General features: G+C 65.0%; 185 protein-coding genes, 1 tRNA gene, 1 other RNA gene, 2 pseudogenes and 1 other annotated feature (1 of these 190 cut by a window edge). Of the genes and pseudogenes, 104 read left to right on the top strand and 85 right to left on the bottom strand.

The window, feature by feature from the left end; all coding sequences use genetic code 11:
• The 6 genes from RMP10_RS01690 to RMP10_RS01665 form a co-directional block, all read right to left on the bottom strand.
• Positions 1-227: the 5' portion of a TldD/PmbA family protein gene (locus RMP10_RS01690; protein WP_310568756.1), read on the bottom strand. It extends 1,135 nt beyond the left edge of the window; 227 of the gene's 1,362 nt are visible here — the first part of the coding sequence; it begins with the start codon at positions 225-227; its stop codon lies off the left edge, out of view.
• On the bottom strand, positions 227-1,867 hold the full coding sequence (locus tag RMP10_RS01685) for a TldD/PmbA family protein (protein ID WP_310568755.1): 1,641 nt from the start codon (positions 1,865-1,867) through the stop codon (positions 227-229). Before RMP10_RS01685 ends, RMP10_RS01690 begins: the two co-directional genes overlap by 1 nt.
• Positions 1,868-1,963: 96 nt before the next feature.
• Positions 1,964-5,236, bottom strand: coding sequence for a DEAD/DEAH box helicase (locus RMP10_RS01680; RefSeq protein ID WP_310568754.1), 3,273 nt, complete (start codon positions 5,234-5,236; stop codon positions 1,964-1,966).
• A gap of 37 nt (positions 5,237-5,273) precedes the next feature.
• The gene (locus tag RMP10_RS01675; protein ID WP_309671052.1) at positions 5,274-7,622 is read right to left on the bottom strand and encodes a Tex family protein; all 2,349 of its coding nucleotides are present in this window, start codon (positions 7,620-7,622) and stop codon (positions 5,274-5,276) included.
• A gap of 56 nt (positions 7,623-7,678) precedes the next feature.
• Positions 7,679-8,080 carry a hypothetical protein gene (locus RMP10_RS01670; protein WP_345785765.1) on the bottom strand — a complete coding sequence of 134 codons (402 nt, stop codon included), beginning with the start codon at positions 8,078-8,080 and terminating at the stop codon, positions 7,679-7,681.
• A 2-nt stretch (positions 8,081-8,082) separates the two neighbouring features.
• A complete protein-coding gene (locus tag RMP10_RS01665; protein ID WP_309671050.1) occupies positions 8,083-9,081 on the bottom strand; it encodes a hypothetical protein in 999 nt (332 codons plus the stop codon).
• Between the two features lie 88 nt (positions 9,082-9,169).
• On the opposite strand from RMP10_RS01665, the gene RMP10_RS01660 reads away from it, so the two are divergent.
• Both RMP10_RS01660 and RMP10_RS01655 read left to right on the top strand, forming a co-directional pair.
• The gene (locus RMP10_RS01660) at positions 9,170-10,537 is read left to right on the top strand and encodes an MFS transporter (RefSeq protein WP_310568753.1); all 1,368 of its coding nucleotides are present in this window, start codon (positions 9,170-9,172) and stop codon (positions 10,535-10,537) included.
• A 30-nt stretch (positions 10,538-10,567) separates the two neighbouring features.
• Positions 10,568-11,938 (top strand): lysophospholipid acyltransferase family protein, encoded by a 1,371-nt coding sequence (locus tag RMP10_RS01655; protein WP_310568752.1) that lies wholly within the window; start codon positions 10,568-10,570, stop codon positions 11,936-11,938.
• 81 nt (positions 11,939-12,019) lie between these two features.
• Here RMP10_RS01655 and RMP10_RS01650 read toward each other — a convergent pair whose 3' ends face one another.
• The 4 genes from RMP10_RS01650 to RMP10_RS01635 all read right to left on the bottom strand — a co-directional run bounded on the left by RMP10_RS01650 (position 12,020) and on the right by RMP10_RS01635 (position 17,403).
• Positions 12,020-12,325 (bottom strand): hypothetical protein, encoded by a 306-nt coding sequence (locus tag RMP10_RS01650; protein ID WP_309671047.1) that lies wholly within the window; start codon positions 12,323-12,325, stop codon positions 12,020-12,022.
• Positions 12,326-12,435: 110 nt separating this feature from the next.
• Positions 12,436-12,825, bottom strand: coding sequence for a prepilin-type N-terminal cleavage/methylation domain-containing protein (locus RMP10_RS01645; protein WP_309671046.1), 390 nt, complete (start codon positions 12,823-12,825; stop codon positions 12,436-12,438).
• A gap of 253 nt (positions 12,826-13,078) precedes the next feature.
• A complete protein-coding gene (gene polA, locus RMP10_RS01640; protein WP_310568751.1) occupies positions 13,079-16,015 on the bottom strand; it encodes a DNA polymerase I in 2,937 nt (978 codons plus the stop codon).
• Complete coding sequence (locus RMP10_RS01635) at positions 16,012-17,403, bottom strand: GWxTD domain-containing protein (protein WP_309671044.1); 1,392 nt, start codon at positions 17,401-17,403, stop codon at positions 16,012-16,014. The genes polA and RMP10_RS01635 overlap by 4 nt, the downstream gene beginning before the upstream one ends.
• A gap of 189 nt (positions 17,404-17,592) precedes the next feature.
• Between RMP10_RS01635 and RMP10_RS01630 the strand changes: the two genes are divergently transcribed.
• The 4 genes from RMP10_RS01630 to RMP10_RS01615 all read left to right on the top strand — a co-directional run bounded on the left by RMP10_RS01630 (position 17,593) and on the right by RMP10_RS01615 (position 22,384).
• Positions 17,593-18,579 carry a serine/threonine-protein kinase gene (locus RMP10_RS01630; RefSeq protein WP_309671043.1) on the top strand — a complete coding sequence of 329 codons (987 nt, stop codon included), beginning with the start codon at positions 17,593-17,595 and terminating at the stop codon, positions 18,577-18,579.
• Positions 18,564-19,133, top strand: a complete 570-nt coding sequence (gene pyrE / locus RMP10_RS01625; RefSeq protein ID WP_309671056.1) for an orotate phosphoribosyltransferase — start codon at positions 18,564-18,566, stop codon at positions 19,131-19,133. Before RMP10_RS01630 ends, pyrE begins: the two co-directional genes overlap by 16 nt.
• 45 nt (positions 19,134-19,178) lie before the next feature.
• Entirely contained in the window at positions 19,179-20,936 is a 1,758-nt protein-coding gene (locus RMP10_RS01620) for a methyl-accepting chemotaxis protein (RefSeq protein ID WP_310568750.1), read from the top strand.
• Positions 20,937-21,871: 935 nt separating this feature from the next.
• Entirely contained in the window at positions 21,872-22,384 is a 513-nt protein-coding gene (locus RMP10_RS01615; protein ID WP_310568749.1) for a hypothetical protein, read from the top strand.
• 1,350 nt (positions 22,385-23,734) lie between these two features.
• Here the strand turns inward: RMP10_RS01615 and RMP10_RS01610 are convergent.
• From RMP10_RS01610 to RMP10_RS01600, 3 genes are read right to left on the bottom strand one after another with little or no spacing between them, the layout of a single operon-like run.
• Complete coding sequence (locus RMP10_RS01610) at positions 23,735-24,883, bottom strand: IS30 family transposase (RefSeq protein WP_310568748.1); 1,149 nt, start codon at positions 24,881-24,883, stop codon at positions 23,735-23,737.
• A gap of 42 nt (positions 24,884-24,925) precedes the next feature.
• Complete coding sequence (locus RMP10_RS01605; RefSeq protein WP_309671038.1) at positions 24,926-25,048, bottom strand: transposase; 123 nt, start codon at positions 25,046-25,048, stop codon at positions 24,926-24,928.
• 19 nt (positions 25,049-25,067) lie between these two features.
• Positions 25,068-26,003: a helix-turn-helix domain-containing protein gene (locus tag RMP10_RS01600; protein ID WP_310568747.1), complete on the bottom strand. Its 936-nt coding sequence runs from the start codon at positions 26,001-26,003 to the stop codon at positions 25,068-25,070.
• A gap of 326 nt (positions 26,004-26,329) precedes the next feature.
• On the opposite strand from RMP10_RS01600, the gene rnpB reads away from it, so the two are divergent.
• An RNA gene (gene rnpB, locus RMP10_RS01595) (RNase P RNA component class A) lies at positions 26,330-26,755 on the top strand.
• Between the two features lie 104 nt (positions 26,756-26,859).
• The gene (locus tag RMP10_RS01590; RefSeq protein WP_310568746.1) at positions 26,860-27,741 is read left to right on the top strand and encodes a hypothetical protein; all 882 of its coding nucleotides are present in this window, start codon (positions 26,860-26,862) and stop codon (positions 27,739-27,741) included.
• 21 nt (positions 27,742-27,762) lie between these two features.
• Here the strand turns inward: RMP10_RS01590 and dnaN are convergent, their stop codons facing one another.
• Positions 27,763-28,875, bottom strand: a complete 1,113-nt coding sequence (dnaN, locus tag RMP10_RS01585) for a DNA polymerase III subunit beta (protein ID WP_309671035.1) — start codon at positions 28,873-28,875, stop codon at positions 27,763-27,765.
• 230 nt (positions 28,876-29,105) lie between these two features.
• Positions 29,106-30,524: a chromosomal replication initiator protein DnaA gene (gene dnaA, locus RMP10_RS01580; protein WP_310568745.1), complete on the bottom strand. Its 1,419-nt coding sequence runs from the start codon at positions 30,522-30,524 to the stop codon at positions 29,106-29,108.
• A 325-nt stretch (positions 30,525-30,849) separates the two neighbouring features.
• On the opposite strand from dnaA, the gene rpmH reads away from it, so the two are divergent.
• The 5 genes from rpmH to mnmE are packed head-to-tail and all read left to right on the top strand — an operon-like array spanning position 30,850 to position 34,681.
• A complete protein-coding gene (gene rpmH / locus RMP10_RS01575) occupies positions 30,850-31,014 on the top strand; it encodes a 50S ribosomal protein L34 (RefSeq protein ID WP_309671033.1) in 165 nt (54 codons plus the stop codon).
• Positions 31,001-31,354 carry a ribonuclease P protein component gene (rnpA, locus tag RMP10_RS01570; protein ID WP_309671055.1) on the top strand — a complete coding sequence of 118 codons (354 nt, stop codon included), beginning with the start codon at positions 31,001-31,003 and terminating at the stop codon, positions 31,352-31,354. The genes rpmH and rnpA overlap by 14 nt, the downstream gene beginning before the upstream one ends.
• 16 nt (positions 31,355-31,370) lie before the next feature.
• Positions 31,371-31,583 carry a membrane protein insertion efficiency factor YidD gene (gene yidD, locus RMP10_RS01565; protein ID WP_310568744.1) on the top strand — a complete coding sequence of 71 codons (213 nt, stop codon included), beginning with the start codon at positions 31,371-31,373 and terminating at the stop codon, positions 31,581-31,583.
• Between the two features lie 19 nt (positions 31,584-31,602).
• Positions 31,603-33,303 carry a membrane protein insertase YidC gene (gene yidC / locus RMP10_RS01560; RefSeq protein WP_310568743.1) on the top strand — a complete coding sequence of 567 codons (1,701 nt, stop codon included), beginning with the start codon at positions 31,603-31,605 and terminating at the stop codon, positions 33,301-33,303.
• Between the two features lie 4 nt (positions 33,304-33,307).
• Positions 33,308-34,681, top strand: a complete 1,374-nt coding sequence (mnmE, locus tag RMP10_RS01555) for a tRNA uridine-5-carboxymethylaminomethyl(34) synthesis GTPase MnmE (RefSeq protein WP_310568742.1) — start codon at positions 33,308-33,310, stop codon at positions 34,679-34,681.
• A gap of 190 nt (positions 34,682-34,871) precedes the next feature.
• Here mnmE and RMP10_RS01550 read toward each other — a convergent pair whose 3' ends face one another.
• Positions 34,872-35,828 carry a hypothetical protein gene (locus RMP10_RS01550; RefSeq protein ID WP_309671027.1) on the bottom strand — a complete coding sequence of 319 codons (957 nt, stop codon included), beginning with the start codon at positions 35,826-35,828 and terminating at the stop codon, positions 34,872-34,874.
• A gap of 182 nt (positions 35,829-36,010) precedes the next feature.
• Between RMP10_RS01550 and RMP10_RS01545 the strand changes: the two genes are divergently transcribed.
• The gene (locus tag RMP10_RS01545) at positions 36,011-36,664 is read left to right on the top strand and encodes a DUF2225 domain-containing protein (RefSeq protein WP_309671026.1); all 654 of its coding nucleotides are present in this window, start codon (positions 36,011-36,013) and stop codon (positions 36,662-36,664) included.
• Positions 36,665-36,783: 119 nt separating this feature from the next.
• Here RMP10_RS01545 and upp read toward each other — a convergent pair whose 3' ends face one another.
• Complete coding sequence (gene upp / locus RMP10_RS01540) at positions 36,784-37,434, bottom strand: uracil phosphoribosyltransferase (RefSeq protein ID WP_309671025.1); 651 nt, start codon at positions 37,432-37,434, stop codon at positions 36,784-36,786.
• A 53-nt stretch (positions 37,435-37,487) separates the two neighbouring features.
• Here upp and RMP10_RS01535 point away from each other — a divergent pair, with 53 nt between their 5' ends.
• From RMP10_RS01535 to RMP10_RS01500, 8 genes are all read left to right on the top strand, one after another.
• Positions 37,488-38,951 carry a DUF2156 domain-containing protein gene (locus RMP10_RS01535; protein ID WP_310568741.1) on the top strand — a complete coding sequence of 488 codons (1,464 nt, stop codon included), beginning with the start codon at positions 37,488-37,490 and terminating at the stop codon, positions 38,949-38,951.
• A 9-nt stretch (positions 38,952-38,960) separates the two neighbouring features.
• Complete coding sequence (locus RMP10_RS01530) at positions 38,961-39,602, top strand: TIGR00730 family Rossman fold protein (protein WP_310568740.1); 642 nt, start codon at positions 38,961-38,963, stop codon at positions 39,600-39,602.
• A 161-nt stretch (positions 39,603-39,763) separates the two neighbouring features.
• Positions 39,764-42,631 carry an ATP-binding protein gene (locus tag RMP10_RS01525; RefSeq protein WP_310568739.1) on the top strand — a complete coding sequence of 956 codons (2,868 nt, stop codon included), beginning with the start codon at positions 39,764-39,766 and terminating at the stop codon, positions 42,629-42,631.
• Positions 42,628-43,350, top strand: a complete 723-nt coding sequence (locus RMP10_RS01520; RefSeq protein ID WP_310568738.1) for a response regulator — start codon at positions 42,628-42,630, stop codon at positions 43,348-43,350. Before RMP10_RS01525 ends, RMP10_RS01520 begins: the two co-directional genes overlap by 4 nt.
• A gap of 401 nt (positions 43,351-43,751) precedes the next feature.
• Positions 43,752-45,284, top strand: a complete 1,533-nt coding sequence (locus RMP10_RS01515) for a sigma-54 dependent transcriptional regulator (protein WP_310568737.1) — start codon at positions 43,752-43,754, stop codon at positions 45,282-45,284.
• Positions 45,285-46,197: 913 nt separating this feature from the next.
• Positions 46,198-46,566, top strand: coding sequence for a metalloregulator ArsR/SmtB family transcription factor (locus RMP10_RS01510; RefSeq protein ID WP_310568736.1), 369 nt, complete (start codon positions 46,198-46,200; stop codon positions 46,564-46,566).
• A gap of 81 nt (positions 46,567-46,647) precedes the next feature.
• Positions 46,648-48,045 (top strand): MBL fold metallo-hydrolase, encoded by a 1,398-nt coding sequence (locus tag RMP10_RS01505; RefSeq protein WP_310568735.1) that lies wholly within the window; start codon positions 46,648-46,650, stop codon positions 48,043-48,045.
• A gap of 62 nt (positions 48,046-48,107) precedes the next feature.
• Positions 48,108-48,812 carry a YdcF family protein gene (locus RMP10_RS01500; RefSeq protein ID WP_310568734.1) on the top strand — a complete coding sequence of 235 codons (705 nt, stop codon included), beginning with the start codon at positions 48,108-48,110 and terminating at the stop codon, positions 48,810-48,812.
• Positions 48,813-48,826: 14 nt separating this feature from the next.
• Here the strand turns inward: RMP10_RS01500 and RMP10_RS01495 are convergent, their stop codons facing one another.
• Positions 48,827-50,119, bottom strand: a complete 1,293-nt coding sequence (locus tag RMP10_RS01495) for a leishmanolysin-related zinc metalloendopeptidase (RefSeq protein ID WP_310568733.1) — start codon at positions 50,117-50,119, stop codon at positions 48,827-48,829.
• A 146-nt stretch (positions 50,120-50,265) separates the two neighbouring features.
• The gene (locus tag RMP10_RS01490; RefSeq protein ID WP_309671015.1) at positions 50,266-52,113 is read right to left on the bottom strand and encodes a leishmanolysin-related zinc metalloendopeptidase; all 1,848 of its coding nucleotides are present in this window, start codon (positions 52,111-52,113) and stop codon (positions 50,266-50,268) included.
• A gap of 95 nt (positions 52,114-52,208) precedes the next feature.
• Here RMP10_RS01490 and RMP10_RS01485 point away from each other — a divergent pair, with 95 nt between their 5' ends.
• The 11 genes from RMP10_RS01485 (at position 52,209) to RMP10_RS01435 (ending at position 64,054) form a co-directional block, all read left to right on the top strand.
• The gene (locus RMP10_RS01485) at positions 52,209-53,519 is read left to right on the top strand and encodes a pitrilysin family protein (RefSeq protein WP_309670075.1); all 1,311 of its coding nucleotides are present in this window, start codon (positions 52,209-52,211) and stop codon (positions 53,517-53,519) included.
• Positions 53,516-54,964, top strand: coding sequence for a pitrilysin family protein (locus RMP10_RS01480; RefSeq protein WP_309670076.1), 1,449 nt, complete (start codon positions 53,516-53,518; stop codon positions 54,962-54,964). The genes RMP10_RS01485 and RMP10_RS01480 overlap by 4 nt, the downstream gene beginning before the upstream one ends.
• 27 nt (positions 54,965-54,991) lie before the next feature.
• Positions 54,992-55,612 carry an SET domain-containing protein-lysine N-methyltransferase gene (locus RMP10_RS01475; RefSeq protein ID WP_309670077.1) on the top strand — a complete coding sequence of 207 codons (621 nt, stop codon included), beginning with the start codon at positions 54,992-54,994 and terminating at the stop codon, positions 55,610-55,612.
• The gene (locus RMP10_RS01470) at positions 55,612-56,169 is read left to right on the top strand and encodes an NUDIX hydrolase (protein WP_171226314.1); all 558 of its coding nucleotides are present in this window, start codon (positions 55,612-55,614) and stop codon (positions 56,167-56,169) included. The genes RMP10_RS01475 and RMP10_RS01470 overlap by 1 nt, the downstream gene beginning before the upstream one ends.
• A 265-nt stretch (positions 56,170-56,434) precedes the next feature.
• Positions 56,435-57,079, top strand: coding sequence for a sigma-70 family RNA polymerase sigma factor (locus tag RMP10_RS01465; RefSeq protein ID WP_309670078.1), 645 nt, complete (start codon positions 56,435-56,437; stop codon positions 57,077-57,079).
• A 122-nt stretch (positions 57,080-57,201) separates the two neighbouring features.
• A complete protein-coding gene (locus tag RMP10_RS01460) occupies positions 57,202-57,834 on the top strand; it encodes a zf-HC2 domain-containing protein (protein WP_310568732.1) in 633 nt (210 codons plus the stop codon).
• 31 nt (positions 57,835-57,865) lie between these two features.
• Positions 57,866-58,960 (top strand): DNA polymerase III subunit delta, encoded by a 1,095-nt coding sequence (holA, locus tag RMP10_RS01455; protein WP_310568731.1) that lies wholly within the window; start codon positions 57,866-57,868, stop codon positions 58,958-58,960.
• Positions 58,957-59,853, top strand: a complete 897-nt coding sequence (locus RMP10_RS01450) for an SPOR domain-containing protein (protein WP_309670081.1) — start codon at positions 58,957-58,959, stop codon at positions 59,851-59,853. Before holA ends, RMP10_RS01450 begins: the two co-directional genes overlap by 4 nt.
• Positions 59,850-62,570 carry a DNA mismatch repair protein MutS gene (mutS, locus tag RMP10_RS01445; RefSeq protein ID WP_310568730.1) on the top strand — a complete coding sequence of 907 codons (2,721 nt, stop codon included), beginning with the start codon at positions 59,850-59,852 and terminating at the stop codon, positions 62,568-62,570. Before RMP10_RS01450 ends, mutS begins: the two co-directional genes overlap by 4 nt.
• A complete protein-coding gene (gene mug / locus RMP10_RS01440) occupies positions 62,563-63,129 on the top strand; it encodes a G/U mismatch-specific DNA glycosylase (protein WP_310568729.1) in 567 nt (188 codons plus the stop codon). Before mutS ends, mug begins: the two co-directional genes overlap by 8 nt.
• 79 nt (positions 63,130-63,208) lie before the next feature.
• Positions 63,209-64,054 carry a glutaminyl-peptide cyclotransferase gene (locus RMP10_RS01435; RefSeq protein WP_310568728.1) on the top strand — a complete coding sequence of 282 codons (846 nt, stop codon included), beginning with the start codon at positions 63,209-63,211 and terminating at the stop codon, positions 64,052-64,054.
• 17 nt (positions 64,055-64,071) lie between these two features.
• Here RMP10_RS01435 and RMP10_RS01430 read toward each other — a convergent pair whose 3' ends face one another.
• The gene (locus RMP10_RS01430) at positions 64,072-66,549 is read right to left on the bottom strand and encodes an Ig-like domain-containing protein (RefSeq protein WP_310568727.1); all 2,478 of its coding nucleotides are present in this window, start codon (positions 66,547-66,549) and stop codon (positions 64,072-64,074) included.
• A gap of 30 nt (positions 66,550-66,579) precedes the next feature.
• Here RMP10_RS01430 and RMP10_RS01425 point away from each other — a divergent pair, with 30 nt between their 5' ends.
• From RMP10_RS01425 to RMP10_RS01380, 10 genes are all read left to right on the top strand, one after another.
• Positions 66,580-66,987, top strand: coding sequence for an energy transducer TonB (locus RMP10_RS01425; protein ID WP_309670086.1), 408 nt, complete (start codon positions 66,580-66,582; stop codon positions 66,985-66,987).
• A gap of 11 nt (positions 66,988-66,998) precedes the next feature.
• Positions 66,999-68,456, top strand: coding sequence for a pyridoxal-phosphate dependent enzyme (locus tag RMP10_RS01420; RefSeq protein WP_309670087.1), 1,458 nt, complete (start codon positions 66,999-67,001; stop codon positions 68,454-68,456).
• Positions 68,457-68,593: 137 nt separating this feature from the next.
• Positions 68,594-68,914, top strand: a complete 321-nt coding sequence (locus RMP10_RS01415; protein ID WP_310568726.1) for a hypothetical protein — start codon at positions 68,594-68,596, stop codon at positions 68,912-68,914.
• Between the two features lie 53 nt (positions 68,915-68,967).
• Positions 68,968-69,996, top strand: a complete 1,029-nt coding sequence (locus tag RMP10_RS01410) for a D-alanine--D-alanine ligase (RefSeq protein WP_310568725.1) — start codon at positions 68,968-68,970, stop codon at positions 69,994-69,996.
• Positions 69,997-70,041: 45 nt separating this feature from the next.
• Positions 70,042-70,974, top strand: coding sequence for a rhomboid family intramembrane serine protease (locus tag RMP10_RS01405; protein WP_310568724.1), 933 nt, complete (start codon positions 70,042-70,044; stop codon positions 70,972-70,974).
• Between the two features lie 30 nt (positions 70,975-71,004).
• On the top strand, positions 71,005-71,400 hold the full coding sequence (queF, locus tag RMP10_RS01400) for a preQ(1) synthase (RefSeq protein ID WP_309669679.1): 396 nt from the start codon (positions 71,005-71,007) through the stop codon (positions 71,398-71,400).
• An 80-nt stretch (positions 71,401-71,480) separates the two neighbouring features.
• Complete coding sequence (locus RMP10_RS01395; RefSeq protein WP_310568723.1) at positions 71,481-72,164, top strand: hypothetical protein; 684 nt, start codon at positions 71,481-71,483, stop codon at positions 72,162-72,164.
• A gap of 111 nt (positions 72,165-72,275) precedes the next feature.
• Positions 72,276-72,348, top strand: a tRNA-Phe gene (locus RMP10_RS01390).
• 125 nt (positions 72,349-72,473) lie between these two features.
• On the top strand, positions 72,474-73,346 hold the full coding sequence (locus RMP10_RS01385) for a hypothetical protein (RefSeq protein WP_309669677.1): 873 nt from the start codon (positions 72,474-72,476) through the stop codon (positions 73,344-73,346).
• Positions 73,347-73,451: 105 nt separating this feature from the next.
• Positions 73,452-74,186, top strand: a complete 735-nt coding sequence (locus RMP10_RS01380; protein WP_310568722.1) for a hypothetical protein — start codon at positions 73,452-73,454, stop codon at positions 74,184-74,186.
• Between the two features lie 2 nt (positions 74,187-74,188).
• Here the strand turns inward: RMP10_RS01380 and RMP10_RS01375 are convergent, their stop codons facing one another.
• Both RMP10_RS01375 and RMP10_RS01370 read right to left on the bottom strand, forming a co-directional pair.
• Positions 74,189-75,043 carry a hypothetical protein gene (locus RMP10_RS01375; RefSeq protein WP_310568721.1) on the bottom strand — a complete coding sequence of 285 codons (855 nt, stop codon included), beginning with the start codon at positions 75,041-75,043 and terminating at the stop codon, positions 74,189-74,191.
• A gap of 130 nt (positions 75,044-75,173) precedes the next feature.
• Positions 75,174-76,916, bottom strand: coding sequence for a YncE family protein (locus RMP10_RS01370; protein ID WP_310568720.1), 1,743 nt, complete (start codon positions 76,914-76,916; stop codon positions 75,174-75,176).
• A 154-nt stretch (positions 76,917-77,070) separates the two neighbouring features.
• Here RMP10_RS01370 and RMP10_RS01365 point away from each other — a divergent pair, with 154 nt between their 5' ends.
• Positions 77,071-77,850, top strand: coding sequence for a class I SAM-dependent methyltransferase (locus tag RMP10_RS01365; protein ID WP_310568719.1), 780 nt, complete (start codon positions 77,071-77,073; stop codon positions 77,848-77,850).
• Positions 77,851-77,921: 71 nt separating this feature from the next.
• Here RMP10_RS01365 and RMP10_RS01360 read toward each other — a convergent pair whose 3' ends face one another.
• Complete coding sequence (locus RMP10_RS01360) at positions 77,922-79,139, bottom strand: RagB/SusD family nutrient uptake outer membrane protein (protein WP_310568718.1); 1,218 nt, start codon at positions 79,137-79,139, stop codon at positions 77,922-77,924.
• A gap of 8 nt (positions 79,140-79,147) precedes the next feature.
• Positions 79,148-82,120, bottom strand: coding sequence for a TonB-dependent receptor (locus tag RMP10_RS01355; protein WP_310568717.1), 2,973 nt, complete (start codon positions 82,118-82,120; stop codon positions 79,148-79,150).
• A 144-nt stretch (positions 82,121-82,264) separates the two neighbouring features.
• Between RMP10_RS01355 and RMP10_RS01350 the strand changes: the two genes are divergently transcribed.
• Positions 82,265-83,572 carry a Xaa-Pro peptidase family protein gene (locus tag RMP10_RS01350; protein WP_310568716.1) on the top strand — a complete coding sequence of 436 codons (1,308 nt, stop codon included), beginning with the start codon at positions 82,265-82,267 and terminating at the stop codon, positions 83,570-83,572.
• A 26-nt stretch (positions 83,573-83,598) separates the two neighbouring features.
• Here RMP10_RS01350 and RMP10_RS01345 read toward each other — a convergent pair whose 3' ends face one another.
• The 12 genes from RMP10_RS01345 to tssB form a co-directional block, all read right to left on the bottom strand.
• A complete protein-coding gene (locus RMP10_RS01345; protein ID WP_345785763.1) occupies positions 83,599-83,901 on the bottom strand; it encodes a PAAR domain-containing protein in 303 nt (100 codons plus the stop codon).
• Positions 83,902-83,907: 6 nt separating this feature from the next.
• A complete protein-coding gene (locus RMP10_RS01340) occupies positions 83,908-84,597 on the bottom strand; it encodes a hypothetical protein (protein WP_310568714.1) in 690 nt (229 codons plus the stop codon).
• 11 nt (positions 84,598-84,608) lie between these two features.
• A complete protein-coding gene (gene tssI / locus RMP10_RS01335) occupies positions 84,609-86,774 on the bottom strand; it encodes a type VI secretion system tip protein TssI/VgrG (RefSeq protein WP_310568713.1) in 2,166 nt (721 codons plus the stop codon).
• A gap of 52 nt (positions 86,775-86,826) precedes the next feature.
• Positions 86,827-89,502 carry a type VI secretion system ATPase TssH gene (tssH, locus tag RMP10_RS01330; RefSeq protein ID WP_310568712.1) on the bottom strand — a complete coding sequence of 892 codons (2,676 nt, stop codon included), beginning with the start codon at positions 89,500-89,502 and terminating at the stop codon, positions 86,827-86,829.
• Between the two features lie 58 nt (positions 89,503-89,560).
• On the bottom strand, positions 89,561-90,622 hold the full coding sequence (gene tssG, locus RMP10_RS01325) for a type VI secretion system baseplate subunit TssG (RefSeq protein WP_310568711.1): 1,062 nt from the start codon (positions 90,620-90,622) through the stop codon (positions 89,561-89,563).
• A complete protein-coding gene (gene tssF / locus RMP10_RS01320) occupies positions 90,619-92,481 on the bottom strand; it encodes a type VI secretion system baseplate subunit TssF (RefSeq protein WP_309669665.1) in 1,863 nt (620 codons plus the stop codon). The genes tssG and tssF overlap by 4 nt, the downstream gene beginning before the upstream one ends.
• The gene (gene tssE / locus RMP10_RS01315; RefSeq protein WP_310568710.1) at positions 92,481-92,972 is read right to left on the bottom strand and encodes a type VI secretion system baseplate subunit TssE; all 492 of its coding nucleotides are present in this window, start codon (positions 92,970-92,972) and stop codon (positions 92,481-92,483) included. Before tssE ends, tssF begins: the two co-directional genes overlap by 1 nt.
• A gap of 14 nt (positions 92,973-92,986) precedes the next feature.
• Positions 92,987-94,882 carry a type VI secretion system protein TssA gene (gene tssA, locus RMP10_RS01310; protein WP_310568709.1) on the bottom strand — a complete coding sequence of 632 codons (1,896 nt, stop codon included), beginning with the start codon at positions 94,880-94,882 and terminating at the stop codon, positions 92,987-92,989.
• A gap of 76 nt (positions 94,883-94,958) precedes the next feature.
• Complete coding sequence (locus tag RMP10_RS01305; protein ID WP_310568708.1) at positions 94,959-95,660, bottom strand: type VI secretion system accessory protein TagJ; 702 nt, start codon at positions 95,658-95,660, stop codon at positions 94,959-94,961.
• 15 nt (positions 95,661-95,675) lie between these two features.
• A complete protein-coding gene (locus RMP10_RS01300) occupies positions 95,676-96,167 on the bottom strand; it encodes a type VI secretion system tube protein Hcp (protein WP_171226346.1) in 492 nt (163 codons plus the stop codon).
• Positions 96,168-96,220: 53 nt separating this feature from the next.
• On the bottom strand, positions 96,221-97,699 hold the full coding sequence (tssC, locus tag RMP10_RS01295) for a type VI secretion system contractile sheath large subunit (RefSeq protein WP_171226347.1): 1,479 nt from the start codon (positions 97,697-97,699) through the stop codon (positions 96,221-96,223).
• Between the two features lies 1 nt (position 97,700).
• The gene (gene tssB, locus RMP10_RS01290; RefSeq protein ID WP_310568707.1) at positions 97,701-98,207 is read right to left on the bottom strand and encodes a type VI secretion system contractile sheath small subunit; all 507 of its coding nucleotides are present in this window, start codon (positions 98,205-98,207) and stop codon (positions 97,701-97,703) included.
• Between the two features lie 207 nt (positions 98,208-98,414).
• Here tssB and tssK (RMP10_RS01285) point away from each other — a divergent pair, with 207 nt between their 5' ends.
• Positions 98,415-99,761 carry a type VI secretion system baseplate subunit TssK gene (gene tssK / locus RMP10_RS01285; protein ID WP_310568706.1) on the top strand — a complete coding sequence of 449 codons (1,347 nt, stop codon included), beginning with the start codon at positions 98,415-98,417 and terminating at the stop codon, positions 99,759-99,761.
• A gap of 22 nt (positions 99,762-99,783) precedes the next feature.
• Here the strand turns inward: tssK (RMP10_RS01285) and RMP10_RS01280 are convergent, their stop codons facing one another.
• Positions 99,784-101,310: a hypothetical protein gene (locus tag RMP10_RS01280; protein ID WP_310568705.1), complete on the bottom strand. Its 1,527-nt coding sequence runs from the start codon at positions 101,308-101,310 to the stop codon at positions 99,784-99,786.
• A 259-nt stretch (positions 101,311-101,569) separates the two neighbouring features.
• Here RMP10_RS01280 and tssK (RMP10_RS01275) point away from each other — a divergent pair, with 259 nt between their 5' ends.
• Genes tssK (RMP10_RS01275) through RMP10_RS01265 form a run of 3 tightly spaced genes read left to right on the top strand, consistent with a single transcriptional unit; the run spans position 101,570 to position 107,295 of the window.
• Positions 101,570-102,985: a type VI secretion system baseplate subunit TssK gene (gene tssK / locus RMP10_RS01275; RefSeq protein ID WP_310568704.1), complete on the top strand. Its 1,416-nt coding sequence runs from the start codon at positions 101,570-101,572 to the stop codon at positions 102,983-102,985.
• Between the two features lie 24 nt (positions 102,986-103,009).
• Positions 103,010-103,726, top strand: coding sequence for a DotU family type IV/VI secretion system protein (locus RMP10_RS01270; RefSeq protein ID WP_310568703.1), 717 nt, complete (start codon positions 103,010-103,012; stop codon positions 103,724-103,726).
• A gap of 14 nt (positions 103,727-103,740) precedes the next feature.
• Complete coding sequence (locus tag RMP10_RS01265; protein WP_310568702.1) at positions 103,741-107,295, top strand: ImcF-related family protein; 3,555 nt, start codon at positions 103,741-103,743, stop codon at positions 107,293-107,295.
• A 22-nt stretch (positions 107,296-107,317) separates the two neighbouring features.
• Here the strand turns inward: RMP10_RS01265 and RMP10_RS01260 are convergent, their stop codons facing one another.
• A complete protein-coding gene (locus tag RMP10_RS01260; RefSeq protein WP_310568701.1) occupies positions 107,318-109,132 on the bottom strand; it encodes a serine/threonine-protein kinase in 1,815 nt (604 codons plus the stop codon).
• 67 nt (positions 109,133-109,199) lie between these two features.
• Here RMP10_RS01260 and RMP10_RS01255 point away from each other — a divergent pair, with 67 nt between their 5' ends.
• Complete coding sequence (locus RMP10_RS01255; RefSeq protein WP_309669654.1) at positions 109,200-109,937, top strand: CsgG/HfaB family protein; 738 nt, start codon at positions 109,200-109,202, stop codon at positions 109,935-109,937.
• 5 nt (positions 109,938-109,942) lie between these two features.
• Here RMP10_RS01255 and RMP10_RS01250 read toward each other — a convergent pair whose 3' ends face one another.
• The 3 genes from RMP10_RS01250 to RMP10_RS01240 are packed head-to-tail and all read right to left on the bottom strand — an operon-like array spanning position 109,943 to position 114,640.
• Positions 109,943-112,384, bottom strand: a complete 2,442-nt coding sequence (locus RMP10_RS01250) for an Ig-like domain-containing protein (RefSeq protein ID WP_310568700.1) — start codon at positions 112,382-112,384, stop codon at positions 109,943-109,945.
• Between the two features lie 7 nt (positions 112,385-112,391).
• Positions 112,392-113,621 (bottom strand): hypothetical protein, encoded by a 1,230-nt coding sequence (locus RMP10_RS01245; RefSeq protein WP_310568699.1) that lies wholly within the window; start codon positions 113,619-113,621, stop codon positions 112,392-112,394.
• Positions 113,618-114,640 carry a CsgG/HfaB family protein gene (locus tag RMP10_RS01240; protein WP_310568698.1) on the bottom strand — a complete coding sequence of 341 codons (1,023 nt, stop codon included), beginning with the start codon at positions 114,638-114,640 and terminating at the stop codon, positions 113,618-113,620. The genes RMP10_RS01245 and RMP10_RS01240 overlap by 4 nt, the downstream gene beginning before the upstream one ends.
• Before the next feature lie 170 nt (positions 114,641-114,810).
• Here RMP10_RS01240 and RMP10_RS01235 point away from each other — a divergent pair, with 170 nt between their 5' ends.
• The gene (locus RMP10_RS01235) at positions 114,811-116,247 is read left to right on the top strand and encodes a M48 family metalloprotease (RefSeq protein WP_309669650.1); all 1,437 of its coding nucleotides are present in this window, start codon (positions 114,811-114,813) and stop codon (positions 116,245-116,247) included.
• A 341-nt stretch (positions 116,248-116,588) separates the two neighbouring features.
• Here RMP10_RS01235 and RMP10_RS01230 read toward each other — a convergent pair whose 3' ends face one another.
• The gene (locus RMP10_RS01230; RefSeq protein ID WP_309669649.1) at positions 116,589-117,758 is read right to left on the bottom strand and encodes an MFS transporter; all 1,170 of its coding nucleotides are present in this window, start codon (positions 117,756-117,758) and stop codon (positions 116,589-116,591) included.
• 48 nt (positions 117,759-117,806) lie between these two features.
• Between RMP10_RS01230 and RMP10_RS01225 the strand changes: the two genes are divergently transcribed.
• The 5 genes from RMP10_RS01225 to RMP10_RS01205 are packed head-to-tail and all read left to right on the top strand — an operon-like array spanning position 117,807 to position 123,143.
• Positions 117,807-118,277 (top strand): hypothetical protein, encoded by a 471-nt coding sequence (locus RMP10_RS01225; RefSeq protein ID WP_310568697.1) that lies wholly within the window; start codon positions 117,807-117,809, stop codon positions 118,275-118,277.
• Complete coding sequence (locus RMP10_RS01220; RefSeq protein WP_310568696.1) at positions 118,277-119,755, top strand: AMP-binding protein; 1,479 nt, start codon at positions 118,277-118,279, stop codon at positions 119,753-119,755. Before RMP10_RS01225 ends, RMP10_RS01220 begins: the two co-directional genes overlap by 1 nt.
• Before the next feature lie 10 nt (positions 119,756-119,765).
• Complete coding sequence (locus RMP10_RS01215) at positions 119,766-121,010, top strand: SLC13 family permease (RefSeq protein WP_310568695.1); 1,245 nt, start codon at positions 119,766-119,768, stop codon at positions 121,008-121,010.
• Positions 121,011-121,050: 40 nt separating this feature from the next.
• On the top strand, positions 121,051-122,154 hold the full coding sequence (locus tag RMP10_RS01210; protein ID WP_310568694.1) for a WYL domain-containing protein: 1,104 nt from the start codon (positions 121,051-121,053) through the stop codon (positions 122,152-122,154).
• Positions 122,151-123,143 (top strand): WYL domain-containing protein, encoded by a 993-nt coding sequence (locus RMP10_RS01205; protein ID WP_310568693.1) that lies wholly within the window; start codon positions 122,151-122,153, stop codon positions 123,141-123,143. Before RMP10_RS01210 ends, RMP10_RS01205 begins: the two co-directional genes overlap by 4 nt.
• A gap of 9 nt (positions 123,144-123,152) precedes the next feature.
• Here RMP10_RS01205 and RMP10_RS01200 read toward each other — a convergent pair whose 3' ends face one another.
• Positions 123,153-123,524 carry a phage holin family protein gene (locus RMP10_RS01200; RefSeq protein WP_309669643.1) on the bottom strand — a complete coding sequence of 124 codons (372 nt, stop codon included), beginning with the start codon at positions 123,522-123,524 and terminating at the stop codon, positions 123,153-123,155.
• A gap of 8 nt (positions 123,525-123,532) precedes the next feature.
• Between RMP10_RS01200 and RMP10_RS01195 the strand changes: the two genes are divergently transcribed.
• Entirely contained in the window at positions 123,533-124,906 is a 1,374-nt protein-coding gene (locus RMP10_RS01195; protein WP_310568692.1) for a phospholipase D-like domain-containing protein, read from the top strand.
• A 138-nt stretch (positions 124,907-125,044) separates the two neighbouring features.
• Positions 125,045-125,965: a universal stress protein gene (locus RMP10_RS01190; RefSeq protein ID WP_310568691.1), complete on the top strand. Its 921-nt coding sequence runs from the start codon at positions 125,045-125,047 to the stop codon at positions 125,963-125,965.
• A 22-nt stretch (positions 125,966-125,987) separates the two neighbouring features.
• Here the strand turns inward: RMP10_RS01190 and RMP10_RS01185 are convergent, their stop codons facing one another.
• From RMP10_RS01185 to RMP10_RS01175, 3 genes are read right to left on the bottom strand one after another with little or no spacing between them, the layout of a single operon-like run.
• The gene (locus RMP10_RS01185; RefSeq protein WP_310568690.1) at positions 125,988-127,001 is read right to left on the bottom strand and encodes an MlaD family protein; all 1,014 of its coding nucleotides are present in this window, start codon (positions 126,999-127,001) and stop codon (positions 125,988-125,990) included.
• Between the two features lie 32 nt (positions 127,002-127,033).
• Positions 127,034-127,831, bottom strand: a complete 798-nt coding sequence (locus RMP10_RS01180; protein WP_310568689.1) for an ABC transporter permease — start codon at positions 127,829-127,831, stop codon at positions 127,034-127,036.
• Complete coding sequence (locus RMP10_RS01175) at positions 127,828-129,120, bottom strand: MgtC/SapB family protein (RefSeq protein WP_310568688.1); 1,293 nt, start codon at positions 129,118-129,120, stop codon at positions 127,828-127,830. The genes RMP10_RS01180 and RMP10_RS01175 overlap by 4 nt, the downstream gene beginning before the upstream one ends.
• Positions 129,121-129,247: 127 nt before the next feature.
• On the opposite strand from RMP10_RS01175, the gene RMP10_RS01170 reads away from it, so the two are divergent.
• From RMP10_RS01170 to RMP10_RS01160, 3 genes are read left to right on the top strand one after another with little or no spacing between them, the layout of a single operon-like run.
• Positions 129,248-130,228 carry a metalloregulator ArsR/SmtB family transcription factor gene (locus tag RMP10_RS01170; protein WP_310568687.1) on the top strand — a complete coding sequence of 327 codons (981 nt, stop codon included), beginning with the start codon at positions 129,248-129,250 and terminating at the stop codon, positions 130,226-130,228.
• Positions 130,229-131,719: an adenosylhomocysteinase gene (ahcY, locus tag RMP10_RS01165; protein ID WP_310568686.1), complete on the top strand. Its 1,491-nt coding sequence runs from the start codon at positions 130,229-130,231 to the stop codon at positions 131,717-131,719.
• 50 nt (positions 131,720-131,769) lie between these two features.
• A complete protein-coding gene (locus RMP10_RS01160; RefSeq protein ID WP_310568685.1) occupies positions 131,770-133,311 on the top strand; it encodes a carboxypeptidase regulatory-like domain-containing protein in 1,542 nt (513 codons plus the stop codon).
• On the opposite strand, the gene RMP10_RS01155 is transcribed toward RMP10_RS01160, so the two are convergent.
• Positions 133,308-137,060, bottom strand: coding sequence for a carboxypeptidase-like regulatory domain-containing protein (locus RMP10_RS01155; RefSeq protein WP_310568684.1), 3,753 nt, complete (start codon positions 137,058-137,060; stop codon positions 133,308-133,310). The genes RMP10_RS01160 and RMP10_RS01155 overlap by 4 nt on opposite strands.
• A gap of 201 nt (positions 137,061-137,261) precedes the next feature.
• Between RMP10_RS01155 and RMP10_RS01150 the strand changes: the two genes are divergently transcribed.
• Entirely contained in the window at positions 137,262-138,047 is a 786-nt protein-coding gene (locus RMP10_RS01150; RefSeq protein WP_310568683.1) for a hypothetical protein, read from the top strand.
• Here the strand turns inward: RMP10_RS01150 and RMP10_RS01145 are convergent.
• A complete protein-coding gene (locus tag RMP10_RS01145) occupies positions 138,035-138,475 on the bottom strand; it encodes a hypothetical protein (protein WP_310568682.1) in 441 nt (146 codons plus the stop codon). The genes RMP10_RS01150 and RMP10_RS01145 overlap by 13 nt on opposite strands.
• A 131-nt stretch (positions 138,476-138,606) precedes the next feature.
• Between RMP10_RS01145 and RMP10_RS01140 the strand changes: the two genes are divergently transcribed.
• Both RMP10_RS01140 and RMP10_RS01135 read left to right on the top strand, forming a co-directional pair.
• On the top strand, positions 138,607-139,296 hold the full coding sequence (locus RMP10_RS01140; protein WP_310568681.1) for a DUF1345 domain-containing protein: 690 nt from the start codon (positions 138,607-138,609) through the stop codon (positions 139,294-139,296).
• Positions 139,289-140,530 (top strand): FAD-dependent oxidoreductase, encoded by a 1,242-nt coding sequence (locus tag RMP10_RS01135; protein ID WP_310568680.1) that lies wholly within the window; start codon positions 139,289-139,291, stop codon positions 140,528-140,530. The genes RMP10_RS01140 and RMP10_RS01135 overlap by 8 nt, the downstream gene beginning before the upstream one ends.
• 36 nt (positions 140,531-140,566) lie before the next feature.
• Here RMP10_RS01135 and RMP10_RS01130 read toward each other — a convergent pair whose 3' ends face one another.
• Positions 140,567-141,634, bottom strand: a complete 1,068-nt coding sequence (locus RMP10_RS01130; protein ID WP_310568679.1) for a BLUF domain-containing protein — start codon at positions 141,632-141,634, stop codon at positions 140,567-140,569.
• Positions 141,635-141,920: 286 nt separating this feature from the next.
• Here RMP10_RS01130 and RMP10_RS01125 point away from each other — a divergent pair, with 286 nt between their 5' ends.
• Complete coding sequence (locus RMP10_RS01125; protein ID WP_310568678.1) at positions 141,921-144,671, top strand: prolyl oligopeptidase family serine peptidase; 2,751 nt, start codon at positions 141,921-141,923, stop codon at positions 144,669-144,671.
• Between the two features lie 5 nt (positions 144,672-144,676).
• Here the strand turns inward: RMP10_RS01125 and RMP10_RS01120 are convergent, their stop codons facing one another.
• Positions 144,677-145,105 (bottom strand): VOC family protein, encoded by a 429-nt coding sequence (locus tag RMP10_RS01120; RefSeq protein ID WP_310568677.1) that lies wholly within the window; start codon positions 145,103-145,105, stop codon positions 144,677-144,679.
• 44 nt (positions 145,106-145,149) lie between these two features.
• Here RMP10_RS01120 and RMP10_RS01115 point away from each other — a divergent pair, with 44 nt between their 5' ends.
• On the top strand, positions 145,150-145,884 hold the full coding sequence (locus RMP10_RS01115; RefSeq protein ID WP_309671732.1) for a hypothetical protein: 735 nt from the start codon (positions 145,150-145,152) through the stop codon (positions 145,882-145,884).
• A 21-nt stretch (positions 145,885-145,905) separates the two neighbouring features.
• On the opposite strand, the gene RMP10_RS01110 is transcribed toward RMP10_RS01115, so the two are convergent.
• Complete coding sequence (locus RMP10_RS01110) at positions 145,906-146,430, bottom strand: DinB family protein (RefSeq protein WP_310568676.1); 525 nt, start codon at positions 146,428-146,430, stop codon at positions 145,906-145,908.
• A 106-nt stretch (positions 146,431-146,536) separates the two neighbouring features.
• Here RMP10_RS01110 and RMP10_RS01105 point away from each other — a divergent pair, with 106 nt between their 5' ends.
• Positions 146,537-148,516 (top strand): serine hydrolase domain-containing protein, encoded by a 1,980-nt coding sequence (locus RMP10_RS01105; protein ID WP_310568675.1) that lies wholly within the window; start codon positions 146,537-146,539, stop codon positions 148,514-148,516.
• Position 148,517: 1 nt separating this feature from the next.
• Here RMP10_RS01105 and RMP10_RS01100 read toward each other — a convergent pair whose 3' ends face one another.
• The 6 genes from RMP10_RS01100 to RMP10_RS01075 form a co-directional block, all read right to left on the bottom strand.
• Entirely contained in the window at positions 148,518-148,943 is a 426-nt protein-coding gene (locus RMP10_RS01100) for a DUF1801 domain-containing protein (protein ID WP_310568674.1), read from the bottom strand.
• Between the two features lie 59 nt (positions 148,944-149,002).
• The gene (locus RMP10_RS01095; RefSeq protein WP_310568673.1) at positions 149,003-149,833 is read right to left on the bottom strand and encodes an alpha/beta fold hydrolase; all 831 of its coding nucleotides are present in this window, start codon (positions 149,831-149,833) and stop codon (positions 149,003-149,005) included.
• 1 nt (position 149,834) lies between these two features.
• Positions 149,835-150,275 carry a protoporphyrinogen oxidase HemJ gene (gene hemJ, locus RMP10_RS01090; RefSeq protein ID WP_310568672.1) on the bottom strand — a complete coding sequence of 147 codons (441 nt, stop codon included), beginning with the start codon at positions 150,273-150,275 and terminating at the stop codon, positions 149,835-149,837.
• A gap of 105 nt (positions 150,276-150,380) precedes the next feature.
• Positions 150,381-151,463: a hypothetical protein gene (locus tag RMP10_RS01085; protein ID WP_310568671.1), complete on the bottom strand. Its 1,083-nt coding sequence runs from the start codon at positions 151,461-151,463 to the stop codon at positions 150,381-150,383.
• 116 nt (positions 151,464-151,579) lie between these two features.
• On the bottom strand, positions 151,580-153,337 hold the full coding sequence (locus RMP10_RS01080; protein WP_310568670.1) for a M28 family peptidase: 1,758 nt from the start codon (positions 153,335-153,337) through the stop codon (positions 151,580-151,582).
• Between the two features lie 53 nt (positions 153,338-153,390).
• Positions 153,391-153,948, bottom strand: coding sequence for a prephenate dehydratase domain-containing protein (locus tag RMP10_RS01075; RefSeq protein ID WP_310568669.1), 558 nt, complete (start codon positions 153,946-153,948; stop codon positions 153,391-153,393).
• Between the two features lie 248 nt (positions 153,949-154,196).
• On the opposite strand from RMP10_RS01075, the gene aroF reads away from it, so the two are divergent.
• Positions 154,197-155,246 carry a 3-deoxy-7-phosphoheptulonate synthase gene (gene aroF / locus RMP10_RS01070; RefSeq protein ID WP_345785764.1) on the top strand — a complete coding sequence of 350 codons (1,050 nt, stop codon included), beginning with the start codon at positions 154,197-154,199 and terminating at the stop codon, positions 155,244-155,246.
• A 213-nt stretch (positions 155,247-155,459) separates the two neighbouring features.
• On the opposite strand, the gene RMP10_RS01065 is transcribed toward aroF, so the two are convergent.
• From RMP10_RS01065 to RMP10_RS01035, 7 genes are all read right to left on the bottom strand, one after another.
• Positions 155,460-156,461, bottom strand: a complete 1,002-nt coding sequence (locus tag RMP10_RS01065; protein ID WP_310568667.1) for a hypothetical protein — start codon at positions 156,459-156,461, stop codon at positions 155,460-155,462.
• A gap of 53 nt (positions 156,462-156,514) precedes the next feature.
• Positions 156,515-158,038 (bottom strand): ATP-binding protein, encoded by a 1,524-nt coding sequence (locus RMP10_RS01060; RefSeq protein ID WP_310568666.1) that lies wholly within the window; start codon positions 158,036-158,038, stop codon positions 156,515-156,517.
• A gap of 38 nt (positions 158,039-158,076) precedes the next feature.
• Positions 158,077-158,757, bottom strand: a complete 681-nt coding sequence (locus tag RMP10_RS01055; protein WP_310568665.1) for a response regulator transcription factor — start codon at positions 158,755-158,757, stop codon at positions 158,077-158,079.
• A gap of 199 nt (positions 158,758-158,956) precedes the next feature.
• Positions 158,957-160,147, bottom strand: a complete 1,191-nt coding sequence (locus RMP10_RS01050) for a UvrB/UvrC motif-containing protein (protein WP_310568664.1) — start codon at positions 160,145-160,147, stop codon at positions 158,957-158,959.
• A gap of 44 nt (positions 160,148-160,191) precedes the next feature.
• Positions 160,192-161,790: a cryptochrome/photolyase family protein gene (locus tag RMP10_RS01045; protein ID WP_310568663.1), complete on the bottom strand. Its 1,599-nt coding sequence runs from the start codon at positions 161,788-161,790 to the stop codon at positions 160,192-160,194.
• A gap of 270 nt (positions 161,791-162,060) precedes the next feature.
• The gene (locus tag RMP10_RS01040) at positions 162,061-162,492 is read right to left on the bottom strand and encodes a DUF6524 family protein (RefSeq protein WP_310568662.1); all 432 of its coding nucleotides are present in this window, start codon (positions 162,490-162,492) and stop codon (positions 162,061-162,063) included.
• Positions 162,485-163,000, bottom strand: coding sequence for a hypothetical protein (locus RMP10_RS01035; protein WP_310568661.1), 516 nt, complete (start codon positions 162,998-163,000; stop codon positions 162,485-162,487). The genes RMP10_RS01040 and RMP10_RS01035 overlap by 8 nt, the downstream gene beginning before the upstream one ends.
• On the opposite strand from RMP10_RS01035, the gene RMP10_RS01030 reads away from it, so the two are divergent.
• Positions 162,999-163,712, top strand: coding sequence for a DUF4126 domain-containing protein (locus RMP10_RS01030; RefSeq protein WP_309671300.1), 714 nt, complete (start codon positions 162,999-163,001; stop codon positions 163,710-163,712). The genes RMP10_RS01035 and RMP10_RS01030 overlap by 2 nt on opposite strands.
• A 17-nt stretch (positions 163,713-163,729) precedes the next feature.
• On the opposite strand, the gene RMP10_RS01025 is transcribed toward RMP10_RS01030, so the two are convergent.
• The gene (locus tag RMP10_RS01025) at positions 163,730-164,020 is read right to left on the bottom strand and encodes a zf-HC2 domain-containing protein (RefSeq protein ID WP_309671302.1); all 291 of its coding nucleotides are present in this window, start codon (positions 164,018-164,020) and stop codon (positions 163,730-163,732) included.
• On the bottom strand, positions 164,017-164,610 hold the full coding sequence (locus tag RMP10_RS01020) for a sigma-70 family RNA polymerase sigma factor (RefSeq protein ID WP_309671304.1): 594 nt from the start codon (positions 164,608-164,610) through the stop codon (positions 164,017-164,019). The genes RMP10_RS01025 and RMP10_RS01020 overlap by 4 nt, the downstream gene beginning before the upstream one ends.
• 71 nt (positions 164,611-164,681) lie before the next feature.
• Between RMP10_RS01020 and RMP10_RS01015 the strand changes: the two genes are divergently transcribed.
• Both RMP10_RS01015 and RMP10_RS01010 read left to right on the top strand, forming a co-directional pair.
• The gene (locus RMP10_RS01015) at positions 164,682-165,398 is read left to right on the top strand and encodes a cytochrome b/b6 domain-containing protein (protein ID WP_310568660.1); all 717 of its coding nucleotides are present in this window, start codon (positions 164,682-164,684) and stop codon (positions 165,396-165,398) included.
• Positions 165,395-166,114: a molybdopterin-dependent oxidoreductase gene (locus RMP10_RS01010; protein WP_310568659.1), complete on the top strand. Its 720-nt coding sequence runs from the start codon at positions 165,395-165,397 to the stop codon at positions 166,112-166,114. Before RMP10_RS01015 ends, RMP10_RS01010 begins: the two co-directional genes overlap by 4 nt.
• A 51-nt stretch (positions 166,115-166,165) precedes the next feature.
• Here RMP10_RS01010 and RMP10_RS01005 read toward each other — a convergent pair.
• The 6 genes and pseudogenes from RMP10_RS01005 to RMP10_RS00980 form a co-directional block, all read right to left on the bottom strand.
• A pseudogene (locus tag RMP10_RS01005) lies at positions 166,166-166,300 on the bottom strand (IS3 family transposase); the annotation flags it as partial.
• Positions 166,202-166,317 (bottom strand) — a sequence feature (AL1L pseudoknot). It overlaps the preceding pseudogene by 99 nt.
• Positions 166,318-166,385: 68 nt before the next feature.
• Positions 166,386-166,973, bottom strand: coding sequence for a hypothetical protein (locus RMP10_RS01000; protein WP_309670396.1), 588 nt, complete (start codon positions 166,971-166,973; stop codon positions 166,386-166,388).
• A 212-nt stretch (positions 166,974-167,185) separates the two neighbouring features.
• Positions 167,186-167,992, bottom strand: a complete 807-nt coding sequence (locus RMP10_RS00995; RefSeq protein WP_310568658.1) for a hypothetical protein — start codon at positions 167,990-167,992, stop codon at positions 167,186-167,188.
• A gap of 839 nt (positions 167,993-168,831) precedes the next feature.
• Entirely contained in the window at positions 168,832-169,767 is a 936-nt protein-coding gene (locus RMP10_RS00990; protein WP_310568657.1) for a DUF1080 domain-containing protein, read from the bottom strand.
• Complete coding sequence (locus RMP10_RS00985; RefSeq protein ID WP_310568656.1) at positions 169,764-170,264, bottom strand: 2Fe-2S iron-sulfur cluster-binding protein; 501 nt, start codon at positions 170,262-170,264, stop codon at positions 169,764-169,766. Before RMP10_RS00985 ends, RMP10_RS00990 begins: the two co-directional genes overlap by 4 nt.
• Positions 170,261-172,579: a molybdopterin cofactor-binding domain-containing protein gene (locus tag RMP10_RS00980; protein WP_310568655.1), complete on the bottom strand. Its 2,319-nt coding sequence runs from the start codon at positions 172,577-172,579 to the stop codon at positions 170,261-170,263. Before RMP10_RS00980 ends, RMP10_RS00985 begins: the two co-directional genes overlap by 4 nt.
• 99 nt (positions 172,580-172,678) lie before the next feature.
• Here RMP10_RS00980 and RMP10_RS00975 point away from each other — a divergent pair, with 99 nt between their 5' ends.
• Positions 172,679-173,080 (top strand): hypothetical protein, encoded by a 402-nt coding sequence (locus tag RMP10_RS00975; protein WP_310568654.1) that lies wholly within the window; start codon positions 172,679-172,681, stop codon positions 173,078-173,080.
• A 28-nt stretch (positions 173,081-173,108) separates the two neighbouring features.
• Here RMP10_RS00975 and RMP10_RS00970 read toward each other — a convergent pair whose 3' ends face one another.
• A complete protein-coding gene (locus RMP10_RS00970; RefSeq protein ID WP_310568653.1) occupies positions 173,109-174,683 on the bottom strand; it encodes a protein adenylyltransferase SelO family protein in 1,575 nt (524 codons plus the stop codon).
• 82 nt (positions 174,684-174,765) lie between these two features.
• Here RMP10_RS00970 and msrB point away from each other — a divergent pair, with 82 nt between their 5' ends.
• Together msrB and msrA are read left to right on the top strand one after the other, a co-directional pair.
• Positions 174,766-175,209, top strand: a complete 444-nt coding sequence (msrB, locus tag RMP10_RS00965; RefSeq protein WP_310568652.1) for a peptide-methionine (R)-S-oxide reductase MsrB — start codon at positions 174,766-174,768, stop codon at positions 175,207-175,209.
• A complete protein-coding gene (gene msrA, locus RMP10_RS00960; protein WP_310568651.1) occupies positions 175,206-175,703 on the top strand; it encodes a peptide-methionine (S)-S-oxide reductase MsrA in 498 nt (165 codons plus the stop codon). Before msrB ends, msrA begins: the two co-directional genes overlap by 4 nt.
• 158 nt (positions 175,704-175,861) lie before the next feature.
• On the opposite strand, the gene RMP10_RS00955 is transcribed toward msrA, so the two are convergent.
• The gene (locus RMP10_RS00955) at positions 175,862-176,308 is read right to left on the bottom strand and encodes an SRPBCC domain-containing protein (protein WP_310568650.1); all 447 of its coding nucleotides are present in this window, start codon (positions 176,306-176,308) and stop codon (positions 175,862-175,864) included.
• Positions 176,309-176,426: 118 nt separating this feature from the next.
• On the opposite strand from RMP10_RS00955, the gene RMP10_RS00950 reads away from it, so the two are divergent.
• Positions 176,427-177,011, top strand: a complete 585-nt coding sequence (locus RMP10_RS00950) for a hypothetical protein (protein ID WP_310568649.1) — start codon at positions 176,427-176,429, stop codon at positions 177,009-177,011.
• A 21-nt stretch (positions 177,012-177,032) separates the two neighbouring features.
• Positions 177,033-180,443, top strand: a complete 3,411-nt coding sequence (locus RMP10_RS00945) for a hypothetical protein (protein ID WP_310568648.1) — start codon at positions 177,033-177,035, stop codon at positions 180,441-180,443.
• A 110-nt stretch (positions 180,444-180,553) separates the two neighbouring features.
• Here the strand turns inward: RMP10_RS00945 and RMP10_RS00940 are convergent, their stop codons facing one another.
• The gene (locus RMP10_RS00940; protein WP_309670382.1) at positions 180,554-180,937 is read right to left on the bottom strand and encodes a Rid family detoxifying hydrolase; all 384 of its coding nucleotides are present in this window, start codon (positions 180,935-180,937) and stop codon (positions 180,554-180,556) included.
• A 94-nt stretch (positions 180,938-181,031) separates the two neighbouring features.
• Between RMP10_RS00940 and RMP10_RS00935 the strand changes: the two genes are divergently transcribed.
• Both RMP10_RS00935 and RMP10_RS00930 read left to right on the top strand, forming a co-directional pair.
• Entirely contained in the window at positions 181,032-182,783 is a 1,752-nt protein-coding gene (locus RMP10_RS00935) for an HDOD domain-containing protein (protein ID WP_310568647.1), read from the top strand.
• A gap of 70 nt (positions 182,784-182,853) precedes the next feature.
• Complete coding sequence (locus RMP10_RS00930) at positions 182,854-183,216, top strand: hypothetical protein (RefSeq protein ID WP_310568646.1); 363 nt, start codon at positions 182,854-182,856, stop codon at positions 183,214-183,216.
• 191 nt (positions 183,217-183,407) lie between these two features.
• Here RMP10_RS00930 and RMP10_RS00925 read toward each other — a convergent pair whose 3' ends face one another.
• From RMP10_RS00925 to RMP10_RS00910, 4 genes are all read right to left on the bottom strand, one after another.
• A complete protein-coding gene (locus tag RMP10_RS00925; RefSeq protein WP_310568645.1) occupies positions 183,408-183,860 on the bottom strand; it encodes a hypothetical protein in 453 nt (150 codons plus the stop codon).
• A 39-nt stretch (positions 183,861-183,899) separates the two neighbouring features.
• Positions 183,900-184,487 carry a rhomboid family intramembrane serine protease gene (locus tag RMP10_RS00920; protein WP_310568644.1) on the bottom strand — a complete coding sequence of 196 codons (588 nt, stop codon included), beginning with the start codon at positions 184,485-184,487 and terminating at the stop codon, positions 183,900-183,902.
• Positions 184,488-184,493: 6 nt separating this feature from the next.
• Positions 184,494-185,189: a VIT family protein gene (locus RMP10_RS00915; RefSeq protein WP_309669684.1), complete on the bottom strand. Its 696-nt coding sequence runs from the start codon at positions 185,187-185,189 to the stop codon at positions 184,494-184,496.
• Between the two features lie 218 nt (positions 185,190-185,407).
• Positions 185,408-186,628 (bottom strand): FAD-binding oxidoreductase, encoded by a 1,221-nt coding sequence (locus RMP10_RS00910; protein ID WP_310568643.1) that lies wholly within the window; start codon positions 186,626-186,628, stop codon positions 185,408-185,410.
• A gap of 11 nt (positions 186,629-186,639) precedes the next feature.
• Here RMP10_RS00910 and RMP10_RS00905 point away from each other — a divergent pair, with 11 nt between their 5' ends.
• The 4 genes from RMP10_RS00905 (at position 186,640) to RMP10_RS00890 (ending at position 193,174) form a co-directional block, all read left to right on the top strand.
• Positions 186,640-187,569, top strand: a complete 930-nt coding sequence (locus RMP10_RS00905; protein ID WP_310568642.1) for an ornithine cyclodeaminase family protein — start codon at positions 186,640-186,642, stop codon at positions 187,567-187,569.
• A 37-nt stretch (positions 187,570-187,606) separates the two neighbouring features.
• Positions 187,607-189,190 (top strand): amidohydrolase family protein, encoded by a 1,584-nt coding sequence (locus RMP10_RS00900; protein WP_310568641.1) that lies wholly within the window; start codon positions 187,607-187,609, stop codon positions 189,188-189,190.
• Between the two features lie 53 nt (positions 189,191-189,243).
• Entirely contained in the window at positions 189,244-191,802 is a 2,559-nt protein-coding gene (locus RMP10_RS00895) for a DUF5916 domain-containing protein (protein ID WP_310568640.1), read from the top strand.
• Between the two features lie 592 nt (positions 191,803-192,394).
• Complete coding sequence (locus RMP10_RS00890) at positions 192,395-193,174, top strand: hypothetical protein (protein WP_310568639.1); 780 nt, start codon at positions 192,395-192,397, stop codon at positions 193,172-193,174.
• Positions 193,175-193,976: 802 nt separating this feature from the next.
• On the opposite strand, the pseudogene RMP10_RS23370 reads toward RMP10_RS00890, so the two are convergent.
• Positions 193,977-194,129 (bottom strand): annotated as a pseudogene (locus RMP10_RS23370) (aminomethyltransferase beta-barrel domain-containing protein); the annotation flags it as partial.
• 797 nt (positions 194,130-194,926) lie between these two features.
• Between RMP10_RS23370 and RMP10_RS00885 the strand changes: the two are divergent.
• The 10 genes from RMP10_RS00885 to RMP10_RS00840 all read left to right on the top strand — a co-directional run bounded on the left by RMP10_RS00885 (position 194,927) and on the right by RMP10_RS00840 (position 209,635).
• Positions 194,927-195,745: a hypothetical protein gene (locus tag RMP10_RS00885; protein ID WP_310568638.1), complete on the top strand. Its 819-nt coding sequence runs from the start codon at positions 194,927-194,929 to the stop codon at positions 195,743-195,745.
• Positions 195,746-196,083: 338 nt separating this feature from the next.
• Complete coding sequence (locus tag RMP10_RS00880; RefSeq protein WP_310568637.1) at positions 196,084-196,968, top strand: hypothetical protein; 885 nt, start codon at positions 196,084-196,086, stop codon at positions 196,966-196,968.
• A 185-nt stretch (positions 196,969-197,153) separates the two neighbouring features.
• Entirely contained in the window at positions 197,154-197,633 is a 480-nt protein-coding gene (locus RMP10_RS00875) for a hypothetical protein (RefSeq protein WP_310568636.1), read from the top strand.
• 8 nt (positions 197,634-197,641) lie between these two features.
• Positions 197,642-198,151 carry a hypothetical protein gene (locus RMP10_RS00870; protein WP_310568635.1) on the top strand — a complete coding sequence of 170 codons (510 nt, stop codon included), beginning with the start codon at positions 197,642-197,644 and terminating at the stop codon, positions 198,149-198,151.
• A 62-nt stretch (positions 198,152-198,213) separates the two neighbouring features.
• Positions 198,214-199,719 carry a secretin N-terminal domain-containing protein gene (locus RMP10_RS00865; protein ID WP_310568634.1) on the top strand — a complete coding sequence of 502 codons (1,506 nt, stop codon included), beginning with the start codon at positions 198,214-198,216 and terminating at the stop codon, positions 199,717-199,719.
• A 5-nt stretch (positions 199,720-199,724) separates the two neighbouring features.
• On the top strand, positions 199,725-200,807 hold the full coding sequence (locus RMP10_RS00860) for a sigma 54-interacting transcriptional regulator (RefSeq protein ID WP_310568633.1): 1,083 nt from the start codon (positions 199,725-199,727) through the stop codon (positions 200,805-200,807).
• A gap of 268 nt (positions 200,808-201,075) precedes the next feature.
• Positions 201,076-201,489 (top strand): hypothetical protein, encoded by a 414-nt coding sequence (locus RMP10_RS00855; protein ID WP_309669484.1) that lies wholly within the window; start codon positions 201,076-201,078, stop codon positions 201,487-201,489.
• A 97-nt stretch (positions 201,490-201,586) separates the two neighbouring features.
• Positions 201,587-203,284, top strand: a complete 1,698-nt coding sequence (locus tag RMP10_RS00850; RefSeq protein WP_310568632.1) for a hypothetical protein — start codon at positions 201,587-201,589, stop codon at positions 203,282-203,284.
• Positions 203,285-203,942: 658 nt separating this feature from the next.
• Complete coding sequence (locus RMP10_RS00845; RefSeq protein ID WP_310568631.1) at positions 203,943-209,021, top strand: RHS repeat-associated core domain-containing protein; 5,079 nt, start codon at positions 203,943-203,945, stop codon at positions 209,019-209,021.
• Between the two features lie 461 nt (positions 209,022-209,482).
• Positions 209,483-209,635, top strand: coding sequence for a hypothetical protein (locus RMP10_RS00840; RefSeq protein ID WP_309670156.1), 153 nt, complete (start codon positions 209,483-209,485; stop codon positions 209,633-209,635).
• 242 nt (positions 209,636-209,877) lie between these two features.
• On the opposite strand, the gene RMP10_RS00835 is transcribed toward RMP10_RS00840, so the two are convergent.
• From RMP10_RS00835 to RMP10_RS00820, 4 genes are all read right to left on the bottom strand, one after another.
• Positions 209,878-210,039, bottom strand: a complete 162-nt coding sequence (locus RMP10_RS00835) for a hypothetical protein (protein WP_309670155.1) — start codon at positions 210,037-210,039, stop codon at positions 209,878-209,880.
• Between the two features lie 10 nt (positions 210,040-210,049).
• Positions 210,050-212,071: a transketolase gene (gene tkt, locus RMP10_RS00830; RefSeq protein ID WP_310568630.1), complete on the bottom strand. Its 2,022-nt coding sequence runs from the start codon at positions 212,069-212,071 to the stop codon at positions 210,050-210,052.
• Positions 212,072-212,172: 101 nt separating this feature from the next.
• Positions 212,173-212,715, bottom strand: coding sequence for a DinB family protein (locus RMP10_RS00825; protein ID WP_310568629.1), 543 nt, complete (start codon positions 212,713-212,715; stop codon positions 212,173-212,175).
• Positions 212,712-213,908 carry a DHHA1 domain-containing protein gene (locus RMP10_RS00820; protein WP_310568628.1) on the bottom strand — a complete coding sequence of 399 codons (1,197 nt, stop codon included), beginning with the start codon at positions 213,906-213,908 and terminating at the stop codon, positions 212,712-212,714. The genes RMP10_RS00825 and RMP10_RS00820 overlap by 4 nt, the downstream gene beginning before the upstream one ends.
• 66 nt (positions 213,909-213,974) lie before the next feature.
• Here RMP10_RS00820 and RMP10_RS00815 point away from each other — a divergent pair, with 66 nt between their 5' ends.
• The 3 genes from RMP10_RS00815 to RMP10_RS00805 all read left to right on the top strand — a co-directional run bounded on the left by RMP10_RS00815 (position 213,975) and on the right by RMP10_RS00805 (position 219,987).
• Positions 213,975-216,578 (top strand): S41 family peptidase, encoded by a 2,604-nt coding sequence (locus RMP10_RS00815; protein ID WP_310568627.1) that lies wholly within the window; start codon positions 213,975-213,977, stop codon positions 216,576-216,578.
• A gap of 9 nt (positions 216,579-216,587) precedes the next feature.
• Positions 216,588-219,140, top strand: coding sequence for an ATP-dependent helicase HrpB (gene hrpB, locus RMP10_RS00810; protein ID WP_310568626.1), 2,553 nt, complete (start codon positions 216,588-216,590; stop codon positions 219,138-219,140).
• A gap of 361 nt (positions 219,141-219,501) precedes the next feature.
• On the top strand, positions 219,502-219,987 hold the full coding sequence (locus RMP10_RS00805) for a GxxExxY protein (protein WP_310568625.1): 486 nt from the start codon (positions 219,502-219,504) through the stop codon (positions 219,985-219,987).
• On the opposite strand, the gene RMP10_RS00800 is transcribed toward RMP10_RS00805, so the two are convergent.
• Positions 219,959-221,131, bottom strand: coding sequence for a histidinol-phosphate transaminase (locus tag RMP10_RS00800; RefSeq protein WP_310568624.1), 1,173 nt, complete (start codon positions 221,129-221,131; stop codon positions 219,959-219,961). The two genes, RMP10_RS00805 and RMP10_RS00800, sit on opposite strands and share 29 nt — an antisense overlap.
• Positions 221,132-221,208: 77 nt before the next feature.
• Here RMP10_RS00800 and RMP10_RS00795 point away from each other — a divergent pair, with 77 nt between their 5' ends.
• From RMP10_RS00795 to RMP10_RS00755, 9 genes are all read left to right on the top strand, one after another.
• On the top strand, positions 221,209-222,207 hold the full coding sequence (locus RMP10_RS00795) for a lysylphosphatidylglycerol synthase transmembrane domain-containing protein (protein WP_310568623.1): 999 nt from the start codon (positions 221,209-221,211) through the stop codon (positions 222,205-222,207).
• Between the two features lie 4 nt (positions 222,208-222,211).
• The gene (gene yedA, locus RMP10_RS00790) at positions 222,212-223,207 is read left to right on the top strand and encodes a drug/metabolite exporter YedA (RefSeq protein ID WP_310568622.1); all 996 of its coding nucleotides are present in this window, start codon (positions 222,212-222,214) and stop codon (positions 223,205-223,207) included.
• 58 nt (positions 223,208-223,265) lie between these two features.
• A complete protein-coding gene (locus tag RMP10_RS00785) occupies positions 223,266-223,628 on the top strand; it encodes a hypothetical protein (protein WP_310568621.1) in 363 nt (120 codons plus the stop codon).
• Between the two features lie 91 nt (positions 223,629-223,719).
• A complete protein-coding gene (locus RMP10_RS00780; RefSeq protein WP_310568620.1) occupies positions 223,720-225,846 on the top strand; it encodes a GMC family oxidoreductase in 2,127 nt (708 codons plus the stop codon).
• A 51-nt stretch (positions 225,847-225,897) separates the two neighbouring features.
• Entirely contained in the window at positions 225,898-226,488 is a 591-nt protein-coding gene (locus RMP10_RS00775) for a MarR family transcriptional regulator (RefSeq protein ID WP_309673400.1), read from the top strand.
• Between the two features lie 69 nt (positions 226,489-226,557).
• Positions 226,558-227,658, top strand: coding sequence for an aminotransferase class V-fold PLP-dependent enzyme (locus tag RMP10_RS00770; RefSeq protein WP_310568619.1), 1,101 nt, complete (start codon positions 226,558-226,560; stop codon positions 227,656-227,658).
• A complete protein-coding gene (locus tag RMP10_RS00765; RefSeq protein WP_310568618.1) occupies positions 227,655-228,653 on the top strand; it encodes a D-glycerate dehydrogenase in 999 nt (332 codons plus the stop codon). The genes RMP10_RS00770 and RMP10_RS00765 overlap by 4 nt, the downstream gene beginning before the upstream one ends.
• Positions 228,654-228,813: 160 nt before the next feature.
• Positions 228,814-229,689, top strand: a complete 876-nt coding sequence (locus RMP10_RS00760; protein ID WP_310568617.1) for an alpha/beta hydrolase-fold protein — start codon at positions 228,814-228,816, stop codon at positions 229,687-229,689.
• Positions 229,686-230,420 (top strand): DUF2461 domain-containing protein, encoded by a 735-nt coding sequence (locus tag RMP10_RS00755; protein WP_310568616.1) that lies wholly within the window; start codon positions 229,686-229,688, stop codon positions 230,418-230,420. Before RMP10_RS00760 ends, RMP10_RS00755 begins: the two co-directional genes overlap by 4 nt.
• Positions 230,421-230,686 lie beyond the last annotated feature (266 nt).

Below are 230,686 nucleotides of genomic sequence, written 5' to 3'. Positions count from 1 at the left end.
ACCACCGCGTGCTTGCGGCCGAACGCGCTCTGAATGCCCAGCTGTGCGTCGGTGGTGGCACCGGCGGTCGAGACCTGATTGTCGGCGAAGCGGATGTTGCCCTGCGTGTACGTGTTGACCTGCACATCCACCGCATCGGCCTTCGACATCTTCACCGCCTTCTCGACGATGGCCATGGCCTGCTCACGCGTGAGCATCGCGTCGTTGGCACTTCCGCGTTCGCGCATCAGGCCTTCCTCCCGGTGTTGATCACATTGACGTTCTTGAAGCGCGCCGGTGGTGAGCCATGACTGACCGCGTTCACCTGCGGCGGCTGACCCTTACCGTCGAAAAAGCTGCCGCCGAGGACATAGCTCGACTTGCCGCCGATCATATCCATCGAGTTCCAGAAGTCCGGTGTGCGGATCTGATACGCGACATCCTTCAGCACACCCACGATCTTGCCGCCCTTGATCTCGTGGAACGTCTGCCCGCCGAACTGTGCGTTGAAGCGCTGCTGATCGATCGAGAAACTGCCATCGCCCTGGATGAGAATGCCGCGATCGGTGGCCGACACGAGGTCGTTGATCGACTGCTCCTTCTCACCTGGCAGCAGCGACACATTCGGCATGCGCTGGAATTGCACATTGTCCCATCCCTGCGCGTACGAGCACCCATGGGAGCGCACCGGCCGGCCGTTCTTGTCGTACCACCAGCGCAGCCACGGGGCTTGTTCGCGCGTGGTCTGATAGTCGTTGAACAGGCCGTTCTTGACGATCAGGAACTCATCGGGCTTCACGCCGTCATCGTCCCAGCCGATAGTGGACAGACCGCCTTCCTGTGTGCGATCGCCCTGGATGTTCATGATGCTCGGGCCGTACTTGAGCGTGCCGAGCATCTTCTCCGGCGGCGCCACGAAACTCGTGCCGGCATAGTTGGCTTCGTAGCCCATCGCGCGATCGAGCTCGGTGGGATGACCGATGCTCTCGTGAATCGTGAGCCACAGATTGGCCGGGTCGAGCACGAGGTCATAGCGCCCCACGTCCACCGGCTTCGCGGTGAGCTTGGCGGCGGCTTCCTCACCCCACTTCGGCGCATTGCCCACCAAGTCCGACGCCAGCACATACTCCCAGCCGCGGGCCATCGGCTGCATCATGTTCGCGCGATTCTGGAAGTCGGAGAAATCGGACGACACCGCCGTGATCTGCATCGTGGGCCACGACCGCACCGTGTCCTGCTGAGTCACTGACCCATCGGTGTTGGCGTAGTTGCGTTCGTCCTTCACGAAGAAGAAGCCGCTGAACACGTACTTCACATTCTTCGTCTTCATCGCGGCGGCGTTCGCCTTGAGCAGCAAGTCCGCCTTCTGCTCCACCGGAATGTCGAACGGGTCCTGCACGTAGGCGCCCTTCCACTTACCATCGGCCACCACCGGTGACGGCAGCCATTCGATGGGACGCGCCCGTGCGATGCGCGAGGCCTTCGCAATCGCCACCGCTTCACGCGCCGCCGCGGCCGCCCCGTCGTTGGTGAGCACGCGCGTCGCGGCAAAGCCCCACGTGCCATCGACCAGCGCACGCACACCAATGCCCACGGTATCGGTGTCGACCACCTGCTGAATCTGCTGTTCGCGCGTGAACACGAAATTCTGGCGCTGACGGCTGCAGCGCACGTCGGCGTAGCTAGCGCCGGCCATCTTCGCCGCATTCAGCGCGGCGTTCATCAATTCCTTTACCCCCGGAATGTCCGCGAACGTCTCGAGCGTGCGCGCGTCAGGCGCCGACGAGGCACCGAGCAATCGGGGGAGGGCAGCCAGCGAACTGCCGGCCAGCAGCGAAGCACCGAACGCGGCGCCTCCCTGCTTCATGAAGTCACGGCGGGAAGTCATGAGGACAGAGTACGGGGTAGGGAGTCTGGAGTACGGGGAGGGGGGTAGGGTGAGAGCGCTCTCCGTACCCCGTACCCCCTACTCCATACTTCGCAGTTACCCCAGCAGAAGTTGCAGCTCTTCCCGCCCGACCCCCGCCAGTCCGCCCTTATCCTCGCTAAGAATGGCATCCGCCAGGGCCCGCTTGCTGGCCTGCAGCTCGAGGATCTTGGACTCGATCGTATCACGCGCCACGATACGCGTCGCAATCACCTGACTCGTTTGGCCGATCCGATGCGCCCGGTCGATCGCCTGCGCTTCCACCGCCGGATTCCACCACGGATCGAGCAGATACACGTACTCGGCCGCCGTCAGGTTGAGCCCGTGTCCGCCGGCCTTGAGGCTGATGAGGAACAGCGGCGGACCATCGGCCGACTGGAACCGATCCACGCGAGCCTGCCGGTCACGGGTGCGGCCGTCCAGATACTCGTACGGCACTTCGAGCGCATCGAGACGCGCCCGCAGCAACGACAGGAAGCTCGTGAACTGCGAGAACACCAGCACCTTGTTGCCCTCGGCCGCGATCTCCTGCAGCGCCGGCACGACCGCGTCGAGTTTGGCCGACGGCAGCGAGGCCTTGGTCGGATCGACCAGCGCCGGATGACACGCCGCCTGACGAAGCCGCAGCAGCGCCTCGAGGATGTGCATGCGCGACTTGCCGATGCCATCGCGCTCCACGCGATCGAGCAGACTCGTGGCGTACTGACTACGCAGCTGCTCGTAGAACGCGCGCTGCTTGGGCTCGAGCTCCACCTCGATGGTTTGCTCGATCCGCGCCGGCAGTTCCTTCGCCACCATCGCCTTCGTGCGGCGCAGCACGACCGGTCGCAGCGCGCGTGACAACAGCTCCTGCGCCGACACACCGGTACCGGCCGGCATGCCCGGTCGCAACGCCGCCAGTGTGCGCGTGGCCGAGCTGAACGTCGTGGCCGCACCCAGCATACCGGGATTGAGGAACTCGAACAGACTCCAGAGTTCCTCGATGCGATTCTCGATCGGCGTGCCGCTCAACGCGAGTCGGTGATCGGCCTGCAGCAACCGACACGCCTTGGCGGTGGCGGTGCCGGCGTTCTTGATTGCCTGCGCTTCGTCGAGAATCACGTAGTCGAATCGACGCGAGCCAAGACGCGCGATATCGCGACGCAACGTGCCGTACGTGGTGATGGCCAAGTGCGCGTCAACGGTGTCGAGATCCTCGACCGAGCGTTCGGCGTGACTGAGGTCGTGCACCTTGAGCGCCGGCGTGAAGCGCGCGGCCTCACGCACCCAGTTGAACACGAGCGAGCGCGGCACCACCAGCAACGACATGCCGGTACCTTCTTCGCGTCGCGCTTCGAGCATCGCCAGCACTTGAATCGTCTTACCCAGGCCCATGTCATCGGCCAGGCAACCACCCAGCGCAAAGCGACGCAGGAACCCGAACCACGACAACCCTTCTTCCTGATAGCCGCGCAGCGTGCCCACGAAGCCACGCGGCACGGGGATCGCATTGATCCCCTGGAACTTCTTCAGTTCCGCGCGACCCGACGCCAGCGTTTCGTCGACATCCACATCGGGCAAGGCCGCCAGCAGCACATCGAGCAACGCCAGCTGCGACGAACGGAATCGGATGCCATCGCCACGACGCACGCCGATCGCCAGCAGCGCGCGCAGTTCGTCGAGTGATTCATCCGGGAGAAAGCCGATCACACCGTTGCCGAACTCGATCAGTTCGTTGCCTTCGTCCATGGCGGTGAGCAGCTGCGACAACGTGAGCTCGTAGTCACCGTAGCGCAGTGTGCCGGTGAGATCGAACCAGTCGATCCCCGAGCTCACGCGCACCTGCAACGGACTCGGTGCCACGAACGTCGCACCATCGGACTCGATCAGCCATCCCTCGCGCACGAGTGCGGAGATGAGCCGCGGCAACGTGTGCGGCTGCACCACCAGCGACATGCGGCTTTCGGCGTACGAATACATCTCCTGCGCGCCGAGGGCACGCAAACGCGTCATCGCATTGCGTTCGGCCGCCGCGCGGCGACGATACAATGTGCGCGTTTTTTTGTCGAAGCAGGTCGAGGCCGTAGACGCGGCATCCACGAACTCCGCGCCATAGCGGAAGCGCAACGTGAGCCAGGACGGCGATGTGCGCCAGGAACCCGCGCCCGCGGTGACGCGCACCATCGGCACCGGAGCCGCGTCGCTCTCGATGTGCATTTCGCCGGCCGGCAACGACAGACGCGGCATGTTGGGCAGCGCGTGATACTCCGCCAGGAACGACGACGGATCATCGCCCAGTTCGAACTCCCCGGCCGTCCACAGCTTCTGCACCAACGGCCACACCTGATCGCTGTCGAGTCGCGAGAGTGTGTTGTCGAACAGCACCAGTCCCGATTCGTGTATCCAGTTCGCGTCGCTGAGCGGGCGAACGGCGTCGCCGCGAAGCAGTTCGCCCACCAACTGGTATTGCTCCGGGGTAGGCCGATCGAGGCGCATGGCGACCTGCCACGGCGCAGCATCATCCCACGAAATCATGCGCGTGTCCAGCGACGGCCGATTGCTCCGCAACCGCGCGCGACCCGTGTCACAGATCATGCGCAACGTGGTGTGATACGCCCGCGGGCGCACGATAAATCCACCAGTCGGCATGGTGGCGATGCCCTGTGCATCCGAGCTGCCCAGCAGCATTTCGGCTATCTGCCGATCCACCGGATCAGGCGCGTTGCACCACGCGTCGATGGAGTACTGAAAGTGCTTCGGCTCTTCCCACACGCTGTCGCGATCGCGGCGCTGCGTCGTGATTTCCACGCGCACCCCGCGGTGCTGCGCGCTCTCGGTGAGATGCACGAGATACACGATGCGCCGATCGGCCGGGAGCGAGGTGGCGCGGTTGGTGACGCGCGTTTCGGTGAACACCGACCGCTGGCGACCGCTGGTGTCGCGCAGCGCCGTTTGCCACTCCGGCACGGGGGCACCCTTGGTCTCGACCGCGCGCGGCTGGGGCTTCATCACCGCCAGCGCATGACGCTCGAAGGTGACCTGCGGCTCGGCATTCGACGAGGCCGCCGTCTCGAGCAGCGGCGCCAGTGTGCCCTGTGCGTCCAGCACGCGCAGCAGCGCCCAGAGATGCTTGCAGGCGCCATGCTCCTGCCCGTGCGGGCAGGTACAGCCGAGGTGCAGACGCCCCGGGCGCGGGCGCAGGAACACTCCATACGTGCGAGTGCCCTGCACCGCGGCGGTGGCCGCAACGGCATCGACGTGCTCGAGGGTGAGCACGAAGGGATCGATGTACGCTTCCCCGCGTTCACGTACATCCGGCGGAAAGCACTGCTCAAGCAAGACGGGAATCATGACCAGCGAAGTCTAACCATGACTCCTCCAACGGCTGCTACTTGAAGCGAATCCCGTTGGGGGCAACGGCTCCCTTGGTCGGTACGAAGGGCTTCACCGCCGGCGTGTTGCTCGGCGCCGGTCGCGCCGGACCTCGGTTGTTGGACGTGACATCACGCCGAGTCCCCCCCTCTCCCCGCTCGCCGCCACCCTGAGGCTTGCCGGTCCCACTGCCGCCATCGCTGCGCATACTGAGGGCGATCCGGCCACGGGCCAGATCGATCGCCTGCACGGTGACCTTCACCTTCTGTCCGACCTTCACCGCGTCGTTGGGATCCTTGATATACCGATCGGCCAGCTGGCTCACATGCACCAGCCCATCCTGGTGCACGCCGATGTCTACGAAGGCGCCGAAGGCCACGATGTTGGTGACCACGCCCTCGAGCACCATGCCGGGCAGCAAGTCCGACGGCTTCTGAATGTCGTCCCGGAAGGCGGGCGGCTCGAATGCGGCGCGCGGATCGCGACCTGGCTTCTTGAGCTCCGCCACGATGTCGCGCAACGTAGGCATACCGACCTCGTCGCTCACGTACTTGGTGAGCTCGATCGAATCGACGAGCGATTCGTTGCCCACCAGCGAGCTCACATCGGCCTTGAGGTCCTTGGCCATGCGCTCGACCAACGCGTAGCGCTCAGGGTGCACCGCGCTCGAATCGAGCGGATGCACGCCTCCACGCACCCGCAGAAAGCCGGCGGCCTGTTCAAACGCCTTGGCGCCCAGTCGCGGCACGTCCTTGAGGTCGGCGCGCGAGGTGAGACGGCCCCGTTGATCGCGCAATGACACGATGGCCTGCGCGAGGCCCGGGCCGATGCCCGCCACGTAGCCCAACAAGGCCGCCGATGCCGTATTCACTTCGACGCCGACGCGGTTCACGCAGCTTTCCACGATATCGTCCAAGCGCTGCTTGAGTCGCGACTGATTCACATCGTGCTGGTACTGACCGACACCGATGCTCTTGGGGTCGATCTTCACCAGTTCGGCCAGCGGATCCTGCAAACGACGGGCAATGGACACCGCACCACGCAGCGAGACATCGAGTTCGGGGAACTCGGCGCGCGCAAGATCGGACGCGGAGTAGACCGACGCGCCGGCCTCATTCACGACGACCACCTGCGGGCGCTCACCACCCACCGGCGGATCGAGCTCGCGCATCGCGGCCTTGGTCAGATTCTCCGTTTCGCGGCTGGCCGTGCCGTTGCCGATCGCGATGAGTTCCGGCGTGAAGCGCTGCAGGAGCATCCGAATCGCACCGGCGAACCGGTCTTCCTGATGCAGGTACAGCGTGTCGGTATGCACGAGCGCACCGGTGGCGCTGACCACGGCCACCTTCACGCCCGTCCGGAAGCCCGGGTCGAGGCCGATCACGCGCTTCTCGCCGGCCGGTGACGACAACAGCAACTGCTCGAGATTGCGACCGAAGATCGTGATCGCTTCATCGTCGGCGCGCGTCTTGAGCTCTACGCGCAATTCCACTTCGATCGCGGGTGACAGCAGGCGCTTGTAGGCATCGGTGGCCACCAGCGTGAGCTGCTGCGACGCCTTGCGGGCACCGATCACCTCACGTGCCATGCGCGCATTGATCTCTTCGAGCGGCGCTTCCACGCGCCACATCAACTCGCCTTCGGTTTCGCCACGACGGATAGCCAGCATGCGGTGGCTGGGAATGGTGCCCAGCGACTCGGCATAGTCGAAGTAGTCCTTGAACTTCGATTCGTCGCTCGCCTTGCCGGTCATCACGCTGCTCTTTACGACACCCTTGGCGCGTGTGATCTCGCGCACCCATCCGCGGATGAGCGCATCTTCAGCGACCTGTTCGGACAGGATGTCGCGCGCGCCCTGCAAGGCGGCTTCAACGGTCGGCACTTCCGACGGCTTCCCGTCGACCTCGGGCAGGAGATGTCCCGCCGCCGCGGCCAGTGCGGCGCCATCATCGAGCGAGCCGTTCCACAGTTCTTCCGCCAACGGTCCCAGTCCGCGTTCGCGCGCAATCATCGCGCGCGTGCGACGTTTGGGCTTGAACGGCAGATACAGATCTTCGAGCGCCTGCTTGGTATCGGCCGAGAGAATCGACGCCTTGAGCGCGTCGTCGAGCTTGCCCTGCTCGTCGATGCTCTTCAGCACCGCGGACCGGCGATCCTCGAGTTCGTTCAGATATTCGGCGCGCTCGCGCACATCGCGCAGCTGCACCTCGTCGAGACCGCCCGTCATCTCCTTGCGATAGCGAGCAATGAACGGCAGGGTAGAGCCCTCAGCAAAGAGGGCAAGCGTGCGCTGAACCTGTTGCGGATTCAGCGAGAGTTCCGTCGCGACGCGCGCGACGATGGCGGGAGCAATCGTGTCGGTCATGTGCGCGGATTCTACGCGTCAGGCGAGCCGAATTCCACGCCTTGCATTTTCCGTCGTTACTGCGCATCGGTGCTGTCCGACAACTGCTCCTCCAGCACCTTCACCCCCAGCCGCTCGCTCTTGATGCCAATGCGAAGGCGTCCGAAGATGCTCATGTACTGATTGGCGACCCAGACCACGGCGAACCAGGCGAGCACCACGCCGCGCCAGTCGGGCAGCAGAAATCGCCACCCGGTCATCCACAACGCCAGCAGCGCGACGTAGTGACTGAAGCAGTATTCGCACGTGAACAAGTAGAAGAACTTCCGCACGACGAGCTGGGATGCCTGCTCGCTGCGTTGCGCGCAATACTCACGCGGTTCTCGAAACACTTCCTCGTGTGTCACCGTCCACGCGGCACAGGCCACGGGAATCGCCAGCAGAAACAGCCAGGCGGTCTGCGTCCCAAGCGACGGCATCATCAGTTGCATCCTGCGACCGCGCTCTCCCAGAGCACCCGCCACCCCGACTTGCCGCGCGATAACACCGCCGCCCCCAGTGCCACGCCATCATCACGTCCGAATAACAGGCGAACATCGCGGGCGCCGACGTTCCGGAAGGCCAGCAGCGGCTCGGCCACCACCAGCTCTTCCTCATGCCCGGCGGCGCGCTCGTGCCATGCCACGGTCCATGCCTTCGCGTTGTCGCCGATCGCATCGACCACCACCACCAGACGCTCTTCCTTCGGATCGTCTTCCTGATTCACGCGACGGGCCAGCGTGGCCACGATGAACGCGGTGTCGAGCCCGCGCGCGCGCCACGCCCGCATCACCACGAACGGCAGTCCGCGAAACGTGCTGCTGGTGTCGTCGGCCAATCCCGACGCGAGGCGCGTGAGATCGGTCGCCAGACGTGCGGAATCCCGTGACGCCAGCCCCTCGATCGAATCGAGCGGGATCGCTGTCACGCGTCCCACCGTGAAGGCCGCCGTCCAGGGCGCCACGGTGACGCCCGCGTCCACCGCGAGCCGTGCCACCGGCCAGGCCGTGCACCCGTCATCCACCCGCGGCGCTCCCTCCACGGTCAGCCGCGCCATGCCGACTTTACCGCTTCGGGCGAAGAGCTCGAGGCGCCCGTCGGCCGACGCCGCACCAACGCCGACCGTATCACCGACGGTCAGCTCGCTGGCATCGGGACGAAGCAGCGAGCCCGCCATGAGGCCGCCGTCCACGGTGGGCAGCACGACGAACGGTCCGGCACCAGCGTCCCACCCGCTGCTGGACACGGTCGTAGCCACGCTGTCCGCAGTGCCCGTACCACCAGCAGCTGACGCCGAATCAGGATTCGATGACGACGGACGGCTGTCGCAAGCGACGGCCGCGAGCAGCCCCACCGCGCCGGCGATGACGCCAGCGCGACGAAAGGGGGCGCGAAGCGTGTCGCGGAGGCGGCTACGCCTGGAAAGTCGGGGATACGTCATGCGGCGTACTGGACAGCGTGGGTGTGTGCACGGACTATAATCTGCCGCAGAGTGATGCCCATTTCGAGACTCCTGACCAAGACTGCTCATGGCTGACGCCCGCACGGGATCCCGGAAGGGATGGTTGAACGCGCTCGGATTGCATCGATCCGAGTTGCGTGCCTGGGCAATGTACGACTGGGCCGTGTCCTCCATGCAGACGGTGATCACCACGGCGGTGTTCCCGATCTACTTCATTCAAGTGGCCGGCGCTGATCGGACACCTGAAGCCGCTACCCAGTCACTGGGCTACGCCAATACCGTCGCCGCGATTGCGATCGCACTGCTGGCGCCGATCCTCGGGGCAGTGGCCGACTTCAAGGCGGCCAAGAAGCGCTTCCTCTTCGCCTTCATGCTGATCGGCGTCGTCGCCACCGCCGGCATGTTCTTCATCGATCGTGGTGAACTGCTCTTTGCCTCCGCAATGTTCGTGCTCTCGATTGCGGGCGCCGCCGGCAGCATGACGTTCTATGAAGCGCTGTTGCCGCACATCGCGACCGAAGAAGAGATCGATCGCGTGTCCACCGCCGCCTATGCGATCGGCTACATCGGTGGTGGACTCCTGTTGGCCATCAATCTGGCGTGGATGAGTAACCCGGGCCTGCTGGGCCTGCCAACGGGTGACGGCATCACCCCCGATCAGGCCACACTGCCGGCGCGCCTCGCCTTTGTCTCGGTCGGCGTGTGGTGGCTGCTCTTCTCGATTCCCCTATTCCGCACGGTCCCGGAGCCTCCGCGCACCGTCGAATCGGACGAAGGCTCGACCGCGAACCCGTTTGCCGTCGCGTTTTCACGACTCGGCGAAACGCTGCGTGAAATGCGCCTCTACAAACAGGCGTTTCTGGCGATGCTGGCGTTCACGATCTACAACGACGGCATTCAGACCATCGTGAAAATGGCGACCGCGTTCGGGGCCGAAATCGGCATCGAACGCCCAGCGCTGATCAAGGCGATCCTGCTCGTGCAGTTCGTCGGTATTCCGTTCGCCTTCGCGTTCGGTACGCTCGCCGGCAAGCTCGGCGCGAAGCTCTCCATTCTGCTCGGACTCGTGGTGTACACCGGCATCTGCATCTACGCCTATGGAATCCACACGGAACGCGAGTTCTACATCCTCGCCGTGCTCGTCGGGCTCGTGCAGGGTGGCACACAGGCGCTCAGTCGTTCGCTGTTTGCCAGCATGGTCCCGAAGCACAAGAGCGGCGAGTTTTTCGGCTTCTACTCGGTGTTCGAGAAGTTCGGCGGCATTCTCGGTCCGCTGGTGTTTGCCATCGCCATCGGGCAGACGGGCAGCAGCCGCGGCGCCATCCTCTGGGTCATCGCATTCTTCGTGATCGGCGGCGCCATTCTGGCCACGGTGAATGTGAAAGAAGGCGAACGTGCCGCGCGTGATGCCGATGCGAATCTGCGTGGCGTGTGATGCCCCAGTTGCACGTAAAACGCGTCATTGATGCTCTATGAGCTGCTCAAGCCCGTCATCGGGGTCGCGCTGCATTGGTATTATCGCTCGATCCTGACGGAAGGGATCGAGCGCGTGCCGAAAGACGGTCCGGTGTTTCTCGCCGTCAATCATCCCAATGCGCTGGTTGATGCGCTGGTCGTGGGCTACGCCGTTCCTCGACGTGTGCACTTCACCGCCAAGGCAACGATCTTCGCCAATCCGCTCGCGACCACGTTCCTGCAGGCGGTCGGCGTCGTGCCGTTGCGACGCGCCAGCGACGAGAGCAAAGCGGGTGCCTCGTCGGCCTCGCCCGCGGACGCCGAGCGCAATGCGGCGTCGTTCGAAGCGGTGGCCGACGCGCTCGCCAAACAGGGCGCCATCGTGATCTTTCCCGAGGGCAAGAGCCACGACCTGCCACAGCTCGCGCCACTGCGCACGGGGCTGGCCCGCATGACGCTGCAGGCGTATCAGGCGCATGGCGTGCGCGGCGTCCGTATCATACCAATCGGCCTGCTCTTCGAACGCAAGGAAGCGCCGCGTTCGCGCGTGCTGATGCAGGTCGGCGAGCCCATTCATGTGGACCCGTTGGTCGATGCAGGCATCTCGGTGGCCACGCTCACGCAGTTGGTCACGGCACGTCTCGCTGCCGTGACGTTGAACTTCGATTCTCCGAGCGACGCTGAGCGTTTGCAGCGGGTGGGCGGCACACTCAGCGCGCTGCTCGAGCCGACCCCGTCGGTGGCCGAAGGCACGCCGTCGCTCGGACGCGTGCTCGAGCTGCTGCGACGCCTCGACCGGGTCCACAGCACGCTGCGGGCGCGCGACGACGCGGAGTTGCACACACGACTCGATGGCTTCGAAGCGCGCGTACGCGCCTTCGGCACGCGCCTCGACGAACGTGGCATCGACCCACACGATCTCGCGATCAGCGCCCAGGCCGCAGCTGGTATGCGCTTCGCGGTTCGCGAGGCCACGCTGGCGCTGATCGCCGCACCAATCGGATTCTGGGGTCGCCTCACCCACTTCGCACCGATCCAATTGGCCCGTCGACTGGCCCTGCGCAACGTGCAGGCCCTCGACGAACCCGCCATGCGCACGCTCGTGGTCGGGCTGCTGCTGGTGCTCGCCGCCTACATCGTGCAAACCGCGGTGGTGGCCTCGTTGGCCGGCGGGTGGTGGGCGCTCGCCTTCTTTCTGACCCTCGTGCCGTCGGCCAGCAGCGACCTGCGGTACGGTGACCGCACGCGTCGAGCCCGTGATCGCGCCCGGGCCTATTTCGCATTCCGCCGCGATCCGGCGTTGCAGGGGGCGCTGCTCGCCGAAGCTGACGCCATCAGGCAGGATGCCTTCGCGCTGGAGCGGCTGGCGGCGGAGCGGTGATTTGAGCTTCGCGAGGGCGCATCGCACGACAACAGCAGATCCGCGGCATAAGCGTTTTACGCGTGGGCGGAATGCCGCCGGTCAGTCGCTCAGCAGCCGCTCGTCCACCGGCGGGTACACGGGACCGCCGAGGTCCCAGTGCCACGCCTCGCGGCGCACCTCGGTGCGCGGGTCGCGCAGGGGCTTGTATTGAAGTCGTTCGGCGGGAATCCCTACCACGTCGCCGTACGCGAGCAGCCGCGCGCGGTCGGTGCTCACGAAGTGCACCATGGGGCGGCCCTGCCAGACGTGCCGGTGTAACCACAGCCCGCCGTCCATCGCGTAGATCATTCCGTCGCGGCGTTTCCGGAACTCCCGCGCCCCAGAGGCGAAGGTGACCTCGCGCATGCGAGAGGCACGCCGCTGGGCGTCAGGGTCGGACGCGATGGTGAATTCGAAACCGTTCAAAACAGATCAACTGTTGCTGTAGTGCGCCGAGCGTGGCGCGTTACGTAGCGCTATTGACAGTGTACAACACCCTCTGATGTCGCACCACCAAGCGGAGCCGCCTGGCCGTAAAACACCGCACATGTAAGCGGAAAAGCGGCCGGATGCGTGGAAGTGGCCGACCAGCCCCGCCCGTCTGCCTCGGCAATACTGATTGTCACGCCGTTCGTGCTGCTGAAGCTCAGGGCACCGACATTCGCCGCGTACGTCTCGTTGTAATAAAAATAGTCTTCCTGCATCGACGCGACGTTCTTCAGGTCGCTCTTGAGCGCCGCCGCGTACGCCTTGCCCTTGGTACTCTGGAACTTCGGGATCGCGAGGGCCGCCAGAATGCCAATGATGACCACGACAATCAGCAGCTCGATCAGTGTAAACCCCTGACGGGAACGGGACGGTCGCATGTGGCTTCCTCGGGTCGGCCCGGAACGATATGGTCCCGGGTGCTGGCATTGGGGGCGGATGTGGGGATCCGCGATACCCTCTTCCTTAGCAACCCGGGTGCCGCGCTCCTCGCACGATCCTAACCCGTTGCAAAACAATCGTTTACCACAATGCCGCCGGAGGTCTACCGCTGGGACCAGTCTCGCAGCGCCCCTGAGTTCATGCAAACTGCGACACCCACCCGTTCGCGAAACGAGGCAAGTCCCAGCCCCGTCACGACTTGGCGGCCACCCAGTCGTCGCCGACCCCCATCTCCACCAGCAACGGCACGTCCAGCGCCGCCGCCGACTCCATCTCCCGCTTCACCAGCGCCGACAACACCGACTGCTCGGCGACCGGCAACTCGAAGATCAGTTCGTCGTGCACTTGCAGCAGCATCCGCGAAGCCAGCCCCTCGCCGGCCAGCGCGTGGTGCACCCGGATCATGGCGATCTTGATCAGATCCGCCGCCGAGCCCTGGATCGGCGCGTTGGCCGCCACCCGCTCGCCAAAGGCGCGCATGTTGTGGTTTCGCTCCTTGAGCTCCGGGATGTAGCGACGACGGTGAAACAGCGTCTCCACATACCCCTTCGCCTTCGCCTCGACGACACAGCGATCGAGGAACGCCTTCACCCCGGCGAACCGCTCGAAATAGGTGTCGATGAACGCCTTCGCCTCGGCATGCGGAAGCTTGAGCTGCCGAGACAGCGCATGGGCGCCCTGCCCGTAAATCGTCGCGAAATTGATCGTTTTCGCGCGCGCCCGCATCTCGCCGTTCACATCGGCCAGGTCCACGCCGAAAATGATAGCGGCCGTTTGGCGGTGAATGTCACCGCCGGCCTTGAATGCCGTCACGAACGCCGGATCGCCCGACAAATGCGCCAGCAACCGCAGTTCGATCTGTGAGTAGTCGGCACTGAGCAGCCGCCATCCCGGCCGCGGCACGAAGCCCCGACGGATCTCGCGCCCCAGCTCACGGCGGTTCGGAATGTTCTGCAGGTTCGGGTCGGTACTCGACAATCGACCAGTGGCCGCCACCGTTTGGTTGAACGACGTGTGCAGCCGGTGATCGCGCGGATGCACCAGCTTCGGCAACGCATCGATGTACGTGCCTTCCAGCTTGAAGATCTCGCGATACTCCATGAGCAGCGTTGGCAGCGTGTGCCCTTCTTCGGCCAGCTCCTGCAACACACTCGCGTCGGTGCTCGGCCCGGTGGCGGTCTTCTTCTTCACCGGCAGTCCGAGCTTGTCGAACAGAATCACACGCAACTGCGGATTGGAGTTGATGTTGAACTCCTGCCCGGCCTCGGCATAAATCAGCTGCTCGACGCGCTCGCGTTCACTCTTGAATCGCGTCTTCAGCGATTCGAACCACGTGAGGTCGATAGCGATGCCGTCCCATTCCATGTCGGCCAGCACTTCAACCAGCGGCACCTCCACGTTGCGGAACAAGTCCGACATGCCGTGACTGCCCAGCATGGGCTCGAGCTTCGCCCGCAAGCGCATGGTGATGTCGACGTCTTCGCACGAGTAGTCACGTGCGGCATCGACCGGTACGACATCGAAGGGCAGCTGATTACGGCCCTTGCCGCACAGCTGCTCGTACGCCGTCATCGTGTGTCCGAGAAACTCGAGCGCCAGCAAATCGAGACCGTGTGAACGGCGCCCCGGATCGAGTACATAGCTGGCCAACATCGTGTCGAACTCGAGACCGGCCAATCGCACGCCGGCGCCGCGCAGCACGAGCACATCGTACTTCGCATTTTGCGCCAGCTTCTTCACACTCGCGTCTTCCAGCATCGCGCGTAATGGCGCCATCGCGTCACTGTCGAACGCCGGCAGATTCACCGGCGGCTCGACGCCCGCGTTCAACCGTCGGCCCGCGATGCCGGCATCACCCGACAACAACGCGAGATTGCCGCCGCCGTCCTCGTGACGATGCGCGAATGGCAGGTAGTATGCCTCGCCTGGCGCGACCGCGATCGACAAGCCGACCAAGCGTGCACGCATCGCATCGATCGTAGCCGGCGCGCCGGGCTCCGGCACGGTCTCGGTATCGAACGCGATAAACGGCACCTCGCCCACCCGGGCCAGCAGCGCCTCGAGGGCCGGCATGGTGTCGACCGTGACGTAGCGTGCGTCGGCCAGCACCGGCACGCCGCTCGCGCCCATCGTCATCGCCAGTGCGGCGGGACGGTTTGACGACGTCGGTGCTTCCGTGTCGGTCTCCGTCGGTGTTGGCGCCGCGATCTCGGCCGGCGCGCTGCCACCCAAATCCTTCAGCAGCGACGTGAACTCGAGCTCCAGATACAGATGCCGGAGCGCCTGCGTATCGGGGGCACTCATCTGCAACGTGGACGGATCGAGTGCGATCGGCACGTCCTGATGAATCGTGACCAGCTGCTTCGACAGGCGCGCTTCCGCTTCCTGCGCCAGCAACGCTTCACGCGGCCGCTTCTTCGCGATCTCGTGCACGTGCGCGAGGATATCCTCGAGCGCGCCGAACTGCGCGATGAGCTCCTGCGCACCCTTCTCGCCGATGCCCTTCACGCCGGGCACGTTGTCTGACGAATCACCGACCAGTGCGAGATAGTCGATCACGCGATCGGGCGGCACACCAAGCCGATCATTCGCGTTCTCGACACCGACCCACTGCTCTTCGACACTGGCCGGACCGCCGCGACCGGGATTGAGCAACCACACACCCGGGCGCACGAGCTGCTGAAAGTCCTTGTCGCCCGACACGATCACCACGTTGTAGCCGGCGTCCACACCTTTACGCGCCAGCGTCCCGATCACATCGTCGGCCTCGAAGCCGGGCACCGCGAGTACGGGAATGCTGTACGCCGCGAGCAACTGATTGATGCGCTCGAGCCCCCGATCGAAGTCGGCCTGCAGTTCGTCGGTCAGCTTCTCGCGCGTGGCCTTGTAGTCGGGATACAGATCGTCGCGAAACGTTGCGCCCGAATCATGCACCCAGCCCAGCAACTCCGGCTTGTGCGTGACCAACAGCCGCTTGAGAAACGTTGCGATCCCCCAGGCGGCCGAGGTGTTCTCGCCATGGCTTGTCACGAGCGGACGCGTCATCAGCGCAAAGAACGCGCGGTAGATCAGGGCGTAGCCGTCGATCAGAAAGAGGCGCGGTGCGGTGGGACGTTGCACCTCACTCACTGCCGCAACGCCATGCGCCGACGGATTGCGTTGTCGAGTTCCGCCCGACCCTGCGTGGACAAACGCCAGCGTCCGAAGCCGGTCTGATCGACGAACACGATTTGCACCCGCAGTTCGCGATACTCCCAGATCTGCTGCCGCACGCGCGCGTTTGGATCGGTCATGCCGGTGTCGACGATGTTGTCGGGATCGCCAAGGGCAACGAAGGCCGTGCCGCGATCGCTCTGCCAACCCACCGGGCCGTCATCGCGGAAGCGGATGTTGGCCACGCGAATGCGGCCGAAATAGTCGCGCAGTCCTTCATTCTCCGGCGTGCCGGGAATCGGATCGGTCGCCTTGAGAAAGGTCGCCCACGCCTCGGGGCGAAAGGCCGGCGTCGCATCGCGCAACGCCTTGAGTCGGTCGGCGGTCGTGAAGTAGCGGAGGTAGGAGAACATTTCGTCGAACGACGCAATCGGCAGATCATCGCCGAGGCTCACGAGCACACGCGCGCGCGCCGTGTCAGCGCGTCCCGGGACACTCACCAGCAGCGTATTGATGCCGATACCCATCTTGGCAACGGGCACACCGTACGTGGTGCTGTGTCCCTCGCCGCGCGCCGGCAATTCGATATCGGCGTCGAACAGCCGGGTGTCCCCTTCGCCCATGATGCGCACGTGGGCGCGCGTGGGCGCTTCGGCGCCGACGGCATCGAGATACAGCGGTAGTATCGAATCCTGTCCGAAGACCACCGTGGCGCGCGGACGGGCCAGAAGACGCGGCAGCGAATCGGCGGTGGTACGTGGAATCGCTTCGTACACCGGCAGCGGCGAGCCGAGCATGTCGCGCGACAGGCGCGGCACTTCAAGCTGTACCTCTTCGGAGGCGTTGCGGATGCTCGACTCGTCCTTGATGCTGAGGGCGACGCTGTATCGGCCCGGCGCCAGTTTCAGGAACTGCTGCCAGATGATGCTTTCATCGGTGCGCGAGGTTTCGCGAAACGTCGGCACCAGCACCTTCTCAGTGGCTTCGATCAGCTTCACCACCGTGGTGCCCTGCCGCACTTCGAGCCGCGCCACATAGCTCGCGGCGTAGCGTTCACCCTGGCGCGTGAAGCCCAGCACGCGCGACGGGAGGCTGAGCGCGATGAGCGTGAGCGTACTGTCGGGTGTCGGCGAGCGCAGGAAGGACACCGACGACACGAACGGAATGGCGCCCGTGCCCGCAATGAGGCCCATGCTGCGATACAACCGTTGCATGTCGGCGGGCGAGCCGGGTACGACGCCGGTGCCCAGGGCACCCGCGGCCCCACCGGGTCCCGGCGGTGCAACGGCTGAGCCCGGTCCGACGGCTGGTCGATTGCCGGAACAGGCGGCCAACAGGGCCAACGTGGTCGTGGCAGTCGCCACGAAGCGAATTCGAAGAGGCAAGGCGCGTGGGTTCACGAAACGCATTGTACCGTCCGTGCAGGCAGAAGGTGCCCGCCGTGGTTGCTGATCACCCGCTAAAGCCGTGCCGATCATACGAACTGGTCACGGATTGCACTTTATGTCCGGAAACTTCTTGCTGGTACCGCGCGTGGGCGTTACGTTCGCCCCGTGGCCATAGAGACGCTAGTCGGAACGACGCTGGCCGGCTATACAGTGCGTGGAAAAGTCGGCGAGGGCGGTACGTCTACCGTGTTTCGTGCCGATCATGCCACGCATGGTACAGTCGCCCTCAAGGTGCTGCGCGAGAAGCTGCAGCATGACAAGACTGCTGTCGCGCGATTCCTGCGCGAGGCGCAGTTCGGCGCACGGGTAGAACACCCGAACATCGTGCGCACCCTAGACTACGGTCAATCCGACAGCGAGCGCTACTACCTCGCGATCGAATGGGCCGGTGGTGAGATCCTCGACAAGTATGCCGAAAAGACCGGCCCGCTATCGTCGAAGGAAGTCGCCGAGATCCTGTCGCAGATCTGCAGCGCGGTGCAGGCCGCGCACGATGTCGGCATCGTACATCGCGATCTGAAGCCGGAAAACGTGATGTACGATCCGGCCACGCATCATGTGAAGCTGCTCGATTTCGGCATCGCCGCCGACACCGACGCCGCTCCCGATCAGCGGCTCACGCGCGCCGGCTTCTTCGTCGGCACGCTCATGTATGTGGCGCCGGAAGCCTTGTCAGGCGAACTGGTCGGGCCGGCCGCCGATCAGTACTCGCTGGCCACCATCGCGTATTTCCTGCTCACGGGCACGCTGCCATATACCGGCAAGTCGCCGCGCGAGCTGTTTTCCCAGCTTCTCACGCAGCCGCCGGTCGTGCTCAATAAGGCCAAGCCCAATCTGGCCTTTCCGGTGGCGGTCGAAAACGTCGTCATGAAGGCGCTTTCCAAGCAGCCCAGTGATCGCTACCCCACGGTCAAGGACTTCTCGGACGCCTTCGCGGCGGCCGCGCAGACCACCGCCATGGCCAGCGCCAGCAGTGCTCCGAGCGCCAGCAGCTCGACCAGCAAGTCGGTACCGGCGATCTCGGCTGACGGTGACGGTGAGGACAAGGGTGGACTCTTCGGCAAAATGAAGGGCTTATTTCGACGAGGCTAACCACCCTGCTCGCCGAACGGTCGGCCAAGCGGGGCGATTTCGTGCTGGCCTCGGGCCGCCGTTCCACGTTGTACGTTGACTGCCGCCTCACCACGATGAGCCCCGAAGGGCAAATGCTCATCGGTCGTGAGGCACTCGCCGCCCTCCGTGACAGCGGGTGGCCGGTCGATTCGGTCGGTGGTCTCACCTTGGGCGCCGACCCGATCTCCTACGCCATTGCCCACACCTCGGCCCTCGACGCCGACGCCGGCACCGGCGGGATGGTTCGATCCTTTACCGTCCGCAAGGAAGCCAAGCAGCACGGCACCGGAAAGCTGATCGAAGGTCCTTTCCAGCCCGGCGACAAAGTCGTGGTGGTGGAAGACGTGATCACGACCGGCGGCTCAGCCCTCAAGGCCGTCGAGGCCATTCGCGCCGCCGGCGGCGAGATCCTGGGCGTGCTGGCGCTGGTCGATCGCCAGGAAGGAGGCCGCGAGGCGCTCGAAGCGGTCGGCCTCAAGGTGATCACTTTGGTCACTGCCGCCGAACTCCTGCCGCTGATCCCACAGGCCTGAGCCCGACCTGATACCGCGCTCGGGCGTGACGCGTCTGTTAGACGTATGCACACGCCCAGCGCCCACACCCCGTATCAGGCCCTCTTCGACGAAGAGCGCGCCAAAGACATCGCCACCTTCCGGATCGCCGCCAAACGGCGGTTCTGGAGCACGATCTTCATCGCGGGTGTCCTCATCGCCGGCCTCCGACTGGGCCTCGCCGACGTGTCGCTGCCGGCCGTGCTCGCGATGTTCTGCACCGCCATCGCCACCAATTGGGCGCTCGCGGCTGTCGGTGCGTCCACCCGATGGTACCGACGCTGGTTCAAATATGTGTTCGCGATATTCGACACCGTACTGATCAGCGGCGTGGTGTATCTGTTCGGATCGCCGGTGCTGGTGCTCACGTACATCCTGGCGATCGTCCCCTATTCGTTTGACCGCGGACCAGCCCTCGGCTATCTCACCACGCTCTCGTCGGCCGTGGGCTTCTTGATCGCGAGTTACGCCTACGCGCAGGCCCGGCCAGCCGATGCCGCGCCGTGGCCGCAGGTGCTGCTCGCCGCGGTGATGCTCGTCGTGGTGGCGCAGCAGGTGATTCAAATGCCATCCAAGCTGATCACCCGGATCCGTCGCACGCGCGAACGCATGGCGCAGGTGGAGCGCGGTGACCTGCAGGCCCGGGCCGATGCGCGGCACGCCGATGAACTCGGGTTTCTCGAGATGAGCTTTAATCGTATGCTCGATGAGCTCACGCTGCTGATCGACACAGTGCAGCGCGAGGCTGATGAGTTGGCGGCAGTGGCCACGCAGGTACACGGCGCGGCCAGTGTCATGCAACGACGCGCCGGTGACGTGGCAACTGGCGCCACGGCGCTCAGCGAAGAGCTGGCCCACCAGCGCGAACGCGCGCGTGATGGCGTCGTGGCCAGTCAGGAAGCACGACGGACGGCCGACACGACGCAGCAGACGGCCGCCTCGACGGCGACCGACGCGCACCACGTGGACCGTGCCGCGGCCGCGAGTCGCGAAGCCATCGAACGCGCCGCGCAGGCCCTGCTGCGGGTCGGCAGCGATGTGAATGCCACCGCCGAACAGGTGCGACTGCTCGCCCCCGCGTCGGAACAGGTCGGTGATTTCGTCGCCACCGTGTCGCGCATCGCGCGGCAGACGAATCTGCTGGCGCTCAACGCCGCCATCGAAGCGTCGCGGGCGGGTGATGAAGGCTTGGGCTTCGCCGTGGTAGCCGACGAGATCCGCACGTTGGCGGTAGAAAGTGCACAGGCCGCCAAGCGCATCGCGGCCACCGTACAGCGCGTCCGCGATGATATCAGCGCCGCCGTGCTGTCGATGGACAGCACGGCTGATGTAGTGGCCGGCGCCGGGCATATCGCGCGTGACGCCACGCAGGCGTTGTCGGCGCTCGTGAATGGCATCGCGCGGATCTCGCATCAGAGCGATGATGTGGCCGCACTCGCCCACGCGCAGGCGCAACTCTCGGCCGGTGTCGCCGATGCGTTCGAAGCCCTCGACAGTTCATCTGATCGAGCCTCACTCGATGCACGCACCGCTGCCGATGCATCAATCGCACAAAGCGCCAGCATCGACGAGCTCTCACGCAGCGCCGCGCAACTCTCGCAAACTGCGGCCCGCATGCGCGCGGTGGCATTGCGGCACACGAGCGAGTTTGCCGTCACCACACGCACGGCGGAGTTTGCGGCGTTGGCGGCGGCTACGCCGACGCAGTCACGCGCGGGTGCGCAGACGGGCGTGCAGACTCCCCCGCCGGCACCAGCGCGGGGCGCGAAATCCATTGCGGCGTGACCTCGACCGGCACGAAGGCGACGAGCTGTTCTCGGCACCGCTCTCGCGACTTCAGGTGGACTTCTCTACACTGGTTTCGCGTCACTTAAGTCCCAGTGATCATGCTGCCGAAGACACCTCCTTGAGGGTATCCGCGCGCAACAGTTCATCGACACGTTCAAGTATGAGGCCGTTGTCCTCAGTCCCCTTCGGCTTTGTTCTCATGCCGTCGTTTTGCCGACTTCTTCGGCATCGTGAACACCCTTCAGCCTAAAACTGCTCAGACGAAAAGGTGCTCGCCTTGCTGGGGCGCTCCAGAGTTCTCACAAAGTGGAGCCTCCTGTAGTCTCAGGTCGATCCAGTTTCTCGTGCTCCTGCGGGTCTAGCTCATTGATTGAACACATGAAAAGCACTCGAGAAACGCTTCTTGCATTTTAGCAAGCTCCTTCATATTGTTGCGCCGGCCGACGAATGTTGGCCGACGCGGTATTTCTCAATTCCCTCGGAGCACTGTGATGTTAAGTGGCAAAGCTTCTTTGAAGTTTACTGTGGTTGGTCTTGGCGCGGTCGTTCTGATAACGGGTTGTGGAGATGCAGACATCCTCAGTCCGTTGCAAGTTCGAGAGGAACGCCGGGAAGTCGTCCCGTACGTTGCACCGCAGTTTGAGATGCGGATTTCCGTCAACAATCAGGGTTTTTTCTCTGGCTTCGACGCGGTTCTTATTCGAGACTCGAAGGGTGAGAAGGCAACGAAGTGATCTTCTGCATCCGGTACGCCCATACCAAAGCCGAGCGGAGGGCGTTACGGGGATCTATTCGAGCTAATTGAGCTCAACGCGAAGTCCCTAAATGTGAAGTATTTCCAGCGTTCAGATCGGCCTATCGGGTCACTCCTTGTGAGCCGAATCGACGTTGCACCGCGAGCCAGCGTTGATTGGGAGCCGATCATTTATCCCGTGGCAGACGCATCCGCTCCCCTCTCGGAGCAACTTGCACCTGCTCAGGTCGACGAGATCGTCACTGGCCTCGTGACGTGGTCGACAGCAGTCGCAAATGACGCTGTAGAAACTTACGAAGCAGACCTGATCAGTACGGAGTATTCAAGCCCACGCTCACCCACGAGTCTTTCAGGTTCAGGCAGCATTCGCATCTCGGATGCGCTCGGTACGCGCGGCAACAAAGCCGCGTTTGGTATTGCAGCATTTGACGAAGGTGAGGACGGCGGACCTTGTGACGCGCAGGAGCGAAACTACGCTTACAAATCAGGCTATCTCGTTGCTGGAGCGCTCGCCTTTGCCGGCGCTGCGATGGTTCCCGGACTGAATGTCCTAGCCGTGGCCGGCGGAATCGCGGGTATCGCGTTGCTCCAAAGTGAGTTCAACGATGCGCGAGCCGCGTACAGACAGTGCAGGCGTGAGCATCCTGACGCTCTTGAGTTCCGCTCGCCGTATACTTCGTCAACGCGATAGTCAGGCTTCCTTTTGCATCGCGGCCTTCGGATTGGAGGCCGCGATGCTTTCATGAGAACGGAGAGACCATGGACCTAGCACTGTGGCCAAACATCGGGTTCGTACTGTTCTCGGTGATTGGCCTCCTTTGGAGTCACTACTATCCTGGATATCGTAAGGGGCCTTTTGGCGCCGTGCTCATGGCGATCTGGGCTTTGTCGCTCGGGCTTGAGGCAGACGACCTTCCTTGGTTTGCTACGACCCTAGAATTCGCGAACGCCCTCATGCCAATCGGACTTCTGCTGATGTCACGCGCGGGCTACGAGCGCGCAAGAGACCTAGAGCGGCAATCCACTCGGCAGAATTAGCCAGCTTGTCCTCGGACCGTCGCACATCGAGAGGTATGTTGGGACGGCTCAGTCACGAGTGGCGTTTCAAAGGAGCATCCAAAAAGACGTGAGGTCTCCGCGACGTCTAGGAGCTTGAAATGGCTGGGCAGTTGAGTGGTTACGCAGACTTCCGCATCAAACGCACGGTTTGAAATCGGACTGCCCGAGGGCGGTGGTCGGCCTCGGGTGGCAGGTGATTGGGGCAGACGCCCGAGACTCGCGTGTGACCGTTCGCTGTTGTACACGTGGCTCGACTGCTCACCAACGTCACGGACTTCGTCGAGCGAGGCGAGGACCAAAGCATCGAGAGCTGCCGTGCGAAGGCGTTTGATATGCGCGTTCGGGTTCGGATTGCCGGGTTCGATGAAGTGGATATGAACGCCGTGCAGATGCGCCAAGTCGTTCGTCGCGTCTGCCAAGAATTCCTGGACGCTGTCCCAGCGGAGTTGGCGTGGCCGACTCTAGATGGTACGCATCTCCTCGAGCACGGCGATGATGCATACGCTCAGCAACGACACACCAAATACGATGGGGTGCGGCTCGCAATAGACCTCGCCCAATATGTTAAACAGGCGAGAGGAGAGGCCCGAGTGGAAGGAGTCGCCCGTGAATTCCATCGCCCAAGTGTCTCGCTGGTGATTCCAGAGAGTCCCCAGCGCCCGAGCTACCCCACGATCTCCAGTAGGGCCGTGATGATGCGCGCATCCGTGGCGGCCTGTGTCGATGCGTCGGCGATGGCCTGTGCGCGATGCGATAGGCCCGCTGTACCGGCATTACGATGGCACGCATCGTGGATGCGAGCTACAAGCGTCGGGTCAACACATCCTTGACCGCCACCAGCTCTAACGCTTGATCGGCGAATGTTCGTTTGCTCTTCGCACTCTCGAGCTCCAACGCCTTTATTCGCTCCAGTTAAGGCACGACGGCCGCACCGAACTTCTGCTTCCAGAGATAAGAATTGAGACGCGGCGGTCTCAGTCGGTCAGCGCAACAGTTCGTTGAACATCTCGGCGGGAGATTTGAAGTCAAGCGTCGCACGCGGCCGGTTGTTGAGCGCTTGCGCGACGGCGTTGAGCTCCCGTTGCGTGAGACGGGAGAGATCGAGCGAGCGCGGAAAGTACTGATGCAGCAACCCGTTAGTGTTTTTGTTGGTACCGCGTTGCCAGGGACTGTGCGGGTCGCAGAAGTAAACCTGCATGTCCGTGGCGACCGCGAACGCGCGGTGTTCCGCCGTCTCGTGGCCGCGATCCCAAGTGAGCGTTTTGATGAGATGCTCCGGCAAGTGTTGCAGCTGTCGCTGGAGCCGTTGCGCGACATGCGGGGCCGCCTTCGAGGCGAAGTTCACCAAGACCACATAACGCGTCCGACGCTCCGCGAGCGTCGCGATATAGGAGCTGCCGCGCCCCGTCAGCAGATCGCCTTCCCAGTGGCCCTGCACCGCTCTATCCTCGACCTCGGCGGGCCGCTCGCGAATGGACACCGCGTCGCGAATGCGGCCCCGACGGTCCGTGGGTTTCGTCCGGCGCCCGCGTTCAGTGCGCTGCGTCCGCAGGTGCGCCGTCAGCTCGCGCTTCAGCGCCCCGCGCGCCTGCAGATACAACGTCCGATAGATCGTCTCGTGCGACACGTGCAGCTCGGGCTGGGAGGGAAACTGCCGTTTCAACCACCCCGCAATCTGCTCCGGCGACCACTTGGCTTCGAGTTTCGCGGCCACGAGTCGGCGAAGCCGCACGCGCGTCGCGAGCTTACACCGCTTAGGCCGGCTCGCCCGCTCCCACGCCGCTGCCTCGGCGCGCACCGCGCGAAAGGTACCGCGACCGCCAGTGCGCCCAACTTCGCGGCTCACCGTCGACGTCGGCCGGCCGATCTGCTGCGCAATCGCGCGGAATGACAGCGCCTCGACCAGTCCGCGTGAGATCACCTCGCGCTCAGCCGCCATTAACGCGAACGCGGCGCGCAGCCGTGGAAGCTCGGCGATCCCGACCGCCTTCCGGATGTGCTGATAGACGCCAATCTCGGAGACCTGCAACGCCACAGCGATCTCCGCCAGCCGCTCGCCCGTGCGCCAGCGACGCCACACCTCTGCCCGCTCGCTCGGCGATAGATGGCCGCGTCCCTTTCGATTCCCCACGGTCCCCTCCCGGTAAGTGCAACTACCGACGATTCGTTGCACTCACCGATTGAGACCACCCGCCTTTATGCCGTGCGTTCGCGGCAGCTCGGCTACAGCGATACCGGCTTCCACCTGACGTGGAATTTCGTCGATCTGCGCGTCCGTGAACTTCGCCTTCTGCATTGTACACTCTAGAGCCCGGTCACGACGACACGCACGGCGGAGTTTGCGGCGTTGGCGGCGGCCACGCCGACGCAGTCACGCGCGGGTGCGCGGACGGGAGTGCCGACTCCCCCGCCGGCACCAGCGCGGGGCGCGAAATCCATTGCGGCGTGACCTCGACCGGCACGAACCCGATGAGTTGTTGCTGATAGGGTAGAATAAGTCGCTGGCGCATGTGCTCGAGCATCGCCTCGCCCGTGTGTGTCCTGCGAAACTCGGCCGCCCCACATTGCAAGGAATGCATCACATGCCGCGAGAAACTCTGCGGTGACGAGTATTCGAGCAGGAACGCGACCTGCGTGAGGCTGTAGCCCGGATTCTCCAGCAGTCGCGCCGCGCGCACCAACCGCGCCGTCGCGAGATATTTCTTGGGCGCTGGAATGCCGGCGCGAAAGAACCGGCTCATGAAGGTGGTGGGCACCACACCTAACCGCCGCGCCAACTGACGTACCGTGGTGAGTGAACGCGGCGCAAGAAAGAGCTCATCGAAGAAGCGCAGACAATCGTCGTTGGCGCCGGTGAGATCGGCGCGAATACGACGGATGGCCACCGCCTCGATGGTGGTCGACACTTCGCGATTCACGAACTGTCGCAGATCACGCCATCCGGCCGGATCACGCGCGTCCACCAGCGTCTGCACTCCCTGTTGCCCCAACGCGAGCAACGATTGGGTGGTGCGCGCTTCATTGCCGGTGAGCAAGGCCACCGCCGGCACGCGCGGAAACTCCCGAACCATGCGCGCCACCTGCGCGCCGTGATGCTGCTGATAGCGCGACACGGACACGATAATGGCCGACACCGGCTGCGTACGTAGATCGCGCAGCATGTCGTCGAAGCTTTCGCGATGCACGGTCGTGTAACTCCCCTGCCCCAACGCATCAACGCGCTGCCGCTCGGCTGGTGTGAGAAACGTCACGATAGATCGCGAGGGCGCGTCGTCCGCACCTGGCGCAGTCGTAGACTTCACCGGCGCCATCGGGTAGACCGTGGTACGAGCCTGCGATGTCGACGACGCTGCCAGCGACGATCTCAACGGGGATGCCATACGCGCCTCACTTACCGGAGGGTCCGTGTGGGGGGCCGGGGGCTGCGAGCGCAGCGGGCCGATCACGACGATAGGCTACCGTGGTGTCGTCATCGTGCCGTCACTGTGTGGCGATAGGATGTATTCCTTGGCAATGGAACCGCATTACGCTTCGGGCGTATCGGTGGTCCAGCTATATTTCTCTATCTCATGGATTGGTCGCCGGCCGGATGGTCGCGATGTTTGGGCGCAAGCTCAAGCACCGAGGAAAGTCCGGGCTCCACAGGGTAGACTGCCAGGTAACGCCTGGGCGCATGCGGCGTGAGCTTCGTGCGACGGACAGTGCAACAGAAAGCAAACCGCCGTCGTATCGGGTAACCGATGTGGCGGTAAGGGTGAAAGGGTGGGGTAAGAGCCCACCGCGCCTTCGGTAACGAAGGTGGCTCGGTAAACCCCAGTCGGAGCAAGGCCAAATAAGCGGCGAGAGATGACCCGTCTCGCAAGGACGTCGCAAGACGTCGAGTCGCGGGTAGGCTGCTGGAGCGTGTGGGTGACTGCACGCCGAGAGGAATGACCGTCCGGTGTTGGTGTACGCTCGCGTATGTCAGCACTGACAGAACCCGGCTTATAGGCCGGCGACTTTCCATGAGATCTCGGGACCCCTCACGGAGTTTCCAGTGGAGTGGCACGTGGTATCGAACAGATGACTTCCCTTGCCGCTTTGGCCGCTCGTACCGCGACATGGTGCGTGGCTGGCCCTTTGATGCTGCTGGCCTGCGCACCGGCATCGCCCACGCCGTCGCCCGCACCGAGCCCGGTGGTGGCTGCGCCCACAGCGGTGGCGCCCGTCGCCAGCAACCGCGTGCTCCTACCGCGCACGCAACCGCGCACGAACTGGACGGTCTCGGCCGTTACCCGCTTGAAGGTCAGCGGCGCCGCGATGCCGGCTGGCGTGTCGGACGAACAGCGCATCGACACCCGGGCGTTGGTGTCCATGTCCTTCGATCGCACCGCGAACGGTGCGCTGCGCGGATCGGGCCAAGTGGATTCGTTCACCGTGCGCAGCAGCATCGCCGAGAGCGCCAAGCAACTGGCCGCCGCGGCCGCGGCCCCGGTGCGACCATCGCTGCTGCAAATCGATGCCCTCATCGACAGCACCAATCTGCGCATCGTGACGCGTCCGCCATTGGCCAACGAATGCGACCGCCCCGAAGTGAGTGCGATGCAGCTGGCGCGTGAACTACTGGTGCGCATTCCCGACGGCGTGGCGGAAGGCGATCAGTGGCGCGACAGCACCGTCACGTTGGTGTGTCGCAACGGCGTGCCACTCACGGTCTACACGACCACGCGCTCCACGCTGGCCAAACTGTCGCGCGAGACATTGGTGCTGAATCGTGAGATCAGTACGACACTGGAAGGCAAAGGCGGAACCGCCTTTCGCGCCTTCGAACTCGTTGGCACCGGCACCGGTTCACAGCGCGTGGAGATCGCCGCGGCTACCGGCATTTTGGAAACGCTGCAGGGCACGAGCACGCTCACCATGCAGGTCGTGGAACGCATTCCGCCCGGAGCACCACGATCACAGCAAGTGCTGCAACGCGTGGAGATCCGGGCGGAACGACAACGCTGAACGGTGACCGCGTGGCGCTGATCAGTCCATCAAGCGCAGCGGCATCACCAGGCAGAGATACTTGGCCGGATCATCCCAGCCTTCGGGCTCGATCGTGGCCGCACGCTCCGGCGCCTTGAACGTGAGCCGCACCTGCTCGGTGGGCATGTAGCGCAGGATCTCCAGCAGATACGTGGCGTTGAAGCCGATATCGAGCTGGTCGCCGTTGTAGTTCACCGGCAGTTCATCAGAGGCTTCGCCCAGGTCCGGCGTGGTCACGCTGAACTTCAGCATACCGGTGTTGAACGACATCTTGATGCGGTGCGTCTGGTCGGACGCGATCACGCTCATGCGCTTGAGCGCACTGGTGAGCGCCGCCTTGTCGCACAGACAGAAGCGATCGTTGTCCTTCGGAATGACCTGTTCGTAATTCGGATACGGGCCTTCGACCAGGCGCGTGAACACCTGTGTGAACGGCGAACGGAAACCGAGATGGTTTTCACCACGTGCAATTTCGAGTTCTTCCTCAGCTGGGAAGAGACGCTTGATCTGCTCGAGCGCCTTGGGCGGCACGATCAAATCACCCGGCGGCGCACTGCTCGATTCCACCGGCAGTTCCATCTTCGACAAACGGTGACCATTGGTGGCCACCATGCGCATGCGATCTTCGCGCAACTCCCAGAGCACGCCATTGAGAATGGGTCGTGACTCTTCGGTGCTCACCGCGAACGCGACATGCGAAATGAGCTTCTGCAGTTCACCCGACTTCACGCGCCACGAATCATTGAAGCGCACGGTGGGGAACGTCGGAAACTCATCGCGCGGCAGGCCAAGCAGCTTGAACTTGGATCGTCCGCATTCGATGGTGACACGCTGTTCGCCGCTGGCCGAAACTTTCACGGGAGACGGCGGCAGCTCGCGCGCGATCTCACTCAGCTTCTTGGCGGGAATCGTGATCGCCCCCGGCGTTTCGACATCGGCACTGACTTCCGTGCTGACGGCGATGTCGAGGTCGGTCGCGGAGAAACGAATCCCGCGCTCGGTGGTTTCGACGAGCAGGTTCGACAGGACCGGCAAAGTGGTCTTGGCCGGTACGGCGGCGGTTACCGCCGCGAGTCCTTCTTGGAGTTTCTCGCGCGAGATCGTGAAGCGCATGCCCGTTGTGTGGAAGGACTGCTGTTAAAAAGAGTCTTAGAGATAAAACTGGTAGTAGCAGCAGGGCGTGTGGGCTTGTCTACAAACGCCGCAAGCTACATGTGCCAAAGCACTTCCGCCATGCCGCATCATGTGCATTCCATGTCGAGTAGTGCTTTTTCTCCGCATTGCTGCACATCGGGGCCCACGACTGGGGGGAAAGATGCGCGGCGATGTGGACGACTGGGGACTCAGGTCCCGAGTTGTCCAGTGGATCGGAGAGTTTCCAACATGCCCCGGACTTTCAACACCCGGTCGGCAAAACCGGGCTCTCCCCCCATATCCTCGGCCACCCGATCGAGCGAATGGATCACGGTGGAGTGATCGCGTCCGCCGAAGGCGTTGCCGATTTCGACCAGCTGGAGCGCCAGCAGCTCCCGACAGAGGTACATCGCGACCTGGCGCGGGGTCGTGAGCTGCTTGGTACGGGTTTTCGAGCGAAGCCCGTCGGGGGTAACGCCCCACTCGCGCGAGACCACCTGCTGAATGGTGGCCACCGTGATCGTCGTGGGCGGGATATCGGGAAAATCCGATGTCGTGGCGCTTTTGAGTTTGTCGCGGAGTGCTTCGCGGGCGAGCTCGATGGAGATCTCGCGGTGCTTGAGCGAGGCATAGGCCAGGAGCTTGATGATCGACCCTTCCAGCTCACGCACCGACGACTTCACATGCTGGGCGATGAACTCAATGACCTCGTCGGGGATGGTGAGCTCGAGGTGATCGAGGCTCGCCTTCTTTCGCAGAATCGCGATCCGGTGCTCGAGATCGGGGGAATCGACATTGGCCACCATGCCCCACTCGAAGCGGGAGACGAGGCGGGACTCGAGTCCCGGGATCTCCTTGGGGGGCCGGTCGGAGGTGAGGACGATCTGACGACCGGCCTCATAGATGGCGTTGAAGGTGTGGAAGAATTCCTCCTGCGTGGATTCCTTCCCTTTCAGAAACTGGACGTCGTCGACCAGCAGCAGATCAATTTCCCGGAAGCGGCGACGGAAATCGCCCATCTGTCCGGTCTGGATCGCGTTGACGAACTCATTCGTGAACTGCTCGGTCCCGACGAAGGCGAGTCGCAGCGTGGGGGTGCGTTTGAGCAGCTCGTGGGCGATACCCTGCATGAGGTGCGTTTTGCCGAGCCCCGTCTCTCCATAGATGAAGAGCGGGTTGTAGACCTTGCCCGGCGCTTGCGCGGCGGCTTGTGCGGCGGCGGCGGCGACGTCGTTCGACTTGCCGATGACGAACTGATCGAACGTGTATCGGGGGTTCAGTGGCGCCGACAAGCGCTGTTGGTGCGCCGTTAGTGGCGCTACCACAGGTGCTGGTGGCGGCTGTACGAACATGTCCATCTGCACCCGACCCATGCGTTCTTCTGCCACCTTGAAGCGCACCTTCATCGGGTGCCCGAGGGCGACAGCGGCGAAGCTGGTCAGCAGATCGGCGTGTTTGGACTCGTTCCAATCGGCTGAGAACTGGTCGGGGGCGCCGATGAGGAGGGTGTCTCCTTCCAGGCCGAGGGCGTCGGTGGGCTCGAGCCAGGTGCGGTACGTCTGCTCCGGGAGGACCTGCCGGGCGCGTTGGCGCAGGCGATCCCAGGTTTCGGCAGGCGTAAGGGACATGACAGGAGGTCGGGGTTCGGGCGGCCCCGGCCGTGGGCGAGAATCGAACGAGAATCAGGCGGGGGCGGCGAAGGTTACGCTCGCGTGTGGATAAGTCAATCGCGTCAGCGACGTGACACCAGTATCGCATTCGTGAGCGCAAGCAAGTTGACACGTGGATTGGGTCGGCGAGGGCAAATCGTTGTCGCGGGAGTACTTGGCGGGCTTGACCTCAAGCCAGTCCCGCGAGTAAATTCTAAGGCTGCTACCGAACGCGATCGACTGCGGGCCGTGGCGACTCTCATCGAATCACTGCGTTCTATACCGCGTTACCTCGAGCATTATTATGGGCAAGCCGACATACAATCCGCGTAACACCAAGCGAGTCCGCAAGCACGGCTTCCGTGCGCGTATGGAGACGAAGTGGGGCCGTGAGGTTCTCGCCCGTCGCCGCCGTAAGGGCCGCAAGGTGTTGACCGTCCAGATCCCGTCGAAGTATACCGGCGCCTGATTCCCGGTCGTTCCCGCGCGCGAAACGATTGACGCGCGGGGCCGATCTCGAGCGGGTTCGACACGAAGGGAAGCGAGTGCGCACCGCCTCAATGGATGTGCGCGCCCTAGCTTCCCTTCTTGACGTTCCTCGGGTGGGGTTCGTGATCCCCAAGTACAAGCACTCGGGTGTCGATCGGAACCGCCTCAAACGGAGGCTCCGCGAACTCATCCGCGTGGACGTGCTTCCCGAGCTCCCGCCGATGGACCTCGTGTTCAAGGTGCTCCCGGTGGCGTATACCAGAAACTTCGAGACGCTTCGCGCCGAAGTGTTGCAGGCTGTGCGAAAGATCGCACGGTGACTTCAACGTTCCTGCCGTGATCGCGAAGCTGTTCATTCTGATCGTGCGCGGGTACCAGCTGACGCTGTCGCCCATCTTCGGGGGCGCCTGCCGCTATTATCCTTCGTGTTCTGCGTACGCGATCGAGGCGCTGGAGCGTCACGGTGCGGCACGCGGAGGATGGATGGCTTTGCGCCGTATCGGGCGCTGTCATCCGTTCCGGCCCGGCGGATTTGATCCGGTGCCCTGAGCGCTCCCTTATACAGACCATGGAACCACGTCGCATCGTCCTCGCCGTCGTCCTGATGGCGGCGGTCCTGATTCTGACGCCGATCCTCTTCCCGTCGCCGGTCCCGGCGCCTGGAAGCAAGACCGCGGTAACAGACTCCGCCAGCACCACTCCCGTCGTCGCCGATACTGCCACCGCGACGGCAGCCGCCGCCGCCGCTGGTATCGCGGCGCCCGGCATGAGCGCCCTGCCCGACTCGGTGGGCGCCGCGCCGCGGTCGGTTGCGTTGCCGGTCGACACCGCCGTGGTGACCACCACGCCGGCCATCTTCCGAACCACGAACCGCGGCGCGGCGCTGATCGGCGTCGAGATGCAGCAGTACGTCGCGCTTTCCAACAAGGGGCGCACCAAGGGCGGCCCGGTGGAGCTCGCGAAGGCGGGCGACCGGTTGCTCAGCTTCCGTCTCGTGTCGCCCGGTGACACCGTCGCGCTGAATGCGCAGACATTCACCAGCACGCGATCCGAGGAGAACGGTCGGGCCGTGGTACGCTACGACGCCACCGTCGGCGCCCGTGCGATCACGATCGCGTACTCGTTCCTGCCCGACAGCTACCGCGTGAACGTGTCGGCGACGGTGCAGGGTGCGCCCGAGAACAGCTTCCTGCTGATCGACATGCCGCCCGGCTTCCGCTCGTCGGAATCGGACACCACCGAAGATCAGTCGCACCTCGCGTATGCCTACAAGCTCGACCAGCAGAATGCGAAGGGTGTCACCTTCGCTTCGCTCGATCCCGGTGAGCGGCGTATCGAAGCGGGTCCGATCAACTGGACGGTGGCCAAGAACAAGTACTTCCTGATGGGGGTGCTCGCACCGCAGGGCGTGCCGGGCTTCGCGGAGGTGAACTTCACCGGCGGTGACCGTGTCGCCAAGGCGGCCACGCGCAGTCAGGCGACCATCGTCGCCTCGCTCAAGAGCGGCGCCGTGGCGTTCGAAGTCTACGCCGGTCCGCAGGAGTTCAAGCGGCTCGTGGCCATCGGGCGCTCGTTCGAAACGTCGAACCCGTACGGCGGCTGGTTGCAGGGGGTCGTGCAGCCGTTCGCGACAATGGTCATTCGCCTGCTGCTCTGGATGAAGTCGACGCTTGGCCTGTCGTACGGCTGGATCCTGGTGGTATTCGGCGTAGCAGTGCGACTCATTCTGTGGCCGTTGAATCAGAAGGCGATGCGCAGCTCGATGCAGATGCAGCGCATTCAGCCGCACTTGGCCGAAATCCAGACGAAGTACAAGGGCGATCCAACCAAGCTGCAGGCGGAAATGATGCGCGTGTACAAGGAGCACGGCATGTCGCCGTTCAGCTCCCTGTCGGGCTGTCTGCCGATGCTGATCCCGTTGCCGGTGTTCTTCGCGCTCTTCTTCGTGTTTCAGAACACGATCGAGTTCCGCGGGGTGTCGTTCCTGTGGTTCCCTGACATCTCGCTCAAGGATCCGTTCTTCGTGTTGCCCGTGCTTGTGGCGATCACGGCGATGGGCCTGTCGTACATCGGCATGCGCGGCATGAAGGCGAACGAGCAGCAGAAGATGATGATGTACCTGATGCCTGCCATGATGATGGTGATCTTCTTCAACATGGCCTCGGGTCTCAACCTCTATTACTTCGTGCAGAACCTCGCGTCATTGCCGCAGCAGTGGCTGATCTCGCAGGAGCGCACGAAGGCGCAACCACCGGTTGTGCGGGGATAACGACGTGGTGACGGCCCGCCAGCTGCCTGGTGGCGACGACACGATCGTTGCCCTTGCCACGGCCGCTGGACGCGGGGCGATTGCCGTGATTCGGCTGTCAGGGGCGCGAGCGATCGACATTGCTCGCGCCCTTGGCGCCTCCGGTGGAGCCTCCGGGCTGCACCCGCGCCGCGCCACGCGTGTGGCGTTGCACCACCCCAACGGCGAACCGCTCGACGACGCGGTCGTCACCTGGTTCGCCGCGCCCCGTTCGTACACGGGCGACGATGTGGTGGAGATCTCGACGCACGGCGGTCACGTGGTGCCGGCATTGGTGCTGGCCGCCTGTGTGGCCGCTGGCGCGCGACCGGCTACCCCCGGTGAATTCACGCGCCGCGCCGTGCTGAATGGCCGCATGGATCTGGTGCAGGCCGAAGCGGTGGCCGATCTGATTGATGCGCGCACCACCGCCATGCACCGTCAGGCGCTGTCGCAGCTCGACGGCGGGCTTTCGCGACGTCTGCTCGCGTTGCGCGACGAGGTGATTCATCTGGAAGCGCTGATCGCCTACGACATCGACTTCCCCGAAGAAGATGACGGCCCGATCGTCCCCGCCCGCATAAACCATGCGGCGGAGTCGCTGCGCGACGCTGTGCGCGCGCTCATGAACACGGCCCCGCAGGCCGCCGTGCTGCGTGATGGTGTGCTCGTGGTGATCGCGGGCCCGCCCAATGCGGGCAAGTCGTCACTCTTCAACGCCCTCTTGGGCGAGTCGCGCGCGTTGGTAACGCCGATCGCCGGCACGACCCGTGATGCGATCGAAGCGGTGCTCGATCGCGCCCCGCTGCCACTGCGCTTCGTGGACACCGCCGGCCTCCGCGATACCGACGACGAAATCGAGCGACTCGGCATCGAAGTGAGCACGCGCTATCTGGCGCAGGCCCAGGTCGTGCTGGCGTGCGGCGCGACTGCTGGGGATATCGCGGCGACGCATGTCGTGATTGCCGCGCGCACGGCGGGAACGGTGATTCCGGTGCACACGAAGGCGGATCTGAGCGCGGAGGAGACCGCCGGGAATGCGATCGGTGTGAGCGCCGAGACGGGGCAGGGGCTCCGGGATCTGCTCGAGGCGATTGACGGTGCCGCCGCGGTAAGTGTGGTGGGGCGACCGACCGGTGATGACGTACTGGTGACACGTGAACGTCATCGCGCCGGACTATCTGAGGCGCACGAGGAGCTGTGTGAGTTCCTGCTCGCCTGGGAAAGCGGCGCGTTGCCGGCGCCGGTGGCCGCCGTGCATCTCTACGCGGCGCGCGAGTCGCTATCCGATCTCATCGGCATCGTGGATACCGAAGACGTGCTGGATCGGGTGTTCCGCGAGTTCTGTATCGGGAAGTAACGCGCGGATTCTCTCGGCGAAAAACAACAGCAACAGCGGGAACACGGAGTCCACGGGATAACGCAGATCGCACAGATAAGAAAAAATCGCCTTTGATCCTATCTGTGCAATCGGTGCAATCCTGTGGATTCCGTGTTCCCGCTGTTGCTTTTCAGTTGCTGTTGCCGTTCACGAACCGTCCGACCCAACATCACCCGACGATCGTGAGCCTCGGGCGCTCCATCACCGGTTCGTTCACGGTGGCGAGTTCGTAGACGCTGGCGCGGGTGGCCCAGGCGTAGCCGCGGGCGGCGATAGCCGCTTCCACCATGCGGGCGCCGAGGAAGTAGCCGGCGCGTTCGGGGAGGACCGTGCGCTCCACCGTGCGGGCTTCGTCGCTCATGCCGCCGGAGAGGTAGCGCAAGCGCAGGCCGAGGGCCGCGCGGTCGCCGTCGCTGACCAAGGCGCGATGGAGCACCGGCTCGACTTCGCGCACGCGGGCGTACTGCTTGCGGGCGAACCCGAAGTACTCCCATGCGGCGTGTCCCGGGCTCACGGCGCGGGACACGTGCACGGCGAGTCCTTCATTCACCAGCAGTTCGCGCAGCGAGGCCTGGCGGCCCGTTTCCCAGTACGAATAGTAGCCGCCGGCGTCTTCCACGAAGCCGCGCATGTCGCTGCGGCTGGACGGCGACGTGTAGCGCACCACGTGCGTGAGTTCGTGCGCGAGCCAGAGCGGAATCAGTTCGGGATCGAGACCAAGTCCCTGCGTGTCGGGATTGGCGACGCCGGTGAAATGCTCGAGGCACACGAAGGCGACACCGCGGCCGTTGACGACCAGCTCTCCGGCATTCGCCGCGCCCACGCCGACCATGAGCACCACATCGTAGGGCACATCGATGTCGAGCAGGGTGCGGACCTTCTCCTCCGCCTGACGTGCCAGCGCGACCACATCGGTGCGTGAAAGGAGCGTGAGCAGGTCGTCGCGATTCGCGGTGACCGTAGACTGCACGACCTCTTCGAAATGTGGCCCTGAGGGCTCGAGGACATAGTTGTCCCAGTAGGCCGTCAGCAGCGCCTTGTGGCGCTCGAAATAGGCGAGATACGCCGACACTCGATCGTCGGCTTCGAGTACGGCGAGAAAATCCGGCACCAGATTGATCAACATCAACGACCCGGGAACGGGAGACCGACGCGATCGAGAGCTCCAAGCACTAATCGCCGAACAAGTCGCGAGAAGATAGCCGCGATTTCGGGGCGGTACAAGCTCGCCGCAGCGAATCGGGGGGTCCGTGTTCAACTCCGAGACGGATGGTGCCGACACTCCTCACCGTCCCCTGACGCCGTGCCATGACCACGCTGCATCTCATCGAACTGACCTGCCCCGTCTGCGAAACGCTGTTTCGCTCGCAGACCGTCGTTGCCACCAACGCCTTTGGTGGGAAACGCACCGATTTCCACGAACGCGCGGCGGGCATGCAGCCGCTACCGTACTTCGTGCATCTCTGCACACAGTGCGGGTACGCCGGAGTGCAGCGGGATTTCGGCGAAGACGCACACCCTGACGAAATGTTGCGCGCGTTGGTGTGGAGCGAGCTGGCGCCGTCGCTCACATCGCAGCTGCCGTCGGGCTCACTCAAATACGAACACGCCGCCAAAGTGGCGGAGTGGCAGGAGAGCGATCCGCGCTATCTCGCGGATCTCTATCTGCGGGCCGCGTGGTGCTGCGTGGACGAAAGCGACACCGAAGCCGAGCGATACTTCCGCCGAAAGGCCGCGTGGCGTTTCGCCGATGCTCTCGAGGCATTCGACGGGGTGCCGATGGAAGAGCGGGCGGTGATTACGTATCTCATCGGCGAACTCTGGCGGCGGATCGGCGACGATGCGCAGGCGCAGCAGTGGTTCGAGCGGGTGGCGGACGAAGTCACCGAGCCGATCGCGCAATCGTGGGTTCTCGAAGCGGCGGATCAGCAACGGACCGAACCGCGCGAGTGGTTTGGGTGATAACGGCGGAGTAAGGGGTTGGGAGTATGGGGTACGGGGTACGAGCCTCGCCTTACCCCGTACTCCGTACTCCTTACTCCGTACTCCGTACCACTTACTCCGTACTCCGTACCCCGGACTTAGCGTGTCCCAAACAACCGGTCGCCTGCGTCACCAAGTCCCGGTAGAATGTAGCCGTGCTCATTGAGTTCGCGGTCGAGGGCGGCGGTGAGGATCGGGACGTCGGGATGTTCGCGCGCGAGGCGCTCGACCCCTTCCGGTGCGGCGACCAGGCAGAGGAATCGGATGCGTGTGGCCCCCGCGCGCTTTAAGGACGCGACGGCGGCGGCAGCGCTGCCGCCGGTGGCCAGCATCGGGTCGAGCAGCAGGAAATCGCGCTCGCTCACATCGCCCGGCACCTTGAAGTAGTAGTCCACCGGCTCCAGCGTATCGTGATCGCGATAGAGTCCGATATGCCCCACGCGCGCGGACGGCATGAGGCGAAGAATGCCTTCCACCATGCCGAGCCCGGCGCGCAGAATAGGAACGAGCGTGAGCTTCTTGCCACGCACCGACCATCCGTGCGTGGTCTCCAGCGGCGTGTCGACGGGGACGGGTTCCAACGCCAGATCGCGCGTGGCTTCATAGGCCATGAGCATGGCGATCTCGTCCACCAACTCCTTGAACTGTTTCGTCGGCGTCGCGCGGTCGCGCAGAAGCGTGATCTTGTGACGGACCAGCGGGTGGTCCACGATGCTGAGCGTGGGGAACGTGCGCGGCGAGGTGGGCATAGGCACGAAGCTAGCCGTTCCCCGAGGCCTCCCGGTAGTATCCGCAGATCTCTGTGTCCGCTTCCTCTGCCTTCGGCTTCGCCTCCGTCGTGGCCTCTGTCGTCACGCCTGTACGCGACGATGCACGCGCCTTCGCGCTGATCCAGCGCGATGGGCGCACCGCGACGGCGTTCCGTGCGCTCGGGGCGGGACTCGAGCACTGGTTTCTGACCGACGCGCAGGGCGATCGCGGCTTGGTGGCGTATTACCGGACACCGGGCGCAATGGTATCGGCCGGCGAGCCGGTAGCCGCCCCGCACGAGGCGATCGCGGTCGCCGAAGCGTTCGTGGCGTTCGCGGCGTCGCACCGTTGCCGCGTGAGCTTCTTCGCGACCGAGGGCATTCTCGCGTCGTCGCCGCGATTCCGGCGCGTGATGTTGGGCGAGCAGCCGGTGTGGAATCCGCAATCGTGGGCCGATCACATCGCGCATCACCGCTCATTGCGCGAGCAATTGCGCCGGGCGAAAGCGAAAGGCGTCACCGTGCAGCGGCTTGATGCCGATGCGATGCGCGAGCCGTTGCGTCGCGCGTCGTTGGAACGGCTGATTGACCGGTGGTTCGCCGCGCGGCCGATGGCACGCATGGGCTTTCTGGTGGAGGTCGATCCCTTCGCATGGTTGTCGCAGCGGCAATCGTTCGTGGCGATGCGCGACGGCGTGCCGATGGCGATGCTGTCGCTCGTACCGGTACCGGCCCGCCGGGGGTGGCTGTTCGAGCATCTGCTGCGCGATCCCGATGCGCCAAACGGCACCGCCGAACTATTGGTGCACCACGCCATGCTGCGTTTGGCCGCCGACGGGGTGTCGTGGATCACACTCGGGCTTGCGCCGCTGGCCGGACCAGTGAGTGGATGGCTGCGGATCACGCGCAGTTGGTCACGTCCGCTCTTCAACTTCGACGGCCTCGCCGCGTTCAAGCGGAAGCTGCGCCCACAGGGGTGGGAGTCGATTTATCTCGCCTATCCTCGCGAGCAATCGAGCGCCCGCGCGATGCTCGACGGGCTACGGGCATTCGCCGGCGAGCCGTTGTGGCGATTCGGCGTTCGCACCTTGACGCGAGGACCGGCGGTGCTGCTGCGGGCGTTGGAGTGGATGCTGATTCCCTGGACGGCACTCCTGGCGTGGGCGCCGACGTTGCCGTGGTTTCCCTCGGGCGCCGTGCAGGGCGCATGGGTGGTGTTCGACGTGCTGCTGCTGTTCGGACTCCGCGCGCTGCGCGCGACCGAACGAACATCCGGCGCACCCGCACGGCGCACGGCGTGGCGCTGGAGTCGCGCGCTGGCGATCGCCGTTTCCACCGATGCCGTGCTGACGACGGTGCAGGCGATCTGGTGGAACCGGGCATCGATTCGCGGCACGCCGGGGTGGACCATCGTGCTGCTGGCGTGTCTCGGGCCAACGCTGGCATCGGTCGTCCTCTGGGGCGCTTCCCGCCGGATGCAGACGCTGCAGTCATCGCGCCTCGCCGATCGGCGTTAGCTTTCCCGGATGAGCACTGCATCCCGCGAGTCCGACTCTGCGTTCCCGCCCGCTCCGGTTGCCCGGCCGATGCAGCGAGTGGCGGTGTATTGCGCGTCGAATGACGGTGCGCGTCCGGAATACCTGGAGTGCGCGAAGACCCTCGGCACGTTGTTCGCGCAGCGGGGCCTCACCGTGGTCTACGGCGGCGGGCGGGTCGGCCTCATGGGTGCGCTGGCCGATGCGGCGATGGCAGCCGGCGGCGAGGTCATCGGCGTGATGCCGCATGGACTCGTGCAGCGGGAAGTGGCGCACCATGGATTAACCGCGCTGCGGATCGTGGATTCCATGCATGAGCGGAAGGCGATGATCGCCGAGCTCGCCGACGCCTTCATTACGCTGCCGGGCGGGCTCGGCACCCTCGAGGAGTTTTTCGAGACGTGGACGTGGGCGCAGCTCGGCGTGCATCAGAAGCCGATCGGTCTCTTCGATGTCTCGGGGTATTGGGCGCCGCTGCTCGCGTTACTGGAGCACGTCGACGCCGAAGGATTTCTACGCGGAAATCCACGCGAGTGGTTGGTGGTCAGTGATGATGCCTCGTCGATGCTCGCCCGACTGCAGGCGTTCCACGCACCGACGGTGCGTCGCTGGATCCGACTCGGCGAGACCTGAGCCGTCCCGGCAAAGCGCCTGCAGCCTTTCGGCTGCACCTAGCAAACGGCGCCGAGCCCATCGACAATCCTTCTCGTATGCAAGCCGAAGGTTGGGAGCCACCCCGTACGTCCGATCCGCGATTCACTCGCTGGCTCGCCGTTTCCGCCATCGCGCTGACGGTGCCTAGCCTGCTGGGCTGGATGTTCGGTATTCCGTGGCTCGTGCAACCGTTCGAGACATTTGCGCCGGCGCGATTGGGTGGCACACTGATGATTGTCGCTGGTGCGACGGGCATGATCACCAAGCTGTCGGGTCGTCGCGCGTTGGCGCGTCGTCTGGCGATCGCGTGTGGAGCGGCCGCCGTCATTGCCCTCGTGGTAGCGTGGGAGCACGCCCGGTTGCCGATCGACGCCTTCGCTCGCGCCAGAGTCGGTGACGCATCGCCGCTGCGAGACGTTCCGGTGTCGGCGGCGCTGCTGTTTCTGTTGTACAGCGTAGCGTTGTACCTGTTGGCCTCGGAGTGGCAGACGGAGCGTCGTCGCTCGGTCACGGGTGCATTGGCCGCTGTGCTCGTGGCCAGTGCCGGCGTGCTGCTGTTGGCGCAGCTGGCCGGCCTGCTGGGCACCGACGGATTCTGGGCGGCGGCTCGGGCGCCACTCCATAGTTTGCTCGCGTCGTTGTTGCTGGGCACGGCGCTGCTGCAACGCAACGTGGCCCACGAGCCGGGGACCAAGGCACCCCCACGGTGGGCGCCGGTACTCGCCGGTGCCACTACCCTGTTGCTGGTGCTGGTGCTGTGGCAAGCGCTGGTCGCGCGCGAACAGTCGCAGACACGGGATCATGCGGCGATCGCGGCCGAGGCGCTCGACCGGGCGGTGCAGCGGCAGTTTCTGGCCGTGGATCGGGCGGTTGGTCGCATGGCGGCGTTTTTGTCCGGCGGCGGTCGCCTCGACGATGCGGCGTGGACTACGTCGTTCCCGCTGCTGGTTAAGGAAACCGACGGCCTGGTCGGCATGGTGTGGCTGGATTCCACCGGCACCATCCTGCGCGCGGTGCCCACGACGGCGCTCTCACCCGGCGTCCAGCGTCAGCTGATCGACTTCATGTCGAAGCGATATCATCGGGACTTCACGTCGGTACGATCCGGAGCGCCGATCGAACCACCGAGGCGTCATATGGTCGCGCTGCACGCGGCACCGTGGGGTCTCGCGCTACTGTATCCCCTCGCGGCGACGCCCTCAACGTCGTCACACGGGCGCACGGTCGTGGTGGGCTTCGTAAACGAGTCCGAGCTGATTGAGGACTTCGCCAGCGATGCGCGCGGGGGCTTCGCCGTGGCGGTGTCACGCGGCGACTCGATCATCGCCGGGCGGGTGGCCGCCGCGGCGCCGGTATACTCGGCGCCCCTGCAGTTGGGGGCGCAACAGCTCACCGTGTCGGTGTCGCAAGCCGTCGGCACGTCGCGCTCCACGCTCCCGGAACTCGTGTTGCTGTTGGGCTTCTCGGTCGCCGTGCTGCTATCGGTCACGATGTGGCAGCAACGCGCGATGTGGGCGCAGGCCAGCAGTGAGGGGAAGGAGCGTATGCAGCTCGCCATCGAACGGGCCACCGACGGCGTGTGGGAACTCGAGATTCCGCGTGGTGCGATGCATCGCAGCCCGGCCTTGATGCGGTATCTCGGCATCAATCCGACAGTACTCGATGGTGGATTCACCGCTTGGTCCGCGCTGATCCATCCCGATGACAGCGAGGCGTATGCCCGGGCGCTCGATGCGCACGTGAGTGGTCGCGCCGAGGCGTTCGAGTGCGAGTATCGGCTGCTCGCGGGCGATGGATCGTGGCATGCGCTGGTCGACCGCGGCCGCGTCGTGGAGCGTCTGGCCGACGGCAGCCCGGTTCGCGTGCTCGGCATCTCGGCCGATGTGACGGAGCGTGCGCTCGCGGACGCGTCACGCGAGGAGAGCGAACGGCGGTTCCGGGCGATGTTCGACACGGCGAATCAGGTACAGCTCCTGCTCGACTTCGATGGCAGCATTCTGGAGGCGAATCGTGCCGCCGGCGAATTGGCCGCTACCACGGCGGATGCGCTGCAGGGCGTGCGGTTCTGGCAGGCGCCGTGGTGGGCCGACGATGCGCTCACTAGCGACCGGGTGCAGGATCGCTTCGTGAAAGCGCGGGCCGGAGACACGAATCGCTTCGAAGTGGAGGTGGACCGGCCGGGCGAACGCCTGGCGTCGATCGACTTTTCGCTGAAGCCGATTTTCGATCATGACGAGCGGGTGGTGCAGGTGCTGGTGGAGGGGCGTGACCTGACGATGCGCAAACGGGCCGAGGAATCGCTGCGCGAAATCGGGGCTCTGACCACCATGGGACAGCTCGCGGCCCGCGTGGCCCACGAGATCAACAATCCGCTTGCCGGCATCCAGAATGCCTTCCTGCTCATTCGCGGGGCGATTCCGGGCGATCATCCGCACTATCGCTTCGTGGGAGCGATCGAACGCGAAATCGCGCGAATCGCGGCGGTCACCCGGCAGTTGTACGAGACGTACCGCCCCGATCAATCCATGATTGCCCAGTCGTCGGTGATTTTGGCCGTGACCGATGCGGTGAGCTTTCTTGAGCAGGTGAATCGCGTGCGCCAGGTGCAAATCGTGACGGATTTGTCGCGGGCGCCATCGCTTGTGCCGGTTCCCGATGCGCTTCTCCGGCAAACGATGTACAATCTCGTGCAGAACGCGTTCGATGCGTCGCCGCCGAATGGCACGATTACGGTGACGGCGATCGTTGAGCAGGATGAGTGCGTGCTGCGGGTGACGGACGAGGGGCCCGGTGTTCCCGATGCGCTGCGACAGCGCATCTTCGACCCGTTCTTCAGCACGAAAGACCGGACGGTGAAAACGAGTGGGATGGGTATCGGTCTCTCGCTGGTCAGGCAGTCCGTACAAGCGGTGGGCGGCTCCATTGTCGTACATGATCGGCCAGAAGGCGGGACTGAATTCGAAGTCCGTTTGCCGATGACCCCTTTGGATACTGGAGTGCTGCGATGAGTCGCGGACGAATTCTGATCGCTGATGATGAGCCGACATTCCTCAACTCGACCGCCGAGTTGTTGCGACGGGAAGGATTCACCGTCGATACGGTCGATGACGCGGCGTCAGCGCTGGGCGCGATCTCGGCGGCGACCTACGATCTGCTGATCACCGACCTCGAGATGCCCGGGAATGCGGACTTGGATCTTGTGCAACAAGTCGCGCATCTCAGTGGCGGACTGCCGATCATCATCATCACCGGATTTCCGTCGGTGCGCTCGGCGGTGGCGTCGATCGAGTTGCCGGTGGCGGCGTATCTCGTGAAGCCGGTGCACTTCCCGGATCTGCTGAAGCGCGTCACCAGCGCGGTCGCGCGCTTTCGCTCCTATCAGGCGATGCAGAGCGCGGAAGCGCGGCTGCGCGAGTATCGGTCGCAGGTGGAGGCGCAGCCCGTGGCGCCGGCCACCGAAGGGCAGGGCGTGGACACCTTCTTGGCGCTCACGCTGCGCAACGTGATGGGATCGCTGACCGATCTCGAACAGCTCGGACGCGCGCTGGCGGGACAACAGACGCTGCAACCGCACCCGTGTCAGCTCATGAACTGCCCGCGCGGCGCGCAGCTGCAAGCGGCCGTGGAAGAGACGATTGCGGTACTGGAGGAAACCAAAGGCGCGTTCAAGTCCAAGACGCTCGGTGACTTACGCCACCGATTGGAACTTCTGGTCAAACTGGTGTAGTAAAAAACGTCGGGTTCGATGTGGAAAATCCGGTTCGTTGTGCACAGGCGAGTGCGATCTGTGACACACTTTGTGACAGATTGGCCTTGCGCGGCTGATTGGGACGAACGATTATCTAACTTCGGGACACAACTCAGCAGCGGGTTCTCCGCCGCGCCAATTTCCCGGGCAGCAGCACTGCAGGACGACATAAGGATCGCTTGATCGATCCGACCTTGGCGACGGGATATTGATCCCGGAGTCGAAGGCGCGAAGTCTCGCTCTTACACAGAGCAGACGTCGCGCCTTTTTGTTTTTCCGATCTGTGATGTGCAGCACGAGTGCACGGCGCTTGACCGCCGTGCCCGGTACGCCCACTACGGGCAGGTGCCTCCGGCGCCGGTCCAAACGAGACTCCGCTTATGAGCAACGTCGCTCTGTACAACGTCGATCCCTCAACGCAGGTCCGCAGCGCGCTGGCATCGCCGCGCTCTCCGGCCGCACGCGAGCGTCATCTGCGAATTGCAGCCCGGGGAAGTTCAACGCAGCCAACCGCCACGATGCGTATCCTGGTGGTGAGCGAGCGCATGTCGTTCGTGGACGCGCTACGCGTGATCGTGGAAGCGGACGGCCGTGATCTGTTGCATGCCGCCCAGTCGGCGGGTGTGTGTGAGATCATCACCCGCGCCGAGATCAACGTGGTCATCGCCGACGAGCAGCTGCCCGGCGACGATGGCTTCCGTCTGCTCGACGAGCTGCACGAAGTGCACCCGACGTTGCTCACGGCGATGGCGACGGCGCCTGGGGCTTCGAACGCCGCGATCAAGGCGTTCGAGCGTGGCGCGGCCGACTATATCAACACACCGGTCCAGCGCGACGATGTGATCGCCTTCCTGCGTCGTGCCGACGCCATGACGACGCTCCGCTTGGAAACCACGCCAGAGCCGGATGCCGAGGTGAGCGAGTTCCGCGGCATGTACGGCACGACGCCGGTCATGCGGGACGTGTTCAAGATGATTTCGCGGGTTGGACGCACCGACGTGACGGTATTGGTGGGCGGCGAGAGCGGCACCGGCAAGGAGCTGGTGGCGCGCGCCCTGCACGATGAGAGCGCCCGGCGTCATAAGCCGTTCATCGCGCTCAACTGTTCGGCGTTGCCGTCGGAGTTGGTGGAAAGCGAGCTGTTCGGTCACACACGCGGGGCGTTCACCGGCGCGGTGAAGGATCGTGGTGGCCTGTTCGAAGCGGCCCACGGCGGCACGCTGTTTCTCGACGAAATCGGCGACCTCGGGCCGTTGGCCCAGGCGAAGGTGTTGCGTGCGCTCGAGAGCGGTGAAGTGATGCGGGTCGGTGGCACGAAGACGACGCGGGTAGATGTGCGCGTGATCGCAGCCACGAATCGGCCGCTTGACGAGATGGTGGCCGATGGCCGCTTTCGCGAAGATCTGCTGTACCGCCTCAAGGTGATTTCGCTGGCGCTCCCGCCGCTGCGCGACCGCAAGGCCGACCTGCCGCTGCTCTCCAGTCACTTTCTACACGTGTTCGCCGAGCGTCACGGCCTTCCGGCGCGTCGGATCAGTGATGAGGCGAGCGAGATTTTGCTGAACTACGATTGGCCGGGCAACGTGCGTGAGTTGCGCAACGTGATCGAAGGGGCGCTGGTGATGGCCGACGGGGTGGAGATCTGCCCGTGCGACCTGCCCGCGAGTCTCACGAGGCAGCGTCCGATGCGCGCGATGTCGATCATGGAGCAGTCGGCCGACCTGCCGTTTGTGGAAGCGCGTGAGCGCGCCCTGCGGGAGTTCGACCGCGCGTTTCTCGGTGCAGCGCTGGAACGCAACGGCGGGAACATCGCTCGAACGGCCCGTGCGCTGGGTCTGCATCGTCAGTCGTTGCAGAAATTGCTGGCGCGTCGGGACCTGCGGCAGCCGACCGAGATGCAGCGAGAGCTGTAGAGCCGAGAGTAGATCAGGGCGGACTCGTGCAAAGCGTAGGACATTTGCCTGGCCGCCAGATCAGCGGTACGTGACGAGCACGGCGCCGTGCGGAGCCCAATTCCGCACGGCGTGACGCCCGACACCGGACGCCGCATGCCATTGGCGGCCGCACGTTGCATTGCGTGAGGCGAGCCGGACCACGAGCGACACGATGTATCGTGATTTGTCACACGCGTATGCAAGGCAAGTCTGCGAACTGTGACATCCGTCGCGGACCTCGCGATGCGTAGCGCGCCGATCAGCGTCTATTGCTTGACGTACCATGCACGGCGACGCGCGCCGTGCATGCGAATGGAAACGCGGCGAGTACATGGAACGTGTGACGGTCGCCAACTCAGCCGTTTCGGCTTGACCTGAACGTCCTTGCACCTTGCGAAAAAGTTTTCGGATGATGTGCTGTGACACACATGCGCGACGTCGCGACACGCGTTACCATGCGTTTAGCATGCCAATGCGACGTCGCCAGAGATTCGGTGGCGCGCAACATGCAACGATAGTCGACTAGCGCAGCATCCGATTCGCTCGACGATGAGCGATCACCCATCTCGACAGGAGAGGGCATGCACAACCTCATGACACGCATTACGACAACACTGTTCGAATACGTCAAGGATCTGGTGAGCCGCGCGCAGATCGCGTCGATCACGGAATGGCCGATGCATCGCGAGTGGTGACGGCGCCTGGCCGTTCACGCGACCCGGTAATGATTGCCTGACGCGTTGTGGACGCGTGATTGGAGAAGATTGCGAAAGTCGATCGCCCTTTGTCCCTGTTCAGACGGCGACCACGAGCATAAGATTGGTGTGGCGCCTGTAGCGCAACGACCGTCGTGCAATCGACGGTGAAATGCCGGGGACTATGCGAGGTCTAGATGGGTCGATTCATTCTGACAGATGGCGTCATTCCATTGGTCGCGGAGCGCTTCAAGTGTCTCTCGGAGCCCGCTCGCCTGGCGTTGCTGAGGTCGCTGCAGTACGGCGAGCAGACGGTGAACCAGCTTGTATCGGGCACCGGACTAGGGCAAGCGAACGTGTCCAAGCATTTGCAGGTTCTCCACACGCACGGGTTCGTGAAACGCCGCAAGAATGGGCTCTTCGTGCACTACGTGCTGGCTGACCGACATATCATCAAGTTGTGTGAGCTCATGTCGATTCGGGTCAACGAGCACCGAACGGCGTACGAGCCCGGGCCGGGCGGGCCGCTGCTCGGAGCCGCCGATGATTTTGACGAAGCGGGGTAAGCGGAGGGGCCGATAGCGTTTCCGAAGTGTGGTCGTCGGTGCGCAGGATGGGTGGCGTTTTTACCTCAGGTACAGGTGCGTATGCAAATCGAGTTCTCCGGCGCAGCTCAGGAAGTCACCGGCTCCTGCCATATCCTGCGCATCGGCCAGCGCACCGTGCTGCTTGATTGCGGCATGTTCCAAGGCAAGCGCAGCGAGAGCCGCGCGAAGAACGCCAAGCTGCCGTTGCCCATCGACGAAATCGACGCCGTGGTGCTCTCGCACGCGCACATCGACCACGCCGGTCGGCTGCCCTTCCTGACCGCGCAGGGCTACAAGAACACCATCTGGGCCACCAGCGCCACGCGCGATCTCTGCGCGCTCATGCTCGCCGACTCGGCGCATATCCAAGAAAAGGATGCGGAGTTTCTCGAGCGCCGTGGGCAACCGCACGCCGAGCCGCTCTATCGCCTGGAGGACGCCACGCGCACGCTCGAGCAGATGATCGGGATGCCGTACCACAAGTGGTTCGAGGTCACCGACGGTGTGCGCGCGATGTATACCGAGGCCGGACACATTCTCGGCAGTGCCTCGGTGGTGCTGGAGTTGCGCGAGGGTGACGAATTTCGGCGGGTGGTCTTTTCCGGCGACGTCGGTCGTCATGATCTGCCGATTATCCGGAATCCCGAGCCACCCACCGGTGGCGCGGACGTGATTCTGTGCGAAAGCACCTACGGCAACCGCGACCATGAATCGGTGGAGGGCGCGCGCGAAGAGCTGGGGCGCGTCGTGCGCGACGCGGCGGCCCGTGGTGGTCGTGTGTTGATCCCGGCGTTCGCGGTGGGACGCACGCAGGAGCTGGTGTACGACCTCCACCAGCTCCACCGGGCCGGCAAGATTCCGTCGATACCGATCTTCATCGATTCGCCGCTGGCGACCGATGCGACGTCGGTGTTCGCGATGCATCCGGAGGTGTTCGATCACAGCGAAGATCTGGTGCGACACACGAACGATTTGTTCGACTTCCCGTTGGTGAAGTTCACGCGCGACGTGAACGAGTCGAAGGCGCTGAACGACATGCACGGCCCGATGGTCATCATCGCGGCGTCGGGAATGGTGGAATCGGGGCGCATTCTGCACCATCTCCGCTCCGGTGCGAGCGACGCGCGCAATACGATCCTGATCGTCGGCTTCATGGCCGAACACACTCTGGGCCGTCGCATTCTGGAGCAGCGGCGCGTGATCAAGATCTTCGGTGACGAGGTCGAACTCGCGGCGCAGGTGGAGGTGTTGAACGGGTACAGCGCACACGCCGATCGCACGGAGCTGCACGCCTGGCTGACCGCGGTGCGTGACGGGGGCACCGCCGAGGGGCGGAATGCACCACACGTGTATCTGGTGCACGGTGAAACGCCGGCACAGACGGCGTTCGCCGAACAGCTTCGGGCCGATCGCTTTGTCGTGGACATCCCGGCGCCCGGCATGGTCGTGACGCTCTAGGAACTCGTGCGGCTCGCCTGCCGCGACCTTCGCGGCAGGCGCGCATGCAGTAGTTTGGCTGAATGGAACGCGTCGCCCGAGGCCGCTATCGGCCCCCACTCATTCCCCGACTCATCGGCGCGGTGCTGGCGGGGTGGGTGCTATGCGTGGCCGTGATTTTCGGCTGGTCGCGGCGGGCGGCAGAAGGGCGTGCCGAGGCCATCGTGGTGCTGGGTGCGGCGCAGTATGGTGGTCGCCCGTCACCGGTACTGCGGGCCCGTCTGGACCACGCGCTGGCACTGTGGAACGGCGATCGGGCCACCCGTATGGTGCTCACGGGTGGACGTCGACCCGGTGATCTGATCAGCGAAGCGGCGGCAGGACGACGTTATCTCGTGCGCCGCGGCGTGCCCACGCAGGCCATTCTCCTGGAGCCGGCCGGGCGCACGTCACTGGCGTCGATGGAAGGTGCCGCGGCGTTGCTCAAGGCGTGGCGCGACTCACTGCCGGCTGCCATGCGCGACACGATGCCGGGTCGCCCAAGCGTGCTTTTGGTGAGCGACCCGTTTCACATGCTGCGGCTCGACGTGCTGGCGCGGTTGCACGGGTTGCGTCCGCTGCCGTCGCCTACGCGCACCAGCCCGATCTCGGCGAATCGGGCGGTGGCCATCGAATACATGCTGCGCGAGTCGATTGCGCTGCCCACCGATGTCGCCCTGAAGCTGTGGTTATCGCTCACTGGCCGCTCGGTCAGCACACCATCGCCGGCAATCGCGCCAAAGCGATAGCGATAGCGACAGCGCTATTTGAGTGCCGGACGTACCAGACGTCGCGATCCGCTCTGTGTCACCTCGTACAGCGGTGCCGCGGCGATATCGGCACCGAATGACATCGCGCGTTCGCTCGCGGTCGCGCTCATGATCCGCGCCGCCGTGAGGAGCGAGTAGGCGTCCGCTCCGCTCATCGCGGTCACATAGCCCATGTCGCTCAGCGACCCGACGGTGATCCGACTGAGCGGCATACTCCCCGGTTGCGCGTACCCCTGCATCAGTTCGTTGGCAAAGATTGATCGGCGCCAGTGCGAATCGCGCGTGCCGGTCGACCCGGTGTTCTCGACTGGCACACCAAGGCCGGCAGAACTAAAGCCCGGCGTGCTCGTGTAGTAAGCACGCGACTCGGCGCCGTTGAAATACGGATCGTCGGTCCCCGCGCCGACGAGCAACTGGCGCTGGTAATTCCAGAGTGTGCCGATGCCGAGGATGTGTCCCATTTCGTGCAGCACGACGTTGTCGAGCGTGCCCTGCGTGAGGAGCAGGGCGAGATCGTCCTGATCGAGTTCGAAGAAGCCCATGATCGGCAGCTTGTTGGTCGAGTTGACGTAACACGGACTGGCCTGACCGAGAATCTTGCCCGGGCCATCGATCGTGGCGATGCGTACAAACACGAGCAGATCGTTGATGCTTTCGTTGACGGCGGGAAGCCAACTCTGGCACTCGCCCGCCGGCACGTTCAGCGGCACCGTGCCGACGTCACCGGTGATGACCCGACGCCACCGTGCTACGGCGCCGGCAAACGCCTCCCGCTGACGAGCGGTGCCGCCGTCACCGATAAAGCGCACGGCGATGTCGAACTGCGAGGGACGCAATGTCGCGCGAAAGGTGACCGGGCTGCCAGGCAACGCGGTCGAGGACGCCACGAGCGATTGCGTGGCCCCCGGACCGAGTGTCCACGCGCCGGCCGATGCATATCCGGTGCTGTCGGTGACGACCGTGGTGCGCGTTACCGAACCGGAATTCGCGTTGGGTGTAAACGTTACCCGGACATTGGGCACCGGACGCCCGGCCTCGGTGAGTAGGCGCACACTTGGCACGATCGGCAATGCCGTGTTCGGATCTCCCACCTGATTGTCGCCGTCGGCGACGATGAGCGCTGCCGGGACAATGGTGATCGGGCTGACCGCGTCAATCGGGGCGGTCGCCTGATCACCGCCGCACGCCACGAGCGCCCCTACGGTGCCAAGGGCAAACGCCACGCGAGTCGAGAGGCGAACAGCAAGGCGGCGGACGAAGCGATTCGGACGACCGGTGCGGTGCATGCGCTATCCTGGCGAATGGTCGAAGACCTTCGGCTACATCGCCGTACCAGAATGCTACGCGTTCGCCGCACCACAGTTCCTGTTGACATAGCAACGGCTGTGGTCTCGATCACATCGCCTGTTCATTTCCGTGCACTCGGTAGGACTTATCGCTTCTCGCGCGGCATCCGCGCAATGCTGCCGTCGTCGCGACGCTGCTTGATCTCGACGTCGGGCACGAGGTCGCGGTACGGTATACCTGAGGTCTCGTCGAATCCAAAGCCGCTGCGCAGGGCGGCGGTGAGTGAAAAGGCATCGGCCGCCGCGAGATTCACGGTGTAGCCGAGATCCTGCAGCGAGCCAACCGTGATACGACTGAGCGGTTGCACCTGATTGACGGCGAAGCCCTGCATGAGCTCACGCTGCATCACGGACGTCCGCCAGTGCGAATTGACCGTACCGGTGCCGCCGGTATTCTCCACCGGCACGGGATTGCCCGAGTAGGTCACGGTGTTGATCGCCGCGAACTGCGCACGCGCCGCGCTGCCGACGTAATACGGGTCGTTCGAGATCGAGGTATTCAACAGCGAGCGCTGGAAATTCCAGACGGTGCCGATGCCGAGCACGTGTCCGATCTCGTGGAGCACGACCTTTTCAAACTGCCCCCGCGCCACGAGCTGACTGACGTCGAGACTATCGAACTCCATGAAGCCGAGAAACGGGATCGCGCTGCCGTTCACGTAGCATGGGCTGGCTTGGCCGAGGATGTTGCCCACGCCGGGTGAGCCCGGCCCGTCGATGGAGTCGATGCGGGCAAAGATGATCGTGTTCTGTACGGTACCGGTGACGGCCGGTGACCAATCACTGCAGGCATTCGCGGCGGGCCCCGCCGGAATGTTCACGTTGGTGATGGTGCCGATGCTCCCCACAATCACCTGCCGCCACTTGGCGACCGCATTCGCGAAGGCCGTGCGTACCGGCAGCGACGCGTCACCGACGAAGCGGATATCCACATTGAACGCGGACGACGTCACCGTGGTGGTGAACGTGGCCGACTTGGTCGGAATGGCCGTGCTGGTGGCGACGAGCGTTTGCGTGCTCGCTGTGCCCAGCCGCCAGCTGCCCACGAACGCGGTGCCGTTGGCCGGATCTGACAGGACTGTACTGCCGGTCACGGTACCCGAGTTGGCGCCGGGGGTGAACGTGACCGGCACGTTGCCCACCGGATTTCCGAAGCTGTCCACGACGCGCACGCCGGGAGGGACGGCGATGTTGATATTTGCGACGCCCGCCTGAATGTCGCCGACCACCTTGAGGAGATCGGCGGCCGGTCCGGCGAGGGCGTTTACGCTGAACACCGCCGGATTGGCGCCGGTGGCGGTCGCGGTCACAATCTGCTGTCCAATGGCGGTGCCGATCGTCCAACCGCCCACGGCAGCGCTGCCAAGCTCGTTACTCGACTGCTGCGCGCCGAGCAACACACCGTTGCCTTGCACGATGGTGAACACGATCGCCGCTCCGCTGACGGGGTTGCCGTACTGGTCTTCGGCGCGTACGGCAGGCAACGCGGGCACGGGCGTGTTGACGGTGGCCTGCTGGTCGGTGGCGCTGACCGGCGTGAGCCGTGACAATGGGCCGGCATTCGCCGTCGCCGTGAAGGTGACAGCGGGAATGCCGTCGGCAGTGGCCTGCAGTGTCTGCTGGCCGGCGGTCGTGCCAAGCGTCCAGCCGCCCGAGGTGGCATCGCCACTGCCGGTGGTGCGCACTGAATCGTTGACGACCTTGCCGCCGCCGCCCGTGATGCGCCAGCGCACCATGACATTCTTGACGCCCTTGCCCTTGGCATCGGTGATGCGCACGGCGGGCACGGCGGCCACGGATGCCGCGACGGCGGCCGACACGGTCGTACTGGCGGTCGCGGCGGCGGCACTGGGCACCTGCGGGTCACTGCCGCAGCCGGCGAGGAGCCCGAGCGCACCGACCAGCAGTAGAACTCGGCGAGTGGAATAGGTCATACGAAGAATCTAGGAGAGAATCGAGGTGCGGTGATCGAGGTCGGTTCGTGCACGTGGGGTTCCGACTTTCGTGACCAGCCCCCCAATATTGAACCATGCGCATTCCAGTCGAGAGTTATCACCTCCCGAACGGCCTGCATGTGGTGCTCTCTGAGGATCACACGGCGCCGATCGTCGCGGTCAATTTGTGGTATCACGTGGGTTCGGCCAATGAACGGCTCGATCGTACCGGGTTCGCCCACCTGTTCGAGCATATGCTGTTTCAGGGGTCGGCCAACGTCGAGGCGAACGAACATTTCGAACTCGTCCAGCGCGCGGGCGGGACCCTGAACGGGTCCACTTGGCTCGATCGGACCAACTACTACGAGACGGTTCCGTCGCATCAGATCGCGCTGGCGCTCTGGCTTGAAGCAGACCGCATGGGTCGGATGTTGCCGGGGCTCACGCAACAAAAGCTCGACACGCAGCGTGACGTCGTGAAGAACGAGCGGCGCTGGTCGGTGGACAACCAGCCCTACGGCACGTGGTGGGAGCGCCTGCCGGCGCTCTGTTTCCCGGAGGAACATCCGTTCCATCACTCGTTGATCGGGTCCATGGAGCATCTGACCGACGCGTCGCTCGACGACGTGGCGGACTTTTTCCGGACGTACTACACCCCGGACAACGCCGTGCTCACGGTCGCCGGTGATTTTGATCGCACCGAGACCATGCGCCTCATCGAGGAATACTACGGACCGATTCCCCGTGGAGCGCCACGTCCGCCGCTGCGTGACATGACGCTGCCGCCTACGTTCGGAGACACGCGCCGTACCTTGGTACCCGACGCCGTCGCCTTGCCGCGTCTGTTCGTGGCCTGCCGTACCCCGGTGTTCGGCAGCGATGGCTATTACGCGGCGTCGCTCGCCGCCGCCGTGCTGGGCTTGCGTACTGGATGTCGTCTGGAGCAGTCCCTGGTGCGGAAACAACGCATTGCCTCACAGGCCAGCGCCTTCACGTACGATCTCGCGAAGGGCAGCGACCTGCTCGTGGTGGACGCGACGGCCCACCCTGACGTCACGCCGGAACAGCTCGAAGCGGCGGTACTGGCCGAGCTCGATCTGATGCACCAGCATGGCGTGACCGATGTGGAAGTGCAGCGCGCCCGTGCGCTGATCGAAACGAGTTTTGTGACGAGCATGCAGTCGGCCGCCGAGCGCGCCGACCAGTTGTCGCGCTTTGCGACGTACTTCGGCGACGCCACGTTGATCAACGAACAGGTGAAGCGCTACGGCGCGACGACGACGGCGGCGGTATCCGCCCTCGCCCGCGAACGTCTTGGTCCTGACAATCGGGCCTTGCTGATGTTCGTACCGGCGGACGAGCAGCCAGACGCGTCGCCGGCCGAATTGGCCGAGGCCAGCGCATGACCGACACCCTCGACGTGCCCGCGCAGGATTCGCCAGCTCAGCAGATGCCGGTGGCGCCTCCGCGTCCCGGGGCCGGCACACCCAGCGACTATCGATTCCCGCACTTCTCGACGCGCATTCTGGCCAACGGTCTGCGACTGATCGTGGCGAATGTGCCGGCGTATCCGGTGGTGACCACGCTGGCGGTGATCGAAGCGGGTGCCACCCGCGATCCGCGTGACTACGAAGGACTGGCGCAACTCACGACGCGCGCACTGGCCGAAGGGACGCGCGACATGAACGCGCTCGAGCTCACGTCGCGACTGGAGATGCTCGGGACCACGCTCGATACCGGCGCCGACTGGGACTCGGCGATCGTGCAGATCACCGCGCTGTCATCCCGCATCGACGATGCGGTCGCGGTGCTGTCGGAGGTGCTGCGCTATCCGGCATTCCCCGAGTCGGAGCTCGAACGGATGCGCGGTGAGCGGCTGGCCGATCTGGCGCAACTGCGCGCCGAGCCGCGCGGGTTATCCGACGTGTTCTTCTCGCGGTTGCTATACAAGTCGGAATCGCGTTTCGCGCGGCTGGCCGGTGGCGACGAACAGAGCATCATGCGTCTCACACGCGAGCGCGTGCAGGCGTATCACGCGGAGTTCTATCGTCCCGATGCCACAGCGCTGATGATGGTGGGCGATATCGACATCGAGCACGCCGTGAAGCTCGCCAGCGCGCACTTCGGCGATTGGGCCGGCAAGGCGCCGCCGGTCACCGAGCCGATGGACACGCAGCGCTTTCCGGAGCCGCGCGTGCATCTGGTGCACAAGCCCGACGCCCCGCAGTCGGAAGTGCGCGTGGGGCACGTGGCGATTCCGCGCTTGCACGAAGACTACTTTCCCGTGGTGGTGATGAACGCCATCCTCGGTGGCCTCTTCTCGTCGCGGCTCAACCTGAATCTGCGCGAAGTGCACGCCTACACGTACGGCGCGCACTCGGCATTCGATTGGCGTCGCGCGGCGAGCCCGTTCGAGATTTCCACGGCAGTGGAAACGGCTGTCACGGCTGATGCGCTGCGAGAGATTGCCCTCGAGTTCACGCGCATTCGTGAAGCGCCGGTGAGTGACGCAGAATTGTCGCTGGCTACGAGCTATCTGGTGGGCGTGTTCCCCATTCGTTTCGAGACGACCGCCGAGGTGGCGGGTGGTCTGGCGAACGTGGAGATCTTCCGTCTGCCCACGAACTACTTCGATACGTATCGCGACCGCGTGAGAGCGGTCACCGCGCAGGATGTGCTGCGCGTGGCGCAGACGCACCTCGATCCGAGTCGACTGCAGATTGTCGTCGTGGGTGATGCCACCGCGATCCGTCCGACCGTCGAAGCGCTGTCGCTTGGTCCGGTTACCGTGTACGACCCGGCGGCAGACGATGATACTGCCGCGCCTGTGTCTCCCTCCTCAGCCTCCTGAATCGACGTGTCGCCAGCGAAGAAGTCCGTGAAGAAGTCCGTGAAGAAGTCCGTGGTTGCAAAGCGCGTGAAGCCGCCCAAGTCGCCGTACTACGAAGTGCGTCGGTCCAAGATCCAGGGGCGCGGTGCGTTCGCGATCCTGCCGATCCGCAAGGGTAAGAAGGTCGATGAGTACTGGGGGCAGCCGATTACGCATGAGGAAGCCGATCGGCGATACGACGACAGCGAGGGGCGTCACCATACGTTCTTGTTCGTGCTCGACGACGACACGGTGCTCGACGCTCGGTACGGTGGGAACGATGCGCGGTTCATCAACCACTCATGTGATCCGAACTGCGAGACCGTGATCGAAGACGGCCACATCTGGATCAAGGCGATCAAGGCGATCAAGCCGGAAACGGAGCTGGTGTACGACTATCGGTTCGAGTGGCAGGACGAGTACGAGCCGGAAGACGTGCGTTACTACGCGTGCCGGTGCGGTACTAAGAAGTGTCGCGGGACGATTCTGCGGATCCCGGTGTACCTGCGCCCCGCGATCAAGCAGTGGCTGGCGGGCAACGACGTGCCGCTGCCGAAGAAGCCAAAGAAAGGCGCCAAGAAGGGTGCGAAGCAGGCCGTGAAGAAGGCGGCCAAGAAGGTGTCCCGCTGATGGCGATCGAACGGCAGGGACCGGGCAAGATCATCGGGACGCGCGGCTACACGGGCAAGGTGATCTCGATCGACATCGACACCGTTCGCTTTCCGGACGGATCGACCGGCCAGCTGGAGATGGTGCGTCATCCGGGGGCCAGCGCCGTCGTGCCGTTGCTTGGCGACCTCGACGATGACCCGGAAGTGCTGTTGATCCGCCAGTATCGCTATGCGGCCGACGGATATCTCTATGAGATCCCGGCCGGCCGGCTCGATGCCGGGGAAGAGCCGCTCGCCTGTGCACATCGCGAGCTCAAGGAGGAAACCGGATACACCGCTTCGCGTGTCGAACATCTATTCACGATGTTCACGACCCCCGGCTTCACGGATGAGAAAATCCATCTGTTCATGGCCACGGGGCTCGAGGCGGGCGAGTGGAAGCGGGAAGCGGACGAGTTCATGGAATTGGCGCCAACCAAGTTGTCGCGGGCGCTGTCCATGATCGAGCAGGGCGAGATCCAGGATGCCAAGACGGCGCTCGCTCTGCTGTACACCGCTGGCTTTCGTCTAAACTGACAGGATCTGTCCTCTTTCGCTGTCCTCTTTCAGAGACATCGGAGAACGAATGAATCCGTCGGTACGCCTCGTGACGTAGGATACGGAAGCACAAGTCGTTTGAAGTTAACGATTTAGGGCGGAAGGTTCCATAAAGTTCCTTCCGGCACGCCCTGTGCACTAGGTCCAGTGTGTGCGACGACATGGTCTGCCGGATCGTCCGGCCATCTGGTCGAAGCACCGTGAGTCTTCGGGCTCGCGTCACCGTAGGCGGAGGACTCGATCCATGGCCGAACTGGCTCGCACGAAACTGACTTCACAGAACACCCCCGCGGTGCCGGTGCGCGAGCATCTGCGCAGCCTCGAGGATGGAGATGTGGTGTCGGCGTTCCTCGGAGGCGAGGAACGCGCCTTCGAAGAGCTCGTCGACCGGTACCAGGGTCGATTGCTCAACTTCGTGTACCGTACGATCGGTGATCGCGACCGCGCCGAAGATCTGGTGCAGGAAGTGTTCATCCGCGTATATCGCCATATCGGACGCTTCGATCGTTCGAAGAAGTTCTCGACGTGGATCTACACGATCGCCTCGAACTTGGCGAAGAACGAACTCCGCAACCGCTCGCGCAATCCGCTGGTGCTGTTCCAGACGATCAAAGCGAAGTTCGAGGACGAGGACCGGCCTCTCCAGTTCGAGGACGTGCACACGCGCCCTGACGACCTGTTCCGGAAGCGTCACCTGAAGGAAATGGTGGAGCAGTCGGTCGGTCAGCTGCCGGCGCATCACCGCGAGGTGTTCGTGCTGCGCGAGTTGGAAGGGAAGTCGTACGAGGAAATCGCCGAAATCACCGGTGTGAACCTCGGCACGGTGAAATCTCGACTGAACCGCGCGCGCACAGCGTTTGCCGACATCATCGCGCCATTGGTGCGCTAGGCAACCCTCCAAGCCGCCGCTGTATCACCCCCCGCCCGGGATTGCCCTGGCGGGGGGTGATGCGTTTGGATACATCGCACCGGGCGGAACCGCTCGCCGGACCACGGGTATCCTGCCGTGCGATGGTCAACCCGGCGGCTTCCGCCGAAGCGATGCCTCCCAACACGGGTCAAAGCGTACCGATGGACTGCAAGAGCTTCCGCAAACAGCACCTGGCCTATCTGGATGACACGATGCCGGGCGACGAGATGGCCGCCGCGCAGCGTCATGTGATGGTCTGCGACGGCTGTGCGGCGCACGACACCCTGGTGCGTCGTTCGCTGATGGTGGCGCGCAGTATGCCCACGCTCGAGCCGAGCGTCGATTTTCAGGCGCGCCTTCGGGCGCGCCTGGCTGAATGCCGCGATGAGTGCCGCGACGAGCGGACCGCGCTGGAGGCCCGCGCGGCTCTGCTGCAGCTGCCCCGAACGGCCGCCTCGCGGAACACGCGGGTGGTGATGGCGGTGGCGGCCAGTGCGATGCTTGGCGCCTTCGTGTGGAAGGGGTGGAGCGCCACGGCGCCGGAGCTCTCGATGCAGCCGGTGATTGCCTCGCAGCCCGCGATGCCGACCCCGATTTCCTATATCACCCCTGAGTTGATGCAGGCGATGGCCACCGGAAACCCGGTCTGGCCGGCGGCGATGATCATTGAAGACGCCCCGACGCATTTCGTGAGCAGCGACTTCACGTTGGCGACCTTCTCCGAATTGCGCTGAAGTTCGACCGGCGGTCCCTTATCTTGCTGGGATGGCCAAGGAATCGTCGCCCCTCCGCGTCGTGCAAGCCGCGATTCAGTCGCGGAGCTTCGCGCCCGTGTACTACCTGCACGGCGACGACGATTACCTGAAGGATGCGGCCGTGCGCGACCTGCTCGACGCATCGATCGACCCGAGCACGCGCGACTTCAACTGCGAAATCCGTCGCGCCAACGAGCTCGATGCCGAAGCGGTGAGCAGCTTGCTCTCGACGCCGCCGATGCTTGCCGAAAAGCGCGCCGTGGTCTTCCGCGACGTGACGGCGCTCAAGAAAGCGGCGCGACAACAGCTCGACAAATATCTGAAGCGCCCTGCCAGCGATACGCTGTTGCTGCTGGTGAGTCCGGCGGGAACGAAAGCCGATGCGGCGATCGCGTCCGCATCGGAGTCGCTCGAGTTTGCGCCGCTCACACCCGAGCGCGTGCGTCGGTGGATTACGCACCACGCGACCACCGTGTTGGCGGTGCACATTGCCGACGATGCGGCGCAGCTGCTGCAGCAGGCGGTGGGTAACGATCTGCATCAGCTTGCGTCGGAGCTCGACAAGTGCGCCAGCTACGCGCTCGGCGCGCAGACGTTACCGACCGGTGAGGGCAACGTTCGCGCCACCATCGATCTCGATACGGTCTCCGCCGTGGTCGGCATCCGACGCGGAGAAACGGTGACCGATTTGCTCGATGCCGTCGCGCGACAGGATGCCGCCGCGGCCGTGACGCTGGTGGCGCACGTACTCGGCCAGCCGAAAGTGACCGCCGTGCAAGTCGTGATGATGCTGAGCACGCAGGCGTTCGCGTTGGCGTTCGGTCGTGCGCGACGCGATGCTGGGATTCCCACCAACCGGTTGCCGCAGGAGTTCTTCGCGTTCCTGAAGGAGACCGGCGGATACCCTGGTCGGCCCTGGGGCGAAGCGGCATCGGCCTGGACGAAGGTCACCGAGCAGTGGAGTGCGGCGTCGTGCGAGAAGGCGCTCGCGCTGCTGCTGGAAGCCGACATGGCGCTCAAAGACACGACGGTCTCGAATGCGGAGCAGATCCTGATGTCTCTCGTGCTGGGTCTCTGTGCCATGCGTCGCCGGAAGGCCGCATGAAGCGCGGCTGTCTGAAGCTGGTCGGCGTTGGCACGGTGGCGCTGGTCTGGCTTGCCTCGACGGCGTCGGCGCAGATCACGCCGGGGGTGGAGCGCACGACGGCGCGGGCCCGCGCGATGATTGATGGCGGCGACGGTGCGTCGGCGCGCACGCTGCTGGATTCGCTGGTCGGTGCGGTGCCGGTGGGGACGCTCGATCTCGCCGAAGCGCTGTACTGGCGCGCCGTGCTCGCGGAACGCGTCGGTGAAGCGGAGCGCGACTGGAAACGCCTGGTGATCGATGTGCCGCTGTCACCGCGCGCGCCCGATGCGCTGGTGCGGCTGGGCGAACTCGATATGCTCCGCGGCCATCCGGCCGATGCGCGCGTGTATTTCACGCGACTCCTGCGCGATTTCCCGAGCGGCACGTACCGCGCGAAGGGACTGCTGTGGCTGACGCGCAGTTACTTCGAGGAGCGCAACATGACGGGCGGCTGCAGCGCGCTCGATTCGCTGCGCGGCGTCGACGTTCCTGATGGTGAACTGCGATTGCAGTTGGACGAACTGCAACGCCGATGCACGGGCGGCGCGCTGACTTCGCCGGTGTCGCCGGCACCGGCCGCCTCGAAATCCGCTGAGAAGACGGTCGAGCAGACGGTCGAGAAGCCCGCCGACAAGTCCGCCGTTGGTCGAGGGCGTTACTCGGTGCAGTTGGCCGCGTACGACACGCGCGCGGAGGCGGCCGACGCCGTGAAGCGCTTCGCGAAGCGGGCGATCGACGCGCGCATCGATGGCGAGCAGAAGCCGTTCCGGGTTCGCACGGGCTACTACGTCACGCGCGCCGACGCGACCAACGCACTGAACGCGCTGAAGAAGCTCGGGTTTGACGGTTTTGTCGCGGAGCGCGCGCCGTGAGTGGTGCGGCCACACCGTTGATGCAGCAGTATCGGGAGATCAAGTCGCGCCATCAGGATGCGATTCTGTTTTTCCGTATGGGTGACTTCTACGAGATGTTCTACGATGACGCCGAGACGGCGTCGCGGGCGATCGGCCTCACACTCACGTCGCGTAACAACGGTGGCGCGGCCGAGGTGCCATTGGCGGGCATCCCGGTGAAGGCGGCCGCCGAGTATCTGCGCCGGTTGGTGGGGCAGGGATTTCGCGTGGCGATCTGCGAGCAGGTGGAAGATCCGAAGCTGGCGAAGGGCCTCGTGAAGCGCGAAGTGGTGGAGACGATCACGCCGGGTGCGGTGTTCGCCGACGATCTGTTGGACGGCGCGCGCGCCAACTACGTGTGTGCGATCGCTACCGGCCGTGACACGTCGCGCGATGGATCGCGCGAACAGATCGGCATCGCAGCGGCGGATCTGTCCACTGGCGAGTGGCGGTTGTTCCTGGTGACGCCGATGGATGCGCCGGCGGTACTGGCGCGGTTGGCGCCGCGCGAGCTGCTGGTGGTGCGTGGAGTGTCGCACCCCGAACTCGCGACGGCGATGCAGGCGGTGGACAACGTGCTCGTGACCGAGCGCGAAGGATGGGAGTTCGATGCGCAGCTGGCCGGCGACGAACTCGCACGGCAGTTCGACGTGCGCTCGCTGGAAGGCTTCGGCCTCGGCAGCGAAGACGCGGGGGCGATCGGAGCGGCGGGTGCGTTGCTGCGCTACTTGCGTGAACTGCAGCCGGGCGGATTGCCGCACCTCGCACGGCCGGTGGTGGAGCGTCCGGGTGGGGTGATGCCGCTCGACGAAATGACGCGTCGTAATCTCGAGCTGGTGGAGTCGCTGCGTGGCGGCGAACTGGCGGGCACTCTGTTGTCGGTGCTCGATCGTACGACCACACCGATGGGGCAGCGGATGCTGCGGCAGTGGCTGTTGGCGCCGTTGCTGGAGCGTGGTGCCATCGAGTTGCGTCTCGATGCGGTCACGGTGCTGGTGCGTGATCCGGTTGGACGCGCGGGTGTGCGCGACGCGCTCGATGGTGTGCGCGATGTGGAGCGCCTGGCCAGCAAGGCGGCGGCGGGCCGGGCGACGCCGCGCGAGCTGCGCGCGCTCGGCGATTCGCTGGCCCGGTTGCCACAGGTGGCAAACGCCGTACGCGCCGTGCTGTCGCATGCCACGCAGGGCAATTCGAGCGGCGGTCTGCTCACGGCGATGCTCGACGATTGGGATGACGGTCGCGACTGCGCTGACCGGCTCACCACGATGCTGGTGGAGCGCCCGCCGCTGATGATCGGCGAAGAGGACACCATCGCGCCCGGTATGGACGCTGATCTCGACGCGCTGCGCGCGTTACGCGACGGCGGCAAGGATGCGATCGCAACGATCCAGTCTCAGGAGCGCGCGCGCACCGGCATTCACTCGCTTAAGGTCGGCTACAACCGTGTGTTCGGGTATTTCCTCGAAATCTCGAATGCGAACAAGCATCTGGTGCCCGACGACTATCAGCGTCGGCAAACGCTGACCGGGGCCGAACGCTACGTGACGCCGGCGCTCAAGGAGTACGAAGAGAAGGTGCTGAGCGCCGCCGACCGCATCGAGATACGCGAGCGCGAACTGTTCGAAGCGTTACGGCGTGACGCGGGCGCGGCGATCCGCCGGTGGCAGCAGGTGGCGCGACGTGTGGCGACGATCGACGTGCTCACCGCTTTTGCCGAAGTGGCAGAACGTGAGCAGTATGCACGGCCGGAGCTGAACGACGGCTTCGACATGGAGATCGTGGCCGGACGTCATCCGGTGGTGGAGCGGATGATGGCGCGCGAGAAGTTCATCCCGAACGATCTTGTGCTCAGCGAAGACGGCCAGATGATCGTGCTCACCGGTCCGAACATGGCGGGTAAGAGCACGATTCTACGGCAGGTCGGTCTGATTCAGCTCATGGCGCAGGTCGGCGCGTACGTTCCGGCTCGACGGGCGAAGTTACCGATCGTGGATCGGCTGTTCACGCGCGTCGGGGCCAGCGACAATCTGGTGCGCGGGCAGTCCACGTTCATGGTCGAGATGAGCGAGACGAGCGCGATTCTGCACACCGCCACCAAACGGTCGCTGGTGCTGCTCGATGAAATCGGCCGCGGCACGAGCACGTACGACGGCGTGTCGATCGCCTGGAGTGTGAGCGAGCATCTGCACGATGCGATCGGTTGCAAGACCGTGTTCGCGACGCACTACCACGAGCTCACGCAGCTGGCGAGTGAGCTGAGTGGCGTGCGCAACTTCACGGTCGCCGTGCGCGAAGTGGGTGATCAGGTGCTGTTTCTGCACCGCCTCATTCCCGGCGGAGCCGATCGGTCGTACGGCATCGAGGTGGGACGCTTGGCGGGATTGCCGGCCGCGGTGATTGCACGCGCCAAGGAAGTGCTGGCCCTGCTCGAGGGCGAAGGCGAACAGATGGCCGCGCGCTTGACGGCCGATGGGTTGGCGGCGCCGAAGAGTGTGTCACGGAAGGGCCCGCGCCTGAAGCAGCCCGGCGGGCCCACCCCACAGCTGGGTTTCTTCGGCGATGCGAGTGCACCGGCGACGCCTGATCCGGCGCTGACCCGATTGGCCGATGCGGTGGGCGCGCTCGAACCCGATCAAATGACGCCGATGCAGGCCCTGACGGCGCTGGCCTCGCTCAAGCAGTCCCTCAGTGACTGACGCGCGTCTACCGACAAAGCCGACCAAGGCGGCGTTGGCCGCGGCGGTCCATCTGATCGTGCCCGATCTGGTCGCGCCCGGGCTGCGCGTGCTGTTTTGCGGCATCAATCCCGGGCTCTATACCGCCGCGATCGGCCATCACTTCGGCCGGCCCGGTAATCGCTTCTGGCCGGCCCTGCACGGCGCCGGCTTTACGCCGCGCCTGTTCGCCCCGTGGGAAGAGTGCGAGCTGCTGCCCCTCGGCATCGGCATCACCAACATGGTGGAGCGCACCACGGCCACGGCGGCGGAGCTCAGCCCCGAGGAGTACGTGGCGGGTGGTCAGCGGCTGCGTAGGTTGGTGGAAGCGCAACGGCCGCGGGTGGTGGCCTTCCTGGGAATCGGCGCCTACCGCACGGCATTCGGGCGTCCCAAGGCCGCGCTGGGCTTGCAAGACGAACGGCTCGCCACCTCGGCGTTGTGGGTACTACCGAGTCCGAGCGGATTGAACGCCAATCACCAACTGGCGGATCTCGTGTTGCTGCTGCGAGCGCTGCGCGAATGGGTGGATGGCACGTGAGACACACAGATCGAGCGAATCCGTCGTCCCGATCGCTTCTCCTCCTGCGGCAACCTGACTGATGGCTATTCTCTCCAGCATGCGACGTTCGCGGACGGCTTCGGTCGTCATTCTGTTCGGTACGGTGGCGTTCGTCTCGACGGCCGGCGCGTTCGGGGCGTGCGGTGGGGATCGCGGCGCGGCGAGTGCGGCGAACGGAGACACGACCGGCACCGTGGCCGCGCGCACGCCGACGTTCCGCTTCGAGGTCGTGCAAAGTTATCCGCACGATCCGAAGGCGTTTACGCAGGGACTCGTGTGGCACGAGGACCGGATGTTCGAGAGCACCGGGCAGGTGGGCTCGTCGAACATTCGTGAAGTCGAGCTCAATACCGGTCGCGTGATCCGTCAGCAGGATCTCGAAGCACCCCACTTCGGTGAAGGCATCGTGCTGCTGGGCGACAAGCTGATCCAGATCACGTGGACGACCGGCAAGGCGTTCGTGTACGACTGGAAGACATTCAAGCGCACCGGCGAGTTCACCTACGACGGCGAAGGGTGGGGACTCACCACCGACGGGTCAGCCATCATCATGAGCAACGGCACGTCAGCGATCGTGTGGCGCGATCCGGCCACGTTCGCGGTACAGAAGACGATCACCGTGACCGATCATGGCACGCCGGTGTCGCAGCTCAACGAACTCGAATGGGTGAAGGGCGAGATCTGGGCGAACATCTGGCAGAGCGAGCAGATCGCGCGCATCGATCCCGCCACGGGCAACGTAACGGGATGGATCGATCTCAAGGGCATTCTGCCGTCGATGGATCGCACCGGCAACGAAGATGTCATGAATGGCATCGCATACGATGCGGTGCGTGATCGTCTGTTCGTGACCGGAAAGCTCTGGTCGAAACTCTACGAGATCACGCTCAAGCAGCGATCGTAACTGTCAGCGCAGTCGCGTCAGCGCAGTCGCGTTAGCGCGTACCTGAGCGTGCTGGGCGGCAGCGCGCCATTCGACGACAGCGTGACGATGGCGCTGCGTCCGGCGGGAATGCCGAAGCGCACGAATGAGCTCGTGCCGCCTGCCAACAGGACACGCTGTGGTGAGCCCGACATCAGCGACCGCGTGGCGATCGGATACACCCCGAGGGCCGTGCCACCGGAGAAGCGCAGCCCTGGGTAGATGCTGCGGAAATTCCACGACGGCATGATGTAACTGGACGACAGCGCGGCCGTGGTGGCCACCGAGAAGTCGTCGGCAATGAGCGACACCGACCAGTCACGCAGATAGTCGGCGAACTGACTGCCGGAGAGCACGTTCTGCAAATTGGCCACGCCAGTGGTATTCGAATTCACCAGCGAGCGCAGGAACGACGCTTCCCCCGTCGCGCCCTGACGACCAGCGGCATAGCGCAGGAAATTCCAGCTCGCGCCGCGCGTGGCCAACGAGTCGTTGGGCGCGTACGGCGAGTTCACTTCGGGCGCGATCAGATAGCTGTAGAAGCGCGAGAAGTTCTGCGAGGCATAGTTGCGGAACTGATCCGAACGCGTGGCGTTTCCGGCCACGTCGGTCAGGCTGAGATTCTGGCGCGAGGTGACATTGGCGATGCGGAAATACAGCAGTTCTTCCGCCAGATGCGACAATCCCTCGTCCAGCCACGTCTCCTCGTTGGGCCGCGCACCCGTGTTCACATACAAGCGGCGCGATGAGTTGATGAGGTGCTGAAACTCGTGCGCGATGGTCGTGAGGTTCAGCAGCGTCACCTCATCCTTCGTGCGCTTGTTCGAATTCACCGTGCCGTTGGGATCGGGCGCCAACAGGTAGAACATCTCGGCTTCATTCGACGCCGCGCACGCGGCGAGGCCATTCTTCGCCGACTTCGGATACAGGTCACGCGCAAAGAAGAAGCCGCCAATCGTATAGCCCGCCCCAGACGGCGTGAGGGCGTTCACGGCGCGGGTATACAGCAGGATGATCTTGCCGTAGCCGCTGACGTTCGAGGGCGCCCCGAACGCCGTCGTGTCCATCGGAAACACCAGCGTATCGAAGGTGGCGGCGATCGCGGCGTATTCGGTGTCGGTGTATCCGCCCGTGGGATTCTCGGTGTCGCTCACGATAATCGACTTCGTGCCAACGGCGGCCACGCGTCCCGACTTCAGGTCGGCGCTGGAGCATGCCACGTTCGCATTCACGTTCAGGCGGAGTACATCGCCCACCTTCACCTCGGCGGCCGTGACGGCGTACGCCGCGCGCGAACTCGTTGTGCGCGATGCCATCCAGTCACGCGCGTCACTCACCAGCGGCGTCAGTTCGCGCTGTTCGACTTCGCGGCGCGCCAGCTCGGCCGCGCGGACGGGTGACAACATCGTCGGTGCGGCATCGAACGCCGTGAGCGTCGACGATGCATCCGTCGACACGGACGCTGGTGCACCCCCCGCCGTGAAGGGATTTGCATCGGCCGTGAGGGCGGCGAGCGTGGGGCCGGTGCTGCCGATCGCGATCAGGTCCACCGGTGACGACGTACCGAACGATGTGGCCGTCGAGACCAGCGTGAGGGCGTACTCGCCGTTGATCGCCGCCGGCGACGTGAGGCAGGCGGTAATGCTCGAGCTGCCCGCAGGCGGGATGTACACTTCGCCGAGCGCGAGTGCGCGCGCCGTGAGTGGGCCACACACGCTCGATCCGGCAGCCGAGATGCTCACCGGTACCGTATCGGCCTTTCCGGATGCCTCGGCGATTACACGTGCGGTACCGACGGCCACCGCCGTCACGAGTCCCGTGGAACTCACCGACGCCAACGCCGGATCGAGCGTGCTGTACGTGATCGACTGGCCGACAATGGTGTTGCCGAACTGATCGCGCAGCGATCCGCGTACCCGCACGGTGTCGCTGACGTTGAGATAGGCCGCTTCCGGTGACGCCACGAGCAACGCGGCGGGTCCGGCGATCACCGTGGCCGTGAACACGACCGGCGTGACGCCGTTCACCTGCGCGGTGAGGCGCGCGGTGCCGGCGGTCGTACCGAGGTTCCACACCGTGGTCGCGACACCACGCGCGTCGGCCGTGGAGCGCGTCGGCGAGGCGGTGCCCGATCCAGGCCCCACATCCCAGTCGACGCGCGCGCCGGAGATCGTCTTGCCGTCCTTGTCGGTGACCACAACGGCGAGCGGTACGGTCAGCGCGGCGCCAACGACCCCCGTTTGCGCGTTGCCGGCCTGCGTCTTGATCGCCGCCGCGACTGGTCCGGGGCCGGTGCTCTTGTCGCCCGAGCAGGCGCTGAGCAACAGCAGCGCGATGCTCGCGCGCGCGAGCAGTGGCCCGCAGCGCGAGGTGCGAGCGGAAGCCGGACGGTCGGAGCGAGCGCGAAACGAGAGCATATCGACGGCGGTTTGATGGAGGACGGACGATTCCGCCGCGTGCGCGAAGCGGGTGTACATTCCAGCATGCGATCGGGTGGGATTCGACCAGTGCTGCTCCCTGTCCTGTTCACCCTCGGCCTGCTCAGCTGTTCCGAGCGAGGACGATCGGCGCGACCGGGGAGTGCGGACTGGTTTCGCGCGATGCCGGACGAGCGTCCACAGATGTTGAATGTCGACGTGCCGTTCCGGTATCCGCTGTCCCTGTATGAACGGAAAATACAGGGCAACGTGCTGCTTCGGCTGTTTGTCGCGTCGGACGGTCTCGTCGTACCCGATAGTACCCGGATCATCGAGCCGTCAGGCCACCCCGAGCTTGATCAGGCGGCGTTGGCCGGCGTGTCCCGATTGAGGTTCCGCGCCGCCCGCTTGCGTGGCACCCCGATTCCCGTGTCGTTGATCTTCCCCGTGCATTTCCGACATCCCGAGGGGCCAACGCTCCCCGGGGACTCCCTGTGACAAATCCTGCCATGTCCACCACCCTGGCGACTCCCCACACGTCCGACGCGGCTCCCACCGATGCGGCTGTGCACGAAGAACACATCCGGCATCGCCGCCCCTACGGCAGTGTCCTGGAAACGATCGGCTGGACGCCGATGATTCGGCTGGCCCGCGTGGCGCGTGGCATCCGGACGCCCCTCTACGGCAAGGCCGACTTTTTCAATCCGGGCGGCAGCGTGAAGGACCGGGTCGGAATGCCGATGATCGAGTCGCACGAACGCGCCGGCACGCTCAAGCCCGGCGGCACGATCGTGGAAGCGACGAGCGGCAATACCGGCGTCGGACTGGCCATCGCGGCGGCACTCAAGGGCTATCGCTGCATTTTCACGATGCCCGACAAGATGTCGCAGGAAAAGGTGCGCCTGCTGAAGGCGTTCGGGGCCGAAGTGATCATCACACCGACTGCGGTGCCGCACGATCATCCGCAGAACTACGTGATGATGGCCAAGCGTATCGTGAGCGAGACGCCAGGCGCCGTGCTGGCAGGTCAGTTCGAGAACCCGGCCAATCCGGCGGCGCACATGGCCACCACGGGTCCCGAAATCTGGGAGCAGACCGATGGTCGGATCACGCACTTCGTGGCCGGTGCCGGCACGGGCGGCACAATCACCGGCGTCGCGCGCTACCTCAAGAGCAAGAACCCGAACATCAAGATCATCGCCGCGGACCCGATGGGATCGGTGCTCGCCGAGTTGTGGCGCAGCAAGGGAGAGGGACATCCCACCGGCGCGCCGTACAAGGTGGAAGGCGTGGGCCAGGACTGCATCCCGCTCACGCTCGACATGAGTGTGATCGATGAATTCATCTCGGTGAGCGACAAGGATGCCTTCGGGATGGCGCGTCGTCTCACGCGTGAAGAAGGCATCTTCGTGGGCGGATCCGCCGGCATGATCGCACACGCCGCCATGAATGTGGCGCGTCGTCTCGATGATCCCGACGCGTGCGTCGTCACCTTCCTCTGCGACACCGGCGAGCGGTATCTCAGCAAGGTGTTCAACGACGAATGGATGCGCGAGAACCAGATGCTCGATGTGTCGCCCACGACCATCGCCGCGGTGCTCGGCAACAAGGACGCGAGCGCACCGGCTATCGTGAGCGTGGCGCCGGGGGCCTCGGTGCGTCAGGCCATTCGCCTGATGGCGCTGCACAACGTGTCGCAGGTGCCGGTGATGGATGGCGCGGTGTGCATCGGCAGCGTGGCGGAATCACAGCTCACGTCGAAGTCGCTGGCCGATCCGAAGGTGCTCGATCAGTCGGTGAGTGACGTGATGGATCAGCCGTTCCCGGTGGTCGAAAGCGATCAGCCGGTGGAGAGCGTGGCGAAGCTGTTGTCGAAGAGCAACCGCGCCGTGTTGATGAAGAAGGACGGTGTGGTGCAGGGCATCGTGACGCGCTTCGATGTGCTCGAACATCTGATGCACCGCTAGCCATCGCCGCTCGTGAGGGGAGCGCGTCGTGACTGGTCCGTTACTTCGTCCCAGCTGCCACGTCTCCCCTACACGATACGGAACGCGATGGCTCGCTGACGGGCTGCCCGACCAGTATCGGTCCTGTCATACTCTTCATGATCAACGTACTCGACCGGTTCACGGACGCGCTTGGTGCACCGCTACGCGACTTCAGTCGTGGCCGGCTGGCCGCTCTGTTCGCCGATCCGCGTCCTTCCACGTGGGAAGATGCCCATGGGGTCGTCATCAATAAGCAGGGACTCACGCTCTGGCAGGCGTGGATCGCTGTGGACATCACCGCGCCGCAGACCGGACGACACGTGACACTCGACCCGTTCGACCATGTGATCGTGCTGCAGGAATGGGATCGGATTCCCGACGAAGCGATGCTGGGCCGTGCGATTGCGTTCGCCCTGAGCACCGACGACGCCGACTGACGCCGACAACGGCAGACTGACGACGCGAGCGGATTCGGATGTAGCTTTCACGCATGCGAATCACCGTGTTGCTGGGCGGCGTCTCCGCCGAACGTGAAGTGTCGTTGTCGTCGGGGCTGCGTATTGCGGTGGCGCTCCGTGCCAAGGGCCATGAGGTGATTTGCCTCGACCCCGCCGAAGGCGTGTTCACGCGGGAAACCGAGCGCACGCTGCTGGCCGCTGGTGTGGGGAGTGCGCCGCCGTCGCTCGACGCGCTGGCCGGACTATCCTCCCAGTCCCTCTCGCCGGCGCTTGGCACCATGACCGAGATCACCGACGCCGAGTGCGTGTTTCTGGCGCTGCACGGCGGTCAGGGCGAAGACGGCACGGTGCAGGCCCTCCTCGACCTCGTGGGTGTGCCGTATACCGGCAGCGGCCACTTGGCGAGCGCGTTGGCCATGGACAAGCACCTCTCGAAGGTCGTGCTGCGGGCAGCGGGTGTGGCCACCGCGAATTGGATGATGGCGCCGGCGGACGGCGTCATGGACGCCGAGGAGGTCGGGCGTCAACTGGACTGGCCGGTAGTGGTGAAGCCATCCAAGCAGGGCAGCACGGTGGGCCTGTCGATCGTGCGCGAGCCGGGTGAGCTGGCGGCGGCGGTGACCGAGGCCTTCAAGTACGACGACGAGGTCATGGTTGAGCGGTTCGTGCCGGGGCAGGAACTCACGGTGGGCATTCTGGGTGACGTGGTGCTGCCGACCATCGAGATCGTACCGATGAAGGAGCTGTACGACTACGAGTGCAAATACACGCCGGGGATGGCCAAGGAGTTCGTGGCCGAACTGTCGCCGGAGGTCGAGTCCACACTGGCTGATCAGGCGCGCCGGGCCTTCGTGGCGCTGAAATTGGGTGGATACGCCCGAATCGACTTCCGGCTGGACCCCCACGGGCAGCCGTGGTGTCTTGAGGCCAACACGTTGCCCGGGATGACGCCGACCAGTCTCATCCCACAGGCGGCGGCCGCCGCCGGTGTCTTGTTTCCCGATCTCTGTGAGCGCATCGTGCAACTGGCGCTCACGAACCGGGATCGGCTACGGGGCTGATGCCGTTGTTCTCGTAGCTCTTCTCGCGTCTTTTCGCGTCCTGCCATGGCCTACGTCACGTACGACGATTTCGATCAACCCCGTAACCCGTCGGCCGTCTATTGGCTGATCGGTTTGTGCGTGGGCGTGTATTTCGTGCAGGCCACGTTGGTCGGCGATGCGAACATGGCGAACTGGTTTGGGTATTCGGCCGGTGATCTGGCGTCACGTTCGCTGTGGACGATCGGCACGTACATGTTCGTGCACGGCGGCATCATGCATCTGCTGCTGAACATGTGGACGCTGTGGTTGTTCGGTCCGCGCGTGGAGCGGGCGTGGGGCAGCAGCACCTTCGTGTGGTACTACCTCTGGTGCGGCATTGGCGGTTGGGCGTTTCACTACATGTTCCAGCGCAACGGCGGCACGCTGGTCGGCGCATCGGCGGCGATTCTTGGCATCGCGGTGGCGTACGCCTCGCGCTGGCCCGACGATGAAGTGCTGTTCTTCGGCGTGGTGCCGATGAAGGTGAAGTGGTTGGTGGTGTTCATGGCGCTGATCAACATCACGATGGCCGTGGTCGATTCCGGCAGCATCGGCGGCACGGCGTACGCCGCGCACATCGGCGGCATGTTGGCGGGCTGGGTGTATCTCCGTGCCCCGGGTGCCGGCAGTCTGGGTCGTTTCCGCAATCGCATCGCGTCGGCGCCGGATTACGGTGACGACACGCCGCGCGCGGTGCCCAAATCATCGCGTCCGCGTGAGCGGGAAGTCGACGATATCGTGGCGCAGAGCAAGGCGGCGGTGTCGCGCGTACGTCCCGAACCGCGCCCGGAACCGCGTCCGACGCCGCGCCCCGGCCAGACGGCCGTCGCGCCGCAGCCGAGCACCGCGCTGGATGCCGTGCTGGACAAGATCGCGGCCGAAGGGATGTCGAGTTTGACGCAGGCCGAGCGACTGCTGTTGGACGAATGGTCGAAGCGTCTGCGCGACCTCACCTGACCGGTTGCCGTTCTCGCATTACATTCGGGCATGCCCAAGCCTGAACTGCTGGAGACGTTTCCGAATCCCTACGGGGATCGCAAGTACGAAATTTTCATGGAGACGACGGAATTCACGTCGCTCTGTCCACTCGGCGGCATCGAAACCGATGCGGCGGAGTTGAAGTTGCTCGAGGGCGGCGCTCCCGACTTCGCGACGATCCGCATCACGTATCAGCCGGCCGAGGTATGTCTCGAGCTGAAGAGCTTGAAGATGTATCTCTGGAGCTTCCGCAACGACGGCATCTTTTACGAGCGTGCGGTGAACCGGATCCTTGATGATCTGGTGGCGGCGTGCGATCCGCACACGATGACGGTGGTCGGCGATTTCAACGTGCGTGGTGGTTTGAAGAGCATCATCACGGCGACGGCGACTAAGGCCGAGTAGGGAGTAGGGAGTAGGGAGTACGGGGTAGGGAGTAAGGGGGTACGGGGTAGGGAGTACTACCGTCTACACTGGAGTTTCATATGACTGGTCGCGCGTCCCGGGTATCGGCGCTCTCCATCGCGATGGGCGTAGCGTTGTGCGCGTCGATCGCGTTCCCGTTGACGGTGCTGGCGCAGGAACACAAGACGGGCGGCAACGAAGGGAAGCGACCGATCGGGTGGCAGGTGCGGACCGATGCGGGCGGTCACAAGATGGCGGGCGACGTCGATACGATCGCGTTCGCGCAGATGACGCCGGGGTTTCATCTCACGACGGGGCCGGCGGCGATTCTGTGGCATCCCGACAGTGCGGCGTCGGGGGCCTACACGGTGGAAAGCACGATCTTCCTGTTTCCGACCAAGGGTCGCGATCTGGAAGGGTATGGCCTGTTCGTGGGCGGGTCGGCGCTGTCCGACGCGACCCAGTCGTACACGTATTTTCTGCTGCGCAACGACGGCAAGTTCCTGGTGAAGCAGCGACAGGGGCAGAAGACGGTCACGCTGACCGACTGGACCTCGCTGGCAGCGATCACCAAACAGGCCGGCACCGATGCGGCCAAGAACGTGCTGCGGGTGGACGTGTCGGCGGCGGACGTGGCGTTCACGGTGAACGGCACCGAGGCGGTGCGGCTGCCGCGGGCGACGGTGCGTCCCGATGGCGTGTTTGGGGTGCGCGTGAATCACGCGGTGAACGCGCATGTGTCGAGCGTGGGTCGGGTGAAGTAGGATAACGGTGTACGTTTACGGCGTACGTTTTGCTCAGATGGTGTCCGGAGCGACGCCAGCGCTTGCGGAATGACCATTGGGTTGGTTAGCCTGAGGGTCTGTCGATGGTATGGCTAGGTAGCTCAGTTGGTAGAGCAGCGGACTGAAAATCCGCGTGTCGGGGGTTCGATTCCCTCCCTAGCCACTGTGGAAACACGAACGGATATGAGAGCGGCGCCCGGGCTTTGGCTGGGGCGCCGTTGTTTGTAGCGTGTGCTGTCGTGATTGCTGTCGTACATTCGGGCACCACTCCCTCCCACCCCGCGAGTCATGGCGAGCTACGTCTATCTACCGGTCCCGACGCCTGAGCTGCTCAAGGCGGCCGTTGGCCTGGAGGAAAAGCTCAATCTGCAAAATCCCGGCAGCTGCCACGGCACGCGGCGCAATAATGCTCTGAAGGGATTGGCGAAGTGGAACAACCGGCGAGGCGGACATGGCTGTCTCGCCGGCATCGGCGCCGACGACACGCTCTATGTGGTGATCCACGGGAGCGGCCTTTCGGGCATGGAGAAGGCCGGGGCCGATCGGAATGCGGCGAGCGAGGTGCTCAAGCGCGCTGACAACATCAAGCGGCCGCTGACGGCGATCGATGATCTGGTGGACGATGGGCCCGCACCGGAGTGGAAGACTTATACGGCCAAGCACCTCGCCAAGACAATGCGCAAAGAGGGCTTGCCCACGTCGCACCGCCTGATCGAGCTCCTCGCCTGTGGTGGAGGCTTCACCGATAATGCGTTCGGTCGGGTGCAGGAGCTGACGCTGGCCGAGCAGCAGATTCGGACGCACTTCGAGCCGGAGATTCAGGACGCGCTGCCGAAGCACCGTGACGCACTTGGCGCGCGCGTAGCGCCGCGGGTGCAGGCGACGCTCGCGCCGATCATCGCGCGCCATCAGCGCATGGACGCGCGCCCGAATCTGAAATCGTCATTCGGCGAACGGTTCTATGATGCCTTGCTGGAACTGGGATATGCCGGCGTGCGCGTGCACGCGTACAAGGGCGATGTGAAACCGGGAGTGGTGACGGCGCTCGATGGCGCCGCGGCGCAGGCATTCACGATCATGACCTCGCATCTCGCGAATACGCAGACGTCGTATCACCCCGATCAGGCGGGGCTGCGCGTGACCTACGGGTACCCGCACTGACAGGATAGACGCCGGAAACGTCTCGCGGCGTCGGCACTCAGGCCGTATGTTCGCCGCACCTTCCGATCTGAGTTACCGCGCCACACCCTGCAGGAGCGTCGCGACATGGGCCATTGGATTCTCGAAAGCGCCACCCCGACAATCAGGGACGGCCCGGCCGAAAACTTCGGCAATAAGCTCGCCGTGGAATTCAAGCTGCACTACAAGCCGAGCACGTTCGGCTCGTTCGTCGAGATGCCGCGCCTCGAGTGGAAAGAGACGATCACCATGATCGAGAAGAATCTCGGGACGTGGTGGCGCTATGTGGGCGACCAGTATCAGCGCAATCCAAACAGCGTCACGTTCGTGTCGTGGGTGATGCGTTACGCGTGGGCGTTCGACTGTGTCCGCCAGCAGCTCTACAACGACGACGTACCGTGCCGACTGTACGACAAGCACGGCAACCGGATCCCGAAGGACACTTTCGAACGCGAAAGCGAAGCGAAAGACAAAGCGAACGTGGTGCGCGCCTATCTGAAGAAGAATGGCGGGATCATGTGCGTGACGGTGGAAGATAAACCGGCGATCCTGCGCCCGAGCGTGCTGAAAGTCCCGCCCGTGCACAAGAATCGTATTTTGACGTTCGACTGCGGCCTCAAGGGATCACCGATTCGCATCAAGGCGGTGCAGCATCTCACCGTCGACGAGACGAAACCACCGATGCAGTGGTTCCGCGAATGCGTGCTCACCGACACCTCGCGTCCGTTCACCACCGTGGGATTGCGGGAAGTGCAGCCACCGGCCGATGTGGCCATGCCGAAGCCGTTCGACGGCACGGCGGCAAAGGGGCAATACGAGTAACGCTACGGCGTGGCGGGCGCTGCCGGCGGCGGGGTCGCGCCATGCGTCGCCGCGCAATCCTCACAGATGCCGTGCGTGACGTTCACCCGATGCGTGGTGAGGTACGTCTCGATGCGCTGCCAGTAGCCGTCGTCGTTGCGGACGTTCTTGCACCAAGCGCACAACGGCAGCATGGACGACAGCTGGACGACATCGTCCATCGCGGCGCGCAGCTCGCGATTGCTCTGCTCGAGGAAGGCGGCCAGTACGCTCACGAAGAGCGCGACCATGAACAGGCTGACTTCGAGGTCACCGATGAGCTGCACAAGCGGGCCAAGACCTTCGCCCGGACGCGCGGCTGCTCGCAGGGCCAACACGAGTCGCATCGCTTGAAACACGCCGTGCGCCGCCAGGACCACTGCTGGAATCTGCATGACGGAACGCTGCGCGCCGATTGGTCGTGATAGCACCCAGGCCGCCTGAAACGCGAGCGCACCCCAGAGAATCGTGTTCCCGACCGATCGCCAGTCCGAGAACTGCGGCGCCACCATGAAGCCAAACAAGAAGATCGTATGCAGCGCGAAGATGAGGACGGCGATGCGTGCGGTGGTCGGGCGCTCCGCGGTGCGCTGCGCGGCGAAGATCAGCACTAGCTGACCAACGGTGACCATCAGCGTCGGCAGCATCCGGACGACCACGTCGGGATACGCCGCGCGGAGCACGAAGAGCAGATCGGCGGAGGTGAGTGTCCAGGCCGCCACGATCCAATAGCGCAACGCGCCACCGCGCGCGTCCAGCCGCCAGTATCGTCCCATCACACCAGCGAGGATGGCGCCGATGATCAGGTTGATGGCGTAGACAATCATGGCGTCGTTCATACGGCAGGCTCGGGATGGTGGGGCGCAAGACTGCCAACGCGACGGGTCCTTGAGAGTATAGCACCCGGACGTAACGGGAGATTCTCCGATCGGCGTCGTGCCGTCGGTCGATCGCGCCGCATCCTGTGCGTCAACGCGCCGGTGCTTTCACGGCATGTTGCCACACCGCGCGGGCGCCCGTGACAGGATCGATGCCCGAGACGAGCCGGCTCACCATGGTGGCGGTGTGCACACTGACGTCACGACCGAGCGCGCCATGATAGTGCGCGGTGAACAGATCGGCGACGGCGGCCACGTCGCGCTCAGCGCTCGGGATTTCGAGTTCGCCGTCGGCGGTCAACGGAAGCTGAGTCCAGGTGGCCGTGTGATCCACCGTGCGGCGTATCGCGCCGTCGGTGAGGCGCGCGAAGGCTACCTCACCCCCCGTCACGAACATGCGAGCTTTCGTGGCGCGAGGAATCGCCCACGCTTCGAGCCCGCCGTCGCTCCGCGGCACCGGTACGACCGAGAAGGGCCGTCCCAGCTTCGCGAACGCCGGGGTCACCTCGCGAGTGACGTCGTTGACCAGCTTGGCCTCCAGCGCAACGCGAGCGGTATCGATCGCCCCGCTGTACCGCTCGCGCGTACCATCGAGTCGCACGGCGCTGAATCGCTGCACCGAACGGAAGGCGGGGTCGATGTCGTACACGCCACCAACCGGAACGCCGTCGCGCGTTCGCTCGCAGTAGATGAGGCGTGGTGCGGTCGCTGCCGGTCCGAACCCTCCCTCGGCGCGCAGGCGCGCGATCGCGCCCACGCACTGATACCAAAACACGATGGTGCGCGCTCTACTGTCCGCGTCGGCGAATGCCCCGCGAAAGCCGGCCGGCAACGCATCGACGACGCGGGTCGTGTACGCGATGCCGTCGGGCGTGTCACCGGCGGTGATCTCGCGCACGACACGGCGGGCTGCGACGTCGATGACCGCGATCCGCGCACCAGTACTCAACGACAGGAACGCATGCGTGCCGTCGGGCGTGAAGATGATGCCCTGTGGTCCCATGCCGGGAAGGGCGAGGCGTCCGAGTTCGCGGCGCGTGCGGCGATCCACGAAGCGCAGCTCTTCCTTCTTGAGATCGGGGAGCAGTACCAGCGCATTGTCCGGCGAGAAGAGCACGCGATAGGGCCAGCCAAAGCCTTCGGCGGCGGTCGATACCTTCCCGCTGGCGGCGTCGACCACACTGAGTAACCCGGTCGCGTTACTGCCCACCCAGACCTCGCGTCCATCGGGCGTCACGTTGATCGCCTCGGGCTGTGCAGGCACCATGATGTTGCGCAGCACGATGCCCTTCACGAGATCGAGTTCAGAGATCGAATTGCTGCCGATGTTTCCGGTCCACGCGCGGGTGCCGTTCGCGGTGACGCCCACCATGTGCGACCCGTTCTGCTGCGTGGCGATCGCCTGCACGATGTCACCAGTCGCGATGCGCACGATGAGCAGCTGCTTGTTGGTCTCCGACGTGACGGCTACCAAGGAATCGCCGGGGAGGAGCACGAGCCCGTGTGGCCGTCGGTACGCACCGAGGGTGATGGTGCGCGCCACGCGCAGCGCTGGCACGTCAATGACCGTGAGCGTGTTGCCGCCGGTTTGCGCGCCATAGTCGGACACCACGGCGACGCGTCCGTCGCGCGACAGCACGACTTCATGTGGGCCCGGCTGCGTGGGTAACGTGGCAAGCACGCGGGCGCTCGCGACATCGATGATGGTCGCGGTGGCTGGTGACTTGTTGGTGATGACCAGCGTGCCGCTGGACGGAACGCCACCTGCACTCTGCGCGTGCAGCGGAGCGGTGACGAGAGCCAACGTGGACAACAAATGCAATGCGCGACGCATGGGTCCTGAGCGGGAGGCGGGAGCAGAGTATAGATGCCAACGTGTGTTTAACATCACCCACATCTCTGGCGGGATAGCACGCGACCTCCGACAATAGAACGCGCCGATTGTCGGCGCGCTGGCCCGCCAAGAATTCCCCTCTTTGCCCAATCGAATGACCGCCTGGATCGTTGCCGCGCTGTGCGGCGTCGTGTGCCTGATGCTGACCGTTCGGCTGCTCGCCGACCGGGCTCGCCGGAAGCAGCAAGGTCTGTTCGGACCGTGGCCAATCAGACGCATCCGGCTGCACGAACTCGATCCGGTGTTTACCCCGGGCCGCTTCGGTCCGACGATCGAGACGGAAGTGACGTTCATCGGACGTGGCCCGATGCTGGTGCCGGGCGGCACCAGCGATGCGGAGGCCTGGATCCTGGCGGTGCTGGCGAAACGGGCGGAGCGCCTCTTCGAATTCGGCACATGCACCGGGAAAACGGCCTATCTGTGGAGCCGGAACGCGCCGAGTAACGCCTCGATTAATACCATCACTTTAGCGCCATCACAGCAACATGAATACGTCAAAGCACCAAACGACACGGACGAAGACACCAAGTTCGCTCTGCGTGAGTCGGCGTTCGACGAGTTCCTGTACTCCGGGACGCCATACGCCGACCGCGTGGAGCAGCTGTACGGCGACAGCAAACAGTTCGACGAAGCGCCCTTTCTGAACCGGGCCGATCTGGTTTTTGTGGACGGATCCCACGCGCAGTCGTATGTGGAGAGCGACTCTGCCAAAGCGATGCGGATCGTGAAGCCGGGAGGGTTGGTGCTGTGGCACGACTACGCCGGGCCCGGACACGCGCCCGGCGTGTTCGCGGCGCTGAATGCGCTGGCGAAGAGGGTGCCGCTCCGGCACGTAGACGGAACGACCTTCGTGATGTGGCGTCGGCCGATCTAGGGGCGACGACGACAAAGCGGGGGTGCGGCTCTCGCCGCACCCCCGCTTTGTGTACTCTGTGACCGGCGCCGTTACTGCGCGCCGCTGACGTTCGGGTTGGCACCACGCTCTTCGAGGCTGATCGGGATGCAGGTGCTACGTCCCTGCAGCGACGTGTTCCGACCTTCCGCCAGCCAACGACGCAAGTCGAACAGGCGACGGCCTTCGAGCCAGAGCACGGCGCCGCGTTCGCGCATCAGATGCACGTAGGCGTCGGCCACCGTGGTCGCGGTGAGCGGAGCCAAGGCCGCGGCCGTGCGACCCTGGTTGATGAAGAGCATCGCATTCGTAACGTCGTTGGCCCGCAGGGCCGCTTCGGCACGAATGAGCAGCATTTCGGTGCCCTTGGCGAGTGCGACGGGGTCTCCAAGGGTGATGTACTTCCGCTGGCGGAAGAAGTTGGTGGCACCGTCCTGCCCCTTGGTGATCGTGGTGCCCGTCTTCACCGTGTCGTACGGCACACGGGAATCGCGATCGGCCACCCACACCGTGTTCCAGACCGTCACTTCACGACGCGAGATGGTCTGGGTCGCCAGATCCATATTCTCTCGCGTGGTGTTGATCGAGAAGACGGCGTTGTGGCGGAACGCGACCGGCACGAGCGCCGCGTCGGCGGCGGCTTCCGTCCACTTGCCCTGATTGGCGTACACTTGCGCGCGGCCGGCGAGCGCCGCGTTGGTGAGCGCCGTGTTGTTCAGCGCGCGGGCAATCGTGAGCGCCCGCGTGAAGAGGCTTTCGGCGCGCACGAAGTGCGTGCTGCTCGGCAGCGCCGGTCCGCCGTCGTACACGGCGTTGCAGACGTTTTCACCAAGGAACCGATTGGCGAAGCCGGCATAGAGGTACGCGCGCGGCGTGTTGGCGTTCGTTTCGAACGCGTCGCCGAGCACAGTCTTCATGCGAACGAGTCCGGCTTCGGCGACGTAGCGGGCGGTGTGCATGCGCGCCCAGTCGCCGTTCACGTCTTCCGGCGCGATGTCGCCAGCGGCGAACTTGCGCTCGGCGGCGAAGTTGCCGGAATGGCGCAGCTCGAGGGCCGCGAGCGATCCGCGGGTCAGGTAGTTGCCGATGGCGTTCGAGAGATCGCCACCCATGCCATTCACGAGCGCCGGGATAGCGCTGGCGTTGTTGAGATCCGTGTCGAGCAGCGGACCGGGGTTCGTGACCTTGAGATCACAGGCGCCAAGAAGGGTCGCGAGAGCGATCGTCGCGGCCGGTACGGCACGGCGGGACATCGCGGAGAATGCAGTCATGGTAAGCATCAGAAGCTCGTCCTCACGCTAAACAGAAACGTGCGGTACGTCGGGAAGACGTAGTAGTCGCGACGCGAGAAGGTGCTCGTGCGCTGGTCGGCGACTTCGGGATCGGAGCCGGTGTACTTCGTGTTGACGAAGAGATTCCGTCCGGCAACCGAGACGGTCATGTTGCGGGCGCCGGGCGTGAAGCGCTTCGGCACGTCGTACGAGGCTGAGATGCTACGGAGCTTGAAGAAGTCCGAGCTCTCCACCCAGTAGCTGTAGTCACGCTGGGCGGCGACAATCGAGCAGCGCATGCGGTCCTTCGCGTTCACGCCGGCCAAGGCCGCCGCATCACCGGCGGCTGCTGCGCGGAGCGCCTTCTGCGCCGCAAAGCAAGGCTGCCAGATGCCGAGTCCGGCGTTCTGGAAGCCGATCGCGTTGAGCAGATGTCCACCGCGCTGGAATTCACCGACGGCGTCGATGGTGAAATTCTTGAAGAGCGTCAGCGTGATCGACGGATTGATGATCTGCGTGGGGAAGGTGGCGCCGAGGAACTGGTTGGTGTCGACGATGGCGGCGCCAAGTTCATTCGGGTTGCGAACCTTGAGGCCCACGTACGACGGCAGCGGCAAGCCTTCCTGCACGTAGCTGCGCGAGAGCGCGTCGATGGTGAGGACGCGACCGCCGAGATCGACGGCTTCACCCTTCACGCGCGTGAACTGCAAGCGCGTTTCGAGGCGTGACCAGCTGGTGGGCTCGAACGACGCGGTGAGCTGCGCTTCGAGGCCGCTATTCTTGATCGTGCCGACGTTCTCGGGCTGGTTGGTGGCGAAGCCCTGCGACGGCGGATACGCGACATTGATGATGGCGTCGTTGGTGCGCGCGCTGAAGTACGTGACCACCGCGCCGAGACGGCCGCCCCAGAAGCCGGCGTCAAAGCCCACTTCACTTTCGCGCGTGCGCTCGGGGCCGAGGTTCGGGTTGCCGAGCTGGCCGGGCGTGAAGCCGGAGAGACCGCCTTCGGCGGCGATCGGGTTCCAGGTGCGCGTGGCGTCGAAGGCGCCCGGCGCCTTGCCGGCTTCACCGACGGCGGCGCGGAACTTGAACGTTTCGATGAGATTCGATGGCCAGAACGATTCGTCGGAGAGCACGTACGACATGCTGAGCTTGGGATACGTCTGCAGTCCGAAGCCCGAGCCGAACGCCGAGTTGCCGTCCACGCGGGCGCCAGCGGTGACGAACAGGCGGTCGCGCCAGCCGATCATCTGCTGGGCGAAGAAGCCGGCGTTGATGACGCGCTGCTGGTTCACATCGGTGATCTGACGTAGCGACGCGGAGATCAATGTGGGGAGGCCGGGGCCGGCGAAGTTGTCGCCCTGCAGGTCGGTCGAGTTGAGACGGCTGTCGAACAGCTGACCGCCGACCGACGACGTGCCCGAGAAATTCTTGCTGTACGTCTGCTTCCACGTGCTCGCGAGGTCGACCGTCATGAGCTGACGATTCCAGAGCGTCTGGAAGTACTGCCCGGTCGGTGTGCGCGGATAGCCGAACGGATTGACGGTTCGCTGATCGTTGTTGTTGTAGTCGATACCGATGGAGAGACGGTTGCTGATGTTCGCCGTCGGATTCCACGTGGCCGTGCCGCCGGTGATGAAGTGATCACCGCCAATGGTGTTGCCCTTCGAGAACAGGGTGTCGTTCACGACGCAGGTGATCGTCGTGTTGCTGCAGCCGGCGCCCTTGAAGTTCGAGCCGGGGCCGCGCGAGACGTTGAGGAGAAATCCGTCGGCGCTGTTACCGTCGGAGATCATCGCCGTATTGCGGCGCTGCCACGACGTGTTGAGCGCGAGCGTCACGGTCTTGGACGGCGCGAAGCCGAGGTTCGCGCGGAGGCCGCCGGTCTTGTTGTGACCGACGCGGAGCACGCCGAACTCGTTATCGAGATTCCCGGAGATCGCGTAGTTGATGCCGCTGCCGGATCCACGCACACCGAGCGAGTAACGGCCCAGGAAGCCGTTCTGCAGCCACGAGCCACTGGCGGGGCAGGTGGCATCTTCGAAGGCGACGCCGTTCCCGTCCACGACATTTGGCCCGCGGCATTCGCGCACGAACATGCGCGTCGGATCGGAGCGCGGGCCGAAGTCGCCCATGCTATTCACGCCGGCACTGGCTTCGAGCGTCCACACGGCGGGGCCTTCGCGGCCACGCTTGGTGAAGATTTGAATCACGCCGCCGGATGCCTCGGTGCCGTACAGCGTGGTGGCGGCCGGCCCCTTCACGACTTCGATGCGATCGATATCGGCGGCGGCGATGTCGTTGAGCGGCGACACGGACTGGCGCGACGAGACGCCGGTCGGCGAGTTGCCGTTGAAGATACGGATGCCGTCGACGTAGATCAGCGGGCGGTTGCCCTGTGTAATCGAGTTGACGCCACGGAGGCGAATGTTGCCGCCGGAGCCGGGACCGCCGCCGTTCGCCTGAATGGTGACACCGGTGGAACGACCCTGCAGAATCTGCTGCGTGTTCGCGACCGCACCGCGTTCGAAGTCGGCGCTGCCGACGGTGGTGACGGCGTTACCGACTTCCTTCTTGCGCTCTTCACCGGTGGCGGTGACGACGACGCCAGCGAGCGACACGCTGCTCTTGACGAGCGTGAAGTTGGCGGTGACGGTGGCCGCAGCGGCGAGCGTGATCGGGCGCGACTGCAACTGATAGCCGATGCGACGCACCGTGATCGTCAGCGCACCCGACGGGATGTTGGTCAGCGTGAAACGTCCGTCGTCGCCGGTCGAGCGTCCGAGCTGTGTACCGGCAACGGTGACCTGCGCGGCGGCAACCGGCTGACCGTTGTCGCCGTCAACGACGCGGCCGACGATGGTGCCGATGGCTTGGGCCGCGAGCGGAGAGGCAGTGGCAATCGACAGCGCGAGCCCGAACATGGCTGCGGTGCCGCGCCGTCCCGCCAGCGCAGCGCGCCGAAGTATGGGAAGGAACACGGAATCCTCACGAGATGAAAAGCGGCGCGGACACGGGTGGAGGTGTCCGCCTGGATAAACGGTGGGACGGCTGGACTCGACGTAGCATCGCGCCAGCGCTATAAAGATAAGGCAACTCACCCATTCTCTACATCGGAGCTCGGCATGGCGACGCGTCGTGACTTTCTTGGAGCTACAACGGCACTCGTGGCGGGCGCGGTTGTGTCGGTGCCGGCCGCGGTCGAGGCACGCGAGGCGGTCGAGTCGCCCGTCTCCATGCAGCCGCCGGTGCTTCCGCCTGCGATTCGCGCGTTACGCCCGATGAAGAACGGGGTGGTCCCCATTTCGGTGGCGGAGCGACAGGGACGCCTCGAGAAGGCGCGACAGCTCCTGCGTGACAACGGTGCTGCGGCGCTCATGCTCACCGGTGGCACGAGCATGGAGTACTTCACCGGCATCCGCTGGGGACTCAGCGAGCGGCTGCTGGCGGCGATCATTCCCGTTCGCGGCGCGGCGTTTCTGATCACGCCGAAGTTCGAAGAAGAACGGGCCATGGAGCAGGCACGCCTTGGGCCGCTCGGGCGAGAGGCCGAGGTGCTGGCCTGGGAAGAGCACGAGAATCCGTACGAGCTCTTACGAAAAGGACTTGCCTCACGCGGCCTCTCGACGGCCACGATCGCCGCCGAGGAGACGGTGCGCTTCATGTTCGCTGACGGGGCCGCGCACGTGCCCGGCGTCACGGTGGTGAGTGGCACGCCGATCACCGCTGGCTGTCGCACGGTGAAGGACGCGCATGAACTCGCGCTCATGCGTCACGCGAGCGCCGTTACCCTCGCGGCGTACGAAGCCGCCTACAAGTCGCTGAAGGAGGGGATGACGCAGGACGACTTCGCGCAGCTGGTGCAGCTCGCTCATCAACAGCTTGGCTACTCGGGGTCAGCGGGTGTGCAGGTCGGCAAGTACTCGGCGCTGCCGCACGGCAGCGCCACCCCGCAGGTGGTACGCGAGGGGAGCATTTTGCTTATCGATGGCGGCTGCAAAGTGGAGGGCTATTCGTCCGACATCTCACGCACGTTCGTGCTCGGCAAGGCGACGCAGCGCATGAAGGATGTATTCGAGATCGAACATCGCGCGCAAAGCGCGGCGCTGGCGGCGGCGAAGCCGGGTGTGCCCTGCGAAGCGGTGGATGCGGCGGCGCGCAAGGTGATCGTCGATGCCGGCTTCGGTCCCGACTACAAATTCTTCAGCCACCGCGTGGGCCACGGCATGGGTATGGACGGACACGAGTGGCCGTATCTCGTGCGCGGCAACACGCTGCCGTTGCGCCCCGGCATGGTGTTCTCCGACGAACCGGGCATCTACATCCCGGGCGAGTTCGGCATCCGGTTGGAAGACGACATGGTGATCACGGAGAATGGCGCCGAGCTGTTCACTCCGCAGTCGCCGAGTCTGGAGCAGCCGTTCGGGCGGTGATCCGCCGATAGCGACGGGCGATCGGCTCAGCCGCCGATCAGCACGGTGGGGGCACCGAGCACAATGGTGCCGCCGTGCGCCGTGCTGTCGCCGAGGCGGGCGGCGGGCTTCTTCATGAGGAGCACCGTTGCGGACCCTTTGATGATGACGTCGGGGGGGCCGACGCAGACGCACATGCTGCCGAGTGTGGCGGAGGGCAGCTTGGCGATCATGACCGTTGGGGCACCGGGTACGACGATCGGCCCACCAACATGCGGAATCGGCGGCACGCCGGGCGTGACCATTGGACAGACGTGCATATCGGTAATGCGAGACGCTGGCATGCCCATTATTGCTTACCTCGCTGCCGGTGGATTGGTCGCCTGATCGTATTCCGCTTGCTGGCGGCGATGCGTGTCGTGCGCCAGCTGGAGTGCAGCATCCCACCCACCCAGTCGCTTCACGATCTCGAGTCCCTGCGCAGCGAACGAGACGAACGTTGGTGGAATGAGTTCAGTTTTGGTATTCGAAACGGCGGCCAACAAGATGGCGCCGGCTACTATGGGCATGGCTACGCCGGGCGGTGGTGGCACCGGGGGGACGGACGGAGGCGCGATCGTGGTCCCGCTTAGAAAGACAGCGGTCGCCACAAGGCCGACCGGCGTGTCGAGCCCGGATTTCTCGCCCGCTTCCCACGCGGCTCGCCGGGCCGCATCATCCGGACGCACAATCCATTGCTCGACGGCAGACAGCGTAGCGTGATCATCGGCGGTTGGGGCGGTGCCGCCATCCATCTGGGTGGCGTAGCGCGCCGACACCCACGCCCACCAGATGCTCTCGCGGGAGGGGAGCACCGCGGCGATCAAGCGAATGGCCGACGGGGTCTGCTCAGCCGCCATCCACGCCACATAGAGTTGTTCGAGCGTGTGCTGGGGATTGAGCAGCGCGAGTGCGGGCTCGTCGGGCGCGGCGCGCTCGAGCAGCCACCGCATGGGCGGCGTGAGCGCGGCCAGCGGATCGAGCGCGATGGAGGGGGGCATGGTCACGGGGTCTCCAATCAATTGATCATGGTGATGCCGCCCTTGATCATCGTCATGCCGCCGCCGTCGACTGTCGCCATGGCGCCGCCCTTCACTTCGGCCATCACTTTGCCGTCAACCTTCACCATCATCCCCTCGATCGTTACGCCGCAATTATCAATGACGATTCTGCTCAGGCCAACCTTGAGTTCGATCTTTTGCATGGCCTGAATCGTGATCGCACCCATGTCGGCCTTGATGGTGATGTTTCCCATCTTCGCACCGACATCGATGTTCCCCATCTTGACCTCGAGCTTGGAATTCCCCATCTCGATCGTCGTCGTGTCGTTCTGCTTGATCTTCGTTTCCTGATTCGCGTCGATCTTGACGCTGTTGTCCTTCGTGATCTCGTGCATCTGGTTCTGCCCAACCGTGACGATGCGGTCCTTGGCGACGTTGGTGGTCTCGCCGCCGTTCACGGTGATGGCGTGCTCCCGTTCGACGTGCAGCGTCCGGTTGTTGTCGGCCACCGTGATGAACTGCTCGCCCTTCTCGATGGTGGTTTTCTCCCAGCCTTCCTTGACCGTCTTTTCCTCGTTGCTCTTGATGGTCGTGGTACGGTTGTTCTGGACGTCGCGACGCTCGTCATTCTTCACGAGCGTTTCGAGATCCATCTGCGCCTGCTTGTAAATCAGCTCCGCGCCCTTCGAGTCATCGAAGCGCAGCTCGTTGAAGTCCTCGGCACCACCCTTGAGCGTGGACTTGGTGCGAATGCCGCTGGAGTTCTTGTCGCCGGGCAGCGGCCACGGATGCTTGTTGGCGCTGTTGTACAGACTGCCCGTGACGATCGGATTATCGGGATTTCCGTCGAGGAACTCGACGATCACTTCATGTCCGATGCGCGGTAGAAATACGCTGCCGAACTGCTGGCCCGCCGACGCGGTCGCGACGCGCACCCAGCAGGAGTGCGTGAGATCGAGCTTGTGGTCTTCATCCCACTTGAACACCACCTGCACGCGGCCCCACTCGTCGGTGTAAATCTCGTCGCCATCGGGACCCACAACGACGGCCGTGTGCGACCCGCCGATGCGCGGCCACGGCGTGGTGCGCGCCGGGCGAAACGGAGTTGCCGCCGGGATCGCCTCGAACTCGTTGCTATACTCGTACTTCGCCGACTCGTTGGCGAAATAATCGCCGTTGCTGCCGCGGTGCACGACCTTCGTGATGAAAAGCGAGGCGTTCAAACTGGCGTTCGACAGGTTTACCACGTCCGACTTGGCGCCGGGCTCGAGTCCGACATACGTGCTGGTGCCGTGATACACCTCGGCCGTGACCTCGGCGAGCTCCTGACGCAGCTTCGAGTACACCTTCGCGTCGTACGGCACCTTGTTCGGTGCGGCTGCGGGTGCGTGATGCGCCGCGATCTGCTGGTCGAACAGATAGGCCGACATCGAGCTCGGCGGCGTAAAGTCGCCGTTCGACGCGGTGGTGTCGTGCACGCTCTTCATGGCCAGAAATTCGCTGGCCGTGCGTAGATGTGTTTTCGACACGAAGGGGGTGGCGTCGACACCCAAACCGGTCAGGCGCGACGTATCATCCGCCGATTCGACGAACGCGAGCTTGGTGACGCCCCATGCCACCTTGGCGGATGCGACGCTGTCACTCCAGACCAGCTGCGCGTCGCCACCCGTGTGATCAAAGCGGAACCACACGCCCTCCTGCTCCATGAGGCGAGCGGCACAGTTCCACCGGCTCTCTCGATACCGAAAGGTGGCCGGGCGTTCGTCGACCGTGCGCGTCAGCTTCCACGCGGTGCTCACCCCCGTCATGAGGGCATTCACGATATCACGCGCCGACTTGTTCTGAAAAATCTCAAAGCCTTCGTCGAGATCGAGCACCCACTGGGGCGGACGGATCTCGAGCTCGTACGCGACCAGACCAACGGGCGCCTTGCCGCCGCGCCGAATGCGGCTAACCACACCGTGCACGGTGCGATCGGTGCCGTCGGGCAGACGCAACAACAAGGAGACCTTCTTGAGCAAGAGCTCCTTGGCCGAGATGTCGTTGCGCGTGCTCATCGCCGTCACCGTGTAGCGGAACAGCGTAGAGAGTGCTTCCTCCCCACGCCACTCGCGCAGCAACAGCACATCCGTTCCCAACGGCGTGTTCAATCGGTACGGTCGATCAGCTTGTGACCAGGCCATCAGTACGTCCTCGGGTATCCTCGATGAGCCGCTACGTCAAACCGTAGCAGCGTCAGACCGCAGCAGCATCGACCACGTTTTCGTACGTAAAGTCTCCGTCTTCGGCCACGCCCACGCGCAGTGCCGTAGGACGAACGCCTTCCGCCATCGCTGCCAGCAGCATCCGTGAGATCTCGGGCAGCAACGTGTTACTCAGAATGTTGTCGACGTTGCGGGCGCCGCTTTCCACTTCGGTGCACCGAGCGGCGACCTGCGCGATGAGCGTTTCGTCGTGGCGCAGCTCGAGACGGTGCGTCTCGCGCAGACGACGGCCGATCTTGCCCACCTTGAGACGAACGATCTGCTTGAGGTTCTCGTCACGCACGGGATAGAACGGCACGATCACCATGCGGCCGAGGAAGGCCGGCTTGAAGACCGCGTCGAGTTCCGGCTTGAGCGCCTTCGCCATGGCATCCGGGAACGGCATCGTTTCCGGATCGGCCGTGAGCTTCATGATCGTTTCCGTGCCGGCATTGGTGGTCAGGATGATGATCGTGTTCTTGAAATTGATCTCACGGCCTTCGCCGTCATCCATCACGCCCTTGTCAAACACCTGGAAGAAGAGCTCCAGCACGTCGGGGTGTGCCTTCTCGACTTCGTCGAGCAGCACGACGCTGTACGGACGACGACGCACGGCTTCCGTGAGCACGCCGCCCTCACCGTAGCCCACGTAGCCCGGGGGCGAGCCCTTGAGCGTCGACACGGTATGCGCTTCCTGGAACTCCGACATGTTGATGGTGATGATGTTGCGCTCACCGCCATACAACAGATCGGAGAGTGCGAGCGCCGTTTCCGTTTTGCCGACGCCGCTGGGGCCGACCAGCATGAACACGCCCTTCGGCTTGTTCGGATCTTCGATACCGGCCTTCGACGTGCGCACGCGGCGCGAGATGTCGATAAGCGCATGATCCTGTCCGATCACGCGGGCGCCGAGATGCTTTTCGAGCTCGAGCATCGTGCCGAGTTCGTCGCTCATCATCTTGCCCACGGGGATACCGGTCCAGCCCGAGATCACTTCGCCGACGATCGAGGCATCGACGAACACGCGCATAAGCGGCGTTTCGCCCTGCACTGTTTCGAGTTCGGTGGTGAGGCCGTTCAATTCGGTGCGCAGCGTGTTCGCGGTGGTCTGATCGACACTCTCCGCTTCAGCGATGAGCGCATCGCGCACGCCGAGGATCTTCTCCACGAGGGCCTTCTCACTGGTCCAGCGCGCTTCGAGCGCCGCCAGCGATTCCTGCACCTGACCACGACGCGTGGCGAGTTCGGTGAGCCGTTCGCTGTGATCGGCGCCGGCCACGCGTTCGCGATTCAGCACGCGCTCCTGCAACGCAATGTCATCGAGCGTGCGACGGGCATCTTCGATCGGGCCGGGCGTCGCCGTCTGACCGAGGTTGAGGCGGGCGCATGCGGTGTCGAGCACGCTCACCGCCTTGTCGGGGAGCTGACGATCGGGGAGATAGCGATGCGAGAGACGGACGGCCGCTTCCATGCCGCTGTCGAGAATGCGCACGGCGTGGTGCTTCTCGAGCGAGGGCACGACGGCACGCATCATGATGCAGCACACGTCTTCCGTGGGCTCATCGACCTTCACGAGCTGGAAGCGACGCGACAGCGCCGGATCTTTCTCGAAGAACTTCTTGTACTCGCTCCACGTGGTGGCGGCGATGGTGCGCAGTTCGCCGCGCGCGAGCGCCGGCTTGAGCAGGTTGGCCGCATCGTTCTGTCCAGCCGCGCCACCGGCACCGATCATGGTATGCGCTTCGTCGATGAACAGGATGATCGGCGTGGGTGAGTTCTTCACCTCTTCGATCAGCCCCTTCAGACGATTCTCGAATTCGCCCTTCACGCCGGCACCGGCCTGCAGCATGGCCAGGTCGAGCGAGCGCAGCGACACGTTGCGCAGCGGCGGCGGCACGTCGCCCTCGGCGATACGGCGCGCGAAACCTTCGACCACGGCGGTCTTGCCGACGCCGGCTTCACCGACGAGGATCGGATTGTTCTGCCGGCGACGCGTGAGAATGTCGACGACCTGACGCACTTCGAAATCCCGTCCGAGAACGGCGTCGATTTTGCCGGCCTTGGCGTTGGCCGTGAGGTCGACGGTGTACTGATCGAGGTTGGGCGTCCGGCCACCGGCCTTGGGCGCGCCGCTGCCGCTCGACGCACTGGCACTCGACGCCGCGCTGTCGATCGCACCCAGCTCGGCCGCCGCTTCCGCCGACGGGGCGGTGATCGTCGCAAAATCCTTCTTGAGCACATCGGCCGGGATCTTCTCGAATTCCTTGCTGATGTCCTGCGCCATACGGGCGAGTTCACCGACGCTGAGCAGGGCGAGCAGCGCATGGCCCGTGCGTACGCGCGGGGCACCGAACTCCACCGAGCCAAGCAGCCAGCCCTCGCTGAGCATGTTGACGAGCGAGGGGCTCAACGTGGGGGTCCGCGCGTTGCCGGTCTTGATGCGGTCGAGCGCGCGCGCGAGGTCGTCGGCAAGGCGCGAGCGGTTGATGCCGAAGTGCTTGAGAATCGCGGCGAGGTCGCCGTCGTTGGCATCGAGCACCTTCACGAGGAAGTGTTCGATTTCGACATCATAGTTCGTGCGCGACAGGCAAAGCCCCGCGGCCGCTTCGACGGCGCTACGGGTTGGAGCATTCAGCTTGGCGATCAGGCCACGCAGGTTTACGGCCATGACGACTCCGTCAGCGAGAAAGCGGGAAAGGAAAACGGCGGCAACGGCGGCAACACAGTCAACAGAGGATCAAGCGAACGTCGTCGGCATCCTGCACCGGGGGCTTCGCGCGAAGCCAGGTCCCGAATCCGAGCGTCGGTGCACCGGCGGTACCGAGCGACGACGGCGGGATTTCGTCGCGCGCCAGCACGAGCTGCACCTCGACGCCCACCTGGTCGTCGGCATACAGCCGCGCGAGTTCGCGAAGGCGGTCGTACGCGCGGCCACCGGGGAGAAACGTCTGGAATTGGGCGTACGAGAGTGGTCCGAGGCGGAGACGCACGCGGGCGAGCGGATCGTAGACGGCATTACCGAGCACAGCCGACCCGAGCCGCCCATCCAGATCATCATCCCCGAGCTCGAGCTGTCCGCCGTGGCGCAGCGTCTGCCATTCGCCGACGAACTGTTCGACGGTGGCTGCTACCTCAAAGTGATCGCCGATCATTTGCGCGAGCCCAACGGCGGGCCGGGTGCGAAGCGCCAGCAGGCCGGCGTAATAGGCCAGGATGTCGACCGGCACCCGACTGTTCCGCTGCACACCCTCGGTGCCGATGCCGGCGAGGTCGAGCAGGTGCGAACGCAGCCGATCTTCGGCGCCATGCTCGGCCGCCGCATACGGCCGATAGCGCTCCCAGGCGCGGTGAAACAGCGATAGCGCGCGATGATTGAAGAGATCGAGAAAATCGCGGAAGGCGGTATCGCGCGCACGCACCCGGGCGGCCGCGTGCTCGGTGTACACGTGCGGCAGCACGCCCTGCGGACCGGTGAGCCCCATGAAGCGCACGGCCATGCGCGCCTGCGTGCGATTGGTGAACTCGCCGGTCATCCCCGTCATCTCATGCTCGTCGGATGCGCTGGGGAGCTCGAGCTTCGCGATCTCGGACGGCGGAAACGCGAAGGACGGCGGCACCGACAGGCGCACGACTTCGCGGGCAGGATCATCCCAACCGCCCACCGCCGAACGATCCGGGTAGAGGCGCATGAGCAGCCGCATGGCCTGGAAGAAGTCGTAGCTGCTGCCGGACTCCTCGAGGCTGCGGGCCAACCGACGCCGATTGCGCGCGTCCCGGGCCGCGCTCATATCAGTGTCCGCCCACCGGCGCGGGCCGGCCACTCCGTGACCGGTCGCCGACGTTGCCGCGATCGCACGGCGACCTGGGTGAAGCTGTTCATCGACGCATACAATGCGAAGAACCGTTCCAGCACAGTGGCCATGAGGAACATGCCGCCGCCGGGGAACTGCTGTTCGTCGAACTCCAGCTCGATGCGACGACCGCGCGCGAAGGCGATCCCGTGTGGGGAATCGACGCGTGCAAACGACGGCTCGCTACTGACCTTGACCAGTCCGTCGATCTGCCGCTCGGCGCCGAGGTCGTCGCTCAGGTTGTGCAGCCGCAGCAACTCTTGCAGCGCATCGGGCGTGCCATCGACGATCGAGAGATGGTTGAGCGACAGCGACGAGATCATGCGCCAGAGCATGGAGCTGCCGAGCGCCGGTTGCACCGACTTGGTGGGATTGACCACGCAGTTGATGCGCTGAATCGGACCGGCACCGATCAACTCAAAATCACCACGGTTGTCGGCGCCGAACGGCAAGAGGCTCGGCATGTCGCCGTTGAAGCAGCTCACGCGGAGCGACGCCACATCCACATCGGGGGCGCGCACGGTACCACTCATGTCGCTGAACGCCAGATGGAGCTCGGTGCCGCCATCGGTGCGCCACGGTGCCGGTCGACGGCTCACGTGCCAGAAGACATCGTCACCGGCACCACTGATGTTGTGCCGATGCGAATACAGCGGCGAGATCTCGCGCGCTTCACTGCCCTCGTGTTCCACCAGCTTCACGTCATCGACCGACCACACTTCAACTTCCAGTCGCTGCCGTACTTCGGCCACGACCAAATGCTCGAAACGACGCTCGGTCAGCAGGATCGGCTCGGCCGACTGCTGGAAGAGATTCACGGCGGGTGTGGCATTTGTCCGGAACGATTTCGCCGACAGCTCGAGCTCGAGCTGCTGCCGACGATCGGCGCGCTCGAACGAACTGACGAGAAAACTCACGTCGACGCGATCGGCGGCACCGAGCGCGCGTACCGCGTCGCCGAACCCTTCGAGGTCGACGAAGTGAAATTTCTGCGGAAACGCGAACAGCTCCAGCAGCAGATTGTGTCCGCCGAAGGTGCGGTTCGGATACGGCAGCATGTTCTCGTTCTCACCGAAACCCACCGCCTTCACCGCACTCGGCTTGATGACGATCGGCGGCTGGTGCGGTCGGTCGGGATTGCGCACGACGACCTGCATCGTGTTGTTCAGCAGCAGCTCGTACAGCGTATCGACGACACCGGTGCCGCCGGCGAGATGCAAGCGGAGCGCCTCGATGGCGAGGTCGGCCAGCTTGACGCCCTCGAACGCCCGGATCTCGAGACGAATCGCCCCGACCGCATCGCGCGCGCTGGTGCCGGCCCCGGCGCGGTCGGGCGTAGTCCACTCGGCGTTCGTGATCGTGAGCGGCCACAGCGTGGTGTCGTACACCGTACGGAAGTTGCACCGCACGCGATTGACCGGCTGCGTTTGCAGCACGCTGCCACGAGGCACGTGATGCCCATCGGGCAGCCGGCCCTGCGCGGGGTCGAGCGGCATGTCGACGATGCACATCGATGGCACGGGCCGCACGAACTGCGGGTGCAGCATCTCCAGCAGCGCCTCGGAGATTTCCGGAAAATCGTCGTCGAGACGGCGGTGCACGCGGGCGGCGAGAAACGCGAAGCCCTCGAGCAGGCGCTCGACATGCGGATCTTCGGTCTTGCTCGTTTCGAGCTGCAGCCGGGACGCAATCTTGGGATAGCGTTGTGCGAACTCGGCTCCGAGCTTGCGGAGATAGGTGAGTTCGAACTCGTAGTAGTCCTTGAGTTCCCGTTGTTCGCGCGCGTCTTTGGCCATCAGCCGTTCTCGTCTACGGCGTAGGAGCCGCTGGCAATTTCCAGGACGGTGTCGAACACGATCTGTTCAGGGCTCGGATCCATCCGCAGCGTGGCTTCGATGGCGAAGCGCACCTGCGGCGTCCGGATCTGATCGCTGTCCGTGAGGCGCACGGAGACGTTCATGAGACGCGGCTCGAAACGCTGCAACGCGTCCTTGATGTCGTCGGTGAGCAGCTTGCGACCGGCGTTGGTGCCGACCGCCAATCCGGTGGTATCGGGAATGCCGAACTCGTGCACCGACCGACGGAGCTCCACATCGCCCGGCCCGATCTCGACGATGCAGCGTCGCGTATTCAACAATGCTTCGACGTCACGCTGCACAGCCTGTCGGAACCGTCGCACGGATTCCTCGCGGGACACGGCCACGTCGCCGCTCGCCCGAGGGTTTTCGTCGGTGAGACGGTCGAGCAACGAGGGTTGAACGGCGCGATCGAGTTCGGTGCGTGCCATGCCGGGTGCGGTCCTCAGCTCTGCTGCAAGGCCAACGCCTGCAGCGGATCGAGTCGGCAGATGCGCAAGTACAACTTGTTGCGCCGCGCGGCGTCTTCGTCGGTGCGCGTGAGCACGGTATGCATCAGCGCGAGCGGTTGCGCGACCAGCGCCCCTGCTTCCCAGTCTTCAAGCTTGCGATCGTCGATGATCTCCAGCAAGCGCTCGAGGATGGGTTCAGCCACCTGATTGAGTCCGGCTTCAACCATGATGTACGCGATCTGCGTCTGTCGCACGAAGCGTCCGCGTTCGGACTGATCGCGCACGAGTTCCGCCATGAGCCGCTCAATGGCCTTGTTGGGGCGACCGGCGGCCAATTCGGCGCGGGCGATGTCGAACGGGTCACGACCGGTCGCAACGGGCGCGCGGCGCTGACGCGTGGCGCGCAGGCCGCCTTGCTGTGCGGTCGCTTCGTCGTCGGCGAGGGCTTCACCGAGCAACTCTGCCCCATCGCCAATCGCGCTGTCAGGGGCGGACTCGTCGGCGCTCGCGACCTCGGCTTCGGCCGCTTCTGGAGGAGCTTCGAGACCTTCGGCGGACAGCCAGGCCTTCGTTTCGTCGTTGGCAGAGGGCGTGTCATCCATGAGCGTCATTCCGGGGAGCTGTGGCAGGGCGCGCAGCAGCGCCTGAAGTTCGCTGCGAATGATGGCCGCCACCGGATCGAAACCGCTGCCCAGATTGGCGCAGGCGGTCAGCGCGTAGCGCTGCAGGTCGAGCCAGCCGCGACCCTGCGCGGTACCCATGAGCACTTCGCCCTGTTCGAGCAGATCGGACCACCGATGGTCGAGCAGCAACGCCTTGAGCCGCGCGCGAATCGGGGTGGGCGGTGCTTCGAGCAGGCGAGGATCGAGTTCCGGCGCGCGGGCGCGCAGCTCGCCCCAGCGGAACGCGCGGAGCATGGCGTACGGCGCCGGGCTGGTGGCATCCTGCTGGCGCAACCACTTGGCGACGACGGTGACGCGTTGCGCGGCATCCTGCTTGTTGACGGGCTCCGGCGTTTGTGGTCCATCGCTCGGGGTGTCGCCGCCGCCGCCGGCTTCCGCTTCAAAGACTTCTTCGATCGGATCGGGGTCGAGCTCGAGCTTCCGGGCAAGTGTGCTGGCGGCGAAGCGCCGCAGTTCGTTCAGACCGTTGCGAAGCCCGGTGTACGCCGGGGCCTCGCGGCCGAAGCGATCGTCGGACACGGCCTCGAGCGCCGCGAGACCGGCGACGGCGGCATCGATGTCGGCCACCATCGCTTTGTAGAAGACCTTCCCGGTGTTCTCGATGGCCGCGTCGGCGGCTTCGGGCATGATCTTGCCCATCGCTTCCGCTTCGCTTCGCGCCGCCGTGAGGCTCTTCTGGGCGTCGTAGGCGGCGGCACCGATGGCGATTTCCGTGGGCACGCTGCGCGACGCGTTGTAATCGAGCAGCGACAATCCGCCCGACGCAATCGTGAGCTGCTGCAACGGCAGCGTGAGCTTGTTGCCGATCCACTCCAGCGGGCCGCTGCGCAGTTCGTAATCGCCGTCTTCGCCTTCGGGATAGCAGGTATCCCAGTACTGCTCGAGAATGCCTCGCAGCAGTTCGATGCCGGTGTGCAGTCCGGACACGCCCTGACGCTGGAGGAGCACTTCCGTCATCCAGGCGGCGAGCTGCAGGTCCTTCGAGGACTTGCTCAGTAACTCGGTGCCGATGGCGGTCGCGCGCTGCCAGTCAGCGACCTTTCGGTCGGCGGACAGGTTGCCGTCTTTGTCGGGGACCGCGAGCTCTTCCCGCCGCGCTTCTTTGAAGGCGTCGTACTGCGGATCGTAGCGCATGTCGCTGCCGGCCGGGTTGTCACCCGGAATCGGCGCGAGTAGCGACGTGAGAAGCTCGGAGTTTACTGGCATGTCGAGAAGAAGAAACGGAAACGTCGACCGCCGTCACCGCACGACGCGGTGACGGTCTGGCACCGACGGGCGTCGATCAGGACGCGATGACGAGTTCCCGCACATCCACGAGCGGCACGAGCCGATCGTCGACGCGCAGCAACTTCTGGCCAACCGGAGCGAACTCACCGGACGGGAGATCCTCCCAGTCGGTGGCGCGTCCGAGCCGGATTTCGTCTTCGGCGTGTCGCCACGCGCCAACGGAGAGGGCAGGCAGCAGAATTTCGCCGAGTTCCTTATCGGCCACGGAGGGGCCGGTACGCAACTGTGCCGGTGCCCAGTGCAGATCACGGAGTCGTGCCGGCGGTGTCATGGAGAGCGACGCGAGATGCGCGAACGGGATCCAGAGATAGCGTCCGCCGGCGATCACTTCGAGTCGGGCGCCGAGCCGGGGGTCGGCGTCTTCGATCGAAGCGAACGGTTCGCCGTTGAGCGTGCCGCTGACCGGCGACGGGGCGACGGTGGTCGGAAAATCGCCCGTGTCGAACATGTGTTCACGAACGCGCTCCGCCTCGATGGCGGAGCGATAGAGCATCGTGCCCGCTTCGGCCATGTGGCCGTTCTTGGCGAGCACGTCGAGCTGCTTCTGCGCCCGCGCCCAATCGCCGGCGAAGGTGAGCAGCTCGAACAGAAACGTGCGCCGTTGGGCGTCGGCCGGAAAATTCCGGAGCTCGACGCCCAACGCTTCGATTGCCGCGCCGAGTTGGCCGGCCGCGTAGAGTGCTTGCGAGGAGGCCATGGCGCGGGCCTCGCTTTACGCGGAGACCTTGGTGAGATCCCACGAGGCCTGACCGGCCACCGCGAGCTTGCCCTTGTCGTCCTGCGTCTTGTACTCGATCTCGACCTTGGCGAACGCGAGCGAGAGGGACTCGGTCGGCGTGTCATCGCCACCGCTCGAACCCGACCACTGCACGGACTCCACCATCACGTCGGTGAACGTGTAGGTGAGGAAGATGTCCTGGCCGCCGGTGCCGGTGGCCTTGCGCATGGAGACCGTAGCCTTGTCATAGTGCTGACCAGTGCAGCAGGCGGCGAAGAGCGCGGCCGACGACTTCTCGGTCTTCTTCATGACGTTGAAACTGGACACGGACACGCGACCAGCGGAGAGGCCGTCACGGCCAGGTCCGACGGACGTCGGGTTCGACGCGCCCCAGCTGAACGAGTAGATCTCGATCTTCTTCTCGAAGCCCTTGGCCGTGCATTCGCCTTCAACGCCGGTGATGTCGAGATACGTATCGAATGCCATGTGCGTGATACTCCAGGGTTAATGAAAGAATGAATGTGCAGAGACGGGCGGGACTACTTCGCGGCAGCGGGGAGCTCGGCCACCAGACGCATCGACACGGCCAGCTCGTCGAGCTGATAGTGCGGACGCAGGAACGCGACGGCACGATAGGCGCCCGGCTTGCCCGGGATTTCCACCACATCGACCCGCGCTTCCGACAACGGCTTCTTCGCCTTGATCGAGGCGGTGGCCCCTTCAACGGCGACGTAGTTCTGGATCCAGCGGTTCAGGAACGAATCGACTTCGGCGCGCGACGTGTAGCCGCCGATCTTGTCGCGCATCATCACCTTGAGGTAATGGGCGAAGCGCGAGGTTGCGAAGATGTACGGCAGCTGCGCCGACAACCGCGCCGCGGCGGTGGCACCCGGCGAGTCGTACGCCTTGGGCTTCTGGGCCGACTGCACCGAGAAGAACGCGGCGTTGGCCGTACCCTTCTGATGCACGAGCGGCGCGAAGCCGAGGTCGGCGAGTTCCTTCTCGCGACGATCGGTGATCTGCACCTCGGTCGGGCACTTCATGGCGAGTTCGCCGGACTCGGTGCGGAAGTTGTGGATGGGGAGCCCTTCCACCAATCCACCGCTTTCAACCCCGCGGATCTGCGCGCACCAGCCGTACATCGCGAACGCCTTGTTGACGTTGGCGGCCATGGCGTACGCGGCGTTGCCCCAGCAGTAATGCTCGTGGTTCGAGCCATCGACGCGCTCTTCGTAGTTGAACGCTTCGACCGGCACGGTGGCCGCTCCGTAGGGCTCGCGCATGAGCACGCGCGGCGCGGCGAGCGCGACGTAGCGGGCATCCTCGCTCGAGCGGAACGTCTTCCAGCGGGCGTACTCGGTGCTGTCGAAGATCTTGGCGAGATCACGCGGCGTGTCGAGGTCCGTCCAGCTCTGCAGATTGAGCATGTCGTGCGACGCGGCCGTCATGAACGGCGCGTGCGCGGCGGCCGCCACGTTGGAGATCTTCTCGAGCAGTTCGATGTCTTGACCGCTCTTGTCGAATTGATAATCGCCGACGAGTGCGCCGAACGGCGTACCGCCGAAGACCCCGTACTCTTCTTCATACGCCTTCTTGAACAGCGCGCTCTGATCGAATTCGGGCGCTCGCTGCAGATCGCGGAGCAGGTCCTTTTTGGAGACGTTGAGCACCTTGATCTTGAGCATGGCGCTCGTCTCGCTCTGCTTCATCAGGAACTGCAGGCCACGCCACGATCCTTCGAGCTTCTGGAAGTCGGGGTGGTGCATGATCTCGTTCACCTGGAGCGACAGCAGATGATCGATCTGCGCGATACGCGCGTTGATCATCGTCTCGGTGTCGCGATTGATCGTGATCGCGCCTTCGAGGACTTCGCTGACGAACCGCTTCACCAGGTCCTTGCCGCGGCCCTTGGTCTCGGCATCCTTGCCCATCTTGCCCTGCTCGACGATCTGGTCGAGGAGCGAGAGTTCGGCGTCGGTCGTGACGGCCTGTGCGCCCGCCTTTTGTGCTTCGGCCATGTTAGCTCTCCAGCCCGAGTTCGGCCTTCAGCCTGGCCATCTTGTCGGCGTCGCCCAGCGTGTCCTGCAGCACTTCGTCGAGCTTCTCGTTGGTCTGCAGATTGGCGCGCAGATTCGCGAGCTCCGTGCGCAGCTCGAGCAGCTCGCGGAGCGGCTTGACCTGCTTGGCCACGGCATCGGGCGAGAAGTCATCCATAGTGCGGAAGTTGAGCTCGACACCAAGCTTCGGCGCGTCGGCATCTTCGCTGAGCTTGTTCTCGACCGAGAACTGCAGGCGCGGCTTCATGCTGGCGAGCGTGTCGTCGAAGTTGTCGGGCGTGATCTCGACGAACTTGCGATCCTTCAGGCGCGGGAGCGGCTCCGCGGGGTTTCCGCTGAAGTCACCGAGCACGCCCATGAGGAAGGGAAGTTCCTTCATCTCGATGGCGCCGCCGGTTTCGACCTCGTAGGAGATCTGAATGCGAGGCGGGCGGACTCGTTCGAGTTTTTTCTGCGTACTTTCGGCCATGCAACACTCCGGCGCGATTGAAACTGAAGGGAGGGGGGTTCTGCTCGTCGAGCAAGGATCGTAGTGTCCCATGCAATCTGGTCGTTGTCAAGCAACTGCCACGTTGCAGTGATGCAACGGTCTGGCGGCATTACGGTCGAGTCATTTCACTTGGCTTGAGTACGCGCGGCCTCTGACGAGGCGCGGGATGTCGGGATACGTTGGGGGATGCGCCACTCACCGCCGGTACTTTGGACCAAGGGCGTCCTCCTCACGCCGCAGCATCTGCAGGCGCAGGATCGACATCACGAAGAGACGCTCGCCTTTCAGGTCGGCGCGCTCGCCTTCAGCCCGTGGGGGCTGTCGCAGCTCTCGTTCGATCTGGACGCACTGGCGGGCGGCACGCTGGTGACCACCACGATCGCCGGTCGCTTCGCGGACGGCTTGCTGTTCGACGCGCCGCTCGCTGGTGCGACGCCACCGCCCAAGTCACTGGCGGGTGCCTTCGGTCCCGATCAGGAGACGGCGCTCGCGTACGTCGCGGTCCCCGAATATCGTCCGGGGGCGCGCAACGTGGCCCGACGTGGAGAGTACGCCTCGGCGCGATGGCTCGCCGATGAGCAATTGCTGCGCGATGAAACGACGGGGCTGACCGAGCGACCGATCCAGGTGTCGCCACCGTCGTTGCGCTTGCTGCTGGAGGGCGAGAGCCTCGAAGGCTACACCGTGATGCCCATTGCCCGGTTGCGCCGCGCGCCGTCGGGCGATCTCACGCTCGATCCCCAATTCGTCCCGCCGCTGCTCGACCTGTCGGCGAGTGATGTCATGATGGGCATGATGCGGCGCCTCACGGAACGGCTGTCGGCGCGCAGCGCCTCACTCTCGGGGAGCCGCCGTCAGCGCAATCAGGGCTTGGCCGATTTCACCGTGGCCGACGTGGGCAGTTTCTGGCTGCTCTATACCGTGAACACGCACCTGCCGGCGATCCGGCATCTCCACGACGTGCGGCGCGGTCACCCGGCCGCGCTCTGGGAAGCGATGCTGGCGCTGGTCGGGTCGTTGTCGGCGTTCTCGACGAGTGGCGACGCGCGTTCGTTGCCGACGTACGATCATCTGCGACTCGGCGAGGGGTTCTTCGAGCTCGAGCGTCGCCTGTATGAACTGCTGGACGGCGCGGTGGTCGATGCGGCGATTGCGCTGCCGCTCAAGCCGGTGCGTGCCACGCTGCACGCGGTCGCGATCGAACAGGTGAAGTGGCTCGAAGCGCCGCAGTGGTTCCTCGCGGTGAGCGCCCCGCTGCGCCAGCAGGAGCTGATCCCCAAAGTGTTGCAGGGGTGCAAGGTGGGCGCGGCCGACGTGGTCGACACGTTGATCCGTCAGGCGCTGCCCGGTATCGAGCTGGCGCATATCTCCTCGCCCCCGTCGGCCGTCCCGGTGAAGCTCGACTTTCAGTACTTCGCGATCCGGAAGGCGGGGAGCGCGTGGGACGCGATCGAGCGCGCGCGCAACCTGGCCGTGTATGTCCCGGCCGAACTGGTCGACGCGCGCTTCGAACTGGTGATCGTCCTCCGCTAACTCCGCTCACGCGGAGGACGGGTCATTTCAGCTTGGGTGCGCTGACCGACGGTACCTTCGGCACCGCCGGTTGCGAAGGCACCTTGGGCTGTGGCTTCCGCAGCACGAAGACGACGACAATGACCGCGAGCAGGATCACCACGTTGATGACGACGATCAGTCCCATCGGGATCGCGCGCTTGGCCGGCGCCGCGGCGGCCGGCTTGGCGGCGGCCGGCGTCGGAGCCGGTGGCACAACAGGCGCCGCTGCCTGACTGATCAGCCGGGTGAAATCACTCGGTCCCGCGGTCGCCTTGGGCGCAGCGCCACCCATCGGTGAGAGCGGCGTCGCGCCCCCCTGACCGAACATCGGTGGCGGCAAGACGCCAGGCGGTAGTCCGGGCGCTCCGCCCATCGGCGAGGCACCCAGCCCGCTGCCGGCGGGCGTGATCGACGGCGTGATCGGGAGCGGGGCGACCGGTGCGCTGGAGGCTGGAGCCGGCGAACCGAAGAGCGGCGAGTTGCCGAAGACGGGCGACATGTTGCCAGGCGACGGGGGCGGTGGCGCAAACGGCGCCGGCGCCGAGGGAGCGGGCATTGAGGGACTGGGTGCCGCCATGAAGCTTGGCGGCGTCACGATGCCAGGCATCGAGGCCGCCGGTGGCGCGTTCGGCGTTGGCGCGCGGCCGATGGGCGACCAGGCCGCGGGTGCGACGGGCGACGGCGGCAGCGCGCTCGGAAGCGGCGCCGCGGTGGACGGGGCGGAGAACATCTGCGTGAACTCGCCGGGTCCGGTTTTTGGCGGCGGCGATGCCGACGCGGGAGTCGGTGCCGGCGGCGCGACGGGCTCAGCGGGCGCCCTATATGCCGGCATGCCACCTTGTGTCGTATTGAGCGACGGATACTGATCTAATGATGGCGTCTCTTGCGCCAACATTGGTGGGACTTCGCGAACTGGGGCAGGTGCGGAAGCCGGCGCCGTGGGGATACTGGGTGCGCCGAACATCTGGGTAAATGCGCCCGGCGCGGCCGGCGCAGGAGCGGTCGGAGCAGGAGCCGGAGCCGGCGCAGGAGCAGGAGTCGGCGCGACGGCCGCAGGCGGTGCTGCCGGAACGCTGGGCGCACCAAACATCTGCGTGAACGCCCCCGGCGCGGGTGCGGCTGGGGGTGCAACGATGACCGGCGGGGCCATCGGCGGGGCCATCGGTGGCTCAACCGGTGCGGTGAGCACCGGCGCCGGCACCATCGGTTCCACCATCGGAGCCACGTCGCCGGGCGGCACGCGGGCGGCCAGCCAGCCGGGGAACGAGGTCAATCCCGCCAGGAACTCGGTCACGATCGCAAAGCCCGACGGGAGCGTCGCCGTCTCGAGCACGCGGTTCTTGTCAGCACCCGGCAGGCGGGTGAGCATCGTGCGAAGCCGGTCCACGTCCTCCGGGCCGGCGGCGTCGGCGAGGTGCACCATCACGACACGACCGGTCGCCAGCTCCTGCGCGTTGTGGCTGCGAATACCATCGTCCACCGCGACGCACTTCAGGAGGCGGTAGCGGGCATTGAAATCTTCGCTCATGGTCGGGAAGTGCCGGAAGAGTGCACGGTAGCGCCGGAACGACGCGACAACCGCACCGCTGATGTATTCTTCAATTGTTCACGCGCCCTCGGCCGTGCGCAATGCACAACGCGTAATGCAACGGTCTCGCAGACGCTTGAACGTGCCTTGTGTCCCGGTTCGATCCGGTGAGTGCTTGCAGATCCACGACGCACCCCCCCGCCTGTGCATGCCCTGCCGATCGTTCGCCTGTCCGGCCTGACACGATGCACCTGATGCCATGCGACTGACCTCACCGCCGTCCCGCCGCGTCGTCTGGGAAGACGGCATGCACCTCGCGCCGCAGCACTTCCAGGCCCAGCGGCGCTATCAGGAAGACCAGTCGAGCCGGACGCTCGATTTGCTCTTCCCCTTCGCCTACGGACTGTCGGCCGTGGCCCTCGATGCCGACGCCCTCCAGAATGGCACCCTCGCACTGGTGCACGCGCGCGGGGTCCTTCCCGATGGCACCGTGTTCCACACGCCCGATGCGGATCCGTCGCCGCCACCGAGTGCGCTTGCCGAACGGTTCTCGCCCACACGCGATGCGCATGTCGTGTATCTCGCGTTGCCGCGCTGGCGAACCGATGCGGCCAATGTGGATCATCTCGACGAGGAGGTCGGCGCGCGCGAGCCCTTCGACGCGAATGCCACGCCGCTGCGTTTTCAGGCGGTCGAGGAGATGGTCATCGACGAATCGACCGGAGCCGATCCGCTGCGGGTGCGTTTCGCTGCGCGCAATCTGCGCCTGTTGCTCGACGACGAGCGCACCGACGACTTCGTCTCAATGCCCATCGGGCGTATCCGGCGCGATGGCCGCGGACAGTTTCAGGTGGACGGCGATTTCATTCCGCCGGTGCTGCAACTCGCCGCCTGCGATGCCCTGCTCGAACTCACGCGACGCACGGTGAGCTTGCTCGAGGCCAAGGGCAGCGCGTTGTCGGCTACGATGTCGAGCGCGCCGTCGGGCGCAGCGGGTGGGGCGGCGGCGTACGTGGGCAACGAACTCGCCACGCGATGGCTGTTGCATGCGGTGCGCTCCGCTGACGCACCGTTGCGGCATTTGCTGCTCACGCGGCGCGCGCATCCGGAACGCCTGTTTCTCGAGCTGTCGCGACTGGCTGGTGCGCTCTCGACGTTCGCGATGGGCGCCCAGTTCCGCGACCTGCCGACCTACGACCACGATCATCTCACGGACGTGTTCGCGGCGCTCGAGCTGCAGCTGCGCGCGCACCTCGACGTGGTGATCTCCGCCCGCGCCATCGTGGTGCCGTTGGCCGCGTCGACGGACGTGCTGCACGTGGCTACGCTGTCCGATGCTCGGTGCTTCGAGCCTGGTACCCGCTGGTTTCTTGGCGTGCGCGCCGATGTGGGGCGGGCCGAACTCGTGGATCGCGTGCAGCGGCTCACGAAGACGTGCGCGAGCAAGTTTGTCCTCGAACTGGTGCGCCGCGCCTTCAACGGGCTCACCACCGAGCATATCCCGACTCCGCCCGCCGGACTCGCGCCGAAGCCGGATCTGACGTATTTCGAGCTCACGCTGGCCGGTCCCTGTGCGCTCTCGATCACGGACAGCCGGGAGATCGGCGTGTACGTGCCCGATGCGTTGCCGGGTGCGTATCTGGAAGTCGCCATCCTATTGCCGTCGTCGACGTAACCCACTCGTTCTCGAGGAACATCCGTGTCTGCTCCGACCATGGTGGCGCCGGGTCGTCTGGCGAGTGTGCTGCAGGAATCGATCACCGCCGTGGTTCGCCTTCGGGCGGATCGACAGCCGGTGACCGATGCGGCGGCATTCCGCGCCCAAATCATTCAGTTACTGACGCGCGCCGAGCAGGAGTCGATGCACGCGGGTTTCACGGCGGCCGACGCGCGTTTGGCAATCTTCGCCGTCGTGGCCTTCCTCGATGAGTCGGTGCTGAACACGCGCACGGCGGCGCTGGCCGATTGGGCGCGTCGCCCGCTACAGGACGAATTGTTCGGCGGCCACATGGGCGGCGAATGGTTCTTCCAGCATCTCGATCAGCTGATGGCGCGACCGGATTCCCCGGAGCTCGGCGATCTGCTGGAAGTGCATCAGCTCTGCTTGTTGCTCGGCTTCCGCGGTAAGTACGGTGCGGGTGACAACGGCCAACTGCACGCCACGACGTCGCGCGTGGCCGAGCGCCTGGGTCGGCTGCGGGGTGCTCCCGGTGAACTGGCGCCGCACTGGCACCCGCCGGCCGATCGCGTCGACACCAAGGATCCGTGGCTCCGCCGGCTCACGATCGCCGCGATCGCGAGTGCCGTGCTGCTCGTGGTGTTGTGGGGCACGTATGCACTGACACTACGCAGTGCCGCGAGTGACCTTCGCGCGCTCGCGCCGGTGGCATCGGCCGCCGCGACCACCGCTCGATAACCCCGGAACTTCTCATGGCGTCTCGTAAGCCGTTCGTCCGGTGGGTCATCGCCGCCGCCGTCCTGTTGGTGTTCATTCTCGCGATCGTGTTGATCGAGCGCTCCGTCACGCTCGACGAGTTGACGACGTGGGGACTGCGTGTCGGCCTGCTGCTGCTGGGGCTCATTCTGGCCGGTGCGATCCTGTGGTATTTGCGTCCGCAGGACGCCGAGCCGGTGCTCGACACGGGTGACGATGTGCTGCTGGCGATCGGTGCGGCGCGTGCTCGGTTGCCCCGCGGTGCGTTCTTCAATCGTGCGATGGTGCTCGTGCTCGGCCCGGAGGGTGGTGCCAAGACGACGATGATCGCGCGCTCCGGCGGCGATCCCGAGTTGTTGGCGGGTGATGCCCCGACGGCGTCGAGCGATGCGCCGACATCGACCAAGACGGCCAACGTCTGGGCGCTTAGTCAGGCGGTGATCACCGAACTCGGTGGAACGCTGCTGACCGATGCACCGCGTTGGGCCAAAGTGGTGCGCGCGCTGCGGGCGCCCCGGGTGGCGGCGGCGGTGGGCCAAGGCGAAGCGGCGGCGCGCGCGATCGTGTTGTGCGTACCGTGCGATCTGTTCTATAGCGGCGGGAACGGGCAGCAGCTCGAACAGCTCGCGCAGTCCTTGCGGCAGCGCCTGGCCGAAGCGTCACGCGAACTCGGTCTCGCGGTGCCGGTGTATGTGATGTTCACGAAGATGGATCGGGTGCCGCACTTCGAACCGTGGATCAGCGTGTTCACGAAGGACGAACTGCGCGCGCCGCTCGGCGCCACGCTACCGTTCGATCCGGCATCGAACAGCGGCAGTTATGCCGAGCGACTCACGCCGCGTCTCGATGTCTCGTTCCGCGAGATCATTGATGTGATCGCGTCGCGTCGTCCGGAGTTGCTCGGTCGTGAAGGCGCGATCGAGCGACGCTATGCGTCGTATGAGTTGCCGCGCGAGCTGCGCAAGCTGCAGCCGTCGGTCACGTCCTTCCTGCTCGAAGTGTGTCGCCCCACGCAGATCGGTTCGAGTCCGCAGCTGCGCGGCTTCTACTTCACCGGTGCGCGTCCGGTAGTGGTGACCGATGTGGCACAGGCTGCGCCGCGTGCAGCGGCCGCCGCCGTGCCATTGGCCACCGATGCCACGGGCATCTTCCGTCAGCCGGCGGTGGCCGCTGCTTCGCCGTTGGCGACGGGCACACCGACCACGCGGAAAGTCCCCGAGTGGGTGTTCCTCGATCGATTCCTGCGTGACGTGGTGCTGGCCGACACGAGTGCGGCGTCGGTGGCCCGTGGTGGCGTGGGTGTGCAGCGCACGCGTCGTGTGATGTTAGGTGCGGCGACGGCGGCCACGCTGTTGCTGCTGACTGGCGTGACCGCGTCATGGCTGGGCAATCGTGCGATCGGCAATCGGCTGGCTGATGCCGCGCGTGCGGTGTCGGCGCTGCCGGTGGTGCAGTCGGCGCCGGGTACCGTCACGTTGCCCTCACCGGAAGCGCTGCGCCGGCTGGATGCGTTGCGCGCGCAGCTCGATACGCTGCGCGGACACATTCAGGATGGTCCGCCGCTGCGTCTGCGTTTCGGATTGTGGAGTGGCCCCACGGTGTACGAGGCGGCGCGACCGGTGTGGTACGATGGATTCCGCAAGCAGCTGTTCGCCGACGGGCAGGGTGCGCTGATCGATTCGCTGAAGGCGTTGCCCGATGTGCCGTCACCATCGGACGACTACGGTACGACGTACGCTCGACTGAAAGGCTATCTCATTACTACGTCGTCGCCGGACAAGAGCACGTCTGCGTTCCTGGCGCCGGTGTTGCTCACGAGCTGGCAACGCGGTGTCACGACCGATGCCGACGTGACCGGACTCGCGCGCCGTCAGTTCGAGTTCTATGCGAGCGAATTGCCCACGTACAATCCGTTTCCGAAGGCGGCTGACGCCGGCCTGGTGACGCAGGCGCGCGAGTTCCTGTCGCGCTTCACGGGCGGCGAGCAGATCTACGCCAACATGCTGTCGGAAGCGAACAAGGCGGTGCCGCCGGTCAAGGTGCCGCAATCGCCAGGCAACGTGACGGCACCGCCGGAAGTTGCCGGCGCGTTCAGTGCGAAGGGCGCCAAGTTCATGGTCGATGCCTTTCGCAATTCCGATCGCTATTTCCAGGGTGAGACGTGGGTGGTCGGTGATGCAACAGCGGCCAAGTCGGTCGATCGCGAGGCGATCATCGGCGCCATCCGCACGCGCTACCATGACGACTACGTGCGTTCGTGGCGCGCCGTCGTGCAGGGCACGAACGTGGCACGTGCGGGCAGTGTGAAGGAGGCTGCGGCCAAGCTCGATGTGATCGCCGGTATGCAGTCGCCGCTGTTACAGGTGCTGCGCACGGTGGCGGTGAACACCGATACCGATTCCAGCACGCGCGCGGCCTTTCAGCCGGTGCACGCTGTGACACCGCCGGCGATCGTCGACAAGTACGTGTCCGAGAAGAACCAGCCGTACATGGATGGTCTGCTCGGCCTGCAGGGAACGCTCACCCAGGTCGGCAACTTGCCGCCCGCCACCGACACGGCTTCGACACTCGTACTCGTGCAGGCGGCGCAGTTGGCCGGCGGTGACGTGACGAAGGCGCGTGTGGCGGCCAAGCGCGTGTCGCAGGGCTTCGACGTGAACGCCGATGCCGGGCCGATGGCGAGTGCGGTGGAGCAGTTGTTGTTGGCACCGATCGTTGGTGCCGAAGCGGTGTTGAAGACGGTGGCGTCGGCTCGTCCGCCGGCGAAGCGCGTGGTCGCCGCGGCGCCGGCTCCGGCCGCGCCGCCGGCTGGTGGTGGCGGTGGCGGCGGCGGTGCGGCGGCGGCCGAGATCGCGGCGCTCAACGAACGTGGTGTCGCGCTGTGTTCGAAGGTCGATGCGTCGCTGACGTCGAGGTTCCCGTTCAACGCCGACGCCACGGCCGATGCCACGATCGCCGATGTGAAGGCGATCCTGACGCCCGACACCGGCGAGTTGTGGACGTTCTACACCGATCGTCTCGCCAAGTATCTCACGAAGTCGGGCAATAAGTACGTGGCCAAGCCGGCGGGTGGCGTGGAGTTGTCGGAGAGCTTCGTCGGCTTCTTCAACAAGGCCGTGGAGGTGTCCGACGCGCTGTTCGCCGAGGACGCGGCGAATCCGCACGTGACGTGGAACGTGAGCGGTGTGATCACGGAGACGACGCCGCTGGTGATCCTCAAGAACAACGGACTCGAAGCGCGCCTCGACAAACAGTCGTTCAAGAACGTGGTGGAGTGGCCGGCTACGTCGGGACGTCAGGCCGAGTTGCTGGCGCGCTTTAAGAAGAACAAGGAGCTGCGCGTGAAGCTCACCGCCGGTGAGTGGGCGATCTTCCGGTTGGTGGCCAGCGGCGATGCGTTCCAAGGCTCGCTGGTGACGTGGAACGCGGCCGGACTGAAGGACGCGGAGCCGGTGCGCCTGCGCTTCGATGCGCAGCAGCGTGAAGCCGCGTCGGTGCTCACGCGCGGCTGGATGGGACGCATGAGCTGCGTGGCCCGGGTGACGAAGTAAACGTCACCCGCAGCGTCAGCGACTACTCGCCGCAGCTCAGTTTCGTGGCGTAGTCGCTGACGACACGCGCTTGCGACATTGACTGTGCCACGCCACGCGCGGCGCGCAGGGCGGTACAGGCGGGCTTCACTTCGTCCATCAGCAAGTGGGCTTCGGCAATGCGGATGTAGGCCCACGCACTGTCTTCGGCGGTCGTCATCCGTGTGAGCAGCCCACGGATCGCCGGAATCGCGACACGCGCCACGGCTTCATCGGCGGTGAGCGGGTCGAGCGCCTTGGTAATGCTGTCGAGCGACCGTCGGGCGGATGCGCCCGATGGCGCGGCGGTCGGCGCGGCCGGCTTGGGCGCTGCGGAGGTACCCGCAGGGGCGCCGGACAGTGGGTTTGCCGGCGCCGGCGCGCCACCAGCGGCGGGAGTCGGCTTGGGCGTGGCGGTGGTCGTGGAGGTGATGGCTTCCTTCGCGCTGGCCGCGGCCGACTGCGCACCGTCGATCAGTGATCCGCCGGCGTTGGTGGCCGCATTGACGAGGTTCTCGACATCACGGACCCGCGGCGCCCGCTGCTTGTTGTAGAACCAGATTCCTGCACCGACCACCAGAATGAAGCCAAGGCTCGGCAGGCGCACTCGTGGCCACGAAACGCTCCGCCGGGGCGCCGGCTCGTCATCGTCGTCCACCGCGACGACGGGGACGGGCTTGCTGGGCTTGGTGACAGGTTTGGACGGTCTCGCCGGCGGCGTGACCACCCCACCGCGCGCCTTGAGCTCTTTCTTGATATCGCCACGCGATACCGTGGCGATCTGACGCGCCGCCGGGGTATCGACTTTCGCGGCCGGTGCTGGCGCCGCCGCCGGCGCTGTGGCGGCCGGCGCCGCACTCGCCACCGGTCCCGCTGTAACGAACTCCAAGGCCTTAGCGAAGGCACCGGCCGACGACGTGCGCTTGGTGGGCTCGCGTTCCAGTGCCTGGTCGAGCACAGCCTGCAGCCCACCTGGCCAACGGAGATCGTTGCGAACCACAGCCAGCGGACGCGGCGCGCTCATGAGACGCGCCGTCATGCCACGATCGGGCGTCTCCCGGTCGAACGGCAGGTCGAGCGTGAGGCAGGTGTACGCCACCAGCGCCAGCGCGTATACATCGCTGCGATGATCCAGCTCGGTGCCCAGTAGCTGCTCCGGGCTCATGAACTCCGGGGTGCCGACCACGAAGCCGGTGCGGGTGAGACCCGCTTCCTTCTCGTTCCCACCGACCGCCTTCGCGATGCCGAAGTCCACGACTTTGCACCGGTCTACGCCGTTCTCGTCGACGGTGACCAGGATGTTGTCAGGCTTGAGATCGCGGTGCACGATGCCCATGCGATGCGCGGCATCGAGTCCATCGGCGACCTGCCGGATCAGGACGGCTGTGCGCTGCAGCGTGAGCGGTCCCTCTTTTTCGAGCACGTCCTTCAGCGTCCGGCCGGCGACATACTCCATCGCCAGATAGACGGTGCCGTCGCTCGTTTCGCCGAAGTCGAAGACGCGGGCCACATTGGCGTGTTCGATACGGCTGGCGTTGGCCGCTTCGCGGTTGAAGCGGGCCACCGACGCGGCGTCTTTCAACAGCTCCGGGCGCAGCACCTTGATCGCGGCCTGGAGCGGCAAGCGCACGTGACGGGCGAGATAGACCTTACCCATGCCGCCTTCGCCCAGCAGGTCGGTCACCAGATACCGGTCGGCCACCACACTGCCGATCAGATCACCGTCGGAGTCGGCTGCGCGGAGCGTACTGCCGTCGGACGGGCAGAATACGTTCAGATCGGGATAGCTTGTGCCACAGACGGGACAGACTTTCGGCATACGGACCTGAACGAAATGGACGTCCGACGGTATGTTCTGGGAATCTCACCCTTCGGAGAATACCCGCATGATCGCTGCCTCGCTCGTTCGCCGTACTCGCAGGGCCCTGGCCATCTCGGCACTGACCATGCCTTTGGCAATCGCCTCAGTTGGTGCACAAGGCACCCCGTCGACCCGTCCGACCGTTGCCGTCATGTACTTCACGAACGGTGCGATCAGCAACAATGCGGAATATGCGCCCCTCAGCAAGGGGCTCGCCGAGATGATGATTACCGAGCTGTCGGCCAATACGAACATTCGTGTCGTGGAGCGCGATCGGCTGCAGGCGCTGCTGGCGGAGCAGGATCTGGGCGCCACTGGCCGGGTGGAGAAAGAAACGGCGGCCAAAATCGGCAAGACGCTTGGCGCGCTGCACATGCTGATGGGCAGCTTCGTGATCGACACCAAGCAGCGGATCCGCATGGACGTCCGCGCGATCAATACCGAGACGTCTGAGCTCGAGTACGCCACCTCCGTCACGGGCAAGGCTGACAACATGCTCGAACTGCTGGGCGCGCTCGGTACCAAGCTGAACGCCGGACTCAAGCTGCCGGCGGTGCAGGCGGGCTTTCAGGAAGGGGCGGCGGTGGGCGCCAAGGGCCCGAATCAGCTCCGGTCGATGATGCTGATCAGCCGCGCGCTCGAAGCGCAGGACAAGAAGAATTCCACGCAAGCGGTCGCGCTGTACAAGGAAGCGGTGCGGGCGAATCCGAACAACGCTCGGGCGAAGACCTTGTTGGCCTCCGCCGAGCGTAGTGCGAAGTAGCAGTCTTACTGCGATCCGCCGACCTGCTTTCTGAGGAGGGTCGGCGGAGCGATGGAGCTGCCGTTGGCGAAGTACGCCTGACCGGAGGTCGTGTTGACGGTGGCCACAAAGGTGCAGATCGAGCCGGACATCTCCTGACAGGGCGCGTCCCACCCTGTGAAGCTGTCACCAGCGCCAGGTGTGGCTTCGAGGCGAATCGTTTCGCCGATGATCAGCTTGTACACGCAGCTGCCGATCGACGCGAGGCAACTCGAGTTCTGCGTGGGCGACGTGATGGTCACGCGCGATCCCGTTCCGCCGTACACGGCGAGGTTGAACGCCACCGCCGGTACGAAGCGCGCGGTCACACCGACATTGCTTGATGGTGTGAAGGTGCAGACGGGGTCGAAGCGGAATGCGGAGCAAGCGCCGCCCCACGCTGACAGCGTTGAATTGGCATTCCCCGTCGCGGTGAGCGTGATCGATCCGCCGCCGCTGACGGTCTTCGCGCAGGTGCCGGTCGTGACCTGTCCTGAGAATGCGCAGTTCAGCGACACATCGGCCGTGGAGACCGTACCGGCGCCGGTGGAGTTCGCGCCAGGGCTCACCGTCACGATGCTGGCGAGCGGTCCGAAGGCGAGTCCGACGCCGGCGTTCCCCGTGAGGGTGAATGCGCAGGGGAGTGACGACCCCGAGCAGAGCGAACCGGAGTAGCCGACGAATCCCGTGTTGGCGCCGGGCTGCGCGAGCAGTGAGACCACGGATCCGAGATCGAGGGTAATACTGCATCCAATCGACGTAAAAGCCGGCGTCTTGGTGCAGAGCGTCGTGCCGTTCACCGAGACCCCGCCGGTGCCTGAACCAGTCAGCGAGAAGGTCACGGTGCCCGTGAGTCGCGTGAACGTGGCGCCAACGGTGCGGGCCTGATCCATCGTGACCTGACACGTGGTTGCGCTGCCGGTGCAGGCACCCGTCCAGCCGACGAACGTCGAGAATGAACCGGTGCTCGCGGTCAGCGTGACGACGGTGCCGAAGTTCACGTTGTTGCTGCACGTGCCGGCGTTCGCGTTGTTGGTGCGCGTACAGGAGATCACGCCGGAGGCGATGATCGAACCGTTGCCGGTGCCGCTGGGCGTCGCGGTGAGCAGCACCGGCGCGTCGAAGCGAGCACCCGGCGCGCGGTTGGTGTTCATTGTGAGCGTGCACGTGTTGCCGGTGCTGCCGGAGCAGTCTCCGCTCCACGCGCGGAAGCTGTTGGGCGACGTGGCGCTCGCGGTGAGCGTGACCGAGGAACCGTCGGTGACGTTGATCGAGCAATTGCCACTCGTGATGCCGGCCGTGATCACGCAGTTCAGTCCAGCCGGACTGGTGACCGAGCCGGTGCCGTTCCCGGTGCCGGTAATGGTGAGCGTCCGGAAGGCGCGCAGGGCCACACCGACGAGACGAGACTGCGACGTCGCGATCGTGCAGGTCGTGCCGGTCGCGGCGCTGCAGTCGTTGGTCCACGACAGCAGTTCGGAGAGCGCGGCGGGGGTCGTGGTGAGTACGACCAGCGCATCACCGGGGAAGGTGAAGGCGCAGGTGCCGGTGAGCACCGAGCCGTTCACGGTGCAGTCGATGCCGGCGGGCGCCGAGCGAACCGTGGCCTGACCGGAAGTGCTGGTAGAAACGATGGTGAGCGCGGCCGGCAGTGGCACCGCGCGCACCGCCACGGTGGTCACGCGACCGGCAGTTTGTGCGGTGATGGTGGCTGTCCCCGTGGTGACGGCGGTGACCAGTCCGTTCGCGTTCACCGTCATCACGCCCGGCGCGCTGCTGGTCCAGTTCACCGTGCGTCCAGTGATCACGCGCGCGGCACCGTCGAGCACCGCGGCGGTGAGTTGCATCGTCCGCGTGATCTCCATGCGGAGCGGCTGTCCGGTGGCGACGACGTTGGCACTGGGGGCGTCGATGCGAACCGTGCCGACTTCGTTCAAGGCGATGGGTGCGGTCACGGTTTTCTGTACGCCGGGGCTGAGCGAGATGGGGCCGACGGTTTGGCGATCTACCGCGGCCCCGTCGAGCACGAGCTCCACCAAGAGTCGAACGACGCATTCGTCGTCGGCGGGCGGCAGGGCGGCGCCGGTGGAGCCCGTGCCGGCGGTCAAACCGGCACGCGAGTCATCTGCAAGACAGGCGGCCAGATCGATACTGATCGGGACCTGCTGGGTGGGCACGTCGGACAGCGTGATCGTCTGCGTGCCGATGTCGACGGTCGTGCCACCCTGCCGCAGGTAGGCCGACTGCACTTTGAGCTGAACGACAGACGCCTGAGAGGCCATGACCGAGGTCGTCAGGGCGATGCTGGCCGGCGCGTTGCGATCGGGGCTGGTGACATCGGCGGGATCGCTGCAGGCCGCCAGCAACGCGGCGGCGGCGGCCGCGAGTGCTGTCAGGCCGATGCGAATGGGTTGCTTCATGGAAGTCATGGGCGGCTCAGAAGCGGGTCACAACGAGGAAACCCACCGAACCACCAACGAACGATGTGGAGGGGGCGGCGGAGTCGCGCACGGACAGGCTGCCGGCCTGGGCTCGCACGTACGGCTGCAGCGAGAGGTTGCCGGTGCGGGCGATCAGGCCGATGGTGCCGCCGCCACTCATGACGCCGGACGTGGCGAGCCCCTGATTGATCGCCAGGCCACTGTGATACCGACCATCAGCGGTGACCAACAGATCGAGTGACCGACGCAGCGGCACACTGGTGCGCAGACCGCCGTCAACGTAGTTCGCCGACGAACCATTCACTTGGATGCCGTCGCGTTCGAACTGCGAGCGGAAGCGGTGCGCGGCCCAGAGCACCAGTTCGTTCACGCGTGGGGCGGCGAGCTGCAGCTGGATATCAGTCGTCACGATCGGGCCGAGTCGGACGGTGGCGAGCGGTCGGGCACTGCTCGACGAGGGATCGCGCAGCTCGTCGGTATCGTAGAGGTCGGCGGCGCTGCTGATGCTGAGGCGATGCTTGCCAACCAGGCGGTCGAGTCCGATGGAGCCGCGAATCACGTTGCCGGGCTGATAGTCGCCCGACGGCGCGCCGGCGGTGAGAGCCGCCACCGGCTGATAGGTGCCGCGCATTTCGTACGAGCTGCCGACGGCCACGGCCCAGGCACCGACCTTCCGAGCGACCACGAGGCCGACGGTGCCGGCGGGTCCGCCGCCCACGGGGGGCGCACTGAGCCCGAGCGCTGGCGCGGCGCTGGCCCGGAGCACGGTGAGATTGTCGACGCTGAGTTCCGTCTGTCCGGTTGGCGCGTTGACGCCGGCGGTGAACACCAGGCCGTCATTGAACAGGCGTCCGGTGGCGCGGAGGCGCACGTCGCTGATGCCGGACAGCGTGAGGTTCTGGCGAGCGCCCGTGCGCGGGTCGAAGCCCAGACGCACCGTCGAGTAGACCGACTGCAGGTCGACGGTCCACTGGCTGCCGAGCGGCACGGCCAGTGAGATCGGGACGGAGAACTGCGAGATGCTGCGGAGGCGGATCGAATCGCGACCCGCTCCGCCGGGCTGCGTGTAGCCGTTGCCGCCGAACTGGATCGCATCGGCGGTGATGCCGGCGCCGAGGGCACTGGTCCCGATCAGGCGATCCTGCGCCTGCGCCACGGTTGGCATCAGGGCGGCCGCGGCGGCCAGCGCGATCCGCTGGGGGGCTCTCGAGAAGGCGGCGCTCATGGACGCACCACCGTGATCACAATGATCCCCTTGGCGTTCGGAAAGGAGGGGTCGGTCGCGGTGGACACGGCACGCGACACGTTGGTCACGAGATCGAGCGGCCGATTGAGGCGATCGACCGCGGTGGAGATGGCGCGATCGAGCGGCCGCACGCCCGGGATGACGACGGGGTTGCTGGTGCCAATGGCGCCGATCACGCGTGCTTCGATTTCACGATTGCGGGCGCCCTGAAAATTCTTGTCGATGCGGTGCGCCTGGCGGAACGCTTCGGCGGCGCCTTTCGAATCCCCTTCATACGTGCGCTGGACACCGCGTCCGTAGGCCAGGAGCGCGGCCACGCTCTTGGTGGGCTGTTGCTCGATCTCCGCGCGTTCGGCCGGCGACAGCACGATGCCAAGCGACTGGAACAGCCGAAATACGAGTTCCTTTTCGGCCGCGAAGATCTCGGCAAGCGGCGCGCGGGCGTCGACGGCGGTCGTCACGGTGGACTTCTCGACATCGCCGATCCGGGCGCCGAGTCGAATGGTGCGACCGTCCGGCAGCGGCTCGACAGAGCCGAAGATGAGCCGTTCCGCGCTCACCAGGCGACCGACGCGCGGGGCCGTGGCGGAGTCCACGCGCCCTGAAGCCGCGAGATCAAGTTCACGCAGCACTTCGCCCAGCCGGGCTCGCTCGACGACGGTCAGGCCTTTGCTCAGTGACAGATCGGTGGAGACGAGGTCCGCCAACGCGAAGGCCAGCGGCACCAGCGTGGTGTCGCGCCCGAGAGACGCGAACGGCGGCACCCCGATGACGCCTCGTCGCGTGCCGCCTGCGCGCGCCTGCTCGGTGGCGAGCGCGCGCACGCGGGCGCTGTCGGCGGCAGTCACGGGGCGCGCCGCAGGGGCCGGCGCGGGGCGCGAACCGGCACAGCCGGCGGCGAGCAGCAGAGACAGCGCCGGCCTCACGATCGACAGCCACGGGCGCCGGCCCGCGGAAGGATGTAACGGCGGCAACGGACGCAGACGCGTGGAGAGCATGACGGGGGGCAGAAGAAACACAACGCTCGAATCGCGGAATACTCAGCGTGCGAATGTGCCGTCGGCATTGGTGAGGGTCAAGCGAATTGCCGGATGAGGCACGCAGCTTGCCCTGTGTGTATGTGATGTGTGACGATGTACGTGTGACCAAACGCATACGGAGGATTACCATGGGGACAGAACTGCGCCGGGCTGCAGCGCTGGGGCTGCTGCTCACGACAGGCGCCTGCGCGACGAATCCCGTGACGGGACGGCGCGAGCTGTCGCTCATCTCGGAATCGCAGGAAATCCAGATGGGGAAACAGGCATCGGCCGGTGATCTGCAGCGCGTCGGCGAGTATCCGAACTCCGAAGCGCAGGCGCTCGTAAAGCGCATCGGTACGCAGATCGCCGCCAAGTCGGAGCGCCCGAATCTGCCCTGGGAATTCCACCTGCTCGATGACGCGGCGGTGAATGCGTTCGCCTATCCCGGCGGCTTCATCTTCGTGACGCGCGGACTGATGTCGCATTTGAACAGCGAAGCGGAGCTGGCCGAGGTCATCGGCCACGAGATCGGTCACGTCACGGCGAAGCACACGGTCGCGGCGATGAGCAAGCAGCAAGTGGCACAGATCGGTCTGGTGGGCGCGAGCATTCTCTCGCCAACCGTCGCCAAATACGGCGATGTGCTGGGGTCCGGCGCCGGCTTGTTGTTTCTCAAGTTCGGCCGTGATGACGAGCTGCAGGCCGACGCGCTTGGCTTCCAGTATTCGCTCGCGCAGGGTTTCGATGTGCGTGAGGCGGCGAATGTGTTCACCACGCTTGGCCGACTGGGCGGCGGAGGTGGACGCGTGCCCGAGTGGCAGAGCACGCACCCGGATCCGGGCAATCGTGTGCAACGCGCCGAGCAGCGCGTGGCGGAACTGCCCGCTGGCGCACTCTCGAATACGAAGGTGAATCGCGACACGTATCTGCGACTGCTGAACGGCATGGTGTTCGGCGAGAATCCGCGCCAGGGGTATTTCCGCGGCACGCGCTTCCTCCATCCGGATCTCCGCTTCGAGATCACGTTCCCAACGGGATGGAAGACGGCGAACATGCCTGACGCCGTGGTCGCGGGCAGCCCCGACAACGGTGCGCAGATTCAGCTGGTGCCGGGCCAGGGCACGCCGACGCAGGCGCTGCAGGGCTTTCTGGGTCAGCAGGGCATCGTGGTTGGTCAGAGCGGTCAAACGACGATCAATGGTCTTCCGGCGGTGATCGCGTCGTTCACGGCGCAGACGGAGCAAGGTGGCCTCGCGGGCCTCGCGATGTCCGTGTCGCATCAGAACACGACGTACGTGATTTACGGTATCATGGCGCAGCAGGTCGCGTCGCAGCGTGGCGCGGAAGTGGAAGCGTCGATCCGCTCGTTCAAGCCGCTGAATGATCCGGCGCTGATCAACGTGCAACCGGGCCGCGTGGAGATCGTGACGTTGCCGTCAGCGATGAACGCTACGCAGTTCCTGCAGCGCTATCCGAGCACGATTCCGGAAGCGCAGGTGCTGATCATCAATGGTATTCAGGCGGCGTCGACGCTGCCGCGTGGTGCGCTCATGAAGCGTGTCGTGGGTGGGATGGGGTCGTAAGGCCGCTGGTTCGGCGTGAGCCACCGAACTGCTCTACCGCGAATTGTGCTTTTGTTATTTGTGGCGCTATCCGCGGTGATTCGTGCCGATTCGTGGTCAGGCAGTTTGGTGTGGAGTCGCCACGGAACTGCTCTACCGCGAATTGACGCCGATGTGCGCGGATAAGCACGCGTGACGGAGCGTCAGTCCTGGGCTGCGAATTAGGCTATTGTTTTTTTGATTTTATCCGCGGTGATTCGTGCCGATTCGTGGTTAGGCAGTCTGTTGTGGAGTTTCCGGCGAACTGCTTTACCGCGAATTGACACCGATGTGCGCGAATCACTCCGCGGTAACGCGTGTGCTCAGGCGTCGGTCGGCGGCTTGGCTTTGGGGCGCGTGTGGATCAACAGCGCGCCCCCGAGTGAAACTACGGCGCCGACGAGGAAGGGGATCGACAGCGAACTCGCGCTCGCCACACCGCTGGCGGCGAACGGCCCGATCACGCGGCCCATCGACGCGGCGCCCTGATATGCACCGAGTACGCTGCCGCGTTCGTGAGGTTCGGCGGCGGTCGCGACGAGGCCGCTCATGCTCGGATTGAAGAGCGCCGAGCCCACGCCGAAAATGCCGAGCGCGAAGAGCAGCCAGCCGATGGAGTGCGAGAACGGAATGCAGCCCATGCCGACACCGACAAGAATGGCACCGATGCGCGTGAGTGACTGGGCACCGAAACGCTTCGTGAGCGGACCGATCACGCCGGCCTGTACGACGACGGACACGACGCCGACGAAGCCGTAAATCCAGCCGAGCGTCCGCGGACCGACACCGAGTCGATCGGCGGTGAACAGCGCCAACGTGCTTTGAAAAAGGGCGACGGCGGCCACCACGATGACCGTGGAGAGCAGCAGGTCGCGCAGGACCGGGCGCGCGAAATAGGTGCGCATACCAGCGCGCTTCGTCGTCGCGGATCGGCGCTTCTCCGGCGGCAGTGACTCGGGAAGTCGGAACAGGGTGAGCACAAACGCGACGAGCGACAACACGGCGGCGCCGTAGGCGACGCGGGCAAACGCGGAGCCGTCGTCGGGGTTGGCGCCGGCCAGCATGCCACCAAGCGCGGGCCCGAGAATGAAGCCCATGCCGAAGGCGGAACCGAGGAGCCCGAGCGCCTTGGGGCGCGTGGCATCGGTGGTGATGTCCGTCGTGTAGGCGTACGCGGCCGAGATGTTACCGGCGGCGAGTCCGGCCACGATGCGTGAGATGGCCAGCATCGTGCCGGTCGTGCTGAAGGCCAGCATTGCCGAGGCACCGGCATTGGCGAGCAACGTGATCAGCAGCACGGGCCGTCGGCCGATACGATCCGAGAGACTCCCCCAGATCGGCGCGCCCACCAGCTGCCCGAGGGAGTACAGCCCCAGGAAGAAAATGACCGATGCTGGTGCGACACCGACATGCTCGGCGTAGAACGGAAAGACCGGGATGATCATCCCGAATCCGATCAGGTCGAGAAAGACAACGAGAAAAAGTGTGAACACTGGGTGAATTGGGGTGGCTGCGCCGCGGGCGGGAGAGAAGATTGGGGGATGGCCGATGATTCTGGCAATTCTCCCGCCGAAATGGCGCCCGATCGTGAGGCGCGCATTCTCGATGATCTGCAGGATGCTGTCCAACGCATGCACGTGCTTGCGCGTTCGCCGCGGATCGTGCTGGCCTCTGGCACCCGTGCTCAGGGTGCTCGTCCGATGGCCTGGCAGGCGCTGTTCGAGCGGAGCTTTGGCGGCGTGCTGCCTGCCGTGAGTTACCGCGGTGCCCCGGCGTCGGCGCTGACGACCGTGCTCGCCAAGGGCTTCGACAGCGAGCCGACGCTCGCCAGCGGCTGGTCGCACCCGCGGTTGAGCGATGCGATGGTGATGGGGCCGGTCATTCAGGTGTTCCGGACGGATCGTCTCCCCGACGACGTCGGGCGGGCCTTGCTGGGGGTTATCGTGTTTGAGGAAGACGGACTGCAACTGGCCGGTGTGCGTGCGATCGTGCGCGAGTTCGGCCTGTCGTAATGTCGCTCCTCGAATTGTACGATCGCTCGCTGCTCGGCCGTGCGGCAACGCCGGCGCTCGACTACCTCGACTCGTCCGGGGAGGCCCTCGGACTGACCTTCGGCGCGCTCGAGGAGCGGAGCAACCGAATGGCGCACGCGCTCCGGGCGCGCGGTGTACAGGCCGGCGATCGGTTGGCGTTCTATCTCACCAACCGGATTGAGGTCATCGATCTCTGGCTGGCGTGCATCAAGACCGGCATCATCGTGGTGCCAGTGAACGTCCTGTATCGTGAACGCGAGATCACGCACATTGTGAGCGATGCTGCACCGGTCGCGGTGATCACCACGTCGGCGCAACAGGGCGACCTGCCGCGGGGTGTCATCTCGTGGAGCCTCGAGGCGTTAGTGGCCGAGACCATGCACCAGCCCGCCGCGCGCCTCACGGTGCGGTGTGCGGCCAATACGGCGGCTGCGCTCGTGTACACCTCGGGAACCACCGGCGCGTCGAAAGGGGCCGTGCTCACGCATGGCAACTTCGCGGCGAACGCGTTGGCGCTCACGAGTGGCTGGGAGTTCACCAGCGACGATCGCTACCTCGCGGTGCTGCCGCTCTTTCACGTGCATGGCTTGGGCAACGGCCTGCATGTGTGGCTGCTCAGCGGGTGCCACATGCGGCTCGCCGAACGGTTTGAACATGAGCGCGCGGCCGACTGGTTCGAGGCATATCAGCCCACGGTGTTCTTCGGGGTGCCAACCATGTTCGTGCGGTTGCTCGACGTGGCGCCCGAGCGCGCGGCCGCGATCGGCGCGCGCACGCGGTTGTTCGTGTCGGGCTCGGCGCCATTGCCGGCCCCGGTGATGGACGCTTTTCGTGAGCGGTTCGGCCACGTGATTCTCGAGCGCTATGGCATGACCGAGACGCTCATGAACGTCAGCAATCCGTACTACGGTGAGCGGCGCGCTGGCACCGTGGGCTTTCCGATGCCGCTCACGGCGGTGCGTATCGTCGATGAAACCGGCCTTGACGTGCCCGACGGCACGAGTGGTGAGTTGTGGGTGCGTGGCCCGAATGTATGCGACGGCTACTGGCGTCGTCCGGATGCCACGGCCGCTGCCTTCACGGACGGTTGGTTTCGCACCGGGGACGTCGGTGTGCGCGCCACCGATGGCTACATCACGCTGGAAGGTCGGCGCAGTGATCTGATCATCTCGGGTGGCTTCAACATCTACCCGCGCGAGATCGAGGAGCTGCTGGCCGAGCAGGATGGCGTGCGCGAAGCGGCTGTGGTGGGCGTGAAGGACGCGGTACGCGGGGAAGTGCCGGTCGCTTATCTGGTGTGCGACGCGTCGGTGAATCTGGAGGCGCTCGCGCAGCAGGTCCGCACCCAGCTGGCCTCGTTTAAGGTACCGCGCGGTTTTGTGCGCGTGGAGGCACTACCGCGCACCGCGCTCGGCAAAGTGCAGCGGCATCTGTTGCCGCCGTGGACGATCACATGAGCCGGACGGTATGAGTCCCGCCGTGTGGTCGTTGCTGGCACTCTTGCTGGTCGTGGCCGCGAGTCTCACGTCGCGGGTAAATGTCGGGGTGCTCGCGGTGGCGCTGGCCTGGGGCATCGCCACTTTCTCGGCCGACTGGAAAGTCGAACAGGTGATGGCGGTATTTCCGTCGTCGCTGTTCCTCACGCTGTTGGGCGTGACCCTGCTGTTCGGCATCGCACAGGCCAATGGTACCATGCAGGCGGTGTCACAGCATGGCGTGCGGCTGCTCGGCGGGCGCTCCGCGCTGTTGCCACCGTTCTTCTTCGTGCTGGCCTGCCTGATCTCCACCAGCGGACCCGGTGCCATCGCGACCACGGCACTCCTGGCCCCTCTGGCCATGGGCATCGCGCATCGGGCGAAGGCGCCGATGCTTCTGATGGCGTTGATGGTAGGGAACGGGGCGAACGCCGGTAACCTCTCGCCGATCAGCGCGATTGGTGCGCTGGTGCAGACACTGATGGAGAAGGCCGGGCTGGGCGGTCACGCGACCGAAGTCCTGATCATGAACTTCGTGGCACACGCCCTCGTCGCGAGCGCGGCGTGGGCGATGTTTGGCGGACCGGCCATGCTGCGCTCCGGTCGGGTCGTGATCGACGACGAGCGTACCGCGTTCACCGGCGCGCACTGGACGACACTCGCGGTCGGGGTGCTGTGGGTGAGCAGCGTGCTCGTGCTCAAGGTCAATCCCGGACTCGCCGCGTTCGCCGCGGCGGCAGTACTGGTATTGATTGGTATCGGCAACGACAGCGCAATGCTGAAGCAAGTGCCCTGGCCGGTGCTCGTGATGGTGTGCGGCGTGAGCGTGCTGATCGGCGTGCTGGAGAAGACCGGTGGCATGGACCTCTTCACGACGCTGTTGTCGAAGTTGGCCACGCCGGGCTCGGTGAATGGGGTCATCGCTGGTGTGACGGGATTGATCTCGACCTATAGCTCGACGTCGGGCGTCGTGTATCCAGCGTTTCTCCCGGCCGTCCCGGGGCTCGTCGCCAAGCTCGGTGGCGGCCACCCGCTGCAGATTGCGATCAGTATCAACGTGGGCGCCGCGTTAGTCGACGTCTCACCGCTCTCGACGATCGGTGCCCTGTGCATCGCGGCCGTTCCCGCCGGTCACGACACGAAGCAACTGTTCCGCCAGCTCCTGTTGTGGGGCTTTGCGATGACGATCGTGGGCGCGCTCTTCTGTCAGTTCGTGGTGCCAATATTCATTCGTTGACGATTTCCTGCTGTTCGACTGATCACACGGTATTCATTGCATGGCTGCTGCCGACAAGCTGACCCGCTGGTTCGATCTGATTGCGGCGCTGTTGCGACGCCACAACGGCGGAACATTCGACGAGCTTCGTCACGATGTGCCGGCCTACACAACCGCCGCGGTGAACGAGTCGAGCATCATGCGCACCTTCGAGCGAGACAAGGACGAGCTGCGCGCCTTCGGCGTCGCGATCGAGACGCTGCCGGACAGCGACGGCGGCGAGTCGCGCTACCGGCTCCGGCCCGACGCGTTCTATCTGCCGTTTCTGGCCCTGTGTGAATCGCGCATCGTACAGGCGCTGGAAGTGCGCACCATCGCGCGGCCGAAAGGGATCGGCTTCCAATCACTGCCAGTGCTCGCGATCACGCCGGATGAATGTCTCACGTTGCGCCGTGCGGCCGCGCGCGTGCGCGCGCTCGGCAATCCGACGCTCGACGCCGATGCCGCGGGCGCGATCCGCAAGCTCGAACAGGATGTCGGATTGCTGCCCATCGGTGAGCCGCTCGTCGCCGCCGTCAAGGTGCAGGCCAGCACGTTCGAGGTGCTCGGTGGTGCCCTCTCGGCGCGGCAGCGGGTGACCTTCAGCTACGCCAGCATGGGTCGCAATCGGCAGCGCATGCGTACGGTGGAGCCGTATGGTCTCGTGTTCCTCACGGGGCACTGGTATCTCGTGGCGCATGATCCGGCTCAGCAGGCGTTGCGACAGTTCCGGGTGAGCCGCATTTCCAAGCCGAAGTACAACGCCCAGAAGAAGCAGCCGGACTACGTGATCCCGGCCTCCTTCGATCTTGAAACGCACGCGGCCTCACGTCAGGCTTGGGAGCTCGGCGACGAAGAGGCGGTGTCGGTGGTGGTCGGCTTTCGCGGCGAATCGGGGCAGGTCCTGCAAGGCATGCATCTCGGTGAGGAGACGGACATTGCGTCGCAGCGATGCTTTCGCGTGCGTCGGCGCGATCCGTTCCTGCGATGGCTGCTCACGTTCGGTGGTGATGCGTCGATCGTGTCGCCGGCCGAATGGCACGGCGACTGGCGTGCACTGCTGCAGGACACGTTGGCGGCACATCGTGCGGCCCAGTCACTGGCCAGCACCGCGGAGGTCGCATGACGCGCGCCGATGAACAGCTGCAACGCCTGTTGATCGCTTTTCCGACGATGGCCGATGAACACAAGCTCACGTTCGAAGAACTCGCGGCACTCGTCGGCACCGACGCCAAGACGCTGCGCGCCGATTTTCACGCCCTCGACCGCGACGATACGCCGGCTGGCTTCGTGGAAGGCGTCCAGCTGTTCGTCGGATCCAACAGCGTGTCGATGCGATCGTCGCACTTCAAGCGTCCCATGCGGCTCACGCGGCCGGAGGTGGCGTCGCTCGAACTGGGGCTGGGTATCCTGGAGCAGGAGCTTCCGGTCGACGAGCGTCATCACGTCACGAATGTGCGGGCGCGACTGCGTGAACTCGCCGTGCGGTCGGTCGATACGGTGGTCGAGAAATGGAAGGCGGGCGCGCCCGCCGATGCGGCCAGCACCCTCGCCGTTGAACCCGCGCGCAACGACGAATGGGAAGCCGTGGTGGTGCTGCAGCGTGCCATCGAGCATCATCACGTCGTGCAGCTCACCTACCAACGGTCGAACGAGACCGAATCGACCGTCCGTCGCGTGCGCCCGTATGCCATGGTTCGTGCCGACGCGAACATTTACCTCGTGGCGTTCTGCGAGCGCAACGACACGCTCCGCGTGTTCCGGCTCGATCGCGTGCGCGGGGCGGTTGAAACCAGCGATCCCTTCGAGCTCCCCCCCGATTTCACGGTGGAATCGGTCTTGCAGCAGGGTCATGTGTTCGTGCAGGAGGCGCCGGCCGCCGAGTCGCTGGTGGTTCGGTACAGTCCGACCGTGGCGCGCTGGATCGCCGAGCGTGAGCGGGGCGAGCTGCACCCCGACGGGTCACTGCTGGTGCACTATCCGCTGGCGGACGAATCCTGGGCGATCCGCCACGTGTTGCAGTACGGCCCCGACGCGGTGATCCTCGCGCCGGAGCGGGTGCAACAGGCGATGGAGCTGGTGCTCCAGCGCGCGCTCGACGAGCTTCCCGCCTGAGTTCCGCGCTCAGTCGGCGTCGGCGTCGCTCGGGATCACGACCCAACTGAGGATGGTACTGAGGATGCTCACCAGCAATGCCCCGATGAACGCGGCCAAGAATCCACTGATGTGGAACGAAACGCCTAGTCGCGTGGCGAGTGCGCTCGTGAGCAGCAGCATGGCGGCGTTCAACACGAGGGTGAACAGTCCCAGCGTGATGATCTGGATCGGGAAGGAGAAGAACGACAGGACCGGTCGCACGAGCGTGTTCACGACCCCGAACACGAGTGCGAGTCCGACGAGCCCCTGCCAGCTGCCGGTATAACTGATGCCATCGATGAAGCGCGCGGCGCACCACAGCGCGACCGCGTTGATCAGGAGTCGTAGAATGAAGGTCATGCTGAAACATGGCTGACGTACAGTCGCCTCGGGAGGTGCGCACGTATCGCGCGTGGGGTGCCGCCCGGCGCTTCACCGAGGGCGTGCGCGATCCGGCATTTCGCGACCTCCTGCAGCTGATCGACGGGGGACCACTGCATGGCTGTCCTCCCCTCGTGCTGCTTCCCGACGGCGCGCAAGCGTTCCAGCGCATGATCGCGACCATGGACAGCGCGCAGGAGGAGATCCTGCTCGAGACGTACATCATGCGCGACGACAAGCTCGGCGAGTCGGTGCAGCAGGCGTTGATTCGCGCGGTGGCACGCGGTGTACGCACGTACGTGCTCGCCGATGCCGTCGGCTCGATGAACACCGGCGATCGATTCTGGGAAACGCTGACCGAGCACGGGGTGGTCGTGCGACACTTTCATCGCGTGTGGCACCATCCCCTCGAAGCGCTACGACGGGATCATCGCAAGATCCTCGTCTGCGATCGCCGGATCGCGTTCACGGGGGGTATGAACATCGCCGAAGAGTACGGATCGTCTATCCGCTCGAAGGGCAACGCATGGCGTGATACGTTCGCGCAGGTGGAAGGCTCGGTGGCGCGCGAGTTGGCGGCGGTGTTCGCCGAAGGGTGGGATCGCGCGAACGGTCCTGATTTACCGGGACTCGAATATGTGAGTTGGAGCGTGATCGACGAGACGTCCACACGCGCTTTCACTCACGGAGTGGGGCCGCGCAAGTTGCAGCGCGCCCTTCAGCAGAAGCTGCACCAACGGCTCGGTGCGCAGCGAGATAAGCGTCGGGGACGGCGTGTGCGCAGTGTCGCCGATCTCGCGGCGCCGGACGATCGCGCGGTGCTGGTACTCGCGCCGCGACCAGGGCGCGGACAGCGTGAGATGCTCGGCGTACTGGCCGCGATGATCGGCGGTGCACGCCAGCGACTCTGGATCACCACACCGTATTTCGCGCCGCCCACGCGCGCGCTCACGCTGTTGCTTGCGGCCGCACAACAGGGTGTCGATGTGCGACTGTTGCTACCAGGAGAGCACGCCGACGTGCCACTGATCCGACACGCCGCGCACGGCGTGTATCAGAAGCTGTTGAAGGGCGGTGTACGCGTGTTCGAGTATCAGCGCGCGACGCTACATGCCAAGACGGTCGTGATCGACGGGTACGCCAGCCTGATTGGCTCGTCGAACCTCGACTTCCGTTCGTTCTGGCTGAACGCCGAGTGCAACGTGCTGGTGTTCGACGACCAGTGCGGCGCCGGGATGGAGGCGAGCTTTGAGACCGATCTGAACGACAGCCACGAAGTCACCTTAGATGAATGGCGACAGCGCACGTGGTCTCACCGTGTGTTCGATCGCCTCGCCCGCGCGCTGCGTTGGGCCCTTTAACGACAGAGTCGAGTGAGTTGTACGGGATTCCCTGACGAGGACCACAGGACTCCCCGATAGAGCGCGAGTGTGGAAAGTGCGACCCTCTTCGTTAGCGCTACGCAGCCCGCCGCCCGCTGCTTCATCAGGGTCCCGCCCATGTCCGTTCTCGCACGCGATCCCGTCATGCTTTCGGAGCATCTGCCGCCCGACGTCGATGGACCCGTGCTCGTCGCATGCGATGGGGCGCCGGTATCGAGCGAGGCGCTGTTCAACGCGGGCCGGTTGGCGACGCGCGCGTTCGGTGGCCCGCTTCAAGTGCTTGGCGTCTGCAAGCCGACGCCCGGCGTCGCTGCCGGGATGGATGTGCTGCCGGTGCCGGCTGAACTGGACGAGGCCCGCCGCTTGTCGATGGTCGAAGATGTCCGTCGTGCGATCTCGATCTCGGCCGCCGGTGATCCGACGTGGACGGTGGACGTGCAGCTCGGCTCTCCCTCCCGACTGTTGGCGACGGAGGCACGGCGTCGCCATGCAACGGTGCTCGTGATGGGTATCGGGCGCCACAATCCGCTCGACCGGCTGTTCGGCACGGAGACGACCCTCGCCACGCTCCGGGAATCCCGGGTGCCGGTGCTCGCCGTGGGCCCCAGCTTCCCGACCAACCCGATGCATGCCGTGGTCGGCCTCGATTTCAGTGTGGCCAGCGTGCAGTCGGCCCGTCTCGCCGCCCGCCTGGTAGCCCCCAACGGCCGACTCACGCTGGTGCATGTGCGCCCGCGCTTCGAGCATCCGTCGGCGGATTGGCAGGCATGGGACGCCGACTACGGTCGCACACTGCCGCCCCTGTTCGATCAGGTCCGTGCGCAGCTCGATCCGCCCGACGGAGTGATCGTGGAAACGGTCACCGTGCGTGGCGATCCCGCGTCGTCACTGCTGTCGTTCGCGCAGCAGGCGCAGTGCGATCTGATCGCCGTCGGCACGCAGCGTCACAGCTTCCTCGAGCGGCTAGTCGTGGGCTCGGTCGCCACGCGCGTGTTGCGGACCGCACGCTGCGGTGTGCTTGCCGTGCCATCAGCCTGAGTGCCGCGAGTGCAGCTCGGTGCTAGAACACCCGCACGTTGATGTAGCGCTTCGGGTTCTTCTTCACGTCGGCCACGAGCGCGCGCAATTCACGCACGAGCGAATCGCTCTGCTGGTACAACGCGGGGTCGTTCACCATCAGACCAAGCGTGCCGCGGCCCGAGTTCACCTTGTTGAGCACCGAGTCGGCCTTGGCCACTGCACTGGCCAGACGACCCTCTGTACGGTCGAGCCCTTCGGCCACTTCACGCAGGCGCGTGGTTGCCGCGAGCAGCTCCCTGGCCGCGGTCTGCGAGTTGTTGACGATGACCTGTAGTTCGCCACGGCTTGTCGCCGAGTCGACGCGTGACGAAAACGCATTCAGGTTCGCGGCCGCCGCGTTGATGCTCTTGAGCCCGATCTGCACGTCGGTGCTGATGTGATCGAGGTTCTTCGACTGCAGCTCCACCGTAGAGGCCAACTGCGCCGAGAGTCGCGAGAAATTGCGGATCGATTCGCGCAGTTCGCGCGCGGCCTGATCGTCGAACGCTACCTGCACCCGGTCGGCGACCTTCGCTACATCGCCGGCGATACGACCGGCCACGGTGGTGAGTTGCGCGATGTCGGGCAACACGGCACCGGCCAGCGTGTCTCCGGTGGTGCGTGACGCACTAATGGCGGCACGCAGCTCGCGGTCGGCCGGCAGACCGGTGGCATCGGTGATCGTGGCCTGCCATTCGCCGAACAGACTGGAGGCCGCGAGCAGCACGACTGGATCGGATGGCAGCGTGACGCCGCGATCGATGCCAAGCCTGAGCACCACCCACCCGCGCTCGCCGAGGGCGATTGATTCGATCTGGCCGGAACGCACACCGCGGATCACCACCGGGTTGCCGAGCGCCACGCCACCCACGTCGCGCGTGCGCACGACGAGATGTCGGGTCTTGCCCCTGAGATCGGCCTGCTTGAGCCAGAGGACCGCGCCGATGACCACGATCGTCACCACCAGCACGGTAGCGCCGACCACGAAGTCGCTGGCCCGTCGGGAAGTGGTCATAAGGAGGATGGGAGGAGATGCGCGATCATGGGTTACCGAAGGGTACGGCCAGAGAGCCAGACCAGCGCCCAGAAAGCATCGAGCACGAGAATCATGACAGCCGAAATCACGACCGCACGCGTGGCGCCGCGTCCAACACCCTGCGCACCGCCCTCCGTGTTCAAGCCGGCGCGGCAGCCGATCAGCGCCACGGCTGCGCCGAAGCTCGCCGATTTCACCAGGCCGTAGCGCACATCGAAGTCGGTGAAGAAAATGCGCGCACCCTTCAGGAACTGCGGTGTGGTGATATCGAGCAACACCAGCGACGCGACCCATCCCGACAGCAATCCCACGATCATCGCTACCGCTACGACTACGGGAAACATGAGTGTCGATGCGAGCACGCGCGGCACAACGAGATGACTCATTGGATCGAACGTGAGCGTTTCGAGCGCGTCGATCTGTTCGGTCACGCGCATCGTGCCCAGCTCGGCCGCGATATTCGCGCCAACGCGTCCGGCCAGCGCGAGACCGGTGAGCACTGGTGCGAGTTCGAGGGTGATGGTTTTCTGCACCAGCGTACCCACAAAATACGGCGGTACGAGATCGCCCACGGAGTAGCTCGCCAGCAATGCCAGTACGATGCCGGTGAAGAGCGCAATGAAGATGCCGATCGGCAAGGACTCGACACCGAGCACCCGCGCGTGCGTGCTGAACTCGGGGATCCAATCCTCCGTGTCGCGCACGGCGCGCATGGTCGCCACCACGAATCGCGTGCCGGCGCCGATCTGATCGAAGAACGAACGCGTCGCTCGGCCGACGGCGCTGATGCGCCGATGGGCCGACCTCACGGCCACCCGATCCAGAGGCCGCCGCCGACCGCTGCCGCCAGCGCCAGCAGGCCGGTCGCCGCGCGAGCACGGAACCGCGGCGCACCGATGGTGACGACGAGCGCCAGCTTGAGCAGCGTATTCGACAACACACCGATGCCAATCGCAGCGGCCGCCACCCGCACGTTGGCCGGATCGGCGCCGAAGCGCGTCATCGACACGGTGAGCGCATCGACGTCGGTGAGTCCGAGCAGCGTGGCCGAGAGGAGGACACCAGTCGTGCCGACGGCCTGCTGCACCCACGCGATCGCGAAGAGTACGACCTGGAAGGCGACGGCCATCTGGAGCGACGACGCGAGCGCGAGCGGATTCTGTCCGGAGTTCGGAGCATGCGGAGCGAGAGCTGGGGCGGACGTGGGCGGTACGCGTGTTTCGCGCGCCTGCCACATCACGAAGAGGATCAGCGAGACGCCGACCAGAAACGGGAGCACCAGCACGGGTATCGCCGCCACCGCCACGGCAGGTCGCAGCATCGACGAAATCACGAGCAATCGCGGTATCAGCACTGTACACGCCGCGACCACCCCAAGCGCCAGTGGAAGCGCCAGGTCCGGATCGGTTCGGCTGCGGCGACTGAAGGTGAGTGACACGGCGGTGGACGAGACGAGCCCGCCCAGCAAGCCGGTCACGCCGAGTCCACGCGTTTCGCCGATCACCCTCCGCGCGATGTAGCCGGCGAAATTCAGCCCCGAGAAGAGCAGGACGACGATCCAGAGCTGTCGTGGCTGGAACGCCGCGAACGGTCCGTAGGCGCCCGACGGCAGCAAGGGCAGAATGACCAGCGCCAACACGGCGAACTGCAGCGCCGCCCGCAGCTCATGCGCCGCCACCTTCTGCAGGGCGTTCTGGAACGTCGACTTTTCGGCCAAGAGCAGCACGCAGATCACGGCGGCGGCGCTGGCGAGTGTGCGATGCCCAAGGGCGGACGCGGCTCCCATCGCGACGACCAGGATGGCCGCGACTTCGGTGGTCCCGTCGGTGGTGGTCCCCGGGCGGCGGAGGGTCGCGGCGTATGCCGCGACCGGAAAGAGCACGCCGCCACCGATAATGACGGCGCCCAGCGCCGGATGGCTGTCCCGGAAAAACCAGCCACCAAAGCCGCCGATCACCCCGAGCAACGTGAACGTGCGGATGCCGGCAAAGCGGCCGTCGGGGCCGGTCGTGTGTCCCGACCATTCCCGCTCGACGCCCACCGCCAGTCCGACCAGAGCCGAAACCAACAGGTCCAGAGCGAGAGGAAGATCAAGCATTTGAGGCAATGGTAGCACCGATCCCGGCCCACGGGAGGGGCAAATCCCTGACCTGCCGACATCCCGATTGACGCAGCACGCCTTCGGTGCTATCCTTTCATCCGGATACCCGGATATATATAAATACATGACCTCGCCACGCCTTGCCATCCACGACCGTATGGTCGAGCTCGCCGACGCCACCCGGTGTCGGCTGCTTTCGGCGTTGGAGCGACAGGAGCTCACCGTCGGCGATTTGGCGACCGCGCTGCAGCTGCCGCAGAGCACTGTGAGTCGGCACCTCAAGATTCTGGCCGACGAAGACTGGATCGCGTCGCGGGCGGAAGGGTCGAGCCGCTGGTATCGGCGGAATCCGCAGCTCAACGCCGACATGCGGGCCCTCTGGGACATCGTGCGGTCGGCGCTCGGCAGCACGCCCGCGGCACTGCAGGACGCGGCGCGCATTGACGCCGTGATCTCGGCCCGTCGGGCCGGCACGCAGGCGTTCTTCGCCACCGCCAGCGCGGAATGGGATGCGCTGCGGAACGACATGTTCGGGGCGCGCGCGGACGTGAGCGCCGCGCTCGCGTTGCTCGACGACTCCCTGATCATCGGCGATCTGGGCTGCGGCACCGGCGCGCTCGCCGCCGCGCTGGCCCCACACGTGACGCACGTGCACGCCATCGATGCCTCACCGGCCATGTTGTCGGCGGCCTCGTCGCGCCTGGCCGCGTACAGCAACGTGACGCTCAGCGAAGGCACGCTCGAATCGCTACCACTGGGCAATGCCTCACTCGATGCGGCCGTGCTGATGTTGGTGCTGCACCATGTCGCCGATCCGCAGCGTGCGCTGCGCGATGTGCGACGCGTGTTGCGCCCCAACGGACGCCTGCTCATCGCCGATATGCGCCCGCATGCGCAAGAGCGCTATCGCGAGCAGATGGGTCACGTGTGGCTTGGATTTGACCAGCTCGAACTGACGTCGTGGCTGCACGACGCCGGCTTCGCGAATGTTCGTTATGTCCCGTTACCGGTGGATCCCGATGCCACCGGCCCCGCGTTGTTCTCCGCCACGGCGCGCTGCGCTGTGGGTTCCCGTTCCGACTCTTCCCTCAGGATTCATCCGTAAATGTCTACCGTCGTCGTCACTGAACAGGGTGCTGCGCCACTGGCGTCGCTTGATCGTCCCACCTTCGCCGTGCGTGATCTCGCGCTCGCCGAGTGGGGACGCAAGGAAATCCGTCTCGCAGAATTCGAAATGCCGGGCCTCATGGCGCTGCGCGCCGAGTATGCCGGTAAGCATCCGCTCAAGGGTGCGAAGATCATGGGTTCGCTGCACATGACCGTGCAGACGGCGGTACTCATCGAAACGCTGGTCGAACTCGGCGCCGACGTGCGCTGGGTGTCGTGCAACATCTTCAGCACGCAGGATCATGCGGCGGCCGCCGTGGCCGTCGGCCCGCACGGCACGGTGGAGCAGCCCAAGGGTACGCCGGTGTTTGCGTGGAAGGGTGAGACGCTCGAGGAATACTGGTGGTGCACCGAGCAGGCGCTGATGTGGAGCGACGGCACGGGCCCGAACCTGTTGCTTGATGATGGTGGCGACGCCACGCTGCTCGTGCACAAGGGCACCGAGTACGAGAAGAGCGGCGTGATCCCGGGCTTCGACAGCGACAACGAGCCGGAAGAGTGGGGAGTGATTCTGGATCTGCTGCGCGCCGAGCAGGCGAAGAATCCGGGCCGTTGGACGAAGGTATTGGCCGGCATTCGTGGTGTGAGCGAGGAGACCACCACGGGCGTGATGCGTCTGTACGAGATGGAGCGCGCCGGCACGCTGGCCTTCCCGGCCATCAACGTGAACGACGCCGTGACGAAGTCCAAGTTCGACAACTTGTACGGCTGCCGCCACTCGATCATCGATGGTCTGAACCGCGCGACCGACGTTATGCTCGCCGGCAAGATCGCCGTGGTCATGGGGTACGGCGATGTGGGTAAGGGCTGCGCGCAGGCGCTCAAGGGACAGGGCGCGCGCGTCATCTTCACCGAAATCGATCCCATCTGCGCGTTGCAGGCGGCGCTCGAAGGCTATCAGGTGACGACGCTCGAAGACATCGTGGACGAAGCGGACATCTTCATCTCGGCTACGGGCAACAAGAACGTGATCACGGTCGAGCACATGGGCCGGATGAAGGACAAGGCGATCGTGGCGAACATCGGCCACTTCGACAACGAGATCGACATGGCCGGTCTCAAGAAGGTCGAAGGCATGAAGCGCATCAATATCAAGCCGCAGTATGACGAGTTCGTGCTGCCGAACGGCCGTTCGATTCTGATCCTCGCCGAAGGCCGTTTGATGAATCTTGGCTGCGCGACGGGCCACCCGAGCTTCGTGATGTCGGCGAGCTTCACGAACCAGGTGCTGGCGCAGCTCGAACTGCACGCCAACGCCGAGAAGTACGGCAAGACGGTGTTCGTGCTGCCGAAGCATCTCGACGAGAAGGTGGCGCGACTGCACCTCGCCAAGCTTGGCGTGAAGCTGACCACGCTGAACACGGAGCAGGCCGACTACCTCGGCGTGAGTCCGATGGGCCCGTTCAAGTCGGAGCACTACCGCTACTAGGAGCGCGGTGGGAACCGTGTGAACGGCACGGGAAGCTATGGGTGGCGAACGTGGGTGAGACTGGCGGAAGCGGCGTTACCTCTGGTGAGGTGGCGCCGTTTGCGTATGCGCTGCATCGTAGTGGGGTGAATGCGATGCGATGGGTGTGGCTGGCGATGCTGTGTGCGTCGCCGATGCACGGTGTTGGCGGGCAGTCGCCGGCGCTGGGCAACCTTCGCGGCGTTGTCTACGACAGTGTGCGGGCGCGGCCGCTGGCGCTGGCGACGATTCAACTCGTCAATGAGCGCGATCGCGGTAGGACCCGCGCGGCGGCAACCGATCGTCTGGGGCGGTTCAGCGTTGACAGTCTCGAGCCGGGGGTGTGGATAGTGGGCGCCCGACACCCTTGGCTTGACTCGATCGCCGTCGATCAGCTCGGGGTGTTGGTGGAGGTCAAGGCGAACAGCACAAGCCGCGCCTCGTTAGCGGTGCCCTCGGGACACGCGCTGGTCTCACGCGTGTGTGGACCAGCCGTGGCGGCCGATTCGTCCGGCTATGTCCATGGAGTACTGCGTCGCACGCCTGGCTTCGAAGACAACACGCCGGGAACCGTGCGTATCCAATGGGTCGAGTTCACCGTGAGGAACGCGCGAATCGAGCGGTCGCTCGACGCCGTTCACGTGGAGTCCGCGCCCAACGGTCGCTTTGTGGCGTGTGGTGTTCCCTCGGGCGGAATGTTGAGGGTGCGGGCGTGGGTAGGTGCGGACTCCACCGGCGTCCTCGATTTTGCGTTGCCAGCGCACGGAATTGGGCAACTCGACTTATTGATCGGGCAAGCGCACCGCACCACGATGACCATCTCGGCGTTCCCGATATCCGGCACTGCAGCGCTCGACACCCTCGACACGATGAACATTGAGGTTGTTCGAGGGACGGCTCGCATCGAAGGGGTCGCGCTTGCCACTACTGGCGGTGCAGGCAATCAGCTACTGGCCAACGCCCGCGTGATGTGGGGCACCGGACTCGAGACGCGTAGTGCGAGCGACGGACGATTCGCGTTGAGTGGTTTGCCTACGGGCAGCTACCTGCTTGAAACCACCGCGATTGGATACCAGCCGTCACGCGAGATTGTTGAACTTCGCACTGATGCGACGTTGACCGCGAATACGCGTCTCGAGCGGCTGCTTATGCTCGACACCGTACAAGTTCGTGCGCAACGTTTGCGCCTCCTTGGTCCAGCTATGGCCGGATTCGAAGCGCGGCGTCGAAGCACCCTCGGCAAATTCCTGGGCCCAGAGGAGCTCAACAAGCGCTTCGACTCGCAGGCGTCGGATCTATTCGCCATGATGCCCGGAGTGTACCTGGTCCCTGGAGCTGGTGGCGATCGCGTGCTCCTTCGCGGAGACTTCCGCGGCCGCTGTGTGCCGACGGTCTTTATCGACGGCGTCCGCATTCCCAATCCAGATGGTCAGGATAGTGTCAACGACTACGTGTCGCCGATGGATATCCGCGCCATCGAGGTGTACGTCAGTGCCGTCACGCGGCCATTTGAATTCTCGGTCGGTACGAGCACGTGCGGTAGCATTGTCATCTGGACGGGGGCGCGTCGCTAAGGGCCACCCCGGTCGATCTGCATCTGCGTCGGTCCGTTCGCCTCACCCGCCACGCGCGGGCGATTGTGCACCAGCGGCACTGGGTTGCCGAACTGCCACTGCGAGTTCTTACGATCTTCGGCGGATACCTCACTCATGCGCTGCAGGAAGGGCAGCAGCGCCTTCTGCTGCGGCGTGACGATCGTGTCCATGATGTCGACCTGCGCCCAGAAGATTGGCCAGTACAGCTTGGTCGTGGCCTGCACGCTGTCGAGGGCCGCTTTGCCTGCCGCGCCCTCGGGCTGCACGGCCAGGAAGTCGCCCAGTGCCTTGTAGATCGTGCGCACCTTGGCCGAGAAGAGCGAATCGGCCGTCAGCAACGCGTTGATCTGCGGCTTGGTGAGAAACAGCGAGTCGCTCTCGCCGAGGATCATGCGATGCACGTTCGACGTGTTGCGCAGATACAGCGCCGCGATCGAATCGGTACTGCGACGCTGCCACGTGTTCTTCGCCACACGCACCGGCTCCAGTGCCCGGCGCAGTTGCTGCATGTCGTATGGCACCGACAGATCGACCGAGAAGTCGAGCGTGACGCGGAACGGCTGCCGCGATAGCGTGCGGAAGGCGCGGGTGTCACCGAATCGCGGATTCACGTCATAGAGGAACTGCTGCGTGGCGGCGTTGAAGCCCTTGGGCAGCAACAGCACCGGATCAGGCATGGCGCGCGTGCCCCAGCCGCGCAGCCCGCTCTCGCCGTGCAACGCTTGATCGAGTCCGGCCAGCGGATTCTCCAGCACGATGTTGGCGGTGATACGACGGCCCGACGGACGCCAGTTGATGCGCGGCTGAATCTGCATATTCAACTGCTGTGTCCACGACCCGCGGCAGCTCATCCGGCCGGCCACGGCGCCCTGCTGCGCTTCGAGACATTCGCGCACGTTGGCGGGAGCGGCCGACAGGAGCGCACGCATCTGCGCGGCGGTGGTGGCATCACTCTCGGTGGCGGGATTGGGCACGAAGGCGCGGTCGTTGGCGCGTCCATCGCCGTTGATGTCGCCGCGCACGATCGGGGTGAATGGCAATCCCGACTGCACGCGACCGAAAAGCGTGATCGTACCGATCTTGGGGAGTCCGATGCCGCCCTGCACCACGACCGCATGCCGTGCATCATTGGGGCCGGTGCCCCATTCCGTTGTGCGAGGGTCACCGAAACCACCGCCGTCAAAGCCGCGATACTGCTGACGTACCTGCTGCAGCGTGTACGACGCCGACGTGTAGAACTGCACACGCGGCCGGAAGCGGAACACGTCGGGGGCGATCGTGCCGGTGATCTGTCCGCCGTAGCCGCGCAGATCGCTGGTGCGCAGCGCCACCCGTCCGAACGCGTTGCTGACGCGCGACTCACTCGCCGACACCGAGCCGGTATTCGCGTCGATCGCCCCGGTGCTCACGAACACCGGGCGATTGCTCTCGCCCGGCAGCGTGAAACGCGACACGCCGGCGAAGTTGGCGTCGAGGGTGCTGGGCTGCGACAGATCATACGAGCCGAGCGCGTCCACTTTCACCATGACCTTCCGGATGTTGGTGGCCCAGTTCAACGACGCGCGCCAGCTGCGCGGCACATCGAACCCGCGGTCCACCAACGTCACGCTCGGCGCACGCTCGGAAAGCGCACCCGAGCCGTCGGCACAGGCGCTCGGCAGTGTGGCAGCGCCGTTCGACAGCGCCTCCCAATCGGGCACGGGAATCGGCGCGCCCACGCACGACAGCGAAAGCGTACTGCCGGCAATGCCGGCGCCGGCTACGGCATCGGCCAACATGCTCGGCTTGTACAGGTCGCGGAACTCGCCGATACCGCCGCGAATGAAGCCGAGACTCTGCCGGTAGAACACACCCATCGGGCTCATGTTGGTCCCGTTGCCATTGTCCTTGGCGCGCGAGTAGGTGTACGAGAAGCCCACGCGCGGCGAGAGGTGCACGCGCGCCGGTGCGAGGCCGGTGGTCACGCCAAGGGCCTGCTCGAGCGCGCTGTTCGTAGGCGGCGCATCACCGAACGCATTCATCTCCACGCGCGCGCCATACAGCATGCTGAAGTAGCGCGTGGGGTTCCACTGGTGCGCCACGGCCACCGCGCCGTTGTACGTTGTCGCACTGCGGGTGGGCTGGGCCAGCGTGCGCGTGTAGGACGACGGTCGATTGCCGGCAAAATCCGCCAACGAGTTGAACGTGTACTGGCCGAGCGCATTGGGCAGTCCGTCCTGCTGCAGGCCGTCCACGCGTCCCCACGCCTGTGTCTTGAAACGGTGCCTCGTGCCCTGCGCATTCCACACCATTTCGTTGGAGCCTTCCAGCGTCCACTTGCGATCGTCGACGGCAAGGAACGGATTGCCGCCCAGCGAGAGCGCCACGACGTCGCTGGTGGCCGCATCGGAACTCGAGCGCGCGAGTACGGTGGCACCGGGAAGACGCACATACGGCGACGTTTGTTCGCGCACAGAGCTGATGGCGAGGCGGTTCTGCATCAGCGTGCGATAGCCGGCGCCCATGAACTGGCTGTGCAGGAACTGCGCGCCGATCGTGCGTTGTTGCTGCTTGCCGCCGGCCGCCGGCGCCACTAATGGACCGAAGGCCAGCGCCCCTTCCTTGGCTGTCGAGGCGTACGTGGTGAGCGTGAGCGTGCGGAGCGAATCGCGGATGTCATCGATGCGACCGAGCCAGGTGATGTTGTCCTGCTGACGTGCGGTGGGAATACCGCCGCGTGACAACGGCAGGCCAACGGCGTTGGCTACCTGTTGTACGCGCAGCGCCGAATCGGGCGAGAGACCGGCGCGTTTCAGGGCATCGGCATTCCCACCCAGCAACGTGGAGGGATCGCTCACCGTGCGGCCCACGTCGAGCGCGATGTTGTACGTGAGCACGCGGGTGATCGCTTCGCCGTCGGCGCCGACACTGCCGCGAAATCCGCCGTTCACGAGACCGAGTGAGCGACCCACATTGTCGGTGAGCTGCAGCTGCGGCGCGTTGAGCGTGAGAAACGCGTTGCGGTTCTGGAAATCGCGCGAGCCCGCACCGAGTCGTACATCGATATTAGCGCCGGCGAATCCACCGCGAGTGGGGTCGAAGGTCGCGCCGGTCACGCGCATTTCGGTGCGTGCGGCCCGGGGCAGCGAGCCGCCGGGGATCGCCATGCCGTTCAGCGTGGTCAGATTCGACCCGACGCCGGAGCCGAGCATCGTTGGTCCACCGGCGGTGAGGGTGACACCGGGGATCGTGCCGGCCATCGCCCCCAGATCGCCGGCGGCATTGATGCTGACGCGTCCGGCCACCCCGTTGGCCCACTGCTCGCTGGCGCCCGTTTCTGCCTGATACGGCGATGCAATGGTCGCGCTGGCACGCACCGGCTTGGCGGCAGTCACCTTCACCGCGGCCAGCATGGCCAGATCGCGCCCCATGGTGAAATCCGCTACCAGTTCGCGTTCGCTGCCGAGTCGCTGGATGCGTCGACGAGCGGTCCGGAAGCCGAGCGACGACACGTTCACGAGATAGTCGCCGGTTCCTTGTTCGAAGCGGCTGCTGTAGCGACCCGCGGAGTCGGTGACGGTACTCTGCACCAGGCGGTCGGGACCACGCGTGATGACGACGGAGGCGCCCACGAGGGCGCGGCTGGAGTCGTCGAGGACGCGACCGCGCACGATGTCGGCGCTCTGGGCTGGCAGGGTGCCGGCAGCGAGCAATAGCATCGCTGCCACATTCAGGGGAGTAAATCTCATGCCCAATACGACGTTCACAGGGATGAACTGGTTGCACGTTCGCGGTGAGGGAAGTGGGCATCGGTCATGAAGGGATTGTTACGGGGAAGTCAGTACTAGTTAAGCAGTAGTATCGGGTTGATGGGGAGAAATGTCAACTGGTTTATCAGTAGGTGGATTGTGGGCTTTGAGCTGTGGCGCCAGCGGATGGTAGCTTTGAGAATGCCTCGCCTCCTGACGCGAACCCGCTCGATGCTGCAGACGATGGCGGCCGCCTTCGTGTGGGGATCGCTGACGACGGTGCATAACGCTCCACTCGAGGCACAGCAGGCGCCACCGGCCCCAACTATTCAGGCTGTCTTGATTACTCCGGGGGATTCCACGCTGCGCGGCACGCGTATCACGGCCGACTCGGTGCAGTACTCGCTGATCGCGTATCGTGGCGAGCAGCAGCAGACGCTGGGCACCGCCGTGGACGTGGTAAAGCTCGAGATGCGAGGCGACGTGCCGGTGATTCATCGCGTGCTCACCGTATCGCCGGGTCGCGCGCCGCTGATCGACTCCACTGTGACTGATGCGCGCACACTGGCACCACGTCGTCATCGCAACGTGTCGTCGTCGCGATTGATCTCGCTGGACTTCAGCGGCAAGCGCGTGAAGGGGTCGATCGGCCCGGTGGATGTGCCGTCGCTGCCGATCGACACCACCTTGGCCATCGCCCCCTTCGACTCGGGGAACTGGGACCTGGTCGTGCGCTCGCTGCCGCTCGAGAGGGGCTACGCGGCGCGTTTCCGCGTATACGATACCGATAGTGGACTGCGCGAGTATCGCATCGAGGTCACCGGTAGTGCCACGGTGCTCGGCGAAGAGGCGCACGTCGTGATCTTCACCTTGGCGCCGAAGCGCGAATCGGTGGTGTGGATTGGCAAGGAGTCACGACGGTTGCTGCAGGTGGAGACGCTGATCGACGCGAACACGATGTTGCGGCAGGTCCGTCAGGAGCGGTAATCGTCGCGGCGGTGGCGCAGCCCCCACACGGCCAGCGCGATCGCGGCGATGATCGAAAGCGACAGCGACACGAGACCGACTTCGACGAGCTGCTCCCGCCACGCCGCCGCCCCGTAGCCGGCACCAGCGATCGGCGTGTTCTTGTTGGTGCCCAATACGGCGCCCAGCAACGTGAACGCCCAATTGCCGTAGGTTCCGTACAGGGCGAACCAGGCGAGGGCACCGCGCTGGGCATCGGTCAGCACGAGTCGCGGCCACGCGAGTCCGAGCACGGCGAGCAGCACCCCGTTCATGACGCCCTCGAGATGTGCCGACAGGCCCATGCGCGGGTTGGTGAGGACCGGGACCGCCAGACCCGTGAGCAGGCCAAGCAAGACGAGTAGCATGCCATGCCACAGCACGCGTTTACCGACATCGGTGTTCGACATCGCACGTCACTCCGCAGGGAAGGAAGTCATCGGGGCTGGCGGCAGAAAAATTGCGCTGCGGTTCGGCATAGCGCGAGGTGAGACCACCGCAGGACGACGGTTCGAGCAGAGAGGAGCCCCAGGTGTACGACGTGTCGATAGTTGGATCCGGACTCCGAGACCGGCTCGCCCACTTGCGGGCGGGCACGCGCCTCGCCTGGTCGCTGGCCGTCAGCGTGCTCATACTCATGCTGCTGCCGGCCCGCTTCGCCATGGAGATCCGCGCCGTGGCGGCGTGGGATGGCTTCGCGGGTACGGCGTTGCTGTTCACCTGGTACACCATCCTCACGCTCCGACCAGCGCAGATTCACGCGTCCGCCAAACGCGAAGACCCGAGCCGTGCCGCGTCGCTGGTGCTGGTGCTGATGGGCGCCGGCGCCTCGCTGCTCGCGGTACTGCTGCTGTTGAAGGCGAGCGCCGGCGCGGTCGGCGGTGCGCGCACCCAGGCCATTCTGCTGTCACTCTCCGCCGTGGCACTGGCATGGACGTTGATTCACACCGTGTTCACCTTGCGTTATGCGCATCTGTATCACGACGCATCGCCCACGGCGTTGGCTGAGAACGGTCCCCTGGACTTTCCAGGTACCGAGGGGCTGCCGGACTATCTCGACTTTGCCTACTTCGCGTTTGTCGTCGGCATGACGGCGCAGACGTCGGACGTAGCGATTCGCGGTCGGCGCATCCGTCGCACGGCGCTGATGCACGGCGTGATTGCGTGGGTGTTCAACACGTCGGTCGTGGCCTTGCTGATCAGTGTGCTGGGATCGGTGGTCGGTGGATAGCGCGGGTTCGGCCACCGCCCACCGTCGCCTCCGACGCGGGCGCTCGCTCTGGGCCGATTCGTCGGGCACCGCCGTGCGGCATACGCTGATCGATCCCGGTGTCGTTCGGGAGATCATCGACGATGTCGTGGTGGTCGGTACCGGCATCAGCGGCGCGCTGGTGGCGCACGCGTTGATCAACGCGGGACGTGCCGTCACGATGGTGGATCGACGACCGCCAATGATGGGCAGCACGCTGGCCTCGACCGCGTTGCTGCAGTTCGAGATCGACTTGCCGCTCCATCGTTTGGCACGCACCATCGGGTGGTCTGCCGCGTCGCGCGCGTATCGCCGTTCGGTGCGCGCCGTGCGAGACCTGGGCGGCCTCGTGCATCGGGCGCGAATTCGCTGCGCGTTCGGTGCGCGCGACAGTCTGTACCTGGCTGGCGATGCCTACGGTGCGCGGGCACTTGCCGCCGAGGTCGAGGCGCGGGAGAAGGCGGGCGTGCCGGGCGCGTTTCTCTCTGCCGCCACGCTGCGGGCGCGCTATGGCATCTCGCGTACCGGTGCCATTGTGAGTCCGGGTTCGGCGACCGCCGATCCCGCGCAGCTCACCGCCGCACTGCTCCGACGCATCGTGGCGCGGGGCGGGCGCATCCTGTCCGGCGTGAACGTGACCGGTGTGGACAGCGGCGCGCACGGCGTCGAACTGGCCACGTCGAACGGACCGCGCGTGTACGCCAATCAAGTCGTGTTCTGCACGGGCTACGAGGTCCCCACACTGGTACCCAGGCGAGATCATCGCATCCACTCCACGTGGGCGGTGGCGAGTGCGCCGAACGCCGCATTCCCGTCGTGGCTCGCCCACACGGTGGTGTGGGAAGCATCAGATCCGTATCTGTACCTGCGCACGACCGCCGACGGCAGACTGATCGCCGGGGGTCGTGACGAGGACGCTGCGAGCGCCTACACCGTCGCGCGTCGATTGGCGGCGAAAACACGCGCGATACAACGCGACGTGCACGCGCTGATGCCAGACACCCGATTCCGCGTGAGTCACGCGTGGGGTGGGGCGTTCGGTGAATCTACGACGGCGTTGCCGCTGATCGACCGACTGCCCGGCACGCGACACACATGGGTGGTGGCGGGATTCGGTGGCAACGGGATCACCTACAGCATGATCGCGTCTCAAGTGATCGCAGCCGCCTTGCAGGGGGTCGCTGATCCCGATGCGGCGCTGTACCGTCTGCGCTGACGCCGACGACGCGTGTTGACGCGTGTTGACGCGTTTCTAGACGTGTTCGCCGCGGGCGCGGGCGATGTCGGCGGACAAATGCGCCGCCGACGTCGAGCTGCCATCGGAGTGCACATCGGCGCTCGACGCGGTGCGATCGTAGAATGCGCGTCCACCGGCGATCACCACGAGCGCCGGGTTCTTCGAGGCCCGGCGTACCGAGTCGATGATGTGACTCATGCGGTCGATGCGATGCTCGCGGCTGAACGCAGGGCTGAGCGACAGATCGACGGCGTCGAACCAATTCGTCGCCACGATGTGCTCGAGGGCCTGCTCCGTGGACGGAAAGCGGATACGGGTGTCGTGGCCGGCCTGCCAGAGCGCTTCAGCGTCGAGCGTGGCGCCGAGCATATGGATCTCCCCGGGCAACGGGGCGACGAGCACCACCAGCGGATGCTCGATGTGTTGCTGTACGCTGTCGGCGGCGACTTCGCGCAGGAACGTCTGCAGGCGGCACAGTCCGAGCGTGACTTCGTATTCTCCGCAGTTGTCGTCGGCCCATAAATCGCCGAGGCAGCGCGCGGCGGGTTCGATGAGCAGCTCAATGAGCACCGGTATCGAGCAAAACTCGGCGTAGGCGGCGTTCAGCAGCAGGCGGGCTTCCGTTGGTTCGGTCGCAATCGCGAGGGCGGCCAATCGCTCGGCTGCCGCGTTGCTGGACGACACGGCGGCGGCGGTGACTTCGCTGACGAAGGGATCCGCCTGACCGGTGGCGAGCTTCAGGCTCCAGTTCGCGAACAACCGCGTGGGGGCGGTGTGCACCGAGATCGCTTCGATGTCGGCGTGTCGCGGGTCGCGGCTGATGGACGACCAGATGCGGGCGATGCTCGCCGGCGGCCCCTCGAGCCACTGAAAGAAGCGGTCATCGTTGTAGACCATCATGCCGGTGATCCCTTCGGCGCGATTACGCGCCGCGGCATTGTGCTGCAAGTCGCCGAGCTGCGTTTCGGAAAGCGGTGATGTCGCGCGACTGCGGTAGGTGAGCGTCATCAACGGCGTGGCCGCTCGCTGATCGCGGCCGTACGCATTGCCCGTGTTGTGTTCTGAGGTCTGATTCGCCGCCATACCGCTACTCCGTTGCCACGTGTCATGTCCAAAGGCGGCCGCCGGGAGCGTGCAGGAGGGCGGCACACTCAGAAACGAACGCGAAGGCACTTTGGATCCGCGAAGTATTCGAAGCGGGGCGATGCGGTGTCAAGCGAGAAATACGTGTTTAGACCGTTAGAAAGTGAGTTCGGACCGTCGGTCCTATTCTGCTGTCCATTGTATACGCCTGAACCATTGTGCGCTCTCGCGTGTCATCGTAGCATCGGGCGATCAGCCCGACCGTCTCGCTCCCCAGAACTTCCAGATGACCACTCGGTTTGCCGCTCAATGGTTCGCCGCCCTCGTGCTTCCCGTCGGCTTCGCCTTTCCAGCGATGGCTCAGGGCAAGCCGACGCTCACCGCGCAGGACTACGGCACGTGGGAGTCGCTGACGGCGGCCCGATTGGCACCGAGCGGTCGCTGGCTGGCCTATGGTGTGAATCGGGTGAACGAGGAGAATGAGCTGCGGCTTCGCGGTGGCACGCGCGACACGACGATCGTCGTCCCGTACGGCGTGCAGTCCCAGTTCGCTGCGACGTCGCAGTGGGTGGCGTATCTGATCGGTGTGGCACCCAAGGAACGTGACCGTCTCGTCAAAGAAAAGAAACCGGTGCGCACCGCGTTCGGCGCGCGCAATCTGGACACCGGCGATACGATCGGCATTCCCGACGCCAGCGCGTTCGCGTTCAGCGCCGACGGACAGTTCGTCGCGGTCACCAAGTACGCCGCGGAAGGCAAGAAGAGCTCCGACGTGATGGTGTTGTCGCTGGCGTCCGGCACGCGCCTGGTGCTGAACAACGTGACCGAGCAGGCATGGTCGGGAGTAGGCGCGCAGCTGGCGTTCGCGATCATGGTCGACGGCGCGGCGACGGGCAGTGCCGGCAATGCGGTGCAGTTGTACGACGGACGCATCGGTGCCGTGCACGTGCTCGAGGCGTCCTCGTCGGTGTATCGCGGTCTATCCTGGCGCGCAAACAGCCATGATCTGGCCGCGCTGCGCTCGGTATCGGCAAAAGAGTTTGCCGATACGGCGCATACGATTCTCGCGTGGCGCGACGTCGGCCGTGCGGACGCCGCGGCACCGCGCGTGCTCGACGCGAATGTGGCTCACGCGGTGCCCGCGGGTTTTCGCATTGCCGACTATCGTCGGCCATCGTGGTCGAAGGATGGTCGCACGCTGTACGTGGGACTGCGCACGCGCGAGCCGGTGGCGGCGCTACCGAAGAAGACTGACGAGAAAGTCTCCGACGTCGAGATCTGGCATCCGAAGGATGTGCACGTGATTCCCGAACAGCGCTCGAGCGAACAGCGCGATCTGCGCAGCACGCTGCTCGCGAGCTGGCTACTCGACGCGCCGAGTGTGAAGGCGTTGAGCACGAATATCGCGGAGCAGACTACCGTGCTCGAGGGCGATCGGTTCGCGACCGAGACTGATCGCACCCCCTATCCCTTCGGACAGATGTTCGGGCGTCGCGACCTGGATATCTACACGGTCGATCTGGCTACGGGCGCGCGCACGAAACTGCTCACGAAGATCCGCTACTCCTTCGGTGGTGATCCCACCGGTCGTCGGCATGTCTGGTTTGATGGACGCGACTATTGGGCGGTGGACGTGGCGAGCGGCGCGCGCACCAATCTCACGGCGCGCCTGGCCGGTGGCCGCGTGGACTTCGTGGATCGCGAAGACGACCATCCCATGGATGTGCTGCCGCCCATCGGCACGCCGCTCTGGTCGAAGGATGGCAAGACGTTGCTGGTGAATAGTGCGTACGATGTGTGGGCGTTGGCCCTCGACGGCTCGGGCGGTCGCGCCCTCACCAACGGGGCGCGCGACGGTCTCGAGCATCGCGTGGTGTCGTTCGTCGGCTTCGGTGGGTCGGCGGCCGACCGCGCGGTGGACGTGTCGAAGCCGGTGTATCTGTCGCTGTACGGCAAGCGCAGCAAGCAGAGCGGCTACGCACGGCTCGCCAACGGTACGGTGACGACGCTCGCGCTTGGGGATGCGCAATTCGCCGCGTTAGCGAAGGCGGACAGCAGCGACACGTACCTGTACACGCGTCAACGCTTCGACGAATCGCCCAACGTGTACGTGGCGGCCGGTGACTTAGCCAATGCCAAGGCGATGTCGAACACGAACAGCTTTCAGCGTGACTTCGCGTGGGGCAAGGCCGAGCTGATGAACTTCACCAGCAGCATCGGCAAACCGCTGCAGGCGATTCTGTACTACCCGGCGAACTATGTGCCCGGCAAGAAGTATCCGATGATCGTGTACACGTATGAGCTACTCACGCAGGGATTGCATCGCTACATCGTGCCGCGCGAGAACGACTACTACAACGCGAACGTGTTCACGCAGCAGGGCTACTTCGTGCTGATGCCCGACATCGTGTTCCGTCCGCGTGAGCCCGGCATTTCGGTGCTGCACTCCGTCGAACCGGCGGTGCGCAGCGTGCTCGCGCGCGGACTGGTAGATCCCGCCCGTGTGGGTCATGCCGGACATTCGCAGGGTGGCTATGAAGCGGCGTTCCTGGCCACGCACAGCTCGCTGTTCGCCACGGCCGTGATGGGCGCCGGCATCTCCGACATGGTGAGCTTTGCGGGACAGATGCACTGGAGTTCGGTGCCCGAGTTCGATCACTGGGAGACGGGGCAGTTCCGCATGCAGGTGGCGCCGTGGGAGGATGTGGCCGCGATGACGCGCAACTCGCCGATTACCAAGATTCACGAGATGCGCGCCAAGTCGCTGCTGATCGAGATCGGCGGCGAGGATCCCACCGTGGACATGCGTCAGGGCGTGGAGCTGTACAACTACGCGAGGCGCGCCGGCAAGCACGCCGTGATGCTGCTGTACCCGGGAGAAGGGCACGGACTGGGCAAGAAGGAGAATGCGGTGGATTACGAGCGGCGCATTCTCCAGTGGTTCGCCCACTACCTGAAGGGTGAACCGCCGGCGGCGTGGATCACCGACGGACAAAGCTGGCTGGAGCGGAAGAAGCTGCTCGACGCCAACAAGTAGGTGGCTTACTTGGCCGGCGGATGATCCGGGGCCACGATATATGCCGGACCGAGCAGGTCCCATCGATTGCCTTCGCAGTCCACGAATACGGCCACGGTACCGTAGGCCTCGACGCGAGGCGCGCTGAGGAACGTGACGTTGGCGGCGACCAGCCGCGCGTAGCTGCCGTCGAAATCCTCGACGCGTAGGAAGAAGCCGACCCGGCCAGCGAACTGCTCGCCCACACCGGCGACTTGCCGTTCGCCGTCGGCCTGCGCCAGCAGGATGCCGGTGACTGCGCCGGCGGGGCGCACGACCACCCATCGCTTGGCGCGGCCGTCGTTGGTCAGCGAGGGGACATCCTCGACCAGCTCGAACTGCAGAACGTCCACGAAGAACCGGATAGCCGGGTCATACTCTCGCACCAGCAGTGCAACGAGTTCGAGCTGAGACATGCGTAGGCGCGCGAAAGGGGGCGGTGGACTAGACTTCAGACACGATGACTGAATTCCAAGACGCGACTCGTGACGCCGCCGCGGCGATCACTATTCACAAGATCGCCGTAGAGCGCACGGCCCGGTACGCCACCGCTGGCGCCGAGCCGGCCGACACCACCACGTTGTGGGTGGTGTTTCACGGCTACGGCCAGCTGGCCAGCGAGTTCCTGACCACGTTCGCCCGGCAAGTCCCGAAGGCGACGCGGGTGATCGCCCCCGAAGGGCTGTCGCGGTTCTACCTGGAGCTGCCGCGGGCTGACGGCAAGCATCTCGCGCGCACCGGTGCCACCTGGCTCACGCGCGACGATCGTGAAGACGACCTGCGCGACGCGCTGGGCATGCTGCATGCGGTCGTCGGTCAGGAAGTCGACGCGATTCTCGAAGCGCGCGGTGACGTGCCGGCCATCAAGGTTCTCGGCTTTTCGCAGGGCGTCGCGATGAGCATGCGCTGGGTGGCTGATGTGGCCGATCGGGGTGTGCCTGAGGAGGGAGCCGACGTGGCGACGCACGTGTTGTGGGCGGGCGGACTGGCGCACGATGTGTCGGACGACGCCATGAAGGCCGCATGGAACGGCACGGTGGTGCAGGTCGTCGTGGGGGACAAGGACAAGTTCGCGACCGATTCGTTCCGTCGCACGCTGCGCAAGCGCATCGACGCGATGGGCATCGCCGTGGAGGAGTTCACCTTCGGTGGTGGACACCGCCTCGACGACGACGTGCTACGCAAGCTGCTGTAGCCGCGGTCAGCGTTTTCCGCCTTACCGGTCGAGAATGGGGAGGTATTCGCGCCACGGTCCCACCGCGGCGCGATATTGCTTGGCCATGACGCGCGCAATCTGCGCGAGGTGTCCGAGGTCATGCGCCACCCAGGTGGCGAGCAACTGACGCAGCGTGACGTCGCCGAAGGCCGGATGCTCACCGCGCAGCGCGAGTTGGCTGTCGGACAAGTGCCAGCCCTGCAGTGTGTCGAGACTGGCCGCACGGTGCGCCGTGAACTCGCGCAGCAGCTCCTCCAGCGAGCGCCCCTGACTGGCCTCGAACTGCGCGAAGCGATCGAACGGCGCGAACCGACGGGTGTCACCCTGCGCCAGAATCAGCTGCGCCCGCGGAATCCAGTCGGTGCGCTCGCCATGCAGCAGGTGCCCGACGATGTCGTACGCACTCCACGTGTCGGGGCCTTCGGTGGCAGACGTCCATGCGCTATCGAGACCGTCAAGCAACGCGTGCAACGTGGCCGGCGTGCGGGCGAGGATCGCGCTGCCGTGCGTGATATCGAAGTCCATGCAGTGCCTGGCTGAGGGCCGTCGGGAATGACGGGGTGGTCGCGGTGATCGTATTGGGGATCGTATTATTGGGGCCGAGCGACATTCCTTGTCACGAGGCCCCTTCATGCATCTCACGTATCGCGTAGCCTTGATTGGCGCGCTCCTCAGCGGCGCGACCGATCTCGTGGCTCAGCCGGCCACGCTCAGCGTCGGCCGACCCCTCCGCGCTACACTCGCCCGCGGAGACACCGCACGATACCGGTTCGACGCCGACTCCAATGTCATGGTCCGCGTGATCGTTGACCAGATCAGCGCGAATGCGATGGTCCGCGTGCTCACGCCGCGCGGTCGCCTGCTGCGCGCCGTGAATGCGAGCCCGCGCGGGCTGGAGCGCCTACAAGTCGAGATTGGCGAGAAGGGGCTGCATCAGATCGAGGTCATTCCGGTGGACTCCGCCGTCGGCGACTTCTCGATAACGTTGACGGCGCGTGACGTCTTGTCGAAGGACCCGCGCACGTTCGCGGCGCAGCTGCTCGCGCCCTACGACCGCACCGACGGCCCCGGTGCCGCTGTGGCCGTCTGGCGCGGTCGTCGGACGCTGTTCGCGAAGGGCTACGGCATGGCGAACCTCGCGTACAACGTGCCGTTCCTCGCGACGACACCCACGAATATCGGATCGACCTCGAAGCAGTTCACGGCATTCGCGGTGATGCTGCTGGTGGAGCAGGGGAAGCTGAGCCTGGATGACGATGTCCGGAAGCACCTCCCCGAACTGCCGGACCTTGGCCGTATGGTGACCGTACGGAATCTGCTGACGCACACCAGTGGCTATCGCGAGTTGTACAACGGGCTCTCCTTGGCTGGCCGTCGCTTCGACGAGGGCGATCATATCGAGCGGTCGGAGGTGCTCGGCATCGTGCAGCGTCAGCCGGCGCTGCAGAACATCCCTGGCGCGGAGTTCAACTACAACAACACCGGCTATGCGCTGGCGGCGCTCACGGTGGAGCGCGTCTCCGGCCTGACGTTCCCCGACTTCATGAAGCAGCATGTGTTCGGGCCCATCGGCATGTCGCACACGATGGTGCGCGGCGATCGTCATGGGACCGTCCCCGGCGCGACCGAGGGATACACGCGAGGTACGAACGGCGAATGGCGCACGCTCGGCGACCTCCCGGCCTCGATGGGTGCCGGCGCGATCTATACCACGCTCGGCGACCTGCAGCGGTGGGTTGAGAACTATGCGCATCCGCGTGTAGGAATGGCGGCCAGCATCGCGCAGATGATGACGCCGTTTACGCTCACCACCGGCAAGAGCACCGGCTATGGTATGGGACTGTTCGCCGATACCCAGGGCCCGCTCAAGCGAATCCATCATGGTGGGGCCGATGTGGCGCACCGCTCCATGCTGGCGTACTACCCCGAGATCGACGCTGGGGTGACTGTGCAGAGCAACGATGCCGGCTTCGATTCGCAGGTCGCGTTTCGCATTGCGCAGGCATTCTTCAGTGAGCTCACGCCGGCGTCTGGCGCCAAGAGTGCTGCCACCTTCGCCTTCGACGCGAAGCGCTTCGATGAGTACGTGGGTCGCTATGCGCTCGATGCCGCGCCGCAGTTCATCCTGACGTTCACGCGATCCAGCGACTCGCTATTTACGCAGGCCACCGGTCAGGGCCGGCTACAGCTGACGGCCACCTCAGATTCAGCGTTCGCTATTCGCGGTGTCGAAGCGTCGGTGACGTTCCTGCGCGATGCGGCGCGGAAGGTGGTCGGCCTCACGCTGAATCAGAATGGCGTGCAGCGGGCCACCCGACTGAGCGGCGAGGCGCCGAAGGCATGGTCACCAACGGCGGCGGAGCTGACAGCGTATGCTGGTCGCTACTACAGCGACGAACTGGAGACATACTACACACTGAGCGTGAAGCAGGGTGCCCTGACTGTGGAGAATCGTCGCTCGGCCGCGGTGAAGCTGTCGGCCAGTGCGAAGGACACCTTTGTCGTCGATGCGACCACGCTGTTGTTCGAGCGCGATCGCAATGGACAGGTGATCGGATTCTACGCCGGAAATACGCGCACGCGGGACGTGCGGTTTGCGCGCGTGCGGTGAGCTAGCCTGGATACCGCGCCTGGGTCTCCACAATGGAGCGAGCGATCAACTGCTCGAGCACCGGCAATTGCACATCGGAGAGCCGCCGGATGTAGAGGCAGGCTTTGCCGATCTTGTGCCGCCCGAGCTGTGCCAGCAGGGCGCGGGTCTCGTCCGTGTCATACCCGGCGAGCAGATAGACGCTGATATCGCCCTTTCGTGACGAATAGCCGACAAGGCACGAGTCGCCTTCATGACCGCTGGCATACTTGTAGTGATACTTCCCAAAGCCGACGATACTGGTGCCCCACATGGTCGGCTCGTGTCCACTGAGTCGTTGCATGAGGGCCGTCAGGGCGCGGCAATCCTCGCGGCGCGTGTCGTCGGCGATCGCCGCGAGATAGCTGTCCACGCTGACGGTGGTGGGCTTGGTCTTCGCTTCGTACATCGACGCCTCCGGTCGGGATGTATCAGGAGTTCAGTGGATGAAAAGATATGGTCGGCCGCTCAGACGTGCTCTCCCTTCTCCACGCGCCCGACCCACGATTCAATCGCTGCCGTCACGTGCACCGGCGCTTCCACGCTGCTGGAGTGCCCCGCGTGCGGAATGCGTACCAGCTTCGAGCCGCGAATGGCGGCATGCATGCGCTCCGACTTCAGCGGCACGGTCGCCACATCTTCGTCGCCCACCATGATCAGTGTAGGCGCCGTGATGCGCGAAAGCTCGGGCATGATGGGTTGGCGCTCGATCACGCCATTCACGGCCCGCCAGATGTCGCGGCGATTGCGCGATAGCCGTTCGCGCCACATATCGCGCTCGGCGGCACGCGCCGGATCCGTGAGAAAGGTCCGGCCGAACATGATTGGCATGACCTTGTTCGCGACCATGCGGAGGCCGAACCATCTCGCCACGCGATTGAGCGTGCGATACCTCGGCACGTGCTCCGGGGGCTCGGCCTCGGCGCTCGTTTCCAGTAATACACACGAGCGCACCAGATCGGGGCGACGCGCGGCGAGCCGCATGGCGACGAATCCACCCATCGACAGCCCGACGATATGGACCGGCGCCACGCCGAGCTGCTCGATAAGCGCGACGGCATCGGCATAGCAGTCCTCGATGCTGATAGCGCGAACATTCGGCACATCGCTCTGTCCCTGCCCGCGATGATCCCAAGCAATGCACCGGTAGCGCGAGCGCAGCGCAGTCACCTGCGCGTCCCACATGCGGGTGCTCCACAGCAGGCCGTGGGAGAACAGGACGGGCGGTCCATTGCCACCCGTGTCCTCGACCCAGAGTCGAACACCATTGATGGTGAGATGCCGCCCGTTCGTGTTCACCTCACATGCCCGGTCGTACGATCACGGCGATCACGATGATGAGCAGCAGGATCGTGGGGACCTCATTGATCCAGCGGCACGCCGTCTCGCTGAGCACGTACTCGCCCTGCAGGAACTTCTTGCGCGTCCACGACGCGAGGCCGTGATAGCCGAGCAGGAAGAAGACGGCGCCGAGCTTGGCGTGCATCCACGGCATCTTCAGCAGCGACGGGTTCATTACCAGCATCGCCGTGCCCGCGCCGAGGGCCACGACCATGGCCGGCGTCATGATGGCGCGAATGAGTCGCCGCTCCATGACCTCGAGCGTGGCGGTCACGGCCGGCTCGCTGCGCTTCTGCACGTGGTACACGTACAGGCGGAAGATATAAAACAACCCGGCGTACCAGGCGATAACCGCTATGACGTGTAATGCTTTAACCGAGAGGTAGCCTGTTCCGTTCACGACGCCCCGTTCCTGCGTGAAAGTTGCGTATCGGCAGAGAGGATAGCATATCGCGACACATCCTGCACGCTCCGAGGGTGCGTTCTGTCGCCGCGCGTGCGTGCCCTATTGGCGTTCGCGACGAAGCCGTTCGAGCTCGGCGTCAATCTCGGATGGCAAAAGCAGATTGTCGGCGATCCCGGCGATTTCCTCGGCCTCGCGCCACCGCGCCTCAAGTGCGGCCAGCTCGCCGTCGAGGGCGCGACGCTCGTCGTCCTCGTGGAGGCTCATTTCGAGGGCGAGGCGGACGGTCGGATCGACGAAGCCCAACTGCAGTCGCTGCTGCGAGCGTATCGACCGGCTCTGACTGATCGTCGGCACCAGCAATCCGATGCCCGGCTGGCGCCGCGTCATGAGCGTGACGGCGGAGTCCACCAACTTGCGGTTTCCGCCCGTCTGATTGACCATCGGCAGTATGGTCGCCAAGGCACGAATGGCTGCGTCGTCCTCGATGTCGGAGTAGTCGGAGTGCATGGACGGCCGCGACTTCACGCCGAGCGCTTGGAGAATCGGACCCGTTGTGGCGCGTATCCGATGATCCACGCGTAGCGACCACCGGCCGACTTCGTTCAACATGACGTGGGACTGCGCCGCATCATTTGCCGATAGTCGAAGCAACGCGCCTTGATGGGTACGCACGGTGAGTACCGGGACGCGAGACCGGTACATGCTTCGACTGAGGTTGGCGAATTGCGCGAGATTGGTCAGCGAGATCAACCCGATCGATGCGAAGCCGCTGTAGTCACTGAACGAGATCCCGGCGCCGAGGAGCTGCACGCCGGCGTACCCCCAATGCCACGCGAGTTCCTTGCGATGCCGTGTCTTGAACACGCCACCATATCGCCACGCCGCGAACTCGGGGAGCATCGGCTTACCGATGCGTACGAGCTCCGTGCCTTCTTTCAGTCGCGCGAGACCAATGTGCTCAGTAGCGGACCGCAGCTTCGTATCGCGATACGCGCGCTCGGCCTCGTCGATCGCCTCCCAGCGACTCTCGAGCGGCGTGAGGTTCCAGCGAGCGCATGTGGGGCAGATGACCCAGAGCCGTCCCTTAGCGGCGTCGAAGGCGAGGCGACGACCGACGGGAAAGTGTTCAATGGAGTCATTGCGGCCGAGGGCGCCGCTGCAGAACAGGCAGGTGGAATACACGGGGTGAGTCTACGGCTGGTGCCGTGGGTCGGATAGGCTGTTGGTTCACGCGAAGAGCGCGAAGGGTCGCGGCCCTTCGCGTGCTTCGCGTGAACCTCCGGTGCCGCCGCAAGCACTCAGAACCCGTACAGAGCCGCCTTGCGTACCCGATCCTTCGCCGCGCTCAGCGCCGCGCCAAGCTCCATCGGACCGACGGCGATATCCGGAATGCGATCGATAGCGCCGAGGTAGAAGTCACGCCACGCGTCGATGATGTGATGCTCGGTCTCTACCGTGCCGCCACGCGACAGTGTGTCGCGGCCGAGGGCTTTCTGTGTGGCGAGCTCCTTCTCGGCCGCGCGGGTGAGTTCTTCCAGCGCCGCGAGTACGACGGGGCGCGAGCCGTCGGCAAGCAAGAGGCCCGTGGTCAGCGCGCACGAGCCCACGTTGCCCAGCGACGCGGCGCTGACCATGTCGATGCGATCGAGGTCGGTGTGATAGTGCTGGTCGGTGAAGTGCCAGAGTAATACGGCGGGGATCTGCGCGTTCAGGAACGGCGTGTGATCACTGCCGCCTTCGAACGGATTGGCTTTCACCACCCAGCCGGTCTGTGCGGCGCGGTCGAGGCAGCGCTGCCGAACGAAGTCGTTGAACCAGTGCGGGCGGATGTCCTTCTCGGCCAGTGGTCGTCCGCCCCACTCGCTGTGCTTGTCCTCGCCGCGCACCCAGACGGCGCTCGGATCGGGCATCTTCTCGATCAGGAACGTGCCACCGGTTTTCGCCGTGTTCTCGCCGACCATGTCGAGGGACATGCCCCACTTCACGCCGGTGCGACGCACGCTGTCTTCCTTGATGAACCGATCGGTTGAGCGAATTTCGTCGCCCCACAGGAACGTCAGCGTGCGCTTCGGATTGGCCGTGCCGGCTTTCACCAACTGCGCCGCAACGCGCGCCATCTCAGCCAGCGTACCGACACCGGTGGCATTGTCGTTGGCGCCCGGCTCCTGCACGTGCGCCGAATACATGAAGCGCTCAGACGGTACGGACGCGCCACGGATTTCGGCCACCAACGTGCGCTCGGGCCGACTCTCCAACAGCGTCTTCACGACCACGTGCACACTGACCGGCCCGCGCGTGAGCGCCGACTTGAGCGCATCGCGCGACTCCCGCGACACGAACAGCAGCCAGCCTGGCGTGAGCGTGTCACGTGCAATGCCAGTGAACTGAATGGACGTGATGTTCTTCGACTGCTGGTTGTATTCGGGCAGCTTCTGCGCCGCGAGCACACCGGCGGCACCCTTCTGCATCGCACGCACGAAGATCGATCGCGCGTTGCCCTCGGCCAGCACGATCTTGCCCTTCACATCGACCGCGGCGAAGTCGGCTTCGGCACCAGCACCCACGTCGACCACGGCGGCGGTCACACCCTCCGGTGCCGTGGATACGGAGTTGATGGCGATCATGTTCAGATTCTTCGGCCACGACTGCAGTGGCGCCGCCTGACCAACGATCGTGATCGATGCGCCTTCGGGCGTCCAGGCGAGGTCGCGCATGGGTCGCGACTCGACGCGATACACGAGACGCGCCGTCGGCGACGCCGTGGCTTCATCGACGTAGCCGGCCACCCGCAGCAACGACGCGACGGTATCGATCGCGAGGTCGAAGCCGCGATTGCCCGGCAACCGGAAGTAGCGCTGCACGTAGTCGACGGTGCGGAAGGCGCGCTCGCCGCTGATGCCGGCGGAGACGGCCCGGGTAATCGGGGCCATTGCCGGCGAGAGTGCTGACGGTTTCGCGACCGGCTTCCTCTGCGCTAGGACAGAACCGGCGGGGAGCGCAAAGGCGAGCAGGGCGACCGCGCGCGCGGGCCGGGAGAAGCGAGGGAAATAGCTCATGCACGGATGTTCGGCGAAAACCCGCGTCCTGTCGAGTGGCACTCCGTCGAGTGCTACGTGGACGCGCTGATCACCAGGAAGCGCGTCCAGTTGGCGGGCACGTCTTCGATGTGCCGCGCAATGATCTCGAGATCGTAGCGCTCGGCCGCCATCTCGCTGGCCACGGCGCCCACCGTGCGCTCGCCCAGTTCGGCCACCATGCGAGCGGCGCCGGCGGTGTCGTCGTGCGGTGCGGGCTCGAGCCAGCCGTGACGCGCAAAGAAGATGCGGCACTGCGCGAGCGCCACGGCATGACTGTGTACGTTGCGCAGCTCGGCCAGCGAGGCGCCACGCGGGGCGAGTAGGCAGAGGTGAATCGGCACCCGCAACTCACTGCGCTCCACCACCTCGATACCGGCGCTGCGCAGTGCGTCGAGCGCCACCTTCACCGCCCCGATGATGGCATTCTCCACCGGAATCACCCCGTACTCCGCGGCCCCACTGCGCACGCTGGCGATGGCATCGGGGAAGGTGCGGCAGGGGACCGGGGTTGCGCCGTTCGGCCATTGCTGGCGGATTGCGACCTCACTGAAAGCGCCCATCTCACCTTGGAAGGCGACGCGTGGAATCATGGATTCAAGATATTGACTTGGGGATGTACTCACCGTAGCCTCCATGGTATGACGCGTCACCGCTCCGCTCGTTATTGGTATTATACGCCGACCCGCATGGGCCCCGGTGTATTTGGCGTGCGCGACTGATTCGCTGACGCTCCAACACTGTGAGGCTCGTGCAATCGCACGGGCCTTTTGCTTGTCCGGCCCTCGCGATGTTCGGCGCCTCGTGATGTTCTACCGCACTCCATCATGAGATGACCCCGATGATCATCGTTACCGTACCTGGAATTTCCGAAAGCGCACTCGCCCGACTGATCGAGCACGTCGAGGCCGCGGGATTGCGCACCCATGTGTCACGCGGCGAGCACCGCACCATCGTGGGGTGCATCGGCGACGAGGGCCTGCTGAGCGATCATGGTCTCACGCAGCTCGAGGGGGTGGAGCGCGTCCTCCCCGTGCTCAAGCCGTACAAGCTGGCCTCACGCGAATTCTCGGTGCAGTCGACGGCGATTCGTCTGGGTGACGCGGCCGATACGGTGATCGGTGGACGCGATCTGGTGGTGATTGCCGGTCCGTGCTCGGTGGAAGGACGTGAGATGATGCACCAGACGGCGCATGCGGTGCAGCGCTCGGGCGCGCGTCTGCTGCGCGCCGGTGCCTTCAAGCCGCGTTCGTCACCGTACGCGTTTCAGGGCATGGGTGAGGAGGGGCTCAAGATTCTGGCCGAGGTGCGCGCGGAAACGGGCATGCCGATCGTGACGGAAGTGATGGACACGCGACAGGTGGAGCTGGTGGCGAGCTACGCCGACGTGCTGCAGATCGGCGCGCGCAACATGCAGAACTTTCCGCTGCTCACCGAAGTGGGTCGCACGCAGCGTCCGGTATTGCTCAAGCGCGGCTTGTCGGCCACGATCACCGAGCTGCTGATGGCGGCCGAGTACATCATGGCGCAGGGCAACGGCGACGTGATTCTGTGCGAGCGCGGCATCCGCACGTACGAAACTTCCACGCGGAATACGCTCGACGTGGCGGCGATTCCGGTGCTCAAGCGCGAAACGCACTTGCCGGTCATGGTCGACCCGTCGCACGCGGGAGGCCGCGCCCATCTGGTGGCGCCGCTGGCGATGGCTGCCGTGGCGGCTGGTGCGGATGGTCTGATCGTCGAGGTGCATCCGCACCCGGCCACGGCCAAGTCCGACGGCGAGCAGTCACTGGAGCCGAGCGCGTTCGCCGCTATGATGCAGCAAGTGCGGGCGGTGGCGCTGGCGGTGGGGCGTGAGCTGAGCTGGGAGGTTGAGCTGGCGTCGGTGTAGGTCGGAGCTGCAACTGCAACTGCAACAGCAACTGCAAAAGGTTCACGCGAAGCTCGCGAAGAGCGCGAAGGTTCGCGAAGAACAGCAAAAGAAAGGCAATGAATGAAAAAGCGCGAAGGGCTCGAGGTATTACTCGGGCTCCTTCGCGTGTCTTCGCGTTCTTCGCGGACTTCGCGTGAACTTAGTTGCTGTTCGCTGACTACTCGCCGCTACTCACCCGATTGGCTTGCGCTCGGAGGGCGGGATCACGGCGCGGCCGATGGTGCCTTGGTCGCTGCCGAACCAGATGGTGCGGGTGTTCTTGTCGAACACCATGTGCCGGACCGTGTTCGGCGCGGCTTTGCCTATGTCGGTGGGTGTGGTGAACGTATTGGTGCGTGGGTCGAAGCCCACCAGGCGGTTCGGCTGCTTACCCGTTTCCACGAACCAGAGGCGGTCGGCGTCATCGACCGTCATGGCGTAGGGCAGTGACGTGCTGCCGCCGGGCATGGGCCAATCTTTCACGGCGCCGCTGACCGGATCGAGGCGGCCCAGATAGCCACGCGAATAGTCCACGTACCACACGGCGCCGTCGGTGGTGAGGGCGATGCGACGGCCACGGGCGCGTTCGTCGGGCAATACATACTCGCGCACGCGCATGCTGGTGGGATCGATCGTGCCGATCTTGTTCACGCCGAACAAGTTGAACCACGGACGGCCCTTGGCGTCGATCACGATGCCATAGGGGCGCGAACGCGGCGTGGACATTCTCATGATCGTCACCTTACCCGTCTTCTTGACGAGGTGGCCGACCATGTTGCTGTTCTGCAGCGTGAACCAGAGGTTGCCCTGCGTATCGAACGCGATCGTGTGCGGGTCCTTGGCGTCAGGCTCGGGCATCGGATAGCGCGTGATCGCGCCCGTTGTGCCGTCGATCTTGCCGATCATGCCGTTGCGATTGCCGGTGTACCAGGCGTCGCCGTCCTTATCGACCGAGACGGTGTGCGGAAAGGTGCCGGCGTCGATCTCGAGCTTCGTGAACGCGCCGCTCTTGGGATCGAGGCGCGCCACGTAGTTGCCTTCCTGCCCGACGAACCACACGCGACCCTGCGTATCGAGCGACGGATCGCGCGGGCGCGTGTCGGTCCATGGCACATTCCACTCCGTCACCACGGCGGTGTCGGCCGTGCGCTTCTGCGCGATTACGATAGAGGGCGTGAGGGAGGCACTGGCCATCGCGGCGTATAGAGCGACGCGGGGCAGGCGGGTAGTTTCGCTGCATCGGGAATTCATGCGACGTCTCCTGAAGCGGAAGCCGAGCGGGGCAGCGACACGCGGAAACAGGCGCCGTGGGCCCGATCGGTCGACGGACGCAGAGCAATATGCCCGCCGTGCGCATGGGCGATAGCCTGTGCGATGGCGAGGCCTAGTCCGGCACCGCCGCCGTGCCCGCTGGCGTCGTCGGGTTGTGACGAAGCGCCGTGCACGAACCGCTCGAACAGCCGGTCACGGAGTGCCGCCGGCACGCCGGGCCCTTCGTCGTCCACGTCTATCAAAACGAGCCGATCGGTGGCATCGACGCGCACGAACACGGTGCTCGACGGGGGCGCATGCTTGAGCGCATTGTCCAGCAGGTTCAGCACGAGTCGGTGCAGCAGGATGTTATCGCCATGCATGCGCAGCCCAGCCGTCGCGGGTGATTCGCTGAGTTGCAACGACACGCCTCGCGATTCGGCCAGCGATCGCACACTATGTGCGGCCGTCGTCACCAACTCGGCGATCGCCACGTCGCGATGCTCGCCGATCGGGCTGCCCGCATCGACGCGCGCCAGCAGGAACAGGTCATCCACGATGCGCGAGAGACGTACCGATTCCTGCTGTATCACCTGCAGCGCTTCGCGGTACTCCGCTTCATCGCGGGTGCTGCGACGCAAGGTGACATCGGCTTCACCGCGAATGATGGCGATCGGCGTGCGCAACTCGTGTGATGCGTCGGCCACGAACTGGCGCTGGGTGCGGAACGCTTCGCCCACGCGACCTAGCAATCCGTTCACGATGAAGGCGAGCCGACCGAGCTCGTCGTGCGGATTCACCACCTGCAGCCGGTCGTCGAGATTGGCAGCGGTGATCGTGGCGGTGCGTGTCGTAATCGCATCGAGTGGCGCGAGACTGCGGCGGGCCAAGGCATAGCCGGCAATCACCGACGCCAGCAGCGCCAGCGGAATGGCCAGCAACAGCGTGTTGCGCACCGCGCGCAGCAGTAGCCGGTCGTCTTCGAGGGAGTGCAATGCGGTGACGAGCAGTGGAGGCTCGCCGGGATCCTGCACCATCGGCGCCAGGCGCGTGACACCGGCGCGCCAGTCGATACCGCGCATACGAATGGTCCCGACGGCCACCTGACGCTCGTCGGCAATCTCGCTGGCGCGCGTTTGCACGATATCGCGCAGCAGCGTGCGTACTTCGTCGGGCAGAAGCACCGCGTCATCGCTGGTGTTGATCGATGTGCGCGACGAGCCGGGCTGACGGGCGGCCATGAGCTGCGCGCCTTCATCGGCAATGAACACTTCGAGATCGCCGACACGCAACTCGCGCAACACGGCCTGTTCGGTTTCACCACGCACCTCTTCCACGTCGCCGCGGGCGTGCGCGGCCGCGCGTTCGGCACGAATGGCACCAGCCACAACGCGCGCCGACTCCCGCACAGCGGCGTCAGTGCGCTGTCGCAGTGTCGTCGTAAGCGTGACCCAGCCGGCCAGCGCGAAGGCGCCGAGGACGAAGGCGAGCACACTGGCGTTCCAGAGCGTGAGGCGCATCCGGATAGAGAGGCGCAGGCCCCAGCTCGTTACTCTGCTCACGTGGGCGCAACGTTGGAGAGTATGTAGCCGGCGCCGCGACGGGTGTGGATCAGTGGTGGCCACGGTGCGCGGTCGATCTTGCCGCGCAGTCGATTCACGTACACTTCGACGGCGTTAGTGAACGGATCGTGATTGTCATCCCACACATGCGCCACGATATCGGCGCGCGAGACCACGTTGCCGACACGGCGCGCGAGCAGTTCGAGCAATGCGTACTCCTTGGCGGTGAGCGCAATGGGCACACCGGCGCGCGACACAGCGTGTGATTGCAGGTCGATCTCACAATCGCCTACGCGCACGAGCATGGCCTGTAGCGCTTCTGGTCGGCGCAGGAGCGCGCGCAAACGCGCCAGCAGCTCACCGAAATCGAACGGCTTCGCGAGATAGTCGTCGGCGCCCTGATCGAGACCGGCAATGCGATCGGCCACGGCGTCGCGCGAAGTGAGCATGAGCACCGGCGTGCGGACCTTACGGGCACGCAACGTGGACACGACCCCGAAGCCGTCGGTGCCCGGCAACATGACATCGAGGATGATCGCGTCGTACGTATTTACGACGGCCTGGACGATGGCGTCGGAGCCGTTCTCGCACACGTCCACCGCGTATGCTTCCTCGCGGAGACCGCGGGCGATCAGTCGCGCGAGGCGGGGATCATCTTCTACGACGAGCAGGCGCATGGCGACCGGGGAAAATGGGACGGATGGCGCGGGAGCAGCGGGCCGTCGTTAATCGTGGTGAAAGGTGCCCGCTCGTACTCTCCCTGAGTCTCATCGTTTCGCCCACCCAGGGGCGGGACCCGAAGCAAGCGAACGGTGGACAACGCGGCGGGCCCGGGGAAACCCGGGCACGTCGTGTTTTTGTACGCGTCGGACGCCATTACGCTGGCGATCGCTTCGCCGGTCGCATGGCGACCTTCGTGCGAGCTTTCTCCTTGGGCCGACGACGGAACCAGCTGGCCACGAGGTAGAACTCGTCGAGATCGTGGGTGGGGATATCGGCCCCCGAGGGGTCGGCGCCCTTGAACACCTTCGCGGCGAGCTCACGGAAGGCGGCGCGTTCCTCCGGCGTTTTTGGCGCCGGCACCTCGGCGCGCACCGTGCCGCGTCGGACCAGATATACCCACTCCTGCGCATCGGGGCCCACCGCGTGGTAGCGGAACGTGAGCCGGTCCACGTTGGCGTGAAAGTGCTGCACGCGTTCGTGCAGCCAGCTTACCAGCGCCAACCGATCACGGATTACTGCCGCTCGCTCGAAGGCGAGCTGCTCGGACGCCTGTTGCATGGCCATCTCGAGCGTGCGCACGGGCGCATCGCTCCGGCCGTCGAGAAAGGCGCGCACGGTCACCGCCGCCTCGCGGTACGGCTGCGACGCACCGGCGCCGATGCATGGTCCGGCGCACGTGCCGACGTCGTGGCGCAGACAGCCCGGCGCGCGCGTGCGGCTCGCGCCGCGCCGTGGCTGTGAGGCGGGATCGTCGTCGAACCAGAGCGTGCTACCGCGACTAGCCGCACTGCCCGTGATGCGCACGACGTCATCATGCACGCAGTCGCGCAAGCCGGTGCCCTCGGCCAGCGCACGCACGGCTTCGCGCAGCTGCGCCACCCGACGGAACGGACCGAACAGCGCAATGGCCGCGGGATCATCGGAACGGGCCACGACGCGCAGCCCGGGCACGCTGCCACCCGTAAGCGCGACGTAGGCGCGCGGCCACTCGTCCTGCACCATCATTGCGTTGAAGTGCGGACGATGCTGCTTGATGAGCCGCAGCTCGCGCAGCAACGCGCCGAACTCGGTATTGGTGTACTCCCACTCGATCTGAAAGGCGTGGCGCAAGATGCGCGCGCCCTTGTGGCGTCCCTTCGCACGGAAGTACGACAACAATCGGGTGCGCAGCACGCGCGACTGCCCGACGTACAGGACGACGCCAGTGGGTCCGATCATGCGATAGACGCCAGGCCGGTTCTCGCACCCTTCGCGCACCAACGCCCGCAACTGCTTGCGATGCGTCGGGGTCGATTGGGGCGGTCGAACGTACAGGCGAGTGCGCTGCGGGGCGGGCGTGTCCACCCGTTCAAGCTATGATGCGCGACGTCCGTTCAGCAATGTGGCCGCTACGCGGTGGTGCCTACGGCTGGCGGCGCGAACGCACTGTCGTACGCCAGCGCATCGCGAAACGCCGCGGCCTGCGCGCGGATCTGCACCAGCTCCGGCTCGGCGATGTTCTTCACGTGCACGAACATCATGCGCATGCGCGGATGATTCGCGAAGCGCGCCTGGTGTGACGCGAGGAAGTCCCAGTACAACACATTCACCGGACAGGCGTCGGGACCGGTGCGCTGCTTCACGTCGTAGCGACAGCTGCCGCAGTAGTTGCTCATACGGTTGACGTATGCGCCCGATGCCACGTACGGCTTGGAGGCGAGCGCGCCGCCATCACCCCAGGTGCCCATGCCGACGACGTTGGGCAGCTCGACCCACTCGTACGCGTCAGTGAACGCGCTCCAGTACCAGCGCGAGAGCGCAGCCGGCTCCACGCCAATCAGGGTGGCGATGTTACACTGCACCATGAGGCGGGCGATGTGATGCACGCGACCATAGTCGCGTACCTGCCGGATGGTGTCGGCGAGGCAGCGCATCTCGCAGGCCGCACTCGTGGCCGCCGAGTCGTCGTACGCTTCGCCATCCGGCGCCCAGAACCAGCGTGGCAACTCACGCGTGGCGTTGAGCGCGTTGGCGGTGCGGAGTCCGGGCATGAGATGCCAGTACATGCCGCGGATGTACTCGCGCCACCCGAGAATCTGCCGGATGAAGCCTTCGGCCGAGGCGATGGGAACGAGGCCCGCGCGCCACGCGGCTTCGGCTTTGCGCACGCATTCGAGCGGGTGCAGCAACCCGACGTTGATGATCGACGACAGGGTGGAATGCAACAGATCGGGCGCGCCGTGCACGAGGGCGTCTTCGTACGGACCGAATTCCGGCAGTCGTTCGGCAATGAACCGATCGAGCCAGGCTTTGGCGTCGGCACGGGTCACGGGCAGCGCGAACGTGTCCACGCTGCCCCAGCGATTTCGCCACGTCCGCACGCGGTCCATCTGGGCGCGCGTGATCTCGTCGGGCTCGATGCGCCACACCTCGGGCGCCGCGCGACCTTTGGGCCACGGCTTCCGGTTGTCGGCGTCGAAATTCCACTGCCCGCCACTCGGCGTGCCGTCGGGCTCCATGAGAATGCCGTGTTTCCGGCGCATCTCCCGGTAGAAGAACTCCATCCGGTGCTCTTTGCGCCCGCGAGCCCAGGTCGCGAACTCCTCGCGGGTGGCCAGAAATCCGCGGTCTTCGCGCAGGGTCAGGCTGCGGCCGTCCGCTTCGAGGAGGGTGCGGGCGCGATCGAGCTCGTCGACCATATCCTGCTCGCGTCCTTCGGTGGCGACGACTTTCGCGGCACTGAACTCGGCCGCGGCGGCAGCGATGCCCTCGGCGTAGCTGGGCGCCGTCCGGTAGGCGACCCGATAGCCGGCCGCTTCGAGGGCAGCGGCGAAGTGCTGCATGGACGACAGCAGCAGGACGAGCTTCTGGCGGTGCCAGGGGAGGGAGGAGCCCTTGGCGACGGATTCGAGCAACAACACGACGACGTCGTCGCGAGGTTCACGCGGGATATTCGCGACCGCGCGCGAGGATTCCCAAGGGGCGACGAAGGCAAGAGTGGTTGGCATTGGTACTGCGGCGAACGGGAGGGAGGAGGAAAGGGGTTCCCGGTCTGCTTTGGGCTGTGGGCTGTGGGGCTGTGGGCTGTGGGGCTGTGGGCTTTGGGCCATGGGCTCTGAGCAAAAAAGGCCGTAGGCCATGGGCTTCTGGACACCGCGTCTTGCCCAAAGCTCACGGCCCAAAGCCTTCACAGCCCACGGCCCAAGGCCCAAAGCCTACGGCTTACAGCCCACAGCCCCAGAGCCCAGAGCCCCAGAGCCCCCAAAGCCCCCAAGAACTCAGTCCGTCTGGTCCATGTCGACCTGTCCACTCATCGACTTCGACACGTGCGACCAGCTCATCCCGACCGCGAGCAGCACGGACAGGCAGAGCAGCACGACATACGAAATCCCGCGGGCCGATCCGGCGCTCACGATGCCGAAGTCGAGGAGGATCCACACCAGGGCGCCCGAGATCGCGATCACCAGCGCGGCTCCGCCCATGCCGATCGAGCGGCGGGTGGCGTTCAGGAACACTCCCCATCCACCGAGCAGCAGGATCCCCACCAAGAACTTGACTGATGCCGGGCCAGTGCTCGTAGTATGTCCTAATAGTGGCGCGATAGCCCAGTGGTAAAACGAGTATCCTTCGGGATTGTACGTGGCGAACACCAGCACGAGGGCGGCGAAAAGCCGAGTGGCGATGCCGGCGGGACCGGGTCCGTTAGCCATGTGCGGGGCGGGGAAAGAGACGTTGCAGGAGAGCACCGGCGCACCAGGCGGCGGTGACGAGGACCAGCAGGAACTTCACCGACGCGGCCAGGCCGGCGGTGACGGCGAGCGGGTTCGACGCCCCGGCGACGAGCTCGCGCCAGAGCAGGGCGTTCTCGAGTGCGTCGAGCGGGATGCACAGGAGCACGGCAAACGCCAGGCGCGCACCGAGGCGGTCGAAGTTCGACCCGTTGTCGCGGCGCAGCAGCTGGACCAGACCGCGGAACATGAACGGATAGACCAGCAGGAACGCCACGTCCACTCCAAGACTGACGAGCGCGATTTCGGTGACGCCCATGCTGCGCCAGGTGCTCATGATCTCCGCCGCACGGACCTGGGTGAAGGCCAGCTCGAAGCCGACGATGCCCCACGGGGTTTCCGGCGACGTGAGCGCGCCGTCGGTCAGGCGCAGCTGCACCATGAGCACCAGCGAGAGCGTCGCCAGGAAAAGCCATCCGAAGAACCGCATGGCACCAGAGTACTGTGCAGGCGTCGCGGGCGGAACGGCGCTGTGGTATCTCTCGTACATGCGACCGGATGCGTTCCTCACGAGTGATGCCCTGCTGGGTGTGGCGATCGGACTCGGTCTGGCGGCGGCCGCGGGCTTCCGGGTGTTCGTGCCCCTGCTGGCGGCGGCCATTGCGGCGAAAACCGGTGTGCTGGAGCTCTCACCCGGCTTTCTCTGGTTGGCCACCACACCGGCCATTGCCGCGCTGGCCATCGCGACGCTGCTGGAGATCGGCGCCTACACCGTGCCGTGGATCGATCAGCTGCTCGACGTGATCGCGACGCCCACGGCGCTCGTGGCCGGCATGCTGGCGGCGGCGTCGGTGGTGGTGGATTTGCCCCCACTCGTGAAGTGGAGCGTGGTGCTCATCGCGGGTGGGGCGGCTGGCATCACGCAGGGCGCGTCGGTGCTCACGCGCTTCAAGTCGACGACGCTCACCGGTGGCGTGGGCAATCCCGTGGTGTCGACTATGGAGCTGATCGGCGCCGTGCTCACGAGTGTGCTGGCGATCTTCCTGCCGCTCGTGGCGCTGCTGGCGGTGGTGATGTCGCTGGTGCTGGTGACGCGCAAGGTTGGACGTATCGCTTTTGGTCGCCGGGCCGCGCGTGCCATCGCGCCGCCCAGTGCTCCGCCTGGATCTGGTCCCCCGCGCATTCCGCGCGGCGGCCGGTAGACGGTCGTTCGTCGCGGTTACGCGCCCAAGGAAAACCCTTCGCGCTGCAGCGCTTCCACCACGCGCGAGCGCAGGGCATTCGGGTCCGGACGGTCGCTGCCGACAGACTCGCGCTGGCTCGAGGACAGGGCACTGAGAAAGGTGCGCGCGAACTGAAAGTGCTCGCCGCACGCCGCACACCGCTCCACGTGCGCCGCCACTTCGGCCATGCGCGTGGCATCGAGCTCATGGTCGAGATAGTCCCAGAGGCGCTGCACGGCCGTACGGCAGTCGATCGGCTCCGGCGCGACGTCGGTGGATGTGGTCATGAGTCGGGGCGGGTTGACGGGTTGGATACCGCAGCCTTGGTGACGCCGAGGTCACGGGCATACTCGAACAGTTGTTCTTGCAGCAATCGCCGTGCGCGGAAGAGCCGAGAGCGGATTGTGCCAATAGGCACCTCGGCGACCTGCGCGGCTTCTTCGTACGACAGCCCTTCCACATCGACCAGCGTGACCGCCGCCCGATACGGCGCAGCGAGCTGCTCGATGGCCTCGCGGATGGCCGGCCCGACATCGATGCTGCACACGTAGGCATCGAGCCCCGTGCGTTGCGCTGCCACATGCCCCATCACGGCGCCCATCGTCTCGAGCTCGGCGTCGTCGCCGTCGCTCGAGAGCACCACCCGCTGCTCGCGCTCCTGAATGCGGAGAAAGGCGTGATGACAGATGCTGAACAGCCAGCGTCGCACGTCGGAGCCCTGCTGAAACGACGCGTAGCCGCGATAGGCGCGCAGGAAGGTTTCCTGCACGAGATCGTCGGCGGCGCTGTCGTTACGGGTGAGGGACCGGGCAAAGCGCGCGACGTCGGGAAGACAGGTCAACGCACGTCGCTCGAATTCGGCGTCGCGATCGGTCATGCCGCACGTAGCCGGATCGGAGACGGAAAGTTCCCGGGAACTCCGACCGACGGTCGGGTCTACGTGAACGCATGTCCAACTCCCGCCGTCATCATCCCATCGCCCGGATCACCCATTGGGTCAGTGCCATCGCACTGACCGTCATGGCGGCCTCCGGTATGCGCATTTTCAACGCCGCGCCATTCTTTGCGCGCAAAGGCGACGCGCCGTTTGCGTGGTGGCCTTGGGAGGGCACGCCTATTCCCGCGGTACTCACCCTCGGCGGCTGGCTCGGCGGGGCGCGCCACTGGCACTTCGCGATGATGTGGCTGCTGGTGGCGAACGCGCTGGTGTATCTGGTGCACCTGTTTCGCCACGGACGGTGGCGGACGATTGTCCCGCGCGTGAATGCCTGGCGCGATGCGATCGAGATGGCGCGCTTCTACCTGTACGTGCGCAAGGATCACCCCGTGCAGGGCAAGCACAACGCGCTGCAGCAGTACGCGTACACCAGCATGCTGGTGATCGGCGCCGTGATGGTGACGAGTGGCGTCGCGATCTGGAAGCCGGTGTCGTTGTCGTGGCTCACCAATCTGTACGGTGGCTATGCGCTTGCACGGTGGTGGCACTTCGCCGCCATGCTGGCGCTCGGGCTGCTGGTGCTGGTGCACGTGATCATGGTGTTCACCGTCGATCCATACGCCCTGCGCGCCATGACCACAGGCGGTTACGACGAAGACCGGTGGTCGCCGGAAGCGCGCAACGCGCGCCCGTTGTCGAATCTGCTGCCGCGGAGCAAGAAGCCATGAATGCGCCCACCGATCGTCGGATGTTTCTGCGGCTGCTCAGTCTCGGGCTGTCGGCCCCACTGATCGCCGCGTGCAACGCACAGGGTACGCCGGGCATGCTGCAGCTGCTCGATCTCGTGGGCACCAAGAACGAGAAGTTGGAGCGCTGGCTGCTGAGTCGCGCCGGCAACGACCGCGTGAAGCCCGGCGTGCGCGTGGCGGGCGCGAAATTCCCGAGCTACTTCATCTCCGACAGTGTGCCGACGTGGGACCCGGCGGTGTCTGGTGCGTGGCAGCTCGTAGTCGATGGTGCCGTGCGCACGCCGCTGCGACTCGACTTAACACAGCTGCAACGACTGGCCACGCGCACGCAGACGGTGAATCACTACTGCGTGGAGGGATGGACCGCCGCTGTGAAGTTTCAGGGGGTACCCATGTCCACACTGGCCAAGATGGTGCAGCCCACGCGCGACGCCGGCTTCGTAGACTTCTCGTCGTTCGACGAGGACTACCACGAAAGCTGGGACATCGAGAGCACGATGCATCCGCAAACCATGGTGGCCATCGCCAAAGACGGAGAACTGCTGTCGCCGCGCTACGGCGCACCGGCGCGCGTGCACTCACCGGTGAAGCTGGGGTACAAGAACACCAAGTACCTCACGCGCATCACCTTCATGCCGAAGGCGAACGGTGGGTACTGGAGTGATCTGGGCTACGAGTGGTACGGCGGGACGTGAGGCGCCGTGTCGGAGTTCCGAATGGACTGGGCACTATGTGCCGAACATTGTATCACGCTGCGCTGCGGCATGGGCGCGATATACAGACGGTGCGATCTGCAGCACCCGGCAGATCGGCTCGACACCGATTTCCATCGGATGCTGAGCGATAGACTCGGACAGCAGCGCGCGGGGCGGCCGAGCTCCGGCACGAAAGACAGACATGGAGGCTCGCCGCATGAGCAGTCGTGAATTGCGTGGCGCGTCCGCGTACAAGTTTAGCGCTTACCGATTACGGGAACACGTCGAACGCCCTCCGCGGGCTATCTACCCCAAGATACGTCGCATTGACCGCGATGCGCCCGGTCGTTGTCAGGACCCCATCAAGGACAACACGGCGCTGCTGGCCAGGCGCGAAATACACGCGGCTCACCGTCGTGAACCGGCCGCTCCCCAAACCTTCGTCACCGAGATATGCAGCAGCCAGGAGATCCCCGGGCACGGACACCCACGATGGCCGCCCGGTGGTGTTCGTTGCCGTTACGACGACGGCAACCGTCCCGTTGTAGCGCGCGACCGACAACACGCTGGGATACATGGCGACGTCCACGGAGAGAACGCTGCCGGCGTCTACCGTCGGTACCGACCCTAACTCTGATGTCGTCGGAGCGAGTCCGACATCGGTATTGGCGACAATACCATTGCACATGTCCTCGAACGCGGATGCAGGATGGTCTCCGCGCTGCAGCAAGGCGTGCAGCATCTCATGTCGCACCGTGGGGCCGTCTGCCACGTTACGGACAGCGATACGGTTGCCATCCTCCCACCAATATCCATCGTACTCTCGTCCATCGACGACCACCGCTCCGCTGCGTGGCACGACAAAACGGAGTCGGTCAAACGATCCCTTTCGACCGGCACACTGTTGCACGAGATCCCACCACAGTGCGTACTCGGGTCGTGGCGCGACCGGAACGTACTGGTCAGATGGAAAGGGGCTCGTCACCGCCTCGCAGCCGCACAGGGCCGCCAGCGCCCAGAGCACCACGGTGCGTAAGCATGAGTCTGCCGCGGACTTACCGTGCGTTTCTGTCAAAGGCCAGCAAGCCACGTGCGCCACGAGGTGGTATCCGGCTGCCGACTGATCGCGCGAAGGAAGTCGACCGCGATCTGGCGACTCCGACGATCGTTGACGCCCGCGAGCTCCACCACCAACGTGCTGCGACCCTTCATCAGCGGAACCGCGAGCGCCGGATCGATGGCGGTGCGCGTCAACAGCTGCAGCAAGAGGGTGAACGCTTCAAGGTTGGTCCCATCCAGCACCGCGCGGAGAGATGGCAGCGCGTGCCTCCATGCGACGGGTCTCGGGTACTCACGCATGAGACCGGACAGCGCCAAGATTGCCGTGTGATTCACTCCCGTGTACGGATCACGGAGCGCGCCCACGAGCGCGTGCCACGCGTCGTCGTCCCGGTCGAAGTTCGTTAGTACGGCCGCGGCAAACATGCGATGTTGTCGATTCGCATCGCTCCGGAGTGTCGCGAGGGCGAGCGCCTTGTCCGCTGGCTGATTCTGTTGCTCCAACACTTGCCAAAAGCGCATCGCTTGCGCGGAGTCGCTGACGGCAAATGCCGCTCGCTCGAGTGCTGCGGCCGCTCCACGCTTTCGATAGAGCGGGTAGTACTGCAGTGGATTCACGATGTCCCCCTCGGACCAACGTGCCGCGCCGGAATCAACAACCGTGCGCTGAAGTCGCTTCCAGCGTGCGGCATCAGGGGCAGCTTTCCCTGGCTCCTTGCGCCATTTGATGCGTCCGGCGTCCTCATGCTCGACTAGGAACAGCAGAACGGATTCGGCGCGGTCGCCTTGCTGCCCAACAATGGTTTTGAGGAAGTACACACCCGGAAATTTCAGCTGACCTGAGAGCGCCTTCGTACACTCAACAGTTTGGAAGAGGGAGACGCCAGGCGCGTAGTGCTGGATGGAATCCGCAAGCATGGCAAGGTTCCATTGCCGCAGGCCCACGACATCCACGCGGCCATCGGCGGTTTGAAGGGTCTGTTGGCCCCCCGCCGGCATGGCCGCACACGTCAACATTGCTCCGACCAACACGCATCTGCGAGTACACCGCGAGAGCAGGGCATTCATTTGACGCAGCATACGTGTGATCGATAGTCGATGAGGTGTTGTCCTGCGTTCCGTTACACGCTACCGGCCGGGGAGATCCAGAACAAGACGTGCGCCCCCGCAGTTCTGAAGGCAGCCGCGTGGTTGCCGTTAAGCGGACACGGTAAATCAAGCTGAAATGAATCTACGGCAAAGGCCAACTATGCGACGTCGCGGAGTTGAGCGGGACCAGAAACGTACGCACGTACATTCTGGCTCCATTACCCCACGGCAAGGGTTGCATCATGTGATAACTGGGTCGCCGGCGGCGGAGTATCACCATACGCCGATGGCCACCTTCGCCTCTCTGAACGCCGTCGTCATCGTCTCGAACGGGCGGACTGTCACGAAACGCTTGCGATGCAACTGCGTCGACTCGTGTGCCTCCTCGACGATAGTCAGTACGCAACGGACAAGCGCGAGCCATTCTCTTCGCTTGCGAAGCCTACACTGATTCTGCATTTGCGACGCGCTGACAGTAAAGAGACAGCGCACAACGGCGACTTCTCGCGTCCTCGTTGCGCACTGTCCAATTCATTCGGAACTCCGACACGTGCCGCGCGCTGCGCGCGTTACGGCTTGACCGGCGTGATCACGAGGTTGCGATACTCCACCGTGGTGTGATCGCCCTGCAGATAGATCGGCCCCGGCGCCCCTTCGTCGCTGTCGAGCGCGCCGCCGGTGATGCCGGGAATGACCTGATCGGCGATGACGGTCTTGCCATTCAGCACCACCGTCACGCGACGACCGATGAGCGTGATGTCATACGTGTTCCACACGCCCGGGCCCTTGGCTGCGTTCTCGTTGGGCACGAGAAATCCGTACACGCCACCGATGTGCGTCGAGTTGAGCTCGGTGTCACTGATGTCTTCGACCTGCACTTCGTGCCGGCCGCGCAGATACACGCCGCTGTTGCCGTTCTTCGGGTAGCGGAACTCGATGTGCAGCGTGAAGTCGGTGTACTTGGCGTCGGTCATCAGGTTGGCGCCGGGCTTGGAGTTGGTGAGCACCGAGCTCACCACCTTCCAGTTGTTCGTGCCGCCGAACGATGTCCAACCGCTCAGATCACGGCCATTGAACAACGTGACCGGTGCGCCCCAGACCGGCGCGGTCGCACGACGTAACGCCGGTGCGCGCTTGCCCGTGAACGCTTGACGTTCGCCGCCCGACGTCACGATGGTGCCGGTGAGCAGGTCGTTGGCCACCGTGCCCTCGAATGTCATGTCGTTGTTCGCGGCATCCCACTGCGGCGGGATGGCGAAGCGCATGGTGTTGTTGGTGTAGGTGACCTTCGCAATCGGTCGTGCACTGCCGCCGCCGGCCACGAAGCGGCCCACCAGCGTGCGATTTCCCGACAGCGACACTTCCACCCACGACGGATACGGCCCGTTGTCGCCTTGCACCGTGAGATCCCATCGTCCGATCACGGGGGCGTTGGCCTGAGCACCGGCGGTCATTGAGAGCGAAGCGATGAGGGCAGCACTCACGATGGCGAAATGGCGGGTCATCCGGTCGATCCTTTGGAAAGTGTAGGGAGCGCCTCCGCGGCACGATGAATCGCGGCGCGAATGCGTGGATACGTGCCGCATCGGCAGAGATTCGCCTGCATGGCCGTGTCGATGTCGTCATCGGTCGGTGTCGCTTTTGCGTTCAGCAGCGCCACGGCCGACATCACCTGTCCCGACTGACAGTACCCGCACTGCGGTACGTCGAGCGCGGCCCAACTGCCTTGCACCGCTTCTGCTACTGGTCCGTGAAGTCCTTCGATGGTGGTGATCGCCTTGCCAGCGACGGCCGACACCGGCGTGACGCACGAGGGCACGGGCACGCCGTCTACGTGCACCATGCACGCACCGCACGCCGCGATGCCGCAGCCGAACTTCGTGCCGGGTAGCCCAAGCGTCTGCCGCAACACCCAGAGCAACGGCGTGTCGGCATCGACGGTGACCGACGCCGGAGTGCCGTTCACCACCAGCGCGATCGGATCAACGTTCGGCGCCGTCATGACGAGGCCTCACTGGGCATACGTAACGGCAGCGAGCGCAGGCGCGTGCCGGTGAGCATGAACAGCGCGTTCGCTACGGCCGGCGCGATGGGTGGAAGTCCCGGCTCGCCAACGCCAGACGGCACGTCGAGACTGGGCACAATATGTGTTTCGATCACGGGGCATTCGTTGATGCGAAGCAACCGATAGTCCTGAAAGTTCGACTGGCGCGGCGCGCCGCCCTCGATCACCAGTTCGCCGTTGAGAGCGGCCGAAAGTCCGTCGATGATACCGCTCTCGATTTGCTGCGTGATGATGTTCGGATTCACCGCGAGTCCACAGTCGACCGCAGCTACCACGCGATGTACGCGAATGCGCCCGTCGGCCGCCACCGAGACTTCGGCGACTTCCGCCACGATCGAACCGAAGGCGGCGTGCAGCGCGATGCCGCGCGCACGGGGGCGGCCGTCCGGTGCCGGCGTGAGTGGTGTACCCCAGCCACTCTTCTCCGTCGCGAGCTGCAACACACGCAACGCGCGCGGATGCGACTGCAGCATGGCGGCCCGATACGCCGCCGGATCCTGCTTGGCGGCCGATGCGAGTTCGTCGATGAAGCACTCCACGAAGAATGCCTGATGCGAGTGCCCCACGCTGCGCCACGAGCCCACGGGAATCGCACTCTCGGTTTCACTGTGCGACGCGTGCAGCGCGGGAAAGGCATAGGGTTGATCCCACGTGCCTTCGCTCGACGTACGATCGGGCCCCGACTGCGTGAGCAGGAACCCGACGCGCTTGCTGTACGCTTTGAACGGCGCTTGTCCGGCGGAATGCGTCAGGAATGCCGTGACGCGTCCCTCGGCGTCGAGCGCCGCGCGCAACCGAGACATCGTGGCCGGACGATAGAAGTCGTGTCGTATGTCGTCTTCGCGCGACCAGATCAGCTGCACGGGCACTCCCGGCGCCGTCTTCGCGATCGCTGCGGCCTGCGCGATGTAGTCCACATCAAGCCGTCGACCGAAGCCGCCACCGAGGATGTGCTGATGCACGGTGACCCGTTCGTCGTCGAGGCCAAGCACGTGCGCCACCGCAGCGCGCGCGTAGCCTGGGACCTGCGTGCCGGTCCACAGCTCGGCCCCGTCGTTCGACACACGTACCGTAGCGTTCATCGGCTCCATCGTGGCGTGCGCGAGGTACGGTGCTTCGTATGTGGCGTCGACGGTGCGTGATGCCGCCGCGAGTACTTTCTTGGCGCCACCGTAAACGCGCAGCGGCATGCCGTCGTCGTTGCGCAGCGTGCTGCGAATGTCCTGCAGCACGGTTACGGTCGACACCGCGCTGCTGCCTGCAGTCGTTCCCGCTGCGGTCGCCGTTGCCAATGCTTGCGCCGCCTTGTGCGCCTGCCACCAGGACTCGGCCACCACCGCCAGCGCTGGTGGATCGCCGTACCTGCTGCCGGGCAGCGACACCACGGCCCGCACACCAGGCATCGTGCGGCTCCGGGCCATCTGCGCTGCCGTAGCCGACGGTGCCGTGCTGGCACCGAACGGACTCATGACCACGGCGGCATACAGCATGTTGGGCATCGATACGTCGATGCCATACGTCGCAGTGCCATTCGATTTGGCCGCCGAATCGAGACGCGGCATCGGTTTGCCGACCACGGTGAAGTTGGCGGCGGCCTTGAGCGTGATTGTGCTGGGGCGATGCTGCACCGCTTGCGCCGCCAGTTCGCCGAAGCGCAACCGACGACCGTCGGCACTGATCACCGCACCCTGTTCGGCGCGACACGTGGATGCCGCGACACCCCAACTGGCGGCCGCGGCGGCAATCAGTGACGCCCGCGCCGACGCGCCAGCTTCACGCATCGGCATCCAGCAATCGCGCACACTCGACGATCCACCCGTCATCATCACGCCCAGCTCACGCGCGGTCTTGGCCATCATCCAGCGGATCCCGCGCACGAGCGTGTCATCGGCTTCGGGGGCGAAGGGCAGCCCCTCTACCAGTGCCGAGACATTGCCGTAGATCTTGTCGATCGGGCTGTGCTCCACCCGCACCCGGGCCCAATCGCAATCGAGTTCTTCGGCCATGAGCATCGCCAACGCGGTGTGCGTGCCCTGACCCATCTCGGCTTTGGGCACGACCACCGTGATCGTGTCATCAGGGGCGATGATGAGCCAGCCGTTGAGCGCGACGGCCTTGCCGCCGGTATCGGTGCCACCGCTTTCGGGGAGTGTGCTCCCGACGAGCCGCTGACGCGGGGGGAGCAGCGCCCAGCCCAGGAACAGCGCACCTCCGGTACCCAGCCCGGCCAGCAAAAAAGTGCGGCGTTTCATGTTCTCATCGGCTCGGCGTCATATTGTTCTCTGCTCCACCTGAAGATGCGGCACAAACTCCCCGCCGACTACTCCCCGCCTTTCTACGCCAGATCGCTGATGCGTTCGTCCATGACACCGGTGTCCCGCGCGCTCCTGCTGCTGACCGCGATCGGCTGCCTGGCCTGCGGTGAGAAGGCCGCACCGGTCGCCAAGTCTCAGACGCTCGGTCCGGAAGACATGCAGCTTGTGTCGTCGGACAAGAGCTTTGCGCTGGAGCTGATCGGTGACTCCGTGCACGTGTACATGCCGGGTAGTCGGGTAAGCGTGCCGTCCACGTACATCGAGAACATGAAGTACGCTGACGGCCGACTGCGCTTTGATATTCGCGGACTCGGCGTGCGCATTTTTGAAGTGGGCGACGGCACCGAGCAGGGCGCGGCCATCAGCCAGCAGGAGGCGCTGCTGTTCATGGCCGGCGTGACGCGCAATCAGGCCAAGCAGGAGAACGCAGGCAAGTAACAAAGACGGTCGGCCACTAAGAACTGCGCTACGAACTGCAGCTCAACATCGAACACCCCGCCTTCACCCGCGCCCACTCCGGTCGGCGCGCGGCGAAGTGTGCACGTTCGGGCTGCTCGTCATACGGCCGCCGCATGACGTCGAGCAACGTGTGCACGAGTGACGCATCACCTTCGGTTGCGGCGTCGATGGCCTGCTGCGCCAGATAATTGCGCAGTACATAGCGCGGATTCACGGCGTGCATCGCCACGCGGCGCTCGTCCGCGCTGCGACCATGCGTTGACACCAGCGCGTGCCAGCGATGCAACCACGCATCGAGTGCGCCGGCCTTGGCGTCACGTTTGGCGTCGTCGTAGAACACGTCGCCGAGTGCGCTGATCGCGTTGTCCACCGGCAAGGTGTCGCCGATGTCGCCGAGCGCGCGGAAGAACAGCGTGTAGTCCACCTCCGCCTCGTACAACAACGCGAAACTTTCACGTACCAGCAGCTGCTCGGCCTCACCGCGCGCTACGAACCCGAACTTAGCGGCGTTCATCGCTTCGTACTCGGCCATGTATACGTCGCCGAACCGCTCGAGGGCGCTCTGCAACACGTCGCCCGTCTCGAAGAGAGGCGCTATGGCCTCGGCCAGACGCACGAGGTTCCACTGCGCGATCGCCGGCTGCTGACCGAAGCGATAGCGCCGCGTGCTGGCGTCGGTGGTGTTGGGCGTCCACGTGGGATCGAAGTTGTCGAGCCACCCGTACGGACCGTAGTCGATCGTGAGTCCCAGGATCGACATGTTGTCGGTGTTCATCACGCCGTGCACGAAGCCCACGCGCATCCAGTGCACGATCATGTGGGCGGTGCGTTCGCACACCTCGGCGAACCACGCCACGCGACGCTCGGTGGTATCGGCGATACCAGCCAACTGCGGAAAGTCGCGCGCGATGGTGAAATCGACGAGCTGCGTCAGCAACGCGAGGTCATCGCGCGCGGCGAGAATCTCGAAGTTGCCGAAGCGGATGAACGACGGCGCCACACGACACACGATGGCGCCCGGTTCCGGTGCCGCGTTGCCGTTGTAGAACATGTCACGCACGACTTGGTCACCGGTCGTCACGAGCGACAGGGCGCGGGTGGTCGGCACGCCCAGATGATGCATCGCTTCGCTGCACAGGAACTCGCGAATCGACGAGCGCAGCACGGCGCGGCCGTCGGCGGTGCGTGAGTACGGTGTGGGACCGGCGCCCTTGAGCTGCAGCTCCCACCGCTCTCCGGCGGCGTTCACGACTTCACCCAGCGACATGGCCCGTCCGTCGCCCAGCTGGCCGGCCCAGTTCCCGAACTGATGCCCGCCGTAGCAGGCTGCAAACGGGGCCATGCCGGGCAGCAGCTCGTTCCCCGCGAACACGCGGGCAAACGCCGGTGACTGCACGTCAGGCTCAGCGATCCCGACCAGCGCGGCGACCTCGTGCGCGTGGGCGACCAGCGCGGGGCCGGCCACGGGAGTGGGAGCGGCCGCGCTCCAGGCGGCACCGAGCACCTGCCGGCGTCGGTTCGACCGGTCAGGGTCTCCGGGGAGCTCGGTGACGAAGCGATTGTCGAAGCGGAGATTCTGCACGCTTGTAAAATAGGGACGTGCGATGCTCATGGGCACTCTGTCGTGGGCACTCTGGGCCCCGGTTCTGTGTATATCCTGCACTATGTCAGATTTCAAAAAGCCTCCTGTTGACGAACTGGCTCGGACGCTCACGCGCGAGCAGTTCACGGTCACCCAGCAGTCGGGAACCGAGCCGCCATTCCGCAATGCATTCTGGGATCACCACGAAGACGGCATCTACGTCGATATCGTGAGTGGTGAGCCGCTGTTTTCGTCGCTCGACAAATTCGACTCCGGTTGCGGCTGGCCGAGCTTTACGAAGCCGGTGGCACCGCAGGTGCTGGAGAAGGAAGACCGCACGCACGGTATGCGCCGGGTGGAAGTGCGGTCGAAGGATGCCGACTCGCATCTGGGTCACGTGTTCGACGACGGCCCGCGCGAAGCCGGTGGGCTTCGCTACTGCATCAACTCCGCGTCATTGCGTTTCATTCCGCTCGAGCAGCTCGAAGCGGAAGGGTATGGCGATTTCCGCAAGTTGTTCGTATGAGCGAGAAGAAGACTGAAGTCGCGATCCTGGCCGGCGGATGCTTCTGGGGCGTGGAAGAAATTCTGCGCGCCCTGCCGGGGGTACTCGACACCGACGTGGGCTACACGGGTGGTTGGCTCGAGCACCCGGTGTACGACGACACGCACGACAGCGCATCGGGACACGCCGAAGCGGTGCGCATCGTGTTCGATCCCACGGTGCTGAGCTTCGAGTCGTTGCTGGAGAACTGGTTCTTCCGGTTGCACGACCCGACCACGTTGAACCGTCAAGGCAACGATGTGGGCACGCAGTATCGCTCATCGATTTTCTACACCACGCCGGAGCAGCGTGAGACGGCGGAGATCGTGAAGGCGCGCGTGGCGCAATCGGGCTTATGGAAGCGGCCTATTACAACTGAGATCGCGCCGGAAGCGACGTGGTGGACCGCCGAGGGCGAGCACCAGGATTTCCTGCAGAAGAATCCGTACGGGTACAATTGTCATTACATGCGGTAATCTCGAACAGCCAAAACAACCGCAACTGCAACAGCGGGAACACGGATCAAAAATCGATTTCACCGATCACACAGATAAACAAAAAGCGATTTTGCTTATCTGTGTAATTCGTGTCATCGAGTTTGAATCTGTGTTCCCGCTGTTGCTTTTCGAGCGATCTAGCCGTTTAGCACCGCCGCCAGCCGCGAAAGGTGCGTGCTCCAGCCGTCGATGTGCGCCTGCATGAGTGATTCGCGGCGATCGTCGGGTAGAGCGAGCCAGCCGCGGTGTTCGAGGTGCAGTTCGCAGCGGGGCGAGGGCGCCTCGGCCACGTTTACGAGTTGCCACGACACACCGGTCACGGCGATCCAGTCGTCGTCGGCCCACGTAAACGCGATCACGTGTGGTGGCTCACAGACGACGATCCGTCCCACCGTGGTAACCGTGCGGTCGCCTTCCATCCATTGCTCGCGCAGGTGACCGCCCGCGAACGTGTCGAGGGTGACGTGGCCACCCCACCAGCGGGCCAGACCGGCAGGAGCGGTGAGCACGTTCCAAGCGTCGGTTGCGCCCGCGTTGAGCGTGACGGCCAACCGGAAGAGATCGGGCTCTCGCGAGACCAGCATCGAACAGACTCCTCATCGGCAGGGCATGGACGGCGCGGGACGGACTCGCCACATTAGCCCTCCGCCGATCGTTTGGGCAACTGCTACGGTGTCCGTGGCTCGCGAGGCAACAGGACCGATGACTCCAGATACTCCTCGTCTCAGCGATCTTCGGCTGGATGATCATGCGTCGCCGCAACGGCTTGCGCGCTGGATTGCGTTCGTCGGTGTGACCGACGCGCCGACGCCGCGCGAGAACGTGCGATTCGCGCTGGCGTTCTTCGAGCGCACCATGCGCGGGCTGCCGGTCGGGCATGCCATGGGCTTCCTGAAGGCGATGGATCTCTCGAAGCCCGTATCGCTCTATCCGATTCGCGTCGGCGCCAAGGTGATCGCCTTTCGATTCCCATCCGAGGCCGAGTTCAAGCTGTTCTACACGCTGCCGGGTGGCTCTCCGTATGAAAGTGGCATTCTGCCCGACGGCCGACAGTGTGTCCAGTTCCGTGCCCGGGCCGCGGGCGAAGCGCTGCATAGCTATACCACCGGCGCCACCGATCACTGGTCGCGCTACGACGCGCTGCCGCCGGGCAGCGCGTGGCACACGCAGAACTCCGTCTCGCCGCAGCTCGGCGAGATCGGCTTTCTGGTGCGCGGCGGTGGACCACAATTGCTCATCCCGAACGCCTGGGCGATGCTCGACGTGATTGCGCCGGGCACGCGCTGACCACCCCCTCTGAATCTCTTCATGTCCAGGACACTGCACCGACGTGCCGCTTCGCTGACTGCGCTCTCGCTCCTGTGTGCACCTATCGCGGCGCGCGCGCAGGAATTCGACAAGCTGCACTTCCGCTCCATCGGACCCGCCACGATGTCGGGGCGCATCTCCGACCTCGCGATCTACGAGGCCAATCCGGCCATCTGGTACGTCGGTTCGGCCCACGGCGGCGTGTGGAAGACCACCAGCAACGGCGCGATCTTCACGCCGCTCTTTCAGGATCAGGGATTGATCGCGATCGGTGACGTGGCCGTGTCGCAGATCAACCCCGATCTCGTGTGGGTGGGCACCGGCGAGTCGAACAATCGTCAGAGCACGTCGTGGGGCAGCGGTATCTACAAGTCGACCGACGGCGGCAAGACGTTCGCGATGATGGGGCTGCCGCAGTCGAAGCACATCAATCGCATCGTCATTCATCCCACCAACAACGATGTGGTGTTGGTGGCGTCCACCGGTCCGTTGTTCGGTCCCGGCGGTGAGCGTGGCGTGTACAAGACCACCGACGGTGGCAGGAGCTGGAAGCAGGTGCTCAAGGTGGACGACGAAACGGGTGCGAATGAACTCGTGATGTCGGCGACCGATCCGAACATTCTGTTCGCCAGTACGTATCAGCGTCGTCGCACGGCCTGCTGCATGAACGGTGGTGGTCCCGGCAGTGCGCTGTGGAAGTCGACCGACGGCGGTGACACGTGGACCAAGGTGACCGGCACCGGATTCCCCGCGGGCCCGCTCGGCCGTATTGCGGTGGACGTGTTCCGTCAGAGCTCAAACATTGTGTATGCCACCGTGGAAGGCCCCGCACCTGGTGCACAGCGTGCGGCGGCCGCCACGGAAAACATGGAAGCCGCACCGGCTGCGCCAGTGGCCGCACCAGCGGCGCGTGGTGTGGTAGCCGGTGTGTCGGGCCTCTATAGGTCCACCGACGGCGGCGCCACGTGGACGAAGCAGAGCAACACAAACGCGCGCCCGATGTACTTCAGCCAGTTGCGCATCGATCCGGTGAATCCGGAGCGGATCTACATGGGCGGTGTCGGCTTGCATCTCTCGGTTGATGGCGGGCGCAACTTCGAAACCGATGCGGCGCTCGTCACGCACGACGACGTGCACGGCATCTGGATCGATCCGAAGAATCCCGATCATGTGATTATCGGCAACGACGGTGGTCTGGCCACGTCGTACGACATGAGCCGCACCTGGCAGTTCATCGAGAACGTGCCGGTGGGACTGTTCTACCACGTGGGCTTCGACATGGAAACGCCGTACAATGTGTGCGGCGGTATGCAGGACAACTACGACTGGTGTGGCCCGAGCGCGTCGCGCATGAATCGCGGCATCTTCAACTACGACTGGTTCCAGATTCTTGGCGGCGACGGCTTCGTGGCCATTCCTGACCTGCGTGACTCGCGCATCATCTACACCGAGTCGCAGGACGGCAACATGGTCCGTCGCAACAAGGTGACCGGTGAATCGAAGCCGATTCGCCCCACGCCGCAGAACGTGGTGAACGCCACGGCCGGCGAAGCGTACCGCTTTCATTGGGATACGCCGCTCATGCTGTCGCCGAACGATCCCGGCGTACTGCTGGCCGCGGCCAATCGCGTGTTCCGCAGCACCGATCGTGGTGACTCGTGGACGGCGATCAGCCCTGATCTCACCAAGAACGAGAAGCGCGACAGCATCGTGACGATGGGCCTCAAGGGCAGCGACATCGCGATCTCGCGCAACGACGGCATTTCGCAGTGGCCAACGATTGTGTCGCTGTCGGAGTCGCCGAAGCAGAAGGGCGTGTTTTACACCGGCACCGACGACGGCACGGTGAGCATGTCGAAGGACAACGGGGCCACGTGGCAGAACATCACGAAGAACCTGCCGGGCTTCCCCGCCGGCCATGCGTTCGTATCGGAAGTGGTGCCGTCGCGCTTTGAGTCGGGCACGGTGTACATCACCGTCGCGAACTATCGGCAGAACGACTACGCGCCGTATGTGTGGATGAGCACCGACTTCGGCGCGACGTTCCGCGCGATCACGTCCGGGCTTGCCGGTGAGGTGGTTCGCACACTCACCGAAGACACGCGCAATCCGGATGTGCTGTACGTGGGCACCGAGACGGGCATCTTCCTCACGCTCGATCGTGGAAAGTCGTGGAAGCGCCTGAAGGCGAACTTCCCCACGGTACGCGTGGACGAGCTCACGATTCATCCGCGCGACAACGCGCTGTTGGTGGCCACGCATGGTCGCGCGCTGTGGATTCTCGATCACCTCGAGCCGATCCAGGAGTTCAACACGGCGCAGAAGGCCGATGCCACGCTGTTCACGCCGGGCCCGTCGTTGCAGTGGAAGGCCAAGGACGACCGCAACGACGAGTTCTGGGGACATCAGTTCTTCACCGGTGAGAACCCGCCCACGGAAACGGTGCTGCAGCTGCACCTGAAGAAGGCGGTCACCAACCCGATGCTGCGCATCAGCGATGCGAGCGGCGCGGTGGTGCGTGAACTCGCGGTGCCGGCCGCGAAGAACGTGGCGGGCATTCAGACGGTGTGCTGGGATCAGCGCGTGGAGCCGATCCGTGATGCCGCGCCGGTCGGCGGTCCTCCGGCTGGTGGTCCTCCGGCTGGTGGACCTGGCGGCGGGGGTGGCGGATTCGGCGGTGGTGGTCGTGGTCCGCTGGCCGGCATGCCGACGCCGTTGCCGACGGTGGGCTATCTCCCCGAGAATCCATGTGCCGCGCCGGCTGGTGGAGCGGGCGGCGGCGGATTTGGTCGGGGGGGCGGTGGCGCCAATCAGGGGCCGCAGGTGTTGCCGGGCACGTACACGGTGGCGCTGGTGATCGACGGCAAGACGATAGAATCGAAGCCGCTCACGATCGTCATGGACCCGCTGGTGCAGTTCACGGCGGCGCAGCGGGTGTCGTATAACGCCCTCGCTACGGAACTGCACACCGCGCATCAGGCGGGCGCGGCGGCGGCGGCGCCGATGACGGCACTACTGGCCGAAGTGCGAAAGGCGGCGGCCAAGATGGACTCTACGCCGACACTCGCCGATAGCGTGAAGACGCAGTTCGCGGCCTTCCGGAAGGACTTCGACTTGGTCCGCGCGAAGCTCGGCGCGGGTGCGCCGGCGGTGGCGTTCGGCCCGGGCGGTGGCGGCGGCGGGGGCTTCGGTACCAACGACGCCAACGTGCTGGCGCGACTGGGCGCCGTGAAGAGCGGCATGCTCGGTGTGTGGGAGACGCCGAGCGAGTCGGTGCGAAGCCAAGCGGCGTCGGCGAAGACGGCGGTTGAGGCGGCGGTGGCCGAGTCGAAGACGTTCATGACGCGGGCGCGTGCGATGAGCGCGCTGCTAGCGGCCAACGGCATCACGCTCACGGTGCCGGCGAACTAACGGTTCGACACCGAACAGATAGTTCGTCGAATGAAAGACATAAGGGGCCGGTCCACAAGCGACTCATGTGGACCGGCCCCTCGTGACGTAATCGACGATCTGTCAGCGCGTTACGGCCGCTTGGCCACCAATTCGATCTCCACCGAAGCGTTGAGCGGCAGGCCGGCCACGGCGACCGTGGTGCGGGCCGGGAAAGGGGCCGAAAAGCGCGTGGTGTAGGCCGCGTTCATGGCGGAAAAGTTCGCCATGTCGGTGAGGTACACGTTGCACTTGATCACGTCGTCCATGGTCAGGCCGGCGTCTTCGACTACGGCCTGCAGGTTGTCGAACACCCGGTGCGTCTGCGCGGTGACGTCGCCGTCGATGAGCTTGGTGGTGGCCGGGTCGATGGGCGTCTGACCGGAGCAGTACAGCAGGTCACCCGCCCAGACGGCGTGCGAGTACGGACCGATGGCGGCGGGACCGCGCGGGCTGAAGGCAGCAGAACGGGGCATGGAAAGTCGGGAGGGTGGTGGGACCGTGACGTGACGCTCAGAGATTGTATCGACGGACGCAAGAGCGGTCTACGTGGTGCCGATACTCGGGGTGATGCCAGCCAACGTCCCACACCTGCAGATCGAACCGGTCGACCCCGAAGAATCACCCGTGCGCGCGCGCATGAGCCGCATTCTCGAGGGCAGCGATTTCCCGGCGTTGTCGAAGCAGATCATCGAGACGATCTCTGCCCTGGACGATGACGCCAGCTCGCTGCAGCGCCTGGCCAACGTGGTGCTGCGCGAATACAGCCTCACGTTGAGTGTCGTGCGGACCGCCAATAGTGCGCACTACCGGCGGTCTGGGCGCTCCATTCAAAGCGCGACGCACGCGATGATGATGCTGGGCGCGAAGACCGTGCGTCAGCTGGCTAGCAGCTTGCTGCTCTTCGAGAACTTTCATCGCCGCTCGCCGGCGCTGAAGGAGCTGATGCTGCAGTCGCTGCTCACGGCGAATCACGCGCGCGAAGTGGCGAACAAGCTGGGCATGGAGGAGCCGGAAGAGGCTCACCTATGCGGCATGTTCCGCAACTTGGGCGAAGTGTTGATCGCCTGTCATTTCGGCGAAGACTACGCGCGCATCCAAACGATGATGCACGACGAGGGCAAGTCGGAGACGGGTGCCACCAAGGCCGTGCTGGGTTTCCCGTACGCCGATCTCGGCGCCGAGGTATCGAGGCACTGGGGCATGCCGGAAGCGGTGGTGCAGGGCATGAGGGCGCGCGCGTCCACGTCGGTGTCGTTGTCGGCGGCGGTGACGGCGTTCAGTCATGACCTCACGGTGGCACTGTACAATCAGGAGCAGACGCCCGATGCCGCGGGTGTGGCGCTGGAAGCGGTGATCGAGCGGCACAGTGCGAAGATCAAGATCAGTCGCGAGCACGTGCGCGAGGTGATCGCGTCGGCGCTGAACGAAACGCGCGAACTGTTCTCGAGCTTGCACATTCCGAGCGATCGCATGCGATTCAAGCAGCTCTCCGAATCGGCACGGTCGGCAATCGGTGCGGCGGCTTTCGAAACCGGCGAATGGGCGGCCGTGACGGCGTCGAGCGAAGACGATGCGTTGCAGTTGCGCGATCGCCTGCGACAGGAACTCGAGAGCGCTGCCGATGCTTCGTCGGGCACGGCACTTGGCGACGTGTTGCTGCTGGCGCTGGAAGGTGCGCTGCGCGGTGGCCCGTTCGATCGCGTGATCGTGTGCATCCTCGACGCCGACAAGGGTCGACTGGTGGCGCGCTCGGGACTCGGTGACGGTATCGAAGCGCTACTGCCGCACTTCGACTTCCCGATGAACATCCGCGGCGGTCCGGTGGTGACCGCCACGCAGCAGCGCGCGCCGATCTACCTGCCCAACGACCGCAGCATGAACGCGATCGAAGCGCGGTGGGCCGGCACGCTGCGCGTGGCACAGTTCGGCGTGTTCCCGATCGTCGTGTCGGGCAAGATCGTGGGATGCCTGTATGTGGACCGCGCGATGGATGGCGAGATGGCAGCGATCACACCCGATCGCGCCGCGCTGCGCTACGTGAAATCGCTGAGTGAGATCGTGGTCACGGCGATCGCGGCGCGGCGTCGGTTGTCCACGGCGGTACCGGCCGAGCCGGTGCGAGAGACGCCGAAGAGCGCGGTGCCGGCGGCGGCTGGTGTGGAGCCTGCACGCTCAGGCGCAGATCGGGTGGCGTTGGTGTTGCAGTTGCTGCAGGGGGCGTCGAGTGACGCTGTATCGAAGGAGAGCGGGGTGCCGGTAGCGCAGCTCGAGGCGTGGCGGGCGGAAGTGCTGGCCGCGGCGGCGGCGCGACTGCAGTGAGATTGGTGGGACACTGAACTGCTTGACCGCGGATTTGCGCGAATGGACGCGGATCATGTACCGTTCACGCATGCGAAATGTCTCTCTTGTTTCTGCGGTTGTCGCTGCTGTGGTGGCCAGTGGCTGCAACAACTTGACCGATATCGCGTGCCCCGCCGATCCGGCGCGCGTGAAGATCTCGCCGACCTCGCGCACGATGACCGTTGGTGAGCAATTCACGCCTACCGTTACAGCGGCCGTGTGTGGTGGGACGCAACCCACGCCGTTCGTCGGACGGTTCACGACCACGAATGTGGCGGTCGCGCGGGTCGATTCCGTTCGAGGGGTGATCACGGCTGTCTCGAGTGGCGAGACCTACGTGTTCGCGCGATACACGACCGATGGCTTTCCATTCGGTGGGTTGCGTGACTCGATCCGGGTGACGGTGCGGTAGTCGGACAGGGATCGCACGTCATTAACTGCCTTACCGCGGGTCTGCACGGACAAGTCACGGATCGACTTGGTCGGCACGACAGCCATTGCGGTGCGCAGCCATTGAAATGTTCTGCTGTTCAATTCGCGGGTATCAGTGAAGATTCGTGGTAGAGTTGTTGAGTAAAGAGCAGAACGAAATGCGCTATCGGATCACGACTCACGAAGAAAGGTCACGAGCTGATTCCACTCGATCGGATCGTCGATGGTCCGGTATGCATACCGCAGCCCAATGCGGTCGAAGCGTGCGCGTGCCGATGGGCTCGCGGCGGCGATCAGCGTGAGCGTGGCGGGCGTAAAGCGTAGAAGTCGACGCCCGTACCGGCCCTCGAAGATCGTCTCATCAAACACAGATCCGAAGTGGGTGTCGTCGTTGGACGCGCTCCGCTGCGCGCTCGGTGACGCGAGCCTGGGAAACCCAAAGCTTTCCGGAAGCGCGACGACATTCCCACCAACGACCGCATCCCTGAAGCGCGAATGCCAGGCATCCGCATACGCCTGGGCCGACGACTCGCCGACAATCGCCAGGAACGAAAGGCGAACGTCGTCAATCGTGAAGAAGAACGATTCAGACAAGAGCGCTTTGGTAGCACTTCGAGTCGGCATTACCGATTGGGCTGAAGGTCCATCTCGAGCAAAACTTCCCTACCGCGCCCCGCGATACCGCCGCGCCGCCAGCACACCCGCGATGAACCCACCGAGGTGCGACTGCCAGCTGATGCCAACCTGTCCCGGTGCGATGCCGAGTACGAGTCCGCCCCACAGCACGGCGACGAGGATGCTGAGCGTGATGCTCATGAAGCTGCGTGCGTACCACCCGCCGAGCAGCAGAAAGCCGAAGTAGCCGAACACGACGCCGCTGGCGCCGATGTGCACGGAACCCGGGGCGCCGAGCAGCCACGCCATCAGTCCCGAGCCGAGCATGGCGAACAGGGTGACGGGCAGAAAATGGCGCGCATCGCGCAGCATCACCAGCCAGCCCATCGCCAGAAACGGAATGGTGTTGGCGATGAGGTGCTGCATGTTGGCGTGCAGGAACGGCGCGAAGAGAATGCCGCGCAGTCCGGTGAGGGTGCGCGGAATCACGCCGTACTGCATGAGCGCGCCGCCGGCGATGCCATTCACCACGAACGCGGTCCACGTAGCCCCCACGGTCGCGCTCAGCGTGGTGACTTGCTGTTTGAAGGTGCGCGTGACGCGCTTGGCGCTCTGCACGACGGGTGACTTGGCCACGGTGCGTTAAACCGGCGACCCGACGAGTTTGCCGATCAGCGCGGTCGACACCATGGCGATCGCGCCCCAGAACGTGACACGAGCCGCACCGCGCCACAGCGACGCGCCACCGAGCTGTGCGGCGAGCATGCCCAGACCGCCCAGCGCGACAATCGTGGAGCCGAACACAAGTGGTGTGAGAATCGCCGTGGGCGCGACAAACACGAAGAGCACGGGCAGCCCGGCGCCGACGGCAAAGGCCGCGGCCGAGGAGAGGGCCGCCTGGACGGGACGCGCGCGCGTGAGGTCGTGAATACCCAACTCATCGCGCGCGTGTGCACCGAGTGCGTCGTGCGCGGTGAGTTCGACGGCCACTTGCTTCGCCAGCTCAGGGCTCAGTCCGCGAGATACATAGATGCCAGCCAACTCGGCGAGCTCGTGCTCGGGCTGCGTGGCGAGCTCCATCTTCTCGCGCGCGAGGTCGGCCGTCTCGGTGTCAGACTGCGAGCTTACCGACACATACTCGCCGGCGGCCATCGAGAGTGCGCCGGCCACCAGGCCCGCGAGTGCCGCTACCACCACCGACGCCCGATCGGGCTGCGCGGCCGCGACGCCGACTACGAGACTGCTGGTCGAGATCAGTCCGTCGTTGGCGCCGAGTACCGCGGCGCGCAGCCAGCCGATGTTGGCGCTCTTGTGGGTTTCGGAATGCGATAGGGGCATGGATGGACCGGGGGAGGTCGAACGGCAACAGCAAAAAGCAACAGCAACAGCAACAACTGGAACACGGAGTGAACGGATTGCGCCAATATCACAGATAAGCAAAGGGCGCACACAAACACAGAAAATCGCCTTTGCCTATCTGTGTAATCTGTGTCATCCGTCGATTCCGTGTTCCCGCTGTTGCCGTTTCCCAACTCGCCCGACACCGTAGCCCGTCGCTAGATCACGTTCCGCTCGACCAGCGGCGCCTTCGCCGCGATCCGCTCGAGCCCCAGTGGCGACAGGTCGAGCACACCATATGCCCCCGTCGCGATCAACTCGGCCACTCCGAGCCCGACCGCCGGCGCCTGCTGCAGGCCGTGTCCCGAGAACCCCGCCGCCACGAACGCGTTGCGCACACCCGGAAGCCGGCCTACCAGTCCGTTCTGGTCGAAGGTGTTGTACTCGTAGTACCCCGCCCATGAGCCCGTGACGCGCAGCTCGTCGAATTGCGGCACCCGCTCGGCCAGTCGCGGCCACAGCCACTCGTCGAACAGGCCGTGATCGACCTGATCGAGCGGCACACCGTCGATGTCCTCGCCGCGCGGCGGTGAGCCGCACAGGAACTGCCCCGTGTCGCCATCGGGGCGGAACCAGAACCCGCTGGGGTCGATCACCAACGGACACCCCGGCAACGGCCCCGGTGCCTGCAACGAAAACACGTCGCGTTTGCGGGCGCGCACGGGCAGGTCGAAGCCGAGCATGCCCGCCAGCGGCGACGACCACGCGCCGGCGGTGATGAGCACGGCGTCGGCGGCGATACGGTCGCCCGCCGAGGTGATCACCGACTGCACCGCGCCATCGCGCACGTCGAAATCGACCGCTTCGGCCTCGAGAAATTGTGCACCATGCGCGATGGCGTGCTGTCGGAACGCCTGAAGCGCGGAGTAGCCGTCGAACCAACCTTCCCCGCTCGTGGCCGTCGAGAGCCCCAGCGATCCCAACGCGATCTGCTCCAGCGACAACCACGGGAAGCGCCGCGCAAGCTCGCTCGGCGACAGCAGTGCCACTGCGGCACCGCAGCGCGTCTGCAGCGCCTGATTCTCCTCGAGCACGTTGGCGCCGGCGCTGGTGGCGAGATACAGGTATCCCGGTTCCACCAAGCCGATGCTGGGCCGATCAGCGCCTACCGCCAACTGCGTGCCGATGTCGCGATAGAACGCGAGGCTCTGCTGCGAGATCCGGATGTTGATCTCGGTGGAGAATTGCTGCCGGATGGCGCACACCGACAGCGCACTCGATGCTCGCGCATACGACGCGTCACGCTCGATCACGGTGGCGCGAATGCCGTAGCGCGCCCCGAGAAACGAGGCCGTGGCGGCGCCCATCACACCGCCACCGATGATGACCACTCGCATGGACGAGTCCACCTGCTGGTTCCGCAAAGCGTCTGGAGACATAGAATCCCAAGATGCTGCCGTATCATTCCGCCGAACAGGTCCACGCCGCCTTGCCGTGGCCCACTCTGGTATCCGCCTTGCGCGACGCCTTCGCGGCCGGTGCCACCGTGCCGCGCAGACACGCGCACGCGCTGAGCGAGCGGGACTCGCTGCTGCTCATGCCCGCATGGAGCGACGACGCGCTTGGCGTGAAAGTGGTGACGGTCATGCCCGATTCGCGCGCGGCCCGCACGGTACAGGCGCTGTACATATTGCTGGATCGACACACCGGTGAGCCGCGGGCCGTACTCGACGGTGAAGCGCTCACGGTACGCCGAACCGCGGCCACGTCGGTGCTGGCCGCCAGCTATCTGGCGCGCGATGACGCGAGCGACCTGTTGGTGATCGGCACGGGCACGCTGGCCCCGTACATGGTGCGGGCGTACTGCGCCATGCGACCGGCGATCACGCGTGTGCGCCTCTGGGGACGTACGCCGGCGCGCGCGGTGGCGCTGGCCAACGCGCTGGCGAGTGAAGGACTGCCGGTGGAAGCGTGCCCCGATGAACCGAACGCCTTGTACAATGCCCTCGCCGCGTCGCACATCGTGTGCGCGGCCACCACGTCTCGCACGCCGATCGTGGAGGGCGCATGGCTGCAGGCCGGCACGCATGTTGACCTGGTGGGTGGCTTCACGCCCGCCATGCGTGAGGCCGATGACGACACCATGTGTGCCAGTCGCATCGTGGTGGACAGCTATGACGGTGCCCTGAGCGAGGCCGGCGATCTGGTCGATCCACTGGCGCGCGGCACCATTCCGCGGGTGCAGGTGGTGGCCGAGCTGCGGGAGCTGGTGGCGGGTACGATTGCGGGGCGTACCGACGGCGCGCAGATCACGCTGTTCAAGTCGGTCGGACTCGCGCTGGAAGATCTGGCGGCAGCGACGCTCGTGTGCGGCGCGTAGCAATGTTGGTCACGCTTTCAACACACTCCTTCAGATCATGACTCTCCTCTCATCTGTCCGTCGCGTGGGAGTGCTCGGCCTGTGCATCGCCGCCCTGCCACTCGGTGCGGCATTGCAAGCGCAAGGCGCGGTGGACGTGCTGATTACCGGCGCCATGGTGTACGACGGTACCGGCGCACCGGGACGCATCACCAACGTCGGCATTCGCGGCGACCGCATCGCCTTTGTGGGCGCGATCCCGCGCGGCACCACGGCCGCGCGTCGTATTGATGCCACCGGTCTGATCGTGTCACCGGGGTTCATCGACCCGCACACGCATGCGTATGAAGGACTGCCGCGACTGAACGCCGAGCGGCGGTTGAGCGCGTCGAATCTGATGCAGGGCGTCACGACCGTCACGATCGGCCCCGATGGTCGCGGGCCGTTCGACGTGAAGCGCATTCTCGATGAGTCGGAGAAGCTCGGACTTGGCACCAACGCGTATGCCACGGTGGGCTTCGGCACTGTGCGCGCCAACGTGATGGGTGCGTCGTCGGCGCCGGCCACGAAGGTGCAGATCGACTCCATGCGCGCGCTCATCACGAAGGCGATGCGGGAAGGCGCGCTCGGTGTGGGCTCAGGCTTGTTCTACGCGCCGCAAAGCTACGCCAGCACCGACGAAGCGATCGCCGTAATCTCGGCCGCGAAACCGTTCGGCGGCGTGTACGACACGCATCAGCGCGACGAGTCGTCGTACACCATTGGCCTCCTCGCGTCGGTGCGCGAAACGATCCGCATCGGCTGCGAATCGGGTCTCACCGCGAACGTGGGACACATCAAGACGCTCGGCGTTGATGTATGGGGCAAGGCCGACAGCGTGTTGGGCATCATGCGTGAGGCGCGCGCCAAGGGATGTGTGGTCACGGCCGATCAGTATCCATGGACAGCGAGCGGAACAGGGCTGAGTGCTGCGTTGGTGCCGCGCTGGGCACAGGCCGGCGGCAATGATTCGCTCAAGCTGCGCATTGCTGACGCCACGTTGCGCGAGAAGATGCTGGTGGAAATGCGCGACAATCTGCGACGTCGCGGTGGCGACAGCACGCTGTTGCTCACCGGTGGCAGTGCCACGGCGAGGTCGTATATCGGCAAGACACTCAAGCAGGCCGCGGCCGAGCGGAACATGCCGGCGGTGGAGACGGCGTTGGCGATGATCAACGAAGGACTCGACATGAGCGTGGCGTCGTTCAACATGACCGAAGCCGACATCGAGACGTTCATGAAGGATCCGTACGTGATGACGAGCTCCGACGGGTCGGGCGGACACCCGCGGCTGTATGGCACGTACCCGCGCAAGATCCGTCGTTACGTGCTCGACAAGCCGGTGATCACGATGGAGCGGATGGTGCGCGCGTCGTCGGGGCAGGTGGCCGAGACGTATCGCATTCCCGATCGCGGCGTGCTGCGGGCCGGTGCGTTCGCTGATGTGATCGTGTTCGATCCCAAGACGATCCGGGACGAAGCGACGTATGTGGAGCCCACCCGCTTGTCGAGCGGGATGGTGTGGGTGTTCGTGAACGGACAAGCGGCGGTGCAGGAGGGACGGATGACGAATGTGTTCGCGGGGCGCGCACTGCGCCGCTAGGATGGTGGTGGGTGTGATCAAACCATTGAGGGAGTCGTGCTGTCGGAACAGACATGCCACGACTCCTCCTGCTCCTTCTGGCCGTGCCTGCTTTGCTGCAGGCGCAGCCCTCCGTGTCGTCGACGACGAGAGAACGCGCGACTGCGCCGCTGCCGAGCCCGACACGTAGCGCGTCGGCCACCCGTGTGTCGCAGGCGCCCGTGCTGGATGGACGCGATGACGACGCGGCGTGGCGCAGTGCCACGGTGATCGATCAGTTCCTCGAGTACGAGCCCAACCAAGGGGCCACGCCGCGCTTCCGCACCGAAGTGCGCGTGACGTACGATGAGCGCTATCTGTATGTGCTGGGACGCATGTATGATCCCGCCCCGGACAGCATCATCTCGCTGCTGTCGCGTCGCGATGTGCGTACGGAGAGTGAGCAGCTCAAGCTGGTGATCGACTCGTATCATGATCGCCGCACCGCCTACCAGTTCATCACGAACCCGGCCGGGGTGAAGCGCGACTTCTACGTGTACAATGACAACGTGGAAGACGCCACCTGGGACGCGGTGTGGGACGTGGCCACCAAGATCGATTCACTGGGATGGGTGGCGGAGTTCCGCATTCCGTTCAGTCAGATCCGCTTCAATCAGGACGACGCCAAGCGCTTCGGCTTTCTGATCGTGCGTGACGTGGCCCGCACCAAGCAGCGCATTTCGTGGCCGCTGTTCCGTCGCGATGTGCAGGGGTACGTATCGCAGGGCGGCGAGCTGGAAGGATTCGGGCGTTTGCCGCAGCCGCGTCGACTCGAAGTCACACCATATGTCGTGGAGAAGAGCAGCACGCGGCAGAATGCGAACGGCAGCTACTCATCGCCGGTGTCGCAGGCGTTCGGCGCCGACGTGAAGATGGGACTCGGCTCCAACCTCACGGTGGACGCCACGATCAATCCCGACTTCGGTCAGGTCGAGGCCGATCCGTCGGTGTTGAATCTGTCGGCCTTCGAGCAATTCTTCGAAGAGCGTCGACCGTTCTTCCTGGAAGGTGCGGGCATCTTCCAGTTCCGCACGGCGTGCGACGACATCGACACCGGCTGCACGGGACTCTTCTATTCTCGTCGCATTGGCCGGTCGCCGCAGCTGCTGAACCGCTACGGAGACGGATCGAGTGCGACCGCGTCGCGCATCATCGGCGCGGGCAAGGTGAGCGGTCGTCTCGCCAGCGGACTGTCGGTGGGCCTGGTCACGGCGGTGACTGAGCGCGAGCTCGGCACGCAGCGTCGCACCATCGAACCGCAGACGGGCTACGCGGTGTTGCGCCTGCAGCAGGACCTGCGCAACGGCAACAGTGGCATCGGGGTGATGCTCACGGGCGTCGACCGCACCAACGACGAGTGGAGCCGCAGCGTGCTGCGCGGTGGCGCCTACACCGGCGGCATCGACCTGCGTCATCGCTTCGCCGCCAACAATTACGAGCTCGCGGCGTCGGTATCGGGCAGCACGGTGAACGGTACGGCCGACGCGATTGCCGCCACGCAACGCAGCAGCGTGCACCAGTACGATCGGCCCGATGATGATATCACGTACGATCCCACGCGTACGTCGATGACGGGCGATGCCGAACGTCTGTCGATCTCCAAGTTCGGCGGTGGCATCACGCGCTTTCAGAGCGTGCTGCAGCGTTTCTCACCGGGCTTCGAGAGCAACGATCTCGGTTTTCAGGCGCGGGCCGATCAGCAGATGTTCCGGAACTGGTTCTCGCTCCAGCTGAATACGCCCACCAGGTACTACCGTCGCGCGTTCCTCAACTTCAACACGTTCAACACGTGGAACACGGCGGGCCTCGCGCTGGGTCAGGGGCTCAACATGAACTGGCACGTCGAGCTGCCCAACACATGGTGGATTCACACCGGCGTGAACGCGAACGCGCTCACGCCCGTGTTCAGCGACCGCGCCGCGCGCGGTGGACCGGCCGTGCGTCTCAGCTCGAACGGCAACGCGTTCCTGGGCATCGAGGGCGATCGCCGTCGGTGGTACACGCCCACGCTGTTCATGGGCACCAACAGCGGTGACGAAGGGCGCAGTGACGGCATGTGGATCGAGCCGGGCATCCAGGCACGGGTGTCGTCGAGATTCAGTGCATCGCTGGCGGCGCGCTACGACCGCGGCAACAACGACGCGCAGTGGCATTCGAACGTGGTGCGCGATGGCGACACGTATTACACCTTCGCGCGCCTCAAGCAGTCGACGCTGCGCACCACGGCGCGCGTGAACTACACCGCGACGCGTACGCTGTCGCTGCAGCTGTATGCGCAGCCGTTCGTGACCACCGGTCGCTACACCAATTGGCGCGAACTCGATAGTCCGCGGGCCACGGCGTACGCCGATCGCTATCAGCCGTTTGGACCAGGCGATCCCGGTGGCTTCCGCGTGCGCGAGTTCCGCTCGAATACGGTAGTGCGCTGGGAGTATCGCCCGGCGTCGGTGCTGTTCCTGGTGTGGCAGCAGGGACGAAGCCTGTACGATCCCACGGCGTCGGACTTCAGTTTCCCTCAGGATGTCACGCGCGTGTTCGACGTGCATCCGATGAACACGCTGTTGGTGAAGGCGTCGTTCTGGTTCAACCCGTAGGGCGACGGACGGGATTGGATGAACTGATCACGCGGAGACGCAGAGGGCGCAGTGCTCGCAGCTGGTGGTATTCCTCTCCGGCCCCTGCGCTTTTCTGCTCGTTCGCGCTTATCAAATGCGCTTTGAAAAGGTATCGGCATTCTCATCGCGCTCGATACACTGCCGGACATGTTCATGACGCTGCTGAATGTCACGAGCGACATGATGGTCGCGGTGAAGACCACGCCCGACGAGGCGCTCATCCAGCAGCGCACCTGACGGTGCCTTGGGCCGTAGATGGAGAAGGCCGATAGCAACTGGCGAAGATGTCCTATGTACGCGCTGTTGACACACCGGCGGTCGGGCGAATAGCATATCGGCGGGAGAAATGCCCCCTCCGCAATTCAATGTTTCCCAAAGAAACGTGACTATGCAAGTAAAAGTCGGCCGTGCGTATAAGTACGCACGCGGGTGCGAAACCGTGCGCGCTCTCTCTTTCTCTCTCTGCCTCCTCGCCTCCTGCGGAGAACACGCCCCCGTCGAAGTTGAGGCTGTCGCAGATCGTGTCCTTCCGGTAGCCCACCGGCAGAGTGGCAATCTCGACGAGTCGTTCTTGGCCGTCGGTACGGCCGTCCCCACCTTTGCCGGGGCTTACTTCGGCGATGGAGGAGAGCTCGTAATCCGCTTGACCAAATTGGCGGATAGCACGCGTGCCCTTGCTGAGATGCAGCAGCTACTGCTGGATCGTGTACGTGTCGATCCCCGCAGCATGAGTGAGGCACAAAAGCGAGAGGCGGTATTGCCGAGACGATGGCGTATGGAGGAAGCCTCGTATTCCTTCGCCGAACTGTATCAGGTACGATCTGAGCTATTCGTCAGTGCTTTCCAGGATGACGACGTAGTCTCGTTGGATATCGACGAGCGGCATGGAAAAGTCGTGATCGGCGTAACTTCCATGGCAGCCGAATCTCGAGTGCAATCCGCACGCGCGACGAGCCTTGCGAAAGCGCTTGTCGTATTCAGAAGTGTGAGTGCGCCGTCACTCACGAACTCCACCACTTTATACAACCGGCATCGTCCGATCACTGGTGGCTACCAGATCGGTCCGTCTGGCTGCACGACGACGATCGGCGCACGTAGAGGAAGTGAGCAGCTGGTTCTCACCAATTCTCATTGCTCGGCAACTCCGTGGTCGCTAGACGGAGGGTCAATCCGACAGAACAACTTGGAGCAAGGCGACAGCGGAAGCCCAATCTTCGCGATGTTTGGAGGACTTCCAAACACGGTGGCCTTCTATGGTATCGCCTTCGCGGAGCAAGGTGGCGCCAGCGGCGTATTCAGCAACTTCGGGCAGATGAAGCAGGATCTCGGAAGCAATCTTCAGACGTTCTGACCATGCAATTCTCAAGAGTTAAGTCGCATGCGACATTCCGCAGTCCCTGTCTGGGGCTCCTGGCTCTCCTCGCCTGCAATTCAGAGGACGCCGTGTGTACGCTTCTGCCGCAGCGTGGCGTCGAACTGACGGTTGTAGATGCCGTGAGCGCCAACAGCGTGGGTCAACTGGCGGTGGTCACTGTAACTAGGCTCTCGCCGCGTGGTCAGGCGACGTCGGGTCCCTCGGAACAGGTCGCAAGCCTCACGGCCATTCCGGGGACTTACGAAATTCGGACGGTCGCTGCGGGGTACTCAACTCGAACCGATACGATCGCCGTGGCATCACGCACTGTGCGCGGATGTGAAGAAACCGTGGCTGTGTCTCGCACGATTCAACTGAGCCCGCAGCGGTAGCAGTAGCGTCTTTCCGCCCTCCCGTCTCACGATCGAATCAGCGGGGCACCGCCTTCGATCCACTCCGTTGGCGGGGGGGCCGGGTTACTGAAGCCGCTACAGGTGCTTCCATTCGCCTCCATGGCTGGTGACCATTTTGATTCATACAACTGCCTGGGGCTACAGGGTGTTCGAAATCAGGCGATTCCGGTCTGGCTCTGTGGGCGTCTAGTGGTCATTGGGGGGCACGCATCACTGAGTAAAGCGGTCGTGCTCTCCAACGGACCAGTGGTCGGGAGCGCGGTGGGCGGCACCGCGCTCCTCGCTGTCCTCGGGCATGCTATGCTTCGAGTCTTTGAGCCGTAGTCGGTGGATCGTCGTGCCGCGCGTTGCTACCGAACGCCGCAATGAACGTTCGGTCCGGTGCTCTACGTCAACAACGGCAATGCGCGCGAACGAAGCGCTGCCGCCATACCGCGCTCGATCACGCCGCCGCCGAGTACGATGTCGCCGTCGTAAATGACCAGCGACTGTCCCGGTGATATGGCCTGAATGGGCTCGTTAAGCGCGAGTTCGATCGCGCGATGACTCGCGTTGAAGCGGGCGAAGCCGGTCGGAAATAGCTTTTCCTACAACTTCAACGCGGTGCGTTCTGCTGAAGCGCTCCACGTAAAATTGCGCGCGTAGCGCGCATTCCGAAATGCGTTGTCAGCAGCAATGCTGGGTTAGGCACAATACTGTTCAGTTAAGGTGAATTCCAGCGTTTCCACGGTTCTGGCGGCTGGTGCCACATAGTGATATGGACTGTGGTGTCGCGCTGGCGGACGACCTGTCGGCGACGGGGTCGCAGATCGTAGGTGCTCATCTTCCGCTTCACCCCGCGTGGGACGATCCGCCCACGACTTGAGCTCACCGCCACGGCGCGGAGTTCCGCCAGGATGTGCTCACGCACGCGTCGCGAGGCCGCGGCGCCCCGCCGAGGGGGGGAAGGCCGCCACGTGGGGCAGCGTACGGCGGGCGACGCGCAGGGTGTGCGGGCGAGAGTTGCTACAGCACGCGATCGACTTTCCTGTTGACTCCGGTGCAACGCCACGGTTTCAGGGAACGCCGCAGTCCATGCGGCTGCGGAGTTGGTGTCGCAGCAGTGCGGGCTACCGGATCCCATGCATTGTGCAGGTGGCGGTCGTCGACCGCCAAGCCGGTTCGCGCATAGAGATCATGGCCGGGGAGCTCCATCAATCGATAGAAACGACGGGCCCTGTGCGCTTGCAGTATCTCGATCTGAGCGAAGGCGTTGGGCACTGGATCCACGACTGGCAGGACAGCTCGCGACTTCCGCATAGCATCGGTGTTGTCGGACCGCGCGATACCATGGCGCTTGTCCTTGCCCGGTAAAACAGCGCTGCGCCTTCGGCGCGGGGGTGCATTGCTCATCGTACTCGTGGCGACCGTCGCGATCACGCTGGCAGCGAGTATGGCACGATATGCCGCGGCCGTCGCGATGGCCCAGAGCGAGACGCGGCGAGCCTCGGTTGAGACGTCGCTCATCGGTGCTGCGTGTCTCGTTCAGGTAGAGCGTAGTGCTTCTGAACTGCTGCTGCAGGCCGAAACGCCCGGCGAAGCAGACTCACTTTGGCAAGCGCTGACGATCGAAACGATTTCTCTCGATCCGCGCTGTGACGTGACCGTTCGACCCTTCGGAGCGAGGCTGGACGTGATGCGCGTGCCTGTCGAAGTGATCGCTGCGGCGCTCGCCGATCTCGGCATCGCAGGCTCGCAATCACTGGCGCAGCGCCTGGTGAGCGTGCGCCGTGCCATGGGCAGCGATGATGCTGAGCTCCGAGCCATCGCCTCAGATGAGGAATTGAGAGCGCAGCTTATGAGTATGATCGCTGCGGAGGAGCCTGTCGCCGCGATCCAGACCGTACTTGGAGTCGGCGAAGGTCCCGCGTGGATCCCCGCGCTACCGATGTCGCTCAGCGCCGAAACCCGTGCGCTCCTAAGCGACACCGTGGCGCTTCCAGCCGCGTGGTCGTTGTCGCTCACGGTAAATGCGGACGCGTGGGCTACCTCGCCGCCATCGGCGAAGTCGGGTCGTCGAGCGACGATCTCGGCACGACTGCTTCGCGAAGGTACGTCAGTCGTAGCGGTGGGACGCCGCTTCGGGCACGCAACGCGGATGAGCGCTACGCAATGAAAGACCAGCAATCGCGACGGCATCTCTCTCTCCGATCGGAGCAATTGGGGATACTTCTTCTGTCAGACACGTGGTACGCGTGCTTGATGCGCGGCGGCCAAGAGGTCTGGACAACGACGCGGCCTCGACTGGCGCTTGGCGACGAATACCTAGAGCTCGCCACCCTCATCGCGGACAGCCCGCGAGCACGTCTTTCTCGCAAGCGATGTGTCGTTGCACTGGGCCCCGATCTCGTGACCACCAAGCGACTTATCGGTATAGCGACAGCGGCCGCGCCTCGTCGGAAAACCGGCGTGCGCGCCGTAGCGGAGTCTCTGGATCCGTATCGTCATTTCGTCGTGACCGTCGCAACACCCCGCCTGTCGGAGGTGCTGCTGTCGCCGAACGGAGACCAGTGGGCCGCGCTGTTCAACGGAGCGTGGGTTGATCGCATAACGGCGATCGCACGGAGCGAGGGCTTTTCGGAAATCGCTGTCGTTCCTGCCGCAGTCCTGTTGCCAGTCGGGCATGCATTGGTCGATGCGGAGCGCGCCGTCACGTCAGGTGTCGCTGGCGAAGCGGCATTCCACATGAGTACTGTCGCGACCGCAAGCCTCGCCGCGTCCGTCGTCCGCGCGTCCGAAATCGCAGTAGCCTCGGCCGCTGCACAGACGCTGCACCCGCCACTGCGCGCCCTTTCCGGTCTCGACCCACGAACGTCCCGAACACGCATCGCGCACATGGGCTGGTTGACCACGCTGCTTACCGCCTGCGTGCTCGGTTGGATCGCGGCGAGCGTCGTCGCAGCGAGCGCGCGCGCGCGTACTTTGAGCGTACAACAGCCGGCGTTGCAGGAAGCACAGGCTCGCACTGACTCATTGCGCGTGATCACCGAGTCGCTGCAGACGGTCGATCGATTCGACCGGCAGACGCGGCCAGTCATCGTACTTCTCTCGGACATCGCGCGGACGCTGGATACCCTGGGGACACTCGACATGTTGACGCTCACCGATTCAACGGTTGATCTCCGTGTAGAAGCGGAACATGGGGCGGTCCTCCCGCAATCCTTCGCCTCGCTGGAGTGGGTACGTAGCGCGAGTCTCGTTGGCGGAGTTGCGCGTACGGGCGACGCAGCCAGCAGCGCCATGGAGCGTGTGAACGTACGCCTGCGTCGGAGTGCTCTGCAGGAGCGACCACCAAGACGGACGAGCGCTGGCTCAGTCGCCGCGGGGCGCATCAAATGAGCCTCCGCCTCGGATCGCTCCGATCGTTGATGTTGGTATGCACGTTGCTGCTCATCGCTCGCCTGAGTGGTCCGGTTTCCTCGGTGATCACCGCTGCCGCCGCGAGGCGGGCAGCAATCGGCGCTGCGTGGTGGGAAGGTCAGGAGTTGTTGCGCCACCAGCCACGAGTCCGATCTGAACTCGATATGGCCACTCGTCGTTTTCTGGCGGCGCGCCGCTGGTTTCTGACGGAGCCGAGCGCATCGGCGAATCAAGAGCGACTCCTGACGATGATCGCTGCCATTTCGGACGAATCGGATCTTGCGGTCACATCCGCTCAGCCAGTTGTCGCGTCAGTTGAGCGGTCGCGCGCGAGGCGAGCGCCGATCGTTGGTTCGCGCGCTGGCGCTGGCCGACGAAAGGAGGAGGGCGGTGACGGCGCGATTGCGATTGCGGAAGTAGCGGTCCGCTTTGAGGGGACTGGTACGATCGAGGCGGTGATGGCGAGCCTCCTGGCAATCGAATCCGCCATTCCGCGATTGCGCGTCTCGGCGCTGTCCCTAAAGCGGGAGGCCGGTAGCGAGCCGCATCGCGTCCGGATACAGGCAACCCTGCACGCATTGCAGGAACTCCGCGGCCAGAAGCCGTCGAGCGTCGGCCGGTCGGCCATTGCGGCGTCACGATGAGCGGAACAGTGACTCGGGCTGCGCGGCTCATGCGCCGCGGCGCCGCGTTCATCGTGTGTACCGGGATCGGTTTCGTGGCGCAGGGACTTTGGGCTCGCACTGGTGGAGCACCGCAGAGCATCGTCGCGCCGGCATCGTCGCTAGCGACACGTCCTCGCGACCTTCGCGGCTCGCTCACTAGGGCAGATCTCAGCGCGCTGGCTGACACCGTGGTTGTCTACGACCTGCTGGGCACACAACCGGCGGAGATCGCACCGCCGGAGTCGGTAGTAGCGGTCGCCCCTGCTGCAATTCAAGTCCGTCCCCCGATCCAATTGCGTGGCGTGATTGGCAACGGGGCCAACGGGAACAGTTGGACCGCATTGGTGGATGGCGCTCCTGGACGGCCAGGTACGGTGTCGCTGACTGCGGGTGATACGACTGCCGGGATGCGCGTCCTGCGCGTAACCGCCACGACCATCGTCTTTCGATACCGGGATTCCACGTGGACCGAATCACTGCAGACCGTATGGCGCTAGAGCCGAAGCGACGAACGTGCGCCGGCGCTGTACCCTGCCTCTGTGCGGCGCTCGTCTGTGTCATGGTATGGAGTGGGAAAGCGTCTGCGCAACGCGCCGACTCGCTCGTTCGTGCCCGCGGCGATTCGATCTCCATCCGTTTGGTGGATGTCGATATACGTGCCGCCGTGCAGGCACTTGGTGATTATGTCGACCGCCCGTTGAGCTTCGGGTCGTTGCCGCCTGCGCGCGTATCCCTTCAAACGCAACGCCCGGTGGCGCGGGCGCAGGTCCTCCCGCTGCTGCGTGGATTGCTCGAGTCGCACAACATGGAGATCGCGCTGGACTCGGCAGCCGGTATGTATCGCGTGCGGGTCCGGCCTCCCACGAATTCGTCCGGTCTTGCCAATGGCTCACCGCTTGGAGCGGCGGGTGGGACGGCCGCTCGGTCGGCATCTCAAGCTTCGTTGGCCTCGAGCAACGGATTGGAGCTGTTCGTCATCCGTCTCCGTCATGCACGTGCAGCGGATGTCGCCGCCGGCGTGAACGCGCTGTACGGACGCGCCAGTGCGTTCGGCGAACTTGGCAGCGACGCGGGCGGTGGCACGCTGGATCAACGCCTTCGGCAGTCGGCAGTACCGCCGCAGGGATCGACCACCGCGATGCCCATCCCGCAAGGCCAGCCTACGCGCGGCGCCTCGCTCTCCGGGGAAGTCACCATCGTACCGGACGCACGCACCAATGCCCTTCTCGTACGGGCAAGTCGAACCGACTACGCTCTGATTGATGCCGCCGTGAAAGAGTTGGACGTCAGGCCACTTCAGGTCCTGATCGAGGTGCTCATCGCGGAGGTGCGGCGCGATCGCGGCCTCTCGTTCGGCTTGGAAACCCAAGTGCCAGCGACAGAGTTGCCGGGGCGTACCGGCGGGACGATCTCGGGTGGAGCCACGGGCGGCGGCGGTAGCGAGATGATCGCGAGACTGCTGGACTTCACCGTTGGCACCACTCAACTCAACGCCACGTTGCGCGCCGCAGCCTCACGCGGCGATGTACAGATCGTCAGCAGACCGGTCGTCATCGCCGCCAACAATGAATTGGCAGAGATTCTAGTCGGGAGCCAGCGCCCGTTCGTTCAGGTGCAACGCTCTCTGCCCACTGACGCCCCGAGCCGCGATCAAGTCATTCAATACCGCGATGTGGGTACCAGGCTCGCCGTCCGGCCGACGATCAGCAGCGATGGCTACGTGATGATTGCCGTCACACAAGAAGTAAATGCCGCCACGACGGAAACGGCCTTCGATGCTCCTGTCATCTCCACCCGCAGCGTGCAAACGAACTTGCTCATCAAAGACCGTCAGACAGTCGTGCTCGGCGGGTTGATCGATCGACAGCGCGACAACAATCAGTCGGGAATTCCCCTTCTCTCCAGCATTCCTTGGATAGGCGGGCTGTTCGGTCGAGTGGATCGGCGCACGACGGAAACGGAGCTTTTCGTCTTTCTGACGCCGCGCATTATCAGCGACGACGCGGACGCGGAGGCGGTGACGAGCCCTCTCCGTGAGCGCGCGAGCCCCAAGCCTCCGGAGTAATGATCATGCTACCAAGTTCCTCGACGTCGCTGCTGATCGGACACAGTGCGAGCATACGTGAGCTGCGTGCCACGATTGCGCGGATCGCGCCGGCACGTTTGCCGGTGCTCATCCAAGGCGAGACCGGCGTCGGGAAAGAGCTGGTCGCGTCCGACCTCCATAGCGGTTCCGGGCGCACGGGCCGACTCGTTCCGTTCAACGTATGCGCGATCCCGGACACCATGTTCGAGAGCACCGTGTTCGGGCACGTCCGCGGTGCGTTTACAGGCGCTGTTACCGATGCGGCGGGTCTGTTGGCGGAAGCCGATCGCGGTACCGTATTCCTCGACGAAATCGGTACACTCAGCCTCGGCGGCCAGGCAAAACTGCTGCGCGCACTAGAGACCGGTGCGTTCCGTCCCGTTGGAGCTCGAATGGATCGCCGATGCGATTTTCGAGTGGTCGCGGCGTGCAACGAGCCGCTCATGCACCTGGTCGATGGCGGCACCTTTCGCGCCGATCTTGCCTATCGGATCGGTGGGTGCGTGCTTGATGTTCCGCCGTTGCGTAGGCGTCGTGACGACATCCCGCTCTTGGTGCAGCACTTTTCGCAATACGCGGGAGGCGCGCCACTGCAATGGGAACGAGCCGCGCTCGATGTCTTATGTGACTACGCGTGGCCGGGAAACGTACGACAGCTGCGATCATTGGTTGATCGCCTGCATCTGCTGCACGACGGTGACCTCGTGCGCGCCCCCGACGTGCTCGGCCTGCTTCATCGTGAGCAGCACCGGACTTCGCCGGCGAATCCGGCGCAGGACGCCGAACGGGAGCAGCTGTGCGCTCTGCTGCGGGCAGCTGACTTCGATACCGCAATTGCCGCCCGCCGAATGGGCGTACACCGCTCAACCCTCTATCGGCGCATGACGCAGCTCGGCGTCACCGTCGTTGAGCGCCGTGCTTCGCGCCGTAGTCGCGGACTCGCTGACGTCGCGAGTGGTGCAGAACTGCGCGAGAACACTTCGACCGTCCGCGCGAATTCGCACGGTGTCGGCGGGCAACAAGTTCTGCGCAACACAATCGGCGGCACTAGGTCGGACGCTCAGTAGGCATTCAAAATGTGCGACTTCAATAGGTACATCGTTGGGATAGCCATCGGCGCTCCGGAACGCCTCAATAGGGCCGATTACGTACTGTTGTAGATCGGCCGCTTCTAGCCACCAGCGATATCTCCTGATAAGCTATAAGACACGGGGTAGCAGCTCTGAGTTCTAACTTCACCGAGCGATCCAACAGGCGATCAGCTTGAGCGCATGCGAGTCGTACTGAACGCCTCTGTGCAACGCTCGTACCGTCGACCCAATAGGTGAGACTTCTATGTGTCATAATCGTTTTGCGGTCAAGCCACTTCCGAAGTTGATTGGCGCGCTCTCTGTTGCGATCCTTTACTTGAATGCTTGCGGCAGTTTTACAGGAGGTGGTGACTGCGTAGATGTCGGTCGGGCGGCGGTTGTCGTAACCGTCGTTGATTCGTTGACCAATCAAACGCCAGCCGTCGCCATATCGGTCACGATTTCGAGCGACAGCGGCTATTCAGAGGTGGCCCAACCTGTCGTTGGCTCCAATCCCCGACGATATGCGGGTGCTATTGAGCGCACCGGAAACTTCAGCATTGAAGTGTCAGCCGAGGGGTATCGCACGTTCCGGAAATCCAATGTACAAGTGGGGCGCGGCGGCGCGTGCAGGACGCTCCAATCGTCGGAAGTCACGGCCAAAATGCAAGTCCAGTAGGACAATCGGCGCACTTTCTATTCATGCTGTCTTGTTGATGCATTGAGCATAAAGTACGTCAGCCAGTCCAAACGTATAGAGACCTAGAGGGGTAGTAATGAAGAAATGTCAGAAAGCTGCATTAGCCTTGTCTGCCTTTGGTGCGGGCCTAATCGGTTGTACAGAGGAGCATGGACTCAGCGAACCGCCGTCGTATGCGGCCACCACGAATGGTGCTGTCGTGGCTGCTCGACCTGCAGCAATCCGACACGAAGAGCAACCGTTCGAGCACATAGCCGCGATGGTACCGAGCTTTGCAGGATATTACATCGACGAGGCTGGTAGCCTCGTAATCATGGTCGCAGACGAGCATGATGATAATCGAGCGATGGCAGCGGCGCGGCGCGTCGTGAACGAAGATGCCTTGTTGTCGCGGGCTAACTATAAGTTCAAAATCGGACGCGCTCGCCGGTCCTTCCGGCAGCTCGCCACGGCCCGTGATCTCGTGTTCGACTCGGTATTCTCGTTGATACCAGACGTCCGGACTCTGGATCTGGATGAGAAGGACAACCGGGTGCGTATCGGCATCGATGAAGTCAGTTACTCGAATGTCAAACAACTTCTCACTCAGCGGTTTCGCGTACTAGGTATCGACACTACGCTTATCCGTCTCGTTTCCGAACAGGTCGCGAGGCCGACGTCAACAGCATCACTGCGAAATCGCGATACGCCAGCCGCAACATCTCTGACAGCAATGTGGGGTGCCATGGTGGGCGGGATATTGATACAGACTACCGGCGCAGACCCAAAAGCAGGCGGCGCTTCTCCAGCGTCTTGCTCGGCCGGGTTCGCCGCAAATCATACGCCGGCTGGTAGTCCAACTTATCGCGCGATAGTGACGGCCACTCATTGCACGACGGTATGGGGTGCTCCGGATGGTACGAGCTTCAGCCAAGGCGGCGTCTTCGGCGGCTTCTCGGAAGTTGATCCCGATAAGTATCGATGCGGCTACAACTGGTGCCGTGCATCCGATGCTGCATTGTTCAAGTTGGATGCTTCGATGCCGTCGGAAGTGGGACTGATCGCGCGAACGACTTCAGCGTCTTCCGGAGCGGGAGCGGGTAGCACCGCCGTCGAACCATTCAGTCCGTACTTTGTAGTAACTGGAACCGCACTGCCACCGGTAGGCGCGACTTACCATAAGATGGGCTTTGCGGGCGGCTGGACAACGGGCGTAAAGTGGCAGTCATGCATCGATCATAAGCTCGGAAACGGCCTTGATCAGTACGTAACTCGCTGCGCCGATCGAGGAACTGCATTTAACACAGGTGGAGATAGCGGCGGAAGCGTCTTCGTACGACTTGACTCGAACAACGTCGCACTCATCGGCACCACGGTTGGTCAAGGCGGCAACAATCATGTTTGGAGCTTGATCGGTCGAATCGAATCGGATATGGGCGGCGTTCTTGGGGTCGTGCGTGATGCGACGCTCTCATCGCCCACAGTCACCGCGGCCGTGCTCGGAAGCGGATATGCAGAGATTAGTTGGCCTCCTGTTTCGGGAGCGACTGAATACAGGGTCACGGTCGACAATTATTCTCAGACCTGCGACGAGTGGGGGTGCTATGTGACCGGAATGCGCGAAGAGAGTACCGTGACGGGCGGCACGTTCACGGACTCGCGGTCATATCTGTACGTGATTCCCCCCGGCACACCTAGCACTGCTCATGTGTCGATGCAGGTCGTTGCTCGAAATCCGCTTCTCGGATCCCGGTCGATTGCGAGCGATGCCGTTCGATTTGCGAAGGACTTCTAGCGAGGGCTTGAGTCCTTATTGTGCAGCATGTTTCGAGGTCCATAGCTGAGCGCGTTGCGGAAAGAATGCTTTCCGTCAACCGTTGAAGGTGAGGGTTGATGAATGCAGACAGTTTCGGCGCGCTTCGGTCGTGAATTCCGCAAGGCTGTTCTATGGTTTGAGGCGTCCGCTTCCGGACGCCTCACTGTGTAGGCGGCCCTGTGGTCCGGTGCTCTTTTGACTCTATGTTCCATTGCTACGGGCCGTGTAGCGCACCTATTGACGAAAGTGTGAGGGATAATGGGCAGAGCTTGTCCACGATTCTATGCATTGTGCGCACTCGAGCATTGTCACAAGAATGGCTTTGGCATGAATGAGATTCCGACGGCAAAGGCGCACACTGCCCGTATCCACATGCTTCGTCAGTAGCAGCGCACTCCCGAGGCGGCAGTCCACTGAGTCACTGCGTCAATCCGCATACCGCCCCAGAGGTTCGCGGCGCGCCAACTAGAAAATGCGTCGCACATCCGCGCGAATTCGCGCGAATCCGCTGAGAATCGCGAATGCCCTGCGCCGTAGCATTTCGTTAACGTGTTGTCCTTCCGCACCTTACCAGCGTCATGCGCGCGGTACATCTCGTGCGTTCTCACGACATATCTCACTCACCGAGGTACGTCGCATGTTCAAAGCGGTTGGTTCGCGGTTTTCCCGCCAGCGCTCGCTCGATATGGCCATCGTTGGCATCGTGGCGCTCCTCACGCCGGACGTCGCAGTCGCCCAGTCGGCGCCCTACGTCAAGGTCTCACCGGGCAACGCGTTCTTCACCGGTCAGTCCACGGCCGATGTGACGATCGACTATTGCTATAGCGACACCCAAGTCGGCGACCCGAGGGTCCGCGTCAACAGCACCGACGTCACGTCCAGCGCGTCCATCGAATACGTCACCCTCTCCGGGTGCGATCAGGCGCAGCGCGCGACGCTGACCGTGAATTTGCCGGCCACCGTCGAAGGGCGCTTCGACGCGTACAGCAACAGCTACCTCTATAACGACGTGGCCTACTATGAGGTCGCGACTCCCACGCGGGATGTGCGCGTGCAACCGGGCGCCCAAATCAAAGCGGTCGCGCCCAGCAGTACGCCCACGGTGAGCTATACGATCCACAATGGTGGCGAAGCGACGGACTCGTATAGCCTCTCGGCCTCGTGCAGTAGCGGGGCGCTCACGGGAACCTGCACACTCAGTGCATCGTCGGTAAGCATCGCGGCCGGATCGAGCGCCACGGTGCAGTTGACGGGGACGGCGAGCTCCATGGTCGGCACGCAGTCCCTGGTCGTCGTGCGAGCGACCTCAACGAACGACGGCACGATCAAGGACTCCACGTGGACCGAAGTGACCGTCGCGTCGACACCGGCATCCGGGATTCAGCTCGCCACCGTCGGCGACGACCGGGATCGCTCGGCCTGTCTTTCGCTCGCCGCCGGGCCGAATGCCGCGTACGAGTGCGGTGATTTGCGGTTCGTGCATTTTCTGCCGAGCACGACCCGCTACAATCGATCGAGAACGCCCGCGCTGCTGTACAATTCGCAGACGGCATCGCCGGCGCCAGCAGTGAGCGTGGATGTGAGCGCCGCGTCAGGCTCCGCGACGCCGGATTACCTCGAGATCTGCGTGACCGCGTCGGGCATGACCGCCGTCTGCGCGAACTCGACGCCCCCCAGTCCCGGCACGACGCATCGGTACACCCGCGTGCTCTCCGGCTGGACGCAGCCGACCGGGCGTTATCCGATCACCGTCGAAGTGGCCTCGGTGACTGGCGGGACGCGCACGTCACAGACGGTGACGAGCGCCATCGCCGTCGTCAATCGCAGTCAAAGTCCGTACGGCGCCGGGTGGTGGCTGACCGGCATTGATCAGATCATTGGCGCACCGGCGTCGGTCGACACGCTGCTGTGGGTCGGGGCCGACGGCAGCACACGCACCTTTGGGAGCATCGGCACGCTCAGTGGCGTCAAGCGCTTCGTCGCGCGGTCGCTCGACCGACCCGACACCATCCACTACACCGGCACAGAGCTGTATCGTCGCCACTCGAATGATCGGTACACCACGTACTTCTCGCTGAGCACCGGCCTGTACGCATCGACCGTGTCGGCCTTCGGGCAAACGGTCGATGCGTGCAGCTCCATGACCTCGGCCGGCGCGTGCAGCACGTGGTCGATGGGCGCGACGTATACCTTGGCGTTTGGATCGGGCAAGCTCGATAGCGTCGTCGCCCCGGCCGGTGCCGTCTCCCGCGTCGTGAAGCTCACCTACAGCGGGAGCCAGGTGGCCACGATTGTCGATCCGGACACGTATTCCACCACGTTCAGTTACGAGTCGGGCACCAATCGCGTCTCCGCGCGTCGCGACAAGCGACTCAAGTACACGAAGTTCACGTGGGCGAACGGCCGGCTCACCTCGTGGATGCTGGACTCGGCCGGTATTCGCGCCACGACGGCGGTGCAGCCCGCCGAAGTGAAGGGCGTCCCCGGGGACGGGTTCGCGCTGCTTGACGACATGCACACGCTCATTACCGGCCCGCGTACCGACGTGGTCGACCAGTCGCGCGTCTGGGTGAACGGCTACGGGGCGCCGACGCGCATTCGTGATGCGCTCGGCTACGAAACCCAGCTGACCTACGATGCGACGTGGAAACTGCTGGTCACGCGGACGCAGAACCCGCTGCGCATGGTCAGTGAGGCGTACTACAACACACGGGCCCTCACCGATTCAATGCGCGTGATCGGCGGTCGCACCGGGACGGACACGACGCGCACACAGTATCGATGGGACGCGAAGTGGCGATCACCGGTGGCGGTTCGCAATCCGGTCGGTGTGTTGGACTCAACGATCTACTCGAGCAGCGATGGGACGACGCTGTCGACGATCCATGGGGTGGGCGGCACCGCCGCCACCTTCGCGTACTACAGCACCGGGGCCGCCACCGGCCAAGTCCGCGCGGTGCAGCGCCCCCTCGCTGGCGCGTGGGATAGCCTCAGCTACGACAGCAACGGCAACGTCAGCCGCGTGCGCAGTGCGAAAGGGTTTACGAGCCTGATCTTCCGCGATGCCGTGGGCCGCGACACGATGAGCATCGCGCCGATCGATTCGGCGACCGCGATGGATAGTGCGTCGGTGGTGGCGAACGGTGTACGCACGATCACGCGCTTCGACCGCATGGGCCGTGATTCCGTGCACGTGACCGCGGGCCGCCAACGCACCGACCTGCGTTCGCGGGTGCACCCGGCGGACAGCGTGTGGCAGCTCCACAGCTACGACGCCGAGGGCAACCGCACCGAGACGGTGCGTCGCTATCGGCAGGTGGGGGCCAGTGGATACACCAACCTCACCCACACGTGGGTGATCGATGCCCTCGGCCGCGTGCAGTCGGAGGCGGCACCCGGCGTCGGCAGTACGACCTACGGGTATGATCTGTCGAGTAACCTCGTGGTGAAGCAGTCGCCGCGCGCGCTCAAAGACTCGATGGTGTACGATGTCAAAGGCCGCCTGATTCGCCGCATTCTGCCACAGGTCACCTACGGCACGACGAACTGCACGTCGCTGTCCACCCAGCTGTCGAGTTGCACGTTCAGCTTCCCCACGCGGCTGTCGGGTGTGTGTATCGCCGCGGATACCATGCGCTATCGGTACAACGCGGGCGACATGATGGTCAATGCCGACAACCGCTGGGCGCGCGTGCGACGCGTGTACTCGCCAGGGGGGTTGTTGGTGTCGGACACGTTGCGCACGCGCACGTGGTATACGAGCGCGATTGACGGCTGCGAAGAGGCGTCACCGACGTCGAGTGGCACGTACTATCCGTCGCGCTTCGACCAGCACGTGTACGGCCTCGACTTCACCTACGACGCCGCTGGTCGGCGTCGCTCGATGTCGCACCCCGACGCCATCGACGCCTGCACCAGCGCGCGCTGCGTGCAGCAATACGGCTATCACACAGTGACCGGGACGCTCGATACGCTGCTGGATCGCGGGAGCTACACGCACACGTTCGCGTACGATGCGGCCGGGCGCATGGTGCAAAAGGTGTCACCGGGCAGTGTGACCGAGACGCTCGCCTACGACAGCGATGATCGCCTGATCCGCCGCGCGGTCGGCAGCATGATCGCCGATACGCTCACCCTTGATGCCGCCGGTCGTGCGTCTGTGGTGCGCGGGGCATACCCCGCGGTGAACCCCGCGGCGCTGTCGTACAACGGCCTGGGCGCGCTCGTGGCGAGCACGGATCTGTCCGGGGCGAGCAGTTACGAGGACTTCACGGTCGATGGCCTCGGCAACCGCCGCTTCGCGGCGCGCCCAAGCAGTCGCACCAGCGGCCACGCCGACGGCAATCGCATGCGCATCAACGCCTACGACGGCGCGGGGCGCATGACGAGCACCAGCGATTCGTCGACCGTGCCAAGCCTGAGCAGCCAGTATTACTTCGCGCGGGCGCAGGTGTTCGACGACGCCGGCAATCTGCTCTGGCGGGGCGAGCGCGAGCTCGATGCCGCGACGAGTGAGAACCGCTACGACCACCTGCTCAACTACTACGGCGCCGACGACAAGCTGGCCGTCGCCAACCGCCACATCGGGGTGAGCCCCGTGGGCGACGACTCGCGCCCCGGCACGCGCGGCGTGTGGGAGATGTATCGCTACGACGCCTTGGGGCGCCGCGTGCAGACGTACTCCGTGCGCGGGTCGGCGTGTCCCTCCAGCGCGACCGAGTGCGCGAGCTACTTCGAGCGCACCGTGTGGGACGGCGATCAGTTGCTGTACGAGATTCGCACGCCGGTCACGTCCCCCACGAACGATCTCGCGGGCGGCGGCACCTACGGATCCTTCGGCCGCGTGGCGTACCTGCACGGCGGCGGGATCGATGCCCCGCTGGCCGTGACGCGGTTCGACGAGGCGGGCCAGCCGGCGGTGCAGACGCTCGCGCCGCACGCGAGCTGGCAGGGCGACTACGTGGATGGCACGACCATGAGCGGGGGGGCGGTGGCGACGTGCACCGGCGCGTCAGGCTGCCCGCGGCTCGAGTGGCGCGGCGGCAAGGAAACCGCCGACGGCGTGGCGACCGCGCCCGGCGACTACCCGTGGTGGGGCCGCCTGGTCGTGGGCCAACTCGATGGCAGCGGCCTCAAGTACCAACGGAACCGGTTCTACGACCCACTCACCGGCCAGTTCACGCAAGCCGATCCGATCGGGTTGGCGGGGGGGAAGAATCTGTATGCGTTTGCCGGGGGCGATCCGGTCAACTACACGGATCCGTTTGGGCTGTGTCCGCCAGTGGATAAAAACACGACAGATTGTTCGCCGGAGATGAAGCGTCTTCTGGCCATGGACAAACCTCTTGAGAGCCCGTTGGTCGACCCGGTCGCGATCGCGTCGGGCTCTATCACGGGACTCGTTCTTGGGACGTTCGTTAAGGCTGCAATTCGCGTGGCTGAAACTTCGGCGTCTCCGGGAATAGCAGCAACAACTCACGGCGCGATGCGCTTGGCCGATCCGGCAAGGCTGGGAACGGCGGGCGTGCGGGATGCAATCTCAAACGCAACGCGCAGCTTTACGCAAAAAGACGGAGCTCAGGTCTTCGCGCAACAAGTCGGCAGTAGATTAAATGTTGTCGTCCAAGGTGAGCGCGGAGTGATCACCACCTTCAGGAATTTGTCCGACAAATCGCTAGCTCGGCTCGCAAAAAACTACGGATGGGAACCAAAGTGATGACAAGCGTCGATCGTCCCCAGTGCTGTTTTTGCGGAAACGCGATTGTCGTGGATTCTGTCGACCCGGTCGAGCTGACTATCCGTATCACAAAGGATGAGGAACAAGGCCTATACTGCCATCACCGCTGTCTGAAGAAGTCCTTAGACGCATCGGTGCCGCTCTTCCCATTTGAAGGGACCTAGGCGAAGCGCGTTTCCTGTTCAAGAAAGCGTGCCTGAACAGGAATGCGAAGGGGGCGTGAGTTTTTATAAGTTCGTCGAGAACACCGAAATTCGGCGCGTAGCTGAGCACAGTGTGTTGGACATCGAGAACGCACGAGTCTTCATTCGACCTGATAAACGATGTGCGACTACAAGACATTACATCGCCTGCGTCTCTCGGAGCGCCACCAGCCCACTGGACGCACAGTGCATCGACTAGGGACTGAGGAGCTGCCAGCTCCGGCTAGCCTGTCTATCGTGACCCTCGACGGGGCGGAGGGCTACTATCTACTCTATCTCGGTGAATCAGGTGCAGAGCTGACCGACACGTTCCACGAATCGATAGCGCAAGCTATGAAGCAAGCGGAGCATGAATTTGGCGTCCTGCCGAAGGACTGGAGCACACCCTAGCACACCCCTTGTTCGGGTCGCATGCCTTGCGGCCGATCCTATCGAAGCTGTGCGCGATCAATAGTCATTTTCAACGCCCTCGAACAAGCACTCTGGCACGCCGGTCCGTAACGGTTCTTGCCGAACTGATCACGCGGACACGCAGAGGGCGCAGAGCTCGCAGAGAATTGCTTTTCTCTGCGGCCTCTGCGCCCTCTCTATTTCTCTGCGCGATCAGTTCAACGATCTAGCAGCAACAGCAGTCACCCGCCGTAGTACTTCCCCATCTTCCGTCCGTAGTACCCACCCGCCGCCGTGAGCACGATGCTCACGACGAACGCGGTGAATATCCCGAACGGTTCGCCGGCGGCCCAGCCCGCGTATCCACCGATGGTGGCGCCGACGAACGACATCATGCGTGTCATACCAAACTGACTACGCGCCCAGCAGCTCCGTAACAGTGGCCGCGATGTTGTCGGCGGAAATGCCGTACTTCTCATACAGCGTGGGGGCCGGCGCGCTGGCGCCGAAAGTGGAGATACCGACGATCGCACCGGTGTCTCCCACCCACTGGTGCCACGACATCGGATGCGCCGCTTCCACAGCCACGCGCGGCACGCCGGCGGGCAGAATGCTCGCGCGATACGACGCGTCCTGTTTGGCGAACAGTTCGAGGCTGGGGCAGCTCACCACGCGCGCGTTCACACCACCAGCCGCCAGCTTCTCACGAGCGGCCAGCGCGATCTCGACTTCCGAGCCGCTCGCCATCAGCACCACGTTCGGCACGCCGTTCGTATCAGCCACCACGTACGCCCCGCGCGGTACACCGGCCCGCGCGCGCGCGGGCTCGTTGTAATACGACAGCTTCTGACGCGTGAGCACGATGGCCGACGGTCCGGTGCGATGCGCGATCGCCACGCGCCACGCTTCGCTCACTTCGTCGGCATCGGCCGGACGCAACACCAGCAAGTTGGGAATGCAACGCAGCGCGGTGAGATGCTCGATGGGCTGGTGCGTGGGGCCGTCTTCGCCGAGTCCGATAGAGTCGTGCGTGAACACATAGATCGCCTGCACGCCCATGAGGGCGGCCAGGCGAATGGCCGGACGCATGTAGTCGCTGAACACCAGGAACGTGCCGCCGTACGGGATGATGCCGCCGTGCAGGCCCATGCCGTTCATAATCGCGCCCATCGCATGTTCGCGAATGCCGAAATGGAAGTTGCGACCCGCCGCCGCTGTGGGCGCGTAATACGTCGCGCCCTTCACGTTCGTGAGATTCGATCCCGTGAGATCGGCGCTGCCACCCACCAGCTCCGGCGCGGCGGATGCGATCGCGTTGATGACCACACCACTCGCCGCGCGACTCGCCACGTTGCCGCTCTTGGCATCGAACACGGGGAACGCGCCGTCGAGCGCTGCCGTCACCTTCCCTTCGTTACGACGCAGCAACTCGGCGGCGAGGTCGGGATGCGCCGCCTGATACGCCGCCCACTTCGTCTTCCACTCGGCGTGCGTCGCGGCCCGCGTGGCCACGCGCTCCGTCCAATGCGCGCGCGCGGCATCGGGTACGAAGAACGGCTCGGTGCTGGGCCAGCCGTAGGCCGTTTTGGTGAGCGCAATCTCGGCGGCACCCAACGGCTCACCGTGCGCCTTCGCGGTGTCCTGCTTGTTGGGCGACCCGAAGCCGATGTGGGTCTTCGTGATGATCATCGTGGGACGCTGCGTGTCGGCCTTCGCTTCAGCGATTACGGCGTCGATGGCGGCGAGATCATTCACGTCGTTCACATGCAAGACCTGCCAGCCGTACGCGGCGAAGCGCTGCTCGGCGTTGTCGCTGCACGAGAGATCGGTGCTGCCGTCGATCGTGATCCCGTTGTCGTCGAAGAAGCCGATCAGCTTGCCGAGCTTGAAGTGACCGGCGTAGCTGGCCGCTTCGTGCGAGATGCCTTCCATGAGGCACCCGTCGCCCGCCACGAAATACGTGTAGTGATCGACGATGTCATGACCGGGGCGGTTGAACGTGGCCGCGAGGTGCGACTCGGCCACGGCGAAACCGACGGCGTTGGCGACACCCTGGCCGAGCGGGCCGGTGGTCGTTTCCACACCGGGCGTGTGGTGCACTTCGGGGTGGCCCGGCGTCTTACTCTGCCACTGACGGAAGCGCTTGATCTCGGCCAGCGGCAGGTCGTAGCCCGCCATGTGCAGCGTGCCGTACAAGAGCATGGACGCATGGCCCACCGACAACACGAAGCGGTCGCGGTCGGCCCAATGCGGGGCCGACGGGTCGTGACGCAGATGCCGCGTGTAGAGCGCGTAGGCCAGCGGCGCGAGCGCCATCGGGGTGCCGGGGTGGCCGGACTCGGCGGCCTGCACCGCGTCCATGGCGAGGGTGCGGATCGTATCGATCGCGAGACGCTCGGTCTCGGTGACGGCAGCTGCAGCGGGCAAAGCGGACACGGAAATCGCTCCGGAATTTCGGTCAGGTGAGGCGCTCCAGTGGAGTGGGCGCCACAGATCTGAAATCTAGCGGATTCCGGGAAGCGAACGCGGCCGACACATCAGCGTGCGAGATACCGTTCTCGGGTGAGATCGAGGTGGTGCGCGAAGTGTCCGGCGATCATCCACGCCAGCGCCCGCGGCGAGATCGGATGTCCGCTGGCCACACCAACTTGGCCCCATGCTTGCTCGTCCAATGACTTCACGAGCGACAGGGTGGCGGCGCGGACGGTCTGGATTTCGGTCAGAATGTCGTCAAGCGGACGGCCGGTGGTGCGGCTTTCCGGCACCCAGGCGTCCTGATCGAAGCCCGGAAGCGGGGTCATGTCGCCGCGGGCCACGCGCATGAGGCGGTAGGCGAATACCCGCTCGGTGTCGGACACGTGCACGAGTGATTCGCCCAACGTCCACTTGCCCGGCGCGTAGGCGAAATCCACCAGCGCGGGGTCGACGGCGTCGAGCAGCTCCACGAGGGCCATCGGCTGCGTGACCAGCAGCGACCAGAGATGATCGGTCCCCATGGCGCTCAGGGCCTTGGCGGTGGCGTCGATGTAGGTGCTGGCGAACGGTGCGTGCTCCGACGGCGACGGGCGGGTGATCTTCACGCGAGAAGCTCCTTTGACGGGGGGAGAAAGCCGAGTTGCTCGAGCACGATGTGCAGCTGCGACGGATCGGGGACTGCGCCCTGCGCGAGGCGAGGTGACCCGCCACCACGACCACCCACGGCCTGCAGGGCGGTGCGGAGTGTCTGTCCCGCGTCGATTCCGGTGTCTTGCGCGGTGGCCATCAACACCCCGCCCGCGGCGGCGTTCGTGACCACGACCGCGCAGAAGCCGAGTGCTACAAGTTGCTGGGCGAGCGGTTCGGATTCCTTCACTGGTCCCGATGCAGACACTACGATACGTCGCACGCCATCGCTGTCGGGGATACACGCCGTCCAGAGTGCGGCCGCTTCGTGTCGTGCGAGTTCGGCGGCCAGGCGTTTGCGCTCGCGTTCGAGGTCGGCGAGGCGTTGGAGCTGCTGTTCCACCAAGCCGGGCAGATCGTGCGGCGCGGCGGACAATGTGCGCGCCGCTTTGGTGAGCAGGTCGGCGTCGAGACGGGCGCGGGATACGGCGCGGTGCCCGCACACGAACTCGATACGCGTGTTGCCCTTGGTTTTCTCGGCCCGTCGCAGCAGCAGGGCGCCGATCTCTCCGGTGAAATCGACATGCGTGCCGCCACAAGCACTGCGGTCGATGCCTTCAATGGTCACGATGCGCAACTCGCCGTCGCGATCGCTCGGCTTGCGCAGCCCCGTGGCCTCGGCCCCGTCTTCGAAGGACACGGTGACGCGGCGATTCTGCACGATGAGCGCGTTGGCGCGACGTTCGATGGCGGCGAGCGTGGTGGCGTCGAAATCGTCGCAGGCCACATCGACGGTGTTGGTGTCGTCGCCGAAGTGCACGCTCACGGTGGGCCAGCCGAATTCGTCGGTGAGCATGGCCGAGAGCAGGTGCTGACCGGTGTGCTGCTGCATGTGATCGAAGCGCCGTGTCATGTCGATCTGCCCCACCAACATCGAGCCCAAGGGGACGCCGATCGGCTCGGCGAGCAGGTGCGCGATGCGCTCGTCGTCGTCGATGACGTTGACGACGGCGATGCCGCCCAATGTGCCCAGATCGTGCGGCTGCCCGCCCGAGGTGGGATAGAAGGCGGTGCGGTCAAGCACCACGCGTCGGCCCTCGTCGGTGATATCGAGCACGACGGCGGTGAAGCGGTCGAGACGTGCGTCGGTGTAGTACAGGCGATCGGTCATGCGGAGGCGGGTCCGAGTCGGAAACGTCGTGCAGCGGAGAAGGGCGCGGATGGTATCTTGCGGAATATGCTGATTCCGCCCACTCCCCGGATGTTCGGGCGCGTCGCCGTGCGCGCGTCGCTGGTGATGCTTGCCGCGTCGACCGCCGCCTGCAGCAGCAGCTTTTTCAAGGTGACGCCGGATGCGGGGGTGGGGGCGACGGGTGGGGACGCGCCGGCGGCTGCGCCGGCGCAGAAACCGGCCGCGAAGCCTGCAGCAAAACCTGCAGCGAAGCCTGCCGAGCCGAAAGCGGAGCCGAAGGCCCCTCGCCCAGCGCGCGGGGCCGCGCCGGCGCCCTCGGTGGTGGCACCGTTGCCCGCGCCACCAGCGGTGGTGGACACGATCCTACCGGAGCCGGACCCGGCGCCCTCCGACTCAGCGGGCGTGGCGCGACTGCACACGCTGATGCAGGTGTGGCATCTCGTCTCGTTGTACCATCCGGCCGTGATCGAACGCGGCGCGCCGTGGGACTCGGCGTTCATTCGCGCGGCCACCGTGGTGCGGTCGGCCAAGGATCCGCAGCAGCTGGCCACGGCGTATCGTCGCATGCTGTCGGTGCTGCAGGATCCGCTCACGCGGGTCGAGCTGTCCGAGCTGGTCGGCGTGCCGGGAGCGAGCGGGAGTTTCACAGTTGGCAGCGAGCGCACGCGCGATAGCGTTCTGATCGTGCGCGTGCCGTTGGGTGCGGCGCAGCGAACGCTGTTGACTGACAGTGCGGCCGCGATGGTGCGCGCGCTGCTGGCAAACGCGCCGACCCGTGTGGTGCTCGATGTGCGGGGCTCGGGGACGACGAACCGCACGGCAACGAGCGGTGTGGACTCACTGGCCCTCGACGTCGATCGCTTCGTCGCGAAGGCCGGACTCGCCGCGCAGTTGAACAGTGCTCTGACGCTGGAGAGCACGGAGCGCACGCGCCGCGTTGGTGGTGCACGATACGCCAATGGCGAGTGGATACCCGATGACGCGTGGACGGTGCGCACGGGACGCCCGGTGCTGGCGGGAACGACCACCGCGCGGCGCGCAATGGTCCTCGCCAACCGTGCCACGGTGTTGCCACGCGCGCTGCTGGCGCTAGTGGCGAGCGGCCGAGCCACGCTGATTGCGGAAGAGGGTGTGGATGACACGCCGCTCGTGTCGAGTGTAGTGTTGCCGATCGCCGGTGGCGTGGTGGTGCGCGTTCGCACGGGTGAACTCGTGCATGCCGACGGCAGCACGGGGTTGGTGGCCGATACGGTGCTGCCGCGCGCAGCGCAGGCGTCGGACAGTGCGCCGGTGTTGCGCGCCGCGTTGTCGCTGCTGCGCACGAACCGTGTAGTGCGGGCGTCGCGCATTCCAACACGGCGACTGCCGGCGGCGTTGCCCGGTTACTACGACAGCAATCCCTATCCGTTCATGGGTGCGAGGTTGTTGGCCGCGGCACGGTTGTGGGGTGCGATTCGCGTGCGACACGTGCATCGCGACTTGTACGATGAAGACATGGACGCGCTGCTCGAGCGCACGATCCCCAAGCTTGAGGCGGCGCGCGTGGCCAGCGAATACGCGGCCGCGTTGATGCCGATGGTATCGGCCCTCGACGACACGCCGTCGAATGTGCGGGGCGCGTCGGCCGATTCGGTGCGTGGCACCGCGTCGGTGCCGTTTCGCGTGCGTTGGATCGAGGATCGCGCGATCATCACTGACGTGATTCGTGATTCAATCACCAAGGTACTCGGCATCGAGACGGGCATGGAAGTCACGGCCGCCGATGGATATCCCATGCCGGCCTGGATCATCGATCACCGTGCGGCAGTGTCGGCGCCGAACACGTGGTCACGCATGCGTGCGCTGATGGCATTGCTGCCGCGCGGCCCGAGCGGTGGTGCGCTCTTCCGGCTGCGCGACATGGCCAACCGCGAGCGTCAGCTCAACATTCCGCGCAGTGCGGCCTATCTCGCGCCGCTGGTGCTGCCCGAGCGACCCACCATGAGCACCGTGCGCACGCTGCCGGGCGACATCGTGTACGTCGATGTGGAGCGGCTGACGGCGGACTCGCTGGCGGCGACCATGGCGCGCTCCCTAAGCGCCCGCGGGTGGATGCTGGATTTACGTGGCACGCTCGGTGCCGGACAGGCTACCGCGATCCTGCCAGCGGTGCGCAGCATGCCGGAGGTAGTCACGGCGCGTGAAGTGCGGCGCTATGACCACGAACCCTGCGCCACGACCACGTTGCGCGATGCACGCGCGTTGTGTGCCGTGACGCGCGAAACGCGTTCGCGGGTGAGTCGCGGTGATACGACCGGGCACTACGCGGGACGCATCGTGGTGCTCATCGACGAACGCACATCGGGCGACATGGAGCGACTGGCCATCGCGCTCGATGCCGTGGCGCGCGTGACGTTCATCGGGTCGTCGAGTGCAGGAGCACCGGGTGAGACGATGAACGTGGCGTTGCCGGGACTGCTGCAGGTCGCGCTGCCGATCGTGGAACTGCGTCGCGCGGACGACGCGCAGTTGCAGCGCGTGGGCATCACACCAAGTGTGGAAGTGCGCCTTACGGTGCGCGGCGTGCGCAGTGGGTTCGATGACGTGATCGAGCGCGCGCAGCAGTGGCTCGTGCAGCAGCTCGATCCGCCAGCGCGTCGTCGCCGATAGTTCGACCTCGTGCCAGACACCACGGTTCTTCCGATCGACGAGATCATTCCGTCGCTGCGCGCGGCGCTGACGGCGCGCACGGTCGCGGTGCTCGAAGCACCACCCGGCGCGGGCAAGACCACGCGCGTGCCGCTCGCGCTCGTGAGCGAGCCGTGGCTGGCGGGCGCGAAGGTGGTCATGCTCGAGCCACGTCGACTCGCGGCGCGCGCGGCGGCGTCGTACATGGCGTCGATACTCGGCGAAGAGGTGGGGCAGACGGTGGGGTACCGCGTGCGCGGCGAGTCGCGCATCTCGAAGCGTACGCGCATCGAAGTGGTTACCGAAGGCGTGTTGGCGCGCATGCTGAGCAGCGACGCCGCGCTCGAGAATATCGGGCTCGTGATCTTCGACGAATTTCACGAGCGATCGCTGCACGCCGACCTGGGGCTGGCGCTGGTGCTGGAAACGCAGCGTCATCTGCGCGAAGAACTGCGGGTGCTAGTGATGTCGGCCACGCTGGATGGGGTGGCGGTATCCGCGCTGTTGGCAGACGACGGCGGGCCGGCGCCCGTGCTGCGCAGCGAAGGGCGCATGTTCCCCATCGACACGCACTATCGCGCGCCGCGTCGTGACGAACGCATCGAAGCCACGACGGCGCGGGTGATTCGCGAAGCGCTCGACGCCACCGAGGGCGATGTGCTGGTGTTTCTGCCGGGTGCGGGTGAGCAGCGGCGCGTGGCCGAGCGTCTCAGCGGCGACGCGATGTCGGGCGTGCGCGTGCACACGTTGCATGGCAGCATGCCGTTGGCCGAGCAGGATGCGGCGCTGGCACCGGCGCGTGTGGGTACGCGAAAGGTGGTGCTCAGCACGAGCGTGGCGGAAACGAGTCTCACAGTGGCGGGCGTGCGGGTGGTGGTGGACTGCGGCTTGTCACGCGTGCCGCGCTACGATGCGTCGGCGGGGCTCACGCGATTGCACACGGTGCGCGTGAGTCGCGCGTCGGCCGATCAGCGTCGCGGTCGTGCGGGGCGTACGGCGCCGGGTGTGAGCTATCGGCTGTGGGATCAGCACGAGGATCACACGCTGTTGCCGAGCACGCGTCCGGAGATCGTGGACGCCGACCTGTCGTCGTTGGCGTTGGAGCTGGCCGACGCCGGCATCAGCGATCCCACGACCCTTCGATGGATCGACGTGCCGCGGGCGGGGCCGTTCGCGCAGGCGCGCGGGCTATTGGAGCAGCTTGGTGCGCTCGACGACGCGGGGCGCATTACGCCGCACGGCCGTCGCATGGCGGCGCTGCCGTTGCAGCCGCGGTTGGCGCACTTGGCAGTTGTCGCGGCGGATCGTGGTGCCTTGCCACTCGGCGCGGCGATCGCGGCGTTGTTGGAGGAGCGCGACATCGTGCGCTACGATGGATTGCCGCCGCAGTCGGATATGCGATTGCGCACGGAGCTGCTGCGACGCGATGGCGCGGCGGGGGCAGTGGGGGTGGCGGTGGATCGCGATGGCGTGCGTCGCGTGCGACAGACGGCCGACGACCTGGCGCGGCGCACGGCGAGCGGCGGTCAAGGCGCTGTGCGGTCGGGCGGATCGTGGGATGACGCGGATACGGGTTCGCTGCTGGCGTTGGCGTATCCCGATCGCGTCGCGCAGCGTCGCAGTGGTGCGGAGCCGCGGTACCTGCTGCGCAACGGCAGCGGGGCGGTGCTGGCGAAGCACGATGCACTGCACGACGCGCCGTATCTGGCGATCGCGGATCTCGAGGGCACGTCTCCCGAAGCCCGCATCGTGCGCGCGGCGCCGATCACGCTGGAGGAGCTGCGCGAGGATTTCGGCGAGCAGTTCGAACGCGTGCAACTGGTGGAGTGGGATGAGCGCACCAAGGCCGTGCGCGCGCGCAAGCGTACGATGCTGGGTGCGATGGTGATCGAGGAAGTGGTGTGGTCCGACGCCGAGGCCTCCGCCGTGCTGCAGGCGGTGCTCGACGCGATTCGTGCCCAACTCGCGCGCGGTGGCATCGAGGCATTGCCGTTCTCACAGGCGGCGTCACGTTTGCGTGAGCGGATGGCGTTCGTGCACGCGCACGACGAGAGCTGGCCCGACGTATCGGTGGCCGCGCTGTCGGCGTCGCTGGAAGACTGGGCAGGGCCGTACCTCGACGGCGTGCGCACGTGGGCACAGCTGGCGTTGGTGGACTGGCACGAGGCGCTGCAGTCACTCATGCCCTGGTCGCAGCGATCCGCGCTGGAGCGATTGGCGCCGACGCATATCGACGTGCCAAGCGGGTCGCGGATCGCGCTGGACTACAGCGAGCCTATGGCTCCGGTGCTGGCGGTGAAGCTGCAGGAGGTATTCGGGTGGACCACGACGCCGATGGTGATGGATGGGCGCGTGTCACTCACGCTGCAGCTGCTGTCGCCGGCCCAGCGACCGGTGCAGGTGACGCGCGACCTCGCGGGATTCTGGCGCAGCTCGTACTTCGAGGTGCGGAAGGAGCTGCGCGGGCGATATCCACGGCACCCGTGGCCGGAGGATCCGCTCACCGCCGAGGCGACGCGGCGAGCGAAACCGCGGGGCACGTGAACGAACAGCAACTGCCTTGACCGCGAATTGGCGCTAGTATCCACCAATGAACAACAACAAATTCGTGTAGTGGTCCGTGTCAATTCACGGCCATGCTGTTTGTTCTTTCTTTTAAACAAAAGCAAACAGCCTTACCGCGAATTGGCACGAATGCCCGCGAATGAACAGCAACGGCAACTAATCCGCGTGGTTGTCCGTGTTGATTTGCGGTCATGCAGTTTGCCTTTGATGTTCAACAAGAGAAATCAATTCGTGGCGAACGCGAGGAACAGTGCGTTCGAAAGACGGTGGCGGCGTATTTGTGGTGAGTATGATCGGTGGCAGTCACTTCAGGTTGTACGTAACGCAACCAGGAGCAAGCATGAGCGACGCACCGCGGAAGCCGCTGTTGCACCAGGAGCTCAGTAGCCAGATCATCAGCGCGTTCTACGAGGTGTACAACACCATGGTCCGCGGCTTGCTCGAAGGGTGCTATCAGAACGCACTCTATGTCGAGCTGCAGGAGCGCGGCATCCCGGTCGACCGCGAAGTGCCATTCGGCGTGCGCTACAAGGAACGCATCGTCGGCCAGTATCGCGTGGACCTGCTCGTTGATCGGAAAGTGATCGTCGAATGCAAGACCGCCGACACGCTGCACCCGCAGCATGAGGCTCAGATGCTGCACTACCTCAAAGCCACCAACACCGAGCTTGGACTGCTCATGTACTTCGGCTCCAAGCCGCTGTTCCGGCGATTCGTGCGCACCAACGGATCGGCGGCCTCCTTCACCGGTATCGAGGAGGAAGCCGCCGTGACGGACAGTGCCGAGACCGAAGACGCTACGCCAGCGCCCCGGGAATCAGCGTGACGAACTGCTTCATCTCGTCCGGTGTCCCGATGCTGATGCGGCACCAATCGCCATATGGCTGAAAGGCGCGACCAACGCGGAAGCCGCCGGCCAGGAAATGTTTCTGCAGCAGCTCGACCGGGCGCCCGGCGTGGAAGAACACGAAGTTCGTCTGCGACGGCGCCACGCGGCGGCCGGCTTTGGTGAGCGCGGCGGTGAGCAGCGCGCGTCCCTCGCGGTTCTTGGCCTTCACGAACTCCTGATACTCCGTGTCCTGCACCGAGGCGAGCGCGGCGCGCATGCCGAAGGTGTTCGGGTTGCCCGTGGCGAAGACCGCCATCTTCTTGATCACGTCCGGGTGCGCGATCGCGAAGCCGACGCGCAGGCCGGCGAGCGAATGGATCTTGGACGCCGTGCGGGACACGATGATGTTGTGGCCGGCGGTGACCAGATCCGTCATCGACTTGTAGCTCGGATCGTCGGCGAAGTCGTGGTACGCCTCGTCCACGACGACCAAGCACTTCTTCGCGGTGCTGATCACGAAGTCTCGCATGGCCGACTGATTGTCGAGCACCGCCGTCGGGTTGTTCGGATTGCACACGAACACCAGCTTCGTGTTCGCCCCCATCTTCGCGTTCATCGCCGCGAAGTCGTGATGCAGGTCGGCGGTGAGCGGCACCTTGTGCACCGTGACGCCCATCGAGGTGGCGTAGTCGGGCAGCTGTTCGAAGGTGGGCCACGGCAGCACCATCTCGCCGCCCTTCATGCCGGTGGCGAGTGCGGCGAGTGACAGCACTTCACTCGACCCCTGGGTGACCAGCACGTGCTCCGGCTTCACGCCCACGTGCGTCGCATACGCCTCGGTGAGCTCCTTCATCACCGGCGGATCGTAGTGCGGATGCTCGCCCCACGCGTTCATGATCGCGTCCTTGGCCTTGGGCGACATGCCGAACGGATTCTCGTTGAAGCAGAGCCGGATCGGACCGGCGGCGCGACGCTGCGTGGTGATGTCGCGCTCGAGCTGCTTCAGAATCTCCCCATACGAGGCGCCGCCCAGTGCGCGCGACGCCTCGAGCGCGGGCAGCAGTCCGGGGAGCGCCACGGTGGCGCCGACGCCGATACCGGTCTTGATGAGCCATTGACGACGGGAAACGGTGTCGGACATGCGAACCTCGTGTAGAGCTGGGCGGTCGGAGTTGGCGCGGCGTGCGTCTACGATACGGCGCGAACTATCTTTCCGCGATGTCTGCTGTGCGATGGCTTGCCACTGCCCTGTCGTTCGCCGCCATGCTTGGGGTGTCGGCATGGGTGGTCGCCTCCCATTGGCCGGCCCGGGGCATGCCGTGGCTGGCGTGGCCGGTGCATGCGGCGGCGTTGGCCACGGTGACGGCCGAGATCATCACCAGGGCGCTCAAGATCCAGGCATCGGCGCGGGCGTGCGGCATCCCGCTGCGTTTCGGCACCGCGGTGCGGGTCTGTCTGGCCGGTGACTTCGCAGCGGCCATCACGCCGGCGCGTTCGGGGGCGGAGCCGTCGCGGTTTCTGGTGCTGGCCGAGAGTGGCACCGGACCGGCGGGGCGCGTGTTGATTCTCTTTCTCGAGCTGTTTCTCGAGATGTGGTCGCTGGTGCTGGTGTGTGGGGTGCTGGCGGTGCTCTTTGCCGGACGCGGGGCTTCGGTGGCCGGGCTGCTTAGTCTCGTGGGTGGCTACAGCAGCTTCGTGCTGGGCGTCGGGGCGGCGGGGTTGGTGCTTTCGAAACGGAACGCCAACGGGCCGCCGCCCGCGTGGGCGCGGCGGGTGGGGCTGCACGCCGGGCGATGGCGCGTCGTGCAGCGCACGTTGCGCGCGCTCAGGGAATCGGTGCAGTCGCTCCGACGGGCCGATCCGGCGCTGATGCTGCTGGCCTTCGGGGGCTCGGTGCTGCACGTGCTGTTCAAGGTGGCCACGCTGCCCATTCTGGTGTTTCTGGGCGACCCGGCGTTCCCGCTCACGATGGACGCACTGGCCCCGCTCGTGCTGTGGCCGCTGGCGCTCTTTTATGGGGGTGTGGTGGTGCCGGCGCCCGGCGGTGGTGGCTTTATCGAAGGCGCCTTTGCCGCCACGCTCAGTTCGGCGATCCCGGCGGGTATCTTTGCCGCATCACTGCTCTGGTGGCGCTTTTACACGTTCTATCTGTACCTCCTCGTTGGCGGGGCGGCGGCCGGCGATGCCGCCCTGCGTGCCCTGCGGCGTCCGACCTGACGCGATGTCTTCCACGAACCGTCCGATTCCCAGTTCGCCTCCGTCGCCGACCGCAGCGCCAGTCGCCGCCACCAGGTGGCAGCTCGTCGCCGGCTTCCTGATCATCTACGTGGTGTGGGGATCGACCTATCTGGCGATCCACTGGGGCGTGGAGACGATCCCACCGTTCGGCATGGGCGCAGCTCGTTTTCTTATAGCTGGCACTATGTTGTACGCATGGTGCCGCGTGCGTGGCGCGAAAAAACCGACAAAGAGCCAATGGAAAGCGTCGGCAGTGATTGGCACGCTGCTCCTCTTCGTGGGCAACGGGGCCGTCTCGTGGGCGAGTCAGCGGGTGCCCTCCGGCCTGACCTCGGTGCTGGTGGCCACGGTGCCGCTCTGGCTGGTGCTCTGTGAACTCTGGCAAGGAAAGCGCCCCGACCTCATCAAGGTCATCGGCGTCCTGATCGGCCTCGGCGGCGTCGCCCTGCTCGTCATGCCCACCGGCGCGGCCAAGGCCACGGTCGATCCCGTGGGCGCCGTGGTGCTCGCGCTGGGTTCCCTGTCCTGGACCATTGGCTCGCTCTACTCGCGCACCGCACGGCAGGCCGAGTCGCCGGCGCTGGCCATCGCGATGCAGATGCTGGTGGGTGGGTCGCTGCTGCTCTTGCTGTCGCTGGCCGCGGGCGAGTGGACGCCGGCGCTGCACGTGTCCGTGCGATCGGCCGCCTCGCTCCTGTATCTGATCGTGTTCGGGTCGCTCATCGGCTTCAGCACCTACATGTGGCTGCTGAAGGTGGCCAGCCCGACGGCCGTGGGGACTTACGCGTACGTGAATCCCGCCGTGGCCGTGCTGCTGGGCGTGCTGTTGGCGGGTGAGCGTCTTCCGGCGCAGGCCGTGGCGGCCATGACGGTCATCCTGGGCGGCGTCGCCATGGTCAGCATCGCCGGCGGTGGCGCCAAGCGGATGGTCACCGCGGTGTGGCGCACCCGCGACGGCACCCGCGACGGCACCCGCTGAATCCTGCGCGCCCGCGGGTTCGTACGGACCAGCGTACCCACTTCTTCGGAGCTGCTCTGTGCGCACCCACATTAAAGTCGTCGGCATCGTCAACCTGATTTACAGCGCGATCGGCATCCTGGCCGCCGCTGGCGTATTGCTGGGCGGCATCTTCAGCTCGCTGGCCACGCTCAACCCGATTGTGCTGGTCGTCGGCACCGTCACCAGCGCTCTGATCGCCATCGTCATCGGCGCGATCAGTGTGTTTGGGTTGATAGCCGGCTTCGCGTTGCTCAATCATCAGCAGTGGGCCCGCTACGTCATCTTGTTCGTGTCGGCGTTGCGTCTCTTCCGTTGGCCATGGGGCACGCTGTTCGGTGGCTACTCGATTTGGGTGCTGATGCACGACGATACGCGTCAGATCTTCGCAATGCAGTCGTAACGTCTCCGCACGCCAGAGTTCGTTGTTCAACAACGGCGTGTTCGGCAGAACGCTGCTGGCGTGATGGAGGGAGGAGCGGTAGCGTGCCGACATGACTGGTGCCGCTGTCAGTTCAGAAACTCGTACGCCGCCTCGCGTCGTTCTCCCGCACTTGTCGCGGGCGCAGCGTGAGTCGCTGGCGGCGCGTGCCCCGTGTGTGCTCCGGGGCGCGCCGCCCAGCACGGAGTCCGCCAGCGAGTTCGTCGCGCGATGCGATGCGCGACTCGAACTGCTCCCCGCCCATCGCCGCGCGCAGCTGGGGCTCGCCCTCGATGTCCTCGGTGGACGCACGTCTGTGCTGCTGGCCATCGGCACGGCGACGCGTTTCGCCTCGCTGTCGGCCGACGAGCAGACGCGCTGCTTCGACCGCTGGCTCAACTCGGCTCTCGCTCCGCTGCGTTCGGCCTCGCATTCCGTGCGACGCCTACTGTTGGCGGTGCACTATGCCCGCCCCGAAGTCACGGAGGCCATCGGGTACGCCGGGCCGATGCACCTGCGATCGCCGCGGGTGTCATGGGAGGGGCCGATGGTTGGGATTTCCCGCGCCGATGAGCCGGTGGCCCGAGGCGAGATCTCGCTGCCCACGATCATCGCCCCGGCCCCGTTGCCGCGCGGCGTGATCCCCGCCGTCGCGATGCGCGACGATCTGCATCGCACCGCCGACGTGGTGGTGATCGGCACCGGCGCCGGCGGCGCGGTGACCGCCGCCCGATTGGCCGAAGCGGGGTTCTCGGTCGTCGTGCTCGAATCGGGGGCGTATCGCACGCGCGCCGATTTCGACGAACGCGAAGCCGAGCTCACCGAGCAGCTGTACGCCGATGGCGCGTTGCGCACCACCGACGACGCGTCGGTGGCGCTGGTGCAGGGCAACACGGTGGGTGGGTCGACCACGGTGAACTGGATGATCATGCTGCGCACGCCGGACTTCGTGCTCGAGCAGTGGGCATCCGAATCGGGCGTATACGGGATGACGCCCCGCGAGATGAGCCCCGTGTTCGAGCGCGTCGAGCGCGAGGTGCACGCCAGTGCGGTCCCTGAAGACGCGCACTCCGCGAATAACCGCATCCTCCTCGACGGCGCGCGATCGTTGGGGTGGAAGGTGTCCACGGCGCAGATCAACGCCAGCAACTGCGTGCGCTGCGGCTTCTGCGGCGTGGGCTGTCGGCACGACGCCAAGCAGTCCACGCTGGTGACCTTTGTGCCGCGCGCGCTGACGGCCGGTGCCACGCTGCATGCCGATACGCATGTGGACCGCATCGAAGTGCGCGAACGGGACACCGGCGCTGGCACGCCGCCGCTCAAGCGCGTGCATGCGACGGTGCGCGATCCGTATTCGGGGCGCACCGCCCGCATGCTCACGATCGATGCCCCGATCGTGGTCGTCGCCGGCGGCGCGATCGGCACGCCGGCGCTGCTGCAACGCTCGGGACTCGGTGGCGGTGGCGTGGGCCACTGGCTGCGCCTGCACCCCACGACCGCGGTCTGGGGACGTTACGATCACGAAATCGTGACGAGCACGGGTATTCCGCTCACTACCATGTGCGACGAATATTTGCGCTGGCGCAGCACGGACTACGGCTTCTGGATCGAGACGCCGCCGATGCATCCGTCGTTCACGGCGGCGGCCATGCCCGGGTTCGGCCAATCGCATGGAGCGCTCATGTCGTCATTCAACCAGCTGGGCGTGCTGATCGGCCTCACCCGCGACGGGGCCGACCGTTCGAGATCGAGCGGTCGCGTGCGAGTCAACCGTCGTGGCGAGACATCGATCACGTATGCGTTGACTCAGGAAGATCAGCGGCGCGTGCGCGCGTCGTTATCGGCCACGGCGCAGCTGCATTTCGCCGCCGGCGCTCGTGAAGTGGGCACCATGCACTCCACGCCGATCGTGGTCCGGTCGGCGGCCGATGTCGCCCGGCTCGAGGAAGGATCGGTCGGTCCAAATCGCATCGGGCTCTTCTCGGCCCACGTGAACGGCACCTGTCGTATGGGCACCGATCCATCCACCTCGGGCGCGACGCCCGAAGGCGAGCGGCACGGTGTGCGTGGGCTGTACATTTCCGACGGGTCGCTGCTACCCACGGCGCTCGGTGTGAACCCGCAGGAAACGATCATGGCGGTCGCGACGGTGCTCGCCGAGCGCATGGCGATGCGCCACGCCGGTGTGACCCGTACTTAGTGCGCAGTTCCGCCCTACCGACGTCCCAGCCCTCCGACCACCAACGCCCGCATGAGTAAGGGAGAGAAGAAACGCCGCCGCGCCCTCGACGCCTATTCGACACTGCAGCGCGCCGCGTCGATGGCGTCCGCGCAGGTCGAGCAGGCGGTGCATCCGTTCGGGCTCTCGGCGTCGCAGTTCGGGGTGCTGGAAACGCTGCAGTCGCGCGGGCCGGTGCATCAGCAGGAGCTGGCCGAGGCGCTGGGACGCAGCAAGGCGCAGATGACGGCGATTATTGACGCGCTCGAAGCGCGTGGCTGGGTGCGCCGGGAGCGACACGCCACCGATCGACGGTTCATCTCGGTGTATCTCACCGACGACGGGCGTGAGGTGCTGGTGAGTACGGCTCCGGCACGCAGCGATGCCATCGTGGCGATCATGGCAGAACTGAGCGGTGAGCAGCGCGCCCGCCTGGCGAGATTGTGCCGGCGGTTGCTGCGCGTCCTCGATCCGGATCAGTCGAACGAGCCGGCCGAGGAGGCGCAGGCCGACGCGCAGGCCGACGAAGTCGCTGACGCGGACGACGACGAACACGATGACGATGAATCCGACGACGAGCTGGGCGTACCGGCCGTCGAGACCACGCTTCCTTCTCCGACGTAATCGATGGCCGGACGGCACTTTCTTCAGATCCCGGGACCGACACCCGTTCCCGACCGACTACTGCGCGCCATGCACCGAGCGATGGAAGATCATCGCTCGTCGGCCTTTCCGGCGCTGACGCGTTCGATCCTTTCGCGCCTCCCGCAGGTCGTGCATCAGACGAAGGGTGAGCCGTTCGTGTTTCCGGCCACCGGTACCGCGATGTGGGAAGCGGCGCTGGTAAACACGGTGAATCCCGGTGGACGACTGCTGGCGGTGCGTTTCGGACAGTTCTCGCACCTGTTCATCCAGACGGCGCGCGCGCTTGGCTATCAGGTGGACGTGCTCGAAGAGCCGTGGGGCGACGTCGCCGATCCGGCGCGCATCGAAGCGGCGCTGGCCGCCGATACGGCGCACGAGATTCAGGGTGTGCTGCTGGTGCACAACGAAACGGCGACGGGCGTCACGAGTGATGTGGCGGCGGTGCGCGCGGCGATCGATCGCGCCAAGCATCCGGCATTACTGCTGGTGGACGGCGTGAGCTCGATTGCCAGTCTGGAGTTCCAGTTCGATGCGTGGGGCGTGGACTGTGCGATCACCGGCACGCAGAAGGGCTTCATGCTCCCCGCGGGGTTGGGCATCCTCTACATGAGCGAGAAGGCACTCACGCGCGTGGAGAGCTGCACGATGCCGCGCGCGTATTTCGATTTGCGCCCGATGCGCACGAACAACGCGCAGGGCTTCTTCCCGAGCACGCCAGCGCTGTCGCTGCTGTTCGGTCTCGACGAAGCGCTCACGATGCTGCTGGACGAAGGCATGGATGCCGTGGCCGAACGTCACCGCTTCCTCGCGCATGGCGTGCGGGCGGCGGTGGATGCGTGGGGGCTGCGTCAGTGTGCGAAGCGCGTGGAAATCGCATCGAATTCCCTCACGGCAGTGATGGTGCCTGATGGACACGACGCGCGTCAGGTGATCGAGCTCGCGTTTACGCGCTATGACATTTCACTCGGTTCAGGCCTGAACGAAGTGGCCGGCAAGGTGTTCCGCATCGGTCACCTCGGCGACACGAACAGTCTCACGTTGGCGGGTGCGTTGTCGGGCGTCGAGATGGCGCTGTGCGATGCCGGCATTCCCATCACGCTCGGCAGCGGCGTCGGTGCCGCGCTGCAGCAGTGGCGCGTGCGCGCATGAGTGCCTTGTCGACGGATACGAAGAACGTCCGCGTGGTGGTCACCCGGAAGATGCCGGCGGCGGTGGAAGCGGAGATCGCGGCGCGCTATGACGCGCTGTTCAACAAGACGGATCTGGCACTCGCCCCCGATCAGCTGAAGCAGGTGCTGCAGCAGGCCGACATCGTGATGACGACGGTGACCGATAGGTGGACCGAAGACATCTTCAATGTGCCGGGCATCCGCGCGCGCATGCTGTGCAACGTGGGCGTTGGGGTGAATCACATCAACGTGGCAGCGGCCAAGCGCGCGGGCATCACGATCAGCAACACGCCCGATGTGGTGACCGACGATACCGCCGACATTGCGATCGCGCTGATGCTGATGACGATGCGTCGGTTGGGTGAAGGTGAACGGCATGTGCGCAGCGGGGCATGGGGCGGATTGCGTCCGACGTTCATGCTGGGGCGTACGCTGCGCGGCAAGACGCTCGGCATCGTGGGCTACGGTCGCATCGGTCGCGCCGTGGCGCGCCAGGCCGCCGCAGCGTTCGACATGAAGATCATCTACTATGCACCACGCGATCCGCGCATCGATGATCCCGCGACAGCGGGACCGGCCGGCGCCGAGCGGGTCGATTCGCTGGAGACGTTGCTAGCGCGCGCGGATGTGGTGTCGTTGCATTGCCCGGCCACGCCCGACACACGTCACCTCATGAACGCACGCACGTTGGCGCTCATGCCGGCGCACGCGTATCTGGTGAACACCGCGCGCGGAGATGTGGTCGACGAAGCGGCGCTCACGTCGGTGCTGAAGGAGCGCAAGATCGCCGGCGCCGGTCTCGACGTGTATGAATTCGAGCCGAGTGTGACCGCCGAACTCAAGGAGCTCGAGAACGTCGTGCTGTTGCCGCATTTAGGTAGCGCCACGATCGAGACGCGCACCAACATGGGCATGCGTGCCCTGTCGAATCTCGATGCATTCGTCCAGACCGGGAGCGTAAGCGACCCGGTCTGACCGAGCCAGGGGTAGCGCACGCACCGCGCATTTCAAGCTATGCCCCGCGCCACCCACCCGCTTAGGTTGCGACCACCGTGGTCCACCGGCCCCGGTACTTCCGGTTGCCCCCACACGTTCGCCTCCTAACGGCTTCCCCAGCCCCAACACGTTCTCCACCGTGGTCCATGCGGGGCTCTCCGACGAACTGCACCCCACACCGCCGATTCCCCGGGTGGTGGGGTCTCTGTTGCATTTCACGGAGATCCGTTCGCGGTTTCTGCCGCACCCGCACGACGTGATCGTCTGTTTGCCGCCCGACTATGACCTGAACAGCGACCGACGGTACCCGGTGCTGTATCTGCACGACGGGCAGAACGTGTTCGACGATCTCGCCATGTCGCCGTTCGGGGTGCAGTGGGGCATCGACACGACCGCGCGCGCCCTCATGCATGCGCAGGTGATCGAACCGATGATCATCGTGGCGATCGGCAATGCCGGCCGCGATCGCATTGATGAGTACACGCCGACGCGCGACAACGCCCACGATGCAGGCGGTCTGGCTGATCGCTACGGGCAGATGTTGGTGTACGAGCTCAAGCCGTGGGTGGACCACAACTGGCGCACCCGCCGCGGCGCGCGGGACACGGGATTGGCCGGCAGTTCACTCGGTGGCCTGCTCACGCTGCATCTCGGCCTGACGCACTCGGCGGTGTTCGGGAAGATCGGCTTGTTGTCGCCCAGTGTGTGGTGGGACGATCGTTGGATTGTGCGTCAGCTAGTGGCCAACAACGGCATGCGTCCCGAGCTCAAGATCTGGCTCGATGTGGGCACGGGCGAGGCGCGCATGCTGAAGGGCACGCGGTTGCTGTATCGTATGTTGTTGCGCAAAGGCTGGCAGCCCGGACACGACCTGCTGTACATGGAAGCGGATGGCGCGCTGCATGACGAGCGGGCGTGGGGCGAGCGCTCCGGGTTGTTTTTGCGCTTTCTGTTTCCGGCCACGACGTCGTCGAATGACGCGATGGCCATGTCGATGTCCTCGGGGATGTCATGAAAGACCTGATCGGCGACAGCTTCACGCAGTTCACACCCAAGGCGTTCATATTCTTGCGTGGCATCGCGAAGCACAACCGCAAGGAGTGGTTCGAGGAGCATCGCGCGGATTTCGAGCGTGAGATCAAGCGCCCGCTGGCGCTGCTGGTGGAAGAGGTGGACGTGCACCTCGCCACGATTGCGCCGGAGATCGTGGGCTCACCGAAGAAATCGGTGTTCCGCATTCACCGCGACGTGCGTTTCTCCAAGAACAAGGCACCGTACAAGACGCACGCGGCCTGCTGGTTCTTTCATCGCGACGCGGGACGCGGCGTCGGCACGGAAGCGGTGCACGGCGGCGCGGGTTTCTACTTCCACATCGAGCCCGGCAGATCGTTCTGCGGTGGCGGCATCTGGATGCCACCGCGGTCGGCGGTGACCAAGATCCGTCAGGCGCTCACTGACGATCTGGAAGGGTTCGAGGAGATCGTGAAGGGGCGCACCTTCCGTCGCCGCTTCGGCGATCTGGACACCGACGGCATGCTGACCCGCCTGCCGCGTGGATTCGCCGCCGACCACCCGGCGGAAGCTTGGCTGCGCTATCAGTCGTATACGGCGTGGACCGAGCTCACGCCGGACGAGGTGACGAGCCCGAAACTGCCGCAGGCGCTGGCCAAGCATTATGCGGCGATGACGCCATTTGTGCGGTGGTTGAACGGGGCGTTGGGTCTCAGCTTGGCGACGAGCCGGTAGACCCTTAGCTGGCAAGGGCTTAACTGAAAACAGTCGAACTGCAAACTCCCTAGTGAGCAGGGGGGAGGGCATCAGGAAGGAGGAGGCAGGTGAACCGCGCGGAGTTCCTTCCTCCTCTCCCCTCGTGAGTTCAAGGGGTCAGAGTCGTTGGAAGCCCGCGGTGCAACCCCCGGGTCCCCTTGTAGGAACGCGGGGGGGGGGGGAGGGGCAGCGGGCGGGTGGCCGGGCTGCCGCCTGCGGGTGGCCCCCCCCCCGCGCCCGGGGGG

Source organism: Gemmatimonas sp. (assembly GCF_031426495.1).
Taxonomy (GTDB): Bacteria; Gemmatimonadota; Gemmatimonadetes; order Gemmatimonadales; family Gemmatimonadaceae; genus Gemmatimonas.
This window is presented reverse-complemented; position numbering and strand designations above follow the sequence as displayed.

Coding starts and splice junctions, on each gene's coding strand:
- RMP10_RS01685 (WP_310568755.1), bottom strand. CDS start 1,867: ATGACTTCCCGCCGTGACTTCATGAAGCAGGGAGGCGCCGCGTTCGGT.
- RMP10_RS01680 (WP_310568754.1), bottom strand. CDS start 5,236: ATGATTCCCGTCTTGCTTGAGCAGTGCTTTCCGCCGGATGTACGTGAA.
- RMP10_RS01675 (WP_309671052.1), bottom strand. CDS start 7,622: ATGACCGACACGATTGCTCCCGCCATCGTCGCGCGCGTCGCGACGGAA.
- RMP10_RS01670 (WP_345785765.1), bottom strand. CDS start 8,080: ATGCCGTCGCTTGGGACGCAGACCGCCTGGCTGTTTCTGCTGGCGATT.
- RMP10_RS01665 (WP_309671050.1), bottom strand. CDS start 9,081: ATGACGTATCCCCGACTTTCCAGGCGTAGCCGCCTCCGCGACACGCTT.
- RMP10_RS01660 (WP_310568753.1), top strand. CDS start 9,170: ATGGCTGACGCCCGCACGGGATCCCGGAAGGGATGGTTGAACGCGCTC.
- RMP10_RS01655 (WP_310568752.1), top strand. CDS start 10,568: ATGCTCTATGAGCTGCTCAAGCCCGTCATCGGGGTCGCGCTGCATTGG.
- RMP10_RS01650 (WP_309671047.1), bottom strand. CDS start 12,325: ATGCGCGAGGTCACCTTCGCCTCTGGGGCGCGGGAGTTCCGGAAACGC.
- RMP10_RS01645 (WP_309671046.1), bottom strand. CDS start 12,825: ATGCGACCGTCCCGTTCCCGTCAGGGGTTTACACTGATCGAGCTGCTG.
- RMP10_RS01620 (WP_310568750.1), top strand. CDS start 19,179: ATGCACACGCCCAGCGCCCACACCCCGTATCAGGCCCTCTTCGACGAA.
- RMP10_RS01605 (WP_309671038.1), bottom strand. CDS start 25,048: ATGCAGAAGGCGAAGTTCACGGACGCGCAGATCGACGAAATTCCACGT.
- dnaN (WP_309671035.1), bottom strand. CDS start 28,875: ATGCGCTTCACGATCTCGCGCGAGAAACTCCAAGAAGGACTCGCGGCG.
- dnaA (WP_310568745.1), bottom strand. CDS start 30,524: ATGTCCCTTACGCCTGCCGAAACCTGGGATCGCCTGCGCCAACGCGCC.
- rpmH (WP_309671033.1), top strand. CDS start 30,850: ATGGGCAAGCCGACATACAATCCGCGTAACACCAAGCGAGTCCGCAAG.
- yidC (WP_310568743.1), top strand. CDS start 31,603: ATGGAACCACGTCGCATCGTCCTCGCCGTCGTCCTGATGGCGGCGGTC.
- RMP10_RS01550 (WP_309671027.1), bottom strand. CDS start 35,828: ATGTTGATCAATCTGGTGCCGGATTTTCTCGCCGTACTCGAAGCCGAC.
- RMP10_RS01545 (WP_309671026.1), top strand. CDS start 36,011: ATGACCACGCTGCATCTCATCGAACTGACCTGCCCCGTCTGCGAAACG.
- upp (WP_309671025.1), bottom strand. CDS start 37,434: ATGCCCACCTCGCCGCGCACGTTCCCCACGCTCAGCATCGTGGACCAC.
- RMP10_RS01530 (WP_310568740.1), top strand. CDS start 38,961: ATGAGCACTGCATCCCGCGAGTCCGACTCTGCGTTCCCGCCCGCTCCG.
- RMP10_RS01520 (WP_310568738.1), top strand. CDS start 42,628: ATGAGTCGCGGACGAATTCTGATCGCTGATGATGAGCCGACATTCCTC.
- RMP10_RS01515 (WP_310568737.1), top strand. CDS start 43,752: ATGAGCAACGTCGCTCTGTACAACGTCGATCCCTCAACGCAGGTCCGC.
- RMP10_RS01510 (WP_310568736.1), top strand. CDS start 46,198: ATGGGTCGATTCATTCTGACAGATGGCGTCATTCCATTGGTCGCGGAG.
- RMP10_RS01505 (WP_310568735.1), top strand. CDS start 46,648: ATGCAAATCGAGTTCTCCGGCGCAGCTCAGGAAGTCACCGGCTCCTGC.
- RMP10_RS01500 (WP_310568734.1), top strand. CDS start 48,108: ATGGAACGCGTCGCCCGAGGCCGCTATCGGCCCCCACTCATTCCCCGA.
- RMP10_RS01495 (WP_310568733.1), bottom strand. CDS start 50,119: ATGCACCGCACCGGTCGTCCGAATCGCTTCGTCCGCCGCCTTGCTGTT.
- RMP10_RS01490 (WP_309671015.1), bottom strand. CDS start 52,113: ATGACCTATTCCACTCGCCGAGTTCTACTGCTGGTCGGTGCGCTCGGG.
- RMP10_RS01485 (WP_309670075.1), top strand. CDS start 52,209: ATGCGCATTCCAGTCGAGAGTTATCACCTCCCGAACGGCCTGCATGTG.
- RMP10_RS01480 (WP_309670076.1), top strand. CDS start 53,516: ATGACCGACACCCTCGACGTGCCCGCGCAGGATTCGCCAGCTCAGCAG.
- RMP10_RS01470 (WP_171226314.1), top strand. CDS start 55,612: ATGGCGATCGAACGGCAGGGACCGGGCAAGATCATCGGGACGCGCGGC.
- RMP10_RS01465 (WP_309670078.1), top strand. CDS start 56,435: ATGGCCGAACTGGCTCGCACGAAACTGACTTCACAGAACACCCCCGCG.
- RMP10_RS01460 (WP_310568732.1), top strand. CDS start 57,202: ATGGTCAACCCGGCGGCTTCCGCCGAAGCGATGCCTCCCAACACGGGT.
- holA (WP_310568731.1), top strand. CDS start 57,866: ATGGCCAAGGAATCGTCGCCCCTCCGCGTCGTGCAAGCCGCGATTCAG.
- RMP10_RS01450 (WP_309670081.1), top strand. CDS start 58,957: ATGAAGCGCGGCTGTCTGAAGCTGGTCGGCGTTGGCACGGTGGCGCTG.
- RMP10_RS01435 (WP_310568728.1), top strand. CDS start 63,209: ATGCGACGTTCGCGGACGGCTTCGGTCGTCATTCTGTTCGGTACGGTG.
- RMP10_RS01430 (WP_310568727.1), bottom strand. CDS start 66,549: ATGTACACCCGCTTCGCGCACGCGGCGGAATCGTCCGTCCTCCATCAA.
- RMP10_RS01420 (WP_309670087.1), top strand. CDS start 66,999: ATGTCCACCACCCTGGCGACTCCCCACACGTCCGACGCGGCTCCCACC.
- RMP10_RS01415 (WP_310568726.1), top strand. CDS start 68,594: ATGATCAACGTACTCGACCGGTTCACGGACGCGCTTGGTGCACCGCTA.
- RMP10_RS01410 (WP_310568725.1), top strand. CDS start 68,968: ATGCGAATCACCGTGTTGCTGGGCGGCGTCTCCGCCGAACGTGAAGTG.
- RMP10_RS01405 (WP_310568724.1), top strand. CDS start 70,042: ATGGCCTACGTCACGTACGACGATTTCGATCAACCCCGTAACCCGTCG.
- queF (WP_309669679.1), top strand. CDS start 71,005: ATGCCCAAGCCTGAACTGCTGGAGACGTTTCCGAATCCCTACGGGGAT.
- RMP10_RS01395 (WP_310568723.1), top strand. CDS start 71,481: ATGACTGGTCGCGCGTCCCGGGTATCGGCGCTCTCCATCGCGATGGGC.
- RMP10_RS01385 (WP_309669677.1), top strand. CDS start 72,474: ATGGCGAGCTACGTCTATCTACCGGTCCCGACGCCTGAGCTGCTCAAG.
- RMP10_RS01380 (WP_310568722.1), top strand. CDS start 73,452: ATGGGCCATTGGATTCTCGAAAGCGCCACCCCGACAATCAGGGACGGC.
- RMP10_RS01375 (WP_310568721.1), bottom strand. CDS start 75,043: ATGAACGACGCCATGATTGTCTACGCCATCAACCTGATCATCGGCGCC.
- RMP10_RS01370 (WP_310568720.1), bottom strand. CDS start 76,916: ATGCGTCGCGCATTGCATTTGTTGTCCACGTTGGCTCTCGTCACCGCT.
- RMP10_RS01365 (WP_310568719.1), top strand. CDS start 77,071: ATGACCGCCTGGATCGTTGCCGCGCTGTGCGGCGTCGTGTGCCTGATG.
- RMP10_RS01360 (WP_310568718.1), bottom strand. CDS start 79,139: ATGACTGCATTCTCCGCGATGTCCCGCCGTGCCGTACCGGCCGCGACG.
- RMP10_RS01350 (WP_310568716.1), top strand. CDS start 82,265: ATGGCGACGCGTCGTGACTTTCTTGGAGCTACAACGGCACTCGTGGCG.
- RMP10_RS01345 (WP_345785763.1), bottom strand. CDS start 83,901: ATGGGCATGCCAGCGTCTCGCATTACCGATATGCACGTCTGTCCAATG.
- tssI (WP_310568713.1), bottom strand. CDS start 86,774: ATGGCCTGGTCACAAGCTGATCGACCGTACCGATTGAACACGCCGTTG.
- tssH (WP_310568712.1), bottom strand. CDS start 89,502: ATGGCCGTAAACCTGCGTGGCCTGATCGCCAAGCTGAATGCTCCAACC.
- tssG (WP_310568711.1), bottom strand. CDS start 90,622: ATGAGCGCGGCCCGGGACGCGCGCAATCGGCGTCGGTTGGCCCGCAGC.
- tssF (WP_309669665.1), bottom strand. CDS start 92,481: ATGGCCAAAGACGCGCGCGAACAACGGGAACTCAAGGACTACTACGAG.
- tssE (WP_310568710.1), bottom strand. CDS start 92,972: ATGGCACGCACCGAACTCGATCGCGCCGTTCAACCCTCGTTGCTCGAC.
- tssA (WP_310568709.1), bottom strand. CDS start 94,882: ATGCCAGTAAACTCCGAGCTTCTCACGTCGCTACTCGCGCCGATTCCG.
- RMP10_RS01305 (WP_310568708.1), bottom strand. CDS start 95,660: ATGGCCTCCTCGCAAGCACTCTACGCGGCCGGCCAACTCGGCGCGGCA.
- RMP10_RS01300 (WP_171226346.1), bottom strand. CDS start 96,167: ATGGCATTCGATACGTATCTCGACATCACCGGCGTTGAAGGCGAATGC.
- tssC (WP_171226347.1), bottom strand. CDS start 97,699: ATGGCCGAAGCACAAAAGGCGGGCGCACAGGCCGTCACGACCGACGCC.
- tssB (WP_310568707.1), bottom strand. CDS start 98,207: ATGGCCGAAAGTACGCAGAAAAAACTCGAACGAGTCCGCCCGCCTCGC.
- tssK (WP_310568706.1), top strand. CDS start 98,415: ATGCGCCACTCACCGCCGGTACTTTGGACCAAGGGCGTCCTCCTCACG.
- RMP10_RS01280 (WP_310568705.1), bottom strand. CDS start 101,310: ATGAGCGAAGATTTCAATGCCCGCTACCGCCTCCTGAAGTGCGTCGCG.
- tssK (WP_310568704.1), top strand. CDS start 101,570: ATGCGACTGACCTCACCGCCGTCCCGCCGCGTCGTCTGGGAAGACGGC.
- RMP10_RS01265 (WP_310568702.1), top strand. CDS start 103,741: ATGGCGTCTCGTAAGCCGTTCGTCCGGTGGGTCATCGCCGCCGCCGTC.
- RMP10_RS01260 (WP_310568701.1), bottom strand. CDS start 109,132: ATGCCGAAAGTCTGTCCCGTCTGTGGCACAAGCTATCCCGATCTGAAC.
- RMP10_RS01255 (WP_309669654.1), top strand. CDS start 109,200: ATGATCGCTGCCTCGCTCGTTCGCCGTACTCGCAGGGCCCTGGCCATC.
- RMP10_RS01250 (WP_310568700.1), bottom strand. CDS start 112,384: ATGACTTCCATGAAGCAACCCATTCGCATCGGCCTGACAGCACTCGCG.
- RMP10_RS01245 (WP_310568699.1), bottom strand. CDS start 113,621: ATGAGCGCCGCCTTCTCGAGAGCCCCCCAGCGGATCGCGCTGGCCGCC.
- RMP10_RS01240 (WP_310568698.1), bottom strand. CDS start 114,640: ATGCTCTCCACGCGTCTGCGTCCGTTGCCGCCGTTACATCCTTCCGCG.
- RMP10_RS01235 (WP_309669650.1), top strand. CDS start 114,811: ATGGGGACAGAACTGCGCCGGGCTGCAGCGCTGGGGCTGCTGCTCACG.
- RMP10_RS01225 (WP_310568697.1), top strand. CDS start 117,807: ATGGCCGATGATTCTGGCAATTCTCCCGCCGAAATGGCGCCCGATCGT.
- RMP10_RS01220 (WP_310568696.1), top strand. CDS start 118,277: ATGTCGCTCCTCGAATTGTACGATCGCTCGCTGCTCGGCCGTGCGGCA.
- RMP10_RS01215 (WP_310568695.1), top strand. CDS start 119,766: ATGAGTCCCGCCGTGTGGTCGTTGCTGGCACTCTTGCTGGTCGTGGCC.
- RMP10_RS01210 (WP_310568694.1), top strand. CDS start 121,051: ATGGCTGCTGCCGACAAGCTGACCCGCTGGTTCGATCTGATTGCGGCG.
- RMP10_RS01205 (WP_310568693.1), top strand. CDS start 122,151: ATGACGCGCGCCGATGAACAGCTGCAACGCCTGTTGATCGCTTTTCCG.
- RMP10_RS01200 (WP_309669643.1), bottom strand. CDS start 123,524: ATGACCTTCATTCTACGACTCCTGATCAACGCGGTCGCGCTGTGGTGC.
- RMP10_RS01195 (WP_310568692.1), top strand. CDS start 123,533: ATGGCTGACGTACAGTCGCCTCGGGAGGTGCGCACGTATCGCGCGTGG.
- RMP10_RS01190 (WP_310568691.1), top strand. CDS start 125,045: ATGTCCGTTCTCGCACGCGATCCCGTCATGCTTTCGGAGCATCTGCCG.
- RMP10_RS01185 (WP_310568690.1), bottom strand. CDS start 127,001: ATGACCACTTCCCGACGGGCCAGCGACTTCGTGGTCGGCGCTACCGTG.
- RMP10_RS01175 (WP_310568688.1), bottom strand. CDS start 129,120: ATGCTTGATCTTCCTCTCGCTCTGGACCTGTTGGTTTCGGCTCTGGTC.
- RMP10_RS01170 (WP_310568687.1), top strand. CDS start 129,248: ATGACCTCGCCACGCCTTGCCATCCACGACCGTATGGTCGAGCTCGCC.
- ahcY (WP_310568686.1), top strand. CDS start 130,229: ATGTCTACCGTCGTCGTCACTGAACAGGGTGCTGCGCCACTGGCGTCG.
- RMP10_RS01155 (WP_310568684.1), bottom strand. CDS start 137,060: ATGAGATTTACTCCCCTGAATGTGGCAGCGATGCTATTGCTCGCTGCC.
- RMP10_RS01150 (WP_310568683.1), top strand. CDS start 137,262: ATGCCTCGCCTCCTGACGCGAACCCGCTCGATGCTGCAGACGATGGCG.
- RMP10_RS01145 (WP_310568682.1), bottom strand. CDS start 138,475: ATGTCGAACACCGATGTCGGTAAACGCGTGCTGTGGCATGGCATGCTA.
- RMP10_RS01130 (WP_310568679.1), bottom strand. CDS start 141,634: ATGGCGGCGAATCAGACCTCAGAACACAACACGGGCAATGCGTACGGC.
- RMP10_RS01125 (WP_310568678.1), top strand. CDS start 141,921: ATGACCACTCGGTTTGCCGCTCAATGGTTCGCCGCCCTCGTGCTTCCC.
- RMP10_RS01120 (WP_310568677.1), bottom strand. CDS start 145,105: ATGTCTCAGCTCGAACTCGTTGCACTGCTGGTGCGAGAGTATGACCCG.
- RMP10_RS01115 (WP_309671732.1), top strand. CDS start 145,150: ATGACTGAATTCCAAGACGCGACTCGTGACGCCGCCGCGGCGATCACT.
- RMP10_RS01110 (WP_310568676.1), bottom strand. CDS start 146,430: ATGGACTTCGATATCACGCACGGCAGCGCGATCCTCGCCCGCACGCCG.
- RMP10_RS01105 (WP_310568675.1), top strand. CDS start 146,537: ATGCATCTCACGTATCGCGTAGCCTTGATTGGCGCGCTCCTCAGCGGC.
- RMP10_RS01100 (WP_310568674.1), bottom strand. CDS start 148,943: ATGTACGAAGCGAAGACCAAGCCCACCACCGTCAGCGTGGACAGCTAT.
- RMP10_RS01080 (WP_310568670.1), bottom strand. CDS start 153,337: ATGAGCTATTTCCCTCGCTTCTCCCGGCCCGCGCGCGCGGTCGCCCTG.
- RMP10_RS01075 (WP_310568669.1), bottom strand. CDS start 153,948: ATGATTCCACGCGTCGCCTTCCAAGGTGAGATGGGCGCTTTCAGTGAG.
- aroF (WP_345785764.1), top strand. CDS start 154,197: ATGATCATCGTTACCGTACCTGGAATTTCCGAAAGCGCACTCGCCCGA.
- RMP10_RS01065 (WP_310568667.1), bottom strand. CDS start 156,461: ATGGCCAGTGCCTCCCTCACGCCCTCTATCGTAATCGCGCAGAAGCGC.
- RMP10_RS01060 (WP_310568666.1), bottom strand. CDS start 158,038: ATGCGCCTCACGCTCTGGAACGCCAGTGTGCTCGCCTTCGTCCTCGGC.
- RMP10_RS01055 (WP_310568665.1), bottom strand. CDS start 158,757: ATGCGCCTGCTCGTCGTAGAAGATGATCCCCGCCTCGCGCGACTGATC.
- RMP10_RS01045 (WP_310568663.1), bottom strand. CDS start 161,790: ATGCCAACCACTCTTGCCTTCGTCGCCCCTTGGGAATCCTCGCGCGCG.
- RMP10_RS01040 (WP_310568662.1), bottom strand. CDS start 162,492: ATGGCTAACGGACCCGGTCCCGCCGGCATCGCCACTCGGCTTTTCGCC.
- RMP10_RS01030 (WP_309671300.1), top strand. CDS start 162,999: ATGGCACCAGAGTACTGTGCAGGCGTCGCGGGCGGAACGGCGCTGTGG.
- RMP10_RS01035 (WP_310568661.1), bottom strand. CDS start 163,000: ATGCGGTTCTTCGGATGGCTTTTCCTGGCGACGCTCTCGCTGGTGCTC.
- RMP10_RS01025 (WP_309671302.1), bottom strand. CDS start 164,020: ATGACCACATCCACCGACGTCGCGCCGGAGCCGATCGACTGCCGTACG.
- RMP10_RS01020 (WP_309671304.1), bottom strand. CDS start 164,610: ATGACCGATCGCGACGCCGAATTCGAGCGACGTGCGTTGACCTGTCTT.
- RMP10_RS01015 (WP_310568660.1), top strand. CDS start 164,682: ATGTCCAACTCCCGCCGTCATCATCCCATCGCCCGGATCACCCATTGG.
- RMP10_RS01010 (WP_310568659.1), top strand. CDS start 165,395: ATGAATGCGCCCACCGATCGTCGGATGTTTCTGCGGCTGCTCAGTCTC.
- RMP10_RS00990 (WP_310568657.1), bottom strand. CDS start 169,767: ATGACCCGCCATTTCGCCATCGTGAGTGCTGCCCTCATCGCTTCGCTC.
- RMP10_RS00985 (WP_310568656.1), bottom strand. CDS start 170,264: ATGACGGCGCCGAACGTTGATCCGATCGCGCTGGTGGTGAACGGCACT.
- RMP10_RS00980 (WP_310568655.1), bottom strand. CDS start 172,579: ATGAAACGCCGCACTTTTTTGCTGGCCGGGCTGGGTACCGGAGGTGCG.
- RMP10_RS00975 (WP_310568654.1), top strand. CDS start 172,679: ATGCGTTCGTCCATGACACCGGTGTCCCGCGCGCTCCTGCTGCTGACC.
- msrB (WP_310568652.1), top strand. CDS start 174,766: ATGTCAGATTTCAAAAAGCCTCCTGTTGACGAACTGGCTCGGACGCTC.
- msrA (WP_310568651.1), top strand. CDS start 175,206: ATGAGCGAGAAGAAGACTGAAGTCGCGATCCTGGCCGGCGGATGCTTC.
- RMP10_RS00955 (WP_310568650.1), bottom strand. CDS start 176,308: ATGCTGGTCTCGCGAGAGCCCGATCTCTTCCGGTTGGCCGTCACGCTC.
- RMP10_RS00950 (WP_310568649.1), top strand. CDS start 176,427: ATGACTCCAGATACTCCTCGTCTCAGCGATCTTCGGCTGGATGATCAT.
- RMP10_RS00945 (WP_310568648.1), top strand. CDS start 177,033: ATGTCCAGGACACTGCACCGACGTGCCGCTTCGCTGACTGCGCTCTCG.
- RMP10_RS00940 (WP_309670382.1), bottom strand. CDS start 180,937: ATGCCCCGTTCTGCTGCCTTCAGCCCGCGCGGTCCCGCCGCCATCGGT.
- RMP10_RS00935 (WP_310568647.1), top strand. CDS start 181,032: ATGCCAGCCAACGTCCCACACCTGCAGATCGAACCGGTCGACCCCGAA.
- RMP10_RS00930 (WP_310568646.1), top strand. CDS start 182,854: ATGCGAAATGTCTCTCTTGTTTCTGCGGTTGTCGCTGCTGTGGTGGCC.
- RMP10_RS00925 (WP_310568645.1), bottom strand. CDS start 183,860: ATGCCGACTCGAAGTGCTACCAAAGCGCTCTTGTCTGAATCGTTCTTC.
- RMP10_RS00915 (WP_309669684.1), bottom strand. CDS start 185,189: ATGCCCCTATCGCATTCCGAAACCCACAAGAGCGCCAACATCGGCTGG.
- RMP10_RS00910 (WP_310568643.1), bottom strand. CDS start 186,628: ATGTCTCCAGACGCTTTGCGGAACCAGCAGGTGGACTCGTCCATGCGA.
- RMP10_RS00905 (WP_310568642.1), top strand. CDS start 186,640: ATGCTGCCGTATCATTCCGCCGAACAGGTCCACGCCGCCTTGCCGTGG.
- RMP10_RS00900 (WP_310568641.1), top strand. CDS start 187,607: ATGACTCTCCTCTCATCTGTCCGTCGCGTGGGAGTGCTCGGCCTGTGC.
- RMP10_RS00895 (WP_310568640.1), top strand. CDS start 189,244: ATGCCACGACTCCTCCTGCTCCTTCTGGCCGTGCCTGCTTTGCTGCAG.
- RMP10_RS00875 (WP_310568636.1), top strand. CDS start 197,154: ATGGCCACTCGTCGTTTTCTGGCGGCGCGCCGCTGGTTTCTGACGGAG.
- RMP10_RS00865 (WP_310568634.1), top strand. CDS start 198,214: ATGGTATGGAGTGGGAAAGCGTCTGCGCAACGCGCCGACTCGCTCGTT.
- RMP10_RS00860 (WP_310568633.1), top strand. CDS start 199,725: ATGCTACCAAGTTCCTCGACGTCGCTGCTGATCGGACACAGTGCGAGC.
- RMP10_RS00855 (WP_309669484.1), top strand. CDS start 201,076: ATGTGTCATAATCGTTTTGCGGTCAAGCCACTTCCGAAGTTGATTGGC.
- RMP10_RS00850 (WP_310568632.1), top strand. CDS start 201,587: ATGAAGAAATGTCAGAAAGCTGCATTAGCCTTGTCTGCCTTTGGTGCG.
- RMP10_RS00845 (WP_310568631.1), top strand. CDS start 203,943: ATGTTCAAAGCGGTTGGTTCGCGGTTTTCCCGCCAGCGCTCGCTCGAT.
- RMP10_RS00835 (WP_309670155.1), bottom strand. CDS start 210,039: ATGACACGCATGATGTCGTTCGTCGGCGCCACCATCGGTGGATACGCG.
- RMP10_RS00820 (WP_310568628.1), bottom strand. CDS start 213,908: ATGACCGATCGCCTGTACTACACCGACGCACGTCTCGACCGCTTCACC.
- RMP10_RS00815 (WP_310568627.1), top strand. CDS start 213,975: ATGCTGATTCCGCCCACTCCCCGGATGTTCGGGCGCGTCGCCGTGCGC.
- RMP10_RS00805 (WP_310568625.1), top strand. CDS start 219,502: ATGAGCGACGCACCGCGGAAGCCGCTGTTGCACCAGGAGCTCAGTAGC.
- RMP10_RS00800 (WP_310568624.1), bottom strand. CDS start 221,131: ATGTCCGACACCGTTTCCCGTCGTCAATGGCTCATCAAGACCGGTATC.
- RMP10_RS00795 (WP_310568623.1), top strand. CDS start 221,209: ATGTCTGCTGTGCGATGGCTTGCCACTGCCCTGTCGTTCGCCGCCATG.
- yedA (WP_310568622.1), top strand. CDS start 222,212: ATGTCTTCCACGAACCGTCCGATTCCCAGTTCGCCTCCGTCGCCGACC.
- RMP10_RS00780 (WP_310568620.1), top strand. CDS start 223,720: ATGACTGGTGCCGCTGTCAGTTCAGAAACTCGTACGCCGCCTCGCGTC.
- RMP10_RS00775 (WP_309673400.1), top strand. CDS start 225,898: ATGAGTAAGGGAGAGAAGAAACGCCGCCGCGCCCTCGACGCCTATTCG.
- RMP10_RS00770 (WP_310568619.1), top strand. CDS start 226,558: ATGCACCGAGCGATGGAAGATCATCGCTCGTCGGCCTTTCCGGCGCTG.
- RMP10_RS00765 (WP_310568618.1), top strand. CDS start 227,655: ATGAGTGCCTTGTCGACGGATACGAAGAACGTCCGCGTGGTGGTCACC.
- RMP10_RS00755 (WP_310568616.1), top strand. CDS start 229,686: ATGAAAGACCTGATCGGCGACAGCTTCACGCAGTTCACACCCAAGGCG.